The 223,243-nt window shown below is 68.2% G+C and carries 212 protein-coding genes, 1 tRNA gene, 3 pseudogenes and 1 riboswitch (2 of these 217 running past the window's edge); of the genes and pseudogenes, 113 read left to right on the top strand and 103 right to left on the bottom strand.

From position 1 onward, the window contains the following. A protein-coding gene (locus ABID97_RS03790; RefSeq protein WP_354397225.1) for a branched-chain amino acid transaminase crosses the window boundary here: on the bottom strand, positions 1–521 show its 5' portion. It extends 433 nt beyond the left edge of the window; the window shows 521 of its 954 coding nt (coding positions 1–521); the start codon lies at positions 519–521; the stop codon falls past the left edge of the window. Positions 522–661: 140 nt separating this feature from the next. On the opposite strand from ABID97_RS03790, the pseudogene ABID97_RS03785 reads away from it, so the two are divergent. Next, positions 662–1,673: pseudogene (locus tag ABID97_RS03785) on the top strand (recombination-associated protein RdgC). A 27-nt stretch (positions 1,674–1,700) separates the two neighbouring features. Here the strand turns inward: ABID97_RS03785 and ABID97_RS03780 are convergent. Then, complete coding sequence (locus ABID97_RS03780) at positions 1,701–2,129, bottom strand: glycerate kinase (RefSeq protein WP_354397224.1); 429 nt, start codon at positions 2,127–2,129, stop codon at positions 1,701–1,703. Between the two features lie 135 nt (positions 2,130–2,264). Between ABID97_RS03780 and ABID97_RS03775 the strand changes: the two genes are divergently transcribed. Then, complete coding sequence (locus ABID97_RS03775) at positions 2,265–2,720, top strand: hypothetical protein (RefSeq protein WP_354397223.1); 456 nt, start codon at positions 2,265–2,267, stop codon at positions 2,718–2,720. A gap of 53 nt (positions 2,721–2,773) precedes the next feature. Here ABID97_RS03775 and radA read toward each other — a convergent pair whose 3' ends face one another. Then, positions 2,774–4,168 (bottom strand): DNA repair protein RadA, encoded by a 1,395-nt coding sequence (radA, locus tag ABID97_RS03770; RefSeq protein ID WP_354397222.1) that lies wholly within the window; start codon positions 4,166–4,168, stop codon positions 2,774–2,776. A gap of 99 nt (positions 4,169–4,267) precedes the next feature. On the opposite strand from radA, the gene hpaR reads away from it, so the two are divergent. The 15 genes from hpaR to ABID97_RS03695 all read left to right on the top strand — a co-directional run bounded on the left by hpaR (position 4,268) and on the right by ABID97_RS03695 (position 17,053). Beyond that, entirely contained in the window at positions 4,268–4,702 is a 435-nt protein-coding gene (gene hpaR, locus ABID97_RS03765) for a homoprotocatechuate degradation operon regulator HpaR (RefSeq protein ID WP_354397221.1), read from the top strand. After that, on the top strand, positions 4,699–5,340 hold the full coding sequence (locus ABID97_RS03760) for a fumarylacetoacetate hydrolase family protein (protein ID WP_354397220.1): 642 nt from the start codon (positions 4,699–4,701) through the stop codon (positions 5,338–5,340). The genes hpaR and ABID97_RS03760 overlap by 4 nt, the downstream gene beginning before the upstream one ends. Then, complete coding sequence (locus tag ABID97_RS03755; RefSeq protein ID WP_354397219.1) at positions 5,337–6,107, top strand: fumarylacetoacetate hydrolase family protein; 771 nt, start codon at positions 5,337–5,339, stop codon at positions 6,105–6,107. Before ABID97_RS03760 ends, ABID97_RS03755 begins: the two co-directional genes overlap by 4 nt. Before the next feature lie 43 nt (positions 6,108–6,150). Next, positions 6,151–7,140 (top strand): Bug family tripartite tricarboxylate transporter substrate binding protein, encoded by a 990-nt coding sequence (locus tag ABID97_RS03750; protein ID WP_354397218.1) that lies wholly within the window; start codon positions 6,151–6,153, stop codon positions 7,138–7,140. Between the two features lie 16 nt (positions 7,141–7,156). Beyond that, on the top strand, positions 7,157–8,620 hold the full coding sequence (gene hpaE / locus ABID97_RS03745) for a 5-carboxymethyl-2-hydroxymuconate semialdehyde dehydrogenase (RefSeq protein ID WP_354397217.1): 1,464 nt from the start codon (positions 7,157–7,159) through the stop codon (positions 8,618–8,620). Between the two features lie 105 nt (positions 8,621–8,725). Beyond that, positions 8,726–9,061: an aromatic ring-opening dioxygenase subunit LigA gene (locus ABID97_RS03740; protein WP_354397216.1), complete on the top strand. Its 336-nt coding sequence runs from the start codon at positions 8,726–8,728 to the stop codon at positions 9,059–9,061. Beyond that, positions 9,058–9,885: a DODA-type extradiol aromatic ring-opening family dioxygenase gene (locus ABID97_RS03735; protein WP_354397215.1), complete on the top strand. Its 828-nt coding sequence runs from the start codon at positions 9,058–9,060 to the stop codon at positions 9,883–9,885. The genes ABID97_RS03740 and ABID97_RS03735 overlap by 4 nt, the downstream gene beginning before the upstream one ends. A 13-nt stretch (positions 9,886–9,898) precedes the next feature. Next, positions 9,899–10,303, top strand: a complete 405-nt coding sequence (locus ABID97_RS03730) for a 5-carboxymethyl-2-hydroxymuconate Delta-isomerase (RefSeq protein WP_354397214.1) — start codon at positions 9,899–9,901, stop codon at positions 10,301–10,303. Between the two features lie 6 nt (positions 10,304–10,309). Continuing rightward, a complete protein-coding gene (gene hpaH / locus ABID97_RS03725; protein ID WP_354397213.1) occupies positions 10,310–11,113 on the top strand; it encodes a 2-oxo-hept-4-ene-1,7-dioate hydratase in 804 nt (267 codons plus the stop codon). A gap of 10 nt (positions 11,114–11,123) precedes the next feature. Further along, on the top strand, positions 11,124–11,963 hold the full coding sequence (hpaI, locus tag ABID97_RS03720; RefSeq protein WP_354397212.1) for a 4-hydroxy-2-oxoheptanedioate aldolase: 840 nt from the start codon (positions 11,124–11,126) through the stop codon (positions 11,961–11,963). A gap of 25 nt (positions 11,964–11,988) precedes the next feature. Then, on the top strand, positions 11,989–12,465 hold the full coding sequence (locus ABID97_RS03715; protein WP_503012744.1) for a nuclear transport factor 2 family protein: 477 nt from the start codon (positions 11,989–11,991) through the stop codon (positions 12,463–12,465). 37 nt (positions 12,466–12,502) lie between these two features. Next, positions 12,503–14,239 (top strand): dihydroxy-acid dehydratase, encoded by a 1,737-nt coding sequence (ilvD, locus tag ABID97_RS03710; RefSeq protein WP_354397211.1) that lies wholly within the window; start codon positions 12,503–12,505, stop codon positions 14,237–14,239. A 32-nt stretch (positions 14,240–14,271) separates the two neighbouring features. After that, the gene (locus ABID97_RS03705; protein WP_354397210.1) at positions 14,272–15,261 is read left to right on the top strand and encodes a Bug family tripartite tricarboxylate transporter substrate binding protein; all 990 of its coding nucleotides are present in this window, start codon (positions 14,272–14,274) and stop codon (positions 15,259–15,261) included. 18 nt (positions 15,262–15,279) lie between these two features. Further along, positions 15,280–16,074: a class II aldolase/adducin family protein gene (locus ABID97_RS03700; RefSeq protein WP_354397209.1), complete on the top strand. Its 795-nt coding sequence runs from the start codon at positions 15,280–15,282 to the stop codon at positions 16,072–16,074. A 1-nt stretch (position 16,075) separates the two neighbouring features. Further along, positions 16,076–17,053, top strand: coding sequence for a 2-dehydropantoate 2-reductase (locus ABID97_RS03695; RefSeq protein WP_354397208.1), 978 nt, complete (start codon positions 16,076–16,078; stop codon positions 17,051–17,053). 10 nt (positions 17,054–17,063) lie between these two features. Here the strand turns inward: ABID97_RS03695 and ABID97_RS03690 are convergent, their stop codons facing one another. Together ABID97_RS03690 and alr are read right to left on the bottom strand one after the other, a co-directional pair. After that, positions 17,064–17,786, bottom strand: a complete 723-nt coding sequence (locus ABID97_RS03690; RefSeq protein ID WP_354397207.1) for a hypothetical protein — start codon at positions 17,784–17,786, stop codon at positions 17,064–17,066. Next, complete coding sequence (gene alr / locus ABID97_RS03685) at positions 17,783–18,883, bottom strand: alanine racemase (protein WP_354397206.1); 1,101 nt, start codon at positions 18,881–18,883, stop codon at positions 17,783–17,785. The genes ABID97_RS03690 and alr overlap by 4 nt, the downstream gene beginning before the upstream one ends. A gap of 170 nt (positions 18,884–19,053) precedes the next feature. On the opposite strand from alr, the gene lplT reads away from it, so the two are divergent. The 3 genes from lplT (at position 19,054) to ABID97_RS03670 (ending at position 21,825) form a co-directional block, all read left to right on the top strand. Continuing rightward, positions 19,054–20,358: a lysophospholipid transporter LplT gene (gene lplT, locus ABID97_RS03680; RefSeq protein ID WP_354397205.1), complete on the top strand. Its 1,305-nt coding sequence runs from the start codon at positions 19,054–19,056 to the stop codon at positions 20,356–20,358. Between the two features lie 75 nt (positions 20,359–20,433). Then, positions 20,434–21,324, top strand: coding sequence for a DMT family transporter (locus ABID97_RS03675; RefSeq protein WP_354397204.1), 891 nt, complete (start codon positions 20,434–20,436; stop codon positions 21,322–21,324). Positions 21,325–21,336: 12 nt separating this feature from the next. Beyond that, positions 21,337–21,825: a glutathione peroxidase gene (locus ABID97_RS03670; protein WP_354397203.1), complete on the top strand. Its 489-nt coding sequence runs from the start codon at positions 21,337–21,339 to the stop codon at positions 21,823–21,825. Positions 21,826–21,835: 10 nt separating this feature from the next. Here the strand turns inward: ABID97_RS03670 and ABID97_RS03665 are convergent, their stop codons facing one another. The 9 genes and pseudogenes from ABID97_RS03665 to ABID97_RS03625 form a co-directional block, all read right to left on the bottom strand. Further along, a complete protein-coding gene (locus tag ABID97_RS03665) occupies positions 21,836–22,267 on the bottom strand; it encodes a carboxypeptidase regulatory-like domain-containing protein (RefSeq protein WP_354397202.1) in 432 nt (143 codons plus the stop codon). Positions 22,268–22,354: 87 nt separating this feature from the next. After that, positions 22,355–23,587 carry a glycolate oxidase subunit GlcF gene (gene glcF, locus ABID97_RS03660; protein ID WP_354397201.1) on the bottom strand — a complete coding sequence of 411 codons (1,233 nt, stop codon included), beginning with the start codon at positions 23,585–23,587 and terminating at the stop codon, positions 22,355–22,357. Between the two features lie 29 nt (positions 23,588–23,616). Continuing rightward, on the bottom strand, positions 23,617–24,744 hold the full coding sequence (gene glcE, locus ABID97_RS03655) for a glycolate oxidase subunit GlcE (RefSeq protein WP_354397200.1): 1,128 nt from the start codon (positions 24,742–24,744) through the stop codon (positions 23,617–23,619). 8 nt (positions 24,745–24,752) lie between these two features. Next, positions 24,753–26,255: an FAD-linked oxidase C-terminal domain-containing protein gene (locus ABID97_RS03650; RefSeq protein ID WP_354397199.1), complete on the bottom strand. Its 1,503-nt coding sequence runs from the start codon at positions 26,253–26,255 to the stop codon at positions 24,753–24,755. Between the two features lie 123 nt (positions 26,256–26,378). Next, positions 26,379–27,264 (bottom strand): annotated as a pseudogene (locus ABID97_RS03645) (LysR substrate-binding domain-containing protein). 196 nt (positions 27,265–27,460) lie between these two features. Then, the gene (locus tag ABID97_RS03640) at positions 27,461–28,393 is read right to left on the bottom strand and encodes an SMP-30/gluconolactonase/LRE family protein (protein WP_354397198.1); all 933 of its coding nucleotides are present in this window, start codon (positions 28,391–28,393) and stop codon (positions 27,461–27,463) included. A gap of 266 nt (positions 28,394–28,659) precedes the next feature. After that, the gene (locus ABID97_RS03635) at positions 28,660–30,186 is read right to left on the bottom strand and encodes an ammonium transporter (protein ID WP_354397197.1); all 1,527 of its coding nucleotides are present in this window, start codon (positions 30,184–30,186) and stop codon (positions 28,660–28,662) included. Positions 30,187–30,207: 21 nt separating this feature from the next. After that, positions 30,208–30,546 (bottom strand): P-II family nitrogen regulator, encoded by a 339-nt coding sequence (gene glnK, locus ABID97_RS03630; protein WP_007833403.1) that lies wholly within the window; start codon positions 30,544–30,546, stop codon positions 30,208–30,210. Between the two features lie 63 nt (positions 30,547–30,609). Further along, complete coding sequence (locus tag ABID97_RS03625) at positions 30,610–31,392, bottom strand: TorF family putative porin (protein WP_503012743.1); 783 nt, start codon at positions 31,390–31,392, stop codon at positions 30,610–30,612. A gap of 259 nt (positions 31,393–31,651) precedes the next feature. Here ABID97_RS03625 and ABID97_RS03620 point away from each other — a divergent pair, with 259 nt between their 5' ends. After that, positions 31,652–33,205 (top strand): YifB family Mg chelatase-like AAA ATPase, encoded by a 1,554-nt coding sequence (locus tag ABID97_RS03620; protein WP_354397196.1) that lies wholly within the window; start codon positions 31,652–31,654, stop codon positions 33,203–33,205. A gap of 101 nt (positions 33,206–33,306) precedes the next feature. On the opposite strand, the gene ABID97_RS03615 is transcribed toward ABID97_RS03620, so the two are convergent. From ABID97_RS03615 to ABID97_RS03575, 9 genes are all read right to left on the bottom strand, one after another. Next, positions 33,307–34,020 carry a hypothetical protein gene (locus ABID97_RS03615; protein ID WP_354397195.1) on the bottom strand — a complete coding sequence of 238 codons (714 nt, stop codon included), beginning with the start codon at positions 34,018–34,020 and terminating at the stop codon, positions 33,307–33,309. A 118-nt stretch (positions 34,021–34,138) separates the two neighbouring features. Further along, entirely contained in the window at positions 34,139–34,633 is a 495-nt protein-coding gene (locus ABID97_RS03610; protein WP_354397194.1) for a pentapeptide repeat-containing protein, read from the bottom strand. Further along, the gene (icmH, locus tag ABID97_RS03605) at positions 34,630–35,502 is read right to left on the bottom strand and encodes a type IVB secretion system protein IcmH/DotU (RefSeq protein WP_354397193.1); all 873 of its coding nucleotides are present in this window, start codon (positions 35,500–35,502) and stop codon (positions 34,630–34,632) included. The genes ABID97_RS03610 and icmH overlap by 4 nt, the downstream gene beginning before the upstream one ends. A 27-nt stretch (positions 35,503–35,529) precedes the next feature. Continuing rightward, positions 35,530–36,618, bottom strand: coding sequence for an MFS transporter (locus tag ABID97_RS03600; protein WP_354397192.1), 1,089 nt, complete (start codon positions 36,616–36,618; stop codon positions 35,530–35,532). A 71-nt stretch (positions 36,619–36,689) separates the two neighbouring features. After that, positions 36,690–37,421 carry a hypothetical protein gene (locus ABID97_RS03595; RefSeq protein ID WP_354397191.1) on the bottom strand — a complete coding sequence of 244 codons (732 nt, stop codon included), beginning with the start codon at positions 37,419–37,421 and terminating at the stop codon, positions 36,690–36,692. A 362-nt stretch (positions 37,422–37,783) separates the two neighbouring features. Continuing rightward, a complete protein-coding gene (locus tag ABID97_RS03590; RefSeq protein WP_354397190.1) occupies positions 37,784–38,644 on the bottom strand; it encodes a hypothetical protein in 861 nt (286 codons plus the stop codon). Then, a complete protein-coding gene (locus ABID97_RS03585) occupies positions 38,581–40,569 on the bottom strand; it encodes a T6SS effector BTH_I2691 family protein (protein ID WP_354397189.1) in 1,989 nt (662 codons plus the stop codon). The genes ABID97_RS03590 and ABID97_RS03585 overlap by 64 nt, the downstream gene beginning before the upstream one ends. 7 nt (positions 40,570–40,576) lie before the next feature. Next, positions 40,577–41,632 carry a DUF4123 domain-containing protein gene (locus ABID97_RS03580; RefSeq protein WP_354397188.1) on the bottom strand — a complete coding sequence of 352 codons (1,056 nt, stop codon included), beginning with the start codon at positions 41,630–41,632 and terminating at the stop codon, positions 40,577–40,579. Further along, a complete protein-coding gene (locus ABID97_RS03575; RefSeq protein WP_354397187.1) occupies positions 41,629–44,214 on the bottom strand; it encodes a type VI secretion system Vgr family protein in 2,586 nt (861 codons plus the stop codon). The genes ABID97_RS03580 and ABID97_RS03575 overlap by 4 nt, the downstream gene beginning before the upstream one ends. A gap of 418 nt (positions 44,215–44,632) precedes the next feature. Between ABID97_RS03575 and ABID97_RS03570 the strand changes: the two genes are divergently transcribed. Next, a complete protein-coding gene (locus ABID97_RS03570; protein ID WP_354397186.1) occupies positions 44,633–45,880 on the top strand; it encodes an MFS transporter in 1,248 nt (415 codons plus the stop codon). A 29-nt stretch (positions 45,881–45,909) separates the two neighbouring features. On the opposite strand, the gene ABID97_RS03565 is transcribed toward ABID97_RS03570, so the two are convergent. The 13 genes from ABID97_RS03565 to ABID97_RS03505 form a co-directional block, all read right to left on the bottom strand. Continuing rightward, positions 45,910–47,097, bottom strand: a complete 1,188-nt coding sequence (locus tag ABID97_RS03565) for a fumarylacetoacetate hydrolase family protein (RefSeq protein ID WP_354397185.1) — start codon at positions 47,095–47,097, stop codon at positions 45,910–45,912. An 86-nt stretch (positions 47,098–47,183) separates the two neighbouring features. Further along, positions 47,184–50,945, bottom strand: coding sequence for a molybdopterin cofactor-binding domain-containing protein (locus ABID97_RS03560; RefSeq protein ID WP_354397184.1), 3,762 nt, complete (start codon positions 50,943–50,945; stop codon positions 47,184–47,186). Between the two features lie 145 nt (positions 50,946–51,090). After that, complete coding sequence (locus tag ABID97_RS03555; RefSeq protein ID WP_354397183.1) at positions 51,091–51,591, bottom strand: (2Fe-2S)-binding protein; 501 nt, start codon at positions 51,589–51,591, stop codon at positions 51,091–51,093. Beyond that, complete coding sequence (locus ABID97_RS03550; protein ID WP_354397182.1) at positions 51,569–52,729, bottom strand: ABC transporter substrate-binding protein; 1,161 nt, start codon at positions 52,727–52,729, stop codon at positions 51,569–51,571. Before ABID97_RS03550 ends, ABID97_RS03555 begins: the two co-directional genes overlap by 23 nt. Positions 52,730–52,800: 71 nt before the next feature. Beyond that, the gene (gene pncA / locus ABID97_RS03545; protein WP_354397181.1) at positions 52,801–53,523 is read right to left on the bottom strand and encodes a bifunctional nicotinamidase/pyrazinamidase; all 723 of its coding nucleotides are present in this window, start codon (positions 53,521–53,523) and stop codon (positions 52,801–52,803) included. Positions 53,524–53,571: 48 nt separating this feature from the next. Then, entirely contained in the window at positions 53,572–54,306 is a 735-nt protein-coding gene (locus tag ABID97_RS03540; protein WP_354397180.1) for an ABC transporter ATP-binding protein, read from the bottom strand. Further along, positions 54,303–55,106 (bottom strand): ABC transporter ATP-binding protein, encoded by an 804-nt coding sequence (locus tag ABID97_RS03535; protein ID WP_354397179.1) that lies wholly within the window; start codon positions 55,104–55,106, stop codon positions 54,303–54,305. The genes ABID97_RS03540 and ABID97_RS03535 overlap by 4 nt, the downstream gene beginning before the upstream one ends. Before the next feature lie 709 nt (positions 55,107–55,815). Next, positions 55,816–57,738: an ABC transporter permease gene (locus ABID97_RS03530; protein ID WP_354397178.1), complete on the bottom strand. Its 1,923-nt coding sequence runs from the start codon at positions 57,736–57,738 to the stop codon at positions 55,816–55,818. 27 nt (positions 57,739–57,765) lie between these two features. Beyond that, positions 57,766–58,971: an ABC transporter substrate-binding protein gene (locus tag ABID97_RS03525; RefSeq protein ID WP_354397177.1), complete on the bottom strand. Its 1,206-nt coding sequence runs from the start codon at positions 58,969–58,971 to the stop codon at positions 57,766–57,768. 73 nt (positions 58,972–59,044) lie between these two features. Further along, the gene (locus ABID97_RS03520) at positions 59,045–59,629 is read right to left on the bottom strand and encodes an amino acid synthesis family protein (protein ID WP_354397176.1); all 585 of its coding nucleotides are present in this window, start codon (positions 59,627–59,629) and stop codon (positions 59,045–59,047) included. A gap of 34 nt (positions 59,630–59,663) precedes the next feature. Continuing rightward, positions 59,664–60,305: an amino acid synthesis family protein gene (locus ABID97_RS03515; protein WP_354397175.1), complete on the bottom strand. Its 642-nt coding sequence runs from the start codon at positions 60,303–60,305 to the stop codon at positions 59,664–59,666. 21 nt (positions 60,306–60,326) lie between these two features. Further along, a complete protein-coding gene (locus ABID97_RS03510; protein ID WP_354397174.1) occupies positions 60,327–61,229 on the bottom strand; it encodes a UPF0280 family protein in 903 nt (300 codons plus the stop codon). 3 nt (positions 61,230–61,232) lie between these two features. Then, positions 61,233–62,849, bottom strand: coding sequence for a 6-hydroxynicotinate reductase (locus ABID97_RS03505; RefSeq protein WP_354397173.1), 1,617 nt, complete (start codon positions 62,847–62,849; stop codon positions 61,233–61,235). Positions 62,850–63,175: 326 nt separating this feature from the next. Between ABID97_RS03505 and ABID97_RS03500 the strand changes: the two genes are divergently transcribed. Genes ABID97_RS03500 through ABID97_RS03490 form a run of 3 tightly spaced genes read left to right on the top strand, consistent with a single transcriptional unit; the run spans position 63,176 to position 65,887 of the window. Beyond that, positions 63,176–63,949 (top strand): ferredoxin--NADP reductase, encoded by a 774-nt coding sequence (locus tag ABID97_RS03500; RefSeq protein ID WP_093022434.1) that lies wholly within the window; start codon positions 63,176–63,178, stop codon positions 63,947–63,949. 19 nt (positions 63,950–63,968) lie between these two features. Then, positions 63,969–64,733, top strand: a complete 765-nt coding sequence (locus ABID97_RS03495) for a TetR/AcrR family transcriptional regulator (protein WP_354397172.1) — start codon at positions 63,969–63,971, stop codon at positions 64,731–64,733. Continuing rightward, a complete protein-coding gene (locus ABID97_RS03490) occupies positions 64,688–65,887 on the top strand; it encodes an amidohydrolase family protein (RefSeq protein ID WP_354397171.1) in 1,200 nt (399 codons plus the stop codon). The genes ABID97_RS03495 and ABID97_RS03490 overlap by 46 nt, the downstream gene beginning before the upstream one ends. Before the next feature lie 45 nt (positions 65,888–65,932). Here the strand turns inward: ABID97_RS03490 and ABID97_RS03485 are convergent, their stop codons facing one another. The 5 genes from ABID97_RS03485 to ABID97_RS03465 all read right to left on the bottom strand — a co-directional run bounded on the left by ABID97_RS03485 (position 65,933) and on the right by ABID97_RS03465 (position 72,530). After that, positions 65,933–66,322, bottom strand: coding sequence for a GtrA family protein (locus ABID97_RS03485; RefSeq protein ID WP_354397170.1), 390 nt, complete (start codon positions 66,320–66,322; stop codon positions 65,933–65,935). Then, positions 66,319–67,296: a glycosyltransferase family 2 protein gene (locus ABID97_RS03480; RefSeq protein WP_354397169.1), complete on the bottom strand. Its 978-nt coding sequence runs from the start codon at positions 67,294–67,296 to the stop codon at positions 66,319–66,321. The genes ABID97_RS03485 and ABID97_RS03480 overlap by 4 nt, the downstream gene beginning before the upstream one ends. Next, positions 67,293–69,092, bottom strand: a complete 1,800-nt coding sequence (locus tag ABID97_RS03475) for an ArnT family glycosyltransferase (protein ID WP_354397168.1) — start codon at positions 69,090–69,092, stop codon at positions 67,293–67,295. The genes ABID97_RS03480 and ABID97_RS03475 overlap by 4 nt, the downstream gene beginning before the upstream one ends. Positions 69,093–69,144: 52 nt before the next feature. Further along, positions 69,145–71,859: a methionine synthase gene (gene metH, locus ABID97_RS03470; RefSeq protein ID WP_354401662.1), complete on the bottom strand. Its 2,715-nt coding sequence runs from the start codon at positions 71,857–71,859 to the stop codon at positions 69,145–69,147. Positions 71,860–71,919: 60 nt separating this feature from the next. Beyond that, a riboswitch (S-adenosyl-L-homocysteine riboswitch) is annotated at positions 71,920–72,026 on the bottom strand. 48 nt (positions 72,027–72,074) lie between these two features. Next, positions 72,075–72,530, bottom strand: coding sequence for a PACE efflux transporter (locus ABID97_RS03465; RefSeq protein WP_354397167.1), 456 nt, complete (start codon positions 72,528–72,530; stop codon positions 72,075–72,077). A 104-nt stretch (positions 72,531–72,634) separates the two neighbouring features. On the opposite strand from ABID97_RS03465, the gene ABID97_RS03460 reads away from it, so the two are divergent. Continuing rightward, complete coding sequence (locus ABID97_RS03460) at positions 72,635–73,552, top strand: LysR family transcriptional regulator (protein ID WP_354397166.1); 918 nt, start codon at positions 72,635–72,637, stop codon at positions 73,550–73,552. Here the strand turns inward: ABID97_RS03460 and ABID97_RS03455 are convergent, their stop codons facing one another. The 12 genes from ABID97_RS03455 to ABID97_RS03400 all read right to left on the bottom strand — a co-directional run bounded on the left by ABID97_RS03455 (position 73,553) and on the right by ABID97_RS03400 (position 86,669). After that, positions 73,553–74,371, bottom strand: a complete 819-nt coding sequence (locus ABID97_RS03455; RefSeq protein WP_354397165.1) for an SH3 domain-containing protein — start codon at positions 74,369–74,371, stop codon at positions 73,553–73,555. It lies immediately after the preceding gene. Between the two features lie 82 nt (positions 74,372–74,453). Beyond that, complete coding sequence (locus tag ABID97_RS03450) at positions 74,454–75,500, bottom strand: homocysteine S-methyltransferase family protein (RefSeq protein ID WP_354397164.1); 1,047 nt, start codon at positions 75,498–75,500, stop codon at positions 74,454–74,456. 48 nt (positions 75,501–75,548) lie between these two features. Next, entirely contained in the window at positions 75,549–76,364 is an 816-nt protein-coding gene (gene hutG, locus ABID97_RS03445) for an N-formylglutamate deformylase (RefSeq protein WP_354397163.1), read from the bottom strand. Positions 76,365–76,368: 4 nt separating this feature from the next. Continuing rightward, complete coding sequence (locus ABID97_RS03440; RefSeq protein WP_354397162.1) at positions 76,369–77,781, bottom strand: formimidoylglutamate deiminase; 1,413 nt, start codon at positions 77,779–77,781, stop codon at positions 76,369–76,371. Beyond that, positions 77,778–79,004: an imidazolonepropionase gene (gene hutI / locus ABID97_RS03435; protein ID WP_354397161.1), complete on the bottom strand. Its 1,227-nt coding sequence runs from the start codon at positions 79,002–79,004 to the stop codon at positions 77,778–77,780. The genes ABID97_RS03440 and hutI overlap by 4 nt, the downstream gene beginning before the upstream one ends. Positions 79,005–79,026: 22 nt before the next feature. Further along, positions 79,027–79,599: a HutD/Ves family protein gene (locus ABID97_RS03430; protein ID WP_354397160.1), complete on the bottom strand. Its 573-nt coding sequence runs from the start codon at positions 79,597–79,599 to the stop codon at positions 79,027–79,029. 29 nt (positions 79,600–79,628) lie between these two features. Beyond that, positions 79,629–81,347: a urocanate hydratase gene (gene hutU, locus ABID97_RS03425; RefSeq protein WP_354397159.1), complete on the bottom strand. Its 1,719-nt coding sequence runs from the start codon at positions 81,345–81,347 to the stop codon at positions 79,629–79,631. Positions 81,348–81,371: 24 nt separating this feature from the next. Then, positions 81,372–82,922, bottom strand: coding sequence for a histidine ammonia-lyase (hutH, locus tag ABID97_RS03420; RefSeq protein ID WP_354397158.1), 1,551 nt, complete (start codon positions 82,920–82,922; stop codon positions 81,372–81,374). A 60-nt stretch (positions 82,923–82,982) separates the two neighbouring features. Further along, positions 82,983–83,720, bottom strand: coding sequence for a histidine utilization transcriptional repressor HutC (hutC, locus tag ABID97_RS03415; RefSeq protein ID WP_354397157.1), 738 nt, complete (start codon positions 83,718–83,720; stop codon positions 82,983–82,985). Positions 83,721–84,056: 336 nt separating this feature from the next. After that, positions 84,057–84,842: an ABC transporter ATP-binding protein gene (locus tag ABID97_RS03410; RefSeq protein ID WP_354397156.1), complete on the bottom strand. Its 786-nt coding sequence runs from the start codon at positions 84,840–84,842 to the stop codon at positions 84,057–84,059. Further along, positions 84,842–85,720 (bottom strand): ABC transporter permease, encoded by an 879-nt coding sequence (locus ABID97_RS03405; protein ID WP_354397155.1) that lies wholly within the window; start codon positions 85,718–85,720, stop codon positions 84,842–84,844. Before ABID97_RS03405 ends, ABID97_RS03410 begins: the two co-directional genes overlap by 1 nt. Then, positions 85,701–86,669 (bottom strand): ABC transporter substrate-binding protein, encoded by a 969-nt coding sequence (locus tag ABID97_RS03400; protein WP_354397154.1) that lies wholly within the window; start codon positions 86,667–86,669, stop codon positions 85,701–85,703. The genes ABID97_RS03405 and ABID97_RS03400 overlap by 20 nt, the downstream gene beginning before the upstream one ends. A gap of 294 nt (positions 86,670–86,963) precedes the next feature. Here ABID97_RS03400 and recQ point away from each other — a divergent pair, with 294 nt between their 5' ends. Then, positions 86,964–88,859 (top strand): DNA helicase RecQ, encoded by a 1,896-nt coding sequence (gene recQ, locus ABID97_RS03395; RefSeq protein ID WP_354397153.1) that lies wholly within the window; start codon positions 86,964–86,966, stop codon positions 88,857–88,859. A 40-nt stretch (positions 88,860–88,899) separates the two neighbouring features. Here the strand turns inward: recQ and ABID97_RS03390 are convergent, their stop codons facing one another. Then, on the bottom strand, positions 88,900–90,507 hold the full coding sequence (locus tag ABID97_RS03390) for a S41 family peptidase (protein ID WP_354397152.1): 1,608 nt from the start codon (positions 90,505–90,507) through the stop codon (positions 88,900–88,902). A gap of 88 nt (positions 90,508–90,595) precedes the next feature. Next, positions 90,596–92,920, bottom strand: coding sequence for an ATP-binding protein (locus ABID97_RS03385; RefSeq protein WP_354397151.1), 2,325 nt, complete (start codon positions 92,918–92,920; stop codon positions 90,596–90,598). A 116-nt stretch (positions 92,921–93,036) separates the two neighbouring features. Here ABID97_RS03385 and ABID97_RS03380 point away from each other — a divergent pair. The 3 genes and pseudogenes from ABID97_RS03380 (at position 93,037) to ABID97_RS03370 (ending at position 96,518) form a co-directional block, all read left to right on the top strand. Next, positions 93,037–94,261 (top strand): annotated as a pseudogene (locus tag ABID97_RS03380) (threonine ammonia-lyase). 87 nt (positions 94,262–94,348) lie between these two features. Further along, entirely contained in the window at positions 94,349–94,501 is a 153-nt protein-coding gene (locus tag ABID97_RS03375; RefSeq protein ID WP_354397150.1) for a hypothetical protein, read from the top strand. A gap of 148 nt (positions 94,502–94,649) precedes the next feature. Further along, positions 94,650–96,518 (top strand): phosphoenolpyruvate carboxykinase (GTP), encoded by a 1,869-nt coding sequence (locus ABID97_RS03370; RefSeq protein ID WP_354397149.1) that lies wholly within the window; start codon positions 94,650–94,652, stop codon positions 96,516–96,518. A 91-nt stretch (positions 96,519–96,609) separates the two neighbouring features. On the opposite strand, the gene ABID97_RS03365 is transcribed toward ABID97_RS03370, so the two are convergent. Beyond that, positions 96,610–97,158 carry a hypothetical protein gene (locus ABID97_RS03365; RefSeq protein WP_354397148.1) on the bottom strand — a complete coding sequence of 183 codons (549 nt, stop codon included), beginning with the start codon at positions 97,156–97,158 and terminating at the stop codon, positions 96,610–96,612. 109 nt (positions 97,159–97,267) lie between these two features. On the opposite strand from ABID97_RS03365, the gene ABID97_RS03360 reads away from it, so the two are divergent. Continuing rightward, complete coding sequence (locus ABID97_RS03360) at positions 97,268–98,248, top strand: LysR family transcriptional regulator (protein ID WP_354397147.1); 981 nt, start codon at positions 97,268–97,270, stop codon at positions 98,246–98,248. 10 nt (positions 98,249–98,258) lie between these two features. Here ABID97_RS03360 and ABID97_RS03355 read toward each other — a convergent pair whose 3' ends face one another. Then, positions 98,259–98,432 carry a hypothetical protein gene (locus ABID97_RS03355; protein WP_354397146.1) on the bottom strand — a complete coding sequence of 58 codons (174 nt, stop codon included), beginning with the start codon at positions 98,430–98,432 and terminating at the stop codon, positions 98,259–98,261. 125 nt (positions 98,433–98,557) lie between these two features. On the opposite strand from ABID97_RS03355, the gene ABID97_RS03350 reads away from it, so the two are divergent. After that, entirely contained in the window at positions 98,558–99,364 is an 807-nt protein-coding gene (locus ABID97_RS03350) for a metallophosphoesterase (protein ID WP_354397145.1), read from the top strand. 8 nt (positions 99,365–99,372) lie between these two features. Here the strand turns inward: ABID97_RS03350 and ABID97_RS03345 are convergent, their stop codons facing one another. Further along, a complete protein-coding gene (locus ABID97_RS03345) occupies positions 99,373–100,956 on the bottom strand; it encodes a phospholipase D family protein (protein ID WP_354397144.1) in 1,584 nt (527 codons plus the stop codon). A 74-nt stretch (positions 100,957–101,030) separates the two neighbouring features. On the opposite strand from ABID97_RS03345, the gene ABID97_RS03340 reads away from it, so the two are divergent. Beyond that, positions 101,031–102,260, top strand: a complete 1,230-nt coding sequence (locus tag ABID97_RS03340) for a spore maturation protein (RefSeq protein ID WP_354397143.1) — start codon at positions 101,031–101,033, stop codon at positions 102,258–102,260. A gap of 41 nt (positions 102,261–102,301) precedes the next feature. Further along, positions 102,302–103,012 carry a TetR/AcrR family transcriptional regulator gene (locus tag ABID97_RS03335; RefSeq protein ID WP_354397142.1) on the top strand — a complete coding sequence of 237 codons (711 nt, stop codon included), beginning with the start codon at positions 102,302–102,304 and terminating at the stop codon, positions 103,010–103,012. Here the strand turns inward: ABID97_RS03335 and ABID97_RS03330 are convergent. Genes ABID97_RS03330 through ABID97_RS03320 form a run of 3 tightly spaced genes read right to left on the bottom strand, consistent with a single transcriptional unit; the run spans position 103,009 to position 107,858 of the window. Further along, on the bottom strand, positions 103,009–105,921 hold the full coding sequence (locus ABID97_RS03330; protein ID WP_354397141.1) for an AMP-binding protein: 2,913 nt from the start codon (positions 105,919–105,921) through the stop codon (positions 103,009–103,011). The two genes, ABID97_RS03335 and ABID97_RS03330, sit on opposite strands and share 4 nt — an antisense overlap. Beyond that, a complete protein-coding gene (locus ABID97_RS03325; protein ID WP_354397140.1) occupies positions 105,918–106,838 on the bottom strand; it encodes an SDR family oxidoreductase in 921 nt (306 codons plus the stop codon). Before ABID97_RS03325 ends, ABID97_RS03330 begins: the two co-directional genes overlap by 4 nt. A 27-nt stretch (positions 106,839–106,865) precedes the next feature. Then, entirely contained in the window at positions 106,866–107,858 is a 993-nt protein-coding gene (locus tag ABID97_RS03320) for a Bug family tripartite tricarboxylate transporter substrate binding protein (RefSeq protein WP_354397139.1), read from the bottom strand. A 294-nt stretch (positions 107,859–108,152) separates the two neighbouring features. Between ABID97_RS03320 and ABID97_RS03315 the strand changes: the two genes are divergently transcribed. The 5 genes from ABID97_RS03315 (at position 108,153) to ABID97_RS03295 (ending at position 111,547) form a co-directional block, all read left to right on the top strand. After that, positions 108,153–108,596 (top strand): flavin reductase family protein, encoded by a 444-nt coding sequence (locus ABID97_RS03315; protein ID WP_503012801.1) that lies wholly within the window; start codon positions 108,153–108,155, stop codon positions 108,594–108,596. Continuing rightward, the gene (locus tag ABID97_RS03310; protein ID WP_354397137.1) at positions 108,593–109,090 is read left to right on the top strand and encodes a BON domain-containing protein; all 498 of its coding nucleotides are present in this window, start codon (positions 108,593–108,595) and stop codon (positions 109,088–109,090) included. Before ABID97_RS03315 ends, ABID97_RS03310 begins: the two co-directional genes overlap by 4 nt. A 65-nt stretch (positions 109,091–109,155) precedes the next feature. Next, positions 109,156–110,055 carry a DMT family transporter gene (locus ABID97_RS03305; RefSeq protein ID WP_354397136.1) on the top strand — a complete coding sequence of 300 codons (900 nt, stop codon included), beginning with the start codon at positions 109,156–109,158 and terminating at the stop codon, positions 110,053–110,055. Next, the gene (locus ABID97_RS03300) at positions 110,052–110,990 is read left to right on the top strand and encodes a glutaminase (protein WP_354397135.1); all 939 of its coding nucleotides are present in this window, start codon (positions 110,052–110,054) and stop codon (positions 110,988–110,990) included. Before ABID97_RS03305 ends, ABID97_RS03300 begins: the two co-directional genes overlap by 4 nt. A 56-nt stretch (positions 110,991–111,046) precedes the next feature. Beyond that, the gene (locus ABID97_RS03295; protein WP_354397134.1) at positions 111,047–111,547 is read left to right on the top strand and encodes a hypothetical protein; all 501 of its coding nucleotides are present in this window, start codon (positions 111,047–111,049) and stop codon (positions 111,545–111,547) included. Positions 111,548–111,562: 15 nt separating this feature from the next. Here ABID97_RS03295 and ABID97_RS03290 read toward each other — a convergent pair whose 3' ends face one another. After that, complete coding sequence (locus tag ABID97_RS03290; RefSeq protein WP_354397133.1) at positions 111,563–112,453, bottom strand: LysR family transcriptional regulator; 891 nt, start codon at positions 112,451–112,453, stop codon at positions 111,563–111,565. 90 nt (positions 112,454–112,543) lie between these two features. On the opposite strand from ABID97_RS03290, the gene ABID97_RS03285 reads away from it, so the two are divergent. The 3 genes from ABID97_RS03285 to ABID97_RS03275 are packed head-to-tail and all read left to right on the top strand — an operon-like array spanning position 112,544 to position 114,478. Then, complete coding sequence (locus ABID97_RS03285) at positions 112,544–112,738, top strand: YjiS-like domain-containing protein (RefSeq protein ID WP_354397132.1); 195 nt, start codon at positions 112,544–112,546, stop codon at positions 112,736–112,738. 40 nt (positions 112,739–112,778) lie between these two features. Further along, a complete protein-coding gene (locus ABID97_RS03280) occupies positions 112,779–114,020 on the top strand; it encodes a hypothetical protein (RefSeq protein WP_354397131.1) in 1,242 nt (413 codons plus the stop codon). Then, on the top strand, positions 113,963–114,478 hold the full coding sequence (locus ABID97_RS03275; protein ID WP_354397130.1) for a hypothetical protein: 516 nt from the start codon (positions 113,963–113,965) through the stop codon (positions 114,476–114,478). Before ABID97_RS03280 ends, ABID97_RS03275 begins: the two co-directional genes overlap by 58 nt. Here the strand turns inward: ABID97_RS03275 and ABID97_RS03270 are convergent, their stop codons facing one another. Then, positions 114,479–115,510, bottom strand: coding sequence for a LacI family DNA-binding transcriptional regulator (locus ABID97_RS03270; protein WP_354397129.1), 1,032 nt, complete (start codon positions 115,508–115,510; stop codon positions 114,479–114,481). It abuts the gene before it with no gap. Between the two features lie 139 nt (positions 115,511–115,649). On the opposite strand from ABID97_RS03270, the gene ABID97_RS03265 reads away from it, so the two are divergent. The 7 genes from ABID97_RS03265 to ABID97_RS03235 all read left to right on the top strand — a co-directional run bounded on the left by ABID97_RS03265 (position 115,650) and on the right by ABID97_RS03235 (position 122,661). Beyond that, positions 115,650–116,516 (top strand): dioxygenase family protein, encoded by an 867-nt coding sequence (locus ABID97_RS03265; protein ID WP_354397128.1) that lies wholly within the window; start codon positions 115,650–115,652, stop codon positions 116,514–116,516. 22 nt (positions 116,517–116,538) lie between these two features. After that, positions 116,539–117,303 (top strand): SDR family NAD(P)-dependent oxidoreductase, encoded by a 765-nt coding sequence (locus ABID97_RS03260; protein ID WP_354397127.1) that lies wholly within the window; start codon positions 116,539–116,541, stop codon positions 117,301–117,303. Further along, positions 117,300–118,187 (top strand): beta-keto acid cleavage family enzyme, encoded by an 888-nt coding sequence (locus ABID97_RS03255; RefSeq protein ID WP_354397126.1) that lies wholly within the window; start codon positions 117,300–117,302, stop codon positions 118,185–118,187. Before ABID97_RS03260 ends, ABID97_RS03255 begins: the two co-directional genes overlap by 4 nt. 376 nt (positions 118,188–118,563) lie before the next feature. Continuing rightward, complete coding sequence (locus tag ABID97_RS03250) at positions 118,564–119,556, top strand: quinone oxidoreductase family protein (RefSeq protein ID WP_354397125.1); 993 nt, start codon at positions 118,564–118,566, stop codon at positions 119,554–119,556. A 22-nt stretch (positions 119,557–119,578) separates the two neighbouring features. Further along, positions 119,579–119,938 carry a cupin domain-containing protein gene (locus ABID97_RS03245; RefSeq protein ID WP_354397124.1) on the top strand — a complete coding sequence of 120 codons (360 nt, stop codon included), beginning with the start codon at positions 119,579–119,581 and terminating at the stop codon, positions 119,936–119,938. Positions 119,939–119,995: 57 nt separating this feature from the next. Then, positions 119,996–120,985, top strand: coding sequence for a tripartite tricarboxylate transporter substrate binding protein (locus ABID97_RS03240; protein WP_354397123.1), 990 nt, complete (start codon positions 119,996–119,998; stop codon positions 120,983–120,985). Between the two features lie 2 nt (positions 120,986–120,987). Then, on the top strand, positions 120,988–122,661 hold the full coding sequence (locus ABID97_RS03235) for an amidohydrolase (protein WP_354397122.1): 1,674 nt from the start codon (positions 120,988–120,990) through the stop codon (positions 122,659–122,661). Here ABID97_RS03235 and ABID97_RS03230 read toward each other — a convergent pair. After that, on the bottom strand, positions 122,607–123,236 hold the full coding sequence (locus tag ABID97_RS03230) for a uracil-DNA glycosylase family protein (RefSeq protein WP_354397121.1): 630 nt from the start codon (positions 123,234–123,236) through the stop codon (positions 122,607–122,609). The genes ABID97_RS03235 and ABID97_RS03230 overlap by 55 nt on opposite strands. Before the next feature lie 16 nt (positions 123,237–123,252). Then, the gene (locus ABID97_RS03225) at positions 123,253–124,083 is read right to left on the bottom strand and encodes an isocitrate lyase/PEP mutase family protein (RefSeq protein ID WP_354397120.1); all 831 of its coding nucleotides are present in this window, start codon (positions 124,081–124,083) and stop codon (positions 123,253–123,255) included. A 99-nt stretch (positions 124,084–124,182) separates the two neighbouring features. Here ABID97_RS03225 and ABID97_RS03220 point away from each other — a divergent pair, with 99 nt between their 5' ends. Beyond that, positions 124,183–124,641, top strand: a complete 459-nt coding sequence (locus ABID97_RS03220) for a CopD family protein (RefSeq protein ID WP_354397119.1) — start codon at positions 124,183–124,185, stop codon at positions 124,639–124,641. Here ABID97_RS03220 and ABID97_RS03215 read toward each other — a convergent pair. From ABID97_RS03215 to ABID97_RS03205, 3 genes are all read right to left on the bottom strand, one after another. Further along, complete coding sequence (locus tag ABID97_RS03215; protein ID WP_354397118.1) at positions 124,638–125,078, bottom strand: VOC family protein; 441 nt, start codon at positions 125,076–125,078, stop codon at positions 124,638–124,640. The genes ABID97_RS03220 and ABID97_RS03215 overlap by 4 nt on opposite strands. A gap of 16 nt (positions 125,079–125,094) precedes the next feature. Continuing rightward, the gene (locus tag ABID97_RS03210) at positions 125,095–126,333 is read right to left on the bottom strand and encodes a CaiB/BaiF CoA transferase family protein (protein WP_354397117.1); all 1,239 of its coding nucleotides are present in this window, start codon (positions 126,331–126,333) and stop codon (positions 125,095–125,097) included. Between the two features lie 73 nt (positions 126,334–126,406). Further along, positions 126,407–127,606: an acyl-CoA dehydrogenase gene (locus ABID97_RS03205; RefSeq protein WP_354397116.1), complete on the bottom strand. Its 1,200-nt coding sequence runs from the start codon at positions 127,604–127,606 to the stop codon at positions 126,407–126,409. A 185-nt stretch (positions 127,607–127,791) separates the two neighbouring features. Here ABID97_RS03205 and ABID97_RS03200 point away from each other — a divergent pair, with 185 nt between their 5' ends. The 4 genes from ABID97_RS03200 to ABID97_RS03185 all read left to right on the top strand — a co-directional run bounded on the left by ABID97_RS03200 (position 127,792) and on the right by ABID97_RS03185 (position 132,069). Further along, positions 127,792–128,712, top strand: coding sequence for a LysR substrate-binding domain-containing protein (locus ABID97_RS03200; protein WP_354397115.1), 921 nt, complete (start codon positions 127,792–127,794; stop codon positions 128,710–128,712). A gap of 62 nt (positions 128,713–128,774) precedes the next feature. Next, positions 128,775–129,179: a phage holin family protein gene (locus tag ABID97_RS03195; RefSeq protein ID WP_354397114.1), complete on the top strand. Its 405-nt coding sequence runs from the start codon at positions 128,775–128,777 to the stop codon at positions 129,177–129,179. 68 nt (positions 129,180–129,247) lie between these two features. Beyond that, on the top strand, positions 129,248–129,964 hold the full coding sequence (locus ABID97_RS03190; protein WP_354397113.1) for a 2OG-Fe(II) oxygenase: 717 nt from the start codon (positions 129,248–129,250) through the stop codon (positions 129,962–129,964). A 170-nt stretch (positions 129,965–130,134) separates the two neighbouring features. After that, a complete protein-coding gene (locus ABID97_RS03185; protein ID WP_503012742.1) occupies positions 130,135–132,069 on the top strand; it encodes an adenylate/guanylate cyclase domain-containing protein in 1,935 nt (644 codons plus the stop codon). Here the strand turns inward: ABID97_RS03185 and ABID97_RS03180 are convergent. Beyond that, entirely contained in the window at positions 132,051–134,057 is a 2,007-nt protein-coding gene (locus ABID97_RS03180; protein WP_354397111.1) for an acetoacetate--CoA ligase, read from the bottom strand. The genes ABID97_RS03185 and ABID97_RS03180 overlap by 19 nt on opposite strands. 99 nt (positions 134,058–134,156) lie before the next feature. On the opposite strand from ABID97_RS03180, the gene ABID97_RS03175 reads away from it, so the two are divergent. From ABID97_RS03175 to fahA, 7 genes are read left to right on the top strand one after another with little or no spacing between them, the layout of a single operon-like run. Beyond that, positions 134,157–134,885, top strand: coding sequence for a TetR/AcrR family transcriptional regulator (locus tag ABID97_RS03175; protein ID WP_354397110.1), 729 nt, complete (start codon positions 134,157–134,159; stop codon positions 134,883–134,885). Then, entirely contained in the window at positions 134,882–135,826 is a 945-nt protein-coding gene (locus ABID97_RS03170; RefSeq protein WP_354397109.1) for an ABC transporter substrate-binding protein, read from the top strand. Before ABID97_RS03175 ends, ABID97_RS03170 begins: the two co-directional genes overlap by 4 nt. Beyond that, complete coding sequence (locus ABID97_RS03165; protein WP_354397108.1) at positions 135,823–136,605, top strand: ABC transporter ATP-binding protein; 783 nt, start codon at positions 135,823–135,825, stop codon at positions 136,603–136,605. Before ABID97_RS03170 ends, ABID97_RS03165 begins: the two co-directional genes overlap by 4 nt. Next, the gene (locus tag ABID97_RS03160) at positions 136,598–137,368 is read left to right on the top strand and encodes an ABC transporter permease (protein ID WP_354397107.1); all 771 of its coding nucleotides are present in this window, start codon (positions 136,598–136,600) and stop codon (positions 137,366–137,368) included. Before ABID97_RS03165 ends, ABID97_RS03160 begins: the two co-directional genes overlap by 8 nt. Continuing rightward, positions 137,365–138,153 carry an ABC transporter permease gene (locus ABID97_RS03155; protein WP_354397106.1) on the top strand — a complete coding sequence of 263 codons (789 nt, stop codon included), beginning with the start codon at positions 137,365–137,367 and terminating at the stop codon, positions 138,151–138,153. The genes ABID97_RS03160 and ABID97_RS03155 overlap by 4 nt, the downstream gene beginning before the upstream one ends. A 32-nt stretch (positions 138,154–138,185) precedes the next feature. Continuing rightward, positions 138,186–138,992 carry a cyclase family protein gene (locus ABID97_RS03150; protein WP_354397105.1) on the top strand — a complete coding sequence of 269 codons (807 nt, stop codon included), beginning with the start codon at positions 138,186–138,188 and terminating at the stop codon, positions 138,990–138,992. A gap of 20 nt (positions 138,993–139,012) precedes the next feature. Then, a complete protein-coding gene (gene fahA / locus ABID97_RS03145; RefSeq protein WP_354397104.1) occupies positions 139,013–140,344 on the top strand; it encodes a fumarylacetoacetase in 1,332 nt (443 codons plus the stop codon). A gap of 51 nt (positions 140,345–140,395) precedes the next feature. On the opposite strand, the gene ABID97_RS03140 is transcribed toward fahA, so the two are convergent. Next, positions 140,396–140,471 (bottom strand) — tRNA-Gly (locus ABID97_RS03140). Positions 140,472–140,706: 235 nt separating this feature from the next. Between ABID97_RS03140 and ABID97_RS03135 the strand changes: the two genes are divergently transcribed. Beyond that, the gene (locus tag ABID97_RS03135) at positions 140,707–141,228 is read left to right on the top strand and encodes an adhesin (RefSeq protein ID WP_354397103.1); all 522 of its coding nucleotides are present in this window, start codon (positions 140,707–140,709) and stop codon (positions 141,226–141,228) included. Between the two features lie 59 nt (positions 141,229–141,287). Here the strand turns inward: ABID97_RS03135 and ABID97_RS03130 are convergent, their stop codons facing one another. The 5 genes from ABID97_RS03130 to ABID97_RS03110 form a co-directional block, all read right to left on the bottom strand. After that, positions 141,288–141,743 carry a MaoC family dehydratase gene (locus ABID97_RS03130; protein ID WP_354397102.1) on the bottom strand — a complete coding sequence of 152 codons (456 nt, stop codon included), beginning with the start codon at positions 141,741–141,743 and terminating at the stop codon, positions 141,288–141,290. A 10-nt stretch (positions 141,744–141,753) separates the two neighbouring features. Then, the gene (boxA, locus tag ABID97_RS03125) at positions 141,754–143,040 is read right to left on the bottom strand and encodes a benzoyl-CoA 2,3-epoxidase subunit BoxA (protein WP_354397101.1); all 1,287 of its coding nucleotides are present in this window, start codon (positions 143,038–143,040) and stop codon (positions 141,754–141,756) included. 123 nt (positions 143,041–143,163) lie between these two features. Further along, positions 143,164–144,591: a benzoyl-CoA 2,3-epoxidase subunit BoxB gene (gene boxB / locus ABID97_RS03120; RefSeq protein ID WP_354397100.1), complete on the bottom strand. Its 1,428-nt coding sequence runs from the start codon at positions 144,589–144,591 to the stop codon at positions 143,164–143,166. A gap of 35 nt (positions 144,592–144,626) precedes the next feature. Next, positions 144,627–146,303 carry a 2,3-epoxybenzoyl-CoA dihydrolase gene (gene boxC, locus ABID97_RS03115; protein WP_354397099.1) on the bottom strand — a complete coding sequence of 559 codons (1,677 nt, stop codon included), beginning with the start codon at positions 146,301–146,303 and terminating at the stop codon, positions 144,627–144,629. Between the two features lie 128 nt (positions 146,304–146,431). Then, positions 146,432–147,376: a helix-turn-helix transcriptional regulator gene (locus ABID97_RS03110; protein WP_354397098.1), complete on the bottom strand. Its 945-nt coding sequence runs from the start codon at positions 147,374–147,376 to the stop codon at positions 146,432–146,434. A gap of 200 nt (positions 147,377–147,576) precedes the next feature. Between ABID97_RS03110 and ABID97_RS03105 the strand changes: the two genes are divergently transcribed. The 9 genes from ABID97_RS03105 (at position 147,577) to ABID97_RS03065 (ending at position 156,868) form a co-directional block, all read left to right on the top strand. Beyond that, positions 147,577–148,050 carry a 4-hydroxylaminobenzoate lyase gene (locus ABID97_RS03105; RefSeq protein ID WP_354397097.1) on the top strand — a complete coding sequence of 158 codons (474 nt, stop codon included), beginning with the start codon at positions 147,577–147,579 and terminating at the stop codon, positions 148,048–148,050. Further along, on the top strand, positions 148,047–149,597 hold the full coding sequence (locus ABID97_RS03100; protein WP_354397096.1) for a 3,4-dehydroadipyl-CoA semialdehyde dehydrogenase: 1,551 nt from the start codon (positions 148,047–148,049) through the stop codon (positions 149,595–149,597). The genes ABID97_RS03105 and ABID97_RS03100 overlap by 4 nt, the downstream gene beginning before the upstream one ends. Before the next feature lie 25 nt (positions 149,598–149,622). Then, complete coding sequence (locus tag ABID97_RS03095) at positions 149,623–151,173, top strand: benzoate-CoA ligase family protein (RefSeq protein ID WP_354397095.1); 1,551 nt, start codon at positions 149,623–149,625, stop codon at positions 151,171–151,173. Positions 151,174–151,309: 136 nt separating this feature from the next. Next, the gene (locus ABID97_RS03090; RefSeq protein WP_354397094.1) at positions 151,310–152,113 is read left to right on the top strand and encodes an alpha/beta fold hydrolase; all 804 of its coding nucleotides are present in this window, start codon (positions 151,310–151,312) and stop codon (positions 152,111–152,113) included. Then, the gene (locus ABID97_RS03085) at positions 152,110–153,282 is read left to right on the top strand and encodes an ABC transporter substrate-binding protein (protein ID WP_354397093.1); all 1,173 of its coding nucleotides are present in this window, start codon (positions 152,110–152,112) and stop codon (positions 153,280–153,282) included. Before ABID97_RS03090 ends, ABID97_RS03085 begins: the two co-directional genes overlap by 4 nt. Before the next feature lie 155 nt (positions 153,283–153,437). Continuing rightward, complete coding sequence (locus tag ABID97_RS03080) at positions 153,438–154,310, top strand: branched-chain amino acid ABC transporter permease (RefSeq protein WP_354397092.1); 873 nt, start codon at positions 153,438–153,440, stop codon at positions 154,308–154,310. After that, on the top strand, positions 154,307–155,296 hold the full coding sequence (locus ABID97_RS03075) for a branched-chain amino acid ABC transporter permease (protein ID WP_354397091.1): 990 nt from the start codon (positions 154,307–154,309) through the stop codon (positions 155,294–155,296). Before ABID97_RS03080 ends, ABID97_RS03075 begins: the two co-directional genes overlap by 4 nt. 124 nt (positions 155,297–155,420) lie before the next feature. Continuing rightward, positions 155,421–156,167: an ABC transporter ATP-binding protein gene (locus ABID97_RS03070; protein WP_354397090.1), complete on the top strand. Its 747-nt coding sequence runs from the start codon at positions 155,421–155,423 to the stop codon at positions 156,165–156,167. Then, positions 156,167–156,868: an ABC transporter ATP-binding protein gene (locus ABID97_RS03065; RefSeq protein WP_354397089.1), complete on the top strand. Its 702-nt coding sequence runs from the start codon at positions 156,167–156,169 to the stop codon at positions 156,866–156,868. The genes ABID97_RS03070 and ABID97_RS03065 overlap by 1 nt, the downstream gene beginning before the upstream one ends. Before the next feature lie 6 nt (positions 156,869–156,874). On the opposite strand, the gene ABID97_RS03060 is transcribed toward ABID97_RS03065, so the two are convergent. Then, complete coding sequence (locus ABID97_RS03060) at positions 156,875–157,786, bottom strand: LysR family transcriptional regulator (RefSeq protein ID WP_354397088.1); 912 nt, start codon at positions 157,784–157,786, stop codon at positions 156,875–156,877. Positions 157,787–157,891: 105 nt separating this feature from the next. Here ABID97_RS03060 and ABID97_RS03055 point away from each other — a divergent pair, with 105 nt between their 5' ends. Continuing rightward, positions 157,892–158,638 carry an SDR family NAD(P)-dependent oxidoreductase gene (locus ABID97_RS03055; protein ID WP_354397087.1) on the top strand — a complete coding sequence of 249 codons (747 nt, stop codon included), beginning with the start codon at positions 157,892–157,894 and terminating at the stop codon, positions 158,636–158,638. 28 nt (positions 158,639–158,666) lie between these two features. Beyond that, the gene (locus ABID97_RS03050) at positions 158,667–158,891 is read left to right on the top strand and encodes a tautomerase family protein (RefSeq protein WP_354397086.1); all 225 of its coding nucleotides are present in this window, start codon (positions 158,667–158,669) and stop codon (positions 158,889–158,891) included. A gap of 16 nt (positions 158,892–158,907) precedes the next feature. On the opposite strand, the gene ABID97_RS03045 is transcribed toward ABID97_RS03050, so the two are convergent. After that, the gene (locus ABID97_RS03045) at positions 158,908–159,615 is read right to left on the bottom strand and encodes a Crp/Fnr family transcriptional regulator (protein ID WP_354397085.1); all 708 of its coding nucleotides are present in this window, start codon (positions 159,613–159,615) and stop codon (positions 158,908–158,910) included. A gap of 143 nt (positions 159,616–159,758) precedes the next feature. On the opposite strand from ABID97_RS03045, the gene ABID97_RS03040 reads away from it, so the two are divergent. The 4 genes from ABID97_RS03040 to ABID97_RS03025 are packed head-to-tail and all read left to right on the top strand — an operon-like array spanning position 159,759 to position 164,477. Further along, complete coding sequence (locus ABID97_RS03040; RefSeq protein WP_354397084.1) at positions 159,759–160,682, top strand: beta-keto acid cleavage family enzyme; 924 nt, start codon at positions 159,759–159,761, stop codon at positions 160,680–160,682. 43 nt (positions 160,683–160,725) lie between these two features. Next, positions 160,726–161,718 carry a Bug family tripartite tricarboxylate transporter substrate binding protein gene (locus tag ABID97_RS03035; RefSeq protein WP_354397083.1) on the top strand — a complete coding sequence of 331 codons (993 nt, stop codon included), beginning with the start codon at positions 160,726–160,728 and terminating at the stop codon, positions 161,716–161,718. A gap of 10 nt (positions 161,719–161,728) precedes the next feature. Continuing rightward, positions 161,729–162,670 (top strand): 3-hydroxyacyl-CoA dehydrogenase NAD-binding domain-containing protein, encoded by a 942-nt coding sequence (locus tag ABID97_RS03030; RefSeq protein ID WP_354397082.1) that lies wholly within the window; start codon positions 161,729–161,731, stop codon positions 162,668–162,670. Between the two features lies 1 nt (position 162,671). Then, entirely contained in the window at positions 162,672–164,477 is a 1,806-nt protein-coding gene (locus ABID97_RS03025; protein ID WP_354397081.1) for a feruloyl-CoA synthase, read from the top strand. Between the two features lie 29 nt (positions 164,478–164,506). On the opposite strand, the gene ABID97_RS03020 is transcribed toward ABID97_RS03025, so the two are convergent. Further along, complete coding sequence (locus ABID97_RS03020) at positions 164,507–165,838, bottom strand: AsmA family protein (RefSeq protein WP_354397080.1); 1,332 nt, start codon at positions 165,836–165,838, stop codon at positions 164,507–164,509. Between the two features lie 83 nt (positions 165,839–165,921). On the opposite strand from ABID97_RS03020, the gene ABID97_RS03015 reads away from it, so the two are divergent. From ABID97_RS03015 to minE, 5 genes are all read left to right on the top strand, one after another. Beyond that, positions 165,922–166,344 carry a hotdog fold thioesterase gene (locus ABID97_RS03015; RefSeq protein WP_354397079.1) on the top strand — a complete coding sequence of 141 codons (423 nt, stop codon included), beginning with the start codon at positions 165,922–165,924 and terminating at the stop codon, positions 166,342–166,344. Positions 166,345–166,431: 87 nt separating this feature from the next. Further along, the gene (locus ABID97_RS03010; protein WP_354397078.1) at positions 166,432–167,733 is read left to right on the top strand and encodes a solute carrier family 23 protein; all 1,302 of its coding nucleotides are present in this window, start codon (positions 166,432–166,434) and stop codon (positions 167,731–167,733) included. Between the two features lie 106 nt (positions 167,734–167,839). Next, a complete protein-coding gene (minC, locus tag ABID97_RS03005) occupies positions 167,840–168,613 on the top strand; it encodes a septum site-determining protein MinC (RefSeq protein ID WP_354397077.1) in 774 nt (257 codons plus the stop codon). A 54-nt stretch (positions 168,614–168,667) separates the two neighbouring features. Then, complete coding sequence (gene minD / locus ABID97_RS03000) at positions 168,668–169,483, top strand: septum site-determining protein MinD (RefSeq protein WP_354397076.1); 816 nt, start codon at positions 168,668–168,670, stop codon at positions 169,481–169,483. 3 nt (positions 169,484–169,486) lie between these two features. Continuing rightward, the gene (gene minE, locus ABID97_RS02995; RefSeq protein ID WP_354397075.1) at positions 169,487–169,765 is read left to right on the top strand and encodes a cell division topological specificity factor MinE; all 279 of its coding nucleotides are present in this window, start codon (positions 169,487–169,489) and stop codon (positions 169,763–169,765) included. A 33-nt stretch (positions 169,766–169,798) separates the two neighbouring features. Here minE and ABID97_RS02990 read toward each other — a convergent pair whose 3' ends face one another. Together ABID97_RS02990 and ABID97_RS02985 are read right to left on the bottom strand one after the other, a co-directional pair. Beyond that, a complete protein-coding gene (locus tag ABID97_RS02990) occupies positions 169,799–170,719 on the bottom strand; it encodes an alpha/beta hydrolase (protein WP_354397074.1) in 921 nt (306 codons plus the stop codon). Positions 170,720–170,927: 208 nt separating this feature from the next. Beyond that, on the bottom strand, positions 170,928–171,530 hold the full coding sequence (locus tag ABID97_RS02985) for a TetR/AcrR family transcriptional regulator (RefSeq protein ID WP_354397073.1): 603 nt from the start codon (positions 171,528–171,530) through the stop codon (positions 170,928–170,930). A 181-nt stretch (positions 171,531–171,711) separates the two neighbouring features. Between ABID97_RS02985 and ABID97_RS02980 the strand changes: the two genes are divergently transcribed. Together ABID97_RS02980 and ABID97_RS02975 are read left to right on the top strand one after the other, a co-directional pair. Further along, complete coding sequence (locus tag ABID97_RS02980) at positions 171,712–172,656, top strand: CysB family HTH-type transcriptional regulator (protein WP_354397072.1); 945 nt, start codon at positions 171,712–171,714, stop codon at positions 172,654–172,656. A 114-nt stretch (positions 172,657–172,770) separates the two neighbouring features. Continuing rightward, positions 172,771–173,031 (top strand): hypothetical protein, encoded by a 261-nt coding sequence (locus tag ABID97_RS02975; RefSeq protein WP_354397071.1) that lies wholly within the window; start codon positions 172,771–172,773, stop codon positions 173,029–173,031. 87 nt (positions 173,032–173,118) lie between these two features. Here the strand turns inward: ABID97_RS02975 and ABID97_RS02970 are convergent, their stop codons facing one another. Both ABID97_RS02970 and ABID97_RS02965 read right to left on the bottom strand, forming a co-directional pair. Beyond that, positions 173,119–173,625, bottom strand: coding sequence for an RcnB family protein (locus ABID97_RS02970; RefSeq protein WP_354397070.1), 507 nt, complete (start codon positions 173,623–173,625; stop codon positions 173,119–173,121). Positions 173,626–173,701: 76 nt separating this feature from the next. Next, positions 173,702–174,340 (bottom strand): dihydrofolate reductase family protein, encoded by a 639-nt coding sequence (locus ABID97_RS02965; RefSeq protein WP_354397069.1) that lies wholly within the window; start codon positions 174,338–174,340, stop codon positions 173,702–173,704. A 111-nt stretch (positions 174,341–174,451) separates the two neighbouring features. Here ABID97_RS02965 and ABID97_RS02960 point away from each other — a divergent pair, with 111 nt between their 5' ends. Together ABID97_RS02960 and ABID97_RS02955 are read left to right on the top strand one after the other, a co-directional pair. Further along, positions 174,452–174,880, top strand: coding sequence for a winged helix-turn-helix transcriptional regulator (locus ABID97_RS02960; protein WP_354397068.1), 429 nt, complete (start codon positions 174,452–174,454; stop codon positions 174,878–174,880). A 42-nt stretch (positions 174,881–174,922) separates the two neighbouring features. Next, positions 174,923–175,561 (top strand): GDSL-type esterase/lipase family protein, encoded by a 639-nt coding sequence (locus ABID97_RS02955; RefSeq protein ID WP_354397067.1) that lies wholly within the window; start codon positions 174,923–174,925, stop codon positions 175,559–175,561. A gap of 6 nt (positions 175,562–175,567) precedes the next feature. Here the strand turns inward: ABID97_RS02955 and ABID97_RS02950 are convergent, their stop codons facing one another. Together ABID97_RS02950 and ABID97_RS02945 are read right to left on the bottom strand one after the other, a co-directional pair. After that, the gene (locus tag ABID97_RS02950; RefSeq protein ID WP_354397066.1) at positions 175,568–175,930 is read right to left on the bottom strand and encodes a hypothetical protein; all 363 of its coding nucleotides are present in this window, start codon (positions 175,928–175,930) and stop codon (positions 175,568–175,570) included. Further along, the gene (locus ABID97_RS02945; protein ID WP_354397065.1) at positions 175,927–176,538 is read right to left on the bottom strand and encodes a cob(I)yrinic acid a,c-diamide adenosyltransferase; all 612 of its coding nucleotides are present in this window, start codon (positions 176,536–176,538) and stop codon (positions 175,927–175,929) included. The genes ABID97_RS02950 and ABID97_RS02945 overlap by 4 nt, the downstream gene beginning before the upstream one ends. A gap of 206 nt (positions 176,539–176,744) precedes the next feature. On the opposite strand from ABID97_RS02945, the gene ABID97_RS02940 reads away from it, so the two are divergent. Beyond that, the gene (locus ABID97_RS02940) at positions 176,745–178,169 is read left to right on the top strand and encodes an FAD-binding oxidoreductase (protein ID WP_354397064.1); all 1,425 of its coding nucleotides are present in this window, start codon (positions 176,745–176,747) and stop codon (positions 178,167–178,169) included. Between the two features lie 75 nt (positions 178,170–178,244). Here the strand turns inward: ABID97_RS02940 and ABID97_RS02935 are convergent, their stop codons facing one another. The 10 genes from ABID97_RS02935 to ABID97_RS02890 form a co-directional block, all read right to left on the bottom strand. After that, positions 178,245–179,141, bottom strand: coding sequence for a CsgG/HfaB family protein (locus ABID97_RS02935; protein WP_354397063.1), 897 nt, complete (start codon positions 179,139–179,141; stop codon positions 178,245–178,247). Positions 179,142–179,245: 104 nt separating this feature from the next. Continuing rightward, positions 179,246–180,193 carry a ParB/RepB/Spo0J family partition protein gene (locus tag ABID97_RS02930; RefSeq protein ID WP_354397062.1) on the bottom strand — a complete coding sequence of 316 codons (948 nt, stop codon included), beginning with the start codon at positions 180,191–180,193 and terminating at the stop codon, positions 179,246–179,248. Next, a complete protein-coding gene (locus ABID97_RS02925; protein ID WP_354397061.1) occupies positions 180,193–180,741 on the bottom strand; it encodes an RBBP9/YdeN family alpha/beta hydrolase in 549 nt (182 codons plus the stop codon). Before ABID97_RS02925 ends, ABID97_RS02930 begins: the two co-directional genes overlap by 1 nt. Positions 180,742–180,781: 40 nt before the next feature. Then, positions 180,782–181,696, bottom strand: a complete 915-nt coding sequence (locus ABID97_RS02920) for a ParA family protein (RefSeq protein ID WP_354397060.1) — start codon at positions 181,694–181,696, stop codon at positions 180,782–180,784. A gap of 7 nt (positions 181,697–181,703) precedes the next feature. Beyond that, on the bottom strand, positions 181,704–182,318 hold the full coding sequence (locus ABID97_RS02915; protein WP_354397059.1) for a LysE family transporter: 615 nt from the start codon (positions 182,316–182,318) through the stop codon (positions 181,704–181,706). 112 nt (positions 182,319–182,430) lie between these two features. Then, complete coding sequence (rsmG, locus tag ABID97_RS02910) at positions 182,431–183,072, bottom strand: 16S rRNA (guanine(527)-N(7))-methyltransferase RsmG (RefSeq protein ID WP_354397058.1); 642 nt, start codon at positions 183,070–183,072, stop codon at positions 182,431–182,433. Next, positions 183,069–185,021 carry a tRNA uridine-5-carboxymethylaminomethyl(34) synthesis enzyme MnmG gene (gene mnmG / locus ABID97_RS02905; protein WP_354397057.1) on the bottom strand — a complete coding sequence of 651 codons (1,953 nt, stop codon included), beginning with the start codon at positions 185,019–185,021 and terminating at the stop codon, positions 183,069–183,071. The genes rsmG and mnmG overlap by 4 nt, the downstream gene beginning before the upstream one ends. Positions 185,022–185,198: 177 nt before the next feature. Next, positions 185,199–186,086 carry a transglutaminase-like domain-containing protein gene (locus tag ABID97_RS02900; protein WP_354397056.1) on the bottom strand — a complete coding sequence of 296 codons (888 nt, stop codon included), beginning with the start codon at positions 186,084–186,086 and terminating at the stop codon, positions 185,199–185,201. A 7-nt stretch (positions 186,087–186,093) separates the two neighbouring features. After that, positions 186,094–186,240 carry a hypothetical protein gene (locus tag ABID97_RS02895; RefSeq protein WP_354397055.1) on the bottom strand — a complete coding sequence of 49 codons (147 nt, stop codon included), beginning with the start codon at positions 186,238–186,240 and terminating at the stop codon, positions 186,094–186,096. Continuing rightward, positions 186,240–186,425 (bottom strand): DUF1328 family protein, encoded by a 186-nt coding sequence (locus tag ABID97_RS02890; RefSeq protein ID WP_354397054.1) that lies wholly within the window; start codon positions 186,423–186,425, stop codon positions 186,240–186,242. Before ABID97_RS02890 ends, ABID97_RS02895 begins: the two co-directional genes overlap by 1 nt. Positions 186,426–186,615: 190 nt before the next feature. Between ABID97_RS02890 and gstA the strand changes: the two genes are divergently transcribed. The 6 genes from gstA to gloA2 all read left to right on the top strand — a co-directional run bounded on the left by gstA (position 186,616) and on the right by gloA2 (position 192,504). Then, positions 186,616–187,224 (top strand): glutathione transferase GstA, encoded by a 609-nt coding sequence (gene gstA / locus ABID97_RS02885; RefSeq protein ID WP_354397053.1) that lies wholly within the window; start codon positions 186,616–186,618, stop codon positions 187,222–187,224. A 141-nt stretch (positions 187,225–187,365) separates the two neighbouring features. Further along, a complete protein-coding gene (locus tag ABID97_RS02880) occupies positions 187,366–188,148 on the top strand; it encodes an enoyl-CoA hydratase-related protein (RefSeq protein ID WP_354397052.1) in 783 nt (260 codons plus the stop codon). Beyond that, positions 188,145–189,992, top strand: coding sequence for an acyclic terpene utilization AtuA family protein (locus ABID97_RS02875; RefSeq protein ID WP_354397051.1), 1,848 nt, complete (start codon positions 188,145–188,147; stop codon positions 189,990–189,992). The genes ABID97_RS02880 and ABID97_RS02875 overlap by 4 nt, the downstream gene beginning before the upstream one ends. A gap of 88 nt (positions 189,993–190,080) precedes the next feature. Continuing rightward, positions 190,081–191,184 carry an alkene reductase gene (locus ABID97_RS02870; protein ID WP_354397050.1) on the top strand — a complete coding sequence of 368 codons (1,104 nt, stop codon included), beginning with the start codon at positions 190,081–190,083 and terminating at the stop codon, positions 191,182–191,184. 62 nt (positions 191,185–191,246) lie between these two features. Next, a complete protein-coding gene (locus tag ABID97_RS02865; protein ID WP_354397049.1) occupies positions 191,247–191,732 on the top strand; it encodes a RidA family protein in 486 nt (161 codons plus the stop codon). Further along, a complete protein-coding gene (gene gloA2, locus ABID97_RS02860; protein ID WP_354397048.1) occupies positions 191,725–192,504 on the top strand; it encodes an SMU1112c/YaeR family gloxylase I-like metalloprotein in 780 nt (259 codons plus the stop codon). The genes ABID97_RS02865 and gloA2 overlap by 8 nt, the downstream gene beginning before the upstream one ends. On the opposite strand, the gene ABID97_RS02855 is transcribed toward gloA2, so the two are convergent. Together ABID97_RS02855 and ABID97_RS02850 are read right to left on the bottom strand one after the other, a co-directional pair. Next, positions 192,501–193,895 (bottom strand): sensor histidine kinase, encoded by a 1,395-nt coding sequence (locus tag ABID97_RS02855; protein WP_354397047.1) that lies wholly within the window; start codon positions 193,893–193,895, stop codon positions 192,501–192,503. The two genes, gloA2 and ABID97_RS02855, sit on opposite strands and share 4 nt — an antisense overlap. Beyond that, complete coding sequence (locus ABID97_RS02850) at positions 193,892–194,581, bottom strand: response regulator transcription factor (protein WP_055807193.1); 690 nt, start codon at positions 194,579–194,581, stop codon at positions 193,892–193,894. The genes ABID97_RS02855 and ABID97_RS02850 overlap by 4 nt, the downstream gene beginning before the upstream one ends. A 139-nt stretch (positions 194,582–194,720) precedes the next feature. Here ABID97_RS02850 and ABID97_RS02845 point away from each other — a divergent pair, with 139 nt between their 5' ends. The 4 genes from ABID97_RS02845 to ABID97_RS02830 are packed head-to-tail and all read left to right on the top strand — an operon-like array spanning position 194,721 to position 197,736. Then, a complete protein-coding gene (locus ABID97_RS02845; protein ID WP_354397046.1) occupies positions 194,721–195,599 on the top strand; it encodes an alpha/beta hydrolase in 879 nt (292 codons plus the stop codon). Between the two features lie 12 nt (positions 195,600–195,611). Then, a complete protein-coding gene (locus ABID97_RS02840; protein ID WP_354397045.1) occupies positions 195,612–195,905 on the top strand; it encodes an acyl carrier protein in 294 nt (97 codons plus the stop codon). Continuing rightward, positions 195,902–197,188 carry a beta-ketoacyl-[acyl-carrier-protein] synthase family protein gene (locus tag ABID97_RS02835; RefSeq protein WP_354397044.1) on the top strand — a complete coding sequence of 429 codons (1,287 nt, stop codon included), beginning with the start codon at positions 195,902–195,904 and terminating at the stop codon, positions 197,186–197,188. Before ABID97_RS02840 ends, ABID97_RS02835 begins: the two co-directional genes overlap by 4 nt. A gap of 47 nt (positions 197,189–197,235) precedes the next feature. Next, on the top strand, positions 197,236–197,736 hold the full coding sequence (locus ABID97_RS02830; protein ID WP_354397043.1) for a GNAT family N-acetyltransferase: 501 nt from the start codon (positions 197,236–197,238) through the stop codon (positions 197,734–197,736). Here ABID97_RS02830 and ABID97_RS02825 read toward each other — a convergent pair. Further along, a complete protein-coding gene (locus ABID97_RS02825) occupies positions 197,709–199,997 on the bottom strand; it encodes a heavy metal translocating P-type ATPase (RefSeq protein ID WP_354397042.1) in 2,289 nt (762 codons plus the stop codon). The genes ABID97_RS02830 and ABID97_RS02825 overlap by 28 nt on opposite strands. A gap of 125 nt (positions 199,998–200,122) precedes the next feature. Here ABID97_RS02825 and ABID97_RS02820 point away from each other — a divergent pair, with 125 nt between their 5' ends. Together ABID97_RS02820 and cueR are read left to right on the top strand one after the other, a co-directional pair. After that, the gene (locus ABID97_RS02820) at positions 200,123–200,317 is read left to right on the top strand and encodes a heavy-metal-associated domain-containing protein (protein WP_124960334.1); all 195 of its coding nucleotides are present in this window, start codon (positions 200,123–200,125) and stop codon (positions 200,315–200,317) included. After that, the gene (gene cueR / locus ABID97_RS02815; RefSeq protein WP_354397041.1) at positions 200,314–200,730 is read left to right on the top strand and encodes a Cu(I)-responsive transcriptional regulator; all 417 of its coding nucleotides are present in this window, start codon (positions 200,314–200,316) and stop codon (positions 200,728–200,730) included. Before ABID97_RS02820 ends, cueR begins: the two co-directional genes overlap by 4 nt. A 6-nt stretch (positions 200,731–200,736) precedes the next feature. Here the strand turns inward: cueR and ABID97_RS02810 are convergent, their stop codons facing one another. Further along, entirely contained in the window at positions 200,737–201,696 is a 960-nt protein-coding gene (locus ABID97_RS02810; protein WP_354397040.1) for a YcjF family protein, read from the bottom strand. A gap of 568 nt (positions 201,697–202,264) precedes the next feature. Between ABID97_RS02810 and creB the strand changes: the two genes are divergently transcribed. Together creB and creC are read left to right on the top strand one after the other, a co-directional pair. Further along, on the top strand, positions 202,265–203,050 hold the full coding sequence (creB, locus tag ABID97_RS02805) for a two-component system response regulator CreB (protein ID WP_354397039.1): 786 nt from the start codon (positions 202,265–202,267) through the stop codon (positions 203,048–203,050). Then, positions 203,047–204,492 (top strand): two-component system sensor histidine kinase CreC, encoded by a 1,446-nt coding sequence (gene creC, locus ABID97_RS02800; RefSeq protein ID WP_354397038.1) that lies wholly within the window; start codon positions 203,047–203,049, stop codon positions 204,490–204,492. The genes creB and creC overlap by 4 nt, the downstream gene beginning before the upstream one ends. Before the next feature lie 6 nt (positions 204,493–204,498). On the opposite strand, the gene ABID97_RS02795 is transcribed toward creC, so the two are convergent. The 4 genes from ABID97_RS02795 to creD form a co-directional block, all read right to left on the bottom strand. Beyond that, positions 204,499–205,104, bottom strand: a complete 606-nt coding sequence (locus ABID97_RS02795; RefSeq protein WP_354397037.1) for a hypothetical protein — start codon at positions 205,102–205,104, stop codon at positions 204,499–204,501. A gap of 103 nt (positions 205,105–205,207) precedes the next feature. Next, positions 205,208–207,613, bottom strand: a complete 2,406-nt coding sequence (locus ABID97_RS02790; RefSeq protein WP_354397036.1) for a penicillin-binding protein 1A — start codon at positions 207,611–207,613, stop codon at positions 205,208–205,210. A gap of 12 nt (positions 207,614–207,625) precedes the next feature. Beyond that, positions 207,626–208,918: a glycoside hydrolase family 3 N-terminal domain-containing protein gene (locus ABID97_RS02785; protein ID WP_354397035.1), complete on the bottom strand. Its 1,293-nt coding sequence runs from the start codon at positions 208,916–208,918 to the stop codon at positions 207,626–207,628. Beyond that, on the bottom strand, positions 208,915–210,333 hold the full coding sequence (gene creD, locus ABID97_RS02780) for a cell envelope integrity protein CreD (protein ID WP_354397034.1): 1,419 nt from the start codon (positions 210,331–210,333) through the stop codon (positions 208,915–208,917). The genes ABID97_RS02785 and creD overlap by 4 nt, the downstream gene beginning before the upstream one ends. Positions 210,334–210,543: 210 nt before the next feature. On the opposite strand from creD, the gene ABID97_RS02775 reads away from it, so the two are divergent. The 8 genes from ABID97_RS02775 (at position 210,544) to ABID97_RS02740 (ending at position 219,005) form a co-directional block, all read left to right on the top strand. After that, positions 210,544–212,619, top strand: a complete 2,076-nt coding sequence (locus ABID97_RS02775) for a VIT and vWA domain-containing protein (RefSeq protein ID WP_354397033.1) — start codon at positions 210,544–210,546, stop codon at positions 212,617–212,619. Positions 212,620–212,639: 20 nt separating this feature from the next. Next, complete coding sequence (xrtQa, locus tag ABID97_RS02770; protein WP_354397032.1) at positions 212,640–213,569, top strand: exosortase Q; 930 nt, start codon at positions 212,640–212,642, stop codon at positions 213,567–213,569. Further along, positions 213,550–214,119, top strand: coding sequence for an exosortase Q subunit 2 (gene xrtQb / locus ABID97_RS02765; protein WP_354397031.1), 570 nt, complete (start codon positions 213,550–213,552; stop codon positions 214,117–214,119). The genes xrtQa and xrtQb overlap by 20 nt, the downstream gene beginning before the upstream one ends. 7 nt (positions 214,120–214,126) lie before the next feature. Continuing rightward, entirely contained in the window at positions 214,127–215,395 is a 1,269-nt protein-coding gene (locus ABID97_RS02760; protein WP_354397030.1) for a biosynthetic peptidoglycan transglycosylase, read from the top strand. Continuing rightward, positions 215,392–216,144 carry a GNAT family N-acetyltransferase gene (locus tag ABID97_RS02755; RefSeq protein ID WP_354397029.1) on the top strand — a complete coding sequence of 251 codons (753 nt, stop codon included), beginning with the start codon at positions 215,392–215,394 and terminating at the stop codon, positions 216,142–216,144. Before ABID97_RS02760 ends, ABID97_RS02755 begins: the two co-directional genes overlap by 4 nt. A gap of 67 nt (positions 216,145–216,211) precedes the next feature. Next, the gene (locus ABID97_RS02750) at positions 216,212–217,111 is read left to right on the top strand and encodes a pirin family protein (RefSeq protein WP_354397028.1); all 900 of its coding nucleotides are present in this window, start codon (positions 216,212–216,214) and stop codon (positions 217,109–217,111) included. Positions 217,112–217,206: 95 nt separating this feature from the next. Beyond that, positions 217,207–218,298, top strand: a complete 1,092-nt coding sequence (locus ABID97_RS02745; protein ID WP_354397027.1) for a flavodoxin family protein — start codon at positions 217,207–217,209, stop codon at positions 218,296–218,298. Between the two features lie 146 nt (positions 218,299–218,444). Further along, complete coding sequence (locus tag ABID97_RS02740) at positions 218,445–219,005, top strand: Spy/CpxP family protein refolding chaperone (RefSeq protein WP_354397026.1); 561 nt, start codon at positions 218,445–218,447, stop codon at positions 219,003–219,005. Between the two features lie 77 nt (positions 219,006–219,082). Here the strand turns inward: ABID97_RS02740 and ABID97_RS02735 are convergent, their stop codons facing one another. Then, a complete protein-coding gene (locus ABID97_RS02735; RefSeq protein WP_354397025.1) occupies positions 219,083–219,511 on the bottom strand; it encodes a serine/threonine protein kinase in 429 nt (142 codons plus the stop codon). A gap of 215 nt (positions 219,512–219,726) precedes the next feature. Here ABID97_RS02735 and ABID97_RS02730 point away from each other — a divergent pair, with 215 nt between their 5' ends. The 4 genes from ABID97_RS02730 to ABID97_RS02715 form a co-directional block, all read left to right on the top strand. Next, entirely contained in the window at positions 219,727–220,509 is a 783-nt protein-coding gene (locus ABID97_RS02730) for an endonuclease/exonuclease/phosphatase family protein (protein ID WP_354397024.1), read from the top strand. Between the two features lie 85 nt (positions 220,510–220,594). After that, positions 220,595–221,875, top strand: a complete 1,281-nt coding sequence (gene clsB / locus ABID97_RS02725; RefSeq protein WP_354397023.1) for a cardiolipin synthase ClsB — start codon at positions 220,595–220,597, stop codon at positions 221,873–221,875. Continuing rightward, complete coding sequence (locus ABID97_RS02720) at positions 221,872–222,840, top strand: lysylphosphatidylglycerol synthase domain-containing protein (RefSeq protein ID WP_354397022.1); 969 nt, start codon at positions 221,872–221,874, stop codon at positions 222,838–222,840. Before clsB ends, ABID97_RS02720 begins: the two co-directional genes overlap by 4 nt. A 151-nt stretch (positions 222,841–222,991) precedes the next feature. Next, positions 222,992–223,243: the 5' portion of a polyhydroxyalkanoate granule-associated phasin gene (locus ABID97_RS02715; protein WP_354397021.1), read on the top strand. 246 nt of this gene lie beyond the right edge of the window; the window shows 252 of its 498 coding nt (coding positions 1–252); its start codon is at positions 222,992–222,994; its stop codon lies beyond the right edge, outside the window.

Below are 223,243 nucleotides of genomic sequence, written 5' to 3'. Positions count from 1 at the left end.
GAGTTGGTGTAGTTGCTCACCGACTTGGCCTGCGTCATCGTGATGTTCACGTGATGGCGGGTGTAGCTGGAGGTCTTCACGCGGATGCCGCGGCGCATGCCCTCTTCGCCCAGGTAGGCACCCCAGGACCAGGCCGCGACCATGGCGTGGATCCGGTTGCCCTTGGGGCTCACGCCGAGCTTTTCGGAGCCGATCCAGATCAGCGGGCGCAGGTAGCAGCTCTCGAGCTTGTTCTCGCGCACGACCTGCTTCTGGGCTTCGTTCAGCTGTTCGGGCGTGAACGGGATCTTCATGCGCAGGATCTTGGCGCTGTTGAACAGCCGCTCGGTGTGCTCCGCCAGGCGGAAGATGGAGGTGCCGCCGTCGGCCGTCTTGTAGGCGCGCACGCCCTCGAAGGCGCCGCAGCCGTAGTGCAGCGTGTGGCTCAGCACGTGGATCTTGGCGTCGCGCCAGTCCACGAGTTCGCCGTCCATCCAGATCTTGCCGTCACGGTCGTCCAGCGAGGGGGGGATCGAGCTCATTTCCTGATTCCTTAGTTTGGGAAGCGGTGTGGGGGTGCGACCGGAGAGGGAAGTCGCAAAAGCTTGCGATTTTACGGCCGAGCCCGGAACCGGGTGCCCGACAATGGCCGGTTGTCCAAACCAGTGGAAAAAGGGTTTCCGTGTCCGTATTCAAGAACGTCATCGTCTATCGCATCGAGCCTGCCTGGTCCCAAACATTGACCGAGGTCGAGGAAGGGCTCGGCAAGCAGCGCTTCGAACCCTGCGGCCCCTCGCAGGAAAAGTCCGCCGGCTGGGTCGAGCCCCGCGGCGAAGCCAGCGGCCCGCTGGCCGAATCCATCGGCGGCCAGTGGCTGGTCGAGTACATGATCGAAAAGCAAGGCGGTGCCCGGCTCCGTGGTGCGCCGCAAGCTCGACGAGCGCTGTGCGCAGATCGAGGCCACCACCGGCCGCAAGCCCGGCAAGAAGGAAAAGAAGGAGCTCAAGGAAGACATCACGCTCGAGCTGCTGCCGATGGCCTTCACCCGCAGCGCCCGCATTGCCGTGTGGATCGACCAGGCCGAGCGCCGCCTCGTGATCAACAGCGCCAATGGCGCGCGCGCCGACGAAGTGGTCACCAGCCTGGTGAAGTCGCTCGACGGCTTTGCCGTGGCCCTCATCAACACGCAGGTGGAGCCCGCCGCCGCCATGGCCAACTGGCTGCTCACGCAGGAGCCGCCGGCCGGCTTCACCATCGACCGCGAGTGCGAGCTGAAGGCCTCGGACGATTCGAAGGCCGTGGTGCGCTACGCCAAGCACCCGCTGGACATCGAGGAAGTGCAAAAGCACATCACCGACGGCAAGCGCCCCACGCGCCTCGCGCTCACCTGGGACGACCGCGTGTCCTTCGAGCTGACGCACGGCATGCTGATCCGCAAGATCGTGTTCCTCGAAGGCACGGGCGACGGCGCCTCGGGCGGCAAGAAGGAAGACAACTTCGATGCCGACGTGGCCATTGCCACCGGAGAGCTCGGCCAGCTGGTGCCGGCCCTGCTCGATGCACTGGGCGGCGAAGCGGCGTTCGCGGGCGCGCCCAGGGATGACGCGGCCCAGCCGGCGGCAGCGCCTGCCGCGGCCCCCACCACGTCGACGCCCGCCGATGCCGTCGAGGAAGAAGAAGACGCGCCGTTCTGAATGAACGCGCCCGCCCGCCGCGGCTGATCAGCCCGGGGGCGTTTCTTCTTCGGGCGGCGCCTCGGGCCGCGTCAGTACCCAGCTTTGCAGCTTGCCGCCCTTGAACTCGGCATCGACATGCGAGCCGCCGGTGTCGGTCCAGCGGTAGAGCTCGGGCTCCTCGTCCTTGGGTGAACGCAGTTCGCCGAGCGCGCGTGTCATGGCAATGACGTGCATCAAGGTCGCGCCCTTCTTGAGCTTGGCGTTCAGCATCACCGCGCTCGCGACAAAGCCCACAGGCCGGTCGGCGGCGCGCTTGAGGACCTGCATGGCGCGGTTGAAGTGCAGCAGCAAGAACATCACGATCGCGCCGCCGGTCAGCGCCACGCCAGCCCAGCCGTAGCTGCGCCACGCGAGCCCGAGAAGAACGATGCCGCCCACGGGCACCAGCAATTTCTGGAAATTCATGGGCCGCATTGTCGCCGCCCACAGTAGCGGCCATGGCTACCGCCGGGCGCGCGCGGTGGTACTCGCCGCGAAAAGCACGCGGCGCACCGGCGCGAGCCGGCACATTTCGCCGCACGGGCATCTGCCCGGGCCACTGAAAAGCGTATGACCATTCCGCGCCCTGCCAACTTCATTCGTCTCACCCTTGCCGCCACGCTCGCGGCCACCGCGCTCAGCGGCTGCTACGTGGTGCCGCTCGGACAGCCCGCTCCCGCGGCGCCGCCCTCGCAGTCCTATCCCATCGCACCAGGGCCGGTGACGCAGAGCGTCAGTGCGCGGCTGTACCCGTCGAATGCCGAGGCGGCGCGCTACGGAACGGTCGCAGGCACGGTGACCAACGACATGAACGGACGCGGACACTTCAGTGCGCTGATCGGCAACGAGCAGTTCCAGGGAGAGGCGACCCGGGTTGCGGGCTCGCGAGGTGCCGGCGTGGCCAACGCCAGCGGCAATCGCGGCGGCAACCTGAGTTGCCAGTACACGATGAACTCGGCCACGCTGGGCAGCGGCCAATGCGTGCTCAACGGCGGACCGGCGTTCACGATGCACATCGGGGGGTAGGGAGGGTGGCCCGGCGCGCCTGTGGTGCGCCGGGCATTTTTTCCTCCAGCGAATCACTCGAGGCGGCGGACCACGTCCATCGCCTCTTCGATGCGGTCGACGGCGTGGATCGTCAGGCCCTCGATCTCCTTCGTGCCCTTGCGCGGCGCATTGGCCTTGGGCACCACCGCCACGCTGAAGCCCAGCTTGGCCGCTTCGCGCAGCCGCTCCTGCCCGCGCGGCGCGGGACGCACCTCACCCGCAAGGCCCACTTCGCCGAATGCGATGAAGCCCTTGGGCAGCGGCTTGCCGCGCAGGCTCGACGTGATGGCCAGCATCACGGCCAGGTCGGCCGCCGGTTCGCTGATGCGCACGCCACCCACCGCATTGACGAACACGTCCTGGTCCATGCAGGCCACGCCCGCGTGGCGGTGCAGCACGGCCAGCAGCATCGCGAGCCGGTCGCGGTCCAGCCCCACCGACAGGCGCCGCGGACTCGGCCCGCCGTTGTCGACCAGCGCCTGGATTTCCACCAGCATCGGCCGCGTGCCCTCCAGCGTGACCAGCACCACGCTGCCGGGCACCGGTTCGGCATGCTGGCTCAGGAAGATCGCGCTCGGATTGGCCACGCCCTTGAGGCCGCGCTCGGTCATGGCGAACACGCCGATCTCGTTGACGGCGCCAAAGCGGTTCTTGATCGCGCGCACGAGGCGGAAGCTCGAATGCGTGTCGCCCTCGAAGTACAGCACGGTGTCGACCATGTGCTCGAGCACGCGCGGACCCGCGAGCGCACCCTCCTTCGTGACGTGGCCCACCAGCACCACGGCCGTGCCGCTGGTCTTGGCAAAGCGCGTGAGATGGGCCGCGCATTCGCGCACCTGCGCCACCGAGCCGGGCGCCGAAGTGAGCTGGTCGGAGTACACGGTCTGGATCGAATCGATCACCGCGATGGCCGGCCGCGTGGCGTCGAGCGTGGCGATGATCTTCTCGAGCTGGATCTCGGCCAGCACCTGCACCTGCGAGTGGTCCAGGCCGAGCCGGCGCGAGCGCAGCGCCACCTGCGCGCCGCTTTCCTCGCCCGTGACGTAGAGCGCGTTCTGCCCCGCGCGCTGCAGCGCATCGACGGCCTGCAGCAACAGGGTCGACTTGCCGATGCCCGGGTCGCCGCCGATGAGCGTGACGCCGCCCGACACGATGCCGCCGCCCAGCACGCGGTCGAGTTCCTCGAGGCCGGTGGGCGTGCGCTCGATGTCGGTTGCCTCTATTTCCGACAGCGTGGCCAGTTCCGAAGCGCCCGCGAGCGACGCGTACTGCGTGCTGCCAAAGCGGTTGTTGGCCGGGCCGCCGCCGTTGCCCGCCACCTGCTCGACGAGTGTGTTCCAGGCGCCGCAGCTGGGGCATTTGCCGAGCCACTTGGGGCTGGTGCCGCCGCATTCGCTGCAGACGAAGAGTGTTTTTTCCTTGGCCATGCGGGGAGTTTAGGTGTCCGCACAAACCCTGATGCCTGGCGGCTTGGAAAGCTCCGAAGAATCATTTAACATGTTAACTAATTCGACGAGGCACAGCTTTTGAGCACCACCTTCACCCACCGCAATTTGCCGCGCCTGCTGCTGCAGGCCCGCGAAGCCGTGATGGCCCACACCCGGCCCAGCCTGCGCGAGCACGCGCTGTCCGACCAGCAATGGCGCGTGCTGCGCGTGCTCGGCGAGCACGGCGCCGTCGAGACCGGCCACGTGGCGCGCGAGGCCTTCATCCTCGGCCCCAGCCTCACGGGCGTGCTGGCCCGCATGGAGCGCGACAAGCTCATCACGCGCAGCCGCGACCCCGAGGACCAGCGCCGCACCGTGGTCGAGGCCACGCCGCACGGCATGAAGCTGGTGAAGCGCCTGTCGACCAGCATCGAGGCGCATTACGTCTGGATGGAAAAATCGCTCGGCAAGGCCAAGCTCACGCAGCTCTACGGGCTGCTCGACGAACTCATCGCACTGGAGCAGCCATCATGAGCAGCAGCGCACCGCACTATCTTCCGACCGGCACCGTGTACGGCACGCTGCTGAACTTCCGCGCCGAGTTCGACGCGCTCGCGCCGCGAATGGCAGAGGCGCCGTACAAGGCCGCGCCCAAGGCCCCGGTGCTCTACGTGAAGACCGCCAACACCTGGAGCCCGCACGAGAGCGCCATCGCGGTGCCCGCCGCCGTGCCCGAGGTGGAGATCGGCGCCAGCATCGGCATGGTGATCGGGGCCGAGGGCGACGTCGAAGGCTTCGTGCTGTTGAACGATCTCTCGATCCCGCATGCGAGCTTCTTCCGGCCCCCGGTGAAATTCAAGTGTGTCGACGGGTTCCTCGGCATAGGTCCGGTGCTGCGCGATGCGCAGGAGGTGGCCGATCCCGCGGGCTTTCGCGTCGAGGTGCGCGTCAACGGCACGCTGAAGCAGTCGATCGATTTCTCGCAGCTCGTGCGGCCCGCGGCACAGCTGCTCGCCGACGTCGGCGAATTCATGACGCTCGCGCATGGCGACGTGCTGATGCTGGGCTGCGACGCCGGGCGGCCGCTGGCCTGCGCGGGCGACCATGTCGAGATTTCCGCGCCGGGCTTCGAGACCCTGGCCAACACGCTGGTGCAGGAGGTGGCCGCATGAAGCACGCACGCGTCATATACGAGGGCCGCGAACACACCGGTGTCGCGCACGAATTCAATGGCGAGCAAGATGCCGCCGTGCGCCTGGAAGACGGCCGCATCGTGCCGCAGGCGCAGCTCACCTGGCTGCCGCCGCTCGCGCCCACCGCACGGCCCCGCACCATCCTTGCGCTCGGCCTCAACTACGCCGACCACGCCAAGGAGCTGGAGTTCAAGGCGCCGGAGGAACCGCTGGTGTTCGTCAAGGGCCAGAGCACGCTCATCGGCCACCGCCAGCGCACGCAGCGGCCTGCCGGCGTGCAGTTCATGCACTACGAATGCGAGCTCGCCATCGTGGTGGGCAAGACCGCGAAGAACGTCACGCAGGACGACGCCTACGACTTCATCGGCGGCTACACGGTGGCCAACGACTACGCCATTCGCGACTACCTGGAGAACTGGTACCGCCCCAACCTGCGCGTGAAGAACCGCGACACCTGCACGCCACTCGGCCCGTGGTTCGTCGATGCGGCCGACGTGCCCGACCCCATGGCGCTGGCGCTCAGGACGACGGTGAACGGCACCGTCACGCAGCAGGGCAGCACGCGCGACATGATCTTCGACGCGCCGTTCCTCATCGCGTACTTCAGCCGCTTCATGACGCTGTCGCCGGGCGACCTGATCCTGACGGGCACCCCCGACGGCGTGGTCGACTGCAAGCCGGGCGACGTGGTGGTGACCGAGATCGAGCGCATCGGCGCCTTGGTCAACACCATTGCCGGCAGCTAGCGCCGCACCGCTTTTCCATACCAACGACAGAAGAGACAAACCCATGACGACCAGGAACAGACTCGGGCTCGCAGCGGCCCTCGTGGCTTTCGCCGCCGCGGCCTTCGCGCCCCAGGCACAGGCGCAGGCACAGGCCTTCCCCACCAAGCCGGTGCGCTGGGTCGTGGGCTATCCCGCGGGCGGCGGCACCGACTTTCTCGCGCGCACCGCCGGCGCGCAGCTCGCGCAGCAGCTGGGCCAGCCGGTGCTGGTGGACAACCGCCCCGGCGCGGGCGCCATCATCGCGTCGGAGAACGTGGCGCGCTCGCCCGGCGACGGCTACACCGTGTTCTCGGCCGACAACGGCGTGCTGGTGTACAACCCCGCGCTCTACAAGAAGCTGCCCTACGACGCCGAGAAAGACTTCGCGATGGTCGGCATGATGGGCCGCTCGACGCTCGTCATCACCGCCGCGCCCAACGCCGGCCTGGCCGATGCCAAGGCGCTGATCGCTGCGCTGAAGGCATCGCCGGGCAAGTACAGCATCGCCACGCCGGGCACCGGCAGCCCGCATCACCTGGCGCTCGAACTGTTCCAGCGCGAAGCGGGTGTTTCGCTGCTGCACGTGCCCTACAAGGGCGGTGCGCCGGCGCTGCAGGACCTGATGGGCGGGCAGGTGCCGCTGATGATGCTGGACCTGCCGAGCGGCGTGAGCGCCGTGAAGGCCGGCAAGGTGGTGCCGCTCATGACCATGGGCGCCGAGCGCATTCCGCAGCTGCCCAACGTGCCGACCGCGAAGGAACTCGGCTATGCGGGCGTCGAGGCCTACACCTGGCAAGGGCTCGTGGTGCCCGCCGCCACGGCGAAGGACGTGCAGGCCCGGCTCGGCGCCGACCTGCAGAAGACCATGGCCGACGCCGGCGTGCGCCAGAAGCTCTTCGACGCAGGCTGGGAAGCGCGTCCCGCCGACGGCGTCGAGATGGCGCGCTTCGTCGATGCCGAACGCAAGAAGTGGCACGCCTTGATCAAGGCGCGCGACATCAAACTCGATTGACCCTGGCGGGAACCCCATGCAACAGATCCAACACCTCATCGGCGGCAAGAGCGTTGCCGGCACCGACTGCTTCGAGACCGTCAACCCCGCCACGCAGGAGGTGCTGGCCGAAGTGGCGTCGGGCGGCGAAGCCGAAGTGAACGCAGCCGTGGCTGCGGCCAAGGAAGCATTCCCCAAGTGGGCCGGCATGCCCGCCGTGGAGCGCGCGAAGCTGGTGCGCAAGCTCGGCGACCTGATCGCCAGGCACGTGCCCGAGATCGCGCAGACCGAGACCAACGACTGCGGCCAGGTCATCTCCCAGACCGGCAAGCAGCTGATCCCGCGCGCGGCCGACAACTTCTACTACTTCGCCGAGATGTGCACGCGTGTGGACGGCCACACCTACCCGACCCCCACGCACCTGAACTACACGCTGTTCCATCCGGTGGGCGTGTGCGCGCTGATCAGCCCGTGGAACGTGCCGTTCATGACGGCCACCTGGAAGGTCGCGCCGTGCCTCGCCTTCGGCAACACCGCGGTGCTGAAGATGAGCGAGCTGTCGCCGCTGACCGCCGCGCGGCTGGGCGAACTCGCGCTCGAAGCGGGCATTCCGCCGGGCGTGCTGAACCTCGTGCACGGCTACGGCAAGGAAGCCGGCGAGCCGCTGGTGGCGCACCCCGACGTGCGCGCGATCTCGTTCACCGGCTCTACCGCCACGGGCAACCGCATCGTGAAGAGCGCGGGCCTGAAGAAGTTCAGCATGGAGCTGGGCGGCAAGAGCCCGTTCGTGATCTTCGACGACGCGGACCTGGACCGTGCGCTGGACGCGGCGGTGTTCATGATCTTCAGCAACAACGGCGAGCGCTGCACGGCGGGTTCGCGCATCCTGGTGCAGCAGTCGATCTATGCGGACTTTGCCGCGAAGTTCGCCGAGCGCGCGAAGCGCATCGTGGTCGGCGATCCGCTCGACGAAAAGACCATCGTCGGCCCGATGATCTCGCAGGCGCATCTTGCCAAGGTGCGCAGCTACATCGAGCTGGGACCGAAGGAAGGCGCGACGCTGCTGTGTGGCGGGCTCGAGGTTCCAGGCAACCTGCCCGACCGTGTGAAGAAGGGCAACTACGTGATGCCGACGGTCTTCGCGGATGTCGACAACCGCATGCGGATCGCGCAGGAAGAAATCTTCGGCCCGGTCGCCTGCCTGATTCCGTTCAAGGACGAGGCCCACGCGATCGAGCTCGCCAACGACATCCCCTACGGCCTCTCCAGCTACGTGTGGACCGAGAACATCGGCCGCGCGCACCGCGTGGCGGCGGCCGTCGAAGCTGGCATGTGCTTCGTCAACAGCCAGAACGTGCGGGACCTGCGCCAGCCCTTCGGCGGCACCAAGGCGTCGGGCACGGGGCGCGAAGGCGGCACCTGGAGTTACGAAGTGTTCTGCGAACCGAAGAACGTTGCGGTTTCGATGGGTTCGCACCATATTCCGCATTGGGGGGTGTGAGATGGAAGCGGGTTACCTCCCTGGACGCGCACCCGCTGGCGGGGAGCGGGAGTACCCGGTGGCCTGTGCACGCGCCCTGAACACAGAAAAAGCGGAGTGCCGAAGATGAGCCTCTACGCCATGCAGAAATTCCTGTTCGCCCTCAACCGCGACGCCGACGTGCAGCGCCGCTACGCAGAAGGCGGCGACACGCGCGCGGCCTTGCTGGCGGCCTATGATTTCAACGACGAAGAGCGCCAAGCCATCGACCAGGGCGACATCGGGAAACTCTACGTCCTGGGCTGCAACGGACAACTGCTGATGCACTTCGCACCCCTGCTCGGCATCGCATGGGCCGACTACCTCGAAGCCATGCGCGAAGGCGTGCGCAAGTACGGTCCGGTGCGCGCGGGAATTTATGCCATGACAACCGGCACAGACGAAAAGGTGGCAGGCGTATGAGCTTGGTCTTTGCAGGCGTGTGCAGCCACGCCCCCGGCATCACCGGCCGCGCCCACCTGGCCGACGCGGCGGTGAAGGACGAGTTCCACGCGCAGTTCCACCGCTTCGGCGAGGCGATGCGCGCCACGAAGCCCGATGCGGTGATCGTCATCGCGGCCGAGCACTTCGCGAACTTCTTCATGAACAACATGCCGGCCTACGCCATCGGCATGGCCGACAGCTACGAAGGCCCGATCGAGGACCCGAAGTGGCTCGGCATCGAGAAGACCAGGGTGCCCGGCGATGCAGCGCTGTCGCAGCGGCTGATCCGCGAGGTGATGCAGACCGTCGACGTGGCGTACGCGGAAGAATGGAAGTTCGACCACGGCATCATGGTGCCGCTGCACTTTCTCACGCCGAAGTTCGACACCAAGGTCATTCCAGTGAACATCAACTGCCAGGGCCCGCCGCTCACGCCGCTGCACCGCGCATGGGCTTTTGGCGAGGCGCTGCGCCGCGCTTGCGACAAGGCCCCCGAGCGCATCGCGCTGGTCGGCACGGGCGGCATTTCGCATTGGCCCGCGACGCCGGATTCGGGCAAGGTCAACGCCGAGTGGGACGCCGAGTTCATGCGCCGCTGGTGCGCCAACGACCGCGATGCGCTGCTCTCGGAGAACGACTACAACGACGAGGCCACCTACCGCGAAGCCGGCCAGGGCGGCTTCGAGATCCGCACCTTCCTGAGCGTGGCCGCGGCCGCGCGCGGCAAGGGCCAAATCCTGCACATGAAGGCCATCCCCATCTTCGCCGTGACATGCACCGCCGCGACGATGTCGATCGAATGAACGGAGCCTCGGCATGCCTCACCTCGTGATCCTCTACACGCCCAACCTCGAAGCCGAGACCGACATGACGGCCCTGTGCCGCACGCTGGCCGACACCATGCTGGCGCAGCGCGACGAAACCGGCAAGCCGGTGTTCCCCATCGGTGGCACGCGCGTGCTCGCCTACCCCGCCGCGCACTTCGCAGTGGCCGACGGCCAGGCCGACTACGCCTTCGCGTACCTCAACCTCCGCATGGCCGCGGGCCGCGCCGAAGCCGTGAAGAAAAAGGCCGGAGACGCGCTGCTGGCCGATGTGCGCGCGCATTTCGAGCCCGTCTTCAGCAGGCGCCACATCGGCATCACGCTGCAGATCGACGAAAGCTCCGGCCAGGTGTACGACGGCAAACACAGCAATCTGCATCCCCTCTTCAACAAGTAGAAAACCATGCTCACCGCCGACACCATTGCCAGGCTCGCGGCCGAACTGCACGAAAGCGAAAAGTCGCGCGTGCAGGTCGAGCACTTCTCCAAGCGCTTTCCCGAAATGACGGTGGAAGACGGCTACGCCATCTCGCGCGAATGGGTCAGGGCCAAGATCGCCGAAGGCCGCACCGTGAAGGGCCACAAGATCGGCCTCACCTCGCGCGCCATGCAGCTGTCCAGCCAGATCACGGAGCCCGACTACGGCACCCTGCTGGACGACATGTTCTTCGAGCAGGGCAGCGACATCCCGTTCAAGCGCTTCATCGCGCCGCGCATCGAGGTAGAGCTGGCCTTCATCCTCGGCAAGAAGCTGCAGGGGCCGAACGTGACGATCTTCGACGTGCTGGCCGCCACCGACTACGTGGTGCCCGCCATCGAGATCATCGATGCGCGCATCGAGCAGTTCGACCGCCACACCAAGGCGCCGCGCAAGGTGTTCGACACCATTGCCGACAACGCGGCCAATGCCGGCATCGTGATGGGCGGCCGGCCGGTGAAGCCCGACGCGGTCGACCTGCGGTGGGTGAGCGCGCTGCTCTACAAGAACGGCGTGATCGAGGAATCCGGCGTGGCCGCGGCCGTGCTCAACCACCCGGCCACCGGCGTGGCCTGGCTCGCGAACAAGCTCGCGCCGTGGGACGAACACCTCGAAGCCGGCGAGGTCGTGCTCGGCGGCTCGTTCACCCGGCCAACTACTGCGCTCCCGGGCGACACTTTCCACGCCGACTACGGCCCGCTCGGCAGCATCGCCTTCCGTTTTGTCTGAAAGACGCCTCATGCACACACCTCTGAACACCTTCAAGAAGGCCCTGCAGGCCGGCGAGCAGAAGATCGGCCTCTGGGTCGGCCTGGCCGACGGCTACGTGGCCGAAATCCTCGCGGGCACCGGCTACGACTGGCTGCTGCTCGATGGCGAGCACGCGCCCAATGACGTGCGCTCGATGCTCGCGCAATTGCAAGGTATCTCGAGCGCATGGTCGGCGCAGCCCGAGTCGGAGCGCTCGCACCCGGTGGTGCGAATTCCGGTGGGCGACACCACGCTGCTCAAGCAATACCTGGACATCGGCGCGCAGACCGTGCTGGTGCCGATGGTCGATACCGCCGAGCAGGCAGCGCGCATGGTGCAGGGCATGCGCTATCCCCCCGAAGGCATCCGCGGCATGGGCAGCGCCCTGGCGCGCGCCTCGCGCTGGCAGGCCTATCCCGGCTACCTGCATGAAGCCAACGCGCAGACCTGCCTGCTGGTGCAGGCCGAGACCGTCGAAGCGCTGAAGAACCTCGATGCCATCGCGGCCACGCCGGGCGTGGACGGCGTGTTCATCGGACCGGCCGACCTGTCGGCGTCGATGGGCTTCGTGGGCCAGCCGAACCACCCCGAGGTGCAGGCCGCCATCGCCGACGCGATCGCGCGCATCCGCAAGGCGGGCAAGGCCGCGGGCATTCTCTCGACCACCGAGGAGCAGGCGCGCAAGTGGCTCGCCGCGGGCGCGCAGTTCGTGGCGGTGGGCGTGGACACCATCCTGCTCACGGCGGCGGCCAAGCAGCTGCTGGCCAGGTACAGGGACCCGAAGGGCGGCAAGGCCGCGCCGGGCGCCGCCGCCACCAGCAGCTATTGATTCACCCGACACCGGAGCACTCCTTATGAAACGCATGACCCTGGCGGCCCTGGCCGCGGCCGCCACCCTGTTGCTCGCGGCCTGCGCGCCGATGGGCGGCGCGAGCTCGCCCCCAGCCGCCACCGCCCGGCAGGAAGCCAACCGCCAGGCCGTGCTCGCCTTCTATGAAAAGGGCCTGAACCAGAAGGATGCCGATGCGGCCCTGCAGTACGTGGGCAACCGCTACGTGCAGCACAACCCCACGGCGGCCGATGGTCCCGAGGGCTTCCGCAAGTTCGTCGCGTTCCTGCGCGAGAAGTTTCCGCGCTCGCGCAGCGAGATCAAGCGCAGCTTCGTCGAAGGCGACTACGTGATCCTTCACGTCCATGCGGTGCGCGAGCCGGGCACGCGCGGCAACGCCATCGTGGACATCTTCAGGCTGGAGAACGGGAAGATCGTCGAGCACTGGGACGTGGTTCAGCCCGTGCCCGAGACCGCCGCCAACACGAACGGCATGTTCTGACCCTTTTGCAATCAGCCAGCCAGCCCACGCCCGCCCGATGACCACTCCCACCGATCCGGACAGCAAGCGCTTTCGCTCCGCCACCATCCGCGAAGGCACGATCCGCGCGACCACGCGCAGCTTCCTGCACGCGCTCGGGCAGGACGACGAGGACGTCGCGCGGCCGCACATCGGCGTGTTCCACACCGGCGGCGAGATGAGCCCCTGCAACCTCAACCTGCGCGAGCAGGCGCAGCACGCCAAGACCGGCATCTATGCCGGCGGCGGCACGCCGCACGAATGCCCGGTGGTGTCGGTGAGCGACGGGCTCACCATGGCGCATTCGGGCATGCGCTTCTCGCTGATCTCGCGCGAGCTGATCGCCGACAGCGTCGAGGCCTCGACGCGCGGCCACCAGTGGGACGGCATCTTCGCCATCGGCGCCTGCGACAAGAACCTGCCGGGGCTCATGATGGGCATGGTGCGCTGCAACGTGCCGAGCGTGTTCGTGCACGGCGGCTCGGCGCTGCCGGGGCAGATGCCCGGCCCCGATGGCCGCGACCTCAACGTGGTCGACACCTACGAGACCATCGGCAAGGTGCTGGCCGGCACCGCCACGCACGCCGAGCTCGACGCCATGAGCCGCGCCTGCCTGCCGACGGCCGGCGCCTGCGCGGGCCAGTTCACGGCCAACACCATGGGCATGGTGTCCGAGGCGCTGGGCCTGGCGCCCATCGGCTCCAGCATGGTGCCGGCGGTGTTCAGCGAACGCGCGCCGCTCATGCGCCGCGCCGCTAAAAATCTGATGAAGGCGGTGATGGGCGACAGCCCCCTGCCGCGCGACATCGTGACGCGCAAGGCATTGGAGAACGCCTGCGCCGTGGTGTCGGCCACGGGCGGCTCGACCAACGCCGCGCTGCACCTGCCGGCCATCGCGCACGAGGCCGGCATCCGTTTCCACCTGGACGACGTGGCCGAGGTCTTCGCGCGCACGCCGCTCATTGCCGACCTGCGTCCCGGCGGCCAGTACCTGGCGCGCGACGTGTTCTACATCGGCGGCGCGGGCGTCATTCTTCGCACGCTGATGGAACAGGGTTTCCTGCACGGCGATGCGCTGACCTTCACCGGCCGCACCATGGCCGAGGAGCTGGCCGGTGCCGCCGCGCCGGACGGCCGCGTGGTGCGCGCGGCCGGCAACCCGATCACGCGCGACGGCGGCCTGGCGGTGCTCAAGGGCAATCTCTGTCCCGACGGCGCACTGCTCAAGACCGCGGGCCTGCAGGCGCTGGTGCACCGCGGTCCGGCGCGCGTCTTCGAGTCGGAAGAAGAAGCCCAGGCGGCCGTGCAGAACCGCCGCTACCAGGCCGGCGACGTGCTCGTGATCCGCAACGAAGGCCCGCGCGGCAGCCCCGGCATGCGCGAGATGCTGGGCATCACCGCCCTGCTCTACGGCCAGGGCATGGGCGACAAGGTCGCGCTGCTCACCGACGGGCGATTTTCGGGCGCCACGCGGGGCCTGTGCATCGGCTACGCGGGGCCCGAAGCGGCCGACGGCGGACCGATCGCGGCACTGCGGGACGGCGACATCGTGGCCATCGACGCGAGGCCCGGGGCGCGCAGCATCTCAGTCGAACTGGCCACCGAGGAAATTGCCCGCCGCCTCGCTGGACGTGAGGTAAACGCGGGGGTGCCGCACCGTGGCTTGCTGGAAAAATACGCACTCACCGTGCGCCCGGCCCACCAGGGCGCCGTGACCCATTCGGGCGCAGTCACCTGGCTGCGCGACGAGTCCTGAGCCGCAACCAACCACTACACCGGAGACAGACCATGACCTTCACCCGCCGCCAGTTGCTGCAGACCACCGGCGCCTCGGCGCTGCTCGCGAGCCTGGGCCAGCAGGCCTTCGCGCAGGCCTCGCTCGAAACCGCCACCATCGTCACCGGCTTTGCGGCCGGCGGCACCTCGGACACCACCTGCCGGCGCATTGCGCAGAAGCTCAGCCCCGAATACGCCAGGTCGGCCGTGGTGGAAAACCGCACCGGCGCGGGCGGGCAGATCGCCGTGACCTACGTGAAGGGCCGGCCGGCCGATGGCAGCACCATCCTGCAGACGCCGACCTCGATCCTCACGATCTACCCGCACATCTACAAGAAGCTGCCGTACGACCCGATGGTCGACCTCACGCCGGTCAGCCTCGCCTGCATCTTCGACTTCGGCTTTGCGGTCGGTCCCGCGGTGCCGGCCAGCGTGAAGACGGTGCCCGAGTTCCTGGCCTGGGCCAAGGCCAATCCCGCGGGCGCGAACTTCGGTTCGCCCGCCGCGGGCTCCACGCCGCACTTCATCGGCGCGCTGCTGGGCAAGAAGGGCGGCGCCGAGCTCAAGCACGCGGCCTACCGCGGCACGCAACCGGCCATGCTCGACCTCCTGGGCGGCAACATCTCGGCCGTGTCGGGCCCGATCGGCGACATCACGCAGCACCTGGCCTCGGGCAAGGTGCGCATCCTGGGCGTCTCGGGCGCCAAGCGCAGCCGCTTCGCGCCCGACGTGCCAACGTTCGGCGAGCAGGGCATCAGCGACATGGCGCACAGCGAGTGGTTCGCCTTCTTCCTGCCCGCCAAGGCCTCGCCCGAACTGGTCGCGCGGCTGAACACCGCAATGAAGAACGCCCTCGCGCAGAAAGACGTGATCGACGGCCTCGGCACCTTCGGGCTGGAAGCCATGTCGTCCACGCCTGGCGAACTGACCGAACTGCTGAAGAAAGACACCGCCAAGTGGGCGCCGATCGTGAAAGAAGTCGGCTTCACCGCAGAGGGTTAACCAAATGAAGGAACTGCAATGAACACACTCGCCACGCCGGCCGCGCCATCCGCGCTGGTCCATCCCTCGATCCATCCCGACGAGCGCGCCGCGCGCGAACAGCTGGCGGCCTGCTACCGCGTCTTCGCGATGCTGGGATGGACCGAGATGATCTACAACCACATCACGGTGCGGCTGCCGGACAGCGTGACGGGTGGCGCGAAGCAGTTCCTCATCAACCCTTTCGGGTTGCACTACAGCGAGGTCACGGCCAGCAACCTGGTGAAGATCGACCTGGAGGGCAAGGTGCTCGACGGATCGACCTGGCCGGTGAACCCGGCCGGGTTCACCGTGCATGCGGCCATCCACGACGGCCTGCCGGGCGCGCACTGCGTGATGCACACGCACACCACGGCCGGCGTGGCCGTGGCCTGCCTGCAGGGCGGACTGCAGCAGACCAATTTCTACACCGCGCAACTGCACGGCATGGTGGCCTACCACGACTTCGAGGGCATCACCATCCATGCCGACGAAGGTCCGCGGCTGCTCAGGAGCATCGGCGACCGCAAGGCGGTGATCCTGCGCAACCATGGCCTGCTGGCCTGGGGCCAGACCCTGCCCCAGACCTTCGCGATCCTCTGGACGCTGCAGCGCGCCTGCGAGATCCAGATGGCGACCTTCTCGATGGGCGCGGCCATCCCCGTGAGCGAGGAAATCGCCCGGCGCTGCACGCGCGATGCGCTGCAGTTCAGCCCCGAGCACGGCGCGGGCCAGGATGTGTTCGATGCCCTGGTGCGCCAGGTGGACCGCATCGACCCCAGCTACAAGAACTGACATGAAGATCTGCATCTACGGCGCCGGCGCCATCGGCGGATGGATCGGCGCCGGCCTCGCGCAAGCGGGCGAGCGCCTCAACGTGGTGGCGCGCGGCGCCACGCTCGAGGCCCTGCAGCAGGACGGGCTCTCGTTGATGCGCGGCGAGGTGCGCACGCGGGTGCCGGTCCACGCGGTGGCCGATCCCGCATCGCTGGGTGTGCAAGACCTGGTGGTCATCGCGGTGAAGGCGCCCGCGCTGGCCGGCGTGGCCGAGCGCATCGGGCCGCTGGTCGGGCCCGACACCGTGGTGCTGGTCGCGATGAACGGCGTGCCGTGGTGGTTTCTCGAAGGCGGCTTCGGCGGCGCCATCACCGGCCGCCGGCTCGCGGCCGTCGATCCCGACGGCGCGATCGCCAGGGCCATTCCGGCGCGCAACGTGATCGGCTGCGTGGTGCATGCGAGCTGCTCGCTCGACGCGCCGGGCGTGGTGCGGCATCACTTCGGCAACGGGCTGATCGTGGGCGAGCCCTCGGGCGAAGCCACGCCGCGCGTGCAAAGGCTCGTCGAGCTGCTCCAGCGCGGCGGCTTCGACGCCACGCTGTCGCCGCAGATCCAGAAGGACGTGTGGTTCAAGCTCTGGGGCAACATGACCGTGAACCCGATCAGCGCGATGACCGGCGTCACCACCGACCTGATCATGGGCGACGACCACGTGCGCGGCTTCATCTCGGCCGTGATGCTGGAGGCGAAAGAGATCGGACGCCGCATCGGCATCGAGATCACGCAGAGCCCCGAAGACCGCCATGCCGTGACGATGAAGCTCGGCGCGTTCAAGACCTCGATGCTGCAGGACGTGGAAGCCGGGCGGTCGGTGGAGCTCGATGCGCTGGTCACCGTGGTGCGCGAGTTGGGCGAGCTGACCGGGGTCGCCACGCCGTTCACCGATGCGCTGCTGGGCCTCGCGCGCCTGAAGCTGCGGCACCTCGGGCTGTACTGAGCGCGCGTCTTCAGTTCTTCTTCAGCAAGACCCGCACGGCTTCCGGCAGTGAATTGACCTCGGGCATGAAGCGGTCGAGCGCTGCCCCGAGGAGCACGGCGCACAGCACGGCGCCGAGCAGCGGCTTCCACGTCAGGCGCACGGCCGCCATGAGCCAGCCCTCGCGCGCCACGCGCACCGCGGCGCGCGCCGACACGTACGAGAACGCCACCTCGACGGCCACGGCCAGCAGCGCGTCCCAGCTGAAATACAGCAGCACCAGGGAGCCGGCGCCGAGCACGATGGCGGTGCAGATGAGAAAGACGGCGACCACCGGGACCACGATGAGGGCGCCTTCGTCCGAGGCGCCCGCCACCTCGAACGCGCCGCTGGCCACGTCGGACAGCGCGCCGCCCTCGGCGCTGCCAGCCGCATCGAACGCAAAGCTGGCCGCATCGGCGACGTCGCCGCCGTCCAGGCCGATGTCGGTGCGGTTCTCGACCAGGCGGCTCGCCCACCAGCGCAGCACCAGCAGGTAGCCGAGATAACCCACGCCCAGCGTGAGCAGGTACCGCACTGCGAGCGACTGCACGTCGAGCACGTGCATCTGCAGCGCCGAAACGCCCCACATCAGGAGCAGCGTGAAGCTGCCGATCAGGATGCCGTGCGTGCGCAGGCTGTAGTTGCGGTGCAGGTCGCGCTCGAGCTGCGTCTCCCACAGGCGCACCGAGCGCCAGTTGGAGAGCACCTTCATTCGCCGTCGGCCGGAGCGAAGGGAACGCGAGGCGCCACGGCGCACATCAGTTCGTAGCCGACGGTGCCGGCCGCCTGTGCGACCTCGTCGATGGGCAGCACAGCGCCGGTCGCGGCCGAGCGGCCCCACAGCGTGACCTCGGCGCCGAACTTCGCGTCAGGCACGGGCGTGAGGTCGACGGTGATCATGTCCATGCTCACGCGGCCCACCATGCGGGTGCGCACGCCGTTCACCAGCACCGGCGTGCCGGTGTTGCAATGGCGTGGATAGCCGTCGGCATAGCCGACCGCGGCCACGCCGATGGTGAGCGGCCCGTCGGCCGTGAAGTTGGAACCGTAGCCGATGGTGTCGCCCGCCTGGAGCGTCTGCACGCCGATCAATTTCGTCGACAGCGTCATGGTGGGCTGCAGCTGCCAATGCGCGGCATCGTGCTGCGGAAAGTCGGGCGCGCTGCCGTACAGCAGGATGCCGGGCCGCACCCAGTCGCCGCGGGCCTGCGCGGCGTGGCGCAGGGTGGCGGCGCTGTTGGCCACCGACCGTTCGCCCGGCAGGTCGTGCGTGACGCGCTCGAACACCGCCATCTGGTGTGCGATGCCGCGCGGGCCGTCGGCGTCGCTGAAATGCGTCATGAGCGAAATCTCGTCCACCTGCGGCAGCGCATTGAGGCGCGTCCAGGCGGAGCCGAAGCGCTCGGGCGCGAAGCCCAGGCGGTTCATGCCGGAATTCATCTTGAGGAACACGCGCTGCGGCTTGAGGGTCTTGTGGGCCGCGAGCATGTCGATCTGCTCGTCGCAGTGCACGGTATGCCACAGGTCCAGCCGCGAGCACAGCTCCAGGTCGCGCGCGTCGAACACGCCTTCGAGCAGCAGCACCGGCCCGCGCCAGCCCAGCGCGCGCACGCGTTCGGCTTCGGCCAGGTCGAGCAGCGCAAAGCCGTCGGCGCCGCGCAGGCCTTCGAACACGCGCTCGATGCCATGCCCATAGGCATTGGCCTTGACCACGGCCCAGACGCGGGCATCGACCGCGGCGCGCCGGGCCCGGTCGAGGTTGTGGCGGAGCGCGGCGGTGTGCACAGTGGCGAGAATGGGACGCGGCATGGCAAATGTCGGATGTTGAAGACAGGGTTTTAGCACCTTCGAAAGCAGGGCCGTCCAGGGTGTGAACGCTGATTTCTCCTTCGTACCCCCATGCTATAACCGCCCATTCGCCAAAAGTGGCGACACTTTCTCACTACTGCCAGCAACCTTCCTGGCCAGCCAGCCCATCGATGAAGCGCGGTTTCTACACGATCATGTCGGCCCAGTTCTTTTCGTCGCTGGCCGACAACGCGATCTTCGTCGTGGCTGTCGAGCTCATGCGAAGCTCAGGGGCGGCCGAGTGGCAGCGCGCTGCGCTGGTGCCGATCTTCGCGGTGTTCTACGTGGTGCTGGCTCCGCTGGTCGGCGCGTTCGCCGACGCGCTGCCCAAGGGACGGGTGATGTTCATCAGCAATGCGATCAAGGTGATCGGCTGCCTGATGATGCTGTTCGGCTCGCATCCGCTGTTGTCGTATTCGATCGTCGGGCTTGGTGCTGCGGCCTATTCACCGGCCAAGTACGGCATCCTGACCGAACTGCTGCCCGCTTCGCAGCTGGTCAAGGCCAACGGCTGGATCGAAGGACTCACCATCGCATCGATCCTCCTGGGCATCGTGCTGGGCGGTTCGCTGGTGGGCCATGCGATATCCAGTCACCTGCTGGCCATCGACCTCCCGATGATCAACACCGGCATCGATTCGCCGGCCGAGGCGGCCATCTCGGTGCTGATCTTCGTCTATGCGCTGGCAGCCTGGTTCAACACCCGCATCCCGCACACCGGGGTCGAGATGCGGCCGCTGCGCGCCAATCCGGCGCATGGCCTGGCACGCAACATGTTTCTGCTGCTGCCCGACTTCTGGCACTGCAACGCGCGCCTGTGGCGCGACAAGCTGGGGCAGATCTCGCTCGCCACCACCACGCTCTTCTGGGGCGCCGGCGCCAACCTCAAGTACATCGTGCTGGCCTGGGCCGCGCTCGCGCTCAACTACAACACCACGCAGGCGACGGCGCTCACCGGGGTTGTCACCATCGGCATGGCGGTGGGCGCCATCGTCGCGTCGATGCGCATGCGGCTGGACATGGCCACGCGCGTGATCCCCATGGGCGTCGGCATGGGCCTGCTGGTGATCAGCATGAACCTGATCACCAACGTCTGGATCGCCGTGCCCTTCCTGATCCTGCTGGGCGGACTGGGCGGCTTCCTGGTGGTGCCGATGAACGCACTGCTGCAGCACCGCGGCCACAACCTGATGGGCGCGGGCCGCTCGATCGCCGTGCAGAATTTCAACGAGCAGGCCTGCATCCTGCTGCTCGGCGGCTTCTACAGCGCCTGCACCGGCCTCGGCCTCTCGGCCTTCGCGGCCATCGGCGCCTTCGGCGGCGTGGTGGCGGGCTGCATGTGGCTCATCCAGCGCTGGCATCATCACAACCTGCGCAAGTACCCCGAAGAAGTCGAGCACCTGCTCGCCATCGCCCGCAGCGACAAACATCATTGACCTGCCCGAGGCTGCGCACACCTCGTGTCGCTTCGCCCTCCCCCTCACCGGGGGCGACACCGGGAATTCGACCCCATGCCTGCGCTCGCACTGATCTTCAACGCCTTTGTCTGGGGCGTCTCCTGGTTTCCGTTCCGCCACATCGAAGGGCACGGGCTGCATCCGGTGTGGACCACCTGCTTGATCTACGTGGCCATCTCGCTCGCGATGGGCTTCTTTCGCCGGCATGCCTGGCGCGGCTTCGCGGCGTTCCCGATGCTGGTGGCGCTCGGGCTCGCGGCGGGCTTCACCAACCTGGGGTTCAACTGGGCCGTGACACAGGGCGACGTGGTGCGCGTGGTGCTGCTGTTCTACCTGATGCCGCTGTGGAGCGTGCTGCTGGGCTGGGCGGTGCTGGGCGAGCGGCCCACGGCCGGCGCGCTCGCACGCGTGGCGCTGGCGCTCACCGGCGTGGTGGTGGTGCTCAAGGCACCGGGCGTCGACTGGCCGGTGCCTTCGAGCCTGCCCGACTGGCTCGGCGTGGCGGCGGGATTCAGCTTTGCCGTCACCAACATCCTGCTGCGCCACCTGCAGCGCGCGCCGGGCGAATCGCGCGCGCTGGCCATGTTCTGCGGCTGCGCGCTGGTGGCGGGCATCGCCGCGGCGAGCGGCACCCTGCTGGGCGCTTTCGCCTCGCCGCTCGCGGCCACGCCGGGCTGGATCGGATGGGCCGCCTTGCTGGGCGCCGGCTTCGTGGTGGCCAACGTCTGCCTGCAGTACGGCGCGGCGCGGCTCGCGGCCAGCGCGACGGCGGTGATCATGCTGTCGGAGGTGCTGTTCGCCAGTGTGTCGTCGGTGGCGCTGGGCGCGGCCGACATGAGTCCGCGCATCCTGGCCGGTGGGGCGCTGATCGTGCTGGCGGCCGTGTGGTCGGCATTTGCGCGAACGCCGGCCGCGGGCGATGATCGCCTTTCGTCTCCCACCTGAGGTACCCGCACCATGGCCAGCATCTACGACTTCGAAGCCAACCAGATCGACGGCAAGCGCGTGAAGCTCTCGGCCTACAAGGGCAAGGTGCTGCTGATCGTCAACACGGCCAGCCAGTGCGGCTTCACGCCGCAGTTCGCCGGGCTCGAGGCGCTGCACAAGAAATACGGCGAACAGGGGCTGGTGGTGCTGGGCTTTCCGTCGAACCAGTTCGGCGCGCAAGACCCCGGCACCAACGACGAGATCGGCGCGTTCTGCACCACCAACTACGGCGTGAGCTTTCCGATGATGGAGAAGATCGACGTCAACGGCGGCAATGCCGCGCCGCTGTACCAGTGGCTCACCAAGGAGAAGCCGGGCCTGCTGGGCAGCACGGCCATCAAGTGGAACTTCACCAAGTTCCTGGTCGGGCGCGACGGCCGCGTGCAGAAGCGCTATGCGCCGCTCGACACGCCCGCATCGATCACGCGCGACATCGAGGCCGCGCTGGCGGCCGCCTGAAGCGCCCCGCTCAGAAGCGGAAGCTCGCGGTCTTGGCGCCGCCGCCCACGGTCACGGCCTGGCTCTTGGCCTCGCCGCCGGTCGTCCTGGCGCTGACGGTGTAGCGGCCGTCCGGAATGTCGACCAGGCAGACCGGACCGCTGGCGCGCAAGGCCAGCGAAGGCGCGCCGTCGGCACCCTTGATGTCGACATCGACATCGGCAAGGTAGGCGCCGTCGGAGCGCGCGAACAGCAGCGCCAGCGGATGCTCCTTCATGGCCGCGCGCATGGCGTTGGATTCGTCCGAGCCGATGCCGCCGCAGACATAGCGCACCGCGCCCTCGCCCTTCCACTGCGGCATGGCCGACTGTGCCTGTGCGCCAACGGCGCCGGCCGCGCAGGCGCAGGCCAGCAGGGCGCGCCGCAAGTTCTTCGAACCGATGAAAGCTTGAACGCAAGACATGGGGCAGGCTCCTGGAAAAACGGTGCCCCATGATGCCGCGCCAACGGGGCCCGCGCGAGTCGGACCAGAGCGCTCTTCGGTGTGCGATCAGGCCGCTGCCAGCGCCGCGTCCAGCAGTTCGACCCAGTGGCGCACCGGCGTTTGCGGGCTGCCACTTTGCAGATGCGTGATGCAGCCGATGTTGGCCGAGGCGATGACGCTCGGCTGCAGCTGTTGCAGGTGGCCGAGCTTGCGGTCGCGCAGCGGGTAGGCCAGCTCGGGCTGCAGCACCGAGTAGGTACCGGCCGAGCCGCAGCACAGGTGCGATTCGGCCATGGCCACGCGCACGTCGAAGCCGAGGGCGCGCAGGTGCGTCTCCACGCCGCCGCGCAGTTTCTGGCCGTGCTGCAGCGTGCAGGGCGGGTGGTAGGCGACCACGCCCTCGGGCGGCCGCACGCGCGCCTTCAGCGCGGCGACCAGGTCGGGCAGCAGTTCGCTCAGGTCGCGCGTCATCTCGCTGATGCGCGCCGCCTTGGCGGCATAGGCCGGGTCGTTGCGCAGGATGTGGCCGTACTCGCGCACCGTGACGCCGCAGCCCGAGGCGTTCATCACAATGGCTTCGACGTCGTTTCGCTCGACCGCTGGCCACCACGCATCGATGTTGGCGCGCATCTGGGCCTTGCCGCCCTCCTGGTCGTCGAGGTGGAACTTCACGGCGCCGCAGCAGCCGGCCTCCTTTGCGATCACCGCCTGGATGCCGGCCGCGTCGAGCACGCGCGCGGTCGCGCTGTTGATGTTGGGCATCATCGACGGCTGCACGCAACCCGCGAGCATCAGCACCTTGCGCGCATGCGTGGCGGTGGGCCACGCGCCGGCCTGCTGCTTCGCCGGCACCTTGGCCTTGAGAGACTCGGGCAACAGGCCGCGCACCGACTGGCCGAGCGCCATCGCGGGGGCGAAGAGCGGCGACGGCAGCGCTTCCTTCAGCAGCCAGCGTGTGGCCGATTCCATTGCGGGGCGCGGCACTTTCTCGTCGACGATCCTGCGGCCGATGTCGACCAGGTGGCCGTACTGCACGCCGCTCGGGCAGGTGGTTTCGCAGTTGCGGCAGGTCAGGCAGCGGTCCAGGTGCAGCTGCGTGCTGCGCGTGGGTTCCTTGCCTTCGAGCACCTGCTTGATGAGGTAGATGCGGCCACGAGGTCCATCGAGCTCGTCGCCGAGCAGCTGGTAGGTGGGACAGGTCGCGGTGCAGAAGCCGCAGTGCACGCATTTGCGCAGGATGGCTTCGGCCTCGCGGCCGTCGTCGGTGTCGCGGAATTCGGGGGCGAGCTCGGTTTGCATGGAAGAAATGGAGGTGTCGGAACGCAGGCTCAGGAAGCCGCGAGAAGCCGCGCGCGGTCGAAGATGCCATGGGGATCGAACTCGCGCATCAGGGCCTGGTGGATGCGCGCGGATGGTGCGCTCAAGCCGTCGAATCGCGGGGCAGCGGCAGAAGAGGCAGAAGAGGCAGAAGAGGCAGCAGGCATCCTGAACAGCGTCGCATGCCCGCCCGCCGCATGCGCCGCTTCGCGGATGCGAGAGGCCTGCGCGGGCCGCGCCTTGAACCAGCGCTGTCCGCCGTGCCATTCGATCAACGGCGCGCCGCCATCGCCCATTGCGAGCACGGGCGCTGTCTGCGGCACCGACAGGCGCCAGAGCGCGTCGCCTGTGCCGTCAACGACAAAACACGGATGCCGCTGGTCGCGCAGCGATTGCCACTCGGCAGCGGCCACTGCGGTGTCCACGCGCTCGCCGCCCAGGTGCGTGCAGGCGGCCTCGACCGCCGCCACCGCGCCGCGCAGCCGCAGCCGCAAGCTGCCGGTGCCGCCGGCGTCGGACCAGCAACTCGCATTCAGCGGCAGCGGCCGGCCGCCCCACTCGTTGAGCAGGCGCAGCGCATCGGCCTGGCTGCAGTCGAAATCCAGCGTGGTTTCGGCGGGCGCCACGGGGAGCACCTTGAGACTCACTTCGGCGATCACGCCCAGCGTGCCGAGCGAGCCCACGAGCACCCGCGAAACGTCGTAGCCGGCCACGTTCTTCATCACCTGCCCGCCGAAGCCGAGCACCTCGCCGCGGCCGTTGACGAGCGTGGCGCCCAGCACATAGTCGCGCACCGCGCCAACGCTGGCGCGCGCGGGACCGCTGAGGCCCGCGGCGACCATGCCGCCCACGGTGTCCGTGCCGGCCGCGCCGAAACGCGGCGGCTCGAAAGGCAGGCACTGCCCCTTCTCGGCGAGCGCGGCTTCGAGCTCGGCGAGCGGCGTGCCGGCGCGCACGGTGACGACCAGTTCGCTCGGCTCGTAGCTCGTGATGCCGGTGAGCGCGGCGGTGCCCAGGGCCTCGCCCTGCGGCGGCTCGCCGTAGAAATCCTTGGTGCCGCCGCCGCGGATGCGAAGCGGCGAGCCATCGGCGGCCGCGGCGCGGATGCGTTCGACGATGTGGTGGAGTGCGGGTTCCATGGCCATGCTCAGAAACGCGGCAGTTCGGGGTGCGGCAGTCTGCCGCCGCGCACCACCTGCTTGCCGTATTCGGCGCAGCGCTGCAGCGTCGGAATCACCTTGCCGGGGTTCAGCAGCCCGGCCGGATCGAAGGCACGCTTGACGCCGAACATCTGCTCGTTCTCGGCCGCGGTGAACTGCACGCACATGCTGTTGAGTTTTTCCACCCCCACGCCGTGCTCGCCCGAAACGGTGCCGCCCATCGCCACGCTGGTCTCGAGGATGTCGGCGCCGAAGAGCTCGCAGCGGTGCAGCTCGTCGGGGTCGTTGGCATCGAACAGCACCAGCGGATGCAGGTTGCCGTCGCCCGCGTGGAACACGTTGCAGCAGCGCAGGTTGTACTTCTTCTCCATCTCCTGGATGGCCAGCAGGATGTCCGCCAGGCGCTTGCGCGGAATGGTGGAGTCCAGGCACATGTAGTCGGGGCTGATGCGGCCCGAGGCGGGGAAGGCGTTCTTGCGGCCGCTCCAGAACTTCATGCGCTCTTCTTCGCTGGTGCTCACCGCAATGGCGGTGGCGCCGGAGCCGCGCAGCACGGCGGTCATGCGGCCGATTTCTTCCTCGACCTCTTCGGAAGTGCCATCGGATTCGCACAGCAGGATCGCGGCCGCGTCGAGGTCATAGCCCGCGTGCACGAAGTCTTCGACCGCGGCGGTCATCGGCTTGTCCATCATCTCGAGCCCCGCGGGGATGATGCCGGCCGCGATCACCGCGGCCACCGCGTCGCCGGCTTTGCGCACGTCGTCGAAGCTGGCCATGATGCAGCGCGCGAGCTGTGGCTTGGGCACGAGCTTCACGGTGACCTCGGTGGTCACGGCCAGCATGCCTTCGCTGCCGATGACCAGGGCGAGCAGGTCGAGACCGGGCGCATCGAGCGCCTCGCCGCCGAATTCGACAGGCTCGCCCTCGGCCGTGAAGCCGCGCACGCGCAGCACGTTGTGCAGCGTGAGGCCGTACTTGAGGCAGTGCACGCCGCCCGAGTTCTCGGCCACGTTGCCGCCGATGGTGCAGGCGATCTGGCTCGACGGATCGGGGGCGTAGTAGAGGTTGAAGGGCGCGGCCGCTTCGCTGATGGCGAGGTTGCGCACGCCGCACTGCACGACGGCGGTGCGGCCGAGCGGGTCTATCTTCAGGATGCGGTTGAACCTGGCGAGCGAGAGTGTCACGCCCATTTCGTGCGGCATGGCGCCGCCCGAAAGCCCGGTGCCCGCACCGCGGGCGACCACCGGCACGCCGAGAGCGTGGCAAGTCTTGAGCACGGCCGCGACCTGGGCTTCGGTCTCGGGCAGGGCCACCACCAGCGGGCGCTGCCGGTAGGCGGTGAGGCCGTCGCATTCGTAGGGCGTGGTGTCTTCGGCATGCCAGATGAGCGCATGCGCCGGCAGGTGGGCCTGGAGCGCGCGCACGATCTGCGACTGGCGGTCGGTTTTCTGCAGCGTATCGTGCTGGACGGGGGTGAGTGGCGCATTCATGCGTAAGCCTCTTTGGGGCGGTCGGGTCTGTCTCGTGGTGTACCGCACTCTACGGAATTGCGCCGCCCCCGGGTTGAAGCTTTTTTGCGGCGGGCTTGAGAGAACTTCGCGGCCGGCTTTTCTTCAGCGCAGGCTTTGGGCGAGCCAGTCGACGAAGGCGGCGCATTCCCAGCGCTCGAGCGTGCCGGGCTGCCAGCAGATGGTATGGCGGTGCGGCGAGGGCACGGGCCGGTCGGAGAGCGGCACCAGCCGGCCCGATTCGAACCAGGCGGCGCCCATCTTCAGCCGTACCAGCGCCACGCCGAAGCCGCTGGCGGCGGCGTCGTAGACCAGGCCGAGGTCGTTGAACTGGGAGCCGACATGCGGCTCGGGCTGGTCGATGCCGCAGCGCGCGAACCAGGTGCCCCAGGGCTCGAGCGGGCTGCGGATGAGCCGCGCGCTGGCAATTTCGGCGGCGGAGCAGAACCCCTGGAATGGACCGAACTCGTTGAGGTAGCTCGGGCTGCAGGCGGGCACCACATCCTCCTCGAGCAGCAGCCGGTGTTCGCAGTCGGCATACGTGCCGCTGCCGTAGCGCACTTCGAGATCGGCCTGCTCGGCCGTGACGTCGAGCAGCGGAAATGGACACCTGCAGCACGAGTTCGATGTCAGGGTAGATGTTGCGGAACAGCTCGAGCCGCGGCATGAGGAACTGGCGGCTGAAGGTGGGCGTGACGGCGATGCGCAGGCGTGTCGCGCGCTGCTGCGCCGCATTGCCGGTGGGTGTGGCTTGAAGCGCCGCCAGGCCGGTGCGCACGTTGGCAAGGTAGGCTGCGCCGTCGGCTGTCAGGCTGAAGTCGCTGCGGCCGAAGAGCTTGAAGCCCACATGCGATTCGAGCTGGCGGATGCGGTGGCTCACGGCGCTGGGCGTGACGCACAGCTCGTCCGCCGCGCGGCCCGCATGCCGCAGCCTTGCCAAGGCTTCGAAAGTCAGCAGGCACTGGATGGGTGGGATGTGCTGGAGGGCCATGTCTCAGCGTCTGGTCTCTTCTTGGCGCTGCTGTTCAGGGCGCTTCTGTTCAGGGCGCGTGCACAGGCCACCGGGTACTCCCCTCCGCGAATGTCCCCCGGCTTCGCCTCCTCCTTTATTTCGCTGCGGGGAGCACCCGGCGCCCTGTGCACACCAGGCGCGGCTGTTGCGACGAGCAAAAAGACAAGGATTCACCCTAGTCCTCGAAGAAGTTCACAGGCAATCCAGGCGTGTCGACGCGCATCGATATCACGGCCCCGGAAGCCGGGTACCGCTCGATCTCCGCCGCGGGCCGGCCCTTGCGCCCGCTGGTGACGAAGAGCGTCTTCAAGTCGTCGCCGCCGAAGCACGGCATGGTTGGACATTGCACCGGAACCGGCACCGAACCCACGATCTCGCCCGACGGCGCGAAGCGCAGCAACTGGGCGCCTTCGAACATCGCGACCCAATAGTGGCCCGCTGCATCGACCGTTGCGCCGTCCGGCCGGCCTTCGTAGCGCACGGAAGAGTCCGGCGTCCAGCCTTCGGGCTTGGGCTCGAACCGGTGGAACACGCGGGCGCGCGAGAGCGAATTGGCTTCGGCGTCCCAGTCCCAGGCGCACACCACATGCGCCGCGGTGTCGGCCCAATAGAGGGTGCGCGCATCGGGCGAGAACGCGAGCCCGTTGCCGGTGGTGGACTCGTTGGCCATCAGCGTCAACGTGGGCGCCACGCCGGTGCCGGTGCGCGCGTCGAAACAATAGAGCGCCGCGTTGGCCTTGTCCTTGGCTTCATTGAGCGAGCCGCCCCAGAAGCGGCCCGCTGCATCGCATTTGCCATCGTTGAAACGCATGGTGCGCACGTCGTGCTCGACGCGCGCCATCGCGACCAGCTCGCCGCCCCATTCGCGGGCACGGTAGATGCCGTCGCGCAGCGCGATGGCCAGGCCGCCGCTTCGCGCCGGCGCCATGCAGCCAGGCTCCGTCGGCAGGCCCCAGCGCTCCACCGTTGCGCCCGGGGTGCCGATTTCGCCGCGCGTGCGCAGCACCGCGCGCCCCGGAATATCGAGCCAGTAGAGCGAGCGTTCGTGCGGGTGCCAGAACGGCGATTCGCCGAGCGCGCACAGGCTGTCTTCGAGGGTGGTCCACATGATCCACGGATTGTGCATCCGCTCCCCCGCAGGCCAAAAAAAAGCCCGCTGACGCCGAAGCGCTCGCGGGCTGAACATCCAAAGGAGACCTTGCTGAAAACGGGTCGCTTCTTCTGGTTCTTATAACCAGCCCTCGCCTCGTATGCCTTCTGCGCGAAACACCGAGGAACCGGCTTTGCCGGGCCTCTGGTGTTGCCCCCAGCAGGGGGGTTGGCGAAGCGACACGAAGTGCGCGAAGACTGGGGGGTAGCCAATTGCTTGGGGGGTTACCTGTTATATGCGGTCTCGCCGTGCGAGGAGATGTCGAGGCCTTCGCGCTCTTCTTCTTCCGACACACGCAGGCCGATGGTCAGGTCGGCGATCTTGAAGGCGATGAACGCCACCACGCCCGACCAGACGATGGTCAGCAGCACGCCCTTGAGCTGGATCCAGACCTGTGCGCCGATGCCGTTGGACACCACGCTGGCCGTGACCCAGTCGCCCACGAGGCCGGGGCCGCCGAGTGCCTGGGTGTTGAACACGCCGGTGAGCAGCGCGCCGACGATACCGCCGACACCGTGCACGCCGAACACGTCGAGCGAGTCGTCCGCGCCCAGCAGCTTCTTGAGGCCGTTGACGCCCCAGAGGCAGGCGAAGCCGGCGATGAAGCCGATGATGATGGCGCCCATCAGGCCGACGTTGCCGGCGGCCGGGGTGATGGCCACGAGGCCTGCGACGGCGCCCGAGGCGGCGCCCAGCATCGAGGCCTTGCCGCGCATCAGCGCTTCACCGATGCACCATGCGAGCACGGCGGCCGAGGTGGCGGTGAACGTGTTCATGAAGGCGAGCACGGCGCTGGTGCCGGCTTCGAGCGCCGAACCTGCATTGAAGCCGAACCAGCCGACCCACAGCAGCGAGGCGCCGACCATGGTGAGCGTGAGCGAATGCGGCGTGAAGGCTTCCTTGCCGTAGCCGACGCGCTTGCCGATCACGAATGCACCGACCAGGCCTGCGACAGCGGCGTTGATGTGCACCACGGTGCCGCCCGCGAAGTCGAGCGCACCCCATTGCCAGATCAGGCCGGCCTTGGCGTTGTTGGCATCCACCACGTTGGCGGCGGTGTAGGCATCGGGGCCGAGCCAGAACCAGACCATGTGGGCCAGCGGCGCATAGCTGAAGGTGAACCAGATCACCATGAACAGCAGCACGGCCGAGAACTTGGCGCGCTCCGCGAAGGCACCCACGATCAGGCAGCAGGTGATGCCGGCGAAGGTGGCCTGGAACGCGGCGAACAGCAGCTCGGGGATGTAGACGCCCTTGCTGAAGGTGGCGCCGGGCGCGAACACGCCGGTGGCCGGATCGAAGATCCCCTTCATGAAGAGCCGGTCGAATCCGCCGAAGAAGGCGTTCCCCTCGGTGAACGCGAGGCTGTAGCCGTAGATCAGCCACAGCACCACGATCATCGAGAAGGTGACCATCACCTGCATGAGCACCGACAGCATGTTCTTGCTGCGAACGAGGCCGCCGTAGAACAGGGCCAGGCCGGGGACGGTCATCATGATGACGAGCAGCGTGGACAGCATCATCCAGCTGGTGTCACCCTTGTTGAACGAAGGAGCGGGCGCCGCAGCGGGTGCGGCCTCTGCGGCGGCAGGGGCTGCTGCAGCCGGAGTGGCCGCGGGTGCCGGTGCGGCCGCTGCGGGCGCCGATGCCGCGGGCGCCTCTGCCGTGGCAGCAGGCGCCTGGGCGAAGCTCGCGGTGCCTGCAGCAAGCAGGCTCAGTCCGAGCGCGAGAGAAACAAGCAGTTTTTTCATGGTTGTTGTTTTCCGGGCTGATCAGAGAGCTTCGCGGCCGGTTTCACCGGTGCGGATGCGGACGACCTGCTCGAGGTTGTAGACAAAAATCTTCCCGTCGCCGATCTTGCCGGTGCGGGCCGCACCTTCGACCGCTTCGATCACGCGGTCGACGAGGTCGTCGGACACTGCCGCTTCGATCTTGACCTTGGGCAGGAAGTCGACCACGTACTCGGCGCCGCGGTACAGCTCGGTGTGGCCCTTCTGGCGCCCGAATCCCTTGACTTCCGTGACCGTGATGCCCTGCACGCCGATGGCCGACAGTGCTTCGCGCACCTCGTCGAGCTTGAACGGTTTGATGATGGCTGTGACCAGCTTCATGACTTTCTCCTTCTTGGATGGAATGAATGGTGCGGCAGCTTGGGCCGCACCTTGTTCTTGTGTTTACAGCGTCTTGCTGAGCGTGACGATGAAGCGCGCCTTGTTCGGCGAATAGGTCTGCTGGCCGAAGGTGCCGAAGCCGAAGTCGTAGCCCGGGTTGCTCACCGCGAGGTAGGAGCTCTTCTTGTTGGCGCCCTGCAGCGAGCCGGCCAGTGCCAGGCCGTTGCCGAAGTCGTAAGACACGCCCACGTTGTAGTCGACATAGCTCTTGAAGCCCAGGCTGCGGATGTCGCTGGACATGTGGGTGTAGCCCACGGCCGCCTTCAGCGTGAGCTTGGGCACGATTTCCTTGCTGTAGGCCAGGTTCAGGTAGCCGGTGTTGCGGCCCTTCAGGCCCGAGCCGGCCTTGTTGCCCGCGTAGCCGAAGTAGTCCTTCGACACGGTGTGCGAGTACTTCAGCGTGAACGAGCCGATGGCCTCGTCGGCCCAGGTGCCGGCGCCATAGAGCTCGGTGGTGTTGCCGGCGGAGTTGCCCGGATAGATGTAGCTGAGCGCGCCCACGTCCATGTCGAACGGACCGGCCTTGAACTTGTAGCCGCCGTAGATGTCGCTCTCGATGCTGTTGCCCTGGAGCCAGTTGACGCTGGAGTTCCAGTTGCCGATGTAGAAGCCGGTTTCGCCGAAGGCGTAGTCGAAGCCGCCCTGGATCGCGGGCTTGAAGCCCTTGGTCTTGGCGTAGTCGTTCTTCCCGATCATGTCCTGGTCCTGCCCGCGGAACTTGTAGTTGCTGGTCAGGGCCACGTTCCCCGTGAGCTGGGCGCTCGCCAGCAATGGGCAGGGCAGCAAGGGCGGCCACGGCCATTGCCTGGGCGAATTTACGGTGCATCATCGAGACTCCTCGGAGTGGGTTGGAAGTTAAGGGGGTTCACCGTCTCGTAGCAGGGAGCGTGCCAAAGTGCTCGTTCTGCAGCCGCGCAGCCCGGCTCCCCGCTCATCCACACGCCCCGACGAAATTTACAAACGTTTCAAATGCGGGGTCCGACGGACCCCGCGGTGCACAAGCCCGGCCAAAAATGGGCGCACCACAATGGGGAGAGTCATAAAAATGAGCTTGTCTTTGGTGCAAAGCCGTGCTTTGCTGGGCCTGGAAGCGGCCAGCGTCACGGTTGAGGTGCATTTGGCCAACGGCTTGCCGAGCTTCACGCTCGTGGGCCTGGCCGAAACAGAAGTCAAGGAAGCCCGCGAACGCGTGCGGTCGGCCATCCAGAACGCCGGGCTCGAATTTCCCAACAACAAGCGGATCACGGTCAACCTGGCGCCGGCCGACCTGCCCAAGGATTCCGGCCGCTTCGACCTCCCCATTGCGCTCGGCATCCTGGCGGCCAGCGATCAGATCCAGGGCGCCCGCCTTGCCGGCCATGAATTTGCCGGCGAACTCTCCCTCTCGGGCGAACTGCGGCCCGTGCGCGGCGCGCTGGCCATGGCGCTGGCCCTTCACACCCGCGGCATCGCCACCCGGCTGGTGCTGCCCACCGAAAGCGCGCAAGAGGCCGCACTGGTGCCCGGCGGCGAGGTCTACGGCGCCAAACACCTGCTGGACGTGGTGCGGCGCTTCATGGCCGAGGACGCCGCCGGGCCGCAGGCCGAGCCGCCGGCCGCGGACGGCTGGGCCCGGGTGCAGGCAGCGGCCGCAGCCGCCATGCCGCTCTATGCCGACCTGTCCGACGTGAAGGGGCATGCCGGCGCCCGCCGCGCCCTGGAGATCGCGGCCGCGGGCGGACACAGCCTGCTGATGGTCGGGGAGCCCGGCTCGGGCAAGTCCATGCTGGCACAGCGCTTTGCCGGCTTGCTGCCGCCCATGACCGTGGACGAGGCGCTGGAGAGCGCGGCGGTGGCCAGCCTGGGCGGCAGCTTCTCGACCGCGCGCTGGATGACGCGGCCCACCTCAGCGCCGCACCACACCTCGAGCGCCGTGGCGCTGGTGGGCGGCGGATCGCCGCCGCGGCCGGGCGAGATCTCGCAGGCGCACCACGGCGTGCTGTTCCTGGACGAATTCCCCGAGTTCGCGCGCTCGGCGCTCGAGGCCCTGCGCGAGCCGCTCGAGACCGGCACCATCACCATCGCGCGGGCCGCCCGGCGCGCCGAGTTTCCCGCCCGCTTCCAGCTCATCGCGGCAATGAACCCCTGCCCTTGCGGCTATCTGGGCTCCAGCCTCAAGTCCTGCCGCTGCACGCCCGACCAGATCCTGCGCTACCAGGGCAAGCTCAGCGGCCCGCTGCTCGACCGCATCGACCTGCACATCGAAGTGCCCGCCGTCTCGGCGCAGCAGCTGCTCGGCGCGCCCGCCGGCGAATCGACAGCCGCCATCCGCATCCGCGTGATGGCCGCTCGCGATTTCGCTCTGCAGCGCCAGGGCAGCCCCAACCAGGCGCTGCAGGCCGGCGCCATCGACCAGCACGCCGCGCTCGACGATGCGGCCCGCAAGTTCATGGTCAACGCCGCCGCCAAGCTCGGCTGGTCCGCGCGCAGCACGCACCGCGCGCTCAAGGTGGCGCGCACGGTGGCTGATCTTGCGGGCGCCGAGTCGGTGCGCACGGAGCACGTGGCCGAGGCGGTGCAGTACCGGCGGGCTTTGCGAGGCAATGCCGAGCGCGCATGAGCTTCTTCCTTGTACGCGCCGCGCCCCGTATGAACCGGCATCAGCTCGTTAAGCTTGTTTTCGCTATCTGATTGTCCGGCCTGCCGCTGGACTCCGGGGTCTTATCTGCCGGTACTGGGTACCGCTGCCGAATTCTCCGCAGCAGGTGGGCGCGACTTCAATTGCTTGATCTGCTCGTGTCGTACCAACCGCGCTTCACTGCCTGTCCAGAAAGCGCAATAGATCGCGCCACATGCAATTTGGAACGATGACAATGGGAGTTCGCCATCAACCACAAAAGTCGAAATCCGCGTCCGCCCGTCCTGCCATTTCTTGATGTCGATCTCGGCATGCTCCGTGCCCGTCTTCCATGAGAAGACCGCTGCCAGAACGAGCGCAAAGGCGATAGCCAGTATCCCGACGACATAGCCGTAGAGCACCTCGCCCTTGTCAATCAAAGCGATCATCGAAGGCGCGGGTTTGCTCGTGCTTCGCTTGGAAGCCAGCCACTCGGCGGACCTTGCCTGACGTTGTTTTACAGCGGGAAGCGAAGACAGGACAGCCGCAATCAAGACAGCCGAAACCAATGCCAGCAGGACGAGAACGCTGTAGGCCAATGGCCCAATGCCAAACGAGATCAGCGAAGTCAAGCCCAGGAACAGAATGCGATCTGGCGGCAAGGAGAACGACGAGCTCTCCACGCCGAAACCGGCGAAGTAACCTTCCTGGTAAGTCATGCCGATGGCATACAACCCACCAGACAAGACGGGAAGTACAGTCAATAGTGTCTGCACGCTGATCGACTTGGTCTCGGGCTTGTCTGCTGGAAGGCTCATGCAACACCTTTGGAGTTCATGTTCGTCTCGTGCTTCACGCTCACCTGCATCACTTCATCAGATGCTGCCGTTGCCTGACAATGGTCGAGGTCTTCGCGCTGGCATCGTGTCTTCATCTTCAATTGATCCGAGCGCCGGTGAGTTGCATGTCCTCGAACTGGCTGCCCGTGAAGTCGACCTGATCGCCCCGGAGGTCCACCGCGTTCACCTGCCGGCCGGTGCAGTCCAGCAGCTTCACTTGCGCCCATTGGCTCGCATCGAAGTTCAGGTCCGACCAGTTGCATTGGCTGAACGAGCAGTTGGCAAGGGTGCTGTCCTTGAGCTGCGAGGCGCTGAACGTGCAGCTCATGAAGGTGCAGCCGCTGATCTTGATGGCCTGCATGTCGCAATGGCTGAAAGAGCAGCCGATGAACCGGCATGACGTCCAGACGGCGTCGCGGAAGGTTGTCGAAGTGAAGCTGCTGCCGCTGAAGTTGCTGAACGTGAACGTGATCAGGTTGAGGTCCAGACCCGCATAGACATTGCCGTCGCTTTCACTTGCAAGTCCAGCCGGTGCGCCGCCGGCGCCCTTGCGCCACTTGTCGTGGTCCAGGATGATTTGTTGGGCGCTCATGATGAAAATTGTCTCCCCTGAAAAAAGAACCACCAGACGACTACCGCTGCAACCGCTGCTATCACCACCAGCGGCACGATTTCCTGCAATACAAAGGCGGCCCACTCCGGCATCTCGGCACGCGGCACCTGGGGGTCTGGCGCTTCGGCGATCGCTGGCGGGGGATTGGCTCGTTCCCATTCCGCCTCCTCCGCCTGCTGCCTTCGCACGGTCGTGATCTTGTCTTCGAGCTTGCGGCAGAGATCGTCCAGCACACGGGGACCCCTCGGGGATTCGCGATACTTGCCCATGAAGCCCATCTCCAGGATGCGATGGAGCAGGTCCAGAAGGTCGATGTGCATGGGTGCCAGAGGCAACACCAGCCCCAGCAGCTTGAACATCTTCACGCCACCCTGGGCATCGCCATGAAACTGCACCGCCAAGAGGCGCGAGGCCCACTCCCCCGCTTCTTCGCCGGTGGCGCCGCCCCAGCACGTCATGCAGGCCGCTTCGTCCAGGGCAGCGCAGAGGGCATAGCTGGCGCCGAAGATTTCCTCGATGGGCATGCGCGCTTCGCGGCACACCGACTGGAAGCTGGCAATCTCGCGCGCCAGCAGCGCATGCAAGGCCGTGAGCTGGTCGGCGTCGAGCGGCGTCTGCGGCAGGTTCACCAGGACATTGAGCAGCGGCCGTGCCGCTTCGATCAGCGGCGCCGGCGCGGCCAGCACAGCCACGCGCCGGTCGGGTTGCGGTGACAGGCGTGCGAGCTGCTGCCGGCCGTTCAGCAGGGTTTCGGGCGGTACCGGCGGCCGGGACGCCTCCACCAGCCTTTGCTCGGCATGCTTGACGTGGCCTTCGGCGGCGAGCTTGACTTTTTCCAGAAGAGGCATAAACAGGGCGTCTTTATCTGGGCAGCTTCATCTGGCCGTCCACCGCAGCGGCTCTTCGGGCCCCAGGCCGCTCTCGCGCCGCTTCTGGCCACAGTCGCTGTTCCATTCCTCGGGGAAGGTCGGCCACGAACAAAGACGTTCGGCCAGGCAGTGCAGCGGCGCCCACACGGCGTTGAGCATGAAGTTGAAGTGGGTCTGGGCGGACGCCTCGCCTTCGCCCGCACGCCCACCGAGGCGGTCGAGCACGCGGGACGGCCCGAGCACGGTCTCCTCGACGTGCTGGCCTACCGTATGGAAGCCCTTGCGCAGCCACTCGTACTCCGTGGGCTCGGGCACCGCATCCATGCCTTCTTCCATGAAGATGCGGATGTACTGCCAGAGGTTTTCTCCGGCCAGCTTGGGGCCGACCCACAGGACATCTTCGCCCTTGCGCTCCTTGTCGGCAGCATCCAGGGGTGGCCAGTACAGGACCAGGCCGCAGAGGCCGAACTGGCCGCCTCGGTTGTCCTGGCGGGCCTGGCGCGCCACGGGGTCGCGCAGGTCATCATGGGTCATCTCGCGCGGGGCGCACCAGTCCACATGGGCCTGCACGCGGTCCCAGTCCAGCACCACGTTGCCGCCGTAGCGCGCGGGGCGCAGCACATAGACCTTGCGGGTGGTTCGGTTGAAGCGGTAGCGCGCGCGCAGGAGGGTGAAGAAGTTGGGCGCGTACTGGAGGGGCCAGAGCATGTAGTTGAGCCACAGGGCAAAGGCCGTCATACCGAAAGCAAACAGTATTCCCCAGTACAAATCGTTCGTAGATGCATGCCCACCAGCTAATTCGAGTGTCCAAGCAAGAACGGCTAGCCCGAAGAGCCCCACCAGCAAAAAACCTGACAACATCAACATCAACGACCTGTCCTCCTCCCCCATGTTGGACAGCTCGATGAAATGCTCGTTGCGATCAAACAATGCGCGCTGCCAGTCCAGCGCCGCCTGCGAGTCCCCGTTCTTCTTCGGCTTGTCCTTGGGTGTCTGGAGTTTGGTGTGGTGGTTGATGTCTGCAATCAGTTCGACGGCTTCACGCTGCCCGTGCTTCTTGCGGTGAACAACAAAACCAGATTCGCAATTGAACATGCCGGCCTCTTACTCGATTTCCGCCAACGCATTGGCCAGCTTGCTCATCGTCTCTTTTCGGCGGCAAAGCTTCATCTGGCCGTCCACCGCAGCGGCTCTTCGGGCCCCAGGCCGCTCTCGCGCCGCTTCTGGCCACAGTCGCTGTTCCATTCCTCGGGGAAGGTCGGCCACGAACACAGCCGCTCGGCCAGGCAGTGCAGCGGCGCCCACACGGCGTTGAGCATGAAGTTGAAGTGGGTCTGGGCGGACGCCTCGCCTTCGCCCGCACGCCCACCGAGGCGGTCGAGCACGCGGGACGGCCCGAGCACGGTCTCCTCGACGTGCTGGCCCACCGAATGGAAGCCCTTGCGCAGCCACTCGTACTCCGTGGGCTCGGGCACCGCATCCATGCCTTCTTCCATGAAGGTGCGGATGTACTGCCAGAGGTTTTCTCCGGCCAGCTTGGGGCCGACCCACAGGACATCTTCGCCCTTGCGCTCCTTGTCGGCAGCATCCAGGGGTGGCCAGTACAGGACCAGGCCGCAGAGGCCGAACTGGCCGCCTCGGTTGTCCTGGCGGGCCTGGCGCGCCACGGGGTCGCGCAGGTCATCATGGGTCATCTCTCGCGGGGCGCACCAGTCCACATGGGCCTGCACGCGGTCCCAGTCCAGCACCACGTTGCCGCCGTAGCGCGCGGGGCGCAGCACATAGACCTTGCGGGCGGTTCGGTTGAAGCGGTAGCGCGCGCGCAGGAGGGTGAAGAAGTTGGGCGCGTACTGGAGGGGCCAGAGCATGTAGTTGAGCCAGAGCACGACTGATGTCATGCATGCTCCAAAGAACATCGATAGGTTCCACCATTTACTGAACACAGGCTGATCTACTGTCATTGATATCCAAACAAATACAGCGAACCCAAGTAGACCTAAGAGCAATCCCGTCAACATCAACATCAACGACCTGTCCTCCCCCCCCATGTTGGAGAGCTCAATGAAGTGCTCGTTGCGATCAAACAGTGCACGCTGCCAGTCCAGCGTAGGCTGCGAGTCCCCGTTCTTCTTTGGCTTGTCCTTGGGTGACTGGAGCTTCGTGTAGCGGTTGATGTCTGCAATCAACTCGACGGCTTCACGCTGCCCGTGCTTCTTTCGGTGAACAACAAAACCAGATTCGCAATTGAACATGTCGACCCTTAATCAAATTCCGTCAGTGCATCGGCCAGCTTGCTCATCGTCTCTTTTTCGCTCTTGTGAGGGATCTTCTTGCTGTTGGCCTGATGGAAAGGCTGGGCTTGCAGCCAGTTGGCCCAGGCATCGCCCTTGAGCTTGCCGATGGCGATGGTCAATGCGCCGGAAGCAATTGCCGTGACGAGGTTGAAGCGCACCAGCCGGAGTGGGGCTTCGAGATAACTGGCGCCAACGATAGTGCCGAAGATGGTGGCACCGCCAGTCGCGGCACGCCCGTAATACGCCCAGGCAAGCGCACTCTCATCTTCGCGCTGCGCCTTTCTTCCATCCACCGCATCCCACCCCACCCCCACAACCGCCCCCGCCACCACGAGGTGCGCCGCCCCCGCCTTCATCGCCAGCAACTCCGCCTGCGTCGCCCTCGCCATGCCCGCCTTGTGGGTCTTGTAGACCGCGTCGGGCAGCTGCTTGAACAGCGCCTTCTCGTACAGGTCGGCCCGCCACTGCCGCATGCTGCCCACCAGCCCCGCCATCGCGCCCATCAGCTCGGTGGTGGTGCGCTCGTCGCGCCGGGTATTGGCATTGGCCAGTGCCGGCAGGATGGCCAGTGCGTTCAACGCCAGCAGCACGTTGGGCAGGCGCATGTCCTTGCCGGCCGTTTCTGCAATCTGGCCCTGGATGGCCTTTTCTATCCGGCGCTGCGTGTAGCGCGCCTGCCTGGCGGTCGCTTTCGTCAGTGCGTTGGCCTGCTGGTTCCGGGTGAAGGCCATGGCCTGCTGGCCCAGCCCACGGGCCAGCAGCATCAATTGAGCCTTGGCGATGAAGCTTTCGGCGCGTGCTGCGGGCAGGGCCTTGAAGCGCGCCATCGCGGCTGCGCCGAGCACGGCGTGCGGGCTGTCGTAGACCACCTTGGCGAGTTCACCGCCCGCCTGCAGGCGTTCCAGCCGCTTGAGGCCGGAATCGAGCACTTTGGGGCAAGCCCTTGTTGATCTTGTCGCTTGCGCCGAGGGTCTTGCTCAGTTGGCCCAGCGCCGCCATCGCGGTGCCATAGGCCTTTTGCTCGCGGGCGAGTTCCTCGGCGTGGTTCACCTCGAGGCCGGGCCGGCGGCAGCGGGGCTGTGAGCAACTCGAGTGCGGCATGCAGTTCGGCGCTGATTTCGGCGTTGTTCAGGCTCAGCATGCGCCACACGAGGTTCTTGGTGCCGGGCGCAAACAGGTCGAGCGCGGCGTACCACTGGCGGCCCTTGGGGGCACTGTCGATCTGCAGCAGGATGGCGCACAACTGTCCGGCACAGCGCGCACCGTCGCCGGAGTCGATGCTGGCCTTGTCGTTGTAGCGTCCCAGCGCCCTCTCGGTGAGGGCGTCGGCCTGGAGCCATGCGTGCAGGTCGACGGCGAGCCTGTCCATCAGGGCGTCGCGCTTGCCGAGTTCGGTCTTGTGCAGCGCGTCGAATGCGGCGACGGCACCCATGTCGCAGTACCCGGCTACGCGTGCCAGCGCGTCTGCGCTGGCGGCCTGGCTCCCCAGGACTGCGCGGTCGCTTTCGCGGGCGCCGATGTGTGTATCCAGCTCCGCCGCGCGGCGCCGGTTGAGTTCGGCGAGCGACACTTCTTCGTACGTGCCGTCGGCGCGGCGCAGCTTGACGGGCTGATGGGAGTCCGATCCGGGGTAGCCGCCCACCAGCGCTTCTTTCGTGTTTTTCAGCCGGTCTGTGGCGTCGTCGTAGGCTTCCACGGCCTTGTGGGCCAGTGCCAGGCGCATGGTGCGCACGCTTTCGCTGGCGGCCTGCTTCCACTGGTTGCTGACGCCTTTGCCGTCGGTTGCCTTGAGCCAATCCACGTAGGGAACAGCCGCCGTGAGATGGTGCAGGCTCAACTCCATGGCGATGCCCAGGGGATCGTCGCAGGCGACGACGGCGCCCTTGTGGGCTTTCAGGAAATCGACCATCTTGCGCAGGCGCGGGCCGTGGGCCTGGCCGTAGGGAAGCCCCCGCGCATGGGCCACGTAGGAGCCGGTGCTGATGGCGCCCGACAAGCCCGGGTTGTCGCTGCGGGTGATGGTTCCGTCGAGCTCTCTGGATTCATCGTGCTGGCCAGCGAAGTGGCGGCCCTCGCGCACCTCGCTGTAGTCGCCCCAGCCGCGCTCTTGAGGGCTGCGGCCCATGAGCCCGAAGAATTGTTCGGTGCCTGCGGTTTGAAGCGCGTCATCGGACAAGGCCTTGAATTCCATGACCATGGCGTCTGCCGCTTCGGGCTGCAGGGTGTCGTCCTGCGCGGTCGAGCCTTTGACCCATGCGGAGACCTTGAAAGTCTGCATGTACTTGTCGGGTTCGTGGTCGATTACATTTTTCAGGTGCTGGGGATCGACCGGGTCGGGGTGGAACATGCACTGGAGCTTGGTGATGTTCTCGGCGTCCTTGATCCACACCAGGCTCCTGTTGGCGCCCCATTCGTTGGGCCGGCAAGCGGCTTCGCAGGCGGTCTGCTCCGGATGATTGATGTCGATCTTTGTGAGGTATCCATGTGGATGGACGGCAAAGGCCAGCCATTCAGGAGTTCGGAAGACAGATTCCATGCGCAGGTACAGATAGCCGCCGCGCAGCATGCGCAGGTTGTATCTGGCGGTCTTCAAGCTCACGCCACCGGGTTCGGCTTTGAGCTTGCCGCCGGGCTTGAGCGCATCGAGCGCGGCCATTCCATCCCTCGTCGCGCTGTACGCCGCGGCATAGCGTGTGAAAAGAATGGGCAGCCCGGTCTGGGCGCATTGCTCGCAAGGAGTGGTGTGGGCCATGGTGCTCTCAAGTCCGGGCCTGGACGGCCTGTACGAAAAGGCTCGAGAAACGAGCGTCGGGCTGGCTGCGCAGCTGCGCTTCGATCAGACTCAAGGTCGGCGCCAGATGGGGAAGGTTCCAGTCCATGGCGCGGGGCGGACCTTCCTTGGGCGCGTGCGTCCAGGTGACCCAAACATAGTCTTCGAGGTTGACCCCTTCCAGGCCCAGCCGAGCGGCGTCGGCCAGCATCTGCAGCAGGCTGCCCGCATCGGGCTGGGCCGCGACCGGTATGTGGTTGTCGGCATAGCCGCGCCAGATGAGATTGGCCTGCGCTGAACTGCCCGAGAGACGCCATTGCAGCTCGTCGAACAGGTCGCTCGGAGACCCTCCTGCCGGTTCACCATGCGCCAGGGCGGGCGCTTTGGCACGAAACCATTGGAGCGGTTCAGGCGACGCGCCGAACGGCCCCCAGGGCTGCAGGATCGACCACCAGTGCAAGATCGGGCCCAGCCATCGGCTTTGCTGCAGCGGACTCAGGGCCGGCCATACCCGCTGCATCACGCGAGGGTCGTGGTAGCGGAACAGCACGCTGTCGTCTTGATAAGGCGGGCGTTGATCGCCCAGACTGACCCAATGGCGGGTGATGGCCTGAGGCGATGCGGGGCTGATGATCACGCCGCAAAGATCCTGCTTGGACGTGCGCTCACTGACCTGCTTTCCAGCGTACGCCAGCGATCGCGCCAACCATTCGCGGATCGCGCGATTCTGGGAAGCCGCAGGGGCGATGATCATTTCCTCCGGCAGCTCCAGCACAAAAGGGGCGTGCTCGAGGCGATCCTGAAACTGGCGGTCAGGCACGGCGACGCGATCGCGCGTCCAGCTGGAAAAGTCCTGCTCCAACGACTGCGCAAGCAGGTTGTCATCCCATCGGTTGAACAGCAGGTAGGCCCGCTGCGGCACAGGTGGCGGCTTGACCCGGGAGCTGTTCTTCAGCCGGGCCGGCGGGAACACGGTCAAATCGCTCCAACTCTGGATCAGCGCATCGACAAGCGTGAGACAGGGCGCGAGGGCGTCATCGTTCATGAACGCGCGACCGAGTTGACGCCGTTGTCGGCCGCCTTTTCCTTGCCACTGCAGCCGTCGCCGTTCACCGGCTTGGTAGGGCGATAGTTGCCGGGTGCGTAGCTGTGGACCGTCGCGTGGGTGATGTACTGGCCGGTGGTGCCCTTGATGATCTTGCCGGCGGCATACTCTTCGTAGCTGCCGCCACCATTGATGGTGAGCCGGGTCTTGGCGATGATGTCGATGAAGTCGGCCGTCAGCTCGATCTTGTCCTTGGCCATCATCTTGATGGAGTTCTTCAGCGCCTTGATCTCGATGTCGGCCTGGGCAGCAATCATCTCCATGCCGTTTTGCATGGCATAGACCTTGAAGGCCTCCAGCGCGACCGCGAGCAGGCTGCCGCCGCTGTTGATGCTGGTGTGCCTGGAACTGGTGACTTGCGTGTGCTCGGTGCTGGCGATGTGGGTCGAGCCGCCCGAGGTGAAGGCCATGCCGCTCGGGCTGGCGAGCACCATGTGCGGGTCGGCCAGCTCGGGAAACTGGCCGGCTTGGGGGTCGCCGCCGCTGCCCTTGAGGGTGTCGTTGAACTGCTTGAGGGACTTGGCAACCGCGTCCTGGTCGCCGTTGACCTGCGCCTGGCTGATGCGCGCGGCGTCGGACTGGCCTTCGACCAGATCGCGCGCGAGCGTGAGCCGCTGGATGGCATCGCCCAGGTCCTTGGCGTGTCCCGCGGCATCCATGCGGGCTTCGGTGGTGATGAGCATGCCGTCAGCGGCACGCAGCACGCCGTGGCCGTCCGTGCGCAGCTCATAGCCCTCGCCGCGCGGGTCCTTGCGCCCTGCGTTGTCCTCGATGCGCGTGATGTGCCCCAGGCTCAGCTGGCTGTGCTGGTGGTCGCTCTTGAGCTGCACCTGGATCTTCGATTCGGTGTCATCGAGGATCAGGTGATTGCTGCGGCCCGCAGCGCTGTTGCCGCCTTCCTTGGTGAGTTCCCTCGAGCGGAAGCCCGACAACGCACTCTGCCCCGGCAGCGCCCAGGGCGGCAGGTTGCTCTGGTTGTGCACCCGCCCCGTGCACACCGGCAGGTCCGGGTCCCCGCCGATGCAGTCGACGATCACCTCCTGGCCGATGCGCGGCAGCTGCACGCCGCCCAGCTGGTTGCCGGCCCATGGGCTGGCAACGCGCAGCCAGCAGGTGCTGTGCTGGTTCTTCTGGCCGATGCGGTCCCAGGGAAACTGCACCTTGATGCGGCCGAGCTCGTCGGTCCACAGGTTCTGGCCTTCGGGGCCGACCACCAGCGCGGTCTGCGGGCCGTGGGTGAAGGGCTTGGCCTGCGTGAGCGCTGGGCGCAGCGGCTCGGACATCGGATGGGCGGTGAAGTCGACCTCGACCTTCCAGTGCTGCTTGCGGCCGTCGGCCGCCTCCCGGATCTGGCTGTCCTGCGCGACGTCCTCGATCATCAGGCGGGTGTCCAGGATCAGGTACTCGGCGTTGGCCTGCTGGCGCGGATGCTTCTGAAGCCTGAAGGTGCAGCCCGGGACCATGCCGCGCAGGTTGCCGCTGGCCTGGGCGCGGGCGCCATGGGTGCGCAGGGCCTGCATGCGCAAGAGGGCGAGCTGGCGGCCTTCGGCCTGGGGGTCGTTGGCCTGGGCGCTGCCGGCCTTGGGCTGGGCGTAGTGGCTGCCAGCCTGCCCTGCATGCCACTGGTAGACCTCGGCGTCGGCCTGGCCGGTCGGGCGCGGGTCCTTGCGGCCCTGAGTCAGGTCGGCCTTGGGCCGGGTGTAGTCGTAGTCGCGGCTGGCATACTGGCCGCTGGTCAGGTGGTTCGCGGGGACGAAGCTGTGCAGATATTCGGCATCGGTCTTCCAGCCCGGGGCGTGGTATTGGACCTCGCGGTAGGCGGCGCTGTCGTTGTGCTTGTACGCGCCCATGTTGTCGATGAGCACGAGCCGGTGCTTGCCGGGACCGGAGGCCCCTTCGGTCGCGGAATGCTCGAAGAAGTAGCTGATGCCCCATTCCTGGGTGAGGCGGCTGAAGAACGCGAAGTCGCTCTCGTTGAACTGGGTCTGGTAGTCGCGGCTGGGGTAGGTCTCGATGAGGCGCTTGTCGACCGGGAACGCATAGTCGGCCAGCAGTTCGTCCAGGATGTGGATGGCGCTCTTGTTCTGGAAGATCCTGCAGTCGGTGCTCAGGGTGGCCAGGTGCAGCCAGGGGCGCAGGGTGAGCTTGTACTGCACATGGCGGCCCTCCTCGCCCCAGACGCAGGCGCCGGTGACGAGGGCGTTGATCTGGCGCTCGCCGGCGCCCAGGTGGTCGACGGAGGCGCCGACGGCCCCGGGCAGGAACTCGCCCATGCCGTCCAGCTGGATGGTGCAGCTGATCTCGCGGCCGATGAAGCTGTCCAGGTCCCAGTCGGCCGCGCCGCTGGCGCCGAGGTTCAGGTCATCGGGGGTCTTCAGGAAGAGGTCGTACGCGAACAGGCTGTTCAGGCCTTCGCGGCCGGACAGGCGCACCGGTTCGAGCGCCGGGCGGCCCAGGAACTCGGGGATGGCGGGGCTGTGGATTTCGAGCGTGCGCGTGCGCGCAGCACGGAGTGCGGACATGATGATTTCTCTCCCTTGATTGACCCTGTGGTCTGGCGCTTTTGACGGAACACAGCGACTGCCTGGCCGGGATTCTGGGAGGAGTACGCAAACACACTTGTCAACAAAGATGAGCTCGCGCGATTCACCTTTGGAAGTGCCAAATATTGCACGTGGCCGCTGTTTGCAATGAACGCTTAGGTTCACACGGCTGGCGCATGCGGCCGTGGATCGGCCGCTACGATTTGTTCCGGAAGCCGTCTCCCCGCAACTGTCGCTGGCGTGGGGCTAGCGTCAACTTGCGAGAGCAAGAACATGAGCCGCAGGCACTGCGATGAAATGTCACGGGCGCCCATGCCAAATCTCGCCCCGACCCTCAAGGCCGAGATCTCCTGCGTTCTACTGAACGATGGCATTTTGCCGAGCAACAATGCTGGCAGTGAACGCGCCCTCCCCCACCCTCTACGACCGCCGCATGGTGGGCTGGCTGTCCGTCGGCCAGCTCATCACCTGGGGCAGCGTGTTCTACGCCTTCGCCCTGCTGATGGAGCCAGTCGAACGCGAACTGGGCCTGAGCCGGGCGCAGTCTTCGCTCGCCTTCAGCCTCGCGCTGCTGGCCGAGGGCGCGCTGGCATGGCCCGTCGGCCGCTGGATCGACCGCGGGCACGAGCGCGCGGTGATGGCGGGCGGCTCGCTGGCTGTTGCGGCCGGGCTGCTGCTGCACAGCCTGGTGCAAGGCGCGCTCGGCTTCTACCTGGCCTGGACGCTGCTCGGCGCGGGTTTAGCGGCCACGCTCTACAACCCGGCGTTCTCGATCGTGACCCGCCGCTTCCCCCACGACTTTCGCCGCGCGATCATCACGCTGACCTTTCTCGGCGGGCTCGCGAGCACGGTGTTCATCCCGCTGGTGGCGTGGCTGATTGCGGAGCTCGGCTGGCGGCATGCGCTCTGGGTGCTCGCGGGCATCCACCTGTTCGTCTGCGTGCCGCTGCATGCCCGCGTACTGCGGCATGCGCCTCCGCCCGCGACACCCACGGCACCCACGACACCTGCGCCAACCGCCGGCAAGGCGACCGGGGCCGCACCCGGCAGCCATCCCGCGAGCCACTACATGCGCAGCGCGCCGTTCCTTTTCGTGGGCGTGTTCACGGTGCTGCTGATGGCTGTCACGGCCGCGCTGCCGCCACACATGGTGAGCCTGCTGCGTGGCGCGGGCCTTGCCGAGTCGTGGGCCATCGCGCTGCCCGCGGGCATCGGGCTGGTGCAGGTGCTGGGGCGGGCGCTGCTGTATTTCTTCGAACACCATTTCGACCTGCATCTTGCGAATCGGCTGATTCCCTGCCTGATCCCGATCGGGCTGCTCGCGCTGCTCGCGGGCGCGGCCCATCCGGGCGCCGCGGTGCTGTTCGTCTTCTTCTACGGCATGGGCAACGGCATGCTCACGATCGTGAAGGGCACGGCCATCGCGCAGTACGTGAACCGCGAGCACGTGGCCACGCTCAACGGCGCGCTGGGCTTGCCGAGCGCCATTGCGCGCGCGCTGGCGCCGCTGATGCTGGGCGTGCTGTGGCAGCCGGACACCGGCTACACGACCGGCCTCTGGGTGCTGCTGGGGGCCAGCGTGGTCGCGGTGCTGGCACTGGTCGCGGCGCAGCGCTGGCGCGATGCCGCCGGCACCGCTGCCTGAACTCTCCCGCAGCGTAGAAAGAAGACTCTTTACAGCAGTCCGCGTGCGCCAAGATTGCGCATCAGCGCGCTCAGCCCGAAAGTCCACCGGGGTGCCTGGTCCGAATGCACCACGCGGTTCACGAGCGCGCCGAGTTCCGGCGCCGCGATGCGCACGCGGTCGCCCACGACGTGGGTGAAGCCCTGCCCGGGACCATGGCGGTCCTGCGTCGGCGCGAACATGGTGCCGAGAAACAGCATGAAGCCGTCGGGATAGTCGTGGTGCGCGCCGATCGCCTGCGAGACGAGGTCCAGCGGATCGCGGCTGATCTTCGCGAGCGAGCTCGAGCCCTCGAGCATGAAGCCTTCGGGACCCGCCACTTCGAGCGCCACCGTGATGCGGCGCACGTCGTCGATGCCGAAGTGCGCATCGAACAGGCGGATGAACGGGCCGATGGCGCATGACGCGTTGTTGTCCTTGGCCTTGCCGAGCAGCAACGCGCTGCGGCCTTCGAAGTCGCGCAGGTTGACGTCGTTGCCCAGCGCCGCGCCGAGCGTCTCGCCGCGGCTGTTCACCGCAAGCACCACCTCGGGCTCGGGGTTGTTCCACACCGATGCGGCATGGATGCCGACGTCGGCACCCGTGCCCACGGCCGAGAGCACCGGCGCCTTGGTGAAGATCTCGGCATCGGGCCCGATACCGACTTCGAGGTACTGCGACCACGCGCCCTGTGCGATCAGGACTTCCTTGACCTTCGCCGCCTCGGCCGAGCCCGGGACGATGCCCGCGAGGTTGTCGCCGAGCACGCCGCTGAGCGCCGCACGCGTGCTCTCGGCGCGCGATGCATCGCCGCGCGCCTGCTCTTCGATCACGCGCTCGAGCAGGCTTTCGACGAAGGTCACGCCGCTGGCCTTGATGGCCTGCAGGTCACACGGCGCAAGCAGCCAGGGCTTCGCTTCGTCGCGCGCGGTGGCGTCGCTGTTGGCGAGCACGGCCGACAGCTCGGCGATGCGAGGTGCCGTGCCCGCCTTCAACGCGGCGCGCACGCCGGCCGACGGCGACTCCGCGCCCTCGAGCAAGTCGCTCATGGTCGGCGCCAGCGCGGAGAGATCGTGCAGCGCGCCGTCATGCACCGCGACCAGAACGGGGCCCACGCCGGGCTGCCAGATGCGGCCGACGAGGGTCGCACGCTCGGCGTCGCGGGGAAGGCTGGTGGCGGGGGAAAGATCGAGGGGCATGTTGTCTCCGGGGGCACTGGGGGTTCAGGGAGCGGACATTCTGAATCAATCTCTTCCCTCACGCTGCTCGCCGAAGACTGGCGCCGCTATGGCGCGCCATGCCCGCGCGCGGCACGCACGCGCGCCACCTCCGCCGGCAGGTTCTTCCACGCCGGCTCCTGCGGCGCGAAGCGCGCGCGCATGTAGCCCGCGAGTTCGGCGACCTGCCGGTCGTCGAGCGCCTCGCGGAAGGCCGGCATGAAGCCGATGCCGCGGCTCGCGGGCTCTCGCACGCCATCGAGGATGGTGCGCAGCAGGTTGTCGGGCCGCGCGCTCGTGAGGTTGCTGTTGAGCGCGAGCGGCGTGTTCACACCCAGCAGCGTGGGGCCGTCGCCGTCGTGATGGCACGACGCGCAGGCGCTGTCGAACATGCGCTGCGCCGGGCCGAGCAGCTGGCCCTGCGTGCGTGCGGCGGTGTCGACCGCCTGCTGCGCCACGGCCTGCGGCTGCGCTGCCGGCGCGGGATCGAAAGAGGCCAGGTAGGTGGCCATGGCGCGCACGTCGGCATCGGGCACCTCGGCGAGTTCGCGCACCACCTCGGCCATCGGTCCGCCTGCGATGCCGTGGCGCCGGGTGTGGCCCTGGCGCAGGTAGCGGTACAGCTCGTCGGCATCCCATGGCACGGCTGACTTCGAAAGCCCGGTGAGCGCCGGTGCCTCCCAGCCCTCGACCATCGCGCCCGAGAGGAAGGCGCTGCCGCCCTGCTCCGCGCCGAGCGCGTTGCGCGGCGTGTGGCACGCGCCGCAATGGCCCAGGCCGTTGACGAGGTAGGCGCCGCGGTTCCATTCCGCGTTCTGCGCGGCCACCGGCTGCAAGGGCGCCGGGTCATGGAAGAGCGCGTTCCATCCGGCCATGAGCGGCCGCATGCTGAACGGAAATTTCAGCTCGGCCTTCGGCGTCTCGGCGCGCACCGCGGGCATGGACATGAAGTACGCATAGAGCGCCTGCAGGTCGTCGTCGCTGGTCTTTGCGAACGCGGTGTACGGGAACGCGGGGTACAGGTGATGGCCGTCGCGCGAGACGCCTTCGCGCATCGCGCGCTGGAAGGCGCTGAACGACCAGCGGCCGAGGCCCGTGTCGGCATCGGGCGTGAGGTTGGTGGTGTAGAGCGTGCCGAAGGGCGTCTCCATCGCGCGGCCGCCCGCGTTGGGCGCGCCACCCGCTGCGGTGTGGCACACGGCGCAGTCGCCGAGCGCGGCGAGCACCCGGCCGCGTTCGACGGTGGCCTGGCTGTAGACCGGCGCACTGAGCGAGACCGGGGCGATGGCGGAGCGCCAGCCGAGCAGGCCGGCGATGAGGCCGATGCCGCCGATGAAGAGGGCGGCGCCTGTGGCGAGGAGGCCCTTGCGCTGCGGCCATGCTGTATTGCTCCTTCTCCCTCTGGGAGAAGGTTGGGATGAGGGTGCGACGGCGTCTCTATTCGCAGGCCGCTCGCCCTCACCCCAACCCTCTCCCGGAGGGAGAGGGGGCAAATCCGAGGTCAAGGGACGGAGCGCCGCCAGCACCTTCTCCGCCGTGAACGGCGGCTCGCGAAACCGCACGCCGGTCGCATCGAAGATCGCATTCGCAATCGCCGCCGTGCCCGGCACCGACGACGACTCGCCCGCGCCCAGCGACGGCTCACCGGGCCGCGGCATGTGCATGATCTCGACCACCGGAACTTCGCGGAAGTTGATGATCGGGTAGCTGCCCCACTCGCGGCTCGCGACCACGCCGGAGGGCAGCACGCCGGGCAGCTGCGGCCCGCCGTTTGCCGCGCCCTGCTGCGGCGCGAACCGCACCTCTTCCTTGAGTGCGCGGCTGGTGGTCTGGATCACGTTGCCGTGCACCTGGTGCTCGACCCCCGCGGGGTTGATCATCAGTCCCGCGTCATGCCCCACCACCACGCGGCGCACGTGCACCTCGCCGGTCTTGCGGTTGACCTCGACATCGGCCACCCAGGCGGCCCATGCGGCGCCGAAGCCGGGCCACTTGCTGTGGATGTAGCGCGCATAAGCAAAGCCCTGGCCAAAGAGGATGTCGCCGCCCTCGCCCAGGCCGCCGTCGGCGTTCTCCTGAGGGCCGGTGCGCATGCGCCAGCCAGCTTTCTGCGCGGTGGCCTGCACCAGCTCGACGGCGCGCGGATCGTTCAGGTGGCGCAGGCGGAACTGCACCGGATCGACGCCCGCGGCAGTGGCCAGTTCGTCGATGTACGACTCGTGTGCGAACGAACTCGGCAGCGCCGACACGCCGCGCAGCCACGAGGCGCGCACGATCGGCGCCATGTCGTTGACCTTCACGCGCAGGTTGTCGACGCTGTAGGGCGGGCGCGCCGTGCGGTCGCCCATTTCGAAAGCCTGCGCCACGGGCTCGATGGTGCGCGTGAGCAGCAGTGCGAGCGTCGGCGCACCGTTGGATGGATAGGAAGTCTCGAAGTCGTAGGCGGCGATGCGGCCGTCGGCCATGAGCCCGCCATCGACCTCCATCAGCTGCGCGGCGCCCTTGGGCTCCCATGCATGCTCCTGCTCGCGCGTGAGCTGCACGCGCACCGGCGCTCCCACGGCACGCGCGAGCAGCGCGGCATCGGCCGCCACGTCGTCGGCGCCGTTGCGGCCGTAGCAGCCCGCGGCTTCCATGCGGACGACATCGACCTGCACGTCGTCCACGCCCATGAGCTTTGCAAGATCGGCGCGAAGCACGTGCGGGTTCTGCGAGCCGGCCCATACGCGCAGCTGCATGCCGCTGCCGTCCCGGGGCTGCCAATCCGCCAGCGCGCACGAAGGGCCGATGGACGCGTGCATCTGGTAAGGCCACACGTAGGTGCGGTGCATCGGCTGCGCGGCCGCGGCCAGTGCGCCATCGACGTCGCCCTCATCGACGAGCAGGCGCTGGGTCGACGGGTTGTCGCGCAGGGCCTGCGCCAGGTCGGACAGGTCCGGCATGCCGGGCCAGGGCTTCCAGGTGACGCGCAGTTCGCGCAGCGCCTGCTCCGCGTGCTCTTCGCGCTCGGCCACGATGCCGACGAAATCGCGGACCACGACCACGGCGCGAATGCCGGGGATGTGCGCGATCGACGATTCGTCGACCGCATCGAGCGTGTTGCCGATGAATTCGCCATGGTCGGCGCCCGCATACGGCGGGCGCACCACGCGGCCATGCAGCATGCCGGGCACGCGCATGTCGTGCACGAACACGCTCTCGCCCGCGAGCTTGGCGGGTATGTCCACGCGCGCCTGGCGCGTGCCGACGATGCGGTAGTCGGCCGGTGCCTTGGGCTGTGCATGCGGGTCCAGGCGCAGCACGGTGCGTTGGCCCGCAACGAGGTCGGCGTAGTCGATGCGGCGGTCGGGTTCCTCGGCCAAGCGCACGACACCGTTGCGCACCTGCAGCGCTTGCACTGCGACTCCGAGCCGATCGGCCGCGCGCGCGAGCAGCCACGCGCGCGCCTGTGCCGCGGCCAGGCGCAGCGGCTGCGAATGGATCTGGATCGAGGCGCTGGCGATCGTCGCACCCTGGTTGGGCGCGCGCGCCGTGTCGCCGAGCATCATGCGCACGCAGGGCATGCCGAGGTCGAGCTCTTCGGCCACGATCTGCGCGAGCGCGGTCTGGATGCCGGTGCCCAGGTCGACGTGGCCGTTGAGCGCCGATGCGCTGCCGTCGTCCCACACGGCCAGCAGGATCTCGTCGCCTTCGGCGGGGTTGCCGGCCACGGCCGTGGGCTGGCCCTTGGCGGGCGGCGGTGCGGGCGGGGTTTCGCGCACGACGAGCAGGACGCCGTCGGCCGAGAGAAAGTCCGCGCGGGTGCGCGGCAGATCGGCGCGCCGCGTCATGGTTCTTGCTCCCTCTCCCTCTGGGAGAGGGTTGGGGTGAGGGCCTGCGGGGGCGATGCTTGGGCGAAGGCCGATGCCCTCACCCTAGCCCTCTCCCGGAGGGAGAGGGGACAAGACAGGGAGAGGGGACAAGATGACGGGCTGCTCATCGGTTTGTCTCCGCGCGCATGCGCACCGCGGCACGCTGCACCGCGTCCAGGATTTCGATGTGCGTCCCGCATCGGCACAGGTTGCCCGACAGCTCGCTGCGAATCCGCGCCTCGCTCGCCTGCGGATCGCGCGCGAGCAGCGCCGTGGCCTGCATCACCATGCCGTTGAGGCAATAGCCGCACTGCGCGGCCTGCGCGTCCTCGAAGGCGGCCTGCACGGGGTGCCAGCGCCCGCGCGTGCCCAGGCCTTCGAGCGTGGTGATGGCGCGGCCCGCCACGCCATGCGCGGGAATCACGCAGGCACGCGCCGCCACGCCGTCGACGTGCACGGTGCATGCGCCGCACTGGCCCAGGCCGCAGCCGTACTTGGGCCCGTTCAGGCCCAGGTCGTTGCGCAAGAGGTGCAGCAGCGTGGCCTCGCGCGGCACGCCCGGGATCGAACAGGCCTGTCCGTTGACCTCGAGGTGCAGCGGCTCAGCGCCGCAACTGGCCGTCACGGGTGTACATCTCCAGGTCCACGAAGGTCGAGCCGTTGTGGTTCTTCGCGCTGTAGTCGATCGGAAAGTCGCCGAAGCGCGTGCTGCCGATGCCTTCGAGGCCGGCAATGAAGCTGTCGCGCGTGAGCGTCTTGCCCGCGCGGCGCAGGCCTTCGACCATCACGCGCGAGGCGATGTAGCCTTCGAGCGTGGTGTAGCTGTCGATCTTCTCGCCAAACTCGGCGCGGTCGCGCTGGTAATCGGCCACGATGGGTACGCGCAGGGCCTGCGGCGGCGGCACGATGCTGGCCGTGACCAGGCCCGCGAGCTTGCCGTCGAGCCGCTTCGCGGACCCCGCCGCGTCGGTGATGCCGACCGACAGCGTGTAGAGCGGCGCGCCCACGCCGTTGGCGCGGTAGTCGCGCATGAACACCTCGACCATGCGGCCGGCCATGATCATCAGCACCGCGCCGGGCTTCGTGTCGGCCAGGCTGGCGACCACCTGCTTCGCGTCCTCGGCCGCGATGGCGAGCGGCAGCGTCTTGGTCACCTGCACCTTGTAGTCGGCGGCCAGCTGCTCGCAGGTGGCGAGGTTCGACTTGCCGAAGGCGCTGTCCTGGTAGACCACCGCGAGCGACGAGATGCCGATGGTCGAGAGATGGCTGATGATCTTGCGAAGCTCCAGGTCGTAGCCCGCGCGCACGTGGAACAGCAGGCGGTTGACCTTGGTTCGGAACGAGGTGGTGCCCACCAGCGGCGCGAACATGGGCACGCCGGCCTTCTCGGCCAGCGGCATCGCGGCCGCGAGGTTGCCGGTGGCGACGAAGCCCGCGAGCGCGAAGACCTTGTCCTCATCGATCAGCTTGGCCGTGTTGGCGGCCGTCTTCGCAGGGTCGTAGGCATCGTCGTACGAGACGAGCTCGATCTTGCGGCCGTTGATGCCGCCGGACCTGTTGACCCGGTCGAAATAAAGCTTGATGCCCGCACGGTAGTCGACGCCGAAGTCCTTCGCCGGGCCGCTGAACACGGCCGACTGGCCGATGCGGATGAGGCTGTCGGTCACGCCGTTATTGGCACGCGCCGAACCCAGAAGACCGGGGCCCACGGCCAGGGCTGCGCCGCCCGCCACCAGGGTGCGCCTTGAAATCGAAATCGTCATTGCGTCGTCAAGCTCTTTGCTGTCGTTGTTGTGGATGCGGGGGTGATCAACGCGGTGGGCGGGACGCGTGCTCAGGCGGCCAGGATGTCGGTGGACTGGATGCGCTTGACGCCCTTGGCCGTCATCTGCTTCCATGCCGCGGCGAGCGAGCCGTTGAGGTCGATGGCGCGCGTGGCGTCCTCGATCACGTAGACCTCGAAGCCGGCCTTGCGCGCATCGAGCGCGGTCCAGGCCACGCAAAAGTCGGTGGCGAGGCCCGCCACGTACACCGTCTTGATGCCGCGCTGCTTGAGGTAGCCGCCCAGGCCGGTGGCGGTCTTGCGGTCGGCCTCCTCGAAAGCGGAGTAGCTGTCCACGCCCTTGTGGAAGCCCTTGCGGACGATGACCTGCGCGGTGGGGAGCTTCAGGTCCTTGTGCAGCGCCGCGTCGTCGGTGCCTTGCACGCAGTGGTCGGGCCAGAGCACCTGGTTGCCGTACGAGAGCTTGATGCTGCTGAACGGCTTCTGGCCAGCGTGTGCGCTCGCGAACGATGCGTGGCCCTGCGTGTGCCAGTCCTGCGTGACCACGATGTTCTCGAACGACTCGGCCAGCTTGTTGATCACCGGCACCACCTCGGCGCCACCTTTCACGGGCAGCGTGCCGCCATCGACGAAGCAGTTCTGCACGTCGATGACGATCAGCGCCGACTTGTCGTTGGGCTTGAGCTTCGAGGCTGCGAACAATGTTCCGGTCGCACCGAGCAAGCTCAATGCGGCCGTGGACTTCAGAAGGGATCTGCGGTGCGAGTCGTGCATGGTGTGCTCCGGTGGTTGACGAGAAAAAGCAAAGGCGTGCGCGCCGCGCTAGACGCTCAGGTAGGCGCGGCGCACCTCTTCGTTGGCCGCGAGCTCCGCCATGGTGGCGTGGTAGCGGATCTGGCCCTTCTCGAGCACATAGGCCCGGTCGGACACCAGCTCGGCAAAATGCATGTTCTGTTCCGACAGCAGGATGCTCACGCCCTGCGCCTTGAGCTCCAGGATCATGTTGGCCATCTGCTCCACGATGACCGGCGCCACGCCCTCCGAAGGTTCATCGAGCAGCACCAGGTAGGGGTTGCCCATGAGCGTGCGCGCCACGGTGAGCATCTGCTGCTCGCCGCCGCTCATGCGGCCGCCCGGGCGGTCGGGCATCTCGCCCAGGTTGGGGAACAGCTTGAACAGCCGCTCGGGCGTCCACAGCGGCGCCTCGGTGCCGTCGGCCCAGCGGCGCGGCGGCTGCTTGCCGACCTCGAGGTTTTCCATCACCGTGAGGTCGGTGAACACGCGCCGGTCTTCGGGCACGAAGCCCAGGCCGAGCTTGGCCGCATGATGCGGTTCGCTCCTGGAGATGTCGTGGCCGAGGAAGCTCACGCTGCCCTTGCGCTTGGCCAGCATGCCGATCAGCGTCTTGAGCGTGGTCGACTTGCCCGCGCCGTTGCGCCCCATGAGCGCGACGACCTCGCCGCGGCGCACTTCGAGGTCGACGTCGTACAGGATCTGCGCGGCGCCGTACCAGGCGCACAGTGCGCTGGCCTGCAGCAGGGTTTCGTGCGTGCTCATGCGGTTGCTCCCACGGCCGCGTTCACTGCGGCGGCTTTTTCTGCAATCTTCTCGAATGTCTTGCCGCTGCCGAAGTACACCTCCTGCACCTTCGGGTGGTCGCGGATCTCGAGCGGCTTGCCCTGCGCGATGAGGCGGCCACGGGCCAGCACGATCATGCGGTCGGCATACGCGAACACCACGTCCATGCTGTGCTCGGTGAACAGCACCGCGAGGCCGCGCTGCACCACCAGTTCCTTGGTGAGCGCCATCAGCGAGTTGCGCTCCTTCGGCGCCATGCCCGCGGTGGGCTCGTCCATCAGCAGCAGCTTGGGTGCATTGGCCATCGCGATCGCGAGCTCCACGCGCTTGACGTCGCCATAGGCCAGCTCGCTGCACGGCCGGTCGGCCTGCGCCTTCATGCCGACCTGGTCGAGCAGCGCCAGCGCCTCGTCGCGCTTGTGGTCGGCCGCGCGGCGCCACATCGAGAACAGCTTGCCGTCATGCGAGAGCATGGCCATCTGCACGTTCTCCACCACGGTGAGCGAGGCAAAGGTTTCGGCGATCTGGAAGGTGCGGCCCACGCCCTTGCGCCAGATGTCGCGCGGCTTCTGGCCCACGAGCTCGTGGCCGTCGAAGACGATCGAACCCTGGTCCGCCTTGAGCTGCCCGTTCACCATGTTGAAGGTGGTGGACTTGCCTGCGCCGTTCGGGCCGATGAGGGCGAGCAGTTCGCCCGCCTTGAGCTCGAAGCTGATGCCGTCCACGGCTTTGACGCCGCCGAAAGACTTGCCTAGGTTGTCTACTTTGAGAAGTGTCATGTTTGGCTTACTCCCTCTTCCTCTGGGAGAGGGTTGGGGTGAGGGCTGGCGGCCTTTCCGAACTGCGCAGGTCTTTCGATCGTTGTCGAGTTTTTGCTTCCCGAGGCCGGGATTCCGCCCGGCGGCGGACTCACTTTCTTTTGCTTCGCCAAAAGAAAGTAAGCAAAGAAAAGGCGACCCCACTGTCTGCGACCCCTTCGCTTTGCTACGGGGCAACCTGCGGTGCTCGGGTTTCGCGGGGTCTCGCAGAACTCGCTTCGCTCAAACAGCTGCGAGCCCTGATCCGCGAAACCCTGCGCTCCTCGGCGCATACAGAGGGGCGGGGGAACCACACGGGCCTTTGCTTCGCTCGGCCACCAGGCCACCGCGGCGCTGCGCGCCGCGGTGGTTGGTATTGAGTTCGGCTGTTTGTTTTGGGGCCGAGCGGGAGCGAAGGCTGCCCGATCCCACCCCTTCTGTATGCGCCGAGGAGCGCAGATGGAGGCGGGATCAGGGCCGCAGCTGTTTGAGCGAAGCGAGTTCTGCGGACCCCCGCCGGAGTCGAGCACCGCAGGTTGCCCGCAGCGCAGCGAAGGGACGCAGACAGTAGGGTCGCCTTTTCTTTGCTTACTTTCTTTTGGCGAAGCAAAAGAAAGTGAGTCCGCCGCCGGGCGGATATCCCGGCCTCGGGAAAAAAGAAAACGTCGGAACGTTGAAAGACAAGCGCCCCTCAAGTCCGCTTCTCCTTCAGAGCAACATCCGCTTGCGAACGACGCCCCCGCAACAAGCGTTCACTGAGCTGCTTGGCAAACCCAGCAATCCCCTGCGGAAACAGCAACACCAACAACAAGATGATCGCCCCCAACGTAGCCCGCCAATAGTCGGTATTGCGCGCCACAGTGTCATGCAGCCAGCTGAAAGTCACAGCCCCCACCACCGGCCCCGCCAACGTCTGGATACCCCCGAGCAGCACCATCACCAACCCATCCACCGATTTGTCGACACTGAGGCTCTCAGGCGAAATGCTCCCCTTCGAAAAAGCATAGAGCGACCCGGCAAGCCCCGCAGCAGCACCGGCAATCACAAAAGCAGTCCACTGCATGCGCTTCACATCGATACCGATCGCATCCGCCCGCAGCACCGAATCGCGCCCCGCGCGCAAGGCATATCCGAACGGCGAGAACAGCACGCGCCTCAACATCAAAATGCCGGCTGCCACCAGCACCAGTGTGAGCCAGTAATAGGTGCGCTTGTCCGACAGCCACTCCGAAGGCCACACGCCGGTGAGCCCGTTGCTGCCGCCGGTGAACGAATCCCACTGGTAGACCACGGCCCAGGTGATCTGCGCGAAGGCCAGCGTGAGCATGGCCAGGTACACGCCCGAGAGCCGCACCGCGAACCAGCCGTAGACGAAGGCGCCGATGGCTGCGACCAGCGGCGCGACGATGAGCGCGAGTTCCATCGGCATGCCGCTCGCGCGCACCAGCAGCGCGGCACCATAGGCACCGAGGCCGAAGTAGGCCGCGTGGCCGAACGAGTGCATGCCGGCCGGGCCCATGATGAAGTGCAGGCTGGCCGCAAAGAGTGCGGCGATCAGCAGGTCGATCATCAGCACCGTGGTGTAGGGCGAATCGGCCGTGAACAGCGGCATGGCCATGAGCGCGAGGCCGAGCGCGGCGACGAGCCACAGGTAGCCCTTGCTCGCGCGCCGCAGCGGTTCTTCCTGCATGCCCACGTAGCGGCTCGGCGCTTGCGGCCGGCCGAGCAGGCCCCAGGGGCGCCACACCAGCACGATGGCCATCACGATGAAGTCGACCACCAGCGTGAGCTTGGAGAACGACACGCTGTAGCCGAAGATCTCGACCACGCCGAGCCAGATGCAGACCGCCTTGATCTCGGACAGCAGCAGGGCCGCCACGTAGGCGCCGGGGATCGAGCCCATGCCACCCACCACCACCACCACGAAGGCCGCGCCGATGGTGTTGAGGTCCATGGCGAGCGTGGCCGGTTCGCGCGGCAGCTGCAGCGCACCGCCCAGGGCTGCGAGCGTGGCGCCGAGCGCGAACACCGCCGTGAACAGCCAGGCCTGGTTCACGCCCAGCGCGCTGACCATCTCGCGGTCTTGCGTGGCGGCGCGCACCAGCGTGCCCCAGCGCGTGCGCGTGAGCAGCAGCCACAGGAGGCCGAGCACCACCGGGCCGACGACGATCAGGAACAGGTCGTAGGTCGGAAACTGCCGGCCCAGGATCTCGACCGAGCCCGACAGGCCCGGCGCACGCGGGCCGAGCAGTTCGTCCGGTCCCCAGACATACAGCACCGCGTCCTTGATGACGAGCACCAGTGCAAAGGTGGCCAGCAGCTGGAACAGCTCTGGCGACTTGTAGATGCGGCGCAGCAGCACCATCTCGATCAGCGCACCGATCACGCCCACCGCGAGTGCCGCGATCAGCACGGCCGGCCAGAAGCCGAGCGTGCCGAGCTTGTCGACCAGCGTGTAGGCCAGGTAGATACCCACCATGAAGAAGGAGCCGTGCGCAAAGTTGACGATGCGCGTGACGCCGAAGATCAACGAAAGGCCGGCTCCCACGAGGAACAGCGACGAAGCAGACGACAGCCCGGTGAGGAACTGAAGCAGCAGGGACGAGAGGCTCATGGGTGCAAGCGTTCCGGGTAGAAAGGATCAGTCGGCCGCGCGGGACTTCTTGACGTCGGCGGCGCTCGGCTGGAACTTCGCGCCGTCGAAGTACGTGTAGTCGACCATCACGCCCTTGCCGTTCTCGTTCTTCGTCTTGCCGACGAAGGCGCCCATGGTCGACTGGTGGTCTTCGGCGCGGTAGCTGATCTTGCCGAACGGCGTGTCGACCTGCAGGCCCTTGAACGCGGCGACGAGCTTCGGCGTCTCGGTGCTCCTGGCCTTGTCGATGCCGGCCGCGACCGACTTGATCATGCTGTAGCCGACCACCGAGCCCAGGCGCGGATAGTCCTTGTACTTGGCGTGGTACGCGAGGAAGAAGGCCTTGTGCTCGGGCGTCTGGACGCCGTACCAGGGATAGCCGGTCACGATCCAGCCGTTGGGCGTTTCGTCCTTCAGCGGGTCGAGGTACTCGGGCTCGCCGGTGAGCACGCTCACCACCGTGCGGTCCTTGAAGAGGCCGCGGGTGTTGCCTTCGCGCACGAACTTGGACAGGTCGGCGCCGAACAGCACGTTGAAGATGGCGTCGGGCTTGGCATCGGCCAGCGCCTGCACCACGGCGCCCGCATCGACCTTGCCGAGCGGCGGCGCCTGTTCGGCGACGAACTCCACGTCGGGCTGTGCGGCCTTCAGGAGCGTCTTGAAGGCGGCCACGGCCGATTGGCCATACTCGTAGTTGGGGTACACCACGGCCCAGCGCTTCTTCTTGAGCTTGGCCGCTTCGGGCACCAGCATCGCAGCCTGCATGTAGGTGCCGGGGCGCAGGCGGAAGGTGTATTCGTTGCCGCCCTGCCAGGTCATCTTGTCGGTCAACGGTTCGCCGGCCAGGAAGAAGATCTTCTTCTGCTTGGCGAAGTCGGCCACGGCCAGGCCGGTGTTCGACAGGAAGGTGCCGGTGAGCACGTCGATCTTCTCGCGCGCCACCAGTTCTTCGGCCACGCGCACGGCGTCGCCGGGGTTGGCATTGTCGTCGCGCGTGATGAGCTCGACCTTGCGGCCGTTGACGCCGCCCTTGGCGTTGATCTCTTCGACCGCCAGCTCCATGCCCTTCTTGTAGGGCTCGAGGAAGGCGGGCTGGGCCTTGTAGCTGTTCACCTCGCCGATCTTGATCACGCCCTGGGCATGGGCAGGAACGAGGGCCGTGGCCAGGGTGGCGACGGCCGCGGCGCTGAAGACGTGACGCAATGGGTTCATGAGGAAGCTCCTTGGGATCGAAAGAGAAAGATACGCTGTGAATGCACGAATGGACGAGCGGCAGCGGGAACGTTCAACGCAGCCCGTCCTCGCCCTTGATTTCGCTCGCCTGCAGCCCGCCGATGCGGGGCAGCGGACGGCCGCTGTCGGTGACGGCGACCGCCACCACGATCTCGTTGGCGCGCGGTGCGTCGGACACGCGCGCCTCGACGGCGTCGAAGTGGCTGCGCACGAAGGCGGCATCCTTGTGGCCGAGCGGCACGTCGATGGCGGTGCCCAGCGTGCCGCGCTTCTTGGCCGAGGGCACGAGCGCCGCGCCCTTCTCGACCGCCACGCGCAGCGGCGCGCCGAGCTTGGGATGCAGGATGGCGGCTGCGTGCTCGAGCTCGCCGCTCTCGCCGACGATGGCGGCCTTGCCGTAGCTCTGGGCCTGGCCCGGTTCGATGCCGAGCGCCTTCACGGCCTTCTGGCCGAGCAGCGCGCCAAGTTCTTCGCCGATGGCGACCAGCTCGTCGAGGTTCTCGCTGAAGCGGCCTGCGTACGGGTTCTCGATCACCGCGATGGCGACGGCGCGGCGCGTGGGCGGATCGATCGTCTGGCCCATCTCCTTGCGGGTCTCGTCGACCTGGATCACGAGCTTGCGGATGTTGGCGGTCATGTCTTGTGTTCCTTCTTGTCTCTGGGGATCGGGCTCAGCGCAGGCCGTCCCATTTGCTGATGTCCTTGGCGAGCAGGCCGCCCACGCGCGCATGCACGCGGTAGCCCGTGCTCATCGCCAGGATGAAGACGATCTCGTCGGCCGCTGGCGCACCGGGCACGCGCACCTCGATGGCGTCGAACTGGCCGCGCACATAGCTGGCGTTGATGTTGGTGAGCGGCACGTCGAGTGCGGCGCCGGGCGGCCCGACCTTCTTGGTCGAAGGCACGATGGAGAGCGCATTGCCGGGCTGGCCTGTCTTTTCCTCGCCCTTGCCGGCGGTGTAGGCCGCGCGGTCGCCCTTCCAGCCAAGCAGTTCGCGCATGGCATAGCCGCCGGGCACATGCCAGAGCGCGCCGTGCTCGAGCTCGCCCGCGGCGCCCACGATGGCGCCCTTGCCGTAGGTGGCGATCTGCGCGAGCGGCACGTCCATCGCGGCATGCAGCCGGTGCGCCATGTCGACGCCCACGGGATCGAGCAGCGCCATCATCGGCAGGATGTCGGGCTCGTAGCGGCCCGCGAACGGATTGGTCAGCACCACGCCGATGGCACCGCGCACCAGCGGGGTCGCGGCACGCGGCCCGAACTCGTGGTGGATGTGCTCGACATGGGTGAAGACGCGGCGTATATCGATCATGAAAAAGAACCTTGCTTTTCGTTAAGCAAATACTGAACCAACTGCATCGGACGGCACTTTTGGCAGCGCCTTCGAGCATAAGGGTTCGACAAGTCGCCACTGCCCCTGGCAAACGAGCAGGACAGCCCAGGCGAGCCCGTTTTTCTGCAGCGCCCTGGCGCACGCGGCGCCGTTGTCCAGCGCGCTTCCCACCAGCGCGGGCGCCAGCGGCGGCACCTCGACCGTGACCGGAAGGTCGCCCAGGTCGCTGTCGTCCTTGCAGGTGTTGGCGGGGCGCCGCTGGATGGCGGCATCGTCCACGTCGACGGCATTGGCGATCACGGTGGCGGCGGCATCGGCCGCGGCCGCCGTGGTGGAGAGCACGGTCACGCTGTCGGCAATGCCCAGCGAGAAACTGCGGCCGCGCCACCCGCTGGTGGCCACGCCGCGCACCGGCTGGCCGGCGCTGATCTCGAACTGGCCATCGGTGGTGAGGATGCCGCTGTCGCGCCAGTCGAAGCGCGCCAGGTCGGCATAGACGCCCACGCGCGCCGACTGCCCGGGCGCGAGGTGCAGCGCGATGTCGCCGCCGTTGTTGATCCAGGCCCGCTCGATGCCCGGCCGATCGTAGAAAGCGATCAGCTCCTGCGCCACCGAACCGGCCACGGCCGCCATGGGTGTGATGAACATCGGCGAGAACGCGGCACAGGCGTCCCACATGCGCCTGGCGACCACGCCGCGAGGGCGCATGTTGTCGCTCGCGGGCAGGCGCAGCAGCGGCAGCTCGCGCACCAGTTCGTCCAGCACATGGCCGAAGCGCGCCCATGCGGCGTCGTGCGCGGCGGCCACGGCGTAGGTATCGCCGTAGGCCTCCGCCACGATGTCGATTGGGCCGTGGTTGAAGTGCCAGCGGTTCTTGTCGAGCGCGGCGCGTTGGGCGGTCATGGTTCAGCCCAGCATGGGCGCATGGCCGAGCGGCCACGGATTGGCGTCGTCCATGACGACCCACTGGCGCGACAAGGGCGCGCCGTCTTCCTGCCACGCGCCGCGCGCGAGCGCCTGCTCGAGCGAGAAGACGTGTTCCATGTGGCCGCCGAGCGCCGCGTAGTCGTCCTGCCGCATGCTGAACTCGATGGGTGCCACGATGGCCGGCGTGGGCACGGTGCCGAAGCTGTTGTCGGGCATGCGCATGACGTCGGCCATCACGGTGATGCCGCCGCCGGGCCACACATAGGCCGGCGCGCCGCCGCAGGTCACGTTGACCAGCGCGCGCTTGATCGCGCGCGTGAGCAGCACGGGGTTCTCGGTGACGCCCGCGCGCAGCGACCCGCCCGCACCGCCGAGGAACAGCACCGTGCACAGCGACGGTTCGCAGTTCTCGCCGATGCGATCGACGATGCGCCGCACCTCGGCCGGCATCTCGTGTTCGACCGGCTTCAGCGCCTCGTCCAGCACATACCACTGCGCGTGCTCGCCGGTGGTCGAGGTCATCAGGAGGCGCAGGCCCGGCCGCGCGATGCCCTCTTCCCAGCCTTCGATGATCGAGAGCGGATCGGCGATGTCGGTGCCGCCCCAGCCGTTGCCCGGGTTCGCCACCTGGAAGTAGCGCCCCGGCGTGGACTTGCGCCCCAGCATCTGGATGCCCGAAGGTGCCATGTCGAGGCAGCGGCCGGCCTGGTGCTCGGTGAGCACGCCGGTGATGTGGTCGTCGACCACCACCACCTCGTCGGCCACACCCGCGAACTGGCGCGCGAAGATGCCGACCGCGGCGGAGCCGCAGCCCACGCGCATGCGCTGCTCTTCCACGCCGTTGACGATGGGCGCCTTGCCGGCCTGGATGACGAGCGTGGAGCCGCCGTCGATGGTGCACTCGGCGGCCTTCTTGTTGCCCAGGAGCTGCATCAGCTCGGCCGTCATGCGGCCTTCCTTCTTGCTGCCGCCGGTGAGGTGGTGCACGCCGCCGAGCGACAGCATCTGCGAGCCGTATTCGGCCGTGGTGACATGGCCGACCACTTCGCCGCGGTAGCGCACGTTGGCCTGCTCGGAGCCGAGGAAGCGGTCGGTGTCGATCTTCACCTTGAAGCTGCAGTAGCTGAAGATGCCTTCGGTGACGACGGTGACCATGTCGACGCCCCGGGCTTTGGAGGCCACGATGAAAGGCGCGGGCTTGTAGTCGGGGTAGGTGGTGGACGAGCCCACGCCGGTGACGAAGACCTCGTCGGCGTGCAGCAGGTCGCCTCTCCAGTCGGGCGCGCCGTCCTCGGCCTTCTCGGCGGCGGGGCGGTCGAAGGGCACCAGCACCGGCGCCTCGCTCGCGATCTGCCGGCGCAGCAGCACCACGGGATCGACACGCACCAGCACGCCTTCGCGGTTGGCGTAGCGGTCGCAGGCGCCGGTGCGGCCGTCGGAGATCTGGCACAGCACCGGGCAGGCGTTGCACTCGACCTTGGCGGTGCTCATGCGCTCGTTGCGCGGCGGCGCCTTGCCGAAGGCGCCAGTGCCGGCGTCGAAGGCCACCGGCATGTCCATGCCGGGCAGTCCGTCTGTCTTGGTGTGTTCGGTCATCGGGGCGGTCTCGTGGGCGTGTGGTGCGGGGTCGGTGTCGGGTATCCGGGTCTGCAAAGGGTTGCAACAAACGTGCCGTCCGCCCGCTTGTGCGCCGCCTTCCGTTTGTGTAGCATTCCCTACACTTTCATGTTGCGTTCACTACATTCGCGCTCAATGTAGCAAACAGGCCCGATGCTTGCAATGGTGTTTTCTCGCGGTGTGCTTCGGGGGTTTTTCCGACCAACGACAATGGAGGGTTCGCAGCCTGCCGATGGATGCACGCCCCAGAGGCGTGCATCCCGGCCCAGCCACTTTCCACTGTTCAACCAACTCTTGAGTTCCGTATGAGTGCTTTCAGCGAAGAACGCGTCCTGAGCGTCCACCACTGGACCGACCGCCTGTTCACCTTCACCACCACGCGCGACCCGGCGCTGCGCTTCTCGAATGGTCATTTCACGATGATCGGCCTGAAGGTCAACAACAAGCCCCTGCTGCGCGCCTACAGCATCGTGAGCCCGAACTACGAGGAGCATCTCGAGTTCCTGAGCATCAAGGTGGAGGAAGGCCCACTCACCTCGAAGCTGCAGCACATCCAGGTCGGCGACACCATCATCGTGGGCCGCAAGCCCACCGGCACGCTGCTGATCGACTACACGCTGCCGGGCAAGCGCCTGTACCTGTTCGGCACGGGCACCGGCCTCGCACCGTTCATGAGCATCATCCGCGACCCTGAGACCTACGAGAAGTTCGAGCAGGTCATCCTGGTGCACGGCGTGCGCCAGGTCGACGAGCTGGCCTACCACGACCTCGTGACCGACCACCTGCCCAAGCACGAGTTCCTGGGCGAGATGGTCGAGAAGCAGCTGCTCTACTACCCCACGGTCACGCGCGAGGAGTTCCGCAACCAGGGCCGCATCACCGACCTGATCTCGACCAACAAGCTCACCGACGACCTCGGCCTGCCGCCGCTCAACCCGGTCGAAGACCGCGTGATGCTGTGCGGCAGCCCCGGCCTCCTGGTGGACCTGAAGCACATCCTCGAAGGGCGCGGCTTCAAGGAAGGCAACACGAGCACGCCGGGCGACTTTGTCGTCGAACGCGCGTTCGCCGAAAAATAAGCGGGGCACCGCGCGCACGATGGCCGACAGCCGCACCGCCAACGGCAAGCCCCAGCGCCGCACCGGCGTGCGCGAGGCCGCGGCGCAGGCCACGCGCGACAGCATCCTGAAGGCGGCGACCAAGGTGTTCGCCCGGTACGGCTACGACGGCGGCAGCGTGGAGAAGATCTCCAAGGCCGCGAAGTCGTACGACCGGATGATCTACTACTACTTCGGCAGCAAGGAAGGCCTGTTCATCGCGGTGCTCGAGGGCATCTACAAGCGCATGGACGACGCCGAGGCCGCCATCGCGCTCGATGCTTCCCGGCCCGTGGAGGCGCTCACTGAAGTGATCCGCTTCGTGCTGGGCTACTACCGCAAGAACCCCGAGTTCGTCACGCTGCTGAACACCGAGAACCTGCACAAGGGCCGGCACATCTCGAAGTCGCTGCGGGCGCGCGAATACTCTTCGCGGGCGGTGGCGATCATTGCCGAGATCCTGGCCAGCGGCGCGTCGCAGGGCCTGTTCCGCAAGGCGCTGATCGCGCGCGACATCTACCTGCTGATCGCATCCACGGGCTATTTCTACACCTCGAACCGGCACACGCTCACGGCGTTCCTGGGCGAGCCGCTGGAATCGCCCGAGGCGATCACGCACTGGGAAGACTTCGTGATCGAGACCGTGCTGCGCACCGTGCGCGCGGACGAGGTCCCGGCAGACGAGGCACCCGACAACACCCACGACGAGGACAACACAAAATGGCAGAAATCGCAGCCGGCGCCAAGTCGGGCAAAGTCGTCATAAAGAACATCGGGCTCCTGCTGTCGGGCGACATCGACAAGCCCATCCTGGATGCCGACACCCTGGTGGTGAACGACGGCCTGATCACCCAGGTCGGCAAGGAAAAGGACTGCGACCTCGAAGGCGCGAAGACCGTCATCGACGCCAGGCAGACCTGCGTGGCGCCAGGCCTGATCGACAGCCACGTGCACCCGGTGTTCGGCGACTGGACACCGCGCCAGGGCCAGATCGGCTGGATCGACTCCACCATGAACGGTGGCGTGACCACCATGATCTCGGCCGGCGAGGTGCACCTGCCCGGCCGCCCGAAGGACATCGTGGGCCTGAAGGCGCTGGCCATCACGGCGCAGCGGGCGTTCGACAATTTCCGCCCCGGCGGCGTGAAGGTGCTGGCGGGCGCGCCGGTCATCGAGAAGGGCATGGTCGAGAGCGATTTCAAGGAGCTTGCCGAAGCGGGTGTGGGCCTGCTCGGCGAAGTGGGCCTGGGCTCGGTGAAGGCCGGCTACGAGGCCAAGGAGATGGTGGCCTGGGCGCGCAAGTACGGCATCCAGAGCACCATCCACACCGGTGGCCCGTCGATTCCCGGCTCGGGCCTGATCGACAAGGACGTGGTGCTCGAAGCCGACGCCGACATCATCGGCCACATCAACGGCGGCCACACCTCGCTGCCCGAGGCCCATGTGTGCGAGCTGTGCGAGAAGAGCTCGCGCGCGATCGAGATCGTGCACAACGGCAACGAGAAGGTCGCCATCGCGGCGGCCAGGGCTGCGCTCGATCTCAAGTGCCCGCACCGCGTGATCCTCGGCACCGACGGCCCCGCGGGTTCGGGCGTGCAGCCGCTGGGCATCCTGCGCATGGTGGCCATGCTCTCGTCGATCGCCAACATTCCGGCCGAGCTGGTGTTCTGCTTTGCCACCGGCAACACGGCGCGCATCCGCAAGCTGAACTGCGGGCTCATCGAAGTGGGCCGCGACGCCGACTTCGTCTTCATGGACCGCGCGCAGCATTCGCCCGCGCCCGGCCTGCTGGAGAGCGTGCGACTGGGCGACATCCCGGGCGTGGGCATGGTGATGATCGACGGCATCGTGCGCTGCGGCCGCAGCCGCAACACGCCGCCAGCGACCGAGATTCCGGTGGTGGTGTCGGGCGGGCACTGAGCGCCTCTCTTTCTCCTTCCCCCTCTGGGGGAGGGAGCAAAACTCCTACCGCACCCGAAACACAAGGTAGCGCGCCGACAGGAAGTTCACGACCAGCCCCGCGCAGCTGCCCAGCGCCACGCCGGCCGCCGGCGCCCAGGGCCCCGTGGCCCAATGCAGAACCAGCACATACGCACCGTAGTTGACGAGCGCGCCGCCGAGCATCGTCGCGAGATAGCCGAGGTATTCGCGCAGCACCGAAGCATCGGAGCGCCGCCCGCGGAAGGTGTAGCGCCGGTTCAGCGCCCAGGTGGCCGTGGCCGCCGCAAGGAAGGACAGCACCCGCGCGCCGTACCAGCCCAGCAGCGGCGCCGCAAGGTACAGCACCGCCACGTCGACCACGAATCCCGCCGCGCCGACGATGGCGAACGCGAGGAACTCGCGGCCCGCCTTCATGGCGTGCGGCGGAACAGCCCGACGCCGGGAATCGCGAGGTAGCGCAGGCGCTTGGCCTCGCGGCGGCCGAGCCGGATCGCATGCATCACCACGCCGCAGACCATCGACAGCATCGCGGCCAGCATGGCGCCGGTCGCGAGCACCGCCGTGGGGATCCGGGGCACCAGGCCGGTGTGCAGGTAGGTGACCAGCAGCGGGATGGCCAGCGCGATGGCGCTCGCCGCGAGCACGGCCGCCAGGATCGAGAAGAACTGCAGCGGCCGCTCGCTGATGAACAGCTTGCAGATGGTCCTGAGGATGCGCCAGCCGTCGCGGTAGGTCGAGAGCTTGCTGTGCGACCCCTCGGGGCGCGTGCTGTAGGTGGTGTCGAGCTCGGCATAGGGCATGCGCAGTTCGAGCGCGTGCACCGTGAGCTCGGTCTCGATCTCGAAGCCGTGCGAGAGCGCCGGGAACGACTTGGCGTAGCGGCGCGAGAACACGCGGTAGCCCGAGAGCATGTCGGTGAGGCCGCCGCCGAACAGCTGCGCCACGGCGCCGGTGAGCATGCGGTTGCCCAGGCGGTGGCCGGCGCGGTAGGTGAGCGCGTTCTGCCCATCGTCGACGCGGCAGCCCACCACCATGTCGAGGTTGCGCTCCACCAGCAGCTCCACCAGCCGGGGCGCGCTGGCCACGTCGTAGGTGGCGTCGCCGTCGACCGTGACGTACACGTCGGCCTCCACGTCGGCGAACATGCGCCGCACCACGTTGCCCTTGCCCGGCGCCGCCACGTGCGTCACCAGGGCGCCGCTCGCGCGTGCGATGGCGGCGGTGTCGTCGCTCGAGTTGTTGTCGAAGACGTGGATCTCGGCCTCCGGCAGCGCGGCGCGGAACTGCGCGACCACCTGCGCGATGGAGAGCGCCTCGTTGTAGCAGGGGATCACCGCTGCGATGCGCAGCGGCGCGTGGGCTGCGGCGGTTGGGTTGTGGTCGGTCATGGTGCGGTCGAGAGAATGCGATAGGCCCGGCCGCCGTCTTGCTCGTAGAGCAAGGCGAAATGCTGGTCGAAGCCCGGCCGGGTGGCCAGCGTCGGCACCATCGACGTGGGCATGACGATGGCGGTGAAGCCCCGCTGCGCGAGCTTGACCGCCATGTCGCCCGGAGGCAGCAGCAGGAAATCGCGGTAGCGCCAGGGGCCGAGCGTATCGCCCCAGATGGGATTGGGGCCGTAGTAGATCGCCTCGTTCAGCGCAATCTGGTAGACGCGCCCGTCGGCATGCCGGCGCAGGTAGTCCATGGCGGCATAGCCCGGCACATGCTGGCGCAGGAAGGCTTCGCGCGTCTCGGGCGTGGGCGAGATCATCGCCACCTTGGCGGCGGTCTGCTTCAGCGACACCGCGGCCAGCGCGGCGACGAGCAGCACGACGATCCAGTCGCCGGCCAGGCCCAGGCGGCCGGCGGGTGCGGCAGGCGCATCGACGGCGGCTGCCGTTCCACCGCGCGGTCCGAACACCCGCCGCAGCCCGCCGCCGATCCGGCCGAACAGCACCTGCCAGCCGATGGCCGACATCAGCGCGAGCAGCGGGAACGAGGCCGTGAGATAGCGCGGGTAGCGCGAGGTCACGAGCCACACGGCCACCGAATAGAAGCAGAACCAGCCCGCCGCGCGCACGGCGGCCGAGCGCTTCCACCACACGCTGAGCGGTGCCAGGAACACGGCCCAGATCAGCGCGTTGGGCCGCGCCGCGTGGTCGCGCACGTCGGCCACCTGCTGCACGTAGTCGGCCGGGATCCAGTCGGTGAAGCCGAACACGCGCGCGCCGATGGGGTTGAACGGGTCGCCGGTCATGAGGGCGTTGCGGGCGTACCAGTACACGCACGGCACCATGAAGCACAGCAGCGCCAGCGCCCAGGCCTTGGGCCGGCGCTCGTGCCAGACGACGAACAGCGCCACCAGCGGCAGGAAGGTGAGCGCCTGGTACTTCGATCCCGCCGCCACGCCGAGGCAGAACGCCGCCAGGCCGAGCCACCGCGTGCCGCCCTGCACCGGCTGCGACTCGCGCCACCACCACAGCGCCACACAGGCGCCGAGCACGAAGAGCGCCACGCCCATGTCTATCAGCGCATTCGAATAGTCGCCGATGCCGATCCAGATGGCGGTGCCGACGATGGCCGTGACCCGGTTCGCGTGCTGGATGCCCAGGCGCAACACCATCACCGAAGAAAGGAGCCCGGCCAGCGCATTGAGAAAGTGCGGCAGCACGTCGTCGCCGACCTGCAGCGCGGCGGCGTACAGCAGGTTGTAGTTGTACGGAAACCAGGGGTAGCGCAGCCACTCGTGGATGCCCAGCGAACCCTGCTGCGCCACCTGCCGCGCATAGGGCAGGTGGTACATCAGCTCGTCGAAGGCGGCCGGCGGCGCCAGCGGCGCGACCAGCGCGGGCAGCGCCACCAGCGCCAGGGCGATGGCCGCGATCCTGTCGTCACGGGTCCATGGCGCGGCGGGCGTTGCCGAAGCGTGGACCGTGCGCCACCAGGGCCGCAGCTGCACCGCCGCGGCCACGACGCCGGCAGCGATCAGCGCCACGGTGGCGCCCACCTTGAACGCGCCGAAGATCGCGAGCAGCTGGAACGCGCAGATGAAAAGGCCGACCCCGAGGGTCGCGGCCATCGCCGCTTCGAGCCATGCGTCACGGCGCGGCGGCGGCAGAAGGCGCGCCAGCAGTGCGCGGCCGAAACCCCAGCAGGCAACGACGAAGACAGCCAGGGCCGCGTAGTGCGCGGCGGCAAACATCAACTTCTGAATAACAACTCCCGGCGCCGGTCGGCCATGCCGGCCGGCAGGTTCAAAGGTTCGGCGCCAGCAGGCGCTCGAGGTCGGATTCGCTCTCCTTGCGCCGCGCCGCCTGGTCCTGCAGCTGGTCGTGCCCGATCTTGCCGACGTTGAAGTACGTCGAATCGGGGTGGCTCAGGTAGAAACCACTGACGCTGGCGGCGGGCATCATAGCGAGGCTTTCCGTCAGGGTCATGCCAATGTCCGCGCAGTTCAGAAGGTCGAACATCGGGCGCTTCACGCTGTGGTCGGGGCAGGCGGGGTAGCCGGGCGCGGGGCGGATGCCGCGGTATTTCTCCGCGATCATGTCCTCGTTGCTCAGGCCCTCGTCGGGCGCATAGCCCCAGAGGTCGGTGCGCGCGCGGTGGTGCAGCGACTCGGCGAATGCCTCGGCCAGCCGGTCTGCCAGCGCCTTGAGCATGATGGCGGAGTAGTCGTCGAGGTCGTCGATGAAGTACTTCTCTTTTTTCTCGACGCCCAGGCCCGCAGTGACCGCGAACACGCCCACGTAGTCTTTCAGGCCGCTGTCCTTCGGCGCGACGAAATCCGCCAGGCAGCGGCTGGGCCGCATCACGCCGTCGATCACCTGCTTCTCCGTCTGCTGGCGCATGCCGTACCAGGTCATGGCGACCTCGCTGCGCGTTTCATCCGTGTAGAGCTCGATGTCGTCGTCGTTCACCGTGTTGGCCGGCCAGAAGCCCACGATGCCGCTGGCGCTGAGCCAGCGCCCTTCGATCAGGCGCTTGAGCATGCGCTGGCCGTCGGCATACACGCGCACGGCCTCGGTGCCGACGATCTCGTCCTTCAGGATGGCCGGGAACGGGCCCGCGAGATCCCAGGTCTGGAAGAACGGGCCCCAGTCGATGTACTTGGCGAGCTCGGTCAAATCGAAGTTCTTGAACACGCGGCGGCCGATGAACTTGGGCACCGGCGGCGTGTAGTGGGTCCAGTCGATCGGCGTCTTGTTGGCGCGCGCCTTGGCCAGCGGCCACATCGGCACCTGCTTCTTGTTGGCGTGCTGCGTGCGCACCTTCTCGTAGTCGGCATTGATCTCGTCGATGTAGGCGGTCGCCTGTTCGGACAGCAGCGACTGCGCCACGCTCACGCTGCGCGACGCATCGGGCACGTAGACCACCGGGCCCTCGTAGTGCGGCGCGATCTTGACGGCGGTGTGCACGCGGCTGGTGGTGGCGCCGCCGATGAGCAGCGGGATCTTCTTGATGCGGAAGTGGTCGTCCTTCTGCATCTCGCCGGCCACGTATTGCATTTCCTCGAGGCTCGGCGTGATGAGGCCGGAGAGGCCCACGATGTCCGCACCCTCGACCTTGGCCCGCGCCAGGATCTCGTGGCACGGGACCATCACGCCCATGTTCACCACCTCGAAGTTGTTGCACTGGAGCACGACGGTGACAATGTTCTTGCCGATGTCGTGCACGTCGCCCTTCACGGTGGCGATGATGATCTTGCCCTTGGTGCGCACGTCGCGGCCCGCGGCCTCGTCCTGGCGCTTTTCTTCCTCGATGTAGGGAATGAGGTGGGCCACGGCCGACTTCATCACGCGCGCCGACTTGACCACCTGCGGCAGGAACATCTTGCCCTGGCCGAACAGGTCGCCCACGATGTTCATGCCGTCCATCAGCGGCCCTTCGATCACATGCAGCGGACGGCCGCCCTTGGCGAGGATCTGCTGGTAGGCCTCCTCGGTGTCCTCGACGATGAAGTCGGTGATGCCGTGCACCATGGCATGAGAGAGGCGCTGGTTGACGTGCACCGGGTGCTCCGGCGTGCCGCGCCATTCGAGCTTCTTGCTGTCGTCCTTGGCGCCGCTCTTGGCGGTCTCGGCCACTTCCACCAGCCGTTCACCCGCGTCGGGCCGGCGGTTCAGCACCACGTCTTCGACGCGCTCGCGCAGGGTCGGCTCCAGGTCGTCGTACACGCCCACCATGCCGGCGTTGACGATGCCCATGTCCATGCCGGCCTGGATCGCGTGGTACAGGAACACGGTGTGGATGGCTTCGCGCACCGGGTCGTTGCCGCGAAAGCTGAAGCTCACGTTGCTCACGCCGCCCGACACCTTGGCGCCCGGCAGGTTCTTCTTGATCCAGCGCACCGCGTTGATGAAGTCGACCGCGTAGTTGTCGTGCTCCTCGATGCCGGTGGCAATCGCGAAGATGTTGGGGTCGAAGATGATGTCCTCGGGCGGAAAGCCCACCTCGTCGACCAGGATGCGGTAGGCCCGCTCGCAGATCTCGATCTTGCGCTCGTAGGTGTCGGCCTGGCCCTTCTCGTCGAAGGCCATGACCACCGCGGCGGCGCCGTAGCGCCTCACCAGCTTGGCCTCGTGCTTGAACTTGTCGACCCCCTCCTTCATGGAGATGGAGTTGACGATGCCCTTGCCTTGGATGCAGCGCAGGCCGGCCTCGATCACCTCCCACTTGGAGCTGTCGACCATCACCGGCACGCGCGCGATATCGGGCTCGCTGGCGATCAGGTTCAGGAAGCGCACCATCGCGGCCTTGCTGTCGAGCATGGCCTCGTCCATGTTGATGTCGATCACCTGCGCGCCGTTCTCGACCTGCTGGCGCGCCACGGCCAGGGCATCCTCGAACTGGCCGTTCAGGATCATCCGCGCGAAGGCCTTGGAGCCGGTGACGTTGGTGCGCTCGCCGATGTTGACGAACAGCGAACCGGCATCGATGGCCACCGGCTCGAGGCCGGAAAGCTTCATCGGGGGAACGGAGGGCGTGGAAACATCGCTCATGGGGGGCTCACCTGTGCAGGGAAAAACGTCAGGTGAGCGTCGTTTGCGGCTTGCGCCCCGGCCGCCGGGGCGCCTTCCAAGCCTGACGGCGGACCCTGTCGATGATGTCCGCCGCTGCAACGCTCCTTGGAAGGGAGCGCAATTTTACCGGCTGCGGCAAGGGCCGCGGCCGCGTGGGGCGTTCAGGCCCCCTGCCCGGCCACGGATGCGGGCGCCCGCGGCGCGGCCGAAGCCGGCAGCCCGAACACCCGGTCGAAGGCCCAGTTGAAGACGAAGGTGTAGACCAGGAAGAACACCACCAAGCCCAGGTCCATCACCAGCGCCTGCCAGAGCGTCACCCCGAGGCCCCAGGCGAACATCGGCACCAGGAAGGCGACCAGCCCGCCCTCGAAGCCGATGGCGTGCGCCACGCGCCGGCGCACGCTGCGCCCGCGCACGGCCTGGCGCGACTCCCAGCGTTCGAACAGGGCGTTGAACACCAGGTTCCAGATCACCGCGATGACCGAAGCGGCCACCGCCAGCAGGCCGGAATGGCCGAGCCCGGCATCGGTCAGCAGCGCCAGGCCCGCACTGGCAGCCACGATGGCGATCCCCTCGTAGAGGGTGATGTAGATGACGCGGCGCTGGAACCCCTGCATGGCTGTTTTCCTGGAACGGATGAAGGCAATGGCTGGACTTTATTTGCGTGTTGCTGATATAAAAAGTTAACTTCTTTCAGTTTCATTGATAGACCGGTTTGCAGATGGCTTTTTCCAGCGACACCGTCGAAGTCTTCCTTGCCGTGATCGACCACGGCTCGTTTTCGGCCGCGGCCCGCGCGCTGCACAAGGTGCCCTCGGCCGTGAGCATGGCCATAGCCAGCCTCGAGGCCGAACTCGCCCTTCCCCTGTTCGACCGCAGTGGCCGCGAGCCGCAGCCGACCGCCGCCGCCCGTTCGCTGGAGCCGCAGGCGCGCCTTTTGGCAGCCCAGCTCAAGCAGCTGCAGGTGCAGGCACTGGCCCTCACGCAGGGACTGGAGAACCGCCTCACGCTCGCGATTGCGCCCGAGTTGCTGGCGGCACCCTGGAGCGGACCGCTGGCCGCGCTGGCCGAGGAATATCCGCTGCTGCAGGTCGAGGTGCTGGCGGCTCCGCAGGCCGATGCGCTGGCGCTGCTGCACAGCGGCCGCGCGCAGCTGGCGCTGGTGTTCGAGCGCCCGAGCCTCGACGGCCGCGAAGGATTCCAGGAAGTGGGCAGCGACACCATGGTGGCCGTGATGGCGCCCGACCACCCGGTGCTGGTGGCGGCCGCCGGCGAGCGCCTGCGGGAGGAACACCTCACGAACACGCGGCAGATCGTCGTGGCCGGGCGCGACCTGGCGACCAGCGACCCGCGCTTCGTGTTCGCGCGCCATGTCTGGCGCACCGACAACGCGCTGGCCGCGCTGGGCCTGATCACCGCCGGGCTCGGCTGGGGCTGGCTGCCGCGCAACTTTGCCAAGCCGCACGTGGCTGCCGGCGCGCTGGTCGAGATCCCGTTCGAGAACCTCAGCAACGGGCTGGACCTGTGGGTCGACGTGGTGTGGTCGCGCGAACGGCCGCTGGGCCTCGGGGCGCAGCGCTTCGTGGCGCTCATTGCGCGCGACCGCCAGGCCGCGGCAGGGATTGCGCCCGCGGGCTAGCTAGTCGCGGTGGCCGTGGCCGCCGCCCTTTCCGCCGCCTCCGCCTCCGCCACCGTGGCCCCCGCCGTGTCCTCCGCCATGGCCGCCACCCTTGCCGCCGCCTTCACCGCCATGCGCACGTCCACCGCCTCCTCCCCCGCCACCACCGGGGCGGCCGCCGCCCTGGTGCATCTGCGGCGGGCCCGGCGGCGGGCCGGGCCGGAAAGCGGGCTGGGGACGCGGCGGCCTGAAACCCGGGTCCGCGGGCTGCCGGTAGCCGGGACCGGGATGCGGCGCGCGGTAGCCCGGGCCGGGTTGCGGGCGGACGCCGGGCCCGGGCGCGGGCTTGAACCCGGGCCCCGGCCATGGCCTGGGCTGCCAGGCCGGACGAATGGGCGGCGGCGGGCGCCAGCCTGGCATCGGCGGCGGCGGCGGCCGGCCACCCCACCAGCGCCGCTCCCCATACCAGGGGCGGTCGCGGTAGTAGTCGGCCCAGTAGCTGCCGATCACGAAAGTCACGATGGGCACGCCGATCGCCGCGCCGTAGGTCGCCAGCGGCACGCGCCGCTCCTGGTAGGCGTAGTCCAGGCTCCGGGCCCAGACCCAGCCGCGTCCGCCGTCGGGCAGCACCACGTCGCACCAGCTGTAGCCGCCCGTGCAGCCCATCACGTCCAGCGGCTGGCCCGGTCCGAGGCGCGCCACCAGCGGATAGTCGCCCGAGGGGCCCGCGCGCATGTTGACGGTGCCGCGCGTGAAGGCCTGCTGCGCCACCGCTGCGAGCGGCAGGGCCATGGCGAGCGCGCCGACGCCGACCCAGCGCATGGGAAATGTGTAGTTCATGAATGGCTTCCTTTGCGCCGCCAGCCTAGGCGGCGGCCCGGATGCCGTCAATCAGCCGAGGGCGCGAACCCGGGGGGCCCGGTCAGGCGGCTTCGCGGTAGAAGCCGTTGCTGTTCAGCATGCGGCCCGCGAGCGGCGCCACGGCCTGGCCGATGGCCGCGATGTGGTCCGGCGTGGTGCCGCAGCAGCCGCCGACGATGTTGACCAGCCCTTCGGCCGCGAACTCGTGCAGCAGCCGCGAGGTGACGTCCGGCGTTTCGTCGAAGCCGGTTTCGCTCATCGGGTTGGGCAGGCCCGCGTTCGGGTAGCAGCTGATGAAGGTGTCGCCCGCGACCTTCGCCAGTTCCTGGATGTAGGGACGCATCAGCGCCGCGCCCAGCGCGCAGTTCAGGCCGATGGCCAGCGGCTGCGCATGGCGCACGCTGTGCCAGAACGCGGTCACGGTCTGGCCGCTCAGGATGCGGCCCGAGGCATCGGTCACGGTGCCGCTGATGATCAGCGGCAGCCGCTGGCCGCTGTTGTCGAAATACTCGTCCACCGCGAACAGCGCGGCCTTGGCGTTGAGCGTGTCGAAGATGGTCTCGACCAGGATCACGTCGGCGCCGCCTTCGACCAGCGCCTCGGTCTGCTCGTAGTAGGCCGCGCGCAGCTGCTCGAAGTCCACGTTGCGCGCGCCGGGGTCGTTCACGTCGGGGCTGATGCTCGCGGTCTTGGGCGTCGGGCCCAGGGCGCCGGCCACGAAGCGCGGCTTGTCCGGCGTGCTGAACTTGTCGCAGGCTGCGCGCGCAAGCTTGGCCGATTCGAGGTTCATCTCGCGCGCCAGGTGCGCCATCTTGTAGTCCTCCTGCGCGATGGTGGTCGCGCCGAAGGTGTTGGTCTCGATCAGGTCGGCGCCGGCCCCGAGGTAGCCCTCGTGGATGTCGCGGATCACGTCGGGCCGGGTCAGCGAGAGCAGCTCGTTGTTGCCCTTCACGTCGCGCTCGAAATCCTTGAAGCGCTCGCCGCGGTACTGCTCCTCGGTGAGCTTGAAGCGCTGGATCATCGTGCCCATGGCGCCATCGAGGATGGCGATGCGCTTTTCGAGGATGCCGGCGAGTGCCTGGCCGCGGGTGTAGATGACGGGCTTCATAGCCCCCGATTGTAGGAAGCGGGGCTGCCCTTGGCGGCCGTCGGTGCTTTAGCGGCCTTCAACGAAGGCCAGCACCGCCTCGATCATCCGCTGCACATGCGGCTGCACGCCGGCCGCCACGTCGGGCAGGTAGTCGAATGGCAGCTGCTCCTGCATGTAGCTCGACTGCGTCATCTCCAGCTGCACCGCATGCACGCCGGCCGCGGGGTTGCCGTACTGGCGCGTGATGTGGCCGCCCTTGAAGCGGCCGTTGAGCACGCCGGTGTAGCCCGGGGCCGACTCGGCGATGCCGAGCAGCGTCGCCGCCAGCCCCGCATCGCAGCTGGCGCCGTTGGCGGTCCCCAGGTTCAGGTCGGGCAGCTTGCCCTCGAAGAAGCGCGGCAGCACGGAGCGGATCGAGTGCGCGTCCCACAGCGCGACGGTGCCGTGCGCGGCCTTCAGGCGCCCGAGCTCGGCCTCAAGCTGCTGGTGGTACGGGCGCCAGATCGCATCGCGCCGCGCGGCGATTTCTTCGTCGCCGGGCAGGTCGTCGGCGGACGCGTAGACGGGTGTGTCGTCGAAGGTATCGACCGGGCACAGGCCGGTGACGCTCTGGCCCGGGTACAGGCTCGCGCCGTCCGGCGGACGGTTCAGGTCGATCACGTAGCGCGAATGCGTGGCGACGAGCACCGAGGCGCCGAGCGCGTCGGCAAAGCCGTAGAGCCGTTCGAGGTGCCAGTCGGTATCGGGCACCTGGCGCGCCTCTTCGGTGAAGCGGGCCGCGAGCGCGGGCGGCACATGGGTGCCGACATGCGGCATCGAGATCAGCAAGGGACGCGTGCCCCGGCGAAAGCGGAACGGAGGTTCGGTGGTGATGAAACGCATGGGCTCAATTTTCCAGAAGAAGCTGGCTGCGCGCCGCGACGAATGCTGCGGCAGCCTCGCCGTGCAGGGCATGGCGGCCTGCCAATACGCGCGGCTGGCCAGACACCCAGACGGCATCGATGGCCGAGGTGCGGTGGCTCGCGAAGACGTGGGACGACAGCATGTCGGGCGCGCCGAGGCCCTGCAGCGCCAGATGCGCGGCATCGAGCACGACGAAGTCGGCCTGCTGCCCTGCCGCCAGGCCGCCGATGGGCCGGCCCGACGCCTGCGCGCCGCCGCGCACCGCTTCAAGCGTGAGCGCGGTGGCCACGTGCGGCTGCGCCGCGCTGGCGCCGACGTTGCGCTGCCGCTTGCCCAGGCGCTGGCTGTACTCGAGCATCAGCAGTTCTTCCGCCGCGTTCACGGTGGCATGGCTGTCGGAGCCCACGCCCCAGGCGCCGCCATGGTGGCGCCAGGCGCCGAAGTCGAAGATGCCGTCGCCCAGGTTCGCCTCGGTGGTCGGGCACAGGCCGGCCACGGCGCCGCTCCGGGCGCCGCGCGCGTATTCGGCGCTGTCCATGTGCGTCGCATGCACCAGGCACCAGCGCGCATCGACGGGTGCATGGTCGAGCAGCCAGGCCACGGGGCGCTGCCCGCTCCAGGCGATGCAGTCGTCGACCTCCTTGGTCTGCTCGGCAATGTGGATGTGAATGGGCGCGCGCGGGTCGATGGCTTCGAGGCCCGCAACGGCTTCGCGCAAGGCATCGGGCGGCACGGCGCGCAGCGAATGCGGCGCGAGGCCCAGGCGGGCCGAAGGACCGCCTTGCGGTCCGGGCGCGCCTTGTGCGTCGCACGCGGGCTTGAGCTTGTCGAGCAGGCGCAGCATCGATTCGGTCGAGCGGATGAAGCGGCGCTGCCCTTCGTTGGGCGGCAGTCCGCCGAAGCCGCTGGTTTGATACAGCACGGGCAGCAGCGTAAAGCCGATACCCACCTTCTGCGCGGCGCGCAGCAAGGCCAGGCTCAGCGTCGCATCGTCGGCATAGGGACGGCCGTCGGCGTCGTGGTGCACGTACTGGAACTCGCACACGCTGGTGTAGCCGGCTTCCAGCATCTCGGCATAGAGCCAGGTGGCAATGGCCTCCATGTGCTGCGGGCCGAGGCGCGCGGCAAAGCGGTACATCAGCGTGCGCCAGCTCCAGAAACTGTCGTGCTGCTCGGCGCGGTGCTCGGTGAGGCCCGCGAAGGCGCGCTGGAAGGCGTGCGAATGCAGGTTGGGCAGGCCGGGGATCACGGGGCCGCTTGCGACCCGTGCGCCGGCGGCAGGCTGAACGGCCGACTGCACCTGGGTGAGCTGGCCGGCATCGTTCCATTGGAGCAAGACATTCTTCGCCCACCCGTCGGGCAGCAGTGCGTCGGCAGCGAAAAGCGATGGCGTCATGCGGCGGCTCCCACGGCGATGCGGCCCTGGCGCACCACGCTGCGCACCGGCCGCTGGCCGAACCAATAGGCGAGCTCGGCCGCATCGCGCACGTTCCACAGCACGAAGTTGGCCGGCATGCCTTCGGCGATGGCGCCGTGCGTTTCCTGCAGGCCCAGTGCGCGCGCCGCATGCACCGTGACGCCGGCCAGCGCCTCGGGCACGGTCAGGCGGAACAGCGTGCAAGCCATGTTCATCATCAACAGCAGGCTCAGCGCCGGCGAGGTGCCGGGGTTGTGGTCGGTCGACACGGCCATCGGCACGCCCGCGGTGCGCAGCGCCTGGATGGGCGGCAGATGCGTGTCGCGCAGCGTGTAGTAGGCGCCTGGCAGCAGCACGGCCACGGTGCCCGCCTCACGCATGGCCTCGATGCCTTCAGCCGAAAGATGCTCGATGTGGTCGCACGAGAGCGCGCCGTAGCGCGCGGCCAGCGCCGCGCCGCCCATGTCGGAGAGTTGCTCGGCGTGCAGCTTGACCGGGAGGCCCAGCGCCTTCGCGGCCTTGAAGACCTGCTCGGTTTCCACGAGCGAAAAAGCGATGCGTTCGCAGAACACGTCCACCGCATCGACCAGTCCTTCGGCCGCGAGCGCGGGCAGCATCTGGTTGCAGACGAGCGCGATGTAGTCGCCGCTGCGGCCCGCGTATTCGGGTGGCAGCGCATGCGCACCGAGAAAGGTGGTGCGCACCGTGACGCCGTACGCCTCGCCGAGCCGGCGCGCCACGCGCAGCTGCTTGCGTTCGTGTTCGAGCGACAGGCCGTAGCCCGACTTGATCTCGATCGCGCACACGCCATCGGCCAGCAGCTGCTCCAGGCGCGGTGCCGCCTGCGCAAAGAGCGTGTCTTCGTCGGCTTCGCGCGTGGCGCGCACCGACGAGACGATGCCGCCGCCAGCCTTGGCCACTTCTTCATAGGTGGCGCCCGCGAGCCGCATCGCGAACTCATTCGCGCGCTGGCCGCCGTAGACCAGGTGCGTGTGGCAATCGACGAGGCCCGGCGTGACGAGTGCGCCGCCGCCGTCGTGCGGCGGGAAGCCGGCGAATCCGGAGGGCAGCGCATCGCGGGCGCCGACCCATCGGACCGTGCCTTCCGAGACCACGATGGCCGCTTCGGTGCCCGGGTCGGTTGCAAGACGCAGGCCGGTCCAGAGGCCGTCTGCCGATGGATGTTCGTGGGTGGGGTTCATCGAGTTTCTCCCGCTCCGCAGCTTACGCCGGCAGGATGCGAACCGCAGCGAGCCGCGCGCCTTCGCTCTGCGGCTCGGCCTGCCATGCCTTTGCGGTGTCGGTCCAGTACAGGCCATCGCCCTCGGCACAGGGCTCGCCGTTCAATCGCCATGCGCCGCGCAGGGCCAGCAGCACGCCGTGCGCTGCGGTCTCCACCGCCGAGGCGTGGTCCAGCACCCGCACGTCGGCGCGCCACTGGCCGTGCCGCGTCATCACGTTGAAATCGGTCGAGGCGCCGCCCAGCAGCGTGCAGTCGATTGCATCGTCCCCGCTGAACGCGAACGGACGATGCGCCACATCGAGCCGGTGCTCTACGCGCCCGTCGTGCGTGAACAGCCGCACGCCGTCGCCTTCGAGCAGCATGATGCTGCGGTCGACGCCCGCGAAGATCGAGAACGGCCCCGCCGCCGCGATGGCCGCGATGCTCGCGCGCCAGCCGAAACCATCGAGCCCCGCGCCCGGCGGCCAGCTCACGATCTCCTGCGTGGAGCCGCCGCCGTTCTTCCAGGGCGCGGCCGGAAGCGCAGCGCACGAGAAACGCCGCACGCTATTCATGACGAGGTCTCTCGCGCCTTCCCCGCGCGTCATCGCACCATCGGCAGGTTGAGTCCCTGCTTCTTCGCGGTCGCCACCGCGATGTCGTAGCCCGCGTCGGCGTGGCGCATGACGCCCGTGGCCGGGTCGTTCCACAGCACGCGCTCGATGCGCTTCGCGGCGGCATCGGTGCCGTCGCACACGATGACCACGCCCGAGTGCTGCGAGTAGCCCATGCCGACGCCGCCGCCGTGGTGCAGGCTGACCCAGGTGGCGCCGCCCGCGGTGTTGAGCAGCGCGTTGAGCAGCGGCCAGTCGGAGACGGCATCGGTGCCGTCCTTCATGGCTTCGGTCTCGCGGTTGGGGCTCGCGACCGACCCGGTGTCCAGGTGGTCGCGGCCGATGACGATGGGTGCCTTGAGTTCGCCGTTCTTCACCATCTCGTTGAAGGCCAGGCCCGCGATGTGGCGCTCTCCCAACCCCAGCCAGCAGATGCGCGCGGGCAGGCCCTGGAACGCGATGCGCTCGCGCGCCATGTCGAGCCAGCGGTGCGTGTGGGTGTTCTCGGGGAACAGCTCCTTGATCTTGGCATCGGTCTTGTAGATGTCTTCGGGGTCGCCCGACAGCGCCACCCAGCGGAACGGGCCCTTGCCTTCGCAGAACAGCGGCCGGATGTACGCCGGCACGAAGCCCGGAAAGTCGAACGCGTTCTTCACGCCTTCGTCGAACGCGACCTGGCGGATGTTGTTGCCGTAGTCGACCGTGGGAATGCCCATGGCCTGGAAGTCGAGCATGGCCTGCACGTGCACGGCGCACGACCTGGCGGCTGCGGCCGTGAGCGCGGCATGCTGCGAGGCGTCCTTCATCGCGGCCTGCCATTGCGGCACCGTCCAGCCCGAGGGCAGGTAGCCGTTGATCAGGTCGTGCGCGGAGGTCTGGTCGGTCACGAGGTCCGGCCTGATGCCGCCGGCCTTCGCACGCTTCACCAGCTCGGGCAGGATGTCGGCCGCATTGCCGAGCAGCGCGATCGACACGGCTTCCTTCGCGTCGCAGTGCTGCTTGATGAGTTCGAGCGCATGGTCGATGTCGCGCGCCTGCTTGTCGACATAGCGCGTGCGCAGGCGAAAGTCGATGCTCGCCTGCTGGCACTCGATGTTGAGCGACACCGCGCCCGCGAGCGTGGCCGCGAGCGGCTGCGCCCCGCCCATGCCGCCGAGGCCGGCCGTGAGGATCCACTTGCCCGCGAGGCTGTTGTTGTAGTGCTGGCGCCCGGCTTCGACAAAAGTCTCGAAGGTGCCCTGCACGATGCCCTGGCTGCCGATGTAGATCCAGCTGCCCGCAGTCATCTGGCCGTACATGAAGAGGCCCAGGCGGTCGAGCTCGTTGAAGTGCTCCCAGTTGGCCCACTTGGGCACGAGGTTCGAATTGGCGAGCAGCACGCGCGGCGCGTTCTCGTGCGTCTTGAACACACCCACGGGCTTGCCCGATTGAATGAGCAAGGTCTCATCGTCGTTGAGTTCTTTCAGCGACGCGAGGATCTGGTCGTAGCAGGCCCAGTTGCGCGCGGCGCGGCCGATGCCGCCATACACCACGAGGTCCTGCGGGCGCTCGGCCACCTCGGCGTCGAGGTTGTTCTGCAGCATGCGGAACGGTGCCTCGGTGAGCCAGCTCTTGCAGCTGAGCGTGCTGCCGCGCGGGGCACGGATCACGCGTGTGGGATCGTGGCGCGGGTCGGTGTCTTGCAGCGGGAGCTTTTCGGGTGCGTTCATGGCGAGGTTCTCCTTGATCTGTGTTCAGGCGTGGCTGGGGAGGATGTTCAAGAGCGCGGCGGGCAGCTCGGCCTTCAGCGCCCACTGGCGCATGGCCTCGATGTCCGGCGCGAGATAGCGATCGCGTTCGAGGAAAGCGACCTTCCGGCGGATGTTGGCGAACTCGGCTTCGACCAGCGGCGAGCTCTTGAGCCCGCGTTTGAGTTCGATGCCTTGCGCGGCGGCCATCGCTTCGATGCCGACGACGACCGCCGTGTTGTTGACCATGTCGCCGAGCCGGCGCGCCGCAAAGGTGGCCATCGACACATGGTCCTCCTGGTTGGCCGAGGTCGGCAGGCTGTCGACGCTCGCGGGATGCGCGAGCGACTTGTTCTCCGAAGCCAGCGCCGCCGCCGTCACCTGCGCGATCATGAAGCCGGAGTTCAGGCCGCCGTCGTGCACCAGGAAAGGCGGCAGGCCCGAGAGGCCCGTGTCGAGCAGGAGCGCAATGCGGCGCTCGGCAATGGCGCCGACTTCGCTCACGGCCAGCGCGATGATGTCGGCCGCGAAGGCGACCGGCTCGGCGTGGAAGTTGCCGCCCGAGATCACTTCGCCGGTGTCGCAGAACACCAGCGGGTTGTCCGATGCGGCATTGGCCTCGATCACCAGCACGCGCGCGGCATGCGCGAGGTTGTCGAGGCAGGCGCCCATCACCTGCGGGATGCAGCGCACGGAGTACGGGTCTTGCACGCGGCCGCAGTCGGCGTGCGAGGGCACGATCTCGCTGCCTTCGAGCAGCGTGCGCACGGCACCGGCCACGGCGATCTGTCCCGGCTGCCCGCGCGCGGCATGGATGCGCGCATCGAAGGGCTTGATCGAACCCTGGATGGCTTCGAGCGAGAGCGCACCCGACATCAGGGCCGAGGCGAATACGTCCTCGGCGCCGAACAGGCCGGCGAGCGCGAGCGCGGTCGACACCTGCGTGCCGTTGAGCAGCGCCAGGCCTTCCTTCGGGCCGAGCACGAAGGGCTCCAGGCCGACGAGGCGCATGGCCTCCGCACCATTGACAACCGTACCGTCGGCCGTGGTCGCTTCGCCCTCGCCGATCAGCACGCAGGCCATGTGCGCAAGCGGCGCGAGGTCGCCCGAGGCGCCGACCGAGCCCTTGCATGGAATGCGCGGCATCACGCCCGCATTGAACAGCGCCAGCAGCGCGTCGACCAGCGCGGGCCGCACGCCCGAGTGGCCGCGCGCCAGGCTCACGGCCTTGGTCGCGAGCACCATCCGAACGACGGGCGCGGGCAGCGGCTCGCCGGTGCCCACGCTGTGCGAGAGCACGAGGTTGCGCTGCAGGTCGGCCAGGTGGTCGTTGCCGATGCGCGTGCTCGCGAGCTTGCCGAAGCCGGTGTTGATGCCGTAGACCACCTGGTCGTTGTCGACGATGTGGCGCACCGCCGCTTCGGCGCGCTTCATGCCGTCCTGCACCGAAGGGTCGAGCGCGAGCTGCATGCCGCCGGCCTGAATGCGGCGCAGCATCGCGAGGTCCACCTTGCCGGGTGTGAGCGTCAGGGTGGCGGTTGTGTGATTGCTTGGCATGTGAACCTGTCTATACAAGTGGTTGCGAGAGAAAACCTTCGGTTTCCTTGACGAAAGAAATCAGCCGAACGAGGGGTTGCCGTCGGCCTTGAAGCGGCTGCCCAGGCTATAGCGCGAGGCCGGGTGCAGGCAGCGCACCCAGGTGACCGGCGTGTTGCGCGTCCAGGTGCGGCGCGTGAGCAGCAGGCAGGGGTCGGTGGGCTCCATCGCGAGCCGGCTCGCCTGCTCCGCGGTGGGCAGCACGGCATCGACGACGTGTTCGATCTGGTCGAAGGGCACGTTGCGCACCAGGTACTCACTTGGCGGCACGGCGGCAAAGTCCTGCTCGAGGAAATCGGGCACGACCTGCGGATTGACGTAGCGTTCTTCGAGTTGCACCGGCGTGTCGTTCTCCAGGTGCAGGCAGACGCTGTGGAACACCGAGGTGCCCGCGCGCATGTCGAGCCAGGCCGCCACGTCGGGCGACGCGGCCACGCGCTCCACGGCCAGCATCTCGCAGCGGTAGTCATGGCCGCGCTGGCGGATTTCGCTCGCGATGTTGGCGATCTGCAGCAGCGTGGACTGCGGCTTGTTCTCGGCCACGAAGCTGCCGACCCCGGCCACGCGCACGATACGGCCCTGCTCCATCAGCTCGCGCAGCGCACGGTTCACGGTCATGCGCGAGATGCCGAACTGCGCGACCAGTTCGCTCTCGGACGGCAGGCGATGGCCGGCCGGCCAGGTGCCGTCCTGGATCTTGCGGGAGATGTGATCCTTGACTTGCGCATAGAGCGCGAGGGAGGGGAGGTCGCGCTTCATGTCGGCTTTGGGCTTTGCTCTTGGCTCAGTTGTTCAGGGCGCGTGCACAGGCCACCGGGTACTCCCCTCCGCGAATGTCCCCCGCCTTCGGCTCCTCCTTTATTTCGCTGCGGGGAGCACCCGGCGCCCTGTGCACACCAAGCGCTGTCGTGGTGCCGGCTGATCAACGACTGCTCTGCCCAACGCTCGCGCTGGCGGGATGCCTTGCGCAGCGAAATAAAGGAGGAGGCCGCAGGCCGGGGGACATTCGCGGAGAAAGGTACCCCGTCGGCGCGAGCGCGCCCTGAACAGCGCACCAAACCCGCACCACGAAGAACAAAAGCGCAGCGCTTCATCCTAGTGCTCCACAGCCGCCATCGACTCCGCGCGAATCTCTTCCGTCAGCCGCGCCTTGATGTCCATGAACTCGGGCGAGGTCTTGATGGTGTAGCTGCGCGGATGCGGAAAGTCGACCGCGATCTCGGTCTTGATGCGGCCGGGCCGCGCGCTGAACACCGCCACGCGGTTGGCCATGAAGATCGCCTCGTCGATGTCGTGCGTGACGAACAGCACCGTCTTGCGCGCAGACTCCCAGATGCCGAGCAACAGCTCCTGCATCAGCACGCGCGTCTGGTTGTCCAGCGCGCCGAAGGGCTCGTCCAGCAGCAGCATCTTGGGGTCGTTGGCCAGCGCGCGCGCAATCGCGGTGCGCTGCTGCATGCCGCCCGAGAGCTGCTTGGGAAAATGGTTCTCGAAGCCGCGCAGGCCCACCTTGGCGATGAAGAACTCGCTGCGCTCCTTCTGGTCGGCCTCGCTCATGCCGCGCTCGCGCAGGCCGAAACGGATGTTCTGCGCCACCGTGAGCCACGGAAAGAGCGTGTAGCTCTGGAACACCACGCCGCGGTCAGCGCCCGGGCCTTCGATGCGCTCGCCGTCGAGCAGCACCTGGCCGGTGGTCGGAAAGTCGAGCCCCGCCACGATGCGCAGCAGCGTTGATTTGCCGCAGCCCGAGGGGCCGAGGATGGTGACGAAGTCGTTCTCCTTCACCTCGAAGTCGATCGGCAGCAGCGCCTGCGTGCTCTGCCCCTTGGTGCCGGTGAAGACGCGCGAGACGCCTTGAATGGAGAGTTGGTTGTTCGTCATCACAAGGCCGCCCACGCGAAGAGGCGGCGGTTGAGCGCCTTGAAAGCAAAGTCGGACACGAGGCCGATGACGCCGATCACGATGATCCCGAAGATGATCTGACCGGTGTTAAGCAAGGCCTGGCTGTCGGTGATCATGTGGCCGATGCCCGACGACGAGCCGATGAGCTCGGCCACGATCACGTAGGTCCAGGCCCAGCCGAGCACGAGGCGCAGCGTCTCGGCAATGCCGGGCGCGGCACCCGGAATGAGCACGCGCGCCACGATGCCGCGGCTCTTGGCACCCAGCGTGTAGGCCGCCTCGACGAGGTCGCGCCGCGCGCCGCCCACGGTGACGGCCACCATCAGCACGATCTGGAAGAACGAGCCGATGAAGATCACCAGCAGCTTCTGCATTTCGCCCAGGCCCGCCCACAGGATGAGCAGCGGAATGAAGGCCGACGCCGGCAGGTAGCGGCAGAACGAGACGAAGGGCTCGAAGAAGGCTTCCACGGTTTTCCAGGTGCCCATGGCAATGCCGAGCGGCACTGCCAGCACGGCCGCCAGCAGGAAGCCGCCGAACACGCGCCACACGGTCATGCCCACGTCGCCGATGAAGCCGAACTCGGCGAACAGCATCCAGCCTTCCTTGAGCATCGTCACCGGGCTGGCGAGGAAGGTGGGCGGCACGAATCCGCCGATGGTGGCAATGGACCACACGAGCACGAACACCACGAAGAACGCCAATCCGAGCAGCACGCGGGCGCGCGCGCCGATGGGTTCGAGCGGCGCGAACGAACGGCGCCGCACGGGCGCCGCGGCGTGGGCGGAGATGGCCGGTGCGGGCGCCGCCGCACGCGGCGGCACCTGCGGCAGGGCCTTACTTGACGAAGCTTGCATCGAACATCGCCGCGTAGTCTTCGGGCGCCTTGCGGATCACGCCGGCTTCCAGAAGGATGGACGTGGCTTCCTTCATGAAGCTCGTGAGTTCGCCCGCAAAGAACTTCTGGTTGGCCGCCTTGTCCTGCCAGCGCAGGAAGGCGGACGACTTGGCGAACTGCTCGCCGGTCTGCTTCACGGCCGAACCCATGAGCTCGTTGGCCTTGGCCGGGTCGGCCTTGATCATGTCCAGCGCCTCGAAGTACGACTGCGTGAGCGCCTGCGCGGCCTTGGCATTGGCCTTGAGCCAGGTCGGCGCGCAGCCCACGGTGTCCATGACCATCGGGTAGTCGAGCGTGGTGGCCAGGATCTTGCCGGCGGTCGGATTGGCGCGCACGGTCGAAAGATAGGGCTCGTAGGTCATGGCGGCGTCGTTCTGGCCCGCGACGAAGGCCTGGGCAGCGGGCTGCGGCTCGAGCGAGACCAGCTTCACGTCCTTCAGCGTCATGCCGTTCTTGTTGAGCATCCACGCCAGGCCGAAGTAGGGGGCGGTGCCCGGCGCGCTCACGCCGATGGTCTTGCCCTTGAGGTCGGCAAAGCCCTTCACGTCGTTGCGCACCGCAATGCCGTCGGCGCCATAGGACTTGTCCATCTGGAAGATCTGCACGATGGGCACGCCGTTGGCGTTCCAGGCCACGTGCGTTTCCACTGTGGTGGCCGCGCACTGGATGGCACCGGAAGCCAGCGCCAGGTGGCGGTCCTTCTGCGGGATCATCTTGAGTTCGACGTCCAGGCCGTTCTTCTTGAAGATGCCGGCCTTGTCGGCCAGCGAGAGCGGCGCGAAGCCGGTCCAGCCGGACATGCCGAGCGCGATTTTTGTTTCCTGCGCGGCGGCAGTGCCAGCCATGCCCGCTGCACAAGCGCCTGCTGCCAGCAGCGACGCGACTTTCACGATTACCGGTTTGACCATGGGTACTCCTGGTTCTGTTCTCTGGGAAAAAAGCTCGGCGATGCGCTCCGGAGGCCGGGGTGCACGAACCTCGCATTGTTGCCAAGCGCCCCAACTTGTATATACAGGATAACCCGGGAGTGCCGTTTTCGGTGCATCCCTCGGGAAAATGCACCAGATTGCTGTCTATACAGGAAGGGTGGCGGGACGGGGTTCATCATTGCAAAGCTCATGCCACAGTCATGCCGCTGCGGCTGGGGGACAATCCGGCCTCGTTCTGTTTTTCTCCATTTCCGCCCCTTCGCACCGCTGCCTGTGTCCTCGCTCGCCCCCCTCCCCCTCGACGCCCCCGGCAGCAGCAGCGCACCCGCCGACATCCTTCATGAAGTGTTCGGCTACTCGCAGTTCCGCGGGCCGCAGCAGGAGATCGTCGACCATGTGGTGGGCGGCGGCGATGCGCTGGTGCTGATGCCCACGGGCGGCGGCAAGTCGCTGTGCTACCAGATCCCGGCCATTGCACGCCAGCGCGCGGGGCGCGGCGTCTCGGTGGTGGTGTCGCCGCTGATCGCGCTGATGCACGACCAGGTCGGCGCGCTGCACGAGGCCGGCGTGAACGCGGCCTTCCTGAATTCGACGCTCGACTGGGAACAGACGCAGGACGTGGAGCGGCGCATGCTGCGCGGCGAAATCACGCTGCTGTATGCGGCGCCCGAGCGCGTGAACACGCCGCGCTTCCTGTCGCAGCTCGATTCGCTGAAGGAGCGCGGCAAGCTCTCGCTGTTCGCGATCGACGAGGCGCATTGCGTGAGCCAGTGGGGCCACGACTTCCGCCCCGAATACCGCGCGCTCACGGTGCTGCACGAGCGCTACCCCGGCGTGCCGCGCATTGCGCTCACGGCCACCGCCGATGCGCTCACGCGCGCCGACATCGTCGAGCGGCTGCAGCTGGAGGAGGCGCGCCAATTCGTCTCCAGCTTCGACCGGCCGAACATCCGCTACACCATCGTCGAGAAGAAGGACGCCACCACGCAGCTGCTGCGCTTCATCGAGCGCGAGCACGAGGGCGATGCGGGCGTGGTCTATTGCCAGTCGCGCAAGCGGGTGGAAGACGTGGCCGTGATGCTGAAGGGCGCAGGCATCAACGCGCTGCCCTATCACGCCGGCCTGGACGCCGCGGTGCGCCAGAAGCACCAGGACCGGTTCCTGCGCGAGGAAGGCATCGTGATGGTCGCGACCATCGCGTTCGGCATGGGCATCGACAAGCCCGACGTGCGCTTTGTCGGCCACCTGGACATGCCCAAGAACATCGAGGGCTACTACCAGGAAACCGGCCGTGCGGGGCGCGACGGCGCGCCGGCCGATGCCTGGATGACCTACGGCCTGCAGGACGTGGTGAACCAGCGCCGCATGATCGACGAAAGCCCGGCCGGCGAAGAGTTCAAGCAGGTGATGCGCGGCAAGCTCGATGCGCTGCTGTCGCTGGCCGAGGCGAGCGACTGCCGGCGCGTGCGCCTCCTGGGCTATTTCGGCGAGCAGAGCACCCCTTGCGGCAACTGCGACAACTGCCTGAACCCACCGCAGGTATGGGACGGCACCGATGCCGCGCGCAAGCTGCTTTCCACCATCTACCGCGTGCAGCAACTGAGCGGCATCAGCTTCGGTGCGGGCCACATCATGGACATCCTGCGCGGCAAGGAGACCGAGAAGGTCAAGCAGTTCGGGCACGAGCGCATCAGCACCTTCGGGCTCGGTGCGGAGTTCAGCGAGGTGCAATTGCGCGGCGTGCTGCGGCAGCTGATCGCCACGGGCGCGCTGGCCGTGGATGCCGAGGCCTTCAACACGCTGAAGCTCACCGAAGGATCGCGTGCGGTGCTCAAGGGCGAATCGAACGTGACGCTGCGCGAGTCGATCTCGTCGCCGGCGGAGCGCAAGCCCCGGCGGGAAAAAGTCGCCAAGGGCGCGCCGTCACCGGCGGCCGCCAAGCTCGACGGCACCGGCCAGAAGCGCTTCGAGGCGCTCAAGGCCTGGCGCGCCGAAGTGGCACGCGAGCACAACCTGCCGGCCTACGTGATCTTCCACGACGCCACTCTGGCGGCCATTGCCGAGCGCGCGCCCGCGACGCTCGAAGACCTGCAGGGCATCAGCGGCATCGGCACCAAGAAGCTCGAGGCCTACGGCACGGAAGTGCTGCGGGTCTGCTCGGCATTCTGAAGGGGCGGGTTCGGCGCCGGTCCGGGGCGCGCCGCGCCTCTCAGCCCGGCGCAGGCGCGGCGTCGAACAGCCGCATCTCGCGCAGCGGCGTTCGATCAAGCAGGTAGGGCTGCTCCCCGGCGGTTCCGGATTTCTCGAGCCCGGGCAAGCTCTTGGCAGAAGCCGACGCGGGGCAGGCGCCTCCGCCGCGCATTGCGAGCGCGGCTGCCAGCCGCGCCTCGGAGGGATCGCCGAGCGCGTGGTCGAAATCGTCCGCCACGGCGCAGTCGGGCGCAAAGCCGTCGCCGTAGTCGCCGAAGCCCTTGGCGTTGACGCCCTGGAACTGGATCGCGAAGTAGCTGGTGCCGCAGTTGTCCTGCGGAAAGAACCCATAGGGCTTGCCGCAGGTCGCGCCGCCCACGAGGTTGACCTTGACGTCGATGCCGCGCAGGCTGTTGACGACCGATTCGCTGGCCGAGCAGGTGTCGGGGCCGACCAGCACCGTCACCTGCGAAAGGGCCAGCCGCGGCAGCGTGGCGCCGGTGCGGCTCGTGCCATAGAACGGAATGACCGTCTGCGCCGCCGTCAGGTGGAACGGGTTCTTGTCGTTGAAGGCGAGGCGCTCGAAGGTCTTGCCCGAGGTGGCGCCCGACGACGACACCATGGCGGCGAGCCGGCTCGCGATGTTGAGCTGGCCGCCGCCGTTGTAGCGCATGTCGAGCACCAGGTCCTGCACGCCGTCCTGCCTGAACTGGTTGAACGCAGCGATGAGCTGCGTCTCCGAGGTCGTGATGTGGTCGTTGAAGAGCAGGTAGCCCACGCGGCCGCTGGCGGTGTCGATGCTCTTCACGTTCTGCACCGGCGTGCGCGTGACGTTTGCGGCCGCCAGCGTCACGGTGCGCGTGGCGCCGCCTTCCTGCAGCTTGAAGGTGTGCGATTCGCCGACCGCCGTCGGCGAGATGCCGCGGTTGATGACCGTGGTGTTGGTGCCATCGATCACGTCGACGCCGTCCACCTCGAGCACCTTGGCGCCCCGGCCGATGCCGGCCGCGGCCGCGGGCGAACCGGGCTCGGTGAACGCGATGCGCAGGTCGCGCGGCCGCGAGTTGCGCAGGAACGCGAACTCCATGCCGTAGCCCGGCGCCACGCCGTTCTGCGACAGCTGCCGGAAGCGCTCGGTGTCGTACACATAGTGGAAGCGGTCCTTCGCGCGGCCCGACGCCGTGAGGGCCGGGGTCTTGAGCACGCTGAAATACGCGACCGGCGTGGCGTAGTCGGCCGCCTTGAGCGTGGCCGGCACCTCGCCGAACCAGAGATAGGTTTCGTCGATCCAGCCGCGCACCCAGCGCTTCTCTTGGGTCAGCGTGCCGGGCTTGTCGGGATAGGCCGCGCCGGTCTCGGGGTCGATGCCGGTGCGCGGCGCGGCGCACAGGCCCGCCACGGTGGAAGAGGCGAGGATGGCGTCGTCATCGCCGCCGCTGGCGGCGGGCGGTGCGACGCTGGGGGGCGCGATGATCGGGAATCCCCCGCCGCTCGCTCCTCCGCCGCCGCCCCCACCGCCGCAGCCCGCGAGGGCCAGCACCGCGCAGGCCAGCACGAATGCGGCCGCGGCAGATCCGGAACCCGTCGAGCGCGGCACTTCCCGCGCGTTCGCGTTGCCTGAGTTCATCGAGTCCCTCCTGCGGGTCCTGTGCGATCGGACCGGTTTCTTGTTTGCCGTGGTGCGGCGGACGTGTTCCCTGCCGCTGTCTGTCTCTCTATTGCACGAAGCCCATGCCGCGCGATTCGCGCACCTCGGGCTTGATGCGGTGCTCGGCCTCGAGCTGGTCGAGGAATTCGGCGGCCGAGAAATCGACCGCGAGGATGTCCGTCTGCCGCTTTACGGCCGCGAAATCGCCCGGGCACAGCTGGCGCATCTGCGCGAGGCGCGCCTTCGCTTCGGCGGTGAGCAGCGCGGCGTCGCCGGCCAGCGCCTCGGTCACGAACATGCGCTCGCGCTGCGGCGCGGTCAGCGGCATGAACTTGATCTTGAAGGTGAAGCGCCGCAGCGCCGCCTGGTCGAGCCGGTCGAGCAGATTGGTGGTGCAGATGAAGATGCCGTTGAAGCGCTCCATGCCCTGGAGCATCTCGTTGACCTCGGTCACCTCGTAGGTGCGCTGCGCGCCGCGCCGGTCCTGCAGGAAGCTGTCGGCCTCGTCGAGCAGCAGCACGGCCTTCTCGGCCTCGGCTTCCTTGAACATCGCGGCCATGTTCTGCTCGGTTTCGCCGACGTACTTGCTCATGAGGTCGCTGGCCTGCTTGATGATGAGCGGCCGGCCGATGGCCTTGGCGATGTGCTCGGCCAGCGCGGTCTTGCCGGTGCCGGGCGCGCCATAGAAGCACAGCGTGCCATGGCCGCGCGCCTTGAGGGCCGCCACCACACGCGGGATCTCGAAGCGGGTTTCGACGTTGAGCATGTCGAGGTCGTAGGTCGTGACGCTGCGGCGTTCGCCCAGGCCGGTGTCGAGCGTGCCGAGCGCGAGGTCGGCGTTCTTGAGCTGCCGCTCGATGAGCGTTTCCATCGACGCACCGTCGGTTTGCGCAAGGCCGGCAAAACGCACCGCGGTGCGGATCTGCGCGGGCGTGAGCCCCTTGCGCTCGGCCAGCTTGGCAGTGAAGGCTTCCGAGACGGCGATGCCTTCGAGCGTCTTCTTCACCAGCTGCTCGCGCGCGCCGGGCGGCGGCGACTTGAGCTCGAGGTGATAGGCAAAGCGGCGCCTGAAGGCCGGGTCGATCTGCTCGATGCGGTTGGTCACCCACAGCGTGGGCACGGGGTTGGCCTCGAGGATCTGGTTGACCCAGGCCTTGCCGCTCACGCTGCCGCTGGCGGCGGCCGGCACCTGCTCGGCGCGCGCCATGAACTGCGCGGCTTCGGTGCTGATGGGCGGGAACACGTCCTCGACTTCGTCGAACAGCAGCGCGGCCTGCGCACTGCCCTTGAGGAACACCTGCGCGATCTGCAGCGAGCGGTAGCGGTCGCGGCCGCTGAGCGAGTTGCCGTCGCGGTCGGCGTACTCGACCTCGAACAGCTCGAGCCCCGCAGCCTGCGCCACCACCTTGGCAAGTTCGGTCTTGCCGGTGCCGGGCGGGCCGTAGAGCAGCACGTTGACGCCGGGCTCCTTGCGCGCCACCGCGGCGCGCAGCAGCGTGACGAGCATCTGCGCGTCTTCCTCGACGAATGAAAAGTCGTGCGCGGTGAGCGCGCTCTTGGCCGAGGGGCGCGTGAACACGGCCATCAGCTCGTTGTGGTCGCGGTATTCGCGCATCAGCACCGGCGGCAGCTTCTCGCTGACCTTCATGAGGTCGGCCAGGTCGGTGATGTTGTGCTCGGAGATCAGGTTCTCGACCAGGCCGATGCGCTCCAGCCGCGAGCCCGCGCGCAGCGCCTCGCCCACCTCGCTCGCATTGACGCCCGCGATGTCGGCGATGGCCGCATAGGCCTCGGGCGCATTGTTGACCTTGAACTCCACCAGGAGCGAACGCAGGTCGCGCTGGTAGCGCGCGAGCGTGCCGTAGAGTAGCAGCGCGCGCTCGGCCTTGTTGAGCTGCAAAAGACCCGCGAGCGCATCGATGTTCTTCTCGACCAGCGTCGACTGCTTGCGCAGCGCATGCGTGAGCCAGTCGCGCGTGACGGCCAGCACCGAGAGCAGATCCTTGGGCTGGTCCTTGGCGTATTCGTCCAGGTAGAAGAAGAGCGTGCCTTCCTCGTACGGGCCGCGCCACACGCCGTGGCGCTCCAGCAGCGTGCGCCCGTCGAAATTCTCGACGCCCTTCCAGGCCTCGTTGCCCGCGCAGCGGCGCCCGAGGAACTCGCGCAGGCGATGCAGCACCGCGGCCGGCCACACCAGGTGGCGCCCGGTCAGCGAGAGCAGGCCGTTGATGTCGCGGCGCACGTTGAAGCGCGGGCCCTGCTTGGCGGCGAGCGTGAGCACGAAGTGCGAGCACATGAGCTCGAGCACTGGCGCCCCCTTGAGCCCGGGCGACGGCAAGGCCTGCCCGCGCACCGCAGCAGCCACGACATCGACACCCGCACGCTTGACCATCAGACGACCTCCAGACGAGGGAATTCCTGGGGCGACCATAACGCAGACTTTTGCCTTCGGGAAGACGCTGGGACGGTAAAAACCCTGATGGTGCGATTCCAGCCACAATGCCCGCCATGGTCGGAATCGAAGAAATCCGGCGCGCCGCGGCGCGTCTGCAGGGTCAGGTGCTCAACACGCCCTGCGTCGAATCGCGCACGCTTTCGGAGATCGTGGGCGCGCAGGTGTTCCTCAAGTTCGAGAACCTGCAGTTCACCTCCTCGTTCAAGGAACGCGGGGCCTGCAACAAGCTGGTCGATCTTTCGGAGAACGGCGCGCGGGGCGACGGCCAGGACACCACGCGCGGCGTGGTGGCCATGTCGGCGGGCAACCATGCGCAGGGTGTGGCCTATCACGCGCAGCGGCTGGGCTTGCGCGCGCTCATCGTGATGCCGCGCTTCACGCCCGGCGTGAAGATCGAGCGCACGCGCGGCTTCGGGGCCGAGGTGGTGCTGCACGGCGACACGCTCGACGCGGCGCGCGCGCATGCGCTGGAGCTGGCCGAGCGCGAGGGGCTGACCTTCGTCCATCCCTATGACGACGAGGCCATCATCGCGGGCCAGGGCACGGTGGCGCTCGAGATGCTCGACGCAGTGCCCGACCTCGACATGCTGGTCGTCTCGGTCGGCGGCGGCGGCCTGATTGCCGGCATGGCCATCGCGGCGCGCGAGCGCAAGCCCGGCATCGAGATCGTCGGGGTGCAGACCACGCGCTTTCCGGGCATGGTCAATGCGGTCAAGGGCACCCGGCACCTGCAGGGCAAGAGCACCATCGCCGAAGGCATCGCGGTCGGAACGCCGGGCGTGCTGACGCAGGAAATCATCGCCAGGCACGTGGACGACCTGCTGCTGGTCGATGAAGGCGACATCGAACAGGGCGTGCTGATGCTGCTGGAAATCGAGAAAACCCTGGTCGAGAGGCGCGGGTGCGGCCGGGCTGGCGGCGCTGATCCGGCACCCGGAACGCTTCAAGGGCAAGCGCGTGGGACTGGTGCTCTCGGGCGGCAACATCGATCCGCTGCTGCTGGCGGCGATCATCGAACGCGGCATGGTGCGGGCGGGCCGGCTGGCCCGGGTGCGGGTCAGCGCACGCGACGTGCCGGGCTCGTTGGCCCAGATCACGGCCACTGTGGCGGAAGCGGGCGCTAACGTCGATGAGGTGCACCATCAGCGTGCATTCACCATGCTGGCGGCGCAGAATGTCGATATCGAGTTGGTGCTGCAAACCCGTGGACGGGCCCACCTGGCCAGCGTGCTGGGCGCGTTGCACGACGCCGGCTTCGAGGCCGAAGAGCAGCACTGAGGGGGCTGGCAACCCCCTAGACCGGTCGGGCTGGCCCGGCCCGTAAAATGCCCCCCAGTTTTTGAATTTGAGTATTCGAGGTAATCAATGTCCCACCCCACCCCCGTCGAGCCCCATCACGCCGCCGCCGTTGAAAAAGACGCCGTCGAATCGGTCGTGCACCTGATGCCGCTCGTGCTGCCGCTGGCCGGCGGCGTGCTGATGCTGCTGCTCGCGTCCATCGCTGTCTATTTGGCCTGACAGCCATTCGCGTCTTCGTCCGCGGGTCTTGCGGCCCGCGTTGACGCAGTCTCCCTGAGGGAAACGTTTTCTCAAACGGACCTCCGCGCTCATCTGCACGCGCGGCGCCCCGTTCGGAAAGACGATTTTTCAACTTAGGAGATTTCCGATGAACGCACCCACGATGCAGGGCCTCGCCATTCAGGCACCCTCATACGTCAAGAACGCAAAACTGGTGGCCTGGGTGGCCGACATGGCCGCGCTCTGCAAACCCGAGGCCATCTACTGGTGCGACGGAAGCAAGGAAGAGTACGACCGCCTCTGCCAGCAGCTGGTCGACGCGGGCACCTTCAAGAAGCTCAACCCCGCCAAGCGCCCCAATTCGTTCCTCGCGGCATCCGATCCGAGCGACGTGGCGCGCGTCGAAGACCGCACGTTCATCTGCTCCCAGAAGAAGGAAGACGCCGGCCCCACCAACAACTGGATGGCCCCGGCCGAGATGCGCGCCACGCTGCAGCCCCTCTTCGACGGCTGCATGAAGGGCCGCACGATGTACGTGGTGCCGTTCAGCATGGGCCCGCTCGGCTCGCCCATCGCCCACATCGGCATCGAGCTGTCCGACAGCCCCTACGTGGCCGTCAACATGAAGATCATGACGCGCATGGGCAAGGACGTGTACGAGGTGCTCGGCACCGGCGGCGAGTTCGTGCCGTGCGTGCACACCGTGGGCGCGCCGCTCGAGCCCGGCCAGAAGGACGTCTCCTGGCCCTGCAACAAGACCAAGTACATCGTCCACTACCCCGAGACGCGCGAGATCTGGAGCTACGGCTCGGGCTACGGCGGCAACGCGCTCCTGGGCAAGAAATGCTTCGCGCTGCGCATCGCCTCGACCATGGGCCGCGACGAAGGCTGGCTGGCCGAGCACATGCTGATCCTGGGCGTGACCTCGCCCGCGGGCAAGAAGTACCACGTGGCGGCGGCGTTCCCGTCGGCCTGCGGCAAGACCAACTTCTCGATGCTCGTGCCGCCGGCCGGCTTCGACGGCTGGGAAGTGACCACCATCGGCGACGACATTGCCTGGATCAAGCCGGGCAAGGACGGCCGCATGTACGCCATCAACCCCGAGGCCGGTTACTTCGGCGTGGCCCCCGGCACCAACCTGAAGACCAATCCCAACTGCTTGAAGAGCCTGGACCGCGACGTGATCTTCACCAACGTGGCGCTCACCGACGACGGCGACGTGTGGTGGGAAGGCCTGGAAGACGACGTGCCCGGCAAGAAGCTGCCCGAGCACCTGATCGACTGGCAGGGCAAGGACTGGACGCCGCAGATCGCGAAGGAAACCGGCGCCAAGGCCGCGCACCCCAATTCGCGCTTCACCGTGGCCGCCACCAACAACCCGGCGCTCGACCCGGCCTGGGACGACCCGGCCGGCGTGCCGATCGACGCCTTCATCTTCGGCGGCCGCCGTTCGACCACGGTGCCGCTGGTGACCGAAGGCCGCAACTGGACCGAAGGCGTCTACATGGCCGCCACCATGGGCTCCGAAACCACTGCCGCCATCGTCGGCCAGGTGGGCGTGGTGCGCCGCGATCCGTTCGCCATGCTGGCCTTCATGGGCTACAACATGAGCGACTACTTCCAGCACTGGCTCGACCTGGGCAAGAAGCTCGAAGCCGCGGGTGCCAAGCAGCCGAAGATCTACACCACCAACTGGTTCCGCAAGGGCCCGGACGGCAAGTTCGTCTGGCCCGGCTACGGCGAGAACATGCGCGTGCTCAAGTGGATCATCGACCGCATCGAAGGCAAGGCCGAGGGCGTGGACCATGTCTTCGGCGTGAGCCCGCGCTACGAAGACCTCAACTGGACCGGCCTGGACTTCAGCGCCGAGCAGTTCGCCACCGTCACCAGCATCGACAAGGCCGCCTGGGAAGCCGAGCTGAAGCTGCATGCCGAGCTGTTCCAGCAGCTGGCGCACCACCTGCCGAAGGAACTGCCGGAAACCAAGGCCGCCATCGAGCAGCGCCTGGCCGCCTGACGCTGGCCTCTGCGGCGATGGCCGCAGCAACGAAAAAAGCCGCCCTCGTGGGCGGCTTTTTCATGACTCGGCGGAAACCCCGGTCGGGCGATCAGTAGTAGCGCGAGCTGTTCATGCGGCGCATGGCTTCGTAGAGCGTCGGCATGCGGGGGTCGGTGGCACGTGCGACCCGGCGGGCCAGCGCGTCAACCTTGGCGACGGACGCGGTGGAAGCCGTGCCTTCCGACTGCTGGCGCCACACGGCGGCCTGCAGTTCCTGCATCACACGCGGGTCGCTGTGCGCGGTGGCCAGGAAGCGCTCGTCGGCACGGTCGGCGGCGCGGCGCTGGGCGGCGGCGCTCAGCACGCCGGCCACCTTGGCGGCCGCATTGCGCAGCGATCCGGCAAACAGCGCGGCGATGCCAAAAGCGGCGCCGCAGAGCACGGCCCAGGCGGCGAGCAGCGCGCCTTCGTCCCAGTTGGACACCAGCGTGTCGGCAACCACCAGCACCGCGGAAGCCACGGCGACGATCAGCAGGACAATCAGCGGACGCGAACCGTTCGCGCCGGCACGGGCGGCCTGGATCTGGCCGAACAGCACTTCGGCGCGGTGGACGCCAGGGTGCACAGTGGGTTGGTCTACGTGGACGAAGCTGGTCATGATGGAATCCCTCCAGGGATGAATGGCTGAGTGCCGATGGAGAGAATATTAGGGTTTGCCCTAGTGTTTATCCACTTTATCTTTCTGATGTTTATCATTCACGACATTGATGGACGTCAACTTTCGCACCTTTGACCTGAACCTGCTCCGCGTCTTCGACGAGGTCATGGCGGAGCGCAACCTCACGCGCGCGGCCCGGAACCTCTCGATCACCCAGCCCGCGGTCAGCAATGCGCTGCGCCGCCTGCGCGACGTGCTCGGCGACGAACTGGTGAGCCGCTCGGGCGCGGGCGTCGAGCCCACGCCGCGCGCGCTGGCGCTTTGGCCCACGGTGCGCGATGCGCTCAGGCAGCTGCAGCACACGCTCGCGCCGGGCGAGTTCGATGCCGCCACGGCCGACACCACCTTTCTGCTCGCCATGGCCGATGCGACGGCTGCCGAGCTCATCCCGGGGCTGGTGAAAATCGTGGAGAAGGAAGCGCCCGCTATCTCGCTGCGCGTCCTGCCGCTGACCACGCGCGATCCGCGGCGCATGCTGGAGCAGGAAGAAGTCGACATGGCGATCGGCTACTTTCCCGCCGTGATCGCCAGCCTCGCGGCGCGCGGGCAGTCGGGGGCCGGGGTGGCATTCGAGACCCTGCGGCTCTACCGGGGCGAATATGTGTGCGTGATGCGGCGCGGCCATCCGCTGGCGGAGGCGCCGCTCACGCTGGACGGCTACTGCGCCGCGCGCCACCTGCTCGTGAGCTTTTCGGGGCGTCCCTACGGCTTCATCGACCAGACGCTGGGCGCCATGGGGCGCGAGCGGCGGATCGTGGTGACTGTGAACCAGTTCTTCACGGCGGGCCGCGTGGTCGCCAATTCAGACCTGCTCACGGTGCTGCCGCGCCATTTCGTCACCGTGACCGGCATCGACGACCAGCTGGTGCTGCGCGACCTGCCCTTCGAGCAGCCGATGGTCCATGTCGACGCCATCTGGCATCGCCGCGCGCAGCACGGCCATGCGCACGCATGGCTGCGCGCCGCGCTGTTGCGCTCGGCCGCGGCGGCCTTCGCGGACCCGGCCCTCGGGCACGAGGTGCCCGGCTGACCCGGGGCCTTCAGCGAACGACCGAGAGCCAGGCCGAGGCCGCCGCGCGCAGTTCCTGCGCGTGGTGGGCATCGAGGCCGGCGCGGACGTCGGCGGATTCCATCAGCATCGCGGCATGGCTGGCCGGGTTGCTGTCATTGGAAGAACGGAAAAAACGGGCCACTTGGGCAATGAGGCTGAACATGACGGTGCGCTGCGCTGGGCTGCGCTGGAGTGGTTGATGTCCTAAGAATAGGGGTTATCCCTAATATTGAAAGCCCCCCGCCATGCGCTTTATGCATGGGCTGATTCCTCTAGACTGGTTGCCCGATGAAGCTTCAACTGCTCTCAGACCTGCACCTGGAGTCCCATCCCCGGTTCCATGTCGAGCCCGCGTCCGGCGCCGACATGCTGGTGCTCGCGGGCGACATCGGCTCCTACCAGCAAGGCTCCCGCCTGACCGAGACCGATTTCGGGCTGGGCCGCTTCTCGCCCCGCAACGGCTGGCCCGTGCCCGTGATCTACGTGCCGGGCAACCATGAATACGACAGCGCCGATTTCGACCAGACCCACGAGCGCCTGCGCGCGCTGTGCCAGGAGCTGGACATCCTCTGGCTCGAGCGCGAGACGGCGGTCATCGGCGGCATCCGCTTCGTCGGCACCACGCTCTGGGCCGACTTCGACGCGCTGGTGACGCCCACCGACGGCCTGGCCGACGCACTCAAGAAGCGCGGCAAGGCCATGCGGGCGGCCGACTTCTACCTGGAAAAAGCCGCCACGGTGCGCCACGGCCAGCCCTTCATGGCCGGTGCCATGCGCGAGCAGGCACTGGCATGCCAGGCCTGGCTGGCGGACGCGCTGGCCGAACCCTTCGACGGCACCACGGTCGCCATCACGCATTTCGCGCCCAGCCTCGCCAGTGCCGATCCGCGCTACGGCCTGACGCCGGGCACGGCGGGTTTCTGCAATTCGCTCGACGCGCTGCTGCCCCGCGCCCGGCTGTGGCTGCACGGCCACCTGCACTGCGCCTTCGACTACGTGAAGGACGGCTGCCGCGTGGTGGCCAACCCGCTCGGCTACCGCAGCAAGGGCGAACAGGAAGGCTTTCGCCCGGACCTGCTGATCGAAGTGGCCTGAAGCCGCGGCTACAGCAGGTCTTCGCCCACGATGGGCAGCAGCAGCCAGTTCTTGAAGCGCAGCCAGAGAAACTCCCCGGGCTCGTCCTCGTGGACGATGTCGCCGCCGGCGTCGTCGTACTCGAGCCATTGCACGCGGCGTCCATTGGGTGCGAGCCGCAGCCGGTAGCCCAGGCTCACGCGCGCTCCGCTCAGCAGCTTCTCGTAGTCGGCCACCAGTTCGGGGCTGTCGATCACGAGGCCCATCTCGGTATTGACCGCGGCGGAGCGGCGATCCAGGTTCATCGAGCCGATGAAGAACCGGTCCTCGTCGATCACCGCGATCTTGGCGTGCAGGCGGCTGATCGACTGCCCGAAGTCGCCGAAATGCCCCGAGCGCTTGCTGAGCATCGGCGCGATCTCGTAGATGTTGACGCCGATCTTCAGCATGTCGGCACGGTAGCGTTCGTAGCCCGCATAGGCCAGCGGCTCGTCGGTGGCGCCCAGCGAGTTGGTCACCACGGTGATCTTCCCGCCGCGATCGATTGCCGCCTTCATCATGGCCATGCCCGGCGGACCGGGAATGAAATACGGCGAGGCGATCTTGACCTCGCGCTTGCCCGAATTGATGACAGCCAAGGCACCCTCGTTCACGCTGCCCGCGTAGGCCGCCCCGGGTGCGCGCGTGATCTTGGCCGGGTCGTCCACGAACAGCGTGAACGGCGCCCAGCGCAGGTCGACCTTGCCGGTGGTGAGCTGCTCGCCCACCGGCGACCTGTCCATCACGTCGCGCGGGCGGATCGGCACGTCGGGCTGCGCGGCGCTGGCAATGGCGTCGAAGCGCTTCTGCGCCTCGTCCACCGGCATGCGCAGCGGCGCGATGCGCTCGATGGGCCAGGCATGCTCGCTGTTCCAGTAGCGGTCGAAGCCCGCGGACATCTGGCGCACCACCGGCCCGGTGGAGAGCACGTCCATGTCGATGAAATTTGCGGCCGTGCCGCGCATGAAGTATTCGTTGGCGATGTTGCGGCCGCCCGAGACGGCAAAGCTGTTGTCGGCCACCAGCAGCTTGTTGTGCATGCGGTGGTTGATGCGGCCGAAATCCGCAGCAGAGAACAGCAGCCGCAGCGGGAGCGAGCTGGCGCGCGAAGGCAGCGGGTTGAACAGCCGCACCTCGACATTCGGAAACGCCGAGAGCGTGGCGAACACCTCGTCCTCGCCGGTGGTGTAGAGGTCGTCCACCAAAAGGCGCACCCGCACGCCGCGCGCCGCCGCGTCGCGCAGCTCGCGCAGCAGCAGCAGGCCGACGTCGTCGTTCTGGATCAGGTAGTACTGCACGTCGAGCGACTTCTCGGCATGCCGCGCGAGCGAGATGCGCGCATCGAACGCGAAGGCCGCCTCCGGCAGCAACCGAAAACCCGACAATGCCGGCGCCGTGCCGGGCGTGCCCGGCCGCGCCAGCTGGCCGAGCGCGGTGCCGGCCACGTCTTCGATGGCCGCGGTCGGCGCCTGCGGCTGCGGCGGCGGCAGTCCCGCGCAGCCCGCCAGCCATGCCGAAGCCACGGCCGCCCACAGGAGGGCCGCGAACCTGCGGATCAGGAAAGAGGCTGCCATGGCCCGAACTGTAGCCCGAAGCCGCCGCCGGCGGAGCCCTATGATCGCGCTCACGAAAAAGGGAAAGAACACGCGTGCTCAACGGCTTGTGGCTGGGTTTCTTCGGAATGGCGATGCTGGCCGCGCTCGGGCGCTGGCTCTGGGGCGGCGACCCGGCGGTCTTCGCGGCCATCGTAGAGAGCCTCTTCGCCATGGCGCGCCTCGCCGTCGAGGTGATGGTGCTGCTGTTCGGCACGCTGACGCTGTGGCTGGGCTTCCTGCGCATTGCCGAGGCGGCGGGGCTGGTCGGCTGGCTCGCACGGCTGCTCGGCCCGCTCTTCAGGCGGCTGATGCCGGGCGTGCCCGCGGGGCATCCGGCGCTGGGGCTCATCACGATGAACTTCGCGGCCAATGCGCTCGGGCTCGACAACGCGGCCACGCCCATCGGCCTCAAGGCCATGCGCGAGCTGCAGCGCCTGAACCCCGATCCGGTCACGGCGACCAACGCGCAGATCCTGTTCCTGGTGCTCAACGCCTCGTCGCTCACGCTGTTGCCCGTCACCATCTTCATGTACCGCGCGCAGCAGGGCGCGAGCGATCCGACGATGGTGTTCCTGCCGATCCTGCTGGCGACCAGCGCATCGACGCTGGTGGGCCTGCTCTCTGTGGCCGTGGCGCAGCGGCTGCGCCTGTGGGACCCGGTGGTGCTGGCCTACCTGGTGCCGGGCGCGCTGCTGCTCGGCGGCTTCATGGCGCTCCTGGGCACGCTGTCGGCGGCGGCGATCGCATCGCTCTCCTCGCTCATGGGCAACCTGGCGCTGTTCGGCGTCATCATCGTGTTCCTGCTGGCCGGCGCGATCCGGCGCATCCAGGTCTACGAGTGCTTCATCGAGGGTGCGAAGGAAGGCTTCGACATCGCGAAGAGCCTGCTGCCCTACCTGGTGGCCATGCTGTGCGCCGTGGGCGTGCTGCGCGCCTCGGGCGCGCTCGACTTCGTGCTCGGCGGGCTGCGCTGGCTGGTCGACATGGGCGGATGGGATTCGCGCTTCGTCGATGCGATGCCGACCGCGCTGGTCAAGCCCTTCTCGGGCAGCGCGGCGCGCGCGATGCTGATCGAGACCATGAAGACGCAGGGCGTCGACAGTTTTCCCGCGCTGGTGGCTGCCACCATCCAGGGCAGCACCGAAACCACTTTCTACGTGCTGGCCGTGTACTTCGGCGCGGTCGGCATCCAGCGCGCGCGCCATGCCGTGGCCTGCGCGCTCACGGCCGAGCTGGCGGGCGTGGTCGCGGCCATCGCGGTGTGCTACTGGTTCTTCGGCTGAGCCGCGCCGCGCGCAAGCGGCCGGTTTAAGCTCGGAGGCCTATGAAGAAAACCTCCGCCTCAGGGCCGAACGCCGGATCGCGCACCGGGCCGGCCGCAGCCCCCGATGCCGACGCACCGGCCGAGGGCGCGGAGGCCAAACGCTCCACTTACCACCACGGCAACCTGCGCGACGCGCTGGTGATGCGGGGCATCGAGATCCTCGATGCAGAGGGGCTGGCCGCGCTGAGCCTGCGCCAGGCGGCGCGCGACGTCGGGGTGTCGCAGACGGCGCCGCTGCACCACTTCGAGGGCAAGTCGGGCTACCTCGCGGCCATCGCCGCGCAGGGGTTCCGCATGATGTTCGATCATCGCATCCGGGCGCTGCGCAGCCTCAGCGATCCGCGCGAGCGGCTGCTGAGCGTGATGCTTGCGCACCTGCAGTTCTCGATCGACCGGCCCGCCCTGTTCCAGCTGATGTACGGCCCGGCCATTCCGCAGAAGCTGCAGTTTCCCGACCTGGAGCAGGCCGCCACGCGCTCCTACGGCATCCTGGAGACCTGCGTGGGCGACTACCTGAGCCACCGTAACGTGCCGCTCGCGCGCGTGCGTCCCGCGGCGCTGGCGGCCTGGACCGCCTGCCACGGCTTGGCCACGGTGATGGTCGACCGCCAGAACGCCTGGGACATCGTGGGCAAGGACCCGATGAAGATCGGCCACGACGTGTTCTCGATCTTCATCGCGGGGCTGGACCACCAGCCGGCCGCAACCTAGCCCGGCGCCACTTCGGCCGGGCTGCGGTGCAGCGCGAAGGCCTGCAAGGCCTGCATGGCTTCGGCCTCGCCCGGGAACACCGCGAAGCCGTCCTTGGCGAAGGCCTCGCGCACATGGGGGTGCGGGCTGTAGACCGCCAGCGGCTTGCCCACGCCGTCCACCACGGCCCGGCACTCGCGCACGAAACGCGGCAGGTCGTAGCTCGGTCCACCGACGGCCAGCAGGCCCAGGGTGGCGGCATCGACGGCCTCGTCGTGCAGCACCACCTGCACCACCGCGCCGAGCAATGCCGGCTCGGCCAGCAGCATCGCCGTCAGGTCGACCGGGTTGCGGTTGAGCGAGAAATTGGGCAGCAGCTCGGCCAGGCGCTGCTCCGCGTCCGCCGACAGCGGCGCCAGCGGCAGGCCGCGGGCCTGCGCCTCGTCGGCCGCGAGCACGCAGGACGCGCCCGAGTTGCTGACGAGCGCCAGCCGCGGCAACCCGCCCGGGCCACCGGCACCCGGCGCCGGCCCGAGGTACAGCGGCACGGCGCCGACCAGCTCGGCGAGCCCGCCCACGGTGCGGCAGCCGTGTGACTCGAACAGCGCGTCGAGCGTGTCGCCGGCCGCGCCAGCCGAGCCCGTATGCAGGTCGGCCGAGCGCCTGCCGTGCGCGGAACGCCCGGAGCGCACCGCAAGCACCGCCACGCCGCGCTCGCGCGCCGTGCCGAGCGCCACCGCCATGCGCGCCGGATCGGGCACGTGCTCGACGTAGAGCAGCACCAGCCGCACGCCCGGGCGCCTCGCCAGCGCATCGACCAGGTCCGCCGTGTCGACGTCGGCCTCGTTGCCGGTGGCGGCCACGCAGCGCACGCCCCAGCCGGCTTCGCGCAGCAGCGCATAGGCGGACACGCCGAAGGCGCCGCTCTGCGAGACGATCGCGACGGGCCCGTCGAGCGGCGCGTGGTCGCTGTAGATCGATGCGAAGGAGAGCACCGCGCCGCTGTCGAAGCTGGCGACGCCGATGCTGTTGGGCCCCACCAGGCGGACGCCGCCGGCGCGGGCGATGGCTGCCAGGGCTTCCTGCCGGACGCGGCCCTCGGCGCCGACCTCCGCGTAGCCCGAGGCGAACAGCAGCGCATGGCCGATGCCCAGCCGCGCGCACTCGGCAAGCTGGTGCCCGGCCTGATCGGCGCCGATGCAGAGCACCACCGCATCGGGCACCTCCGGCAACTCGCCGAGCGCCGCGTAGGCCTGCAGGCCCTGCACCTTGCCGGCGCGCGGATGGACCGGGTAGATGCGGCCGGCGAAGCCCTGTTCCAGCAGGTAGCGGATCGGCCGGCCGCCGACCTTGTGCGGGTTGTCGGAGGCGCCCACCACCGCCACCGAACGCGGCGCCAGCAAGCGCTCCAGCGAGGGCCGCGCCGGCGCCGGCGCGGCCCCTGCCAGCGCCTTCAGCTGTGACTTGAGCAGCTTGCCGGTGGGGCTGGCAGGCAGCTGCGCCATCACATGGACCTCGGCCGGCACCTTGTAGGGCGCGAGGCGTTCGCGCAGGAAGGCGCAGAGCCGGGCGGCGTCGATGCAGCGGCCCTGCAGCGGCTCGACGAAGGCGACGATCTCCTCGTCGCCCGGCACGCAGCGCCCGACCACCGCGCATTGCGCGACCTCCGGGTACGCGGCAATCGCCTTCTCGACCTCGGCCGGGTACACGTTGAAGCCACCGCGGATGATCATCTCCTTGCTGCGGCCCACGATGGAAAGATCACCTGCGGGGCCGAAGACGCCGATGTCGCCGGTGTGCAGCCATCCTTCGGCATCGACCGCGGCGCGCGTCTGCGCCGGATCGCGGAAGTAGCCCTTCATCACGTTGGGCCCGCGGACCAGGACCTCGCCGCGCTCGCCGGCCGCCACGGGCCCGCCGTCCGCATCCGCAAGCACCACCTCCACGCCGGGAATCGGCCAGCCGGCGGTCACGTCCGCGGGCGGCGCATGGCCGAAGGTGCGGGTCACCGCCGGTGCCGATTCGGTCAGGCCGTAGCCGTGGTGCAGCGGCAGGCCGAGCAGCGCCTCGGTCTGCGCCTTGCGCGTGGCGTCGACCAGCGACCCGCCGATGTAGGCCATGCGCAGCCGGTTGGGGGTCAGCGCGCGGCCGTGCTGCTGCGCCCATTCGTGCAGCCGCGCGTACATCGCGGGCACGCCCTGGAACACCGTCACCTGTCCACTGGTGATCGCCTCGGCCAGCAACCCCGCCGAAAAACGCTCCACCAGGCGCAGCGTGGCGCCCGCACGCAGGCCGCAGAGCAGCGCCGAGACCAGGCCGAATGAATGCGAGATCGGCAGCGCATGGAAGATCACGTCGTCCGGCAGCAGCACCTGCTGCGCCATCGAGGCGCGCGTGACGAAATCGAGGTTGCCGTGGGTCAGCATCACGCCCTTGGGCAGGCCGGTGCTGCCGGAGGTGTAGATCATCAGGGCGACGTCTGCGCCCGAAGCTTCGGCGGCCGTGCCGGGGCCTTCGCAGCGCTGCAGCCGCCCGCCGGGCGCGCAGGCGAGCCCGCTGGCGGCGCCGCGGCGGTCGGCATGGGCCAGCGCCTCGCCCGAGGCGCCGGCCGCGAAGTACACCAGCCGCGGCTCGCAGTGCGCGCAGATCGCATCGATCTCGCCGCTCGACATGCGGGCATTGAGCGGCACCGCCCAGCCACCGGCCCGGATCGCGCCGAGGAGCAGCACCACCATGTCCTCGCTGTTCTCGCCGACCAGCACCATGCGCTGCCCCGGCGCAAGCCCGGCTTCGGCGAGCGCGGCCGCCGCAGTCTCGATGCGCGCGGCAAGTTGCGCATACGACAGCACGCGCCCGTCCTCCAGCAGCAGCGCGCGGTGGGCGCCGCGTCGGCCCGCGGCCACCTCGTCGACGATGTTGTCGATCCTCATGAACGGCCTCGGGGCGCGTCATCCGCTGCGGCCGGTTCCGAGACCTCCGCGCGCAACGCCCGGTCGCGCGCGTCCTGTCCGCGGATCGCCTCGCGCATGCCGCGCCAGGCTTCCTCGTCCAGGTCGGCCAGCTCGGTGAAGGACGCACCGTTCTGCCGATGCCCGGCGCCGTCGATGGCGATGGTCTCGCCGGTGATCCACTCGACGCCGTCGGCCATCAGGAACACCGCGAGGTTCTGCAGCTCGGGCATGCGGCCCAGCCGGTTCATCGGGTTGCGCACCGCGCCGTCTTCCCATGCGGCCTTGGGGCTGAGCCGGCTGTTCGCGCCTTCGGTCGGAAAGATACCCGGCGCGATGGCGTTGAGCCGGATGCCGTAGCGACCCCACTCGATGGCGAGCGACTTGGTCATCACGTCCACGCCGGCCTTGCTCATCGCCGAGGGCACCACGAAGGGCGCGCCGGTGCGTACCCAGGTCACGACGATGGAGATCACCGAGCCCTTGTGGCCGGTCTCGATCCAGCGCCGCCCGACATGGTGCGTGACGTAGTAGGTGCCGTGCAGCACGATGTTGGCGACCGCGTCGAAGCCGCGCGGCGACACGTCCTGCGTGCGGCTGACGAAGTTGCCGGCCGCGTTGTTGACCAGCCCGTCGAGCGGACCGTGCTCGGCCCAGATGCGCCCGACCATGGCGTCGACCGCATCGGCGTGTCGGATGTCCACCGCATGCGCGCGCACCACGCCGCCGTGGCGCTCGGTCAGCTCGGCGGCGGTGGCGTCGAGCATCGGCTGGCGTCGGCCGCAGATGTGGACCTCGGCGCCCAGTTGCAGGTAGCGCTCGGCAATTTCGCGGCCGAGGCCGGAGCCCCCGCCGGTCACGAGGATGCGCTTGCCGCGCAGCAGGTTGGCTTCGAACATGCGATGGCTTCCGGTGATGCTGCGGGCTTACTCGAGGACGATGTGCTTGGCGCGGATCAGCGGTGCCCAGCGCTCCCGCTCGCGCCCGATGTAGGCGTTGAACTCTCCCGGCGTGAGCGTCGGCGGCACCACCAGGCCGAGCGCCTCGAACTGCTCGCGAAAGCCGCGGTCGGCGATCGCCTGCGCCACCGAGGCGTTCAGCCGATTCACCACGTCGGGCGGCGCGTTGCGCGGCAGCATGAGGCCGAACCAGGTGGTGACCTCGTAGTCGGGGTAGCCGCTCTCCGCGACGGTCGGCACATCGGGCAGGGCCGGCAGCCGTTCGCGCGTGGTGACCGCGAGGGGCCGCAGCTTGCCGCCGCGCACCAGGCCCATGGCACTGCCGGTGGAATCGGCAAAGAACTGGATGTCGCCGGCCATCAATGCCGCCTGGGCCGGTGCGCTGCCGTTGTAGGGCACGTGCACCAGCGAGACGCCGGTGGCGTTCTGCAGCAGCTCGACCGCCAGGTGCAGCGAGCTGCCGGTGCCCGTGGAAGCGTAGTTGAGCTTGCCGGGGTTCGCCTTGGCATCGGCGACGAAGTCGCGCAGCGTGCGGTGCGGCGAGCTGTTGCCCACCACCATCACCATCGGCGTGACCGCGATGCGGGCCACCGGCAGCAGCTCCTTCTCGGGGTTGTACGAGAGCTTGGGGTAGAGCAGCGGGTTCAGCACCGCGGTGGCGCCGGTGGCAAAGAGCACCGTGTAGCCGTCGGGCTCTGCCGAGGCCACCAGGCGCGCGCCCAGCGCGGTGTTGGCGCCGGGCTTGTTGTCCACGATCACGGGCTGGCCCAGCGCCTTGCGCATGCGCTCGGCCAGCGTGCGCGCCAGCACGTCGCTGATGCCACCGGCCGTGTACGGAACGACCAGCCGGACGGGCCGGTCCGGGTAGGCGCCGGCCGCCGAAGCCGCGGCGCCGAAGAGCGCCAGCGCGGCGAGCGGCGCCCACCGCAGCAGACGCCGAGAGAGTTGTCGTCCGGGCATGTCATCTCCTTTTCCTGGATGGCGGGGCCTGTTTTAATCTTATCAGTGTCAAGTTATAAGGAAAATACGAGAACTTTCCCTAGTATCGTGGCGTGACTTCGCTGGAGTTTCAGGAAATCCATCTGATCACCAGAAAGATCAACAAGGTCCACGAAGCGCCGGGCGGCGGCCTTTCGGGCCTTCGGCCAGAATAGAGCGGCGTCATCCTGCGCACTCTTGGCTTTTCCCGTGACCGCTCCCGCCCAGGCGCAACCGCCTTCCTTCTCGACCGAAGAATTCCGCAGCGCGCTCGGCATGTTCGCCACCGGCGTGACCATCGTCACCGCGCGCTCGGCCGAGGGCGTGCTGGTCGGCCTCACGGCCAACTCGTTCAACTCGGTGTCGCTCGAGCCGCCGCTGGTGCTCTGGAGCCTGGCGCGCGCGGCGGCCTCGATGGCGGCGCTCAGCACCGGGTCGCACTACGCCATCAACATCCTGGCCGCGAGCCAGAAAGAGCTGGCCGAGCGCTTCGCCACCAAGAACATCGACCGCTGGGCCGACGTCGCCTTCACCGAGGGCCTGGGCGGTGCGCCGGTGCTGGCGGGCGCGGCGGCCAGCTTCGAGTGCTTCAACCGCAGCCGCTACGACGAAGGCGACCATGTGATCTTCGTCGGCGAGGTGGAGCGCTGCACGCACAACGCCGGCGCCTCGCCGCTGCTGTTCCACGGCGGGCGCTTCTACACGGAACATCCCTTGTGAGCCGCAGTGCCGTGGCCATGTCCGTCCTGCTGGCCGCGCAGGCCGCCATGGCGCAGCAAGCGGCGGGACCCCTGAAGCAGAACTGGTTCGACGACCCGTTCTTCCGCGTTTCCGCCGGCCTGCCGGCCTGCGCCATGCCCGAAGGCCCGTTCTATACCGCCGAGGAGCGGCGCGCCCAGACCCATTCGCGGCTGGAGCGCGGCACCAGCTGCTGGCTCGCGGGCCAATGCACCGACAGCAACGCCTATCGCTACGACAAGCCGCTGGCGCCCAAGGTGCGCGCCGCGCTGCTGGCCGTGCCGGGCGTGCAGAAGAGCAGCGTCTGGGTCGTCATCCAGCGCCGATGGGTCTACCTGCAGGGCTGCGTGCCTTCGGCCGCGCTCGCGCGCAAGCTCGAAAGCGCCGCACGCGCGGTGCCTGACGTGGAGACCGTGGTGCCGGACCTGATGACCGGCACGCGCGGCAAGCCGCCCTATCCGGTGGCCGGGCAGTGAACGATGCGACCGCAGCAGCGGCACGAGCAACGACAACGACAACGACAACGACAACGACGAGACGAATGATCCAGCGCAAGACCCACCTCGACTCCCTCGCCATCGGCCTCCTCATCGCATGCTGTGCGTTCTGGGGACTGCAGCAGATCCTCATCAAGACGACGGTGGCCGAGGTGCCGCCGCTCTGGCAGGCATCGATCCGCATGGCGGGCGCCGTGGCGCTGCTGTGGCTGTGGTGCGTGTCGCGGGGCGTGCCGCTTTTCGAGCGCGACGGCACGCTGCCGGGCGGCCTGCTGGTGGGGCTGCTGTTCGCCGGCGAGTTCGCCTGCATCTACCTGGGCCTGCAGCACACCTCGGCCTCGCGGCTCACGGTGTTCCTGTACACCGCGCCATTCTGGGTGTCGCTGCTGCTGCCGCGCTGGGTGCCCGCCGAGCGGCTGCGCGGCCTGCAGTGGCTGGGCCTCGCCATCGCCTTCGCAGCCGTGTTGTTCGCATTCAGCGAGGGCTTTGCGCAGACGAGTTCGAGCCAGCTGATCGGCGACGCCATGGGCCTCGCGGGCGGGATGCTCTGGGGCCTGACCACCCTGGCGCTGCGCACCACGCGGCTTGCCACCGCGAGCGCCGAGAAGTCGTTGTTCTATCAGGTGGGCGTGACCGCCGCCGTCTGCCCTGTGCTGTCGCTCGTGCTCGGCGAAACATGGAGCTTCTCGTATTCGGCCTGGGCCTGGACCTCGATCGGCCTGCAGACCGTGGTCGGCGCGTTTGCGAGCTACCTGACCTGGATGTGGTTGCTGCGGCACTATCCCGCCACGCAGATGTCGTCGTTCAGCTTCCTGACGCCGCTGTTCGCGCTGGTGTTCGGCGTGGTGCTGTTGGGCGAACCGCTCACGCTGCAGCTGATGCTGGCGCTGGCGGGCGTGGCGATCGGCATCGTGATGGTCAACCGGCGGAGGGCACGGCCATGAAGGACACGGACTTCCAACCGGTGCTCGACGACATCGTCGGCACCCTGCGGCCACTGCTCGGGCAGGCCGGCACGGTGGCCAGCTACATCCCCGCGCTGGCCTGCATCGACCCGCGCCAGCTCGGCATTGCGCTGCGCACCTGCGACGGCACCGAGGCTTTTGCCGGCGACGCCGAAACACCGTTCTCGATCCAGAGTGTGTCGAAGCTCTTCACGCTCACGCTGGCCATGCAGCGCTCGGGCGAGGCGCTGTGGGAGCGCATCGGCCGCGAGCCCTCGGGCAATCCGTTCAATTCGCTGGTGCAGCTGGAGAACGAGCACGGCAAGCCGCGCAATCCGTTCATCAATGCGGGTGCCATTGCCGTGGCCGACCGGCTGGTGAGCCAGGCGCTGCAGGCCGGCGGCAGCGCCAAGGCCGACATCCTGGCGTTGATGGCCAGCCTGTGCGGCGAGCCGATCGCGTTCGACGACGAGGTGGCGCGCTCCGAAGCCGCGACGGGGTTCCGCAATGTCGCACTCGCCAATTTCATGAAGAGCTTCGGCAAGATCGACAACGACGTGGCCGTGGTGCTCGACACCTACTTTCACCAGTGCGCGCTGCGCATGAGCTGCCGCCAGCTCGCGCGCGCGGCGGCCTTCCTGTGCCGCGACGGCGCGCATCCGATCGACGGCCAGGCCGAGGTGACCGGTGAGCGGCAGACGCGCCGCATCAACGCGCTGATGCTCACCTGCGGAACCTACGATGCCGCGGGCGACGTGGCGTTTTCGATCGGCCTGCCCTGCAAGAGCGGCGTGGGCGGCGGCATCGTGGCCGTGGTGCCCGACCGGCTCACGCTGTGCGTCTGGTCGCCGGCGCTCGATGCCAACGGCAACTCGCTGCTTGGCATGAAGGCACTGGAGCTTTTTGTCGCACGGACCGGGCTGTCGGTCTTCTGACCGGCCCGCCCGGAGGCGCAGGCGAAAATGGGCCGAGCAAGCACCCGAGCACCCGAATGACCGAAGCCACAGATTCCACCGATTCCGACACCCTTCCCCTGCAGGAACCCCGCCTCTGGCGCGACGGCCAATGGACCGCGCGCGTGATCAAGAACGAGGAAGACGACGGCTGGGCCGTCGAGATGACGCGCCACGGCGACCCGGAGCCGGCGCTGGTCGGCCCCTGGACCATGGGCCGCGACAAGAAGAACCCCAAGCCGCTCGATGGCCCGGCGTTTTCCACGCTGGTGAAGACCGCCGCCGAAGTGATCCGCCGCCACGAGCAGCAGCTGCACGCCACGCTCAACAAGAGCGTGACCGTGACCGCCAAGGGCGACCAGCGCGTGCGGGTCTCGCTCGCCATCGTGCCGGACGAGGACAGCCCCTCGGCCACGCTCACCGCGCACGACGATGCCGACGACACCGAGCTGGCCAGCGTCGCCGTCGCGCCCGCCTTCAGGCTCACGGCCGCCAGTGCCAGCGCGTGGATCGAATCCGGCTACGCGCGGCCCCGCTGAAGCCACCCGCGCAGCTCAGAGCTGGCGGAAGGCCGTCAGCACCTGCAGCACGCTGTGTGTGGCGCCGTCGAGCGTCGCGCGCTGGCGGTGCGCAATGCCCAGCCGGCGCGTGAGCCTGGGCGTGATCGGCAGGATCTGCATGCGCTCGTTCAGTGCCGCATCGGTGGTCTGCTGCAGTGGCAGCAGCGCCGCGCCGTACCCCGCGGCCACCAGGCTGCGGATGGCCGCGTCGTAGTTGAGCTCGATGCGCGCGCGCGGCGCGAATCCGGCGGCCGCGAACCACTCCATCGAGAGCCGGTACATGTGGGTGGTGGCGTCGTTGAAGATCAGCGGCTGCGTTGCCAGCCAGGCCGGCGTGACGCGCCTGGGCGCCTTCCAGCGCTGCGGCACGAAGGCCATCATGGGCTGGTCGCGCCACGGCGTGACGACGAGGTCGCGCAGCGGCGGCTGCGGCACGGCCACCAGCCCGATGTCGAGCGTGCCCGCGGCCAGGCGCGCCATGGCTTCGTTCGAGCCCAGGATGCTCACTTCCACGTCGATGCCCGCATGGCTTGCGCCCAGCGCCTCGAGCACCTGCGGCAGCAGGTCGACCACCACGCCGGTCGAAGTGCCCAGGCGCACGCGGCCGGTGCGGCCTTCGGCCTGGCGCCTGACCGCGTCGACGGCATCGTCGGTATCGCGCAGCAGCTTGCGCCCGCGCTCGACCAGCGCCGCACCGGCCGCCGTGGGCGTGACGCGGCGATTGCCGCGGACCACCAGCGGCGCACCCAGTCGCGATTCGAGTTCGCTGATGTGCAGGCTGACGGTCGGCTGCGCAAGATGCAGCGCCTTGGCCGCCGCCGAGAAAGTGCCCAGGTCGGCGATGGCGATGAGCGTGCGCAGTTGGTCGAGGTTGAGTTGTCGCATCAGGAAAGCTGATTGAGGGGGTCAGGAATCTCAACTTCCACAATAGCATGCACCGCCGCAAGATGAGCGCTCCCCCACAAGGAGCCCATCGTGACAGCGCCGACGCACTCACCCTTTCACCAACGCCTGCTGCATGCCCTGCGCAGCTGGCGCCGACGCACCGCGGAGCGCCGCCGCAGCCGCGCCGACTCGCTGCACCTGGCGGGCATGAGCGACCATGAGCTGCGCGACCTGGGCATCGGCCGCAGCGAGGTGCGCGGCGTGGTGGACCGCCACCGGATCTGACCAGGCGGCCGCGCCCGGCCGTTCCACAATTTGAGGTTCAATGCAGGGCGTGTCCAAGCCTGCCGCACCCTCCCCCATTTCCATCGAACTCACCTCGCCGCAGTCGGTCGACGGCCGGCGCGCGGCGTTCCAGTCGCTCTGGCTGCTCGCACGCATGAAGCACGCGCACGATGCCGAAGGCGGCCTCGTCCGCCTGGCCGACCTGCGCGGCGAAGTGTCCGATGCCAGCACGCTGCGCATGGTCGTGAGCCGCGCGTTCCGCGACTTCAAGGCCTGGAACGTCGAGGTCGGCTGGGGCGAAGACACCCAGCGCGAGCCGCGCTTCCTCAACGCCGAGCGGCGCAGCCAGGGCCCGTTCTGGCTGCCCGCGGCCGAGGCGAAGCGCGTGCGCATGCAGGTCGGCGGCCGCGACGCCACGCCGGCCGAGGTCGCCTCCTTCCTGGGCCTGCGTTCGCGCAAGGCGCGCGCGGCGGAACCCGCTTCGCCGCCGCCCGATGCCGTGCATCTGCAGGACGCCGCCTTCTGGAGGCAGCTGGTGGCCTCGCAGCAGGCGGCGCGGCAAGGCAGGCTGATGGCGCCGGTGGCTGGCGACGGCGCCGCCGGCCAGCCGGCCAGCGCGCTCGCATCGATCCGCCTGGCCGGCAGCCTGGCGGCCACCGATTTCCAGCGCGCGCTGGTCACGCTCAACGAGGCCATGCTGTGGCGCCGGCTCGGCGACAACGAGCAGGCGCGCCGGCAGCTGCAGGCGCTGAAGAAGCAGCGCCTCGCCCACCACGTGGCGGGCAACGACTACCTCGGCGCGATGGAATGCATCGTCTCGGCCTGGTGCGCCTACACCGCGCGCGACCTGCCGCTGGCGCAGTCGCTCCTCACCGGCATGGCCGGCCATGCGGCGCGCGGCCTGGTGCTGCGGCACCACCCCGACGTGCGCTTCGAGTGGTGCAACCTCTGGGCGCTGGTGTGCCGCTCGCGCGCCCTGGGGCTGGCCGCCGACGACAGGCCCGCCGCCGCCGCGCTGGCCGAGGAATCGCTGCAGCGTTTCGGCGAAGCACTGGCCGCGGCCTTCGAATCCCATTCCTTCGATGCCGCGCAGCATGTGGCCGCCAACATGGGCATGGCGGCCTGGCTGTTCGATCGCGTGGGCCTTTCGGACCTGCCGGCGCTCGCGCACGACGGCACTGCCGACACCACGCGCCGCGCGGTGCAGTGGATCGCGTTCAGCGAATGCTCTGCGGCCACGCCGACGGCCAGGGCCGCTCGGCCTGGAATGCGATCTACCTGATGCGCATCGCGCGCGGCCATTGCCGGCCCGAGAAGCAACCCACGCTCGCGCAGTTCCGCGCCGAGGAGCCGCTGGACCCGGCGGCGATTTCGAAGCTCGCCGGCCCGCTCGCCGACGCCTTCGATGCGGCGCACTGGCCGGCGCGATGGGTCGATGTGGCACAGGCACGGCTGGCCGACCACCAGGCCGGCCGCCGGCGCTACCCCGGCCTGCAGCATTGCAGCCTGCTGTTCGAGCATGCCTGGTATGCGGCGCATGCGGGCGACCTGCAGGCTGCCGCGCAGTCACTGGCGCGGCTGCGCGAGGCGCTGGTGCAATTGGTGCCGAGCGACCGCGCCTATTTCACCGAATCGTGGAACGACACTTTGCCGGCCGAGCTGGTGCTCGAAGCCACGCCGCCGCGGCGCCCGGCGGCGCGCAAGCAGGCGCACAAGAAGGCCGCGCGCCGAAACGGCTGATCAGCGCCCTGCCGGCGCGCCCGTCGATTGGCGCACCACCAGTTCGGGCCGGAGCACCACCGTGGACGCCGACATCGCCTGCCCGTCGATCTCCGAGAACAGCATCTCGGCCGCACGCCAGCCGAGTTCGCGGTGCGGCAGGCGGATGGTGGTGAGCGGCGGATCGACCATGTCGACCAGCGGCATGTCGTTGTGGCCGGTGATGGAAATGTGCTCGGGCACGCGCAGGCCCGCCTCGCGCAGCGCGTCGTAGGCGCCGAGCGCCACCAGGTCGTTGCAGCACACCACGGCCTGCGGCGCGGCCCCGGCCTGGAGCATCTGCCGCATCGCGGCCGCGCCGGCCTCGCGGCTGTAGCTGGCGCACTCGACCACGCGGAACGGCTTCATGCGGTGGTCGCGCAGCGCCTGCTCCACGCCCAGGCGGCGGCCCACGCCAGTGGGGATGTTCTGCGGCCCGGCGAGGTGCGCGATGCGCTTGTGGCCGAGCCCCACGAGGTGATCCACCGCGAGCTTCATCGCGAGCCTGTCGTCGCTCACCACCGCGGGCAGCCGGCCGGTTTCATCGGCGCGGTTGACCAGCACCGCCGTCATGCCGGCCTTGGCGACGAAATCGACCAGCGGATCGTCGCGCGTCGCGGTGGCCAGGATCACGCCGTCCACACGCTGGGCCAGCATGCGTTCGAGCACCGGCCGTGCGAGCGCGGGGTCGACCACGTTGGTGACGAACACGAAATAGCCGCGCGCCGCGGCGCTGGCCTCGATGCCCTGCAGGATGGGCGGGAACACGGCGTTCGTGATGTCCGGCACCAGCACGCCGATGGTGTGCGTGCGGCCGGTGCGCAGGGCCGAGGCCGCGCGGTTGGGCCGGTAGCCAAGTCGCTGCGCCGCCTCCTCCACCACGCGCAGCACTTCGTCGCTGATGAGCGACCGCTTGTCGGGGCTCAGCGCGCGCGACACGGTGGACACATGCACGCCGGCGGCGCGGGCAACGTCGCGAATGGTGACGGGAGAGGCGGGTGGGCTGGTGTTCATGGAAGGATTGGTGCAAACGATTGTCGCCAGGTTCGGGGGCCCAGGGCGGCCTATCTCCATTCCCGACCTGGCGAACAGGGTCATTTTACTTTTCATCATTTTGGGCTAAGATCATGCAAACGATTGCAGAGACCACCGCATGAACATCGCCACCTCTCCCGATTCGGTCCTCGGCTTCACGCTCGAAGCCATGGCACGCACGCCCGACCCGCGCCTGCGCACCGTGATGGATGCGCTCACGCGCCACCTGCACGCCTTCGTCCAGGAGGTGAAGCTGAGCGAGGAAGAGTTCGAGCAGGCGCTCGAATTCATCGTTGCCATCGGGCAGGCCACGGGCGAGAAGAAGAACGAGGTGGTGCTGGCTGCCGACATCCTCGGCGTGTCCACCGTGGTCGCGCTGCAGAACAACCAGGACCCGCATGGCGAATCGCCGGCCGCGCTGCTCGGGCCGTTCTGGCGCGCGAACTCGCCGGCCTGCGCACTGGGCGACAACATTGCGCGCTCGGGCACGCCGGGCGTTCCGCTGGCGGTGTCGGGCACGGTGCGCAACAAGGCGGGCGAACCGGTCGCGGGCGCCACGGTCGACGTGTGGCAGGCCTCGCCCGTCGGCCTCTATGAAAACCAGGATCCGACGCAGGAAGAGATGAACCTGCGCGGGCGCTTCACGACCGATGCCGAGGGGCGCTTTCATTTCCGCAGCGTGCGCCCGGCGGGCTACCCGGTGCCGACCGACGGGCCCTGCGGCGTGCTGCTGCGCGCGCAGCAGCGCCATCCGAACCGGCCCGCGCACCTGCACTTCATGGTGAGCAAGCCGGGCCACAAGGTGCTGGTCACGCAGGTGTTCGCCGACGACGACGAGAACCTGGAAAGCGACCCGACCTTCGGCGTGACGCGCCGGCTGATCGGCCGCTTCGCGCTCGCACCCGACGGCAAGACCGCGACGCTGGCCTACGACTTCCAGCTGGAACCCGGCGAAATGAAATTTCCCCGCCCCCCGATCCCCTGAACCCACCACTCCTCTTCACGCCATGAGCTTCGATCCTGTTTCCCGACTCGACGGCAAGGTCGCCGTCATCACCGGTGGCCTCGGCGCCATCGGCTATGCGACGGCCGTGCGGCTGGCCGCGCTCGGCGCCACCTGCGTGCTGCTGCATCGCAAGGGCGACGATGCCGCCGCGCGCGCCGCCGCCCTGCCCTCGGCGCACGGACAGCGCCACACGGCGATCCGCGCCGACATCGTCGACACACCGAGCCTGCAGGCCGCCGCCGCCGAGGTGAAGGCCGCGCACGGGCGTTGCGACATCCTGGTCAACAGCGCGGGTCACACGCAGCCTGTTGCTGCCGCCGACCTGGACGCGCTGACCGACGAGCTCATCGACGACCTGCTGCGCGCCAACTTCCGCGGCGTGTTCGCGACCATCCGCGCCTTTGCGCCGATGCTGAAGGAAAGCGGCGACGGCCTCGTCGCCAACATCTCGTCGATCGCGGGCTTCACGGGCGTGGGCAGCAACCTCGCCTACGTCGCGGCCAAGGCGGGGCTCGACGTGGTGGGCGATGCATTGGCCAAGGCGCTGGCGCCGGCGGTGCGCGTGGTGTCGGTGTCGCCGGGTGCGGTCGAGTCGGGCTTCGTGCCGGGCCGCGGCGCAGAGTTTGCCGGCAAGATGGCAAGCACCACGCCGCTCGGGCGCATCGGCAAGCCCGACGACGTGGCCGCCGCGGTCGAGGCGCTGGCCACGACGATGCGCTTCGTCACCGGCACGCGCATCGTGGTCGATGGAGGGCGCCACCTGTGAACGCAAAGACACTCATCACCTGCGCGGTCACCGGCAACCTGGTGAAGCCCGAGCACACGCCGCACCTGCCGATCACGCCGGTGCAGATCGCCGACGAATGCCTGGCCGCCGCAGAGGCCGGCGCGGCGCAGGTGCACATCCACGTGCGCCATCCCGAAACCGGCAAGCCTTCGATGGAGGTCGAGCTCTACCGCGAGGTGGTCGACCGAATCCGCCGCGAGAACCGCGAGCTCATCATCAATCTCACGACCGGACCCGGCGGGCGCTACATACCGAGCGAGGACGATCCGAAGATCGCCGCGCCGGGCACCACGCTGCTGCCGCCCGAAAAGCGCGTGGAGCACATCGCGCTCATCAGGCCCGACGTGTGCTCGCTCGATCTCAACACCATGAACTCGGGCCCCGACGTGGTGATGAACACGCCGAAGAACGTGCGCCGCATGGCGAAGGTGATCCGCGAGGCGGGGGTGAAGCCCGAGCTGGAGATCTTCGACTCGGGTGACATCAACCTCGCGCTCGACCTGATCGCCGACGGCACGCTCGAGGGCCCCGCGATGTGGACCTTCGTGCTCGGCGTGAAGTATGGCTTTGCGCCCACGCCCGAGACGCTGCTCTATGCCCGCAACATGCTGCCGCGCGGCGCCTTCTGGAGCGCCTTCGGCATCGGCCGCATGGAGTTTCCGATCGTCGCGCAGGCCTGGCTCATGGGCGGCCATGTGCGCGTGGGCATGGAAGACAACATCTACCTCGAGAAGGGCGTGCTCGCCGAGAGCAACGCACAGCTCGTGGCGAAGGCGCGCGACATTTTGCTGAGCCTGGGCGGCGAGATTGCCAACCCGCGCGAGGCGCGCGCGATGCTGGGCTTGCCTGGCGCGGGGAGCTAGGAGATGACGTCTTGTTCTTCTGTGCGTCACGTTGTTCTTGAAGTGAGCTGTTCAGGGCGCGCTCCCGCCGACGGGGTACCTTTCTCCGCGAATGTCCCCCGGCCTGCGGCCTCCTCCTTTATTTCGCTGCGCAAGGCACCCCGCCAGCGGGAGCGTGATTCAGAGCGGTGGTTGATCGAACGGAACAAGAGCTGCGCCTGGTGTGCACAGGGCGCCGGGTGCTCCCCGCAGCGAAATAAAGGAGGAGCCGAAGGCGGGGGACATTCGCGGAGGGGAGTACCCGGTGGCCTGTGCACGCGCCCTGAACGAACTACACCGGAACACAAGCGAGCCGCAGCACAACACGCGGTCGACCACTGAGATGAACCTCGCCCCAATGCACACCCCAAACACTTCCCGCGCACTGCGCGTAAACGAAAAAGCCGTCAACCTCGACGCGCTGCAACTCGAAGCCGCATCGCAACCGGAACCCGCCGCGCCCCCTGGTCACGCCGTGGTGCAAGTCGCCGCTGCCGCGGTGAACCCGAGCGACGTCAAAGCCGCGCTCGGCCTCATGCCACAGGCCGTGTGGCCTCGCAGCCCCGGGCGCGACTTCGCGGGCACCGTGGTGAGCGGTCCCGCCGAGTGGATCGGCCGCGAGGTCTACGGATCGGGCGGCGACATCGGCATCACGCGCGACGGTTCGCATGCACGCTACCTCGTGCTGCCCGAAGCCGCGCTGCGCGCCAAGCCCCAGGGCATCTCGATGGACGAGGCCGGCGCCGTCGGCGTGCCCTTCGTCACCGCCTACGAAGGCTTCCGGCGCAGCGGCATGCCGCAGGCCGGCCAGACGGTGCTGGTGCTCGGCGCCAACGGCAAGGTCGGCCAGGCCGCCGTGCAGCTGGCTTCACAGGCCGGTGCGCGCGTGATCGCGGTGCAGCGCCGCGCCGGAGCTTTCGAAGGGTTTGCCAGCGGGCCCGTGGACGTGATCGATGCGCGCGAGCATGCCGACGTGGGCGCGCAGGTGCGCGAGCTCACCGGCGGGCGCGGCGCGAACATCGTCTACAACACCGTGGGGAGCGCCTACTTCGAGGCTGCCAACAAGGCGATGGCCAAGGGCGCGACGCAGATCTTCATCGCCACGCAGGAGCGCGCCGTGCCCTTCGACATCTTCGCGTTCTACCGGGGCATGCACACCTTCGTGGGCATCGACTCGCTCGCGATGGACTGCATCGCCTCCACCGCGCAGCTCGACGCGATGCGCAATGGCTTCGAGCGCGGCACGCTCAAACCCTTTCCCGTGGCGCGCCGCTTCAGCCTCGACGAAGCCATGGACGCCTACCGGCTGGTGCTTTCGGGCAGCACCGACCGCGTCGTGCTGCGGCCCTGAACCACCCGCAAGGAACACCGCCATGCACGTGACCCGTTTCAGCGAGGCGCCGCACTACGAGGCGCCCAACCACTTCGACATGCGCTGCCTGCGCCTGCAAGGCAAGGAAGCCGGCCCATCGACGCAGATGTGGATGGGCATGAGCCAGATCCTGCCCGGCGGCCATACGGGCCTCGATGGCTCGCCGATGGAAAAACTCTACCTCGTGCTCGAAGGCCAGCTCCACGTTGTCGGCGAACTCGACGGCACGCACCAGGAAGAAGTGCTCGGTCCCTACGACAGCTGCCGCTTCGCCCCCGGCGAAAAGCGCCAGCTGGAGAACCGCGGCAACCGGCCGGTGCTCGTGGCGCTCGTGATGCCGAACGCGCCGCCGGCCCCCTGACGCCCCGCCCTTCCGATCACTCATCGCCCACCCGACAAATCAACGGAGACAAGACCCATGAAGAAGACATTCGACCGGAGCCGCCGGCAGGCGCTCACGATGGCCGCCGCGCTCGCCGCTTGCGCCTTCGGCGGCGCCCACGCGCAGACCGCATGGCCCGGCACGCAGGCGATCAAGCTGGTGGTGCCTTTCACCGCGGGCAGCGGCACCGACATCGTCGCGCGCCTGGTGGCCGAGAAGCTCGGGCCGGCGCTGGGCACGAGCGTGGTGGTCGACAACAAGCCCGGCGCGGGCGGCACGCTCGGCGCGGCCATCGCGGCCAAGGCACCGGCCGACGGCTACACGCTGCTGGTGCATTCGGCCGGGCACCTGGTGAACCCGTGGATCTACAAGGGCCTGTCGTACGACACGATGAAGGACTTCAGCGGCATCACGCCGATGGCGAGCCTGCCCAACGTGCTGGTCACTGCGCCCGCGCACTTCGCGAACGTGCAGGACCTCGTCGCCAAGGCCAAGGCGAAGCCCGGCAGCTTCAACTACGGCTCGGCAGGCAACGGCTCGGCCACGCACATGAACGCCGAGGTGTTCCGCCTCGCGGCCGGGGTCGATGCGCAGCACGTGCCCTTCCGCGGCACGCCCGAGGCCATGACCGAGGTGATGGCCGGGCGCGTCGACTGGTTCTTCGCACCGATGGTCTCGGCGCTGCCGCTCGTGAAGAGCGGCAGGCTGCAGGCGCTGGCCGTCGGCACCGCGAAGCGCTCGCCCGCGCTGCCCGACGCGCCCACCACGGTGGAAGCCGGCGTGCCGGGTTCCGAGTACCTGTTCTGGGTCGGGCTGTTCGCACCCGCGAAGACGCCGCAGCCGGTGGTGGACCGCCTGCAGTCCGAGGTCGCGAAGATCATGGCCTCGCCCGAACTGAAGGAGCGGCTCGACAAGCTCGGCGCCGAGCCCTTCACCATGCCTTCGGCGCAGTTCAACAAGTTCATCGCCGACGAGACCGCCAAGGCGCAGCAGGTGGTCAAGGCCGCCAGCATCAAGGTCGATTGACCATGCTGCGCACACTTCTTTCGGCCGCCATGGTGGCCACCCTGCTGCTGCCGCTTGCGACCCATGCACAGCCGGCCGACCTGGTCGTCGCCAACGCGAAGATCGCCACGCTCGGCGCCGCACCGGCCACCGCGCAGGCCATCGCGGTGCGCGACGGCCGCATCGTGGCGGTGGGCGGCGCCGGCGAGATGCGCCCGTTCACGGGCCCGAACACGCGCACCGTCGATGCCGGCGGGCGCACCGTCATCCCGGGCCTGATCGATTCGCACATGCATGCGGTGCGCGCGGCACTGAGCTATTCGACCGAGGTCAACTGGATCGGCGCCGGCACCATTGCCGAAGCCATGGCGCGCATCCGCAGCGCGGCCGCGCGTGCGCGGCCCGGCGGCTGGCTGATCGTGGCGGGGGGCTGGACCGAGCAGCAGTTCGCCGAGCGCCGCCGCCCCACCATGGCGGAGTTGCAGGAGGCCGCGCCGGACCATCCGGTCTATGTGCAGCTCTTCTACGAAGCGGTGGTGATGACACCGAAGGCGCTCGACGCGCTCGGCGTTCCGGCCGGCACGCTGCCTTCCGGCATGAAGCCCGCGCCCGATGGCGCGCCGGGCTGGATGACGGGCGACATCGTCGGCATCTCGGCGCTGTTCGACAAGCTGCCCAAGCCGACCTATGCCGACAACCTGGCCGGCACGCGCGCCTTCTTCGGCGAGCTGAACCGGCTCGGCATCACCGGGCTGGTGGACCCCGGCGGCTTCAGCATCGCGCCGTCGCAGTATGCGGCGCTGTTCGAGCTGTGGCGTGAGAAGGCGCTGACGCTGCGCGTGGCCTACAGCGTGTTCGCGCAGAAGCCGGGCGCCGAGCTGCAGGAGTTTCGCGACCTGACGCAGATGCTGCCGATGGGTTTCGGCGACGACATGCTGAAGTTCAACGGCCTTGGCGAACGCGTGACGCTCGCGATGTACAACAACAATTTTCCCGACGCGTCCGCGAAGGACAAGTTCTACGAGCTCATCAAGTGGGCGGCGATGCGCCGGCTCGCCGTCACCATCCACTGGCAGGAGAACGGCTCGGTCGACCATCTGCTCGCGCTCTACCAGAAGCTCGATGCCGAGGTGCCGATCAAGGACCTGCGATGGTCCATCGCGCACCTCGACGACGCTTCTGCCGAAACACTGGCGCGCATGAAGGCGCTGGGCATCGGCTGGACCCTGCAGGACGCGATGTACTTCCAGGGCGATCGCGCGCTTGCGGTGCGCGGCGAAGCGGCGCGCCGCATGCCGCCGATCGCCACCGCCTTGCGTGCGGGCGTGAACGTGGGCGCGGGCACCGACGCACACCGCGTGGCTTCCTACAACCCCTTCGTTGCGCTGCAGTGGATGCTCGACGGCAAGACGGTGAGCGGCAAGCCGATGCGCGGGCCCGACGAAACCCCGACCCGCGAGCAGGCCTTGCGGCTCTACACGGCGGGCAGTGCCTGGTTCAGCTTCGACGAGGCGAAGCGCGGCACGCTCGAGGTCGGCAAGCTCGCGGACTTCGCGATCCTGGATCAGGATTTCTTCACCGTGCCGCTGGAGCGCATCGGCCGGACGGTGTCGCTGATGACCGTCGTGGGCGGGCGCATCGTCTATGCCGCGCGGCCCTTCGATGCAACTGGCACCTCGGTCGCGGTGGCGCCCTGAGACGGCGCGATCAGGCTCCGGACCCTTTCTCGCAACACAGGCAGCACATCGCTTTCGAACCACGGGTGATGCTTGAACCAGCCGGTGTTGCGCGGCGAGGGATGCGGCAGCGGCACGAAGCGCGGCGCGTAGGCTGCGAAGGCCGCGACCGTCTCGGTCACGCTGCCCTTGCGTGCCGCGCCCAGGAAGTGGCGCTGCGCATACTGGCCGATCAGCAGCGTGAGCTCGATGCGCTTCATCTGCGCGAGCAGGCGCGCATGCCACAGCTCGGCGCATTCCCGGCGCGGCGGCAGGTCGCCGCTGCTGCCGCGGCCCGGGTAGCAATAGCCCATCGGCATGATCGCGACCTTCGCTGCGTCGTAGAACACCTCGCGGTCGATGCCGAGCCAGCGGCGCAATTGTTCGCCGCTCCTGTCGTTCCACGGCAGGCCGGTGGCGTGCACCGTCATGCTGGGCGCCTGGCCGACGATCAGGAGCCGCGCGCTGGCGCTGGCCTGCACCACGGGCCGAGGGCCGAGCGGCAGGTGCGCGGCGCAGGCCTCGCAGCCGCGGATTTCCGCGAGCAGCCCGGCCATCGAACCGGCGGGCGTGCTATGCGGGGAACGATCCGAAGAACCCATTGAGATCCGCCCCCGGGAGCGCGCCCGCGAAGCCGTCGAAGCGCCCCTCTTCGGCCAGTGCGCGTGCGGCGCGGTCGAAGCCGCCCCAGGCCGCGCGTGCGAGCGCGCCGCCCACGCTGACCCGGCGCACGCCCAGCGCCGCGATGTCCTGCATGGTGAGTTCGCTGGTCCAGCCGATCAGCAGGTTCACCGGCTTGGGCGCCACGGCGGCAACCACCGCCGCGATCTGCTCGCGCGTGCGGATGCCCGGCGCATAGAGGCAGTCGGCCCCGGCCTCCGCATAGGCCTTGAGGCGCGCGATGGCGTCGTCGAGGTCGGGCCGGCCGACGAAGAAATTCTCCGCGCGGCCCACGAGCAGCGCGTCGCCGCTCGCCGCGTCGATGGCGCCGCGGGCCGCGCGCAGGCGTTCGACCGCCACGCCGATCTCGAACAGCGGATTCGCCGCATCGCCGGTCGAGTCCTCGATCGACAGGCCCGCCACGCCGGTGTCGAGCGCGAGCCGCACGCTCTGGGCCACGCCTTGCGGATCGGCCCCGAAACCGTTCTCGAAATCGGCGTTCACAGGCAGGTCGGTGGCGGCGACGATGTCGCGCAGATGCGCCAGCACGGCGTCGCGCGACTGCGCACCGTCGGCAAGGCCGTGCGACCACGCATGGCCCGAGCTCGTGGTGGCGAGCGCCTTGAAGCCGAGGCCCTGCAGGTAGCGCGCGCTGCCCGTGTCCCAGGGATTGGGGATGGCGAAACAGCCTTGCTGGTGGAGGGCGTGGAACTCGGCGCGCTTTTGCGCGGTGGTGCGGGTCATGGTGGGTCTCGCCTTTCTTTCTTGCCTGCGAAGCACGATTTTCAACGCAATGCGTCGGACATTGCGCGCGCACGGCTTTCGGTGTTCTGATCGGTCCCCATGCTCCACGTCATCCTGCTCTTCATCCATCTTCTCGCCGCGGCCTTCTGGGTCGGCGGCATGGCCACCCTGCACTTCGCGGTGCGCCCGGCAGCCGTTGCCACGCTGGAGCCGCCGCTGCGCCTGCGCACCATGGCGGCGGCGCTGCGGCGCTTCTTCGTCGGCGTGGATGCGGCGGTCACGCTGCTGTTCGTGACCGGCGTGGCCATGATCCTTTCGATGGGCGGCTTCCGCACGGTGCACTGGCGCGTGGAGGCGATGATGGGCATCGCCCTCGTGATGGCGGGCATCTATGTGTACATCCGCGCCTCGGTGTTCAGGGCACTGCGGCGTGCCGTGGACGAAAGCGCGTGGCCCGTGGCGGCCGGGCGGCTCGACATGGTCCGCAAGCTGGTGAGCCTGAACCTCGCGCTCGGGGTGGCGGTGTTCGGCGTGGCGATCCTGGGGCGCGCTAGCTAGACGCTGCCGCCCGCCGGGCCCTTGAGTTCCACGCCGTTGCCATCGGGGTCGGCGATGTAGATCGAAGGCCCGTGGCCCTCGGCGCCGAAGTTGTTCTGCACCTCGCCCTGCACCGGCACGCCGTGGCGCGCCATGAGCGCACGGATGGCCGCTTCGTCGAAGGGCTCGATGCGCAGGCAGAAGTGGTCGACGTTGCGGCCCTCCTTGCCGGCGAGTGCGCCGCCCTGGCGCCCGAGCGGGCCATCGTGCGTGACGAGGTCGATGAGGCTCGCGCCGGCGCGCAGGTGCACAAGGCCCAGGTCGTCGCGGCGCTTTTCAAGCTCGCAACCCAGCACGCTGCAATAGAACGCGATGGCGCGCTCCACGTCCTTCACGCGCAGCACGACATGGTCGATGCGCAGCACCGAGAAGGGCGGGCTGCGCACCGGGTCCGTCATGGCTCGCGCTTCTCCCTCAGACCACGCCCGCCGAACGCAGCGCGTCGAAGCGCGCGGCGTCGATGCCGAATTCGGCCAGCACCTCGCGCGTGTGCTGCCCGAGCGCGGGCGGCGCATGGCGCAGCACGGGCGGCGTGGCCGTGAGGCGCAGCGGGCTCGCCACGCCGGTGATGCTCCGGATACCGTCGCCCGCATCGCGCGGCAGCGTGATGGCCAGGCCGCGCGAGCGGACCTGCGCGTCGCCGAAGGCCTGTGCGATGTCGTTGATCGGGCCGCAGGGCACGGCCTTGTCCTCGAGCAGCGTGACCCAGTCGGCGGTGGTGCGCGTGCGCGTGAGTTCTTCCATCATCGGGATGAGCACGCCGCGGTGCTTCACGCGCAGCGTGTTGCTGGCAAAGCGCGCGTCGGCCGCCCACTCCGGGTGGCCGGCCGCCTCGCAGAAGCGCGCGAACTGGCCGTTGTTGCCGATGGCCAGCAGCATCGAGCCGTCCAGCGTCGGAAAGTCCTGGTAGGGCGCGAGGCTCGGGTGCGTGTTGCCCTGGCGCTCGGGCGCCTTGCCGGTATTGAGGAAGGCGCTGGCCTGGTTGGCGAGGATGGCCATGCCCACGTCGAGCAGCGCCATGTCGATGTGCTGGCCTTCGCCCGTGCGGTCGCGCACCTGCAGCGCCGCGAGGATCGCGGTGCTGGCGTAGACACCGGTGAACAGGTCGGTGAGCGCCACGCCCACGCGCAGCGGGCCGCCGCCGGGTTCGCCGTCGGGACGGCCTGTGATGCTCATCATGCCGGTCATGGCCTGGATCATCAGGTCGTAGCCCGCGCGCTCCGCGTAGGGACCGTCGTGGCCGAAGCCGGTCACGCTGCAGTAGATGAGCCGCGGGTTGGCCGCGCGCAGGCTCTCGTGGTCGAGGCCGTATTGCTTGAGGCCCCCGGTCTTGAAGTTCTCCACGACGATGTCGCTCTGCGCCGCCATCTGCTTGAGCAGCGCCTGCCCGTCGGCCGTGGCCATGTCGACCGTGACGGAGCGCTTGTTGCGGTTGCAGGCGGTGAAATAGCTGGCCTGGTCGGTGTCGTTGCCGTCCGCGTCCTTGATGAACGGCGGGCCCCAGGTGCGCGTGTCGTCGCCGACACCGGGGCGCTCGATCTTGACGACGTCGGCGCCCAGGTCCGCGAGGATCTGCGTGCACCACGGGCCCGCGAGCACGCGGGACAGATCGAGGACCTTGATGCCGTCCAGGGCCGCGGGCTTGTTGCTCATTGGAGTACCTTCGTGCTTCGCACTGCGTTGCGAGCTTGCTTGGGGCGGCCCGGCGCGGCGCTCATGCGCTCGTTCAGTTGGCGAAGGCGGCAATGCCGGTGATGGCGCGGCCCAGGATCAGCGCGTGGATGTCGTGCGTGCCTTCGTAGGTGTTGACCACTTCGAGGTTCACCAGGTGGCGCGCCACGCCGAATTCGTCGCTGATGCCGTTGCCGCCCATCATGTCGCGCGCCAGGCGGGCGATGTCCAGGGCCTTGCCGCAGTTGTTGCGCTTCATGATCGAGGTGATCTCGACCGAGGCCGTGCCCTCGTCCTTCATGCGGCCCAGGCGCAGGCTGCCCTGCAGGCCCAGCGTGATCTCGGTCTGCATGTCGGCCAGCTTCTTCTGAATGAGCTGGTTGGCCGCGAGCGGGCGGCCGAACTGCTTGCGGTCCAGCGTGTACTGGCGGGCGCGGTGCCAGCAGTCTTCGGCGGCGCCGATCGCACCCCACGAGATGCCGTAGCGCGCGCTGTTGAGGCAGGTGAAGGGGCCCTTGAGGCCCTGCACTTCGGGGAACGCGTTTTCTTCGGGGCAGAACACGCCGTCCATCACGATCTCGCCGGTGATGCTGGCGCGCAGGCCGACCTTGCCGTGAATGGCGGGGGCCGAGAGGCCCTTCATGCCCTTCTCGAGCACGAAGCCGCGGATCGGGCCCACGGTGCCGCTTTCGCTGACTTCCTTCGCCCACACGACGAACACATCGGCGATCGGGGAATTGCTGATCCACATCTTGGCGCCGCTGAGCGAATAGCCGCCCGGCACCTTCTTGGCGCGCGTGACCATGCTGCCGGGGTCGGAGCCGTGGTCGGGTTCGGTCAGGCCGAAGCAGCCGATCCATTCGCCGGTGGCGAGCTTGGGCAGGAACTTCTGCTTTTGCGCCTCGGTGCCGAATTCGAAGATCGGCACCATCACGAGCGAGCTTTGCACGCTGGCCATCGAGCGGTAGCCCGAGTCGACGCGCTCGACTTCGCGGGCGATCAGGCCGTAGGCCACGTAGTTGAGGCCGGGGCCGCCGTACTCCTCGGGAATCGTCGGGCCCAGGAGGCCGAGTGCGCCCATCTCGCGGAAGATGGCCGGGTCGGTTTCACCGTTGCGGAAGCCTTCGATGACGCGGGGCGCGAGGCGCTCCTGGCAGTAGGCATTGGCCGCGTCGCGGATCATGCGTTCTTCGTCGGTCAGTTGCTGGTCGAGAAGAAGGGGGTCGTCCCAGTGGAATTGCGCTTTGGCGGCCATGTGGCTGTCTCCGGTATGGGGGAAAAACGAAAGAGAGGGGGAATGGGTCGATCCTAGCCATGCGAGGGGCCGGGCGCAAACGATGAATCCTCACCCAGATATGCACTCAACGCACATCTCGCAGGGGCCCGCGGATACGTTTCCATTGGTAGCAGCGTGGTCCCAGTCATACACTAGCGGCATACATGCGCCGCAAGATCCCGCCCCTGCAGACACTCGTGTGCTTCGACGCGGCCGCGCGCCACGAGAGCTACACCCGCGCCGCGCAGGAACTCGCGCTCACGCAAAGCGCGGTGTCGCGCCAGATCGGCACGCTCGAAGCGTTCCTGGGCGTGGCGCTGTTCCGCCGCACGCGCCACGGCGTGGCGCTCACGGCCAGCGGCGCGGCCTACGCGCGGCAGATCACCAAGCGGCTCGAAGCCATGGAACGCGACACCCTCGACGCCATGGCGCACCAGGGCGAAGGCGGCTCGCTGTCCCTCGCGGCCGTGCCCACCTTCGCCACGCGCTGGCTGATGCCGCGCCTCAAGGGCTTTGCGGCCCTGCAGCCCGACGTGGTGGTGCACATCGAGACGCGCACCCGTCCCTTCCTGTTTGCCGATGCGGAGTTCGATGCCGCGCTGTACGCCGGCACGCCCGCGCAGGTGGAGAACTGGGCCGGCACGCATGCGCTGCTGCTGATGCACGAAGACGTGGTGCCGGTGTGCAGCCCTTCGCTGCTGCCGACCTCCGCGCGCAAGGGCAACGCGGTGTCGCCCGCGGCCATCGCGCAGATGCCGCTCCTGCAGCAGAGCACGCGGCCCGACGGCTGGCGCCAGTGGTTCGACGCGCAGCAGATCGATGCGCCCAATGCGCGCGGGGGGCCGCGCTACGAGCTGTTTTCCATCTTGGCCGCGGCCGCTTCGCACGGCCTTGGCGTAGCGCTGATGCCCACCATGCTGGTGGCCGACGAACTTGCGCGCGGCGAACTGGTGGTGGCCTGCGCTCGGCCGCTCTCGGGCGAGCGCAACTACTACCTCGTGACGCCCGAGCGCGCCGACCAGCGGCCGCTGCTGAAATTGTTCAGCGACTGGCTGCTGGCCGAGGCACGGCGCGGCGCTTCCTGAGACGCTGCCGATATGATGGTCCGCAACGCCCCGCGGACGGTCTTCCGCGCCTCACTCACACCATGCTGAACAACCTCGCTCCCTTTCTCGTGCACTGGGCCATCACCGCGCTGTCGCTGTGGGTGGCCAGCCTGATCTTTCGCGGCATCAAGTTCGAGAGCACCGCGGCGCTCGTGATCTCCGCCCTGCTGCTCGGCCTTGCCAATGCCATCGTCAAGCCGCTTTTGATCGTGCTCACGCTGCCACTGACGCTGCTGACGCTCGGCCTCTTCCTGCTGGTGATCAACGCGCTGATGATCATGCTGGTGGCCGCGCTGGTGCGCGGCTTCAAGCTCTCGGGCTTCTGGACCGCGTTCTTCGCGAGCATCTTCATCTCGATCCTGAGCATCGGCATCGACGCGCTGGTGAACAGCGGCGACCCGGCGACGACGATCCAGATGCCGACGGGCAGCGGAAAGTGGCTGTAGCGCGCTAGAACGGCACCCATGTCCGGAAACAGCGAGCGCCGCGGCCGCGCCCGCCGCACACTGCGGGCATGCAGACGATCCCTCCCGAACAACGCGCCCTTGCGCTCGACTGGCCCCGCATCGAAGCCGAGCTTGCCACGCGCGGCGCTGCGACCACGGGCGTGCTCTTCAGCCCGGAAGAATGCTTCGCGCTGGCGGCGCTGTATGACGAGCCCGCGCATTTCCGCAGCCGCGTGGTGATGCAGCGGCATGGCTTCGGGCAGGGCGAGTACCAATACTTCGACCACCCGCTGCCGCAGGCAGTGGCCGCATGGCGCAGCGCGCTGTACGCGCGCCTGGCGCCGCTTGCCAATGCATGGGCCGCGGCCATGGGCCAGCCGGCCGACTGTCCGGCGGACCACGCCGCGTACCTCGCGCGCTGCCATGCCGCAGGGCAGACGCGCCCCACGCCGCTGCTGCTGCGCTACGGGCAGGGCGACTACAACTGCCTCCACCAGGACCTGTATGGCGAGCTGCAGTTTCCGCTGCAGCTCACGGTATTGCTGAGCCGCCCCGGCGATGACTTCACGGGCGGCGAATTCGTGCTCACCGAGCAGCGGCCCCGCATGCAGTCGCGTGCCGAGGTGGTGTCGCTCGCGCAGGGCGAGGCGGTGATCTTCGCGGTCAACCAGCGGCCCGTGGCGGGCACGCGCGGCACCTACCGCGTGACGATGCGGCACGGGGTGAGCCGCGTGCGCTCGGGGCGGCGCCATACGCTGGGCATCATCTTTCACGACGCGCGCTAGCGTCGGAAAAAGACTGTTCGCGGACCGGGCGCCGGGGCCGACGCGAAATCTTCCACAGTCGCGCCAAAAAGTTGCTGGTTATTGCGCCGGCACGCGCCCGCAGCGAGAGACCTGGCAGATGCGTCGCGCAAAATGGCGCCGCATCCCTCACCGAGGGTACTTCCACCGAAATGGACGGGGCGGCCAAGCCGCCTTTTGCTTTTGTGGAAACAACAAGAACATCGCCACAACCGCCCACGGGCACCACTCGCAAACCGCGCCGCTTCAGGGTGGACGTGGGCACGATCGTGAGCGCCGTCGCCCTGAGCCAATCGCTTCTGCTGGTGGGGCTGGGCTACTGGGGTTCGCAGCGCCTGGTGTCCGACATCGGCCGCTCGGCGCACAAGGCCAACCACGACCGCACCGAGGACAAGGTGCTGGCGTTCCTGGCCAAGACCGAGTCGGTGGTGGGCGCGCTGGGCGATTCCCCCACGCTGCGGCCCACGGGCCCGAGCGCGGACCAGACCGCCGAGCTGTTGTGGACGCTGCTGCAGCAGTCGCCCGAGCTCGACAGCACCTACGTGGCCGACGACGAAGGCCAGATGCTGATGGTGCTGCGCTACCCCGCGCCCGCGGTGCGCCGGATTTCGCGCGGCCCGTCGTTCACCACCGAGACGTGGGAGTTCAAGCCGCCATCCTCCGTGCAGGACGACGCGCGGCACCGCTACGCCACCACGCGCATCGAGGCCCGCCGCAGCAGCTACGACCCGGCGCAGCGCAGTTGGTACATCGGCGCGCGAAAGGCCAACGGGCCCGTCTGGACGCAGCCCTATGTCTTTGCCGCGGCGCAGGAACTGGGCGTGACCTACGCGCTGCCGAGCCGGCGCACGCAGGCTGACGGCGCGAGCCGCACGCTGGTCGTGGCGGGCGACGTGTCGCTCGGGCGCCTGTCGGAATTCGTGCGCCTCTTCAGCAGCAGCAGCGGCCAGGGCAACAGCGCGCTGTTGAGCGCCAGCCACCAGGTTCTCGCACGCAGCGACGTGCCGGGCGTGGTGCGCCAGCTGATGCCGGCCAAGGACGGCGTGCTCGGCGCCTTGAGCGACCACCTGCTGTCCGACGGCGCCGCCGACGGCCCGCCCGAAACGAGTTTCTCGATGGCCTACGGCGGCAGGCGCTACCTGGTGCAGACCTCGCGCATTCCGTCCACCGGCTGGGAGCTGGTCAGCTGGGTTCCCGAAGACATGCTGCTGGGCGCCCTGCAGCGCGCCGTGCTCTGGGGCCTGCTGCTGGCCGTGCTGTTCCTCGCCGCCACGCTGCTGCTGTCGCTCCGGCTGTCCAAGCTCGTCACCTCGCCGGTCGAGAACCTGTCGCACATCGCGCGGCGCATCGGCTTGCTGGAACTGGACAACCTGCCGCGCGAGCACAGCCGGGTGCTCGAGATCCAGCACCTGGACCAGGCGCTGGATGAATCGGCGCGCAGCCTCAAGGCCTTCAGCAAGTTCGTGCCGGTGGACGTGATCAACCGGCTGATCGCCGAAGGCCACGCGCTCGCGCCCAGCGGTTCGCCGCGCCGCATCACGGTCATGTTCACCGACGTCGAGGGCTTCACCAGCATCTCGGAGTCGATTCCCGCCGACGTGCTGGTCGGCCTCTTGACCGAATACTTCAACGTGGCGGCACGCGTGATCGCGCAGCACGGCGGCGTGATCGACAAGTTCATCGGCGACGGCATCATGGTGCTGTGGGGCGCACCGGCCGACCTGCAGGACGCGGAGTACCAGGCCTGCACCGCGGCGCTCCAGCTGCACGCCGAAATGGCCGCACTCAATGGCCGGTGGCGCGCCCAAGGCCTGCCCGAGTTCCGCACCCGCATCGGCATCCACACGGGCGTGGTGATCGCGGGGGTGCTGGGCTCGAACGACCGCCTGGCCTACACCGCCTTCGGCGACGTGATCAACGTGGCAAGCCGGATCGAAGGCATCAACAAGCAGCTGAACACGCAGACCCTGGTCTCCGAAGCCACCTTCGAGGCGCTGGGCGGACGGCTGCGCACGCGCCGCATCGAGGAAGACGCCGAGCTGCGCGGGCGCCAGACCCGCATGGTGCTCTACGAGCTGCTGGCCTGAGCGGCGCGCCGCTCGGCCAGCGCCACGTACCAGCCCAGCGACGCGGGGTTGGCCATCGCCTCGCGGTTGACCACCTTCTCGAGCGGTTGCCCGAGCAGCAGCTTCTTGATCGGCAGTTCCTGCTTCTTGCCCGAGAGCGTGCGCGGGATCTCGTCCACCTGGAAGATGTCGTTGGGCAGGAAGCGCGGCGAGAGCGAGGTCTTGATCGCGCCATTGATCTTCGCGCGCAGCGCGTCGTCGAGCGCCACGCCGGGGCGAAGCACCACGAACAACGGCATGTAGCTTTCGCGGCCCAGGTATTCGAGATCGACCACCATCGAGTCGAGCACTTCGGGCAGTGCCTCCACGGCGCTGTAGATCTCGCTGGTGCCCATGCGCAGGCCCTGGCGGTTGATGGTGGCGTCGCTGCGGCCGTAGATGATGCAGCCGCCGTCTTCGCCGATCCGGATCCAGTCGCCGTGGCGCCAGACGCCGGGGTAGGTGTCGAAGTAGCTCGACAGGTAGCGCGCGTTGCCTTCGTCGCCCCAGAAGTACAGCGGCATCGACGGCGTGGGCTGCGTGCAGACCAGCTCGCCCACTTCGCCGATGACGGGCTTGCCGTCCTCGTTCCAGGCCTCGACCGCGTGGCCGATCTGGCGGCACTGCATCTGGCCGGGCACCTCGGGCAGCTCGCGGTTGCCGCCGACGAACGCGCCGCAGAAGTCGGTACCGCCCGAGATGTTGCACCACCACACGCTGTCGGCGCCCGCCGCGAGCAGTTGCGCCGTGCCCCAGCGCTGCACGTCTTCGGACAGCGGCGAGCCGGTGCTGCCGAGCGCGCGCACGCGCGAGAGGTCGCCGCATTCCGCGGCGACCACGCCGGCCTTCATGCAGTTGGTGAAGTAGGCCGCGCCGGCGCCGAAGAAGGTGACGCGGTGCCTCGCGGCAAAGCGCCACAGCACGGCCCAGTCGGGCTTCTCCTTGCTGCCCGCCGGATGGCCGTCGTAGATGACGATGGTGGCGCCGAAGGCCAGGCCCGAGAGCTGGCAGTTCCACATGACCCACCCGGTCGAGCTGTACCAGTGGAAGCGCTCGCCGAAGTTGTTGGCGCCATAGCTTGCGCCGACGTCGTTGTGCAGGCCGCAGGCATACATCGTCATGATGATGCCGCCCTGCCCATGCACGATGGGCTTGGGCAGGCCGGTGGTGCCGCTCGAGTAGACGATCCAGATCGGATGGTCGAAGGGCAGCCACTCGGGCTCGAATGCGTCCACCTCGGCATCGCTGCGCGCGATGGCATCGTGCCAGTCGGCATCGGCGCCGATCTGCTGCGCGGCATGGGGCGTTCGCAGCAGCAGCAGCTTCTGCACGCTGGGCAGCGCGCCGCGCAGCTCCTGCACCACGGCGCTGCGGTCGATGGGCTTGGCGCCGTAGTGCACGCCGTCGGCGGCGATCAGCAGCGTCGGTTCGATCTGGCGGAAGCGGTCGACCACCGCGGCGGTGCCCATGTCGGGCGCGCACACGCTCCAGACGGCGCCGATGCAGGAGCAGGCGAGAAACGCGACCATGGTCTCGGGCACGTTGGGCATGTAGGCGGCCACGCGGTCTCCGCGCCTCACGCCGAGCGCGCGCAGCGTGAGCGCCGCCGAAGCCACCTGGCGGCGCAGTTCGGGCCATGACAGCTCGCGCACTTCGCCGAGCTCGTTGTCGCTCACGATGGCGGGCATGCCGGCCGCATGGGCCGCATCGGCATGGCGCAGCACCTCGCGGGCGTAGTTGACCTGCGCGCCCGGGAACCACTGGGCGCCGGGCATGCGGGCGTCGGCCAGCACCGCGGTGTGCGGCGTGGGCGAGTGCATGCCCGCGTAGTCCCAGATGCTCTGCCAGAAAGCGTCGAGGTCGGTCACGGACCAGCGCCACAGCGCGTCGTAGGTGTCGAACGAGAGGCCGCGCTGCTCGCGCAGCCAGTCCTGGTAAAGGCGTATCTGGGGGATGTTGGGGGCGGACATGCGCCGAGCGTAATGCCGCGCAGCGCCCCGCTCAATCGGGGTTGACCTCAGGGTTTGTACGTGTGTTCAATAGTTTTGTACAGACGTTCAATACGCCTCATGAATGCGCGCACTCCCACCGCCAAGCGAAGCCCCCACCGGGCCGCGGCCGCCAGCACCGAGGCGGCCCGGCCCGACCGGCGCCACGCCATCCTGCTGGCGGCGGAGAAGCTCTTCGCGCAGCACGGCTACCACGCGGTCACCATCCGCCAGATCGCCGAAGAGGCCGCCGTGCCGCTGGCGCTGGTGGGCTACTACTACGGCCCCAAGCACGAGCTCTTCCACGCGATCTTCGAACACTGGAGCCACACCATCGAGGAGCGGCTCGCGGGCCTTCGCGCGGTGCGCATCGACCCGGCCGACCTGCGCACGCTGCCGCGCATCATCGAGGCCTTCACCGGGCCGGTGCTCGCGCTGCGCGCCAGCGCAGAGGGCGAGTACTACGCGCTCCTGGTGGCGCGCGAGCTCTACCACGCGACAGAGGAAGCCGACCGAGTGATGCGCGGCTACTTCGATCCGCTGGCCGAGGCCTACATCGACGCGCTGCACCTTGCGATGCCCCATGCCACGCGCGGCCAGGTGGCGTGGGCCTACCAGTTCGCGCTCGGCGCCCTGCTGCACCACCTGAACGACAGCCGCATCGAACGGCTCTCGCACGGCGAGAACCGGCGCAGCGATCCGGCCGCGGCGCCGATGCTCGTGAACTTCATCGTCGGTGGGCTGCGCGCCGCATTGCCGCGGCCCAAGGCGGCGCCAAGCAAAACCATTTCCAGGAGACAAAAGACATGATGAAAAGACGCACCCTGCTGTCGGCGCTGGCCGCCGCATCGGCCGCCTCGGCGCTGCCTTCGCGCGCACAGGCGAATCCGAAGATCGTGTTCGGCTACACCGCCGTGTCCGACTTCGCCTCGGTCTTCCTGGCCGCCGAAGAGGGCTACTTCAAGAAGCGCAACCTCGAGGTGGAGCTGAAGTTCATTCCGCTCAACTCGACCATTCCCGCGGCGCTGCAGTCCGATTCGCTGCAGATCGGCGGACCGACGCCCTCGGTGTTCCTGCAGGCGGTGGACGGCGGGCTCGACCTGGTGCTGGTGGCCGGCGGCGGGCTCACGTCGAAGACCATCACGGGCTTCGGCCTGGTGGCGCGCGCCGGCTCGGGCATCAAGAATCCGCAGGACTGCGTCGGCAAGAAGATCGGCGTGCCGGGGCTCGGCGCGTTCCTGCACGTGACCTTTCGCGCCTGGCTCAAGGACAGCGGCGTGGACTACCGCAAGGTCAACTTCGTCGAGGCGTCGTTCCCGCAGCATGCCGACCTGCTGCGCGGCGGCTCGGTCGATGCGGTGGTCTCGGCCGACCCGTTCATGAGCCGCATCACCGAGAGCGGCGCCGGCTACGTGGCGTCCTACTACTCCACCTTCCTGCCTGAAAACAACCAGACCATCGTGCATGCGGCCAAGCGCGAATGGGTGGCGAAGTACCCGGGCGCTGCGCGTGCGTTCCGCGAATCGCTGGTCGAGGCCGCGGCCTTCATGCAGCAGCCGAAGAACGATGCCAAGGTGCGCGCCGCCATCGGCAAGTACATCAAGCTGCCGCCCGAGGTGCTCGCGAAGATCCAGATCTCGCCGCCCGGCGCCATGGTGAACGAGAAGCAGCTGGGCTACTGGGTCGGGCTCATGAAGGACCAGGACATGCTCAAGACCCCGATCGACGTCGCGAAGCTGATCGTCAAGTGAACGCCGCCGCCGACTTTCTTCGCTTCGACGGCGTTGCGATCCGGCTCGGCGGGCGCGAGATCCTGTCGCCCACGTCGTTCGACGTGGCGCGCGGCGAGTTCGTCTGCATCGTCGGCCCGAGCGGCTGCGGCAAGACCACGCTGCTGCGCGCGGCCAGCGGCCTGGTGACCGCCAGCGCCGGCGAGGTGCGGCGCAACGGCGTGAAGATGCTGGAGCCCTCGCGCGAAGTGGCCTTCGTGTTCCAGGACTACGGCCGCGCGCTGTTGCCGTGGCGCACGGTCGAGGGCAATGTGAGCCTGGCGCTCGAGGCCGCCGGCGTGCCCGCTTCGGAGCGCGGGCCCCGCATTGCCGACGTGCTCGGCAAGGTGGGCCTTGCGAAGCACGCGCAGAAGTTTCCGGTGCAGCTGTCGGGCGGCATGCAGCAGCGCGCGCAGATCGCCCGCTGCCTGGCGCAGAACCCCGAGCTCATGATGATGGACGAGCCCTTCGGGGCGCTCGATGCGCTCACGCGGCAGAGCCTGCAGGACGAACTCGCGCGGCTGGTGCGCGAGACGGGACTCACGGTGCTGTTCGTCACGCACGATCTCGAAGAGGCCATCTACCTCGGCGACCGCGTGATCGCGCTGCAGGCCAACCCGGGGCCGGGACGGCCGAGCCTCGCGCGGATGATCGACGTGAAGATCCCGCGCCCGCGCGACCAGCTCACGACGAAGGAGCATCCGGCGTATTTGCAGCTCCGGCGTGAGCTGTTCGCCTTCATCGAGCAGGGCCATGACTGAACGCGGCCTCTTTCGCCGGCTGCGGCCGTGGATCTTTCCGGCCGTGCTCATCGCCGCCTTCGAGTGGTATGCGCGCCGCGCGTCCGCCTTGGGCAGCGATGCGCTCGCACCGCCGAGTGCGGCCGCCAAGGCTTTCGTCGGCGCGGCGCTCGACGGCTCGCTGTGGCAGGCCACGGGCTTCACGCTCGGCACGGCCGCGCTCGGCCTGCTGCTGGGCGCGGTGCTCGGCATTGCGCTCGGCCTGGTGCTCGGGCTGTCGCGCCGCGCGGCGCAGCTCGGTTCCCTCTCCATCGAAGTGCTGCGGCCCGTGCCCTCGGTCGCGCTGATTCCGCTCGCGATGCTCACGTTCGGATTTGGCGTGCGCATGGAACTCGCGATCGTCGCGTTTGCCACCTTCTGGCCGCTCCTGGTGCTGGTGCAGTCGGCGGTGCAGCAGATCGAACCGCGGCTGCTCGAGGTGAGCCGCGTGCTCGGCCTCTCGGCGCGCGAGCGTGCCTTCAAGATCGTGCTGCCGGCCATCGTGCCGCGCCTGTTCGTCGCGCTGCGGCTGGGCGTGGCGGTGGCGCTGGTGGTGGCGGTCACGGTGGAGATCGCGGCCAACCCCAACGGCATGGGCTACGCGATGATGATCGCGCAGCAAAGCTTCGATCCCGCGCTGATGCTCGCGTGGTTGGGCTGGATCGGCGTGGTGGGCTTTGCGGTCAACGCCGGCATGCTGCTGCTGCAGCGCGTGGTCGCGCGGCGCATGGGAGTGCAACCATGAACGCGCAGGGCCGTGTCGGCGCGCTGAACTGGCTCGGCTCCTTGGCCGTGCTGTGCGCGTTGGTTGCGCTCTGGTGGGTGGCCAGCAATGCAGGCTGGGTGAGCCGCGTGTTCCTGCCGACGCCGCAAGCCACCTTCGCGAGCCTGCTCGACGGGCTCAATCTTTCAGGCGGTTCGGGCAACGGCGAACTGCTCGCCTTCACGCAGGCCACGGTCGGCCGCATGGTGCAGGGCTGGCTGCTGGCCTCGCTCTTCGGCGTGCTGCTGGGTGCTGCCATCGGCGTGTCGCCCGCGGTGCGCGCCTGGGTGCAGCCAACGCTCGAATTCATCCGTCCGCTGCCCGCCTCGGCGCTGCTGCCGCTGGCCATTTCGATCTTCGGGCTGAACCCCGGCATGGTGCTGTTCGTGGTGGCCTTCGGCGCGATGTGGCCGGTGCTGCTGGCCACGGTGCACGGCTTCGCGGCCGTGGAGCCGCGGCTGTCGGAAGTGGCGCGCTGCCTTCAGATGTCGCGCGCGGCCTTCGTCTGGAAGATGGGCCTGCCCAATGCCATGCCCGACATCCTGGCCGGCATGCGGCTCGCGCTGACCATTGCGCTGATCGTCGCGGTGGTGGGCGAAATGATCGCTTCGCAAAGCGGCCTGGGCCAGGCCATTCTTCTCGCGGCGCGCGCGTTTCGCGCCAGCGACCTGTTCGCCGGCATTGTGCTGCTCGGGCTCATCGGCTTCGCGAGCAACGCGCTGCTGGCCTTGGCCGAGAGGCGGCTGCTGCGCTGGCAGCAGCCCTGAACCTTCACATTCCCATCCTGCAAGGAGCCCCCATGCCACGCAAATTCGTCGACCTCTCGATCTTTCTCGAAAACGACGTGCTGTCCGATCCGCCGGCCTTCGCGCCGAAGATCCAGTACTTCACGCACGAGCAGACCTACGAGCAGATCGAGCCGTTCTTTCCCGGCCTCAAGAAGGAAGACCTGCCCGACGGCGAAGGCTGGGCCGTGGAGCTGGTGCAGCTGTCCACGCACAACGGCACGCACCTCGATGCGCCCTATCACTTCCACTCGACCATGGACAAGGCGCTGGGCGAGAAGAAGCCCGCCATCGCGATTCACGAGGTGCCGCTCGAATGGTGCTTCCAGCCCGGCGTGAAGCTCGACTTTCGCCACTTTGCGGATGGCTACGTGGTGACCGCCGCCGACGTCGAGGCCGAGCTCCAGCGCATCGGCCACACGCTGAGCCCGCTGGAGATCGTGGTGGTCAACACGCGCGCGGGCTCGCGCTACGGCAACGCCGACTATGTGTCGGCCGGCGCGGGCATGGGCTATGAAGCCACCATGTACCTGCTGGAGCGCGGCGTGCGGCTCACGGGCACCGATGCATGGAGCTGGGATGCGCCCTTCGTGCACACCGCCAAGAAGTACGGCGAGACGCAGGACGCCTCGCTGATCTGGGAAGGGCACAAGGCCGGCCGCGACATCGGCTACTGCCACATCGAGAAGCTGCACAACCTCGAGGTGCTGCCGCCCACCGGCTTCTTCATCAGCTGCTTTCCGCACAAGATTCGTGGCGCATCGGCGGGCTGGACGCGCGCGGTCGCGATCTTCGACGATGCGCTGATGGCGTCGGCCTGAACAGGGAAGGCTCGACACAGATGATCGCGCTCAACCCCACGCACGACGCCAATGCCCGCAGCTGGCTCGATGCCGCCAACGCCGTAGCGACCGACTTCCCGATCCAGAACCTGCCCCATGCGGTGTTTCGCCGCGCCGGCAGCCCGGAGCCGTTTCGCGGCGGCATCGCCATCGGCGACCAGGTGCTCGACATGGCGGCGCTGTCGGCGCGCCAGTTGCTCGATGGCCTGGCACTCGATGCCGCACGTGCCGCCGCGCTGCCGGCGCTGAACGATTTCTTCGCGCTCGGCGCCAGCGCGTGGCAGGCGCTGCGCCATGCGGTGTTCGCGTTGCTGCATGCCGATGCACCCGCAGCCACGGTGCACGCGGTGCGCGAGTGCCTGGTGCCGCAAGCCGAGGTGGAATACACGCTGCCCGCGCGCATCGGCGACTACACCGATTTCTACACCTCCATCGACCATGCGCTGAACATCAGCCGCCTGATGAATCCCGAGGGCGACGTCACGCCCAACTTCCGTTGGATCCCGACGGCCTACCACGGGCGCGTGTCGACCATCGGCATCAGCGGCCAGCGCTTTCACCGGCCGATGGGCCAGACGATGGCGCCGGGCGCGAAGGCGCCCACGTACCAGGCCTGCGCGCGGCTCGACTACGAGCTGGAGCTGGGCATCTGGATCGGCGAGGGCAATGCGGCGGGCGAACCCATTCCGCTCGCGCACGCGGAAGATCACATCTTCGGCATCTGCCTGCTCAACGACTGGTCGGCGCGCGACATCCAGTTCTGGGAGATGGCGCCGCTCGGGCCCTTCCTGGCAAAGAACTTCGCGACGACCGTCTCGCCATGGATCGTGACGATGGAAGCACTCGCGCCCTATCGCCAGGCCTGGACGCGGCCCGCGAACGAGCCCCAGCCGCTCGGCTACCTGGAAAGCGCGGCGAACCGCGAAGGCGGCGCCATCGACATCCGCCTGGAGGTGTGGCTGGAAAGCGAGAAGGCGCGCAATGAAGGGAACGGGCCTTCGCGCCTCTCGCAAACGAGCTTCAGGCACCAGTACTGGAGCGTGGCGCAGATGGTGGCGCACCACACGGTGGGCGGCTGCAAGCTGAACCCGGGCGACCTGTTCGGCAGCGGGACCATCTCGGGGCCCGGACCGGGCGAGGCCGGCGCGATCATCGAGCTCACGCGCGCCGGGCAAAGCCCTGTCGCGCTGGCCAACGGCGAACAGCGCGGATTTCTCGAAGACGGCGATGCCGTGCTGCTGCGCGGCTGGTGCGAAAAGCCCGGACATGCGCGCATCGGATTCGGCGAGAGCCGCGGCACCGTGCTGCCGGCCAGGACGCCACAAGGCTGACGCGTCCCCAAAGAAAAAGGCCACCGGTGAGGTGGCCTTTTGCAAGAAATGTGGAGCGGGAAAAGAGTCTCGAACTCTCGACCTCAACCTTGGCAAGGTTGCGCTCTACCAACTGAGCTATTCCCGCATTTCAGGACTCCGATTATAGAGTGATTTTCGGGCCTTTCCGGCGGACCGGGCTTCGACCTGCGGCGCCCTAACGCACGAGCTTCCGTTTTCGCCGACGGAGGCGTCCCACGCGAGTGAGCGGCTGCTTCGCACATGGCGACAGGTGCCGGCATGGTCACGGTAGCACCCGAACTGGCCCCAAGCCGGTTCGGGCCAGGCGACTGGCCATCTTCAAACGAAAGGAAAAGTCACCTATGAAGCAGCAACAACAACACAAGTCCATCGTCGTCGGCGCCTTGCTCGCGGGCCTTCTTGCCATGAGCGGCTTCGCACAGGCACAAGGCGTCGGGGTGGGCGTGGGCGTGAATGCCGATGTCAACACCTCGGGTGCCGTCAAGACCGCCCCTGCCCAGGCCGGCGCGCAAGCCGGTACGGGCACCGCGGCCACCGCCGGCACGTCCCCCAGCGGCGGCAACGCCGGCAGCGCAGCAGGCGGCCTGGGCAACACGCTGGGCGGCGTGGTGGGCGGTGCAACGGGTGCGGTGGGCAAGGCGACCGACACGGTCGGCGGTGCCACCGGGGCTGTGAGCGGTGCCACGGGCGCCGCGGGTGGCGCCACCAATGCAGTGGGCGGGGTCACGAACACCGTGGGCGGGACGCTGAACAGCGCGACGGGCGCAGTGGGCTCGGCTGGCGGTGCGGTGAAGCCTTCAGGTGCCGGCGTGAAGGCCAGCGGCAAGGCCAAGGGTTCGGGCACCGTCGACCTGACGAAGTAAGGCACTTCCGCCCTGGCGGCCCATGAAGCCCGCAGTGCCCGCGCGCTGCGGGCTTCTTTTCATTCCGGAACGGGGCCGGGCGCCTCGAGCCTGAAAAGGCTCGTCACCTCCAGGTCGAGCACCATGAGTTCGCGCTGGTTGAAAAGCCGCCAGCGCCAGCGCAGGATGCCGAGCGTGGGACGCTTTTCGGAACGCCGCGCCTCGATCACGTCGGCCACGAGCCGCAAGGCATCGCCGGGCCGTACCGGATGCGGCCATCGCACATGCTCGAGCCCGGGCGAGGCGAACGACTCCGAGCCCCTGAGCGCGGCGTCGACCACCAGGCGCATCGCGATCGAGCAGGTGTGCCAGCCGCTCGCGATGAGGCCCCCGAAGGCGCTGCCCGCCGCGGCCGAGGGGTCGGTGTGGAACCACTGCGGGTCGTAGGCTTCTGCGAACCCGATCAGCTCCGCCTCGGACACGACATAGGGCCCGGCCTCGATGACCTGGCCCGCGTGGAAGTCGGCGAACTGCATTCGCCGCAGCCTAGTAGGTTTCCAGGTGCAGGCGGCCTTCGCGCTTCAATGCGGCACCGACGGTGTCCCAGTCGAGCCCCGCTTCCTTCGCAACGTCGCGCAGCGCGAGCACCACGCCTTCTTCCATGCTCTTGAGGCCGCACACGTAGAAGTGGCTGGCGCCGTCTTTCAGGAGCGCGGCCAGGTCGGCGGCGCGCTCGCGCATGAGGTCCTGCACGTAGCGCTTGGGCTGGCCCGGCGTGCGCGAGAACGCGAGGTTGATGTCGATGAAGTCTTTCGGCAGCGACTGCAGCGGCCCGAAGTACGGCAGCTCCTGCTGGGTGCGCGCGCCGAAGAACAGCATGAGCTTGCCGCCTTCGAACTTGCCGCTCTTGCGCAGGCGCCGGCGCCATTCGGTCATGGCGCGCATCGGTGCGCTGCCGGTGCCGGTGCAGATCATCACGATGTGCGACCTGGGATGGTTCGGCATCAGGAAGGACGAGCCGAACGGCCCGACCACCTGCACCGTGTCGCCCACCTTCAGGTCGCAGACGTAGTTGGAGCACAGGCCCCGCACCGGCTGGCCCTGGTGGTCCTCGGTCACGCGCTTCACGGTGAGCGAGACGTTGTTGTAGCCGGGCCGCTCGCCGTTGCGCGGGCTCGCGACCGAATACTGGCGCGCATGGTGGCGCTTGCCGATGGCGTCGACACCCGGCGGGACGATGCCGATCGACTGGCCTTCGAGCACCGGGAACGGCACCACGCCGAAGTCCAGCACGATGTGGTGTGTCTCGCTGTCGAAGCCGGCCTCGGTGCAGTTGAAGTTGCCGACCACGGTCGCGGTCGTCGGCGACTTGGGCGGAAAGAGGTTGGTGTAGGCGTGCGCGGCCGACCAGGGCGGCACCGTGGCGCCGTACTGCGCGGAGTTGAAGACCGGCTCGACGGAATCGACGGCGGCCTGGGCCTGGGTCTGCGCGGGCACATCGGCTGCGGCATCACCGGCCGCTTCGGCGGACACGCCCGCGGCTTCGAGCTCTTCGGGCGAGAGCTCGGCAGGCAGAGATTCCCAGGTGAGCTGCTCCTCGATGGAGTAGGCGCGCACCAGCGGCATCGTGCGCCAGTTGTCGATCGAGCCCGTGGGGCACGGCGAGATGCAGGCCATGCAGCCATTGCAGACGTCGGCCCGCACGACGTAGTTGTTGTCGTCGTGCGTGATCGCGTTGACGGGGCAGGTGGCCTCGCAGGTGTTGCAGCGGATGCAGATCTCGGGGTCGATCAGGTGCTGCTTGATGATCCCGGCTTCAACGGCCATGTCCATGTTTTTCTCCTTTCCCTCGCCCCTTGGGGAGAGGGTCAGGGTGAGGGTGCGGCAGCTTGTCGTGGGGACGCCGCCTACCCTCACCCCTGCCCTCTCCCCGAGGGGAGAGGGAGTCATACCAATTCAACCGAAACGCACGTACTCGAAGTCGACCGGCTGGCGGTTGATGCCCATCACCGGCGGCGAGATCCAGCCTGCGAACTTGCCCGGCTCGACCACGCGGCCCATCAACGATGCCACGAAAGCAAAGTCTTCGGCGCTCGGCAGCCATTCATTTTTCTTCGCGGCCCATTCGACCTCGTTCACCACGCGGCCTTCGGGCGACATCTTGATGCCCGCGAGCGCGCCGATCTGGCGGTTGAAGGCCTTGTGCGGCACCGTCAGGCGCGTCGGGATGCCGGCCTTCTCGAGCACCTTGTTCCAGCGGCCGACACCGGCCACCGAGTCCTTGATGAAGTCGTCGCGCAGCACTTCGTTCAGCGCGTTGAGCATCGGCACATCCTTCTCGACGAGCTGGCCGTCCTTCACCTCGAGCACCTTGTAGGTCTGGCCCTTGAGCACGTGGTCGTCCGTGCGCTTGCCTTCTTCGTAGCGGCCCTTCAGGCCCGAGCTGTAGAAGATGGCGGCGTTGCTCGACTGGTCGGCGCCGAACAGGTCGATGGTCACGCTGTAGTGGAAGTTCAGGTAGCGCTGGATCGTGCCCAGGTCGATGGCGCCGGCCGCGCGCACCTTCTGCGCGTCGTCGGTCTTGAGCTCGTTCATGACCTGCGCGGTGCGTGCGAGCACGCGCGACACGCCGCTCTCGCCCACGAACATGTGGTGCGCTTCTTCGGTCAGCATGAACTTGGTGGTGCGCGCGAGCGGATCGAACGCACTCTCGGCCAGCGCGGCCAGCTGGAACTTGCCGTCGCGGTCGGTGAAGTAGGTGAACATGAAGAACGCGAGCCAGTCGGGCGTCTTCTCGTTGAAGGCGCCCAGGATGCGCGGGTTGTCCACGTCGCCCGAGGTGCGCTGCAGCAGCGCCTCGGCTTCCTCGCGGCCGTCGCGGCCGAAGTGCTTGTGCAGCAGGTAGACCATGGCCCAGAGGTGGCGGCCTTCTTCCACGTTGATCTGGAACAGGTTGCGCAGGTCATACATGCTCGGCGCGGTCAGGCCGAGGTGGCGCTGCTGTTCTACCGATGCGGGCTCGGTGTCGCCCTGCGTGACGATGATGCGGCGCAGGTTGGCGCGGTGCTCGCCGGGCACGTCCTGCCAGGCCTTCTCGCCCTTGTGGTCGCCGAAGTGGATCTCGCGGTTGGCGTCGCCCGGGTTCAGGAAGATGCCCCAGCGGTAGTCGCGCATCTTCACATGGCCGAACTGCGCCCAGCCCTGCGGATCGACGCTCACGGCCGTGCGCAGGTACACCTCGTGGTTGGTCGAACCCTCGGGGCCCACGTCGTCCCACCAGTTGATGAAGTTGGGCTGCCAGCCTTCGAGCGCGCGCTGCAGCGTGCGGTCCTCGCCGAGGTTGACGTTGTTGGGGATCTTCTCGCTGTAGTTGATCGTGCTCATCGTTGTTCCTTGGGTTGTGCGGGACTGCGGTTTCGTCAGACGCGGTTCAAGTCGAAGCCGGCCTTCTCGCCGGTGCCGTAGACCTTCAGCGCGCCCTTTTCGCCAACGGCGTTGGGGCGGTTGAAGATCCAGTTCTGCCAGGCGGTGAGCCGGCCGAAGATGCGGGTGGCCATGTTCTCCTGGCTGGCGAAGCGCAGGTTGGCTTCCAGGCCAGTGAGCGCGTCGGGCGACATGGCGGCGCGCTCCTCGATGGCGATGCGGATCTCGTCGTCCCAGTCGATGTCGTCGGGCGCGGCGGTCACGAGGCCGAGCTTCAGCGCCTCGTCGGCATCCAGCGGCTGGCCGGCGGCGGCGCGCGCGGCGTCGAGCGGCGCGGCTTCCTCGTAGAAGCGACGCTGCAGCCGGCTCTGGTCGTTCACCATCGGGTAGAAGCCGAAGTTGAATTCGTTCAGCACGAGCTTGGGTGCGCGCGCGGCATCGTCGGGCAGGGCCAGCATGTAGCTTCGGTCGGCCGCAAAGGCCACTTCGGCCAGCGTGCCCACGAAGCACGAACCCGCTTCGACCAGCGCGAACAGGCTGCGCGACGACACGTCCAGGCGTGCCAGCGTGCGGCGCAGCGCGCCGATGGTTTCGCGCACCAGCCAGTGGTCCTTGTGGGCCAGCATGACGGCATCGGACGCGAGCACGGCTTCTGCGTCGCCTTCGGTCTTGAGCAGCCAGGTGCCGATGTCGAGCTCGTTGGTGCGCAGGTGGAGGATGGCGTCGTCGAGCTGGCGGCACATCGCGAGCGGCCACCAGGCGGCGCCCGCCGCTTCGATGGCGGCGATGTCGGCCGGCTGCGCGCCGGTGGGCGCCTTGATGGTGAGGGTGGCGGTGCGCTTGCTGCGGTCGATGCGGATGTCGACGTGCGAATAGCTCAGGCTGTCGGCGGTTTCCTCGCGCTCCAGGCGGGTCAGCGCCACGCCCTTGCCACTGGCGGGGCGGTCGCTGCCGGCGGCGAGCTGCGCGGCGCGCTCCTGCACTGCGGCGGCAAATTGCGCCGGCTTGGCGATCGCATCGACCAGGCGCCACTCGACCGCGCGCTGGCCGCGCACGCCTTCGACGCTGGTGCAGAAGATGTCGGCGAGGTCATGGCGCACGTGGCGCTTGTCGGTCACGCGGGTCAGGCCGCCGGTGCCGGGCAGTACGCCCAGCAGCGGCACTTCGGGCAGCGAGACCGACGAGGAGCGGTCGTCCACCAGCAGGATCTCGTCGCAGGCCAATGCCAGCTCGTAGCCGCCGCCGGCGCAGGCGCCGTTCACGGCCGCGATGAACTTCAGGCCCGAGTGCTTCGAGGTGTCCTCGATGCCGTTGCGCGTCTCGTTGGTGAACTTGCAGAAGTTCACCTTCCATGCGTGGCTCGAGACGCCCAGCATGAAGATGTTGGCGCCCGAACAGAAGATCCGGTCCTTGCCGCTGGTGACGATCACGCTGCGCACTTCGGGGTGCTCGAAGCGCACGCGGTTGAGCGCGTCGTTGAGCTCGATGTCCACGCCCAGGTCGTAGCTGTTGAGCTTGAGCTTGTAGCCGGGGCGGATGCCGCCGTCTTCCGCGATGTCGAGCACCAGGCGCGCCACCGAGCCCTCGAAGCCGAGCTTCCAGTGCTTGTACTGCGTGGGATCGGTGCGGTAGTCGACGCGCGGAGGCGCCTGAAGGGTCGTGGTCTCGGTCATACGGAAGTCTCCTGTAGGGGGCAGATGCAAACCGGAAGAATACTGCATCTTCTGGTTCCGATGACATGCATCATGCTGCATGTGAACAGGCAAGTCAATGCCTGAATCTCTTTTTTTCAAACTTCAGGTCAGGCGCCCAGGCCCATCGACTGGCGGGCCACCGCGCGCAGCGCCTGGAAGCTTTGGGCCAGCGTCTTGCCGCTGGTGTCCACCGACAGGTCCGCCTTCGAATAGAAGGCGGCGCGGCCGTTCAGGATGCGCCGCAGGTCTTCCATGGCCTCCTTGCTGGCGGCCATGGGACGGGTGTCTCCCTGGGCGGCCACGCGGCCCATGTGCTCCTCGGGCGCGGCCTGCAGCCACACGGTGGTGCAGTGTGCGAGCAGCTCGTTGAAGGTGGCGGGGTCGGACACGATGCCGCCCGGCGTGGCAATGACCACCTCGCTGTAGATCTGCACGGCTTCCTCGAGCGCGCGGCGCTCGTACCGGCGGTAGGCGTTGGTGCCGTAGAGGTCGTGGATCTCGCGCACGCTGCAGCCTGCGAGGGTCTCGATCTCGCGGCTCAGCTCGATGAAGGGCACGTCCAGGTCTTCGGCCAGCATCTGCCCGAGCGTCGACTTGCCCGCGCCGCGCAACCCCACGAGCGCGATGCGGCGGTGCCGCGCCGGATCGACCGAGGCCGTGCCCAGCAATTCGCCCAGCGCCACCCGCACGCGGCGCAGGTCGGCCTCGCTGCGGTGCTCGAGCAGCTCGCGGATCAGCAGCCATTCGGGCGAGCTGGTGGTCACGTCGCCGACCAGTTCGGCCAGCGAGCAGTGCAGCGCGCCGGCCACCTGCTGCAGCACCAGGATCGAGGCATTGCCGATGCCGTACTCGAGGTTGGCCAGATGCCGCTCCGAAACACCGGCCGACACCGCCACCGCCTTGCGCGTGAGCCCGCGCTGCGCGCGCAGGTTGCGCACGCGGTCGCCCAGCGCGGCCAGCAATGGATTCCTGGCTTCCCCCGGCGCTGCCGCATTGCCGGCGTGGCTGCCATCGGGCGCGGTGGCAAGCACCGCGTCTACATGCTCGTTCATGCAAGTCCTCGTTCTTGGCCGGGATTGTGCGCGCTCAGGGTAAACACCATATATGCACTATATTGCTTGACACTGATTGTCTCGGTGATTATTGTTCGGCCACAAGCAAGATACTGCACGCACAGAAATCCTGCAAGGCAGATCGCAAGTTTCGCTGTGGCGCCACCACGGCCAGCCAGCCTCCCAAAGGAAGCCCGCCAATGTCCAGCAAGGAAGCATTTCACCAGTTGATCGCCGGCCTGACGGCCGAAATCGCCGGCCGGCCGCTCGACGAACAGCTCGAGCAATGGCTCAACGCCACCCATGGTGCGGGCAGCCCGCGTTTCGAACAACTGCGCCAGGCCTGCATCGGCGGCGTGGCCGAAGGCTGGTTGTGCGAGCGCGAAGGCGGCGGTATCAAGTACGGCCGCGTGTTCAAGGCAGAGGATGCACTGCACCGTTTCTCGGTCGACGTGGTCGACATGCAGGACATCGCCGGACCGCACCACACGCACCCCAACGGCGAGATCGACCTGATCATGCCGCTCGAGGGCAGCGCCAACGCCACCTTCGACGGGCGGCCCGCGGGCTGGTGCGTCTACGGGCCCGGCACCGCCCACCGTCCAACCGTGGCGCAAGGCCGCGCGCTGGTCCTCTATCTCTTGCCCGAAGGGCAGATCAAGTTTACCCCATGACCGAGCTCCTGCCCAATCACGTCGCCGGCCGCTGGCAAAGCGGATCGGGCGCTGGCACGCCCCTGTTCGACCCGGTGCTGGGCACCGAGCTCGTGCGCGTCGATGCCACGGGGCTCGACCTGCCCGCGGCCTTTGCCTTTGCGCGCGAACAGGGCGGCACTGCGCTGCGCGCCCTCACCTACCGCCAGCGCGCGGCCCTGCTCGGCGCCGTGGCGAAGGTGCTGCAGGCCCACCGCGATGCGTACTACGAGATCGCCACGGCCAACTCGGGCACGGTGAAGAACGATTCGGCCGTCGACATCGATGGTGCGATCTTCACGCTGGGCCAGTACGCCAAGTGGGGCGATGGCCTCGGCGACGTGCACGCGCTGCGCGACGGCGATGCGGCCAGGCTCGGCAAGGAGCCGGTGTTCCAGTCGCAGCACCTGCAGCTGCCGGTACAGGGCGTGGCGCTCTTCATCAATGCCTTCAACTTCCCGTCGTGGGGGCTGTGGGAAAAGGCTGCGCCCGCACTGCTCTCGGGCGTGCCCGTGATCGTGAAGCCCGCGACGGCCACGGCCTGGCTCACGCAGCGCATGGTCAAGGACGTGGTCGATGCGGGCGTGCTGCCCGCCGGCGCGCTGTCGGTGGTCTGCGGCAGTTCCGCGGGCCTCATGGATGCACTGCAGCCCTTCGACGTGGTGTCTTTCACCGGCTCGGCCGAAACGGCGGCGCTGATCCGCTCGCACCCGGCCGTGGCCCAGCGTTCGGTGCGCGTGAACATCGAGGCCGACAGCCTCAACAGCGCCCTGCTCATGCCAGGCGCCGCACCCGGCAGCGACGCGTTCAACCTGCTCGTGCGCGAAGTGGTGCGCGAGATGACGGTGAAGGCGGGCCAGAAGTGCACCGCCATCCGCCGCATCCTGGTGCCGGCCGAGGTGTACGGCGCCGCGGCCGAAGCCATCGGCGCCAAGCTCAAGGGCATCACGGTCGGCAATCCGCGCAACGAGAACGTGCGCATGGGTTCGCTCGTGAGCCGCGCGCAGTTCGATGCCGTGAACGCGGGCCTGGAAACCCTCTCCGCGCACACCAGCATGCTGTACGACGGCCGCGACACGCCGCTCGTCGACGCCGACCCGGCCGTGGCTGCGTGCATCGGCCCGGTGCTGATGGGTGCGCGCGATGCCGATGCCGCCCAGCATGTGCACGACGTCGAAGTGTTCGGCCCGGCCGCCACGCTGCTGCCCTACCGCGACCTGGCCCATGGCATCGCGCTTGCGCACCGCGGCCAGGGTTCGCTCGTGACATCGCTCTACGGCAGCGACGACGCTGCACTCGCACAGGCCGCGCTGGCCGTTGCGCCGAGCCACGGCCGCGTGCACGTGGTCACGCCCGAGGTGGCCCAGGCCCACACCGGCCACGGCAACGTGATGCCGATGTCGCTGCACGGCGGCCCCGGTCGCGCGGGCGGCGGCGCCGAGCTCGGCGGACTGCGCGCGCTGGACTTCTACCATCGCCGCACCGCCGTGCAGGCGAGCCCCGGCGTGCTCGCACAGCTCGGCCTCTGAAGAAAAAACGGCCCAAGGAGACCCCATGACGAGCCCGCCCGCACGATTCAATTTTGCCGAACACCTGTTCGCCCTCAACCGCGGCCGCGCCGATCGCATCGCCTACATCGACGACCGCGGCACGCTCGCCTACGGCCAGCTCGAGGACCGCGCGCGCCGGCTCGCCACTGCGCTCAAGGCCGCCGGCCTGCGCCGCGAAGAACGCGTGCTGCTGCTGATGCTCGACAGCGCCGACTGGCCCGTGAGCTTCCTGGGCTGCCTGTATGCGGGCGTGGTGCCGGTCGCCGTCAACACGCTGCTCACGCCCGACGACTACGCCTACATGCTCGACCACAGCCGCGCGCAGGCGGTGCTGGTGTCGGGCGCGCTGCTGCCCACGCTGCAGGAGGCCATGGGCCGCGGCGCGCACGAGGTGCACACGCTCGTCGTTTCGCAGCCCACGGGCGCGCTGCCCGCGGGCGCGCAGGAATTCGAAGCCGCGATCGCGGCCGCCGAGCCGATGGCATCGGCCGTGGCCACGGCGTCGGACGATCCCGGGTTCTGGCTCTATTCTTCCGGCTCCACGGGCAAGCCCAAGGGCACGGTCCACACGCACGCCAACCTCTGGTGGACGGCCGAGCTCTACGGCAAGCCGGTGCTCGGGCTCACCGAGGACGACGTGTGCTTCTCGGCCGCGAAGATGTACTTTGCGTACGGGCTCGGCAACGCGCTGACCTTTCCGCTGTCGGTCGGTGCGACCGTCGTGCTGATGGCAGAGCGCCCGACACCCGACGCGACCTTCCGCCGCTGGGTGGCGCACAAGCCCACCGTGTTCTTCGGTGCGCCCACCGGCTTTGCCGGCATGCTCGCCTCGCCGAAGCTGCCGGCGCGCGAGCAGGTGGCCTTGCGCATGTGTTCCTCGGCCGGCGAGGCGCTGCCGGGCGAGATCGCGCAGCGCTTCAAGGCGCACTTCGGCTGCGAGATCATCGACGGCATCGGCTCGACCGAGATGCTGCACATCTTCATCTCCAACCGCCCCGGCGACGTGCGCTACGGCACCACCGGCAAGCCGGTGGAAGGCTACGAGGTCGAGCTGCGCGGCGAGGACGGCCGGCCGGTGCCCGACGGCGAAGTGGGCGACCTCTACATCCGCGGCCCGAGCGCGGCGCTGATGTACTGGTGCAACCGCGAGAAGACGCGCGAGACCTTCCAGGGCGGCTGGACCAAGAGCGGCGACAAGTACACGCGCGATGCCGACGGCTACTACACCTATGCCGGCCGCAGCGACGACATGCTGAAGGTCAGCGGCATCTACGTGTCGCCCTTCGAGGTCGAGGCCACGCTGATGCAGCACCCTGCCGTGCTCGAGGCGGCGGTGATCGGCAAGGAAGATTCGGACGGGCTCACAAAGACCAAGGCTTTCGTCGTGCTGAAGGACGGCCAGTCGGTCTCGGACGACGAACTCAAGGCTTTCGTGAAGGAGCGGCTTGCGCCGTACAAGTACCCGCGGTTTCTGGAGTTCGTGCAGGAACTGCCGAAGACGGCGACGGGGAAGATCCAGCGCTTCAGGCTGCGGGAGCGGGAGAAGCAGGCATGAGCAGTTCCCCGTCTTGCTCCCTCCCCTCCCGGGGGAGGGTTGGGGTGGGGGCATCGGCGTTTGCATATGCACTGCTCTTGCCAGCGCCGCAAGCCCCCATCCCTGCCTTCCCCCAAAGGGGGAAGGAGCAACAGCCATGACCTCCGACTTCCCCACCATCGACTGGCGCGGCCGCCCCGTGCGCATCGAGTGCCAGTGGATCGCCCCCGAACGCACCGACGCTCCCCTCATCGTCTTCCTCCACGAAGGCCTCGGCTCCGTCGCGATGTGGAAGGACTTTCCTGCCCGGCTCTGCGAAGCCGCCAACGCGCGCGGCCTCGTGTTCTCGCGGCCAGGCTATGGCCGCTCCACGCCGCGCGATGAAAACGAGATCTGGGACGTCGACTTCATGCACCGCCAGGCGCACGAGGTGCTTCCGGCGCTGTTCGATGCGCTCGGCCTCGGCGGCGAAAAACCCTGGCTCTTCGGCCACAGCGACGGCGGTTCGATCTCGCTGCTCTACGCCTCCCGCTTTCCGGATCGCATCGACGGCCTGGTGGTTCTTGCCCCGCACATCTTCGTGGAAGACGTGACCGTCGAGAACATCGAAGAGGCGCGCAGCGCCTACCTCGGCACCGACCTGCCGAAGAAGCTCGGCCGCTACCACGACAATGCCGACTCGGCCTTCTGGGGCTGGAACCGCATCTGGCTGCATCCGCCCTTCCGGCAATGGAACATCGAGGCCGAGCTCGACGCCATCCGCTGCCCGGTGCTCGCCATCCAGGGCATCGATGACGAATACGGCACCATGGCTCAGATCCGCGGCATCGCGGCACGCGTGCCCGGCTGCGAACTGGTGGAAATCCCCGAATGCGGGCATTCCCCGCATCGCGATCAGCCGGATCGTGTCATCGTCGCGACCACTTCTTTCATTGGTAAAAACAGGAGACAGCCATCATGACCATCCGCACCGCCCGCCTCGCGCTCACGGCGATCGCATTCGCCGCCCTGGCATCCGCCGCCGGCGCCCAGGGCACCGGCAAGCTCAAGGTCGGCCTGATGCTGCCCTACAGCGGCACCTACACCGCGCTGGGCGTGGCCATCGAGAACGGCTTCAAGCTCTATGTCGAGGAACACGGCGGCAAGCTTGCCGGCCGCGAGATCGAATACTTCAAGGTCGACGACGAGTCCGACCCCGCCAAGGCCACCGACAACGTCAACAAGCTGATCAAGCGCGACAACGTCGACGTGATCGTGGGCACCGTGCACTCCGGCGTTGCCATGGCCATGGCCAAGGCCGCGAAGGAAAGCGGCACCGTGCTGATCGTGCCGAACGCGGGCGCCGACGCGGTGACCGGCCCGATGTGCGCGCCCAACATCTTCCGCAGCTCGTTCAGCAACTGGCAGCCGGCCTTCGCCATGGGCGAAGTGGCCGCCAAGCAGCAGGGCAAGAAAAAGGCCATGACCATCACCTGGAAGTACGCGGCCGGCGACGAGTCGGTCAACGGCTTCAAGGAAGGCTTCGAGAAGAACGGCGGCAAGGTCGACAAGCAGCTCACGCTGCCGTTCCCCAATGTCGAGTTCCAGGCGCTCCTGACAGAGATCGCGGCGGCCAAGCCCGATGCGGTGTACGCCTTCTTTGCAGGCGGCGGCGCGGTGAAGTTCGTCAAGGATTACCAGGCCGCCGGCCTGAACAAGACCATTCCGCTCTACGGCCCGGGCTTCTTGACCGACGGCACGCTCGATGCGCAGGGCGAGGCCGCGCAAGGCATGCTCACCACGCTGCACTACGCCGACGGACTCAACACCACGCGCGACAACGCCTTCCGCGTCGCCTATGCCAAGGCCTTCAAGCTGCAGCCCGACGTGTACGCGGTGCAGGGCTACGACGCGGCGCAGATGCTGGGCGTGGGCCTGGCCGCCACCAAGGGCGACATCGGCAAGAAGGCCGAGTTCACGGCCGCCATCGAGAAGGCGAAGATCGACAGCCCGCGTGGCGCGTTCACCATGAGCAAGTCGCACAACCCGGTGCAGGACATCTACCTGCGCAAGGTGGAAGGCAAGGAGAACAAGCTGGTGAGCACGGCGATCAAGGGTCTGTCCGACCCCGCCCGTGGCTGCCGCATGTAACCCACCCCCGTCCCTCGCTCACTTCGTGTAGCTCGACTCCCCCCTCCAGGGGGCGACACCAGCGGCCCGGCAAAGCCGGTTCCGCGGTGTCCCCCGAACATCGCGGGCGCTAACGCGCCACGCTCCCCTCACGATCTCACTGGGATGAATCCAACGTGGATTTCGGCACCTTTCTCGTCCAGTGCCTGAACTCGGTTCAGTACGGACTCCTTCTCTTCCTGGTGGCCTCGGGACTCACGCTGATCTTCGGGATCATGGGCGTGATCAACCTGGCGCACGGCAGCTTCTACATGATCGGCGCGTACATGGCGTTCGCGCTCGCGCCGTTGTTCGGCGACCAGTTCCTGCTGATGCTGGTGGCCGGCGTGGTGCTGGCGGCGGTGTTCGGCTACCTGCTCGAATGGGCCTTCTTCAGCTACCTGTACCAGCGCGACCACCTGCAGCAGGTGCTCATGACCTACGGGCTCATCCTGGTGTTCGAGGAGCTGCGCTCCATTCTCGTGGGCAACGACGTGCACGGCGTGAAGGTGCCGGCGTGGCTGGACGGCAGCTTTGCGCTCGGCAACGTCATGAGCTACCCCTGGTACCGGCTCTTCGCCTCGGCCGCATGCATCGTGCTCGCGGCGGGGTTGTACTGGGTGGTCAACCGCACGCGCCTGGGCATGATGATCCGCGCCGGCGCCAGCAACCGCGACATGGTGCGCGGCCTGGGCATCGACGTGAAGCGGCTCTACCGCATCGTGTTCGCGGCCGGCGTGGCGCTCGCGGCGCTGGCCGGGATGATCGCGGCGCCGATGTCGTCGGTGTATCCGAACATGGGCGCGAGCGTGCTCATCATCTGCTTCGTGCTGGTGGTGATCGGCGGCATCGGCTCGATCACCGGTGCGCTGCTGGCCTCGCTCTTGGTGGGCTTCGTCGACACCTTCGGCAAGGTCTTCTTCGCGGACCTCGCCGGCATCGGCATCTACCTCTTGATGGCCATCGTGCTGATCTGGAAGCCCGAAGGGCTGATGGGGAGGCGGCCATGACCGAAGCCACCACCTCCATGCGCAGTACGGCCTCCACGCGGCTCGGCGCCTTGGCCGTGCCGGTGGCCTGCGCCATCGCCATCGCCGTGCTCGGTCCGCTCATGGGCAACTACGTCTCGGACTTTGTCGTCAAGGTGATGATCCTGTCGATCTTCGCGCTGAGCCTCGAACTGCTGGTCGGCATGACCGGGCTCGTGAGCCTGGGCCATGCGGCGTTCTACGGCATCGGCGCCTACGTCACGGTGCTGGCCTCGGGCAGCGAGGGCGGCAACCTCGCGCTGCTGCTGCCCGCAGCCATGGGCGCGGCGGCGCTCTATGCCTTGTTCGTGGGTGCGCTGAGCCTGCGCACGCGCGGCGTGTACTTCATCATGGTGACGCTGGCCTTTGCGCAGATGGCCTTCTTCGTGTTCCACGACACCAAGGTGGGCGGCGGCAGCGACGGCATCTACATGTACGTTCGGCCGGCCATCGGCAAGCTCGACCTGGAGAACCGCATGGTGCTGTTCTACGTGGTGCTCGCGTCGCTGGTGTTCACCTACGGCCTCCTGGCGCTGGTTCGCCGCTCGCGCTTCGGCGCGGCGCTGGCGGGCATCCGCGTGAACGAACAGCGCATGCGCGCGGCGGGTTTCCCGGTGTACGGCTACAAGCTCGCGGCCTTCGTGCTGGCCGGCGCGCTGGCCGGCCTCGCGGGCTTCCTGCTGGCCTCGCGTGACGGCGTGGTCAACCCCGAGCTCATGGCATGGCACAACTCGGGCGAGGTGCTGCTGATGGTGATCCTCGGTGGCCTCGGCCACCTGCGCGGCGCGGTCATCGGCGCGATCGCGTTCACGCTGCTGAAGGAAATCTTCTCGACGCACGCGGTGATGGGGCCGCTTGCGGACCATTGGCAGTTGACGCTGGGCATCGCGATCATCGTGTTCGTGGCGCTGCTGCCGAAGGGGCTCATCGGCCTGGCGAAGCGCTTGTCGCCGAAGGAGGCCGCATGAACGGCTCCCTGTGTTTCTCCCTCCCCTCCCGGGGGAGGGCCGGGGTGGGGGCACGCGGCGCCACCTTCGCGCGCCCTGCCTGCCCCCATCCCAACCTTCCCCCGGAAGGGGAAGGAGCAAGACCATGAACGCCCTGCTTTCAGTCGAAAAACTCACGCGCCGCTTCGGCGGCCTCACCGCCGTGAACGCCGTCACGCTCGACCTGCACGTCGGCGAAGTGCATGCGGTGATCGGCACCAACGGCGCGGGCAAGTCCACGCTGATCAACATGCTCTCGGGCGAGATCGAAGCCTCCGAGGGCCGCATCGCGCTCGACGGCATCGACGTGACGCGGCGTGCGCAGTGGCGCCGCGCGCGGGCGGGCGTGGGCCGCAGCTACCAGCGCACGACCATCTTCCCCGAGTTCAGCGTGCACGAGAACTGCCGCCTCGCGGCGCAGGCCGCCACGGCGCGGCCATGGACCGTGTGGGAGTCGTCGCAGCGCTGCGCGGCCAGCAATGCGGCGGCCGATGCGGCGCTCGAAGCCGCGGGCCTTTCGAACGAGGCCCACCGCGTGGCCGGCACGCTGAGCCACGGCGCGCAGCGCCAGCTCGAAGTGGCGATGTGCCTGGCCACCAGGCCGCGCGTGCTGCTGCTCGACGAGCCGCTCGCCGGCATGGGCGCCGAGGAAACCGACCGCATGCTCACGCTGCTCACGCGCTTGAAAGCCACCCACGCGATCCTGCTCGTGGAGCACGACATGGATGCGGTGTTCCGCATTGCCGACCGCATCACCGTGATGGTGAACGGCACCGTCATCGCGACGGGCGATCCGGCCTCGATCCGCGAAAACCCTGAAGTGCGCACGGCTTACCTCGGAGAAGACCACTGATGCTCGTCGTCCGCGATCTCAACACCTACTACGGCAACAGCCACATCCTGCGCGGCGTGCATGCCGGCATTCCGGCCGCCACGTCGGTCGGCCTGCTCGGGCGCAATGGCATGGGCAAGACCACGCTGATCCGCAGCATGATGGGCTACGTGCGCCCCGCCTCGGGCGAAGTGCAGGTCGATGGCCGCACGGTCACCGGCTGGCCGCCCGAGAAGATGGCGCGCCTGGGCATCGGCTACGTGCCCGAAGGCCGCGGCATCTTCCCGAATCTCTCGGTGCGCGAGAACCTCGTGATGAGCGAGCGTGCGGGCATCGACGGACGCCGCGCGTGGACCTTCGACCGCGTGATGGCCACCTTTCCGCGCCTGGCCGAACGGCTCACGCATGGCGGCCAGCAGCTTTCGGGCGGCGAGCAGCAGATGCTTTCCATCGGCCGCGCGCTGATGACCAACCCGCGCCTGCTGATCCTCGACGAGGCCACCGAAGGCCTCGCGCCGCTGATCGTGGCCGAGATCTGGCGCGTGATCGGCGAGATCCGCGCGACCGGCATCGCCACGCTGATCGTCGATCGCGACTACCGCAAGGTGCTCGCGCACACCGACCTGGCGGTGGTGATGGAAAAGGGGCAGATCGTGCGGCACGGCGCGTCGGCCGACTTGCTCGCGGAGCCGAAGGCGCTGGAAGAATTGCTGGGCGTTTGAGCGGCCTCACGCGGCCCGCTGCGCCATCAGGAAATCGATGAACACCCGCATGCGCAGCGGCACGTGCCGCCCGTCCGGGTACAGCAGCGTGTAGGGCCGCGAGCGGCCCGCGAACGGCTTCAGCACCTCGACGAGGGAGCCGTCGGCCAACTCCTTTTCCACCACGAAGCGGTAGGCCTGGAACAGCCCCGCGTCGCTCTTGGCCAGGGTGACGCCGCCCAGCACGTCGTCGGAGCAGCTGTAGGCGCTGTCCGCCAAGACCTCGCGGTCCTTGCCGTTCTCCCTGAAGAGCCATGAGATGCGGCGGCCGCTGCTGGGCAGCTCGAACTGGATGCACTCGTGCGCCGCAAGGTCGTCTAGCGTGCGGGGCGTGCCGGCCTTCTTCAGGTACTTGAGCGTGGCGACCACCACCAGCTGCGCGTCTTCCAGGTGCCGCGCAATCAGCGTGGAGTCGGGCTGCGCGCGCACGCGCACGGCCATGTCGTAGCCCTCTTCCACGAAGTCGATGTTGCGGTTGCTCAGGTGCACGTGCAGCCGGATGTCCGGATAGCGTTCGCGGAAGGCCGGCAGCAGCGGCAGGATGCGGTGGTGCCCATAGGTGGTGGGCACGCTGATGCGCAGCGTGCCCGAAGGCTGCATCTGCTGGCCCATGACCTCGCGCTCGGCCTCGGCCAACTGCGCCAGTGCCTGCCGGCATTGCGCGAAGTAGGTCCGGCCCGCGTCGGTGAGCCGCACGCTGCGCGTGGTGCGCACGAAGAGGCGCAAGCCCAGCCGCTTCTCGAGCCGCGAGATCGAGCGGCTCACGGCCGCGGGCGTCACGCCGGCCGCGAGCGCCGCGGATGTGAAGCCGCCGCTTTCTGCGGCAAGGCAGAACAACTCGATGCTGCCCAGGAGGATGTCGCCGAACTGCCGCTGCATCGATTGATTACCCCGCGTATCAAGTGAAGTGCAAGTCTAGTGATTTATCTCCGACGGCGTCATCAATACAGTTCATCCATCCCCTCAACTCCCTGGAGTACCGACATGCAAGACACCCTCAACACCCCCGCCACGGTCGTCATCACCGGTGCCTCGAGCGGCATCGGCCTGGGCCTCGCGCAGGCCTACCTCGAACGCGGCTTCAACGTGGTCGCCAATGCGCGCACCGACGAGCGCCTGGCGGCTGCGGCAAGGCAGCTCGGCAACCCGGAGCGCTTTCTCGGCGTGGCCGGCGACATCGGCCGGCGCGACACCGCTCAGCAGCTCATCGACCGTGCCGTGGAACGCTTCGGACAGGTCGACGTGCTCGTCAACAACGCGGGCATCTTCAACGCCAAGCCCTTCGTCGACTACACCGAGGAAGAACTCGACCATCTGGTGGCGACGAACCTCAAGGGCTTCGTCTACGCCTCGCAGGCTGCGGCAAGGCACATGGTCGCGCGCCGCCAGGGCCACATCGTGAACATCACCGCGAGCATCGCGCTGCAGCCGAACCAGCAGGTGCCGGCCCTGCTGCCGGTGCTGATCAAGGGCGGCATCAACGCCGCGACGCGCGCGCTGGCGCTCGAACTCGCGCCGCACAACGTCAAGGTGAATGCGGTGGCGCCCGGCATCGTCGACACGCCGCTGTACACGCCCGAGCAGCATGGCTTCCTGAACGGCCTCTCGCCCGCCGGTCGCATCGCGACCGTGCGCGAGATCGCCGATGCCGTGCTCTATCTCACGAGCGCCGATTTCACGACGGGCGTGGTGCTGCCGGTGGACGGCGGCATGAGCACGGGCAAGTGGTGATCACCCCATTCAACCCAAGGAGCACACCATGCCTTTCATCAACCTGAAGATCACCCGCGACGGCGTCACGCGCGAACAGAAGGCGCAGGTCATCGCCGAGTTCACGGAAACCTTGGAGCGCGTGCTGAACAAGCCGCCCGAATGGACGCACATCGTGATCGAGGAAATCGACACCGACGACTGGGGCCTCGCGGGGCTCACGACAACGGAGTACCGCAAGCGGCTGGCGGCGGGCGCGAAGAAGCCGCAGTGAGGCGAAGGCGCGGCGGCTACTCGATGAAGCGCCGCAGCCCTTCGAGGTCGACCACGGTGATCCCGCCATACTCGATGCGCAGGAACCCGGCCTCCTTGAGCCGGTTCAGCGCCGCATTGCAGCGCTGCCGCGACACGCCGGACAGGTTCGCGATCTCCTCCTGCGAGGTCTGCAGGTGCGGCTCGCTGCCCGGGTAAAGCCATGGGTGGAACAGGCCTGCGAGGGCGCGGGCCACCTGGCTGTCGGCATCGAGCAGCCGGTGCGCCGCATAGTTGCCCATGAACCAGTGCAGCCGCTCGTTGAGCTGCTGCAGCAGGAAATGGTCGAAGCCGCGCTGGGTGCGGTGCAGCCACTCGAAAGTCTCCAGCGGCAGCTGGGCCACGCGGCTGGGCCGCAGCGCAATCACGTCGGCCGAGCGTGGCGCCGCGCGCAGCAGCGTGCCTTCGCCGAACCAGCTGCCCACCGAAAGCCCCCCGAAGGTCACCGAGCGGCCGTCCCTGGAGGTGGTCGACCACTTGAGCAGGCCTTCGAGCGTGCCGTACCAGTGCAGCGGCGTTTCGCCGCGGCGGCACAGCGCGGCGCCGGCTGCGACCTGGACTTCGCGCATCTCGTCGCGCACGCGTTCGCGCGCCGCTTCGTCGAGCACCGGAAACCAGGCCGAGCGATCGAGCAGCTGGGGGATCGTCAGCGATGCCGCCTGGATGGCCGGCTTCGTCGTGGGCATGAAAAGAAAGCTCCCGATGGCCCGGGCGCGGCGCGCGCCGCGTAAACCCTGAGCCCAAATGTCGTCGCAATGACTGAGTGTGCCTGCGCCTCCAAAAATAATAGCGCGCCTCTCATGAAAGAAGACACCAGGAGACCCGGAGCATGCCGTCGAAGCGCAAAGTGATCGTGACCATCGCCCCCACGGGCGGCATGGCGCACAAGTCGCAGAACCCCCACCTTCCCACCCAGCCGGACGAGATCGCGGCCGACGTGCTGCGCTGCTGGAACGCCGGCGCCAGCGTGGCGGCGATCCACGCCCGCCGGCCCGACGACGGCGCCACCTGCGATGCCGCGGTGTACCGCGACATCAACAGCCGCATCCGCGCGGCCGGCTGCGACATCGTCATCAACAACTCCACCGGCGGCGGCGTGCACGGCGACATGGTCAAGCCGCTGGCGGGCGACCGCTGGGAAATTGCCTGGGAAGAGCGCATCAAGGGCATGGATGCGGGCGCCGAGATGTGCACGCTGGACGCGACCACGCTGAACCTGAGCTTCGAGGGCCGGCAGATCCTGATGGACACGCCGATCACCAAGGGGCGCGAACTGGCCGCCGGGATGAAGGCGCGCGGCATCAAGCCCGAGTGGGAGGTGTTCAGCCCCACGCACATCCTGCAGGACACGACCACGCTGATCGAGGAAGGCCATGACGACGAGCCCTACTTCATCAACCTGGTGATGAACGTGCACCGCAATTTCCAGAACGCGATGCCCTACTCGCCGCGCTTCCTGCAGATGATGGTCGACACGCTGCCCAAGGGCAGCATCTTCGGCGTGAGCGGCATCGGCACCTCGCAGCTGGAAGCCAACGTGGCCGCGCTGCTGCTGGGCGGGCATGCGCGCGTGGGGCTGGAAGACAACCTCTATTTCCGCCAGGGCGAGCTCGCCACCAACGTGCAGCTCACCGAGCGCATCGTGCGCGTTATCCATGAACTCGACATGGAAGTCGCCACGCCGACCGAAGCCAGGCAGATGATGGGACTGCCGCGCAGAGGCGGGCCGCGCCCCGAATTCGCGCCGCGTTGAAGCGGCCCCGTTCCCGCCAGATTCCGACAACAAGGAGACATTCATGACCACCCGCCGCCACTTCCTCCATGCCGTGGGCGCGAGCGCCGCCCTGGGCGCCCTCTCGCCGCTCGCCGCCTTGGCGCAGACGCTCGAGCAGGTCAAGATCTACTACGGCTTTCCGGCCGGCAGCGCCGGCGACAGCGTCGCGCGCCGCGTGGGCGAAAAGCTCGCGGGCTCGGCCTATTGCCGCAATGCCGCGGTGGTCGAGAACAAGCCGGGCGCGGGTGGCCGCATCGCGCTGGAAACCCTCAAGAGCGCACCGGCCGACGGCAGCGTGCTGGCGCTGTCGCCGTTCTCCTGCACGTCGATCTACCCGCACATCTACAGCAAGCTGAGCTACGACCCGGGCCGCGACTTCGTGCCGGTGTCGATCGCCGCCGTCATGCACCACGGCCTCGCGGTCGGCCCGCTGGTGCCGCCCGAGGTGCGCACGGTGAAAGACTTTCTCGCCTGGGCCAAGGCCAACCCGAACCAGGCCAGCTACGGCTCGCCGGCGGCCGGATCGACGCCGCACTTCATCGGCGCGCTGCTGGGCCTCAACAATGGCGTCGAGCTGAAACACGTGCCCTACCGCGGCTCGATTCCCGGCGTGACCGACGTGGTCGGCGGACAGATTGCCGCCATGGTCACGCCCAGCGGCGACTTCATCCCCAACCACAAGGCCGGCAAGCTGCGGCTGCTCGCCACCTCGGGCAAGGCGCGTTCGCCGTTCTCGCCCGAAGTGCCGACCTTTGCCGAACAGGGCTTTGCGGAGCTGACCACCGAGGAGTGGTTCGGCTTCTACGCACCGGCCAAGACGCCGGCCAGCGTGGTGGCCACTGCCAATGCCGCCATCAACGTCGCCATCAAGGAAAAGGTGGTGACGGACAGCCTGGCCGTGGTCGGCCTGATCGCCCAGGGTTCCACAGCCGAGGAAATGGCGCGCTCGCAGAAGGTCGAAGCCGAGCGCTGGGGCCCGCTGGTGAAGAAGATCGGTTTCACGGCGGACTCCTGAGGCGATGCCGATGGAAACGACTCCAAAACGCGTGGCGGTGGTCGCCACCGGCGTCATCGGCGCCAGCTGGGCCGCTTTCTTCCTGGCGCGCGGCCTCGACGTGGACGCCACCGACCCCTCGCCCGATGCGGAAGCGCGGCTGCGCGCGGCGGTGGCCGCGCACTGGCCGACGCTCGAACGCTTCGGGCTGGCCGAGGGCGCCTCGGTCGGCCGGCTGCGCTTTCATGCGCGGCTCGAAGACGCGGTGGCGAAGGCCGACTTCGTCCAGGAGAGCGGCCCCGAGCGGCTGGATTTCAAGGCCGACCTGTTCCGCCGCATGGACGAGGCGGCGCCGGCCCGCGCGATCCTGGCGTCGAGCTCCTCGGGCCTCGCCATCAGTGCGGTGCAGGCCGGGTGCAAGCATCCGGAACGTGTGGTGCTCGGCCATCCGTTCAACCCGCCGCACCTGATCCCGCTGGTCGAAGTGGTGGGCGGCGAGCGCACCTCGGCCGAGACCATCGAGCGCACCATGGCCTTCTATGCCGCGATCGGCAAGCGGCCGATCCACGTGAAGCGCGAGGTCAAGGGCCACATCGCCAACCGGCTGCAGGCCGCGCTCTGGCGCGAGGCCTTTCACCTCGTCGACCAGGGCGTGGCGAGCGTGGCCGACATCGACAGCGCCATGGCGCACGGCCCGGGCCTGCGCTGGGCGGTGATGGGGCCGTTCATGAACCTGCATCTCTCGGGCGGCGCGGGCGGCATCGCGCATGTGCTCGCGCACCTGGGCGGGCCGATCGAGGATTGGTGGCAGGACCTCGGCGCGCCGTCGATGACGGATGAACTCAAGGCCAAGGTGACCGAAGGCGTGGCCGATGAACTGGGCGACCGGCGCGTGGCCGAGCTCGAGGCCGCGCGCGACATCCTGCTGTTAAACCTGATTCGCGCCAAGGCCGACACCGGCAGACTCGATTGAAATGACAGACGATTTCCTCCTGGACGAGCGCCAGATCGCCCCGCCGCGCACCGTGCGCATCGACTTCGACGACGGCTCCTTCGCGCTGCGGTCGCCCGTGGCGCTCAAGCCCTATGCGCGCTGCATCGGCGAATGGATCGAGCGCTGGGCGCGAGAGACGCCCGATGCGCTGGCTTTCGCCGAGCGCGACGACAGCGGCGAAGGCTGGCGCAAGCTCGACTACCGCGCGCTGCGCCGCGCGGTGGGCGCGGTGGCGCAGGGGCTGCTCGACCTGCAGCTGCCGGCAGACAGGCCGATCGCGATCCTCTCGGACAATGCGATCGACCATGCGGTGCTGATGCTCGCGGCCATGCACATCGGCCGCACGGCGTGTTCGCTCTCGAGCGCGTATTCGCGCATGGCAAGAGATCCGTCGCGGCTGCACGGCATGCTGCAGGCGCTGCAGCCGGCGTTGATCTATGCCTCGGACGCCAAGGTGTACGGCGGCGCGCTCGCGGGCTCCGGCGTGGAGGCGGTGGCGGTGTTCAGCCGCAACGCCGACGCGCATGCCGGCGCCCTGCCCTTCGCGCAACTGCTGCAGGCCAGCGAGACGCCGGCCGTGATGCAAGCTTACGAAGCGGTGCTGCCCGACACCCACGCCAAGTACCTCCTGACATCGGGCTCCACCGGCAAGCCCAAGGTGGTGATCAACACGCATCGCATGCTCTGCGCCAACCAGCAGATGATGGCGCAGACCTGGCGCTTCCTCACGCAGGAGAAGCCGGTGCTGGTCGACTGGCTGCCCTGGAGCCACACCTTCGGCGCCAACCACAACCTCAACATGGTGCTGTGCCACGGCGGCGCGCTCTACATCGACGAGGGCCGGCCCGCGCCGGGGCTCATCGAAAAGACGGTGCGCAACCTGCGCGAGGTGAAGCCCACGCTGCTGTTCAACGTGCCGCGCGGCTTCGACATGCTGCTGCCGTTCCTGGAAGCCGACGATGCGCTGGCCGCCGAGGTGTTCTCGCGCCTGCGGCTGGCGTTCTACGCGGCCGCCGCGCTCGCACCTTCGACCTGGCAGAGGCTCGAAGCGGTGGCCCGGCGCGTGCGGCCCGAGCGCCCACTGTGGCTCACCACCTCGTGGGGCGCGACGGAAACCTCGCCCGCCATCACCTCGGCGCACTGGAAGCTCGACGGCGCCGGCTGCATCGGCGCACCGCTGCCGGGGCTCGAACTCAAGTTCGTTCCCAACGGGCAGAAGCTCGAGATGCGCGTCAAGGGCGTCTCGGTGTTCCCCGGCTACCGCCATGCGCCGCGGGAAACGTCGGAGGCCTTCGACGAAGAGGGCTACTACCGCATCGGCGATGCCGGCTACCTGGCCGACGCCGAGCAGGCGCAACGCGGCGTGATCTTCAACGGCCGCGTGGCCGAGGACTTCAAGCTCTCCAGCGGCACCTGGGTGTCGGTGGGTACCTTGCGCGTCAAGCTGGTGTCGATGCTCGCGCCGCACGCGCAGGACGTGGTGCTCACGGGCCACGACCGCGACGAGATCGGCATGCTGGTGTTCCCCGCACCGCAGGCCGTGCCCGAGGCGCTGGCGGGGCGCATCGCCGACGTGCTGCGCGCACTGCGGGACGAAGGCGCGGGTTCGTCGCAATGCCCGACGCGCGCGCTGGTGCTTGCCGAGCCGCCGAACCTCGATGCGGGCGAGATCACCGACAAGGGCTACATCAACCAGCGCGCCGTGCTCACGCGGCGTGCGGCCGAGGTCGCGCGGTTGCATGCGGGCGCGCAGCCGGACCCGCAGGTGATCCGCCCGCGCGGCTGAGCCCACCTGGACCGCGGCGGAAAAAATCGTCAGCGGGAAGCGCCCGGCGCCTTGCGGGGTGGCGGCGCCTTCCGGGCTGGCTCGTCCGCGCCGAAGAGCTTCTCCATCTGCTGCCCGATGCGCGCGCCGATCGCCGTGCCGACGCCCGGCAGCACCGCGGTGCCGACCGCCGCGCCGGCCAATGCGCCGCCGGTCAGCGAGACCTCCGGGTCGCTCATGGTTCCGCCCACCTTGAGCGGCACGCCGACCACGCCATCGACCAGGTCGACCGCCACTTCCCCATCCAGCTTGCGGTTGAAGAGCTTCAGGTTGCCGCTGGCGGTGAGCACACCGGAACGCGCCTTGAGGCCCGTGTAGCGCATCACGATGCCGTCGTCGGTGCCCTGGGTGTCGAGGGTGCCGGTGAGTTCGTCCAGCGGGGTGGTGCCGCCGCGGCTGATGCCCGCGGTGCCCACGGCCTTGGCCAGGTCGAGCCGGGTGAGCGTGGCGGGCCGCACCGAGAAGGTGGTGCGGGTGTGCACGCTGCGCACCAGCGCGCCGAGTTCGCCGGCTTCGGCCACCAGCGTGGTCTGGCCCGAGAACTTGCCGGCCACGGCGGTGCGCCGGCCAAAGGCCTGCACCAGCCCTTCGATGTCGACCTGCCGCGGCTCGAGCTCGGCCGACACCCGCAGCATGTCGTTGGGCAGCAGCTCGAACAGCGAGACGCCGTTCCACGTGCCGCCGCCCACCTCGATGCGGGTGCGCCACCGGTCACGGCCGGCTTCGCGGTCCAGCCGCAGCCGCGCGGGGGGCGAGGCGCCGGCGCGTTCGACGCGGGCCTGGCGCGGACGCCAGTGGGCGTCGAAGTCGATGTCGCCATCGTAGGCGAGCGCAATGTCGCGCCGGTCGATCCAGACCACATCGCGCCAGCGCAGTTTTTCGAGCGGGACCGGCGCCAGCGCCCATGGCGCCGGCAGCGTGACGAGCGGCGCGTCCTCTTTCGGCTTGGGCCCCTTGCCCCGGAACGCGCGCAGCGATTCACGCGGCAGCACCAGGCTTTCGATCTCGACCTCGTCGACGGCCACCACGCGGCGCAGCAGCGCCCTGAGCTTGAGCTGGAGCGTGATGCGGCGCAGGGTGATGGGGCGCGGCTGCTCGGTGGCGACCTGGGACAGCACCAGCACCGGGCTGGGCCACAGCGACCAATGGGCGCCGCCGACCTTCAGTCCGATGCCGAAGCGCTTTTCGAAAGCCTCGGAAACGCGCGCGGCCACCTCCTCGTCGCTCGGCAAACGGGTGCTCGCCACCCAGACCAGCGCACCGATGCCGAGCAGCAAGACCGCGGCAATGCCGATGAGCCAGCGTCGGAGGGGGTGCTTCATCGGACCAACTTAGCACGCAAAGGCGACTGCGGTTGTCAGCCGCCGTCGCTATAGTTTCCGGAACCCCGTACCGGAGACACCCCATGCGCATCTGGAAGAAAGACATCTCGATCGAAGAGCTGACCCGCAACCACGTCGGCACCGCCGTCTCCACGCTCGGCATGGAGTTCCTGGAGGTGGGCGACGACTTCATCCGCGCCCGCGTGCCGGTGGACGAGCGCACCCGCCAGCCCTACGGCATCCTGCACGGCGGCGTCTCGGTGGTGCTGGCCGAAACGCTGGGCTCGTGCGGCGCGCACTACTCGGCGCCCGAGGGCGACCGGGCCGTAGGCCTGGACATCAATGCCAACCACATCCGCTCGGCCACCGGCGGCTGGGTCACCGGCACTGCGCGCCCCGTGCACCGCGGCCGCACCACGCAGGTGTGGCAGATCGACATGACGAACGACGCCGGCGAATTGACCTGCGTCTCGCGCATCACAATGGCGGTGCTGCCGCCGCGCTAGCGCGAACGCGAAACCCCGCCTGGCACGCGGGCGGCAGCGGGCCGCAAGAAGCCCCCCGGAAACACAAGACGAGGAGATACCGAACCCATGAGCAACCTATTCAGCTGGCGCGAAGTCGCCGCCACCGAGGGCCGCGTGGTCGCGCCCGATGAACGGCTGCCCTGGCTGCAGACCGGCGCCATGGGCGTGCAGCACGTCATCGCGATGTTCGGCGCCACGGTGCTGGCGCCCATCCTGATGGGCTTCAACCCCAACATCGCCATCCTGATGAGCGGCATCGGCACGCTGATCTTCTTCCTGGTGACCGGCGGCAAGGTGCCCAGCTACCTGGGCTCGAGCTTCGCGTTCATCGGCGTGGTGATTGCCGCGAGCGGCTATGCGGGCAAGGGGCCCAACGCCAACATCGCGGTGGCGCTCGGCGGCATCGTGGCGTGCGGGGTGATCTACATCCTCATCGGCGCCCTGGTGCAGGCCATCGGCACCGGCTGGATCGAACGCTTCATGCCGCCGGTGGTCACGGGCGCGGTGGTGGCGGTGATCGGGCTCAACCTGGCGAGCGTGCCGATCAAGAACATGGCGGCCAGCAATTTCGATTCGTGGATGCAGGCCGTCACCTTTCTCTGCGTGGGCCTCGTGGCGGTGTTCACGCGCGGCATGCTGCAGCGCCTGCTGATCCTGATCGGGCTGATCCTGGCCACCGTGGTCTATGCGCTGCTGACCAACCTCCTGGGCATGGGCAAGCCGGTGGACCTGTCCGGCATCGCCAATGCCGCGTGGTTCGGCCTGCCGACCTTCACCGCGCCGGTGTTCACCACCAACGCCATGCTGCTGATCGCGCCGGTGGCCATCATCCTGGTGGCGGAAAACCTCGGCCACCTGAAAGCGGTCACGGCCATGACCGGGCGCAACCTCGACCCGTACATCGGCCGCGCCTTCATCGGCGACGGCATTGCCACCGTGGTGAGCGGCGCCGCCGGCGGCACGGGCGTGACCACCTATGCCGAGAACATCGGCGTGATGGCGGCCACGCGCATCTATTCGACCGCGGTGTTCGTGGTGGCGGCGCTCATTGCGCTGGTGCTGGGCTTCAGCCCGAAGTTCGGCGCGCTGATCCAGGCCATCCCGCTGCCGGTGATGGGCGGCGTAAGCATCGTGGTGTTCGGCCTCATCGCGATCGCGGGCGCCAAGATCTGGGTCGACAACAAGGTCGATTTCTCGCAGAACAAGAACCTCATCGTGGCCGCGATCACACTGATCATCGGCACCGGCGACTTCACCTTGAAGTTCGGCCAGTTCGCGCTGGGCGGCATCGGCACCGCGACTTTCGGGGCGATCATTCTCTACGCACTTCTGGGCGGAACGCGCAACGCCTCGGCCCCGGCAAAGTGAAACGCCGTGCAATAAATGTTCGGCCGGGTAGTTGAAGCGGGGCCCGGCCACTGGCCGCAAGCCCACGCCCGTTAGACTTCAACGCTTTTCGCACCGACGTTTTCCAATGGCCGATGTCTCCGCCGCGCGCACCAAGGCGGTTTTCGAATTCAAGAGCGCCACGCTGCCGCTGATCGCAGTGATACTCAAGACGGCCGACCTGGCCGTGCTGGCCGAGGCGCTCGACGCCCAGCTGGCCGATTCGCCCGATTTCTTCGAGCAGGAGCCGGTGGTCATCGACCTCTCGCAGCTGCAGCCTGAAGAAGAAGGCGGCGAGGAGCCCGCAGCGCTCGACTTCGCGGCGCTGCGCGGCCTGCTGGCGCGCCACCAGACCCAGCCCATTGCGGTGCGCGGGGGCAATGCCGCGCAGAACGCGGCGGCCCGCGCGGCCGGGCTTTCGCTCACGGCCATGCCGGTGGCGCCCGCGCCGCGTTCCCCGGCGCCGCCCGCTGCATCCCCTGCGCCCGCGAGCGAAGCGCCGCAGATCGTGCGCGAAGTGCCGGTGCCGGCCAACGGCACGCTCCTGATCGACAAGCCGCTGCGCTCGGGCCAGCAGGTCTACGCCCGCGGAGGCGACGTGGTGGTGACCGCGGTGGTGAGCTTCGGTGCCGAAGTGATCGCCGACGGCAACGTGCACGTCTATGCGCCGCTGCGGGGCAAGGCGATTGCCGGCGCGCGCGGCAACACCGAGGCGCGCATCTTCTCGACCTGCATGGAGGCGCAGCTGGTGGCCATTGCCGGCATCTATCGCACCAACGAAGTGCCGCTGCCCGACCCCGTGCTGGGCAAGCCGGCGCAGATACGCCTGGACGGCAAGAAACTCGTGATCGATCCGATCTGACGCGCCGCGGCGCGTCCCAAACCAATAACCGAATCGAAACAAGAAGGAATGGCAATGGCCAAAATTGTGGTGGTGACCTCAGGCAAGGGCGGCGTCGGAAAGACCACGACGAGCGCCAGCTTCGCGTCGGGCCTCGCGCTCGCGGGCAAGAAGACGGCGGTGATCGACTTCGACGTGGGCCTGCGCAACCTCGACCTCATCATGGGCTGCGAACGCCGCGTGGTGTACGACCTGATCAACGTGATCCAGGGCGAAGCCAACCTGAGCCAGGCGCTGATCAAGGACAAGCAGTGCGACAACCTCTTCGTGCTGGCGGCCTCGCAGACGCGCGACAAGGAAGCGCTGACGCAGGAGGGCGTCGAAAAGGTGCTGAACGACCTGTCCGCCATGGACTTCGACTACATCGTGTGCGATTCGCCCGCGGGCATCGAGACCGGCGCGATGATGGCCATGCACTTTGCCGACGAGGCCCTCGTGGTGACCAACCCCGAGGTATCCTCGGTGCGCGACTCCGACCGCATCCTGGGCATGCTGAGCAGCAAGACCAAGCGGGCGAAGGAAGGCGGCGACCCCATCAAGGAGCACCTGCTGATCACCCGCTACAACCCCAACCGCGTGGCCGGCGGCCAGATGCTCTCGCTGGAGGACATCCAGGACATCCTGCGCATCAAGCTGATCGGCGTCATTCCCGAATCCGAAAGCGTGCTGCAGGCGTCCAACCAGGGCGTGCCCGCGATCCACGACAAGGACACCGACGTGGCCAAGGCCTACAGCGACGTGGTGGCGCGCTTCCTGGGCGAAGACAAGCCGATGCGCTTCGTCGACGCGGAAAAGCCGGGCTTCTTCAAGCGAATTTTCGGAGGCAAGTAGGCCATGTCCTTTTTCTCGTTCCTGCTCGGCGAAAAGAAGAAGACGGCCAGCGTCGCCAAGGAGCGGCTGCAGATCATCCTCGCGCACGAGCGGTCCAGCCTCAGCGGCAAGAAACGCCCCGACTACCTGCCCGACCTCCAGCGCGAGCTGATGGCGGTGATCTCGAAGTACGTGAAGATCAATGCCGAGGACATCAAGGTCCACCTGGAAAAGCAGGACGACCTCGAAGTGCTCGACATCAAGATCGAACTGCCCGACCCGGCGCCTTCGCCGGCGCGCTGAAGAACGCGCGGACGGCGCGGCCTCGCCCCCGGGTCAGGGCTGCGCCACAAAGCGCGCCACCTGCCGCAGCACGTCGTCTTCCTTGAGGATGCGGCGGTGTCCCAACCCCTCCGTGGCCACCAGCCGCGCCCCCTTGATCGCATCGCGGTAGGCCTCCGCGTCGGCAAAGCGGTTCACGCGATCGTCGCGGTCATGCACGATCAGCGTCGGCTGAACGATGCGCGGACCGACCGCCGGCGGCTCCAGCTGCGCCATCAACAGACCTTCCCGCGCTTCGAACAGCCGTTGCATGGCGAGCCGCGTCGCTTCGCTCAGCCCGAACGTGTGCGCGAAATACCGCGTGAACTCGCGCGCCGACGCCGGTGGTGCGAGCAGCACCAGCCGCTCGGCGCGCAAGCCCTGTGCGGCGGCCAGCCCGAGCGCGTTGGCGCCCATCGAATGCGCGACCGCTGCGCGCAGCGCATGGCCGTCTGCGACGAGCCGTGCAACCACGTACGAAATGGCCCGCGCGAACTGCGGCGAGTTGCTCATGATGCCCGCGCTCCGACCGTGGGCCGGCAGCTCCAGCAGCACGGGCCGCAGTCCTTCGCCAGCCATGGCCTGGGCCAGCGCCAGCATCTGCCCCGCGTGGCCGCCCCAGCCGTGCACCAGCAGCACGATCGGTGCCGACTCCGCGCCTGAATCCTGCGTGGCCAGGTGATAGAGGCCGAGGCTCGCGTTCTCGAAAGCCCAGCCCTCGCGCCGCCACTCGGCGCCCGGCCCCTGGCCGCGATAGAGCCACTTCGGCGGCAGCGGCGTGCCGAACAGCCGGTAGGCGGCGCGCACGCCCAGTGCGGGCCACAGGCGCTGCGCGGTGGTGAGGCCGAAGCGCAGCGTGCGCATCACGCGGCCGAGGCGGTAGTAGTTCGACTGTGCGGCATGGGTGGCCGCGGAGGTGGTGGTGGTGCCCGTCATGCGACGCTCCTGCGGTTCAGTACCAGACCCAGTCTTCGTTGCTGCGCGGCAGGCTGCGCAGCGCTGTGCGGGCGGTTTCGGCGCCGATGGCGGCCAGGTAGACGGCAAGGCAGAGGGCGATGATCAGCATGGTGCTTCTCCTTTTTATCGCACAGTCGTGCGAAATTTGATCGACGAAAGATGAAAGGAACCTGCCTGCCCGGGTGGCTCAGGCGCGATAGCTGGAAAGAAGCCGCTGCCAGGTTTGCCTGGCGCGATCGGCGGCCTGGGGGTCGCGCAGGAAGCGCGCGTCGTGCAGCAGGCCCATGATGAGGCCATTGATCTCGCTGACGACCTGCCCGGCGTCGGTGTCGGCACGCAGCTCGCCGGTCTCGACGGCCTGCAGCACCGTGCGGCGCAGCGCGGCGCGCCAGCGCGTGATCTCGGATAGCAGCAGGTCGCGCAGCTCGCCTTCGCGGTCGTCGTACTCGAAGGCCCCGGCCATGTAGAGGCAGCCGGTTTCCGCCTCGATGTCGCGCGTGCGCGCGATCCAGCGCTCGACGATCTGCTCGAGCCGCGCCAGGCCCTTGGGTTTTTGCATCGCCGGCACGAACACGTCGGCCAGGAAGCGGCGGCCGTACTCTTCGATCGCGGCCTTCTGCAGCGCCTCGCGCGAACCCACGCGCGAGAACACACCGCTCTTGGAAAGCGCCAGCCGGCTGGCCACGGCCTGCAGCGTGATCGCTTCGAGGCCGTCGGTCAGCGCGAGATCCATCGCCGCGCCGATGATGGCGGCGCGGGTGAGTTCGGCTTTCTGGGTCTTGGCGTCCATGGCGGCAACTTTAGCACAGTCGTGCGAAATTGCAAATGCGCGCGCTGCAGCGCATCGGCAGAAGCGGCACAGATGATTTGCTCATGTGAAACCAACAAACGCATCGTTCCCCGCATAAGCACTTGTGCCGAGAATCGCCGCTCGGCCCGGCCCGGGCCTTTGTTTTCCGATCCTGCGCCCGATGAACTTTCAACAACTGCGCTCGGTACGCGAGGCCGTTCGTTGCGGCTTCAACCTGACCGAGGTTGCCCACACGCTGCACACCTCCCAACCGGGCGTGAGCCGGCAGATCCGCGAACTGGAGGAAGAACTCGGCATCGAGCTTTTCGTGCGCGCCGGCAAGCGGCTCACCGGGCTCACGGAACCCGGCGGGCATGTGCTTCCGATCATCGAGCGCATGCTGATGGAGAGCAGCAACCTGCGCCACGCGGGACAGGAGTTCGTGGCACAGCAGAGCGGGCTGCTTTCGGTGGCGGCCACGCATTCGCAGGCCCGCTACGCGATGCCGGTGGCGGTGCAGGAATTTCGCGCCCAGTTTCCCAACGTGAAGCTGCACCTGCACCAGGGCTCGCCCAAGCAGATCGCGCAGATGCTGATCGACGGCGAAGCCGACGTGGGCATAGCGACCGAGGCGCTGGGCGACTATCCCCAGCTGGTGGCACTGCCCTGCTACCGCTGGACGCACTCGGTGGTGGTGCCGCCGGGGCATGCGCTGCTCGACGCGCCGCTGTCGCTGGAGGCGCTCACGCGCCATCCGCTCATCACCTACGACACGGGCTTCACCGGGCGCTCGCGCATCGACGAGGCCTTCGCCCAGCGGGGACTCACGCCCCACATCGTGCTGGCGGCCATGGACGCCGACGTGATCAAGACCTACGTGCAGCTGGGCATGGGCGTGGGCATCGTCGCCGGCGTGGCGTACGAGGCCGAACGCGACACGCAGCTGCGCGCGCTGGACGCAGGCCGGCTGTTCGGCATCAACCTCACCAAGCTGGCGGTGCGGCGCGGCAACTACCTGCGCAAATACGTCTATGCCTTCATCGAGTCTTTCGCACCCACCTTGACGCGCACCGTGGTCGAGAAGGCTCTGGGAGACGAAGCGAAGGGCTCGCACTACGAAATCTAGCGCCGGCGCAACGGAATCGATGCTTGCCGCCACCGGTTTGAAAAAGAAGCGCCCTGCTTCACACAGGCAGCGTACATTCGGGTTAATTCCTTGGCTTCCCGGAACGGATCAGCAATGGCATCGACCCAGCAGCAGCAACAGCAAACCAAGGCCGCCCTGAAGGCCGCCGAGGCCGCCGAACGGCGTGAGCGGCTCAGACGGGCACTGCCCGCCACCGTGGAGCTGCTGCAGAGCCGCCAGGCCGACCGCATCGCCGACAGTGACATCGATGCCTATGTGAACCTCAACTGGCTCGAATGGCACGGCGGCGGCTTGCGGCTCACCATCACCGGACGCAATGTCTGCGCACAGTCGCTGCCCACCGTGGCGGCCTGAGCACCTCGCGCCACAAAACAAAAAGGCCGCCGCAGGTTGACTGCAGCGGCCTTCGGGCCTGGCGCTCGGCGCCACGGACAAACGTGCTTACTGGCTTCCGACGATGATCTGTGCGATCACACCGGTCGCGATGGCCGCGAGCACATAGTCGCCACCCACACCCACCCACTGGTAGCCGCGCGGCGGCGGCTGCAGGCGATACGCACGGTAGTCGTTCACCACGTAGTTGCGGCCGCGGTACTCGGCGGGCACGCGTCCACCGCGGCGCCACTCGGCATGCGGCTGCGGATAGCCGCGGCGGTCGAACTGCCGGCCGGGGCGGTAGTCCTCGCGGCTGTAGCGGTCGCCGCGCCGGTAGTCATGCCGGTCGAACCTGCGGTCCTGTTGCTCGTAGCGGCCGTTGCTGCGGTCGTCGCTGCGGTCATTGCCACGATCGGACCTGCGGTCCTGCTGTTCGGAGCGGGCGTTGCCACGGTCGTCGCCGCGATCATTGCCGCGGTCAGGGCCACGGTCTTGTGCGAAGGCGCTTCCCGCCGCCATGCACATCGCGAGCGCCGCAGCAGCGACGGCCATGCTCTTTGATTTGATGATCATCTGGAAACTCCTTCGTGTTGATGACGAGCCCATTGTCAGAGGCGCTTGTGTCTGCCCTGGGCACATCAGGTCGCCGTCAGGTGAAATCAGGTAAGGGCTGGTATCGCGGCGGCGTGTTGTCCTTCGTTGCAGGGGCATATCGGGTGACCACGATGCCGCATTTGTAGGCCTGCGCGCCGAGCAGGCGCAAGCTGTGGCCGTTGCGCTGGTCGTGAAACACCGATCGACCGCCGCCCACGGCGGCCGGGTTGACGAAGAACTGGAACTCGTCGACGAGGCCCTCGGCCACCAGCGACGACGCAAAGCCCACGCCGCCGATGCAGAGGATGCCGGCGCCCGGCTGCCGCTTGAGCGCATTCACTTCGTCGGCCATGCGCCCTGCTGCTACTGCGGTCCGCGGCCACCGCGAGGCGTCGAGCTTGTCGGTGAGCACGACCTTGCGCGCATCGACAATTTTCTGCGCAAAGGCGTAGTACGGATCCGCGGGATGGTTGCGTGCGGCGCGGCCCCAGTGGTCGAGATAGCCCTCCTCGACGATCTTGCGGCTCAGGAGAATGGTGTCGATCGACTCGAAGACTTCGTTGAAGTACTGCTTGAGTGCGTCGTCCCAGTTCCAGCGGTCGCCCCAACCCCAGAGTTGCCAGTCGAGTCCGGAATTGGACGCTGCGACGCAGCCATCGACCGACATCTGCATCTGCAGGATGAGCTTTCTCATGAGGTTCTCCTTCGGACGGTTGCCTGACACTGCTCTCGATTTGCAACCGGTTGAAGTATTGAAGTTCTGCCAGCAAAATGCAAGCAGTTTCAAAACAAGAGCAATGCTGCGATGGCAAACCATCAGAAATCCCTGTGCCCCGTCAACCTGTCGCTCGAGATCTTCGGCGACCGCTGGAGCCTGCTCATCGTTCGCGACATGATGTTTGCCGGCAAGCGGCACTTCAGGGAATTCCTGCAGTCCGATGAAGGCATCTCCTCCAACATCCTCGCCGAGCGCCTGGGCACGCTGGTGGAACAGGGCGTGCTTCGCAAGAGCGACGATCCCACGCACAAGCAGAAGGCGATCTACAGCCTGACGCCGATGGGCATCGACCTGCTGCCGGTGGTGGCGCAGATCGGCATCTGGGGGCGCAAGCACCAGCCCGTCACGCGCGAGAGCGCAGCAGCCGCTGCGGCCATGCAAAAAGGCGGGCCGGCGCTCTGGAAGCAGATGCAGGCGGAATTGCGCAAGGCGCATGCGGCGGTTCGCAGAGGCTGAGCCCGGGCACCGTCATCGAATGCGCTTAAGCTAGCGCGCAGCATGAAGCGACGACACCTTTTCCACCTGCTGGCGGGCGCATCCACAGCCGCCGCGCTGGCCGCCTGCGGCAAGCGCAAGCCCTCCGCCGCCGCATTGAAACCCGGCGCCCGCGTGCTCGCGCTGGGCGACAGCCTCACGGCGGGCTACGGCGCGCCGCCCGATGCGGCGTGGCCGGTGAAGCTCGGCGAACTCACCGGTTGGCAGATCGACAACGCGGGCGTCAATGGCGACACCTCGGCCGGCGCGCTGGAGCGCCTGCCATCGCTGCTGCAGGCAGGCAGCTATGACGCGATCCTCATCGGCATCGGCGGCAACGACATGCTTCGCGGCGTGCCGCCCGCAGCGACGCGCGAAAACCTCGCGGCGCTCGTGACCCAGGCCCGCGCGCACACGCCACGTGTCGCACTGCTGGCGACGCCCGCGCCCGATGCAATGCGCGCGGTGGTCGGCTCGCTGAGCGATGCGCCGTTCTACGGCGAGGTCGCGAAGTCGGGACAGGCGCTGCTCGTCGCCAATGTGTATTCGAGCGTGCTGTCGGACGCCTCGCTGCGCTCCGACCGCATCCATGCCAATGCCGCAGGCTATGCCGAGGTTGCGCAGCAGCTGGCGAAACAGTTCAAGGCCGCGGGCTGGCGCTGACCGGGATCAGGGCGCGCTGCCCTGCGGCCCCACCGGCGGCGGTGCCGCACGGCCGTTGGAGCCCGGCGCCAGCTTGCGGCCGAAGGACTCGCCCACCCTGCGCACCGGCCGGCTGGCTTTTTCCGACACGTTGTTGACACCGCGCCGTGTCGCGTCTTCGGCGCGGTCGATGCCGCGGCCGGCGGCGTTGGTGCCGCGCTGCACGCTGTTCACGACCTTGCTGTCACGCGGCGGCGGAGGGAGCGTGCGCGCGGGTTGCACCTTGGGTGGGTTGTCGGCGCTCTGGGCGTGAACCGCGGTGACGGACAGCAACAGGAGCGCGGCGCTCGCAGCCACCAGTGCGAACGAGTGAGCAGGCATCTTGGTCATGAGGGGCTTCCTTTCTTGTCATCGGGATGGCCGGCGTCCACTGCTTCTGCGGCAGCGCGCGCCATGCGTTCGCTCTTCCAGTAGACGTCGTCGCCGCCGTTCATCCGGTTGAGCACGCGCGCCAGCACGAAGAGCAGATCGCTGAGCCGGTTGAGATATTGACGCAAGGCATCGTTGAGTTCCGCCGTGGCGCCGAGCGCCACCACCGCACGCTCGGCACGGCGCGCCACCGTGCGGCACACGTGCGCCAGCGAGGCCGCGCGCGTGCCCGCGGGCAGGATGAATTCAGCGAGGCGCGGCAAGGCTGCGTTGTGCTCGGCCAGCGCGTTGTCCAGCTGCAGCAGCGCCTCGGACTTCAGCAGCGTGAAACCCGGCATCGACAGCTCGCCGCCCAGGTTGAAGAGCTGGTGCTGGACGTCGACGAGCAGCTCGCGCACGGGCTCCGGCATGGGCTCGCAGAGCAGCACGCCGATCTGGGAGTTGAGCTCGTCCACGTCGCCCATGGCGTGCACGCGCAGGTGATCCTTGGGTACGCGCGTGTTGTCGCCGAGACCGGTGGTGCCGTCGTCGCCGGTGCGGGTGGCGATCTGTGAAAGTCGGTTGCCCATGGGCGCTCCTGTTGTGCGTGCGTGGGCGGCTTTTATCGCCCGATGTTCGGAAAGGCCGCGTAGTGGGCTTCGAGTTGCGACGGAAAGGCCGCGAGCGCGCTGAGGGTCGTAGGGTTCATGTGTCTGCCGAAGCGCATTATGGTGCGCGCTCCGTAAAATGGCCGCACAGAGCCACAACCGCCACCCACCTCTCCAGGAGACGACCGATGAACGCCCCGACCCAAACCTCGCACCTGATGCCGGAGCTTCATCTGCGCGACGTGCCCGACAGCCTGATCGAAGGGCTGAAAGCACGCTTCGGGGCGAATTGCTCCACCGCCATGGCGGTGCGCACGCAGCATGGGCGCGACGAGTCCTCGTTCGACGCGCCGCCGCCTTCGGCCGTGATCTTCGCCGAGAGCACGCAGGACGTCGCCGATGCCGTGAAGCTCGCGAGCGAGCACAGCGTGCCGGTCATTCCCTTCGGCGTGGGCTCGTCGCTCGAAGGCCATCTGCTCGCGGTGCAGGGCGGCATCAGCATCGACGTGTCGCGCATGAACAAGGTGCTGTCGGTCAATGCCGACGACCTCACGGTCACGGTGCAGCCCGGCGTCACGCGCAAGCAGCTCAATGAAGAGATCAAGAGCACGGGGCTGTTCTTCCCCATCGACCCGGGCGCCGATGCGTCCATCGGCGGCATGACCGCCACGCGCGCGAGCGGCACGAATGCGGTGCGCTACGGCACCATGCGCGAGAACGTGCTGGCGCTCGAGGTGGTCACGGCCGCTGGCGACGTCATTCGCACCGGCACGCGCGCCAAGAAGTCGTCTGCGGGCTACGACCTCACGCGCCTCATGGTGGGCAGCGAGGGCACGCTGGGCGTGGTCACCGAAGTCACGCTGCGCATCTATCCGCTGCCCGAGGCGGTGTCGGCCGCCATCTGTTCGTTCCCGAGCATCGAGGCCGCGGTGCGCACCACCATCGAGACGATCCAGCTCGGCGTGCCGATCGCGCGCGTGGAGCTGATCGACGTGAACACGGTGCGCATGGTGAACGCCTACGCCAAGCTCAACCTGCGCGAAGAGCCGATGCTGCTGATGGAATTCCACGGCTCGCCGGCCGGCGTGAAGGAACAGGCCGAGACCGTGCAGGAGCTCGCCAGCGGCCACGGCGGCAATGCCTTCGAATGGGCCAGCACGCCGGAAGAACGCACCCGGCTGTGGACCGCGCGGCACAACAGCTACTTTGCGGCCGTGCAGTCGCGCCCGGGCTGCCGCGTGATCTCGACCGACACCTGCGTGCCCATCTCGCGCCTGGCCGACTGCCTGCTCGATTCCGTGGCCGAAGCCGATGCGAGCGGCATCCCCTACTTCCTGGTCGGCCACGTGGGCGACGGCAATTTCCACTTCGGCTACCTGCTGGACCCGAACATCCCCGAAGAGCGCGTGAAGGCGGAGGAACTGAACCATGCGCTCGTGAGCCGCGCGCTGGCGCTCGAGGGCACCTGCACCGGCGAGCACGGCGTGGGGCTGCACAAGATGGACTTCCTGGTGACGGAAGCAGGCGTGGGCGCGATCGACATGATGCGCACGATCAAGCGTGCGCTCGACCCGAAGAACATCATGAACCCCGGCAAGATCTTCGCGCTCTGATCCCTTCGGCGCAGCGAAAGGAAAAAAGCCCGGCGGCTCGCGAGAGCCCCGGGCTTTTTTTTGCGGCCGCGTGTCTTACTTGCGGCGGCGCGCCGGTGGCGGTTCCGGCGGGACGTAGGTTTGCGATGGCGCCGCGCCGCCATCCACGCCGAGCCGGCCGCCGCCGCCCAGGCCCTGGCCGCGCACCGTCTGGGCCTTGTAGTTGCGCAGCGAGCGGACCATCTGGTTGAAGGCGTCCATGAAGGCAGCGGCAATCACCTTGCCTTGCGCCGTGTTGGTGTAGCCGCCGAGGCCGCCGCCGGCGCGGCCGCCGAACACCGAGCCGAAGGCGCCGAAGTCGGTCTTGGAGGCGCTGCCTTCCGAAGCCGCGACCTGCACGCCGGAGCGGTTGTCGATGAGCGTGAGCAGCGCGCTCGCTTCCTTGGTCTGCATGCTGCCCCCGACGGCCGCCAGGGCCCGCCCACGGCCGCCGCCCACCAAACCGCCCAGCGCGCCGCCAATGCCGCCGGCGTCGCTGTTGCTGAACACGATCTCCGGTGAAAGCCCGTAGTCGGACGCCACCATCTGGCCGCGGCCGAAGTTGCTGCCGCCGCGCATCTCACCCGACTGCTGCAGTGCGCGCTCGCGCGTCATGGCGTTCATGCCGGCCGCGCCGCGCTCGACCACCACGAAGCAGTTCGACTGCTGCACCAGCAGGCGCAGCAGGTTGGCCGTGGGCGGCAGGCGGTATTCGCCGGTGAGCACGGTGTACCAGCCGGAGTTCACGTTCTCGATCAGCGAGACCGTGCCGAGCGGCGACTCGCAGCGCTCGAGCTGGCCGCTCTCGCCCGCGGTGGCCGAGCCTGCGGCGCTGCCCGTGGCCATGGTCTTGGCAGACTGGCTGCCCATCTGCATGTCGGTGGTGGCGCAGCCCGTCAGCAGCAGCGCGCCCGCAGCCACGGCCGCGAATGGAAACCTTGTGGTGAACCTCATGATGACTCCCTCTTCCTCGATATCTGGGTTGATGTGCCCGGCGAGGATACGCGTAAAAGATTGCAAGAATCAATCAAGCGAATGTCAGAGGTGACACGCCGCACCTAGGCCGTTCGGCGGATGCGTTCGATCAACCCGTTGAGGGCCTCGATGGAGCCGAAGTGGATGGCCAGTTCGCCGCTTTCCTCGACCTTGCCGCCCCGCTTGCTGCGCTTCTTGATGCGGACCTCGACCTCGGCGGTGAGCAGGTCGGCCAGTTCTTCTTCGACCCGCTGCAGGTCGCGCGACTTCTCGCCGTCGTTGCTGCGGCGCGATGGCGTGAGCGTGAACTCGGCCGCGAGCCGCTTCACCAGTGCCTCGGCTTCGCGCACCGACATCTTCTTGGCGGCGATCTGGTTGGCGGCGGTGATCTGCGTGCCGCGGTCCAGCGACAGCAGCGCGCGGGCGTGGCCCATGTCGATGTCGCCGGCCATCAGCATCTGCTGCGCCGGCTCGGCCAGGTTCAGCAGCCGCAGCAGGTTGCTGGCGGCGCTGCGCGAACGGCCCACGGCTTGGGCGGCAGCTTCGTGAGTGAGCCCAAACTCAGCCACCAGACGTTGCAGGCCCTGGGCTTCTTCGAGCGGGTTCAGGTCTTCGCGCTGGATGTTCTCGATCAGCGACATGGCGGCCGCGGACTCGTTGGGCACGTCGCGCACCAGCACCGGCACGCGGTCGAGACCCGCGAGGCGCGCGGCGCGGAAGCGGCGCTCGCCAGCGATGATTTCGAACTCGGCGTTCTTGGCCTCGGCCGATGCGCTGTCGAGGCGGCGCACCAGGATCGGCTGCATGATGCCCTGCGCCTTGATGCTCTCGGCAAGCTCGTACAGCGCGCCTTCGTCCATGCGGGTGCGCGGCTGGTAGACCCCGGCCACCATCTGGTCGAGCATGAGCGTGGTCGGGTTCTGTGCGACCGCGCCCTCTTCCGTGCCCGCGTTGTCGGCAGCATGGCCGGCGGTCGGTCCGAGCAGCGCCTCGAGGCCGCGTCCCAGGCCCTTGGGTTTCTTGGTCGCCATCAGTGCTTGTCTTTCGAGATTTCGTTCAATAGTTTCCGGCCTTCAGGCCAGTCGCCCAGGCCGGATTCGGCGTTCAGATGGCCGCCCCGGCCGTTGTCGACGAAGCGCGCGCCCCAGTCGGCCGCCAGCTGGCGCGAGCGCGCGGCGGCGCAATAGGGATCGTCGTTGGCGGCGACCAATACCGTGGGGAATGGCAGCGCTTGCCGCACGATCGGCGCCCAGCCCGGGATGAGCTGGCGCAGGTCGTCGCGTTCCAGGTCGCCGGGTGCGACCAGTAGCGCGCCGCGCACCTTGTGGGTGTTGCGCGAATGCGCGGCCCAGGCGGCCACGAGGATGCAGCCCAGGCTGTGCGCCGCAAACAAGACCTGGCCCGGTGCGGCGAGCACCTCGTCTTCGAGCCGCGCCGACCAGTCGCCGCGCAACGGGCGCATCCACTCGTGCTGCTCGACGCGCCGGTCGGCGTACAGCGATTCCCACCGGGTCTGCCAATGGCCGGGGCCACTGTTCTGCCAGCCCGGCAGCAAGAGGATGCGGGGGGTCGTCGTCATCGGCGGGATTCGGGTTGGCACAGGCCCACGGCGGACCGCGTCAAAGGCTTTTTTCGCTGGTGGAATCGGATGCGGCCGCAGGGGCGAGCACGTCTTCCGGAATCGCCAGGCTGGGCGCGCCGGGATCGACCGGTGCGATCGGCGGCGCCACCGCATTCGACGCAAAGGCGCTGGCGGGCGGCAGCTTCTCGACCAGCTCCTTGGCAAAGGCAATGAAGGCCTGGCTGCCGCGCGCAGCCGGGTCGAACACCACGCCCGGCAGGCCGTAGCTCGGCGCCTCGGCGAGCCGCACGTTGCGCGGGATGACCGTGTCGAACACCTTGTCGCCGAAGTGAGCCTTGAGTTGTTCGCTCACCTGCTGCTGCAGCGTGATGCGCGGATCGAACATCACGCGCAGGAGGCCGATGATCTGCAGGTTCTTGTTCAGGTTGGCGTGCACCTGCTTGATGGTGTTGACCAGGTCGGTGAGCCCCTCCAGCGCGAAGTATTCGCACTGCATGGGCACGATCACGCCATGCGCCGCGCACAGGCCGTTGAGGGTGAGCAGGCTCAGGCTCGGCGGGCAATCGATCAGCACGAAGTCGTACTCGGCGCCCACTGCCGCCAGCGCCGTGCGCAGGCGCTTTTCGCGGCGGTCCAGCGCCACCATCTCGACTTCGGCGCCGGCCAGTTCGCGGTTGGCGCCGAGCACGTCGTAGCCGCAACCGCCCTCCACCAGCTTGTCGGCCTTGACCCTCGCCTCGGCCACGGAGGCCGACTCGAGCAGCACGTCGTAGACCGTGAGTTCGAGCTGGCGCTTGTCGATGCCGGAACCCATGGTCGCATTGCCCTGGGGATCGAGGTCGATCATCAGCACTCGCTGGCCGACCTTGGCCAGGCCGGCGGCAAGGTTCACGGTGGTGGTGGTCTTGCCGACGCCGCCCTTCTGGTTGGCAATGCAGAAAATCTTGGCCATAAGGGAATCAGCGGGAAATGGCGAGCTTGACGCCGAATGCGATCAGGAAAACGCCCGCGAGCTTCTCGAGTGCGCCAGAAATACGCGGGTTGGCGCGAATGCGCTCCGCCAGGAAATGCGTGAGCAGCGTCGACGTCAGCCCATACAGGAAGGTCAGCACCGCGATGGTCACGGCCATGGCGCCGAAAGTGACCACGCCCTGGTGGCGGGCGGGATCGACGAACAGCGGGAAAAAGGCCATGTAGAACACGATCGCCTTGGGGTTCAGCAAGGTGATCGCGAGCGCCTGGCGCAGGAAATGGCTGGGGCGGATGTTGAGGATCGGGGCTGCGCCAGGTTTGGCCAGCAGCATCCTGGCGCCCAGCCATGCCAGGTAGGCGGCCCCAAGCCATTGCACAGCCTTGAACGCCGCGGGATAGGCCGCCAGCACGGCCGAGACGCCCGCCACGGCGGCCCACATCAGGACTTGGTCTCCGAGGATCACGCCCATCGTGGCCGCCAATCCTCCGCGAATCCCGCCTTTGCTGGTCGAAGTGATCAGCGCCAGGTTGCCCGGGCCGGGTATCAGAAGAAAGAGGACGATGGCGGCGACGAATGCGCCGTAGTCAGCAATGCCGAACATGGATTTGCCTCGGGAAGAGAGCCAGGGGAGGCGTCGAGTCTAAGCGAGGCCGCCCGCGCCGACACCCATGGGCTGGGGCTTTCCGAGGCAAAGGCGCCTTCTTTTTACAGGCTCAGGCTGTTTGTTTGCGCGCCCAGACGATGCAGCGCTCGGCGTCGAGCCCGGGAACGACCAATTGTTCCACGTGAAACACCGAGACACCCGCAGGCAGCACGGCAAGCTCTTCGGTGGGCACCTTGCCTTTCATGGCCAGCCAGACGCCCTCGGGTGCCAGCAGGTGCGCCGAGCCGCTGAAAAAATCCGGCAGCGAAGCGAAGGCCCGCGAGCTGATCACTTCATAGCTTCCAGTCAGCGACTCCACGCGCGCATGCAGGCCACGCAGGTTGGGCAGTTCAAGCTCGGCGGCCACCTGCTGCACGAATGCCGCTTTCTTGGCCACCGCGTCGAGGCAGCTGACCTCGAGGTCCGGCCGCATGATGGCAATCACCACGCCGGGCAAGCCCCCGCCCGATCCCACGTCCAGCAACTTGCCCTTCCCTGCCCATTCGCGCTGCAGCGGCGCAACCGCCGCAAGGCTGTCGAGCAGATGGTGCGTGAGCACGCTGGCAGGATCGCGCAGTGCCGTAAGGTTGTAGACCTTGTTCCACTTGAGCATCAGCGTGCCATAAGACAGCAGCTGCTCCGCTTGGGGACCGGACAAGGCGAGGCCCAGGGCTGCCGCGCCCTCGCGCAGCGTCTCGATGGGGGCACTCATTGGGCCGACTGCGTTTCGGTTGCGGCGTCGGCGTCGCGGTTGAACGCCTTGTGGCCGCCCTTGCGCAGATGGATCATCAGCAAGGAAATGGCCGCAGGCGTCACACCCGAGATGCGCGATGCCAGCCCGAGCGTTTCGGGCCGGTGCTTGTCGAGCTTCTGGCGCACCTCGAAGCTCAACGCCTTGACCTGGCCATAGTCGAAGTCCGGCGGCAGGCGCAGGTTTTCGAAATGCGCGGCCCGCTCCACTTCGTCGTGCTGCCGCTCGATGTAGCCCGAATACTTGGCCGAGATCTCGATCTGCTCGATTTCGGTTTCATTCAGCGCCACGGGTGCACCGTACTTCCCGCCGTCCAGCGACATCAGCGTCTGGTAGTTCACATCCGGCCGGCGCAGCAGGTCGGCCAGGTTGTATTCGTGCTCGATCGCCTTGCCGAGCACGCGCTCCGACTCCGCGGCCGGCAGGTTCCGTGGGTTGACCCAGATCGACCGGAGGCGTTCTGTTTCACGTGAAACAACTTCCCGCTTGCGGCTGAAAGCCTCCCATTGGGCGTCGCCGACCAAGCCCAGTTTGCGCCCTGCTTCGGTCAGTCGCATGTCGGCGTTGTCTTCGCGCAGCTGCAGCCTGAATTCGGCCCGGCTGGTGAACATGCGATAGGGCTCGGTCACGCCCTTGGTGATCAGATCGTCGACGAGCACGCCTAGGTAGGCTTCGTCGCGGCGCGGCAGCCAGGCATCTTCGCCACGGCATTGCAGGGCGGCGTTGATGCCGGCAAACAGGCCCTGGGCCGCGGCTTCCTCGTAGCCGGTGGTGCCGTTGATCTGGCCGGCAAAGAACAGCCCCTTGACCGAACGGGTCTCGAAGCTGCTCTTGAGTTCGCGCGGGTCGAAGTAGTCGTACTCGATGGCATAGCCCGGCCGCAGGATGTGCGCGTTCTCCAGGCCCGGCATCGAACGCACCAGCTGGTACTGGATGTCGAACGGCAGGCTGGTCGAAATCCCGTTCGGGTAGTACTCGTTGGTCGTCAGGCCTTCGGGTTCGAGGAAGATCTGGTGGCTTTCCTTGTCGGCGAAGCGGTTGATCTTGTCTTCGACGCTCGGGCAGTAGCGCGGGCCCACGCCATCGATCTTGCCGGTGAACATGGGGCTGCGGTCGAAGCCCGAGCGGATGATGTCGTGCGTGCGCGCGTTGGTATGGGTGATCCAGCAGGCCATCTGCTGCGGATGCATGTCGGTCCGGCCCATGAAGCTGAACACCGGCATCGGACCTGCCCCGCCCGGCATGCCGTCCCCCGGCTGCTCGGTGCACTTCGAGAAATCGATGGTCCGGCCGTCCAGGCGCGGTGGCGTGCCAGTCTTCAGGCGGCCCTGCGGCAACTTCAGCTCCTTGAGCCGCGCCGACAGGCTGATGGCCGGTGGATCGCCCGCGCGGCCGGCCTGGTAGTTGTCGAGGCCCACATGGATCCGGCCGTCGAGAAAAGTGCCGGCCGTGAGCACCACGGTGCGCGCGCGGAAGGCGATGCCGACCTGCGTCACGGCGCCCACCACGCGGTCGCCCTCCACCATCAGGTCATCGACCGCTTGCTGGAACAGGCTGAGATTCGGCTGGTTTTCGAGCCGGCGGCGGATCGCGGCCTTGTAGAGCACCCGGTCGGCCTGGGCGCGGGTGGCCCGCACGGCCGGGCCCTTGCTCGAATTGAGAATGCGGAACTGGATACCCGCCTCGTCGGTGGCAATGGCCATGGCCCCGCCCAGTGCATCGACTTCTTTCACCAAGTGGCCCTTGCCGATGCCGCCGATCGACGGGTTGCAGCTCATCTGCCCCAGCGTCTCGATGTTGTGGGACAGCAGCAGCGTCCTGGCGCCCATGCGGGCGGCCGCGAGCGCGGCCTCGGTGCCGGCGTGGCCACCGCCAACGACGATGACATCAAATTCTTCGGGGTACAGCATGAGAAGGGGCGCACGGGCGCGTGCGCTGCGCAAAGGGGGCACCAATTTTAATCGGGGGTACCCTTCTGCGCCGCGAATAAGGGCAACTGTGCTCGCAGTCGCCAGACCTTTTCCGCCCCACAGAAATTCACAGCGTTGCTACTAATTTAGTAGCAAACTATCCAGCACTGCTACGCCTCAGTCTGCCGCGGCTGCCAGTTCTACCACCGGCACCGGTTTTTCAATTCCCACGATCGCGCCGGTCGGCTGGGGTGCTGCCGCGGGTGCCACGCTTTCGTCCTGCACTTCCCGCACGCGCAGGTCCTTGCCCGTCATCGTCACGGCACCGAAGATCGTACAGAAGGCCACGTCCTTGGCATCGCGTCCGGTGCCCACGCGCACGAGCCGATCGACCGGCGCCATGCGCGTCGGATCGAACAGCACCCATCGGCCGCCGATCCAGGCTTCGAACACCGCATGAAAGTCCTGCGGTGGCTCGTCGAACCACACATAGCCCACCACCAGCCGCGCCGGGATGTTCAGCGCCCGGCAGAACGTGATGCCCAGGTGCGCGAAGTCGCGGCACACCCCGGCGCGTTCGACGAACACCTCGCGCGACGTGGTCGTCGAATTGCTGCTGCCCGGTTCGTAGGCGATGCTCTCGTGGATCCAGTCCACGATCGCCTGCACCCGGCCGATGCCCGGCGGCAGATCGCCGAACAGTTGCTGCGCGCAGCGCGACATCAGGTCCGACTCGCAGTAGCGCGACGGCATCATGTAGTGGAGGATTTCGTCCGGCACCTGGTTGACCGGAACCTCGGCAAGGTCCAACGGCAGATCGAGCTGCCGGCGCTGCACGCTGGCCCGGTAGCTGATCTGCAGCGGGCCCGGCTGCGCGTCGAAACGCACGAAGCGGTTGCCGCTCGATTCGTCGCAGTAGAACCGCACCTCGGTCGGCGGCTCGATCGTCAGCATCTCGCTGATGACGGCCTGCGCGCCCGCCTGCGCGGCCTCGATGTTCAGCAGCATGTGCGCGGGCGCCTGGACGTCGTAGCGGAGATCTGCCTCGATGTGGGAGATGTGCATGCGCGCTTCAGACCCGGCGGCGCCGCGAACGGTGCTCGGGAAGCTGCCAGTGCGATTGCGTCACCAGCAGCACCCGCACCACGCGGTGCGCCGGACTCTGCAGCAGCAAGCCGAGCGGACGCGCACACGGCCACCGGGGTTTCAGGCGCTGCATCAGTCGATCGCTTTTTTCACTGCGCCCACGCCCAATGCGGCCAGCACCACGAACAGCACCGCCAGCACCAGGAACAGCCCGAACAGCAACTTGGCGATACCCGCCGCACCCGCGGCGATGCCGCCGAAGCCCAGCACCGCGGCCACCAACGAAATCAACGCAAAGATAATCGCGTACTTCAACATCTCGAATCACTCCTATCAGCGGGCCTCGCCCACCGTGCGGGCACAGCTTAGGAACACGCCGCAGCCGCCCCGATAGTCGGCGCGCGCGAGCGGCCGTAGGACAAAAACGCGCAGCGGGCAAACCCGCTAGCATCCCCACGGTCCACGGATCGATTTCCGCCAACCTCATCCCAACCTGGAGATTTCCCGCATGAAGCTGTACTACTCGCCCGGTGCCTGTTCGCTCTCGCCCCACATCGCACTGCACGAGGCAGGCATTGCCTTCGAACCCGTGATGGCGAGCACCAAGAGCCACAAGCTGCAGGACGGCACCGACTACTACGGCATCAACCCGCTCGGCTATGTGCCGATGCTCGAACTCGACGACGGCACGCGCCTGCGCGAAGGCCCGGCCATCGTGCAGTACATCGCCGACCTCGCGCCCACCAAGAACCTGGCGCCGGCGGCCGGCACCCTGCAGCGCTACCGCCTGCAGGAGTGGCTGACCTTCATCGGCACCGAGATGCACAAGGGCTACAGCCCGCTGTTCAACCCGGCCATGCCCGAAGAAGCCAAGACCCTCTTCAAGGACAAGCTGAAGTCGCGCTACCAATGGCTCGACGGCCAGTTGGCCGACAAGCAGTACCTCATGGGAGAGCATTTCAGCGTGGCCGATGGCTACCTGTTCACCGTCACCAACTGGGCCAAGCCCACCGGCGTCGACATTTCGGGCTTCCCCAACCTGCAGGCCTGGCACGCCCGCGTGGGTGCCCGCCCTGCGGTTCAAAGTGCGATGAAGGCCGAAGGCCTGCTGAAGTAAGAAGAAGTAGCAAGAACAGAAGCGGCCCAATTCCTTCTCGGGGAAAACCCGGGCCGCTTTCAGCCACAAGCCGCATGCCGCGGCTTTTTTTTCGGGTCACGCTATGCATCCTGCTTCCGTGGAATTGCAAAGGACCCGACGATGGCCGAAGCCCCTGCCCTGCATGAACTGCGCGAGGAGATGCGCGGGCCCGTGATGTGGCTCACGATCGACCGCGAGGAACGGCGCAATGCCCTCAGCGCCGGCGTGCTCGCGGCGCTGTCGGGGGCCTTGGCGCGTGCCGACACCGACCGCGGCGTGCGTGCCGTGGTCATCACCGGCGCCGGCACGCGCGCCTTCTGCGCCGGCGCCGACCTGCAAAGTGGCACCTCGTTCAAGTTCCGCTACGACGAGCCCCACCAGGCGCTCGCGAACCTGTTCCGCCAGGCCCGCCAATCGACCGTTCCACTGATCGCGCGCGTGAACGGCGCCTGCATGGCGGGCGGCATGGGGATCATGGGCATGTGCGACATGGCGGTGGCCAGCAGCCAGGCGGTGTTCGGCCTGCCCGAGGTCAAGGTCGGCCTCTTCCCGGCGCAGGTGCTCAGCGTGGTGGGCCACCTGCTGCCGCGCCGCGTGCTGGCCGAGATGTGCATCGCCGGCGAACCCATCACCGCCGCACAGGCGCTCGCACATGGACTGGTGAACCGCGTGAGCGACGATGTCGACGAAAGCGTCGACTGGCTGCTCGGCCGCGTGCTCGACAAGTCGCCCGCGGCCATACGCCGCGGCCTGTACACCCTGAAGAAGATCGAGACGATGGCGTTCGAGGAATCGATGGCGTTCACCGAAAGCCAGATTGGCCTCTTCGCCCTCACCGACGATGCGGCCGAAGGCCAGCTCGCATTCCGCGAGAAGCGCAAGCCGCAGTGGAGCGGCCGATGAGCCACAACACCGGCAACAACGATCCCATCGTCCGCATCGGCGGTGCCTCGGGATTCTGGGGCGACAGCAGCATGGGCGCGCCGCAGCTCGTGGCCAGCGGCCAGATCGACTACCTCGTGTTCGACTACCTGGCCGAACTCACGATGTCGATCCTCGCGGGCGCACGGCTCAAGAAGCCGGAGCTCGGCTACGCCACCGACTTCGTCTCGGTCGCGATGAAGGCCGTGCTCCAGGACGTGGTGCGCCAGGGCATCCGCGTGGTGAGCAACGCGGGCGGCGTCAATCCCGAGGGCTGCGCCGCGGCACTCGCTGCGCTGGCGGCCGAGCAAGGCATTGCATTGAAGATCGCCGTTGTGAGCGGCGACGATGTGTCCCCGCTGCTGCCCGAGCTGCGGCAGCGCCAGCCGCCGGTGCGCGAACTGCAAAGCGGCCTGCCGCTGCCGGAGCGCGTGCTCACGGCCAATGCCTATCTCGGCGCGGCGCCGATCCAGGCGGCCCTCGACGCGGGCGCACAAGTGGTCATCACCGGCCGCTGCGTCGATTCCGCCGTCACGCTCGGCGTGCTGATGCATGCGTTCGGCTGGCAGCCCGGCGACCACGACCTGCTCGCGGCCGGCAGCCTCGCGGGCCACATCATCGAGTGCGGCTGCCAGGCCACCGGCGGCCTGCACACCGACTGGGACACGGTGCCCGACTGGCCGAACATCGGCTACCCCATCGTCGAATGCCGCGCCGACGGCAGCTTCGTCGTCACCAAGCCCGCAGGCACGGGCGGCAAGGTCACGCCCGCGGTGGTGGGCGAACAGATGCTGTACGAGATCGGCGATCCCGGCGCCTACCTGCTGCCGGACGTGGTGGCGGACTTCACGCAGGTGCGCATCGAACAGGCGGGCGAGCACCGCGTGCGCGTGCACGGCGCACGCGGGCGCGCGCCCACTGCGAGCTACAAGGTCTGCGCCACCTACGTGGAAGGCTTCAAGAGCGCGGCGCAACTCACCATTGTCGGATTCGATGCCGTTGCCAAGGCGCGCCGCACCGGCGAGGCCATCCTCGCGCGCACGGGCACGCTGTTCGCCGAGCATGGCTTCGGCCCCTACAGCGGCGTGCAACTCGAGGTGCTCGGCGCCGAGTCGTGCTACGGGCCGCATGCACAGGCCGCGCAGACGCGCGAAGCCGTGCTCCGGCTCGCGGTGACGCACGCGCGCAAGGAAGCGCTCGAACTCTTCGCGCGCGAAGTGGCGCCGGCCGGCACCTCATGGGCACCGGGCACCACGGGCGCGGGCGGCGGACGCTCGTCCGTGTCGCCATCGATCCGGCAGTTCGCGTTCCTGCTCGACAAGTCGAAGGTCCAGGCCCGCGTGACCCTGAACGGGCAGCGCATCGAACTGCCGCCCGATGCAGCCTTTGCGCCTGAAGAGAGGCCCGCTTCGCCGACACCCTCGACGGCGGCTTCGACGCAGGCCTGCGAACCCGCCGGTGACGACGCCATCGAGGTGCCGCTCATCCGTCTCGCATGGGCCCGCAGCGGCGACAAGGGCGACACCTCGAACATCGGCGTGATCGCGCGCCACCCCTCGGTGCTGCCATTGCTGCACGAGCAGCTCACCGAAGCGCGTGTGGCCGCATGGCTGGCCCACCTCGTGAAGGGCAAGGTGACGCGCTACGAAGTGCCCGGGATCCGGGCTTTCAATTTCGTGTGCGAGCAGGCGCTGGGCGGCGGCGGCATGGCCTCGCTGCGCAACGATCCGCTCGGCAAGGGCATGGGGCAGATCCTGCTCGCGATGCCGGTGCGCGCGGGCGCGGCCTTGCTGGCGCTCGCGGCAGCCGGCACGGCAAACGCCTAGCAGCAACGGGACAACCGTGCGACAGCAGGGTTGGCCGCGCGGGTTTAGCCTCGCGGCCTCCTTTGCACTTTTACGACCGCGAAAAAAAATGCCCTCCCTCTTCGACCCCGTACAGGCCGGCGACCTGAAGCTCGCCAACCGCATCGTCATGGCGCCGCTCACGCGCAACCGCTCGCCCGAAGCCATTCCGCAGGACATCGCGGCCACCTACTACGCGCAACGCGCCACGGCCGGCCTGCTCATCACCGAAGCCACGGCCGTGAGCCACCAGGGCCAGGGCTATGCCGACGTGCCGGGCCTCTACGGCACCGAGCAGCTCGACGGCTGGAAGCGCGTGACGGATGCGGTGCATGCCAAGGGCGGCAAGATCGTCGTGCAGCTGTGGCACGTGGGACGCGTGTCGCACACCGAGCTTCAGCCCGAAGGCGGCAAGCCCGTCGCGCCCTCGGCCATCACCGCCAAGACCAAGACCGTGCTCATCAAGGATGGCGTGCCGACCTTCGTCGCCACCTCCGAGCCGCGCGCGCTCGACGTGGAAGAGCTCCCCGGCATCGTCCACACCTTTGCGGCGGCCGCGCGCAATGCAGTGGAAACCGCGGGCTTCGACGGCGTGGAACTCCACGGCGCCAACGGCTACCTGCTCGACCAGTTCCTGAAGGACGGCAGCAACAAGCGCACGGACGACTACGGCGGCAGCATCGAGAACCGCGCCCGCCTGCTGCTGGAAGCCACCCGCGCGGTGGTCGATGCGGTCGGCGGCGGCAGGACCGGCATCCGCCTGTCGCCCGTCACGCCGGCCAACGACGTGCACGACTCCGATCCGCAGCCGCTCTTCACCTACGTGGTGAAGCAGCTCGCGCCGCTCGGCCTGGCCTACGTCCACGTCATCGAAGGTGCCACCGGCGGCCCGCGCGAGATCGAGGACCGACCGTTCGACTACGAGGCCCTCAAGGCCGCCTACCGCCAGGCCGGCGGCAAGGGCGCCTGGATGGTCAACAACGGCTACGACAAGCCGCTGGCGGACGAGGCCGTCAAGGAGGGCGACGACCTCGTGGCCTTCGGCAAGCCCTTCATCGCGAACCCCGACCTGGTGCGCCGCCTGCGCGAGAACGCGCCGCTCAACGAAGTCGACAAGGCCACCATGTACGGCGGCGGCACCAAGGGCTACACCGACTACCCTGCGCTGGGTTGACGGCCGCGGCCATGGCAAGATGACGCGGACGCCTTGTCGGTCCGCCCCAGGAGAGAAAAGCCATGGCCCGCATCGAGCAACGACTGGCCGCGCTCGGCCTCGTTCTTCCCCCGCCGGTGACGCCGCCGCCCGGCGTCGTATTGCCGTTCCGGTTCGTGCGCCTCGTCGGCCACCGCGCGTTGATCTCGGGCCATGGGCCGCTCAATGCCGACGGCACCCTCGCCGCGCCGCTCGGCAAGCTGGGGCGAGATCTGACCGTGGAACAAGGCTATGCGTCGGCACGGCTCACCGCCCTTGCCATGCTCGGCAGCCTCCAGCGCGCCCTCGGTGACCTGGACCGCATCAGCGCATGGACCCGCGTGTTCGGCATGGTCGCTTCCGCGCCCGCCTTCGACCAGCAGCCCGCGGTGATCAACGGCTTTTCCGACCTCATCCTCGAACTCTTCGGGCCCGAGACCGGCGCCCATGCGCGCAGTGCCGTGGGCATGGCGGAGCTGCCGTTCAACATCCCTGTCGAGATCGAGGGCGAGGTGGCGTTCGATGCGTGAGGTGACTTCGTTGCATCTCGCACGCATCCACCACGCCGCCATCATCTGCGCCGACTACGCGCGCTCGAAGCGCTTCTACACCGAGGTGCTCGGCCTTCGCGTGGTCGCGGAGAACCACCGCGCCGCGCGCGATTCGTACAAGCTCGACCTTGCGCTGCCCGACGGTTCGCAGATCGAGCTGTTCTCGTTTCCCGGAGCGCCTCGGCGCCCCACGCGGCCCGAAGCACAGGGCCTGCGGCACCTGTCGTTCGAAGTGCACGACGTGCAGGCCGCGGCCGGCGAACTGACAGCGCAGGGCATCCCGGTGGAGCCGCTGCGCACCGACGAGTACACGGGCCGGCGCTTCACGTTCTTCGCCGACCCCGATGGCCTGCCGCTCGAACTCTACGAAGCGGCGCCGGCCGGCGATCTCGACGCACTGCTGCTGCAGCTCGAAGGCGCACTGCATCGGCGCGAGGTGCGGGCCAGTCCCGCGCGGCTCGAGGAGCTGCTCGACGACGAGTTCCGCGAGCTCGGCGTCTCGGGCACGGAATGGACGCGGCCCGCGATCATCGAAGCGCTGCGCGGCGAAGCCTTCTCCGAGCGATCGATCGCGGACTTTCGCGTTGAGCGCATGGCGCCGGGCATTGCGCTGGTCACCTACCGCGCGCACCGCAGCGCAACGGAAGAACGCCCCGCGGCCGATTCGCTTCGCAGCTCGCTGTGGCGCATGCGGCGCGGCCGGTGGCGCATGGTGTTCCACCAGGGCACGCCACTGCCGGCGCCGGCCTAGGCCAGGTCGCCGAACTCCACGCTCACGCGCAACCCCGAGGGTTCCGCCGCATCGAGCCGCAGCTCGGCGCCCAGCAGCTCCGCATAGCGCGCGACGATCGAGAGGCCGAGACCCGAGCCCTGTCCGAGCTTCTGCCCCGCCGGGCCTTGCGCCCAGCGCTGCATCAGGTCGCGCTGCGCGTCGATCGGGATGCCCGGACCGTCGTCGATGACGCTCAGGGTGCGGCCCGCCAGTTCGACCGTGATGGTGCGCCCGCCATAGCGCAGCGCGTTGTCGATGAGGTTGTCCAGGATGCCTTCGACCAGCGCGTCGTTCGCGAGCACCGTGGTGCGTTCGTCCAGGCCGCGCGCACCGAGGTCGACACCGCGCGCATCGGCGCGTGCCAGGTGGCGCAGCACGGTCTGCTCGGCCAGGACGTCGAGCCGCACCGGCTGGCGCGCAAGGCCGGTGCGGGCCTCGTCGGCCAGCGCGAGCGCCAGCAGCTGGTCGATGAGATGGCTCGCGCGGGCCTGGCGTTCACCCACGCGCACGAGCTGCTCGCGCCACACCGCGGAGTCGTGCTGCGCCAATCCGTACTCGGCCAGCGCGCGGATGCCCGCCAGCGGCGTGCGCAGCTCGTGCGCCACGTTGCCCACGAACTCGCGCTGCGCGCGCACGCTGTGGTTCAACCGGTCGAACAGCGCATTGACCGCATTGCCCAGGCGCTGCACCTCGCGCGAGGTGCGCACCACCGCCACCGGCGAGAGGTCGTACACGTCGCGGCGGTCCAGGGCCTGCTGGAGTTCGCCGAGCGGCCGCAGGTCGCTGCGGATGCCATACCAGAGCCAAACCGCGAGCAGCATCAGCAACAGCACCTGCGGCGCAAGCGCATAGCCGAGCAGCCGCCGCACCAGTGCCGTGCGGCTCAGCGTGGTCTGCGCAATCACCACCCGATAGGGCACCGGCAGGCCCGGCTCCGCGACCGGCTGGAGCACCACCGCGCGCAGCACCTTGCCGTCGAAGTCGATGTCGGAAAAGCGGAAGTGCGCGCCTTCGGCCGGCAGCGGTGCGTGCAGGCCCGCTTGCCCCGAGATCAGCGTGCCGTCCAGCCGCTGCACCGCGAAGTAGACCTTGTCGACCTGGTCGAACAGCACCGTGGCCACTTCGCGCGGCGTGAGCAGCAGCTCGACGCCGCGTTCGCCCGCCTGCACGTTGGCCGCGAGCGCATAGGCGTCGTCGAGCATGCCGCGGTCGAAAGCCTGCTCGGAAAAATAGTTGGCGATGACCAGGGCGATCACCGCCCCCAGCATCCACGTGAGCGCCAGCGGCACCAGCACGTTGCGCAGCACGCGCCGCGTGAGCGAAGGCGCGGCCTCGTCCGGCCGAGGCGCATCCGTCGTGGAAAGGCTCACACTTCGGCTTCGAGCAGGTAGCCGATGCCGCGCAGCGTGCGGATGCCCGCGCCCGACCCCGCGAGCTTCTTGCGCAGCCGCGAGATGAAAGCCTCCAGTGCGTTGTCGCCCAGTGATTCGTCGAAGCTGGAGAGCTTGTCGGAGAGCGCCCGCTTGCTGACCGTGCGGCCCGGCGGGCTCATGAGTTCCCACAGCACCTCGAACTCGCGCGCCGGCAGGTCGAGCGGACCGCTGGCGGTGGAAAAGCGGCGCGCCTTGCGGTCGAGCTTGAGCTGGCCGAGCAGCACGATGTCCTCCGTGCCCTTGGCACGCCGCACCAGCGCACGCAGGCGGGCCTCGACCTCGGCGAGGTCGAAGGGCTTGCCCAGGTAGTCGTCGGCGCCGGCATCCAGGCCGGCGATGCGCTCCTCGGTGCGGCCGCGCGCCGTGAGCACCAGCACCGGCGTGCGGTCGCCGCGCGCGCGCGCCTGCCGCAGCGCGGTGAGGCCGCTGGCCAGGCCGCTGGTCGGGCTGGCAGTGGCCGGCAGGTTCAGGTCGAGCAGCACCGCATCGAAGGGCTGCACGCGCCAGAGGTGGTCGGCATCCTCGACATTGGCCGATACATCGACCCGGTGGCCGGCATCGGCAAGGCTGCGCAGCATCACGTCGCGCAGCACGGCGTCGTCTTCGACAAGCAGGATTCGCATGGTGTGTGAGGTGGGTTGGAGTGCCTATTCTTGCGCGAAGGAGGGTCAGCGGCGCGTCAGCACGCCCAGGCGATAAACACGCCATGAGCATACGACAGCAACCCGCGGCCGGGGCCTTTTTCAAGCCCCTCGCGACCCCATGAGCGCCCGCGATCCCGCCGATCTGCTGACGGTGGTGCATCCCGCGGTGCGCCGCACGGCCGTCGTGCTGCTGCATGGTTTATGCAGCACGCCTGACGAGCTCCTGACCGTGCAGTCGGCCCTGCGCACCAGCGGCTACGCGGTGCACCCGCTGCCGATCGCCGGCTATTCCTTCGACGCCGGCATGCCGCTGCAGCATGCGCTGCCGTACGAACGCTGGATCGATGCCATCGAGGCGCGCGTCAAGGCACTGCGCCTGCAGCATGACCGCGTGCTGCTGGTGGGCATCTCGGCCGGTTCTTCGTTGGCACTCGGTGCGGCCATCCGCTGCGGCAGCGACGTCGATGCGCTGGTGCTGATGTCGACCACGCTGCGGTTCGACGGCTGGGCCATTCCCCGCACGCGCGTCTTGCTGCCGCTGGCGTTCTACACGCCGCTCGGGCGCCTCTGGCAGTACCGCGAGTGCCCGCCCTACGGCGTGAAGAACGAACGTGTGCGCGCCTGGATCGAACGCGAGCTGCGCCACCGCAAGGTCTCGCGCGCGGGCAGCTCGGTGCTCGGCGTGGGCCACTTGCGCGAGCACGACCGGCTGATTCGCCATGTGAGGCGCAACCTTCACCGCGTGCAATGCGCCAGCGTGCTCGCGCTGCATGCCCGCGAAGACGAGGTGGCCAGCCTCGCCAATCTCGACATCCTTGCGCGGGGCCTGCGCTGCCGCGACTTCCGCAGCGTCGTGCTCCACGACAGCTATCACATGATCTCCATCGACAACGACCGCCAGCAGGTGGCGCGCGAAACGGTTGCCTTTGCCGATGCGGTGGCCCACGCCGCGGCCGGCGGCATCGGCGCGTTGCCTGCGCACCTCCTTTCCGCCTGAAAGAAAAAACGCATGTCCTCCACCTCCTTTCCTTCGCCGGTCTTCAACAGCATCGCAGCCATCCTGGTGGGCAGCTTCGACGTCGCACCGGCTTCCATTGCGCCCGGCACGGCGTTGTCCGACCTGGGGCTGGATTCGCTCGCGTTGATGGAGTTCGTGTTCGCGGTGGAAGACGCTTTCCATCTTCGCCTGCCCGAAGACAAGCTCGATCCGCGTGAAGCGGGCATCACGCTGCAGCGCCTGTGCGAGGCGATCGACGCGCAGATCCGGTGCGACGCGGAGCCCGCCATGGCCGCTTCCGCGTGAGCAGCGGCGTCGCGCATTCGGTGCTCGCAGCCTCTGCCCTGAACGAAGCCGCCGCCCCGGTGCGCGTGACGGGTCTCGGCTTCGTCACGCCGATCGGCCACACGGTCCGGCCCTTCGACGATGCGCTCTTCTACGCAAGGTCCGCGGTGCGCGCCCAAGCGCTCGGCATCCCGGGGCTCGACCCGGTCGAGCTCGCGGTGGCGCACTGCGATTTCGACTCGGCCAGCGTGCGCAGCGGCTCGCGGCTTCCGCTCGACCGGGGCACCGCCATGGCGCTGTCGGCCGCGCGCGACGCTGCCGCAGAAGCGGGGCTTCGCACCGGCAGCGTCGATCCCGCACGCCTGGGCATCTTCTGGGGCAGCGGGTTGGCCGGTGCGGGTGCCTTCGACGACACCACCCGCGCGCTCTACGGCGAACAGCGCCGAATGCGGCCGACCACGGTGCTCACCGTCATGCCCAACGCCGCGGTGGCGGAGCTCGCACTGCAGTTCGGCGCGCAGGGTGCGGCCATTGCCTACGCGTGTGCCTGCGCCTCCTCGGCCGTGGCCATCGGCGAGGCCATGCGCGCCATCCGCGGGGGCTGGATCGACGTGGCCATCGTCGGCGGGCATGAGGCCATGCTCACACCCGGCGTGATGGCCAGCTGGCATGCGATGCGAGTGACGGCGCCTGCGCCGGCCGGTGCGCCGGACAGTGCCTGCCGGCCTTTCTCGCACGATCGCGCGGGCTTCGCGCTCGGCGAAGGCGCGGCTGCGCTGGTGCTCGAATCGCAAGCACATGCACGCGCGCGCGGCGCCAATGAAGCCATGCCGCTTTTCCTCGCCGGCTACGCGACCAACTGCGACGCCACGCACATCACCAACCCCGACCCGGCCGGACAGGTGCGTGCGATGCGCGCCGCGCTGCGCGACGCCGGCATCGGGCCTCTGCAGATCGGCCACATCAACGCGCACGGCACCGCCACCACCGCCGGCGATGCCGCCGAGGCCGCCTCCATCCACGAGGTGTTCGGCAATGCCGTGCCGGTGAGCGCCACGAAAGCCATCCATGGCCATGTGCTGGGCGGCGGCGGCGCGATCGAGCTCGTGGCGGCGCTGCGCACGCTGGCGCGCGGAATGCTCCCGCCCACGGCCAACCTGCGCGTTCCCGATGCGGCCTTCGACCTGGACTTCGTGCGCGGCGATGCGCGCGAAGCCGCGAACCTGCGCTACGTGCTTTCCAATTCGTTCGCCTTCGGCGGTACCAATGCGGTGCTGATCGCGGCCCGCGACCACGGACGCTGACCTACAGCCCGGCGGCTGCACCGCGTTCGCCGGGCCAGCGTCCGGGCATGGGTATGCTGTCGCCCATGCGCAGGCTCGCCACACCCCAGGACCTCGAACCGGTCTTCGCCATCTACATGCATGAGAAGGTCGTGCCCTTCCTGGGCTACGACCCGATGCCGCTCGACCACTTCCGGCCCATCTACAAGGAGCTGGTCGACAGCCGCAGCTTCTACGTCTATGAAGCCGAAGGCCGCGTCGCGGGCTTCTACCGCGCGACGCGCTATCCGGGCCGCGTGAGCCACGTGGCCTGCCTCGGCACGCTCGCGGTCGATCCGTCGCTGCACGGCAAGGGCATCGCGCACGCCATGGTGGGCGATGGCATTGCCAGGCTCGTGGCCGAAGGCGTCAAGCGCATCGAGCTCTATGTGGAAAGCGACAACGCGCCGGGGCTGCGCTTCTATGAAAAGCTGGGCTTCGAACGCGAAGGCACATTGCGCAAGTTCTACAAGCGCGCCGGCGAAGCCGACTTCATCGACGATCACCTGCTGGCGCTGCTGATCGACTGAGCCGATGGGCCCGAGGGCTTCCAGCGCCGCAGCAGCAGTGCATTGGCCATCACGCTGACGCTCGACAGCGCCATGGCCGCGCCCGCCACCACCGGGCTCAGGAGGCCGAACGCCGCGAGCGGGATGCCGGCCACGTTGTAGGCAAAGGCCCAGAACAGGTTCTGCCGGATCTTGGCGACCGTGCGCGCCGAAAGCTCGAAGGCTTCGGCCACCAGCGCGAGGTCGCCGCGCATCAGCGTGATGCCCGCGGCTTCCATTGCCACGTCGGTGCCGCCGCCCGAAGGTGCCATGGCGATGCCCACGTCGGCCGCGGCCAGCGCCGGGGCGTCGTTGGCGCCGTCGCCGACCATGGCGACCACATGGCCGCCCTGCTTCAGCGCGCCGACCTGCGCCGCCTTGTCGGCCGGCAGCACATCGGCCCGCACGTCTGCGGCGGCAATGCCGAGCCGTGCCGCCATCGCCTCCGCGGCACGCCGGTTGTCACCGGAGATCATCACCACGCGCAGGCCCCGCCCACGCAATGCGCGGACGGCTTCGGCGGCCTCGGGCTTGGGCTCGTCGGCAAAGGCCAGGAGCGCCTGTGCCTGGGCACCGCCTGCCCCGTCGAAGCGCAGCAGCGCGGACACCGTGGCGCCCAGCGAATGCAGGCGTTCGACCTGGGTGGCATCGGGAACGACGCCGAGTTCCGCGCACCAGCGCAGGCTCGCGATGGCCCACTGTTCGCCGTTCACCTCGCCGCGCACGCCGCGGCCGGGCAAGGCCTGCATCGCGCCCAGCGGCGGGGCCGCCACGCCGCGCTGTGCAGCAGCTGCCGTCACCGCACGCGCGAGCGGATGCTCGCTGCCGCCCTGCAGGCTCGCGGCCGTCGCCAGCAAACCGGCTTCATGCATGCCACCTGTGAGTGGCACGAGCGGCACGAGGGCCGTGAGCACCGGCCGGCCGAGCGTCAGGGTGCCGGTCTTGTCGAAAGCCACCGTGTCGACCCGGTGCGCGAGTTCAAGTGCGCGGGCGTCCTTGACCAGGATGCCGCGGCGTGCCGCGACGCCGGTGCCGGCCATCACCGCCACGGGCGTTGCAAGCCCCAGCGCACAGGGACACGCGATGACCAGTACGGCCACCGCATGGATCATCGCGCGCTCGATGCCGGCGCCCGCGAGCAGCCAGCCGGCCAGCGTGGCCAGCGCAATCACCAGCACCACCGGCACGAACACCGCCGCGACCCGGTCCACCAGCCGCTGGATCGGCGCCTTGGCGGCCTGCGCGTCCTCGACCAGCCGGATGATGCGCGACAGCACGCTCTCGGCGCCGACCGCCTTCACTTCGATCACCATGCGGCCGTCGCCATTGACCGCGCCGCCGGTCAGTGCATCGCCCGGCTTCCTGGGCACGGGCAGCGGCTCGCCGGTGAGCATCGATTCATCGACTTCGGATTCGCCCTCGACCACGCGCGCATCGGCCGGCACGCGTTCTCCGGGACGGACCGCGAGCAGGTCGCCCACCATCACCTCGGCGATGGGCACATCGCTTTCACCGCGCGTGCCCACCAGGTGCGCAAGTTCCGGCCGCAGCTGCTGCAGCGCGCGAATGGCCGAGGTGGCTTGGCGCTTGGCGCGGGCCTCGAGCCACTTTCCGAGCAGCACCAGCGTGATCACCACCGCCGACGCCTCGAAGTAGAGGTGCGGCACGGGGCCGTGCGCCGCATGGCCCTCGGTGGCCGCACGCCACCAGAGCCAGAGCGACAGGCCGAAGGCCGCGCTGGTACCAAGCGCCACCAGCAGGTCCATGTTGCCGGTGCCCGCCCTGGCGGCGTGCCAGCCCGCGCGATAGAAGCGCGCGCCGAGCCAGAATTGCACTGGCGCGGCCAGCAGCAGCTGGATCCAGGGGGCCAACATCCAGTCCTGCCCGAAGGGCTGCCCGAGCATGGGGGCCAGCAATGGAATCGACAGCAGCAGCCCGACGGCCACCGGCCCGAAGCCGTGCCACGGCGACAGTGCCGCGGCCTCGCCAATCGGGCCGCTGGCAGTGCGCGGCTCGTAGCCGGCGGCCCGTACCGCGCGCCGCAGGCGGGCATCCAAGTCCTCGCCGTCGGCCACGACCACGCGTGCCGATTCCGTGGCGAGGTTCACACTGACGTCCTGCACGCCCGGCACGCTCTTGAGCGCGCGTTCCACGCGCATCACGCACGAGGCGCAGGTCATGCCGCCGACAGAAAGATCCAGGGTGCTCATGGGAAGAAGGGGGGAGTGCAGCAGATTGTCCATGCCTCGAGGCTAAAGTCTCACATCATGGCAAGGTCAAGTCCGGAGATCGAGTATCCCTGCGCTGGACATTGACATCATGAGAGGGTTCAAACTGAGGCTTCGCCAATTCAACAGGAGCAACAACGATGAGTCAGAAATTCCAGGTCTCGGGCATGAGCTGCGGACACTGCGTGAGTGCGGTCCAGAACGCGGTGCAGACGGTCGACCCCGAAGCGCAGGTGACGGTGGATCTTGAAACCGGCCATGTCGACGTGCTGAGCGCGCAACCGCGGCAGGACATCGTGGCCGCCATCGAGAACGCCGGCTACCGCGTCCAATGAGCAGCTTCGGCACCGTCGCCATCGGCGAAGCGGCCCGTCTCTCGGGCGTCTCGGCACGCATGGTGCGGCACTACGAGGGCCTGGGCCTGCTGCCGGCGGTCGCGCGCACCGAAAGCGGCTACCGCCAGTACGGCGATGCCGACATCCACACGCTGCGCTTCATCAAGCGCTCGCGCGACCTCGGCTTCTCGATGGAAGAAATTGCCGAGCTGGTGGGGCTGTGGCACAACCGCCGCCGTGCGAGCGCCAGCGTGAAACGCATCGCCGAGAAGCACCTCGGTGAACTGGAGCAGCGCATCGCGGACATGCAGTCGATGCGCAACACGCTCGCGCACCTGGTGCATTGCTGCCAGGGCGACGCGCGCCCCGACTGTCCCATCCTCGACGACCTGGCCGAAGCCAAGGCCGCCTGAACGGCCTCAGGCGCCCCTGACCAGCGCCAGCACCTTGCCGGCATCGAGGGTGCGGGCCTTTTCCTGGATCGCGGGCAGGTACTGGGTCTGCAGGCCATTGCCTTCCTGCACCACGTTCGAGAAGGCGTCCTTGAGCATCTGCGTGGAAAGCGTGCGGCCGCCCGCGTAGTAGCGCTTGGCCACATGGCCCAGCGCATAGGTCGAGGCGAAGCTCATGCCCGAGCTCACGGCCTGGTTGCCCAGCCCGCGCAGCAGACCGCCGCCCATCTTTCCCAACAGCCCGCCAAGCAGCTTGCGCCCGGCCTGCTCGAGGTACTGCGAGGTCAGGCCCACGCCGACGGTGGCCAGGAAATCCTTCACATGGCCGCTGTCCAGTTCATAGCCGTGGGCCTTGCCGATGCGGTAGACCAGTTTCATCTGCAGCGGAATGATCGCCATCGTGGAAAGCGTTTCGGGCAGCAGCTCGAGCGCGCCATTGAGGATGGCTGCGTTGAGGATCGACTTGTCGAGCTCCGCGCTGTCGGGCGCCGGCACGGCGGCAGGCACCGGCGATGCGGTTGCGCCGGCGGCGGCCGCGGGCAACGCGGCGGGAACGGCCGCGGCAATTTCTTCCGCTTGGCGCGAGAACTGCGCGGCGGACGTATCGAGCCCGAGCGACGTCCGCACGTCCGCGAGGAACAGCCGCTCCGCCTCGGACTGCGTGCCGTCGGCATCGCACACGCACACCGCCATTTCATAGGCCAGCTGCCGGGACTCCGTGCTTTGCAGGTCGCCGGCCACCGCGGCCAGGGAGACGCGCTTCATGAGCACGTCCTGGTAGAGCGTGGGCAGGTTCACGCCGTCGGCCTGCGAGAGACCTTCGGCAATGCGCTTGATCTCGGCGCGCTCGCGCTCGTGTTTTTCGCCGTCGACGAAGGCGGCCAGCAAGCTCAGCGTCACGATGGCCTTGGTTTCGGAAGGAGTCACGTTCGAGTTTCCGGAGATTGAAGGACAAAGTTCGTTCGGGATCGCGCGCGAAGGTTCCGCCGGCGGTTCTCCCCACAAAGCTTGGGCAACTCTGTGGATAACACCCGGACTTCCATGTAGGAGGACTCCAAGCCCTTGATTTCAAAGGCAAAACTACAGTCTGCCCAAATATGAGGCGATGAATTACTCGCGCCGGAAAACGCCTTTCGCAGAATTCCGGGACCCTGTCAAAGGACAACTCTGGGGAGAGTTCCGGCACAAGCAAGGGGTTATCCACAGGGCGGAGCCGCCGGCCGATGTTGTCCCTTTTGGCGCGACAGCTCGGAAGCGCAGCTGCGCACAGTGACAGAGGCATGACAAGTGACTGTCACACAAGGAAAAAAGAGCCCTGTCCACAGAAAGGTGCCGCCCTTATCTACTACTACTAATTTGAATAAGAAGAATAAGAAGAAGATAGGAACGCAGCGCCGCGCTCGAAAAAAAGCCGCGAAAGGCCGCGCCCGTGTTCGTGGCGCCACGGGCCCGGAACCGGCCTGGCCGCGCGGCGTCCCCTCGCTAACATCCGGGGATGAGTTTCAAACCCCGGATCCTGATCGCCGAAGACGAATCGGGCATTGCCGACACGCTCCAGTACGTGCTGAAGAGCGACGGCTTCGCGCCGGTCTGGTGCGCGACCGCCGAGGAAGCCATCGCGCAGTTCGCACAGGAGCCCCCGGCGCTGGCCATCCTGGACGTGGGCCTGCCCGACCTCAACGGCTTCGAGCTGTTCAAGCGCCTGCGCGCGCTGAACCAGGCGCAGGGCGGCGTCGAGGTACCGATGCTGTTTCTCACCGCGAGAAGCGACGAGATCGACCGGGTGGTGGGGCTGGAGCTCGGTGCCGACGACTACATCGCCAAGCCCTTTTCGCCGCGTGAACTGGTGGCGCGCGTGCGCACCATCCTGCGGCGCAGCGCGCGAGGGGCGCCTGGAGGGGGTGCAGGGCCTGGCAGCGGGGTACCCCCTCAAAATCCGGGCGCGGCGGCCCCAGCGAGCCCTCAGCCCCCCGCAATGCCGTTTGCGCTGGACAACGAACGCATGCAGATCCGCTACTACGGGCGCCTGCTCGAACTCTCGCGCTACGAGTACGGCCTGCTGCGGCTGCTGGTGCAGCGCCCCGGCCGCGTCTTCACGCGCGACGAACTGCTGCAGCTGGTCTGGGACGATGCGAGCGACAGCTTCGACCGCACGGTCGATGCGCATGTGAAGACCCTGCGCGCCAAGCTCAAGGCGGTGGCGCCCGACGTGGAGCCGATCCGCACGCTGCGCGGCACCGGCTACGCCTTGAACGAAGAACTGCCGGCCAGCGCGCCGTGAGTCGCCGTACGCGGATCTTCATCGGCATCCTGCTGATCTACACGGCGGGCATCGCGTTCCTGCTGTACCGCGTGGTGTCCGACATCGATCCGCGCTACCGCGAGTCGGCCGAGGAATCGCTGGTCGAGACCTCGCAGCTCATTGCCAGCCTGGTCGAGCAGGACGTGATCGCAGGCGCCATCACCACCGCACGGCTCGACCCCTTGTTCCGCACGGTCTATGCGCGCGAGTTCTCGGCCCAGATCTACAACCTGCACAAGAACCGCGTCGAGCTGCGCGTGTACGTGACCGACCGCACCGGACGCGTGGTGTTCGACTCGCTCGGCAGGCACCTGGGCGAGGATTATTCGCAGTGGAGCGATGTGAACCGCACGCTTGCGGGCCTGTATGGCGCACGCACCTCGCGCGACGTGGACGGCGACCCGCGCACCTCGGTGATGTACGTGGGCGCGCCGATCCGCTGGAACAACGAGATCGTCGGCATGGTCAGCGTCGGCAAGCCGGTGCAGAGCTTCGGCCAGTTCGTGGAAGACGCGCGCGCCCGCACGCTGTGGGTGGGCGTGGGTTCGGGGCTCGCGCTGCTGCTGCTGGCGGTGATCGTCTCGGTGTGGCTGGTGCGTCCGTTCGGACTGATCTCGGACTACTGGACGTGGGTGCGCGCACAGCGCACGCTGAGCGTCTCGCGCATGGCGCGTCGCGCGGTCGATGCGGTGCGCACCGGTTTCAGCGAGATGCGCGATGCGCTCACCGGACGCAACTACGTGGCCGACTACGTGCAGACCTTCACGCACGAAGTCAAAAGCCCGTTGTCCGCGATCCGCGGCGCGGCCGAACTGCTGCAGGAACCGGCAATGCCGCATGCGGAGCGCGAACGCTTCCTCAAGAACATCGAGCGCGAGACGCAGCGCATCCAGGAGATCGTCGACCGCATGATGGAGCTCACCGCGCTCGAAACCCGGCGCGGGCTCGACCGCACCGAGCCGGTGGCGCTGGCTTCGCTGATCGAGGACGTCGCGCTGAGCGCGCAGCCTGCGGCCGCCAAGCGCGACATCGGCGTGAAAGTGAACATCCGCGCCGACGCCAGCACCGAAGGCGATCCGTTCCTGCTGCGCCGTGCCATCAGCAACCTGCTGGACAACGCCATCGATTTTTCACCGCCGGGCAGCGAAGTGCTGCTGACGCTGGAAACCACCTCCAAGCTCGCGCGCGTGACCGTGCGCGACCGCGGTCCGGGCATTCCGGACTACGCACAGGAAAAAGTCTTCCAGAAGTTCTACTCGCTGGCGCGGCCGCACAGCCAGAAGAAGAGCACCGGCCTCGGGCTGGCCTTCGTGAAGGAGATCGCCGCGCTGCACCGCGGACGCATCGAACTGGGCAATGCGGTGCGCGGCGGCGCGGTGGCCACGCTCACGCTGCCGCTGCTGCCCTCGTCGCATCACTGACGAAAATCATTGACCCGTCAATGCGCTGTACGCCCTGCGCGTCTGGGGGCTCACGGCTTCCAGCAATTGCTCGTACGAGGTCTTGTGCCGCGCCAGCATGCGCGCCGACGCCACGGTCTTCGACTTGCAGAACCAATGGCAGGTGTGTTGCATCAGGAACAGCTCGGCCGACATCGTGAACGCCTTGGCCTTGGGCGTGCGGCCCGATTCGTTGCGCATCACCTCGGCGATGCCGCGCGCATGGATGGCGAGGGCCTGGCGAAGATCGAAGGTGGCGGCCGGAAAGAGCCTGTGCGCATAGGGAAGGGCCAGCGGCAGCTTGCTGACGCGCGCAGCCGCAGCGTCGACGCGTGCGAAGTCGGCGGCAAAGCTGTCGAACTGGGCCGAGAGCTTTTCCTCCGTGGAGTCGAGCAGGCTCCAGATCTGCTGGCGCCGCGCCGCATCGTCCTCGCCCAGGCAGCGCAGGTAGCCCTGGGTGAGGGTCTCCATGAGGTTTTCGATCTGGTACTTGCCCAGGTGGGTGCCGAGCAACGTGATGCGCTGGCGCTGGTCGCGCGACTTGAGGATGTAGGCGCCGATGGCGATCAGCGCCACCAGGGTGAGAATTTCCATGGGGGCCGGGGGGGAGGAAAGATGAAGGCGGGGCAGCACCGAGTGTAGGCACCCGCGCCCTCCTTCGGCTTTCCTCCTGTCCTGGCGTTGTCCTGGCGGTGTCCTAGCGGAAGAATTCGAGGATGCGATTGCGCTCTTCGGGCGGTGGCGGCGGGCCCAGCGGCACGCCCGAGAGCTCTTCGGCCGGCGGCGCCGGTGCTTCGGCGTTCTCGATGCCCAGGCTCGCCACGCCGCGGCCCGGCGTGAAGTCGTCGAAGTACCACTCGCCGTCGATGTTGGCCACGCCCGGCGGTTCCGGGATCTTGCTCACCGGCACGCCCTTGAGCGCGGATTGCATGTAGCCGATCCAGATCGGCAGGCTCAGGCTGCCGCCGGTTTCGCCGCGCACGCCCAGTTGCCGCGGCGTGTCGTAGCCGATCCATGCGATGCCCACGTTGGTGGGCTGGAAGCCCGCGAACCAGGTGTCGAACGAATCGTTGGTGGTGCCGGTCTTGCCGAACAGGTCGTCCCGCTTGAGCGCCTGGTAGGCGCGCGCCGCGGTGCCGCCCTTCACCACGCTCTGCAGCAGCGAATCCATGATGAAGGCATTGCGCTGGGGAATCGCGCGGTGGCTTTCGTCCAGCACTGGCGGATCGGTTTCGAGCAGCACCTTGTCGCGCAGGTCGGTCACGCGCGTGACGAGGTACGGATTGACCTTGTAGCCGCCGTTGGCAAACACCGAATAGGCGGTGGCCATCTGCATCGGCGTGACCGAACCCGCGCCCAGGGCCATCGGCAGGTAGGCCGGATGCTTGTCCTTGTCGAAGCCGAACCGGGTGATCCAGTCTTGCGCATACGGGGCCCCGATGGACTGCAGCACGCGCACCGTCACCAGGTTCTTCGACTTCATCAGGGCGGTGCGCAGCGGCATCGGTCCTTCGAAGCCGCCATCGAAGTTCTTCGGTTCCCAGGGCTGGCCGCCCGCGGTGCCGGCCTCGAAGTGCAGCGGCGCATCGTTCACGATGGTGGCCGGCGTGAAGCCCTTCTCCAGCGCGGCCGAATAGATGAAGGGCTTGAAGCTTGAACCCGGCTGGCGCCAGGCCTGCGTGACGTGGTTGAACTTGTTCTTGCCGAAGTCGAAGCCGCCCACCAGCGCCTTGATGGCACCGGTGCGCGGGTCCATGCTGATGAACGCGCCCTCGACCTCGGGCAGCTGCGTGATTTCCCAGGTGTTCTTCGGCGTCCTTGCCACGCGGATCACCGCGCCGCGGCGGATCTTGATGTTGGGCGGCGCCTTGGCCGCGAGGCCCGACTGTGCGGGCCGGAGGCCCTCGCCGCTGATCTCCACGGCTTCGCCGTTCGCGCGCACCGCGTTGATCTCCTTGCTGTTGGCATCGAGCACCACGGCCGCCATCACGTCGCCGTTGTCCGGGTGTTCGGCCAGCGCATCGTCCACGGCCTCGTCGGCTTCCTTGGGATCGTCGGGCAGGTCGATGAAGCGCTCGGGACCGCGATAGGGCTGGCGCCGCTCGTAGTCCATGATGCCCTTGCGAAGCGACCTGTAGGCTGCCGCCTGGTCGGCCGCGACGAGCGAGGTGTAGACCTTCATGCCGCTGGTGTAGATGCTGTCGCCGTGTTGCGCGTACATCATCTGGCGCACGGTTTCGGCCACGTACTCGGCATGCAGGCGGTCCGGATCGGCCGCATCGCGCAGGTGGAGCTCTTCCTTCTTGGCCTCGGCCGCCTGCTCGGCGGTGATGAAGCCGGTTTCCTGCATGCGATCGATCACATAGAGCTGGCGCGCACGCGCGCGGCGCGGGTTGGCCACCGGGTTGTTGGCGCCAGGTGCCTTCGGCAGGCCCGCGAGCATCGCGGCCTCGGCCGTGGTGATGTTCTGCAGCGGCTTGCCGAAGTAGGCCTCGGAGGCCGCAGCAAAGCCATAGGCGCGGTTGCCCAGGTAGATCTGGTTCAGGTAGATCTCGAGGATCTGGTCCTTGCTGAGCTGCCGCTCCAGCCGCAGCGCCAGCAATATTTCATAGGTCTTGCGGCTCAGCGTGCGCTCCGAACTCAGGTACACATTGCGCGCCACCTGCATGGTGATGGTCGATGCGCCCTGCTTGCGGCCGCCCTTCATGCTGGCCACCGCGGCGCGCACGAAGCCCTTGTAGTCCACACCGCCATGGTCATAGAAGCGAGCGTCTTCCACCGCCAGCACGGCGTCCTTCATGACCTTGGGAATGTTGGCAAAGGGCGTCAGCGTGCGGCGCTCCTCGCCGAACTCGCCGATCAGCGTGCCTTCGACCGAATACACGCGCAGCGGCAGCTTGGGCCGGTAGTCGGCCAGCTCGGAGATGTCGGGCAGTTTCGGATAGATCACGGCTACCGTGACAAGGGCTGCGACCAGCACCACGAGCGCGCCCGAGCCCGCCGCAATGGCGGCCCATCGTGCGGCGCGTTTCCATCGGCGGTTGCGTTCGTCGTCCGGCGCGGCGCCGTCGTCGGGTTGGAGGGAGCGTGGGCGTTTGAACATGAGAAAAGGTGGCTAGCGAAAGGATTGGAGCCGGCGGGCGCTGCTGCGTTCCAGCATCGGCAGGTCGAGTGCGCCGCGCTGCGCGGCCTGCTGCGCGCAATGCATGGCGTCGAAATACTTGTCGTGGTCGAAGGCGATCAACAGCAGGTCCACGCCGGCATCGAGGGCGCGGACCGTGGCGTCGCAGAGCCCGCGGTTGTAGGCCGCGCCCATCGTCAGATCGTCGGTGACGAGCAGGCCCTGGTAGCCCCACTCGCCGCGAATCAGCTGCTGCACGATTTTGCGCGAGAAAGAGGCCGGAAAGTCGGGATCGATCTCCGGCACGGTCACATGGCCGAGCATGATCGCCGCACCGGAGTTTTTCGACACGTCTTGAAACGGCTTCCAGTCATGTGTTGCAAGTCGAGCGACCGGCGTCTGCAGCACGGCGGCGAAATGGTGCGTGTCCTCGGTCACGCCGGCCAGGCCGGGAAAGTGCTTCAGGGTGCCGCGCACGCCAGCGGATTCGAGGCCTTGCTCGTAGGCGAGCGCCACCCGCGCAGTGAGCGTGGGGTCGGCCGAGATCGCGCGTTCGTCGATGCGGGTGTGAAAGTCCCAGCGGCCGGGCGCGCGGCCGGTGCGCAAGTCGACCACGGGACTGAAGTTGAGCGTGATGCCCAGTGCCGCAAGCGACCTGCCCTGCTGCGCACCGTAGGCATGGGCACGCTGCGCGATCTCGGCTTCGGGCACGTCGGCATCGAGCAGCGTGGCGAGGCCCGGCTGGTGTTCGATCAGCGGCGAAAGGCGCGACACGGCGCCGCCTTCCTGGTCGGTGGCGACGATGAGGGGCGGCAGGCCGGCCTCGCGGCGCAGCGCCTGCAAGCCATCGATCTCTTCGCGAAGTGCAGCGGCGGTACGGCCTTTGACGTTGCGTCCGCCAATGAAGACGCCGCCGATCAATCCCTTGCGTGCGAGTTCGCGCAGGTCCTTCGCGTCGTCATAGCCGACGACAAAATGCGATCCGATCAGCTGTGCGGTGGGCCCGGACGCGGCCGACACTTCGGCGCGGTGCCGCAGGCTCGCGGCCTCGTGGCCCAGCGCAGTGAACAACGCCGCGAGCACCAGGCCCAGCGAGACCGGACGCAGCGCGCGGCGCGCAAAGCGCCATGCCACCGCCGTGCAAACGCCGAGGGCGCCCAGCAGCATCGGCAACTCCCATGCGCGCATGAAGCGAAGATGCGGATCCTTCAGCTGCCAGGCCCAGAAGCACAGCGCCGCCAGGGCCAGCCAGCCCAGGGCACCGAGCGCGAACCGCAGGTGCTTCATGCGACGGGCGCCGCCGGCTCGGCACGCTGCGAGAGCGCATACCAGTCGACCTTGCGCGTGGCGAGCATCAGCACCGCCAGCATGCCGAATGTCAGCAGGGCACCGAGCAGCAGCGCGTTGCTTTCCGATGCCAGCAGGCCGTAGAGCGAGCCATAAAGCACCGCGACGTAGGCGCCGAAACCCGCGCCGCGTTGCCAGCTGTGCAGCACGGCGCTGAAGTAGATGCCGAGCAGCAGCACGCTCGCAGAGGCCGCGCCCGCATAGGCGAGCCAGAAAGCCAGCTTCTCGGACAAGGCCAGCAGCAGCAGGAAGAACAGCGCGATCGACAGGCCCACGAGCCCGTATTGCACCGGATGCATGCGCTGCCGGCGGAACAGCTCGAACATGAAGGCCGCCATGATCACCAGGCCGATGAAGAGCGCGCCGTACTTGCCGGCACGCGTGCTCATCGAGTACACGTTGATGGGCTGGGCGAGCGAGACGTCGAAGGTCTGCAGCGCCCCGAGGCGGTGTTGCGCCGCCTGCTTGGCATTGCCGGAAAGCCCCTCTCTCACCTGCTCGCGCGCCGAGGTCACGAGCGCCGAGACGCGCCATTTCGCATCGAAGCCCTGGGGCGTCACCTCGCGCTCGGTCGCGAGGAAGCGGCCGCCGAAACTCGGATGCGCCCAGGCCGAACGCAGGTGCGCGGTGGTTTCCTCCGCGATCGGCACCATCGAGAGGGTCTCCTGGCCGACCAGTCCCAGCTTCAATTCGAAGGGCAGCGGCGCTTTGGCCTCCCACGCGGAAAGCGCGGCGCCGGCGAGCGGTGCGTGGATGCCGTCGGCCAGCCAGGCTTCGTCGGCGAGGCCGGGCACGCGCTGCCTGAAGCGCAGCGCCTCGCCGTTCATCGCAATGGCAGGCGAACCGTCGAGCCCGCGCAGGTCGCTCACGGCGAAGACGACGAGCGGCGCCTTGAACTCGATGTGTGAGTCGGCCTCGCTGTGCGCCACGCTTTTGGGATCGAAGGCGCCGAAGCTGCCGCCCAGTGTGGCATCGAGTGTGTAGAACGGAATCTTGAAGATGCCCCGGTAGCGCTCTTGCGTCGCCATCGAACCCTCGATGTGCAGCTTGTCGGGAAACACCGCATGGGCCATGTCCTTGCTGCGCGCCTGCTGGCCGATCACCTTGCCCTGCGCATCGCGCAGCGGCTCCATCCAGCGTTCCACATAGGGCACCAGCAGCAGCGGGCCCACCACGGTCTGGGCACCCGCATAGGTGGCGGCAAGTTCTACGGCGGCCGCGCGCTGGCTGTGGCCGCGCTCTTGGTTAAGCGAATTGATCTCGGCCAGTGGGCCGCACAGCACCAGCGTGAGCATTACCAGTCCGGCCACCTTGACCAGCATCGAACCCTGCACTGCCTTCATGAACTGAGACATGTTTTTTTCCTCCACTCGAATGACGAAGCGGCGATGCTCGCCGCCCTTTCGGAAGGCCGTGTGAAGCGCGGCGGCCCATGGACTTCACACAGGCTTCACACAAGGGCGCATCGGCGGGCGCGACTTCAAGCGGCCTTCCAACTGCCTTCTCGCGCGGTGCCGACAGTCGGGGCTGTGCAAGTTCGCACGGCCACCCACACCCCCACCGCCATGGACGCCCACACCACCCCACGCACCGGCCGCTGGCTCTGGCTCGCGACCCTGAGCCTGGCCGCCGCGGGCTTCGCCGCGCTCGCCCTCAATCCCGTGCATGCGCAGGAAGCGCCCGGTCCGCGGCTGAAGACGGAGAGCCCGTATTTCTTCGTGAAGAGCGGCGATCCCTCGGTCGACCCGCTGCCGCTCAAGGGCACCGAGGTGACGGTCAAGATCTCGGGCGTGATTGCCGACGTGACCGTGACGCAGACCTATCGCAACGAGGGCCAGCGCGCGATCGAGGCGAAGTATGTTTTTCCGGGCTCGACCAGGGCCGCCGTCAACGGCCTCAACGTGCGGCTGGCAGACCGCATGATCACCGCGCAGATCCGCGAGAAGCTGCAGGCGCAGATCGAATACGACACCGCGAAGAAAGAAGGCAAGACCGCCGCGCTGCTCGAGCAGCACCTGCCCAACGTGTTCCAGATGAACGTCGCCAACATCCTGCCGGGTGACGACGTGAAGGTGGAACTGCGCTACACCGAGCTGCTGGTGCCGCAGTCGGGCAACTACGCCTTCGTGTTCCCCACCGTGGTGGGCCCGCGCTACAACAGCCCGCAGTCGGAGAACGCGCAGGCGAAGTGGGTCGCGCAGCCCACGCTGCGCGAAGGCGCGGCGCCGGCAGCCAGCTTCAGGCTCAAGGCCAGCATCGACACGCCCATGGGCCTGAAGGAGGTGCGCTCCGCCACCCACGCCATCGACGTGACGAAGAACGATGAAGACCGGCACGCCGACGTGGTGCTCATGGCCGATGGCCGCCCGGCGGACAACCGCGACTTCGTGCTGGACTATCGCCTGGCGGGTGAAAAGATCGAGTCGGGCCTGATGCTCTACAAGGGCCAGAACACCAATGGGGACGCCGAGAATTTCTTCCTCGCGATGATCGAACCACCCAAGGCGGTGCCCGCCAGCGCCATCTCGCCGCGCGACTACATCTTCGTGGTCGACATCTCGGGGTCGATGCACGGCTTTCCGCTCGACACCGCCAAGACGGTGCTCGAACGACTGATCGGCGGGCTGCGCCCGAGCGACACCTTCAACGTGCTGCTGTTCTCGGGCAGCAACAAGATGCTCTCGCCGCAGTCGGTGCCGGCCACGCGCGCCAACATCGAGCGGGCGCTGTCCACCATCCAGAACTACGCCGGCAGCGGCAGCACCGAGCTGATTCCGGCGCTCAGGCGTGTCTATGCCGAGCCGAAGGAAGAGAACGTATCGCGCACCGTGGTGCTGGTGACCGATGGCTACGTGACGGTGGAGCGCGAGGCCTTCGAGCTGGTGCGCAAGAACCTCTCGAAGGCCAACGTGTTCGCCTTCGGCATCGGCTCGTCGGTGAACCGCAGCCTGATGGAAGGCATTGCGCGCGCCGGCATGGGCGAGCCGTTCATCATCACCGACCCGCGTCAGGCGCCCGAGCAGGCCGCACGATTCCGCCGCATGGTGGAGTCGCCCGTGCTCACCAGCGTGAAGCTCAGCTTCGGCGGACTGGACGTGTACGACGTGGAGCCGCAGGCGCTGCCCGACGTGCTCGGCGAGCGCCCGGTGATCGTGTTCGGCAAATGGCGCCCGGATGCGGACGGCAAGGCCCGCGGCCGCGTGATCGTCGAAGGGCGTGGCGCCGACGGCCCCTATCGCCAGGAACTGCGCATCGATCCGCGGATGCGCCAGGACACCGCCGCGCTGCGCACGCTGTGGGCCCGCCATCGCATCCAGAGCCTGAGCGACCAGGAGGCGCTCGACGGCAGCGGCGACCACAAGGCGCGCATCACCGAGCTCGGCCTCAAGTACAGCCTGCTGACGCAGTACACCAGCTTCATTGCGGTGGACCAGGTCGTGCGCAACCTCGCACCGCAGAACAACGCGGAGGTGGCCCAGCCGCTGCCGTTGCCGCAGGGCGTGAGCGAACTCGCACTCGGCGCCGAGGTGCCGAGCACGCCGGAACCCGAGACGCTGGGCGCGATTGCCGTGGTGCTGTCGATGCTCGCCATGCTGCGCCGCCGCGCGCGGCGCCACGATCCGCGCCGCTTCACGGCCTGAACGAAAGAAGGAAAAGAGCCATGTCGCTGGCCGCACTTGCCTATCGCCATCCGCGTCTCGTGGACTGGGGCATCCACATCGACCGCGTACCGGCCGCCGGCTGGCTGGCGCTGCAGTTTGCCGCGCTGGCGCCGACCTGGGCCTGGATGGTCCGGCGCATGCGCGACGGCTCCGACGATCCGCTGGGCCTGCTGGCGCTGGCGGCCTTGGCCGCGCTGGCATGGCAATGTCGCCGGGAGCTTCGCGCCGCGCCGCGGCTCGGCTGGCTCTCGCTCGCGGGGGCCGGTACGGTGCTGGCCACGCTGCTGCGCACGGGCCTTGGAGCACTCCCTGCCCTTCCTCCGCTCGCGGCCGGCCTGGTGGCCGTGCTGGCGCTGGCGTGCGGCCTGCTCGCTTTCCTGCCGCGGCGCGTGGCGGCGCTGCCGGTTGTGGGGCTCGCGGTGCTGGCGCTGCCGCTGTTGTCGTCGCTGCAGTTCTATGCGGGCTATCCGCTGCGCGTGGTGACGGCCGAGGCGAGCCGCTGGCTGCTGGCGCCGGGCTTCAGCGTGGCGCGCGAGGGCAGCAGCCTGCTGGTCGACGGGCGGCTGGTGATCGTCGATGCGCCGTGCTCGGGCGTGCAGATGGTGTGGCTCGGCTATTTCACCGCCTGCACGGTCGCGCTCTGGGCGCGCCAGGGCGACCATGGCTTCGTGCGCCGGCTGCCGCTGGTCGGCCTGCTGGTGCTGGGCGGCAACATCTTGCGCAACAGCGTCCTGGTGGCATTCGAGGCCGTGGGCCACCCGCTGGCACCTTGGGCGCACAACCTGTTCGGGCTCCTGGTGCTGGCCGCGGTGTGCGGCGGCATCGCGCGCGCGATGGTGCCGGCTCGCACCGGGCCCGAATTTGCCGAGCGGCCCGTGCCGGGCCTGATCACCGCACCGGGAGGGCGCCATGTCGACACCGTTTCTTGAACACTTTTTCGCTAACCGCTTCATCCACCGCATCGGCCACAAGACCGCGTTTGCGCTCGCGATGCTGCTCTGCCTGCTGTGGTCGACCGCCGCGGCGTTGCGCACCGCACCGGAACCGGGCGCGGAGGCGGTCTCGCACGAATGGCCGCGCGAGTGGGACGGCGCGCCGCTGCGCCCGATGGCGCTGAGCGACGTCGAGCAGCGCTTTGCCGAACGCTTCCCGGGCGCCATCGGCCGCATGACCGACGGCACGCAGACGATCGTGATGCGCGCGGTGAACGCACCCACCCGCATGCTGCACCCCGCGGCCGACTGCTACCGCGCGCTGGGCTTTCGCATCGAACAGGCGCGCCTGGAACGCGACGCGCAGGAGCGCCTGTGGCGCTGTTTTGTTGCGCAACGGCACGGCGCACAAAAGTTCCGCGTTTGCGAGCGCATCGTCGATGCCGAAGGCGCTGCTTTCACCGACACTTCAGCCTGGTACTGGGCGGCCGCCAGCGGGCAGTCGCGCGGTCCGTGGCAAGCCGTCACGGTGGCAAGACCCATGTGAGAGTCGTGTGAACAAGATCCTGAGATTCGTGATTTATGCGCTGGCGGCCCTGGTCGTGACGGCGTGCGTGGCTTTCTTCCTGATCGCCAGGTTCGCGCTGGCCCCTGCGCCGGGCGAGTGGAGCACCAGCATCAAGGCCGGGCCGCTGAGTTTCGAGGTCGGGGTCCCCGCGGCGGTGCGCCTGGCGACCTCTTCGTGGCTCGCGCCCCACCTGGACGGCCATGCGCTGGACACGCGCTTCGGCACGGTCCGCTTCGCCTGGAAACAAGCCGATGGGCTGCTCGAGATGCGCTGCGCACCCTGCAGCATGGAAGTCCCTGCCCTGGGCACGCAGCCAATCCAGGTCGAAGGCGTGGTCGCCACCGTCCGGCGCGACGGCAACACGCTGGCGGGCACCCTCACGGCCACGCCGCGCAATGCCGAGGCCGGCGCCGTGATCCAGGGGCCGTGGGAGGGGCGCCTCGCGCCCAAGGGCCTGCACCTCAGCGCCGACATCAAGGATGCGCCGATCGCCCGCTGGTATGCGGTGCTCGCGCCCCACCTGCCCGAACTGCAGCGGGCCCGCATCGGCGGCACGCTGGCGGTGCGCGCCCAGGTCATGCTGCCCGATGGCACGTTCGCCGTGCTTCCCACGGTGAGCCAGTTCACCGTGGAAGGTCTCGGCACCGAAGCCATGCTGGGCGCGCGCAGCAGCTGCGGCGCGCCCGCCAGGCTTGCCAACGACAGCTGGCTCGCGCGCGCCGTCATCGCGGCCGAGGACCAGCGCTTTTTCAGCCATGCGGGCTACGACCTGGCCGAGATCGTCGCGTCGATCGACAACAACCAGAAGGACGGCCAGCAAAAGCGCGGCGCCAGCACGCTGACGCAGCAGCTGGCCAAGATGCTGGTGACCGGCAGCGAACGCACCGCCGAGCGCAAGCTGCGCGAACTGCTCTATGCCGTCGAAATGGAGCAGACGCTGGGCAAGGCCCGCATCCTGCAGCTGTACCTGGACAACGCGCCCTGGGGTGGCAACCTGTGCGGCGCCGAAGCCGCGTCGCGGCGCTACTTCAAGCGCCCGGCGCGCAACCTGGAACCCGCGCAGGCGGTCTGGCTCGCGGCCATGCTGCACAAGCCGCAGGCGGTGCTCGAGCAATGGCGGCGCGACGGCCGCATCGACCCGGACCGCACCAAGTGGGTCGCCGAGAGCGTCCGCGGCATCAGCCGGAACCAGCGCGAGGCGCTGCTCAAGAGCGTGGCGGCGGCGCGATTCGCAGCCCCGGATGCCGCTCCATGAACGACATCGAAGCTATCGAGCGGGCCACGGTCGCGGCCGTATCGCCGCCGGCCGTCGAAGAGCTCGACGGCTGGCTGCTGCCGTTCGACGAAGGCACCGTCAAGCGCGCCAGGTCGGCGGTTCCGCTGCATCGCGGCGAGGTCGGCGACGAGACCATCGACCGCATCGAAGACCGCTACGACAGCCGGCAGCTGGTGCCGGCGCTGCGCCTTGCCGACGACGAATGCTTCGGGGCGCTGCGCGCCGAGCTGGAGCGGCGCCACTATGTGGGGGATTCGCCCACCTGCGTGCAGATCGGCTCCGTGCGGCACATGCGCGAGGTGGCGACCGTCGGCGCCGCGCTGGCGCACGTGGACCTCGCGCCCGACGAGGCCTGGGCCACGCTTTTTCTCGGCGAGGGCTTCGATCCGGTCGATGGCGCCCATCGCGTTCGCGCGCTGTCGCGTGCCAAGGGGTCGCTCTATGCGAGCGTGCGCGAAGGCCGCCGCACCTTGGCCGCGGGCGCCATGGCCTTCAGCCACGGATGGGCCAGCGTGCATGGCATGCGGACCGAGCAGTCGCAGCGCGGCAGGGGCCTGGCGGCGCGCGTGCTGGCCGGGCTGTCAGAGGCCGCGCTCGCGCGCGGCTTCGAGCGCGTGTTCCTGCAGGTCGACGCGCAGAACGCCGCGGCCCATGCACTCTACCGGCGCGCGGGATTCTCCACCCGCTGGCAATACCGCTATTGGCAGCGGCAGCAGTGGCCGCGCTGACGGCGCCCGCCTGAACGCCGCACCCCCACCGGTGGCGCGGTCGGGGCGTTAGTGCCACCATGGCTGCATGACGAACGCAAATCATCATGCCAACCACCCCACCGACCCGGTTGCCTCGCCGCGTGGCATCGACCACATCGTGGCCGGTGTCTCGACCAGCGATGGCGACGGCGTCAAGCTCACGCGCGTGCTGCAGCAGCCGCTGCAGAAAAGGCTCGATCCCTACCTGATGCTCGACGCCTTCGGCAGCGACAACCCGGGCGACTACATCGGCGGCTTTCCCAACCATCCGCATCGCGGCTTCGAAACCGTGACCTACATGATCGCGGGCCGCATGCGCCACCGCGACAGCGCGGGCCACGAAGGGCTGCTGCAGAACGGCGGCGTGCAGTGGATGACGGCGGGCCGCGGGCTCGTGCACAGCGAACTGCCCGAGCAGGAAGAAGGGTTGATGGAGGGATTCCAGCTCTGGCTCAACCTGCCTGCGAAAGACAAGATGCGCGAGCCCTGGTATCGCGACATCCAGAGCGACGAAATACCGGAATTCACCACCGCCGCGGGCGCGCACGCGCGCGTGATCGCCGGCACCAGCCATCGCATCGAAGGCGCGGTGCGGCGCGAGCACACCGAGCCGCTCTACCTCGACATCACGCTCCCGCCCGGCGCCGAGTTTGCCCAGCCGCTCGCGGACGATCACAACGCCCTGGTGTACGTTTTCCGTGAATCGCTGTGGATCGCAGGCAGCGAGGTGCCGACGCGCCGCATGGCCATTCTTGCCAACGACCCCGGCAGCGATGGCGTGGTGCTGCGCGCCGGCGCCACCAATCACAGCCCGGCGCGTGCGTTGCTGATTGCCGGCAAGCCGCTGCGCGAGCCGATCGCGCAGTACGGCCCGTTCGTGATGAACACGCAGGAGGAAGTGAAGCAGGCGGTCCACGATTTCCAGAGCGGCAGGTTCGGCGGCTGACCGGCGAGGCCGTGCGCGGATGTAGTCGCCGGCCTACCGGAAATCGGCGCGGCGCGGGGCTCACGCGCAGCACCATGGCGCATAGATTGGGCCCCATGCCCCTTCGCACCTCCAAAGCTCCGCGCGTACGAAAAGGACAGGCGCCCGAGACATTGCAGCGCGACCGCTTCCACGAGCGCTTCATGCAGGCCTTCCAGGACCCGGCCTTCGAGGTCGAGAAAGAGTCGCTCGGGCGCATCGAGCTGATCGCCTGGGAAGCCTACGAGCAGGGCCGCAAGGCACCCGTCACGCGCAAGGCCGGCCCGGGCTATGCCGATCCCGAGTACGAACTTTCAGTTGATTGGCTCGAAGCCAAGGCGCGCATCGACGCCGCGCAGGCCGCCTGGCGCAATCCGCAGACGCGGTCGCGCGTGCTGCTGGTCAACGGGTCACCGCGCAACGACGGCACCTGCCCCGGTGAAATCTCCAAGACGTGGCGGCTCGTGCAGCTCGCGAAGGAAGTGCTCGACGGCTGCGGCATCGACGTCGACGTGCTCGACCTGAGCATGCTCACTTCCGAGTACGGGCGGCATATCCACCCCTGCAAGGGATGTGTCTCCACCGCCATGCCGCTGTGCCACTGGCCGTGCAGCTGCTATCCGAACCATTCCCTGCGCCAGACCGGCGACTGGATGAACGAGATCTACGAGCGCTGGACCGCGGCGCACGGCGTCATGCTTTTCACGCCCACGCACTGGTACCAATCCGCGAGTCCGCTCAAGCTCATGGCCGACCGGCTGGTGTGCGCCGATGGCGGCAACCCCGATCCCACCAGCACCCACGGCAAGAAGCCCGACGAAGCCAAGGCCCTCGAACTCGAGGGCTGGGGCTATCCCAAGCACCTGGGCGGGCGGGCCTATGGGCTCGTGGTGCACGGCGACGTGGCCGGGGTCGAGAGCCTGCGCCGCAACCTGTCGGACTGGCTCGACTGGATGGGCCTGGTCGATGCGGGCGCCCAGGCGCGGCTGGACCGCTACATCGGCTACTACGAGCCCTATGCAAGCAGCCACGACAGCCTCGATGCCGATGAAGACGTGCAGGAAGAAGTGCGCAACGCGGCCCGTGCGGTCGCGCTGGCAGTGGGCGAACTGCGCTCGGGCAAGCTCCAGGCACCCGATCGCGGGCTGCGGCCGCCCCGTCCCAAGTAGGCCCGGCGGGCGCGCGACCCTGGCCGTTCATGATTCTTTACGCAGGCTCACTCCCGGCTCACTTGGGCGATACACAGGCCTTCCACACTTCGCTTCACCTGCTGCCCCTTGGCGGCAGGCTTCTTCGAAAGGAAGCACTTTTCATCATGATCTCTCTTCGCCAACGCATCGTCTGGGCCAGCCTTCTCGGGTCGGCCGCCCTCGCTTCTTCCGCCGCCTTTGCGCAGGCCCCGACGGCGCCGGGCGCTGCGTCGACCCCGCCCGCCGCGGTGGCCCCGGCCGACGGCACGGCATCCAAGGCACAGCACAAGCGCATGGACCCGGCCGAGCGCATGGAACGCATGAACGAGCATCGCGCCAAGCGCCTGGCCGCACTGAAGGAAAAGCTCAAGCTGACCGCCGCGCAGGAAAGCGCATGGGCCAGTTTCTCCTCGGCCAGCCAGCCGCCCGCCGGTGCCCGCCCGCAGCGCATGGACCGCGCGGAATTTGCCAAGCTCACCACGCCCGAGCGCCTGGAGCGCATGCAGGCCCGCCAGGCCGAGCGCAGTGCCAGGTTCGCCAAGCGCGCCGAAGCGACCAAGACCTTCTATGCCGCGCTGACGCCCGAGCAGCAGAAGACCTTCGACGCTGAAACGGTGCATGCCGGCATGCACGGGCATCGCGGCCATCACGGCCACGGCGGCCACACCGCGCCGGCAAAGAGCTGAGCGAAGGCGCCCCCGAGGCGCGAACGATAGAAAGCCCGCGATGCACCAGGCATCGCGGGCTTTTTTTCGTCAGTGCGCTACTGCGGCGTCCCGGTCTTCTCGGTCGGGTTGGTCGGCACGTCCGGGCGTTCGCCGCGCTGGCCGAACTGGGGCTTGGTCTTGCGGGCCTGCTGGCTCACTTCGGCACGCGACATCTCGCCCGTGGGCCGCGGCATGGCATTGGGCTGCGCGTTCACTGTGGTGCTGGCCTCGCCCTTGGGCACCGGGTTGTTGACGTTGTTGCGGTTGTGGGCGCGCGCCTCGGCCTTCACGGCTTCGCGCGACGCCGGCATGCTGTTGTCCGGGCGCTGCGGCGGGTTGGGCACGCCGGAAGGCGTCTGCGTGCTGGCCTGGCCGCCCACGGCCGGGTCGGGCTGGGCGGGAATCGAGGTGGCTTGTGCCATGGCGGCGCTGGCCGTGGCCATCAGGCCGGCCAGCAGCGTGGCGTGAAGGATGCGTTGCTTCATGGTGCTTTCCTTTTGCTTGGATCGAGGATCGGAAGGGATGGCGGTTCGGCCGTTTCCTTCGGCCTGAAATCACCGTAGGAGGGCCCGAAGGCCGGCCTTGTCGGGGGGCGGCAGGCCTGGCTGTAGGAGCCGGCCGTCCGCGAGCGAAAGGCGGAGAAGAAGGTGGCGCGTTCCTACAGGCGCGGAGGGCGCGGCAACGTACAACCACAGGACCGATGTCTTCTTCCCCGATTCCCCTGCCCTCGGCGGCGCCGACCTCGCTCAAGGTCATGACGGTGAACACCCACAAGGGGTTCACCGCGCTCAACCGCAAGTTCATCCTCCCGGAGCTTCGGGACGCGGTGCGCACGGTGGGAGCCGACGTGGTGTTTCTGCAGGAGGTCCTCGGCACGCATTCGCGCCACTCGCGCAAGGTGAACAACTGGCCCGAGGCGCCGCACTACGAGTTCCTTGCCGACACCATGTGGCCGCAGTTCGCGTACGGCCGCAACGCGGTGTATCCGAGGGGGCACCACGGCAACGCTGTGTTGTCCAAGTTTCCGATCGTGCACTACCGCAACCACGACATTTCCGTCGCCGGGCCTGAAAAGCGGGGCTTGCTGCATTGCGTGCTGCGCCTGCCGGGCCGCACGGTCGACGTGCATGCCATCTGTGCCCACCTGGGCCTGGCCGAGGCGCACCGCCAGCAGCAGCTGGAGCTGCTTTGCCACATCGTGCGCGACGAGGTGCCAGCCGATGCGCCGCTGATCGTTGCGGGCGACTTCAACGACTGGCGCGGCCGCGCGCACCGTGTGCTGGAGGAAGGCGCCGCGCTGCGCGAGGTGTTCCTGCATGCGAACGGATCGGCCGCCAAGACTTTTCCTGCGCGCTTTCCCTTGCTGTCGCTCGACCGCATCTACGTGCGCAACGCGGGCGTGCACGAACCCGTGGTGCTGCCGCGCAAGCCGTGGTCCCACCTGTCGGACCATGCGCCGCTGGTGGCGAACATCGATCTGTGAAGATGGACCACGCCCATGCTCCGCGCAGTTCATTTCGCGCCGCCACCGCCATCGTCCGTCCGGACGGGCAATGAAGGGAGCCGCCATGGATAGCGGCGGCCGCTGGGTCGGTGGCAATCGCATTGCGCTGCTGGAGAACGGCGAGGAGTTCTTCCCGCGCGTGTTCGACGCGATTCGCGAGGCCAAGCGCGAAGTCATCATCGAGACCTTCATCCTGTTCGAAGACAAGGTGGGCCTGGCGCTGCACGCGGCCATGCGCGCGGCGGCGCAGCGCGGCGTCAAGATCGACGTGCTGGTCGATGGCTTCGGCTCGCCGGATCTTTCGCGCGAATACATCGAGGGGCTGACCTCGGTCGGCGTGCGCATGCGCGTGTTCGATCCCGGCAAGCGCATCCTGGGCCAGCGCCTCAACGTGTTCCGGCGCATGCACCGCAAGATCGTCGTGGTCGACGGCGAGCTCGCCTTCGTCGGTGGCATCAACTATTCGGCCGACCACCTGATGGATTTCGGCCCGAAGGCCAAGCAGGACTACGCGGTGGAGCTGCGCGGCCCCATCGTGGCGCAGATCCACCAGTTCGTGCTGCGCGCCATTGCCCTCGGCGACAAGGGGCCGCGCTGGTTCCGCCGCCGCCTCAAGCGGGCGCCCCCGGTCGAGCGCGAAGCGGTCGGCGAGACGGAGGCGATCTTCGTCTCGCGCGACAACCGCCGCCACACCAACGACATCGAGCGCCACTACCTCGCGGCGATCCGCGCCGCGCGCCAGCGCATCGTCATTGCCAACGCCTATTTCTTCCCGGGCTACCGGCTCATCAAGGAACTGCGCCGTGCGGCGCGGCGCGGCGTCGACGTGCGGCTGATCCTGCAGGGCGAGCCCGACATGCCGATCGTCAAGACCGCCGCGAGCATGCTCTACCACCACCTGCTGCATGCAGGCGTTCGCATCTTCGAATACTGCGACCGCCCGCTGCATGCGAAGATCGCGCTGATGGACGACCAGTGGTCCACCGTCGGCTCGAGCAATCTCGATCCGCTGAGCCTGTCGCTCAACCTCGAGGCCAACGTGATCGCGCGCGACCGGGCCTTCAACCAGTTGATGTGGGAGCGCATGGACCGGCTCATGCGCGAGAGCTGCAAGCAGATCGGCGAGGCCGACCTGGAAAGCGGATGGAGCGGCTGGCGGCTGGTGCGCAGCTTCTTCATCTTCCACTTCCTGCGCTGGTATCCGTCGTGGCTCGGCTGGCTGCCGCGCCAGGTGCCCCGCCTGACGCCCGCCGAGGTCGTCGCCCTGGCCGAAAGGCGCGAACAACGCGAGAAGAACAGCCAGAAGAACGGCAAGGACGCCGTCACCCCGACGGAAGTGGCATGAAGACCCTCGGCGCACGGCTCGCGCGCCGGCCCTGGTGGCCCTGGGTACGCCGTGCCGCGGCGTGGGGCTTTTTCGGCCTGATCGCCTGGCTGCTGGTGAACCAGGCACGGGCCATCGACTGGCAGGAGGTGTTCGACGCCATGCGCGCGCTGCCGGCCACCACGCTGCTGCTGGCGGGTGCGCTGGCCGCGGGCAGCTTTGCGATCTACAGCACCTATGACCTGCTCGGGAGGCATCTCACGCGGCATCCGCTCAATGCCGCCACGGTGATGGGCGTGACTTTCATCAGCTACGCCTTCAACCTCAACCTGGGTTCGCTGGTGGGCGGGGTGGCCTTCCGCTACCGGCTCTATTCGCGGCTGGGGCTTTCCAATGGAATCATCACGCGCGTGCTGGGCTTCAGCATGCTCACCAACTGGCTCGGCTACCTGGCGGTGGCGGGCGCGGTCTTCTGCTTCTGGCCGCTGGAGCTGCCGGCCGGATGGAGGATCGGCAACGCGGGCCTGCGCATCCTGGGCGCGGTGCTACTGCTGCTGGCGGCCGCCTACCTGGTGCTGTGCGCCTTCGCCAGCGGACACGTCTTTCGCATACGCCGCCACTCGTTCAAGGTTCCGGCGCTGCGCATGGCGCTGCTCCAGCTGGCGTTGTCATGCCTCAACTGGTCGGTGATCGGCAGCGTGATCTGGGTGCTGTTGCAGGGCCAGGTGGCGTACCACTCGGTGCTCGCGGTGCTGCTCGTGGCCGCGGTCGCCGGCGTCATCACCCATGTGCCCGCTGGCCTTGGCGTGCTGGAGGCGGTGTTCATCGCGCTGCTTTCGGACCAGGTGCCGCAAGGCAGGCTGCTGGGGGTGCTGCTGGTCTACCGCGGCCTCTACTACCTCTTGCCGCTGGGCGTGGCCACGCTGGCCTACTTTGTCACGGAGCTGCGCGCCCGGCGGTGGCGCGCCAAGCCGGCTGCGCGATAGAAGCGATAGGTGCCGCGCGGCCTTTTTGAGCGCCATTTCCGTGTCGAATGCAAGACTTGTCCAACAATTCGCGTTCAGTTTTGTTGCAGTGCAGCAAAACGGCCGATGACGGCCTATAGTGGTACTCGTTTCCATCCTCAGATCGCCTCCCATGTCGTCCCTCACCTCCGCGGCCCGCCTGGCCAACCCCCTGATGCTGTGGGTCGACCTGGCCCTCAAGACCCACGAGATGCTGGTGTCCGCGGGCTCCGTGATCCAGATGCGCACCGAGCGCATGGCCAAGGCGGGGCTCACGCCCAGTGCGGCCGATCTCGCCGAGTTCCAGCTCATGGGCGATGAAAAGCTCGCCGCGGCGGGTGAATCGGGCGCCGCCATGGCCCGTCAATGGCACAGCAGCCACGTC

Source organism: Variovorax sp. OAS795 (assembly GCF_040546685.1).
Classification (GTDB): Bacteria; Pseudomonadota; Gammaproteobacteria; order Burkholderiales; family Burkholderiaceae_C; genus Variovorax.
This window is presented reverse-complemented; position numbering and strand designations above follow the sequence as displayed.

Bases quoted from the DNA above. Each gene is read 5' to 3' on its own strand.
- ABID97_RS02830 (WP_354397043.1), top strand. From the start codon at position 197,236: ATGGGTATGCTGTCGCCCATGCGCAGGCTCGCCACACCCCAGGACCTC.
- ABID97_RS03495 (WP_354397172.1), top strand. From the start codon at position 63,969: ATGGCCGACAGCCGCACCGCCAACGGCAAGCCCCAGCGCCGCACCGGC.
- ilvD (WP_354397211.1), top strand. From the start codon at position 12,503: ATGACCACTCCCACCGATCCGGACAGCAAGCGCTTTCGCTCCGCCACC.
- ABID97_RS03750 (WP_354397218.1), top strand. From the start codon at position 6,151: ATGACGACCAGGAACAGACTCGGGCTCGCAGCGGCCCTCGTGGCTTTC.
- ABID97_RS03100 (WP_354397096.1), top strand. From the start codon at position 148,047: ATGACCGAGCTCCTGCCCAATCACGTCGCCGGCCGCTGGCAAAGCGGA.
- ABID97_RS03400 (WP_354397154.1), bottom strand. From the start codon at position 86,669: ATGGTCAAACCGGTAATCGTGAAAGTCGCGTCGCTGCTGGCAGCAGGC.
- ABID97_RS02950 (WP_354397066.1), bottom strand. From the start codon at position 175,930: ATGACCAAGATGCCTGCTCACTCGTTCGCACTGGTGGCTGCGAGCGCC.
- ABID97_RS03375 (WP_354397150.1), top strand. From the start codon at position 94,349: ATGTCCCACCCCACCCCCGTCGAGCCCCATCACGCCGCCGCCGTTGAA.
- ABID97_RS03170 (WP_354397109.1), top strand. From the start codon at position 134,882: ATGATGAAAAGACGCACCCTGCTGTCGGCGCTGGCCGCCGCATCGGCC.
- ABID97_RS03025 (WP_354397081.1), top strand. From the start codon at position 162,672: ATGACAGACGATTTCCTCCTGGACGAGCGCCAGATCGCCCCGCCGCGC.
- ABID97_RS02965 (WP_354397069.1), bottom strand. From the start codon at position 174,340: ATGAGAAAGCTCATCCTGCAGATGCAGATGTCGGTCGATGGCTGCGTC.
- ABID97_RS03030 (WP_354397082.1), top strand. From the start codon at position 161,729: ATGGAAACGACTCCAAAACGCGTGGCGGTGGTCGCCACCGGCGTCATC.
- mnmG (WP_354397057.1), bottom strand. From the start codon at position 185,021: ATGCTGTACCCCGAAGAATTTGATGTCATCGTCGTTGGCGGTGGCCAC.
- ABID97_RS03430 (WP_354397160.1), bottom strand. From the start codon at position 79,599: ATGAATAGCGTGCGGCGTTTCTCGTGCGCTGCGCTTCCGGCCGCGCCC.
- ABID97_RS03385 (WP_354397151.1), bottom strand. From the start codon at position 92,920: ATGGTCAAGCGTGCGGGTGTCGATGTCGTGGCTGCTGCGGTGCGCGGG.
- ABID97_RS03520 (WP_354397176.1), bottom strand. From the start codon at position 59,629: ATGACCGCCAACATCCGCAAGCTCGTGATCCAGGTCGACGAGACCCGC.
- ABID97_RS03455 (WP_354397165.1), bottom strand. From the start codon at position 74,371: ATGAACTACACATTTCCCATGCGCTGGGTCGGCGTCGGCGCGCTCGCC.
- ABID97_RS03180 (WP_354397111.1), bottom strand. From the start codon at position 134,057: ATGTCCGCCCCCAACATCCCCCAGATACGCCTTTACCAGGACTGGCTG.
- ABID97_RS03740 (WP_354397216.1), top strand. From the start codon at position 8,726: ATGAGCCTCTACGCCATGCAGAAATTCCTGTTCGCCCTCAACCGCGAC.
- ABID97_RS03640 (WP_354397198.1), bottom strand. From the start codon at position 28,393: ATGTGGACCACCCTCGAAGACAGCCTGTGCGCGCTCGGCGAATCGCCG.
- ABID97_RS02975 (WP_354397071.1), top strand. From the start codon at position 172,771: ATGGCATCGACCCAGCAGCAGCAACAGCAAACCAAGGCCGCCCTGAAG.
- ABID97_RS02970 (WP_354397070.1), bottom strand. From the start codon at position 173,625: ATGATCATCAAATCAAAGAGCATGGCCGTCGCTGCTGCGGCGCTCGCG.
- ABID97_RS02730 (WP_354397024.1), top strand. From the start codon at position 219,727: ATGTCTTCTTCCCCGATTCCCCTGCCCTCGGCGGCGCCGACCTCGCTC.
- ABID97_RS03505 (WP_354397173.1), bottom strand. From the start codon at position 62,849: ATGACCGAACACACCAAGACAGACGGACTGCCCGGCATGGACATGCCG.
- ABID97_RS03670 (WP_354397203.1), top strand. From the start codon at position 21,337: ATGGCCAGCATCTACGACTTCGAAGCCAACCAGATCGACGGCAAGCGC.
- boxA (WP_354397101.1), bottom strand. From the start codon at position 143,040: ATGGACATGGCCGTTGAAGCCGGGATCATCAAGCAGCACCTGATCGAC.
- ABID97_RS03465 (WP_354397167.1), bottom strand. From the start codon at position 72,530: ATGCAGGGGTTCCAGCGCCGCGTCATCTACATCACCCTCTACGAGGGG.
- ABID97_RS03320 (WP_354397139.1), bottom strand. From the start codon at position 107,858: ATGCCCGGACGACAACTCTCTCGGCGTCTGCTGCGGTGGGCGCCGCTC.
- ABID97_RS03620 (WP_354397196.1), top strand. From the start codon at position 31,652: ATGAGCTTGTCTTTGGTGCAAAGCCGTGCTTTGCTGGGCCTGGAAGCG.
- ABID97_RS03015 (WP_354397079.1), top strand. From the start codon at position 165,922: ATGCGCATCTGGAAGAAAGACATCTCGATCGAAGAGCTGACCCGCAAC.
- ABID97_RS03095 (WP_354397095.1), top strand. From the start codon at position 149,623: ATGACGAGCCCGCCCGCACGATTCAATTTTGCCGAACACCTGTTCGCC.
- ABID97_RS03315 (WP_503012801.1), top strand. From the start codon at position 108,153: ATGTTCGCCACCGGCGTGACCATCGTCACCGCGCGCTCGGCCGAGGGC.
- gstA (WP_354397053.1), top strand. From the start codon at position 186,616: ATGAAGCTGTACTACTCGCCCGGTGCCTGTTCGCTCTCGCCCCACATC.
- radA (WP_354397222.1), bottom strand. From the start codon at position 4,168: ATGGCCAAGGAAAAAACACTCTTCGTCTGCAGCGAATGCGGCGGCACC.
- clsB (WP_354397023.1), top strand. From the start codon at position 220,595: ATGGATAGCGGCGGCCGCTGGGTCGGTGGCAATCGCATTGCGCTGCTG.
- ABID97_RS03550 (WP_354397182.1), bottom strand. From the start codon at position 52,729: ATGACGATTTCGATTTCAAGGCGCACCCTGGTGGCGGGCGGCGCAGCC.
- ABID97_RS03460 (WP_354397166.1), top strand. From the start codon at position 72,635: ATGGCTTTTTCCAGCGACACCGTCGAAGTCTTCCTTGCCGTGATCGAC.
- ABID97_RS02935 (WP_354397063.1), bottom strand. From the start codon at position 179,141: ATGAGGTTCACCACAAGGTTTCCATTCGCGGCCGTGGCTGCGGGCGCG.
- ABID97_RS03390 (WP_354397152.1), bottom strand. From the start codon at position 90,507: ATGAACTCAGGCAACGCGAACGCGCGGGAAGTGCCGCGCTCGACGGGT.
- ABID97_RS02890 (WP_354397054.1), bottom strand. From the start codon at position 186,425: ATGTTGAAGTACGCGATTATCTTTGCGTTGATTTCGTTGGTGGCCGCG.
- ABID97_RS03360 (WP_354397147.1), top strand. From the start codon at position 97,268: ATGGACGTCAACTTTCGCACCTTTGACCTGAACCTGCTCCGCGTCTTC.
- ABID97_RS02850 (WP_055807193.1), bottom strand. From the start codon at position 194,581: ATGCGAATCCTGCTTGTCGAAGACGACGCCGTGCTGCGCGACGTGATG.
- creD (WP_354397034.1), bottom strand. From the start codon at position 210,333: ATGTCTCAGTTCATGAAGGCAGTGCAGGGTTCGATGCTGGTCAAGGTG.
- ABID97_RS03160 (WP_354397107.1), top strand. From the start codon at position 136,598: ATGACTGAACGCGGCCTCTTTCGCCGGCTGCGGCCGTGGATCTTTCCG.
- ABID97_RS03155 (WP_354397106.1), top strand. From the start codon at position 137,365: ATGAACGCGCAGGGCCGTGTCGGCGCGCTGAACTGGCTCGGCTCCTTG.
- ABID97_RS03615 (WP_354397195.1), bottom strand. From the start codon at position 34,020: ATGAGCCTTCCAGCAGACAAGCCCGAGACCAAGTCGATCAGCGTGCAG.
- ABID97_RS03035 (WP_354397083.1), top strand. From the start codon at position 160,726: ATGACCACCCGCCGCCACTTCCTCCATGCCGTGGGCGCGAGCGCCGCC.
- ABID97_RS02870 (WP_354397050.1), top strand. From the start codon at position 190,081: ATGCCCTCCCTCTTCGACCCCGTACAGGCCGGCGACCTGAAGCTCGCC.
- ABID97_RS02745 (WP_354397027.1), top strand. From the start codon at position 217,207: ATGCCCCTTCGCACCTCCAAAGCTCCGCGCGTACGAAAAGGACAGGCG.
- ABID97_RS02720 (WP_354397022.1), top strand. From the start codon at position 221,872: ATGAAGACCCTCGGCGCACGGCTCGCGCGCCGGCCCTGGTGGCCCTGG.
- ABID97_RS03195 (WP_354397114.1), top strand. From the start codon at position 128,775: ATGCTGAACAACCTCGCTCCCTTTCTCGTGCACTGGGCCATCACCGCG.
- ABID97_RS02875 (WP_354397051.1), top strand. From the start codon at position 188,145: ATGAGCCACAACACCGGCAACAACGATCCCATCGTCCGCATCGGCGGT.
- ABID97_RS03335 (WP_354397142.1), top strand. From the start codon at position 102,302: ATGAAGAAAACCTCCGCCTCAGGGCCGAACGCCGGATCGCGCACCGGG.
- alr (WP_354397206.1), bottom strand. From the start codon at position 18,883: ATGCCGCGTCCCATTCTCGCCACTGTGCACACCGCCGCGCTCCGCCAC.
- ABID97_RS03020 (WP_354397080.1), bottom strand. From the start codon at position 165,838: ATGAAGCACCCCCTCCGACGCTGGCTCATCGGCATTGCCGCGGTCTTG.
- boxB (WP_354397100.1), bottom strand. From the start codon at position 144,591: ATGAGCACGATCAACTACAGCGAGAAGATCCCCAACAACGTCAACCTC.
- ABID97_RS03135 (WP_354397103.1), top strand. From the start codon at position 140,707: ATGAAGCAGCAACAACAACACAAGTCCATCGTCGTCGGCGCCTTGCTC.
- ABID97_RS02920 (WP_354397060.1), bottom strand. From the start codon at position 181,696: ATGGCCAAGATTTTCTGCATTGCCAACCAGAAGGGCGGCGTCGGCAAG.
- ABID97_RS03235 (WP_354397122.1), top strand. From the start codon at position 120,988: ATGCTGCGCACACTTCTTTCGGCCGCCATGGTGGCCACCCTGCTGCTG.
- ABID97_RS03780 (WP_354397224.1), bottom strand. From the start codon at position 2,129: ATGCGGCCCATGAATTTCCAGAAATTGCTGGTGCCCGTGGGCGGCATC.
- ABID97_RS03070 (WP_354397090.1), top strand. From the start codon at position 155,421: ATGAACGCCCTGCTTTCAGTCGAAAAACTCACGCGCCGCTTCGGCGGC.
- ABID97_RS03715 (WP_503012744.1), top strand. From the start codon at position 11,989: ATGAAACGCATGACCCTGGCGGCCCTGGCCGCGGCCGCCACCCTGTTG.
- ABID97_RS03240 (WP_354397123.1), top strand. From the start codon at position 119,996: ATGAAGAAGACATTCGACCGGAGCCGCCGGCAGGCGCTCACGATGGCC.
- ABID97_RS03600 (WP_354397192.1), bottom strand. From the start codon at position 36,618: ATGTTCAATTGCGAATCTGGTTTTGTTGTTCACCGCAAGAAGCACGGG.
- ABID97_RS03050 (WP_354397086.1), top strand. From the start codon at position 158,667: ATGCCTTTCATCAACCTGAAGATCACCCGCGACGGCGTCACGCGCGAA.
- ABID97_RS03305 (WP_354397136.1), top strand. From the start codon at position 109,156: ATGATCCAGCGCAAGACCCACCTCGACTCCCTCGCCATCGGCCTCCTC.
- minC (WP_354397077.1), top strand. From the start codon at position 167,840: ATGGCCGATGTCTCCGCCGCGCGCACCAAGGCGGTTTTCGAATTCAAG.
- ABID97_RS03345 (WP_354397144.1), bottom strand. From the start codon at position 100,956: ATGGCAGCCTCTTTCCTGATCCGCAGGTTCGCGGCCCTCCTGTGGGCG.
- ABID97_RS03010 (WP_354397078.1), top strand. From the start codon at position 166,432: ATGAGCAACCTATTCAGCTGGCGCGAAGTCGCCGCCACCGAGGGCCGC.
- ABID97_RS03185 (WP_503012742.1), top strand. From the start codon at position 130,135: ATGGACGGGGCGGCCAAGCCGCCTTTTGCTTTTGTGGAAACAACAAGA.
- ABID97_RS03075 (WP_354397091.1), top strand. From the start codon at position 154,307: ATGACCGAAGCCACCACCTCCATGCGCAGTACGGCCTCCACGCGGCTC.
- ABID97_RS03090 (WP_354397094.1), top strand. From the start codon at position 151,310: ATGACCTCCGACTTCCCCACCATCGACTGGCGCGGCCGCCCCGTGCGC.
- ABID97_RS03215 (WP_354397118.1), bottom strand. From the start codon at position 125,078: ATGACGGACCCGGTGCGCAGCCCGCCCTTCTCGGTGCTGCGCATCGAC.
- ABID97_RS03130 (WP_354397102.1), bottom strand. From the start codon at position 141,743: ATGCAGTTCGCCGACTTCCACGCGGGCCAGGTCATCGAGGCCGGGCCC.
- hutG (WP_354397163.1), bottom strand. From the start codon at position 76,364: ATGCGTTTCATCACCACCGAACCTCCGTTCCGCTTTCGCCGGGGCACG.
- ABID97_RS02740 (WP_354397026.1), top strand. From the start codon at position 218,445: ATGATCTCTCTTCGCCAACGCATCGTCTGGGCCAGCCTTCTCGGGTCG.
- ABID97_RS03280 (WP_354397131.1), top strand. From the start codon at position 112,779: ATGCAGGGCGTGTCCAAGCCTGCCGCACCCTCCCCCATTTCCATCGAA.
- ABID97_RS03060 (WP_354397088.1), bottom strand. From the start codon at position 157,786: ATGCAGCGGCAGTTCGGCGACATCCTCCTGGGCAGCATCGAGTTGTTC.
- ABID97_RS03540 (WP_354397180.1), bottom strand. From the start codon at position 54,306: ATGAGCACGCACGAAACCCTGCTGCAGGCCAGCGCACTGTGCGCCTGG.
- ABID97_RS02785 (WP_354397035.1), bottom strand. From the start codon at position 208,918: ATGAAGCACCTGCGGTTCGCGCTCGGTGCCCTGGGCTGGCTGGCCCTG.
- pncA (WP_354397181.1), bottom strand. From the start codon at position 53,523: ATGCACGACTCGCACCGCAGATCCCTTCTGAAGTCCACGGCCGCATTG.
- ABID97_RS03065 (WP_354397089.1), top strand. From the start codon at position 156,167: ATGCTCGTCGTCCGCGATCTCAACACCTACTACGGCAACAGCCACATC.
- ABID97_RS03595 (WP_354397191.1), bottom strand. From the start codon at position 37,421: ATGACATCAGTCGTGCTCTGGCTCAACTACATGCTCTGGCCCCTCCAG.
- ABID97_RS02865 (WP_354397049.1), top strand. From the start codon at position 191,247: ATGGCCCGCATCGAGCAACGACTGGCCGCGCTCGGCCTCGTTCTTCCC.
- hutI (WP_354397161.1), bottom strand. From the start codon at position 79,004: ATGAACCCCACCCACGAACATCCATCGGCAGACGGCCTCTGGACCGGC.
- ABID97_RS03110 (WP_354397098.1), bottom strand. From the start codon at position 147,376: ATGAACGAGCATGTAGACGCGGTGCTTGCCACCGCGCCCGATGGCAGC.
- ABID97_RS03610 (WP_354397194.1), bottom strand. From the start codon at position 34,633: ATGAGCGCCCAACAAATCATCCTGGACCACGACAAGTGGCGCAAGGGC.
- ABID97_RS02930 (WP_354397062.1), bottom strand. From the start codon at position 180,193: ATGGCGACCAAGAAACCCAAGGGCCTGGGACGCGGCCTCGAGGCGCTG.
- ABID97_RS03405 (WP_354397155.1), bottom strand. From the start codon at position 85,720: ATGCAAGCTTCGTCAAGTAAGGCCCTGCCGCAGGTGCCGCCGCGTGCG.
- ABID97_RS02990 (WP_354397074.1), bottom strand. From the start codon at position 170,719: ATGACGGGCACCACCACCACCTCCGCGGCCACCCATGCCGCACAGTCG.
- ABID97_RS03560 (WP_354397184.1), bottom strand. From the start codon at position 50,945: ATGACGCGGCGCGCCGATCTGCCGCGCACCCGCGCGGACTTTCTCTCG.
- ABID97_RS03270 (WP_354397129.1), bottom strand. From the start codon at position 115,510: ATGAACACCAGCCCACCCGCCTCTCCCGTCACCATTCGCGACGTTGCC.
- hutH (WP_354397158.1), bottom strand. From the start codon at position 82,922: ATGCCAAGCAATCACACAACCGCCACCCTGACGCTCACACCCGGCAAG.
- cueR (WP_354397041.1), top strand. From the start codon at position 200,314: ATGAGCAGCTTCGGCACCGTCGCCATCGGCGAAGCGGCCCGTCTCTCG.
- ABID97_RS03490 (WP_354397171.1), top strand. From the start codon at position 64,688: ATGGCAGAAATCGCAGCCGGCGCCAAGTCGGGCAAAGTCGTCATAAAG.
- lplT (WP_354397205.1), top strand. From the start codon at position 19,054: ATGAAGCGCGGTTTCTACACGATCATGTCGGCCCAGTTCTTTTCGTCG.
- ABID97_RS02925 (WP_354397061.1), bottom strand. From the start codon at position 180,741: ATGACGACGACCCCCCGCATCCTCTTGCTGCCGGGCTGGCAGAACAGT.
- ABID97_RS02895 (WP_354397055.1), bottom strand. From the start codon at position 186,240: ATGCAGCGCCTGAAACCCCGGTGGCCGTGTGCGCGTCCGCTCGGCTTG.
- ABID97_RS03150 (WP_354397105.1), top strand. From the start codon at position 138,186: ATGCCACGCAAATTCGTCGACCTCTCGATCTTTCTCGAAAACGACGTG.
- ABID97_RS03775 (WP_354397223.1), top strand. From the start codon at position 2,265: ATGACCATTCCGCGCCCTGCCAACTTCATTCGTCTCACCCTTGCCGCC.
- ABID97_RS03635 (WP_354397197.1), bottom strand. From the start codon at position 30,186: ATGAAAAAACTGCTTGTTTCTCTCGCGCTCGGACTGAGCCTGCTTGCT.
- ABID97_RS03295 (WP_354397134.1), top strand. From the start codon at position 111,047: ATGACCGAAGCCACAGATTCCACCGATTCCGACACCCTTCCCCTGCAG.
- ABID97_RS02840 (WP_354397045.1), top strand. From the start codon at position 195,612: ATGTCCTCCACCTCCTTTCCTTCGCCGGTCTTCAACAGCATCGCAGCC.
- ABID97_RS03695 (WP_354397208.1), top strand. From the start codon at position 16,076: ATGAAGATCTGCATCTACGGCGCCGGCGCCATCGGCGGATGGATCGGC.
- ABID97_RS02750 (WP_354397028.1), top strand. From the start codon at position 216,212: ATGACGAACGCAAATCATCATGCCAACCACCCCACCGACCCGGTTGCC.
- ABID97_RS03760 (WP_354397220.1), top strand. From the start codon at position 4,699: ATGAGCAGCAGCGCACCGCACTATCTTCCGACCGGCACCGTGTACGGC.
- ABID97_RS03105 (WP_354397097.1), top strand. From the start codon at position 147,577: ATGTCCAGCAAGGAAGCATTTCACCAGTTGATCGCCGGCCTGACGGCC.
- ABID97_RS03210 (WP_354397117.1), bottom strand. From the start codon at position 126,333: ATGAGCAACAAGCCCGCGGCCCTGGACGGCATCAAGGTCCTCGATCTG.
- ABID97_RS03200 (WP_354397115.1), top strand. From the start codon at position 127,792: ATGCGCCGCAAGATCCCGCCCCTGCAGACACTCGTGTGCTTCGACGCG.
- ABID97_RS03205 (WP_354397116.1), bottom strand. From the start codon at position 127,606: ATGGCCGCCAAAGCGCAATTCCACTGGGACGACCCCCTTCTTCTCGAC.
- minE (WP_354397075.1), top strand. From the start codon at position 169,487: ATGTCCTTTTTCTCGTTCCTGCTCGGCGAAAAGAAGAAGACGGCCAGC.
- ABID97_RS03650 (WP_354397199.1), bottom strand. From the start codon at position 26,255: ATGAATGCGCCACTCACCCCCGTCCAGCACGATACGCTGCAGAAAACC.
- xrtQa (WP_354397032.1), top strand. From the start codon at position 212,640: ATGTCGCTGGCCGCACTTGCCTATCGCCATCCGCGTCTCGTGGACTGG.
- ABID97_RS03475 (WP_354397168.1), bottom strand. From the start codon at position 69,092: ATGTTTGCCGCCGCGCACTACGCGGCCCTGGCTGTCTTCGTCGTTGCC.
- hutC (WP_354397157.1), bottom strand. From the start codon at position 83,720: ATGAAGCGCGACCTCCCCTCCCTCGCGCTCTATGCGCAAGTCAAGGAT.
- ABID97_RS03535 (WP_354397179.1), bottom strand. From the start codon at position 55,106: ATGACACTTCTCAAAGTAGACAACCTAGGCAAGTCTTTCGGCGGCGTC.
- glnK (WP_007833403.1), bottom strand. From the start codon at position 30,546: ATGAAGCTGGTCACAGCCATCATCAAACCGTTCAAGCTCGACGAGGTG.
- ABID97_RS02940 (WP_354397064.1), top strand. From the start codon at position 176,745: ATGAACGCCCCGACCCAAACCTCGCACCTGATGCCGGAGCTTCATCTG.
- ABID97_RS03260 (WP_354397127.1), top strand. From the start codon at position 116,539: ATGAGCTTCGATCCTGTTTCCCGACTCGACGGCAAGGTCGCCGTCATC.
- ABID97_RS03675 (WP_354397204.1), top strand. From the start codon at position 20,434: ATGCCTGCGCTCGCACTGATCTTCAACGCCTTTGTCTGGGGCGTCTCC.
- ABID97_RS03440 (WP_354397162.1), bottom strand. From the start codon at position 77,781: ATGACGCCATCGCTTTTCGCTGCCGACGCACTGCTGCCCGACGGGTGG.
- glcE (WP_354397200.1), bottom strand. From the start codon at position 24,744: ATGGAACCCGCACTCCACCACATCGTCGAACGCATCCGCGCCGCGGCC.
- ABID97_RS03565 (WP_354397185.1), bottom strand. From the start codon at position 47,097: ATGCCCCTCGATCTTTCCCCCGCCACCAGCCTTCCCCGCGACGCCGAG.
- ABID97_RS03265 (WP_354397128.1), top strand. From the start codon at position 115,650: ATGAACATCGCCACCTCTCCCGATTCGGTCCTCGGCTTCACGCTCGAA.
- glcF (WP_354397201.1), bottom strand. From the start codon at position 23,587: ATGCAAACCGAGCTCGCCCCCGAATTCCGCGACACCGACGACGGCCGC.
- ABID97_RS03515 (WP_354397175.1), bottom strand. From the start codon at position 60,305: ATGATCGATATACGCCGCGTCTTCACCCATGTCGAGCACATCCACCAC.
- ABID97_RS03040 (WP_354397084.1), top strand. From the start codon at position 159,759: ATGCCGTCGAAGCGCAAAGTGATCGTGACCATCGCCCCCACGGGCGGC.
- ABID97_RS02845 (WP_354397046.1), top strand. From the start codon at position 194,721: ATGAGCGCCCGCGATCCCGCCGATCTGCTGACGGTGGTGCATCCCGCG.
- ABID97_RS03480 (WP_354397169.1), bottom strand. From the start codon at position 67,296: ATGACCGACCACAACCCAACCGCCGCAGCCCACGCGCCGCTGCGCATC.
- ABID97_RS02915 (WP_354397059.1), bottom strand. From the start codon at position 182,318: ATGTTCGGCATTGCTGACTACGGCGCATTCGTCGCCGCCATCGTCCTC.
- ABID97_RS02955 (WP_354397067.1), top strand. From the start codon at position 174,923: ATGAAGCGACGACACCTTTTCCACCTGCTGGCGGGCGCATCCACAGCC.
- ABID97_RS03220 (WP_354397119.1), top strand. From the start codon at position 124,183: ATGCTCCACGTCATCCTGCTCTTCATCCATCTTCTCGCCGCGGCCTTC.
- ABID97_RS03325 (WP_354397140.1), bottom strand. From the start codon at position 106,838: ATGTTCGAAGCCAACCTGCTGCGCGGCAAGCGCATCCTCGTGACCGGC.
- metH (WP_354401662.1), bottom strand. From the start codon at position 71,859: ATGAAGCTTTCCGGCCTCGAGCCGGTGGCCATCGATGCCGGTTCGCTG.
- ABID97_RS03085 (WP_354397093.1), top strand. From the start codon at position 152,110: ATGACCATCCGCACCGCCCGCCTCGCGCTCACGGCGATCGCATTCGCC.
- ABID97_RS03580 (WP_354397188.1), bottom strand. From the start codon at position 41,632: ATGAACGATGACGCCCTCGCGCCCTGTCTCACGCTTGTCGATGCGCTG.
- ABID97_RS03735 (WP_354397215.1), top strand. From the start codon at position 9,058: ATGAGCTTGGTCTTTGCAGGCGTGTGCAGCCACGCCCCCGGCATCACC.
- ABID97_RS03510 (WP_354397174.1), bottom strand. From the start codon at position 61,229: ATGACCGCCCAACGCGCCGCGCTCGACAAGAACCGCTGGCACTTCAAC.
- ABID97_RS03755 (WP_354397219.1), top strand. From the start codon at position 5,337: ATGAAGCACGCACGCGTCATATACGAGGGCCGCGAACACACCGGTGTC.
- icmH (WP_354397193.1), bottom strand. From the start codon at position 35,502: ATGCCTCTTCTGGAAAAAGTCAAGCTCGCCGCCGAAGGCCACGTCAAG.
- ABID97_RS03485 (WP_354397170.1), bottom strand. From the start codon at position 66,322: ATGAAGGCGGGCCGCGAGTTCCTCGCGTTCGCCATCGTCGGCGCGGCG.
- ABID97_RS03290 (WP_354397133.1), bottom strand. From the start codon at position 112,453: ATGCGACAACTCAACCTCGACCAACTGCGCACGCTCATCGCCATCGCC.
- ABID97_RS03690 (WP_354397207.1), bottom strand. From the start codon at position 17,786: ATGAAGGTGCTCTCCAACTGGCGCTCGGTGCGCCTGTGGGAGACGCAG.
- ABID97_RS02900 (WP_354397056.1), bottom strand. From the start codon at position 186,086: ATGCACATCTCCCACATCGAGGCAGATCTCCGCTACGACGTCCAGGCG.
- ABID97_RS02735 (WP_354397025.1), bottom strand. From the start codon at position 219,511: ATGAAGCAACGCATCCTTCACGCCACGCTGCTGGCCGGCCTGATGGCC.
- ABID97_RS02880 (WP_354397052.1), top strand. From the start codon at position 187,366: ATGGCCGAAGCCCCTGCCCTGCATGAACTGCGCGAGGAGATGCGCGGG.
- ABID97_RS03575 (WP_354397187.1), bottom strand. From the start codon at position 44,214: ATGTCCGCACTCCGTGCTGCGCGCACGCGCACGCTCGAAATCCACAGC.
- ABID97_RS03225 (WP_354397120.1), bottom strand. From the start codon at position 124,083: ATGACCCGCACCACCGCGCAAAAGCGCGCCGAGTTCCACGCCCTCCAC.
- ABID97_RS02790 (WP_354397036.1), bottom strand. From the start codon at position 207,613: ATGTTCAAACGCCCACGCTCCCTCCAACCCGACGACGGCGCCGCGCCG.
- ABID97_RS03665 (WP_354397202.1), bottom strand. From the start codon at position 22,267: ATGTCTTGCGTTCAAGCTTTCATCGGTTCGAAGAACTTGCGGCGCGCC.
- ABID97_RS03300 (WP_354397135.1), top strand. From the start codon at position 110,052: ATGAAGGACACGGACTTCCAACCGGTGCTCGACGACATCGTCGGCACC.
- ABID97_RS02825 (WP_354397042.1), bottom strand. From the start codon at position 199,997: ATGGACAATCTGCTGCACTCCCCCCTTCTTCCCATGAGCACCCTGGAT.
- ABID97_RS03350 (WP_354397145.1), top strand. From the start codon at position 98,558: ATGAAGCTTCAACTGCTCTCAGACCTGCACCTGGAGTCCCATCCCCGG.
- ABID97_RS03190 (WP_354397113.1), top strand. From the start codon at position 129,248: ATGCAGACGATCCCTCCCGAACAACGCGCCCTTGCGCTCGACTGGCCC.
- ABID97_RS02960 (WP_354397068.1), top strand. From the start codon at position 174,452: ATGGCAAACCATCAGAAATCCCTGTGCCCCGTCAACCTGTCGCTCGAG.
- gloA2 (WP_354397048.1), top strand. From the start codon at position 191,725: ATGCGTGAGGTGACTTCGTTGCATCTCGCACGCATCCACCACGCCGCC.
- xrtQb (WP_354397031.1), top strand. From the start codon at position 213,550: ATGTCGACACCGTTTCTTGAACACTTTTTCGCTAACCGCTTCATCCAC.
- ABID97_RS02945 (WP_354397065.1), bottom strand. From the start codon at position 176,538: ATGGGCAACCGACTTTCACAGATCGCCACCCGCACCGGCGACGACGGC.
- ABID97_RS03370 (WP_354397149.1), top strand. From the start codon at position 94,650: ATGAACGCACCCACGATGCAGGGCCTCGCCATTCAGGCACCCTCATAC.
- ABID97_RS03585 (WP_354397189.1), bottom strand. From the start codon at position 40,569: ATGGCCCACACCACTCCTTGCGAGCAATGCGCCCAGACCGGGCTGCCC.
- ABID97_RS03590 (WP_354397190.1), bottom strand. From the start codon at position 38,644: ATGGCGCGCTTCAAGGCCCTGCCCGCAGCACGCGCCGAAAGCTTCATC.
- fahA (WP_354397104.1), top strand. From the start codon at position 139,013: ATGATCGCGCTCAACCCCACGCACGACGCCAATGCCCGCAGCTGGCTC.
- ABID97_RS03410 (WP_354397156.1), bottom strand. From the start codon at position 84,842: ATGACGAACAACCAACTCTCCATTCAAGGCGTCTCGCGCGTCTTCACC.
- ABID97_RS03175 (WP_354397110.1), top strand. From the start codon at position 134,157: ATGAATGCGCGCACTCCCACCGCCAAGCGAAGCCCCCACCGGGCCGCG.
- ABID97_RS03250 (WP_354397125.1), top strand. From the start codon at position 118,564: ATGCACACCCCAAACACTTCCCGCGCACTGCGCGTAAACGAAAAAGCC.
- ABID97_RS02985 (WP_354397073.1), bottom strand. From the start codon at position 171,530: ATGGACGCCAAGACCCAGAAAGCCGAACTCACCCGCGCCGCCATCATC.
- hpaI (WP_354397212.1), top strand. From the start codon at position 11,124: ATGCACACACCTCTGAACACCTTCAAGAAGGCCCTGCAGGCCGGCGAG.
- ABID97_RS03525 (WP_354397177.1), bottom strand. From the start codon at position 58,971: ATGAACCCATTGCGTCACGTCTTCAGCGCCGCGGCCGTCGCCACCCTG.
- ABID97_RS03450 (WP_354397164.1), bottom strand. From the start codon at position 75,500: ATGAAGCCCGTCATCTACACCCGCGGCCAGGCACTCGCCGGCATCCTC.
- creB (WP_354397039.1), top strand. From the start codon at position 202,265: ATGAGTTTCAAACCCCGGATCCTGATCGCCGAAGACGAATCGGGCATT.
- boxC (WP_354397099.1), bottom strand. From the start codon at position 146,303: ATGACCGAGACCACGACCCTTCAGGCGCCTCCGCGCGTCGACTACCGC.
- hutU (WP_354397159.1), bottom strand. From the start codon at position 81,347: ATGAACGCACCCGAAAAGCTCCCGCTGCAAGACACCGACCCGCGCCAC.
- ABID97_RS03730 (WP_354397214.1), top strand. From the start codon at position 9,899: ATGCCTCACCTCGTGATCCTCTACACGCCCAACCTCGAAGCCGAGACC.
- ABID97_RS02820 (WP_124960334.1), top strand. From the start codon at position 200,123: ATGAGTCAGAAATTCCAGGTCTCGGGCATGAGCTGCGGACACTGCGTG.
- ABID97_RS03705 (WP_354397210.1), top strand. From the start codon at position 14,272: ATGACCTTCACCCGCCGCCAGTTGCTGCAGACCACCGGCGCCTCGGCG.
- hpaH (WP_354397213.1), top strand. From the start codon at position 10,310: ATGCTCACCGCCGACACCATTGCCAGGCTCGCGGCCGAACTGCACGAA.
- ABID97_RS02775 (WP_354397033.1), top strand. From the start codon at position 210,544: ATGGACGCCCACACCACCCCACGCACCGGCCGCTGGCTCTGGCTCGCG.
- hpaE (WP_354397217.1), top strand. From the start codon at position 7,157: ATGCAACAGATCCAACACCTCATCGGCGGCAAGAGCGTTGCCGGCACC.
- ABID97_RS02980 (WP_354397072.1), top strand. From the start codon at position 171,712: ATGAACTTTCAACAACTGCGCTCGGTACGCGAGGCCGTTCGTTGCGGC.
- ABID97_RS03230 (WP_354397121.1), bottom strand. From the start codon at position 123,236: ATGGCCGGGCTGCTCGCGGAAATCCGCGGCTGCGAGGCCTGCGCCGCG.
- ABID97_RS03055 (WP_354397087.1), top strand. From the start codon at position 157,892: ATGCAAGACACCCTCAACACCCCCGCCACGGTCGTCATCACCGGTGCC.
- ABID97_RS03275 (WP_354397130.1), top strand. From the start codon at position 113,963: ATGCTCTGCGGCCACGCCGACGGCCAGGGCCGCTCGGCCTGGAATGCG.
- rsmG (WP_354397058.1), bottom strand. From the start codon at position 183,072: ATGAGTGCCCCCATCGAGACGCTGCGCGAGGGCGCGGCAGCCCTGGGC.
- ABID97_RS03530 (WP_354397178.1), bottom strand. From the start codon at position 57,738: ATGAGCCTCTCGTCCCTGCTGCTTCAGTTCCTCACCGGGCTGTCGTCT.
- ABID97_RS03500 (WP_093022434.1), top strand. From the start codon at position 63,176: ATGAGTGCTTTCAGCGAAGAACGCGTCCTGAGCGTCCACCACTGGACC.
- ABID97_RS03355 (WP_354397146.1), bottom strand. From the start codon at position 98,432: ATGTTCAGCCTCATTGCCCAAGTGGCCCGTTTTTTCCGTTCTTCCAAT.
- ABID97_RS02755 (WP_354397029.1), top strand. From the start codon at position 215,392: ATGAACGACATCGAAGCTATCGAGCGGGCCACGGTCGCGGCCGTATCG.
- ABID97_RS02795 (WP_354397037.1), bottom strand. From the start codon at position 205,104: ATGGAAATTCTCACCCTGGTGGCGCTGATCGCCATCGGCGCCTACATC.
- minD (WP_354397076.1), top strand. From the start codon at position 168,668: ATGGCCAAAATTGTGGTGGTGACCTCAGGCAAGGGCGGCGTCGGAAAG.
- ABID97_RS03700 (WP_354397209.1), top strand. From the start codon at position 15,280: ATGAACACACTCGCCACGCCGGCCGCGCCATCCGCGCTGGTCCATCCC.
- ABID97_RS03245 (WP_354397124.1), top strand. From the start codon at position 119,579: ATGCACGTGACCCGTTTCAGCGAGGCGCCGCACTACGAGGCGCCCAAC.
- ABID97_RS03045 (WP_354397085.1), bottom strand. From the start codon at position 159,615: ATGCCCACGACGAAGCCGGCCATCCAGGCGGCATCGCTGACGATCCCC.
- ABID97_RS03365 (WP_354397148.1), bottom strand. From the start codon at position 97,158: ATGACCAGCTTCGTCCACGTAGACCAACCCACTGTGCACCCTGGCGTC.
- ABID97_RS03330 (WP_354397141.1), bottom strand. From the start codon at position 105,921: ATGAGGATCGACAACATCGTCGACGAGGTGGCCGCGGGCCGACGCGGC.